The following is a 230,686-nucleotide window of genomic DNA, read 5'->3' on the forward strand; positions in this document are numbered from 1 at the left end:
GTCAGCTGGACCAGGCGGGCGGTGAGCGCGGTCAGGCCCAGCCCGGCGGCCACCCCGGCCGGGGCCGAGACCCCGAGGATCAGGACCGCCCGCCCCCACAGGGCGCGCCGGAGCACCCCGGGCCGCACCCCGCTCGCCTCCCAGGCCCGGAACCGGTCCGCATCTTCGGCCCGCTCGCTGATCACCAGCAACACCACCGCGGCCAGGGCCACCAGCAGAGTGGCCAGCGCGGCCAGGAACAGCACCCGCTGCGCCCCCTCGGCCACCGGATCGGTGCGTAGGTCACGTGCCACGTCGGAGGCCCACTGCACGTCAAGGCCGGCAAATTGGCCACTCTGTAGTGCGGTTGCCGGCGAATCGGCGGATCCGTCCAGGGAGAGCCAGATCTCGCCGGGCTGCCCACCTCCGGGGGCGAGCCGGGAGAAGACCGGACTCAACGCGCCCGAGTCGGCCAGCACGAACCGGCCCGACACCGTCGGCATCCGGGGCAGGACGGCCACCACCTGAGCGGTCACCGGCTGGCCGGAGACGATGAGGGTGAGCGAGGACGACTGGGCCGCGGTGAGCGGATCGGCCGCCACCTTGATCGGGGCGGTGGCTCCCGGAGCCCCGGCCGGCGGCGGGGTCGACCAGATCGAGACGGTGCTCTGCGCCAGTTCGTAGGCGAAAGTCGCCTCCTCGCCACTGGATCCGACTTTCAGACCGTCACCCTCCCAGCCCTGCCAGGGGTTTGCAACCGGCGAACCGTCGACCGACACCGGTCCCAGATCGACCTCTCCAAAAGGAATCTCGGCGGTGGTGTCACTCTCGCCCAGCCGGTGCTGGCGGCTGGTGCTCTCTCGTTCGGTCTGGCTCAGCGACAGCGAAGCCAGCGACCATCCCCGCCCCGGCGGCAGCGCTCCCTGCAGCACGCCCGCCCGCTCAGAAAGAGGAACGCTCACTTCTCGCCCGTCGTCGGCCCGTACCCAGGCGGTAGCGACCAGAACCGGCCAGTCACGGACTTCGATGCGCAGCCCTTGCCCGGCCGGAAGAGCTTGACCAGCAGCAGTTCTCGGGGCGGCGATGGCCTTCGCCACCTGCCCCGGGGAGATGTCGCCCACCACGGTGGGCCAACGCCGGATCCGGCTCAGAGCGGCCGGATCCAGACCTATCAGCTGCACCGGCTCGGACTGGTCCAGCCCGACCCGCAACGATCCGGCCTGACGCACGACGGCCGTCGCGGTGGCTCCGGGAGCCGTTGCCGCGTAGTCGTGCTGAGCGGCGACCGACAACACCGGGCGTAGTCCCACTCCCGGCCGGATCCGGGCATCGGTAGGCACCGAGAAGGCGGCCTGGTCGAGCGCCCCTCGATCGAGCGTCGAACGGTAGGAGGCCGCGAACCCGGTAGCACCGATCGCGGCGACCAGGAGAGCCAGACAGGAGGCGGCGATCAGGGGACGGCCGGCCAGTCCGGCCAGGGCCAGCCGGGTGGCGACCGCTCGCCGGGGCAGTGCCCGCCCGCCCGCGTGCAGCACCCACGGCCAGGTGCGGGCGGCCAGCAGCGCCGCAGTGAGCAGGAGCAGCACCGGCAGGGCGACCAGCAGCGGATCTCCCCGCCGGGACGCCACCTCGGCCGACCCCCGCGAGATGATCAGCACCAGCGCAGTCAGGCCCGCCAGGGCGGCCCAGCCCACTGCCCGCCAGGACTCGCCCGGGTCTTTCACCGGCCGCAGAACCATTGAGAGAAGGACGAATCCGAGACCCAGCAGCACCGCCACACCCGGCGCGGCCGCTCCCAACGCATCCAGCGTGCCGGCCGTCACCGGCAGCCCGGCCCGGTCGAGCAGGGCCATGGCCGCGCCGGCCCCGAGAGCAAGCCCCAGTCCGGCCGCCGCGAGAACCAGGATCAGCGCTTCGGCCATCAGCACCAAGCGGATCCGGACCGGGCCCAGACCACGGCGGCGCAGGGCCTCGGCGAAGCGCAGCACGTCGGGCCGCAGTGCCGCTCCGCCGATCACCGCGGCTCCCAACAGGAGAAGACCACAGCCACCGGCCAGGAGACCGAAGCGCTGCGCGGAGGCGGACGCCCGGCCCAGTTCTCCCCGCACCTCGTTCCGCGGGATGGTGAGGGCAGTGCCCGGACGATGTCGGACCACGGCGTCGGCCACCGCGTCGGCCGTCCTGCTCCAGCCCTCGGCCCCCTGGCTGGAGATCACTCCCCGGTCGAGTTCTCCCACCCATCCCTGGGTCCGGCCGATGACCTCGAAGGAGGACAGGGCGCCGGCCTCGGGCACACCGTCGGCCAGCAGCATCGTGGTCTCGTCACCGACCTCGAAGGTGCCCGACAGCAGCAGCGGGTCGGACCGTTCGACCGTGCCGACGATCTTCAGGCCCAGGTCGGCGACCTCGGGCCGCGCGCCCGAGGTGGCCAGGACGGCCACCACCTCGCAGTGCTGGGGAGCACAACCGCGCGGCAGCCGGCCCTCGACCAGCCGGACCGCGGCCGGCAGGTCGTCGGTGGCCGCCAGCGCGAAGTCGGTGCCGGTTCCGTCGGCCAGGGCCCGGTAGATCAGTTGCCTGCGGATCGGCCCGTGGGTGAGCGCCGGCAGCTGATCGCGGGCCACCGCGTCCATCGCGTCGAGCTCGCTCCGGTCGAGGATGCCGTTGAACGAGACGATCGCGCTGCGCTGCCCGGCCGGCAGCTCCGCCAGGGCCCGCCCCAGCGTCTCGTCCGCCGTGATCCGGGTGGCGACGGCGATCAGGACCGGGATCAGGACGGCCACCGCGAGCCCGAGCACGACCGCCGCCGAACGCGCCCGGGCGGCCCGTAGCCGTCCGGCCAGCAGCGACCCGGTCACTGGGCTCATAACCGGTAAAGTTAGCATTACCGGTTACACAGGTACAGGCTCGGAGGGCAGAGGGCGATGTCGTCGTACGAGATCGACGGGGTGACCCTGCCCGAGGCCGTCGCCGGCCATCCCGCGCTCGACTTCTGCAACACGCGCGCGGGCTGGAACGCCCCGAAGCAGCGCGAGTACCTGGTAGATGCCGGGGTTCTCGCGGTCTGGACCCGGCAGGCCGGCCTGAGCGGGCAGCCGTCCGGCGCTCGGCCCGACACGGCGCCGGCCGAGGCGGTCCTGGCCCGGGCTCTCGTCTTCCGGGAGGCGCTCTACCCCGTCCTTCTCGGCCGCGGCACCCCCGACGACTGGTTGACGGTGTCCCGCGAGGCCGCCCTGGCCCAGACGCACGCCCGTCTCGTACCCCCGGCCGACGGCGAGCGCTCGGCCCGCTGGGAACGGGACACCTCCGGCCTCGAAGGTGCCCTCCGGGCGGTCGCCGCCAGCGCCGCCGACTTCCTCACCGGACCGGGGTACGGCACCGTCGGCGCCTGCCCGGGCGAAGGGTGCGGCTGGTTGTTCACCGATCCCCGCGGGCGTCGGCGCTGGTGTTCCATGGCGGTGTGCGGAAATCGGGCCAAAGCCAGGCGATACCGCAGTAGCGGACGATGACACGCGCGGGCCGTCGAGCGTCCTGAATTTAAATTTCGGTCAAGCCAGAACTAGGGGGGCCGGAAGGACTACCCCGACCCTCACCGAAACAGGTGAAGGCAGTTACTTTCCGCGGAATTCGGCCTCCGGCCCGGCCCTCTCGGGGACGCATCCTGTCGGTGAGTCCCCGTAAGGTACGGGGCGTGACGGATCCTCGCGCCCCACGGCGGGCCTTCCCCCTTCGAGGCAAGCTCAACCGTCGTCGGACCGTGACCATAGGGATCGCTCTCGGGGTCACCGCCGCGACCGCCACCGCGGTCACGCTGACCCCGATGGCCTCGGCCCTGCCCGCCGCCCTGGGGGGTGGCACCGAATACACCGCGCCGCTGGTCGGTGCCGGCAACGCCGGCGCGATCGAGGGTGAGTACCTGGTCATGCTGAAAGACCAGGCCGGTCTGCGGGCCGCCGGGGTCGACGGCGCCGGCGACCCGGCGCCGGCCTTCGTGGCCGAGGCGGTCGAGCGCGGCGAGGAGGCCGGCGCCACCGTGCAGTCGCAGTTCGACGAGCTGCGCGGCTACGCCGCCGAGCTCACCGAGGGCGAGCTGGCCGAGATCCGGGAAGACCCGGCGGTCGAGTACGTCGCGGTCAACCAGCGCTACCGGGCCACCGACACGCAGAAAGACGCGCAGTGGGGGCTGGACCGGATCGACCAGCGCAGCAGCAAGCTGAGCGGCTCGTACTTCTACACGAACACCGGCAAGGGCGTCACCGCCTACGTGGTCGACACCGGCATCCGCAGCACCCACCGCGACTTCACCACCAGCCTCTCCGGGGCCAAGGTGAGCAGCCGGGTGGTGGCCGGCCGGTCCACCCTCGACAACGACAAGAGCACCGAGGACTGCGAGGGTCACGGCACGCACGTGGCCGGCACCATCGGCGGCTCGGTCTACGGCGTGGCCAAGGAGGCCACCCTGGTGCCGGTCCGGGTGCTCGACTGCGACGGCGGCAGCACCAGCTCGATCGTCGCCGAGGGCCTCGACTGGATCGTCTCCCACCACCAGAGCGGCACGCCGGCGGTGGCCAACCTCAGCCTGACCAACGAGGGCGGGGCCGACCCGGTGGTCGAGGCGGCCGTCGAGCGGGTCATCGCCGACGGGGTCACCGTGGTGATCGCGGCGGGCAACGGCAACGCCGCCGGCGTCGGCATCCCCGCCTGCTCGGTCTCGCCCAGCGACGTGAAGGCGGCGCTGGTGGTCGGGGCCACCAACCGCAGCGACCGCCGCACCGGCTTCTCCAACTACGGCGCCTGCGTCGACCTCTACGCCCCGGGCCTGGGCATCAAGTCGGCCGGCATCGACAGCGACACGGCCAGCCTCACCCAGTCGGGCACCTCGATGGCCACCCCGCACGTCACCGGGGCGGTCGCGCTGTACCTGCAGAACAACCCCAAGGCCTCGCCCAAGCAGGTGCAGGCCGCGATCGTGCAGGCCACCAGCAAGAACGCGGTCAGCAAGGTCAGCACCAAGTGGTCGCGCAACATGCTCTTCGCCCCGCAGAAGGTCAAGGCGCCCTCCGCCACCACGGCCAAGTCGCAGGTCGCCTCCGGTGCCTCGCTGCCGGTCGGCAGCAAGATCACCAGCCCCAACGGGCTCTACACACTCACCCAGACCACGAAGGATCTGCGGCTGACCAAACCCGGCAACCGGGTGCTCTGGCGCTCGGGCAAGGCCGCGGCGTGGACCAAGATGACCAGCACCGGCAACCTGGTCTCGTACGACGCCTACGGTCAGCGGGTCTGGTCGTCGGGCACCGGCGGTGGCGCGGCCCGGCTCGAGGTCGACAACCGGGGCTTCGCCGCGATCGTCAACAACTCCGGCGGCAGCACCCTCTGGACCAGCAACAAGGCCCAGAAGTCGGCCCCGCAGCAGAACGCCAAGGGCAAGTCCACGCTGGACAAGGGGCTCGGCCTCTACCGCGGCGGGCGCACCCTGGTGTCCAAGAACGGCAAGTACAGCCTCGCCCTGCGGGCCAACGGCAACCTCACGGTGACCGAGAAGGGCAAGGGCATCGTCTGGAGCACCGGTGTGAAAGACGCCGACTGGCTCTACCTGCGCAACAGCAACCTCACCCTGGTCAACTCCAGCGGCAAGACGGTCTGGCAGTCCAAGACCGTGGGCAAGGCTGCCGACCGGCTGCGTCTGCTCGACAGCGGCAAGCTCCAGCTGGTGCGCAAGAGCGACAGCAAGGTGGTCTGGACCGCCAAGTAGCCCTCGAACCCGAACGGGGGACGTCCGCGCTCGAGTCGAGCGCGACGTCCCCCGTCGGGTTCGGGGTGGCTTCGATCAGGGGACGTCCTCGCTGAAGTCGAGTGGGACGTCCCCTTGGTTTTTGGAACCGCCCCGCAGATCAGGGGACGTCGATGCTCGGGTCGAGCGGGACGTCCCCCTTTGGTTCTTGGCCGGTTGAGACCAGGAAACGTCCGCACCCAACTCGAGTGCGGACGTCCCCCATTGGTCTCTGGCCTCAGATCGTCGGGCCGGACTCCAGCTCGATCAGACCACCGTCCGGGCCCTCGAAAGTGCTCGAGCCGGCTACCGAATCGACACTCTCGCCGGGCTCGAGCCGCCGCACCATCAGGCCGTCGGCCGCCGTCGCGGCGTCGACCAGCACCCCGTCGCCGTCGTGGATCTCGCCCGCCAGCAGGGCCTTGGCCAGCTTGTCGCCGATCTCGCGCTGCACCAGCCGGCGCAGCGGCCGGGCCCCGTAGGCCGGGTCGTAGCCGGTCAGCGCCAGCCAGTCCCGGGCGGCCGCGGTGACCTGCAGGTCCAGCCGCCGGTCGGCCAGCCGCCGGGCCAGCAGGCCGATCTGCAGCTCGACGATGCTCGAGAGCTCCTCCATCCCCAGCGGGTCGAAGACCACCACGTCGTCGAGCCGGTTCAGGAACTCGGGCTTGAACGCCGTGCGCACCGAGGTGAGCACCGCATCCTTCTTGGCCTCGTCGGACAGCGTCGGGTCGACCAGGAACTGCGAGCCCAGGTTCGAGGTCATCACCAGGATGGTCGAGCGGAAGTCGACCGTGCGCCCCTGGCCGTCGGTGAGCCGGCCGTCGTCGAGAACCTGCAGCAGCACGTCGAACACGTCCGGGTGGGCCTTCTCGACCTCGTCGAACAGCACCACGCTGTACGGCCGCCGGCGCACCGCCTCGGTGAGCTGGCCGCCGGACTCGTAACCGACGTAGCCGGGAGGGGCCCCGATCAGCCGCGCCTCGCTGTGCTTCTCGGCGTACTCGCTCATGTCGATGCGGACCATCGCCCGCTCGTCGTCGAACAGGAAGTCGGCCAGGGCCTTGGCCAGCTCGGTCTTGCCCACGCCGGTGGGGCCGAGGAAGAGGAACGAGCCGGTCGGGCGGTCGGGGTCGCTGATCCCGGCCCGGGCCCGGCGCACCGCGTCGGAAACCGCTCGGACCGCGTTCTTCTGGCCGATCAGCCGGCCGCCGATGACCTCCTCCATCCGCAGCAGCTTGGCGCTCTCACCCTCCAGCAGCCGCCCGGCCGGGATCCCCGTCCAGGCCGCCACCACGTCGGCGATGTCGTCCGGGCCGACCTCGTCCTTGACCATCGGTGCCTGCTGCGCCGGGTTGTCGTCGATCACCTGCTCGGCCGCCTGGGCCTCGGCGATCTCCTTCTCGATGGTCGGGATCTCGCCGTAGAGCAGCCGCGAGGCCGCCCCCAGATCGCCCTCGCGCTGCAGCTTCTCGGCCTGGCTGCGCAGTTCGTCGACCCGCTTCATCAGGTCGCCGACCCGGTTCAGGCCGGCCTTCTCCTGCTCCCAGCGGGCGGTGAGCGCGGCCAGCTGCTCGGAACGGTCGGCCAGGTCGGCCCGCAGCTTCTCCAGCCGGGCCCGGCTGGCCGGGTCGTCCTCGCTGGCCAGGGCCATCTCTTCCATCTTGAGCCGGTCGACCTGGCGGCGCAGGGCGTCGATCTCCTCCGGGGAGGAGTCGATCTCCATGCGCAGCCGGCTGGCCGCCTCGTCGATCAGGTCGATCGCCTTGTCGGGCAGCTGCCGGCCGGGGATGTAGCGGTGCGAGAGGGTGGCCGCGGCGACCAGGGCGGCGTCGGTGATCGCCACCTTGTGGTGCGCCTCGTAGCGCTCCTTCAGGCCGCGCAGGATGCCAACCGTGTCCTCCACGCTGGGCTCGCCCACGTAGACCTGCTGGAAGCGCCGCTCCAGAGCCGCGTCCTTCTCGATGTTCTCGCGGTACTCGTCGAGCGTGGTGGCACCGACCAGGCGCAGCTCACCCCGGGCGAGCATGGGCTTGAGCATGTTGCCCGCGTCCATCGAGCCGTCGCTGCTGCCGCCCGCGCCGACCACGGTGTGCAGCTCGTCGATGAAGGTGACGACCTCGCCCTCGGAGGACTTGATCTCCTCCAGCACGGCCTTCAGCCGCTCCTCGAACTCCCCGCGGTACTTCGCCCCGGCCACCATCGCGGCCAGGTCGAGGCTGATCAGCCGCTTGCCGCGCAGGCTCTCGGGCACGTCACCGGCCACGATGCGCTGGGCCAGGCCCTCGACCACGGCGGTCTTGCCCACGCCGGGCTCACCGATCAGCACCGGGTTGTTCTTGGTGCGCCGGCTCAGGACCTGGACCACGCGGCGGATCTCGGCGTCGCGGCCGATCACCGGGTCGAGCCGGCCGTCGCGGGCGGCGGCGGTCAGGTCGACGCCGTACTTCTCCAGCGACTTGTAGGTGCCCTCGGGGTCGGGGCTGGTGACCTTGGCGTTGCCGCGCACCTTGGGCAGCGCCTTCACCAGCTTCTCGGAGGTGAGGCCGGAGCTCTTCAGCACCGTGTCGGTGGAGGCCAGGCCGATCAGCAGGTGCTCGGTGGAGACGTACTCGTCGCCCAGCTCCCGGGCCACGTCACCGGCCGCCGACATCGCCTGGTAGGTGGCCCGGCCCAGGCTGGGCGTGCTGACCGAGGAACCGCTGGCCCGGGGCAGAGCCTCGAGCGCGGTGGCGTTGGCGCGGCGCAGGGCCTGCGGGTCGGCGCCGACCGCCTGCAACAGCGCCGGGGCCACCCCGTCGGGCTGCTCCAGCAGGGCGCCCAGCAGGTGTGCGGGCTCGACCTGCGGCGCACCGTCGGTGGCGGCCCGCCGGACGGCGGAGGCCATTGCCTCCTGGCTGCGGGTGGTGAGCTTCAGATCCATGGTTTTCGGTTTCCCTCCGCTTCGGCCGGGATCGGATGCCGCTGTGGACAACGCCGACAGAGTTGAGTCTGTTCCGCTCAACCCAGGGTATACGCACCGGCGGAGGGACCAAACGCAGAGGGCCGCCGATCCCCTGGGGAATCGGCGGCCCGGAGGCGAACCTGATCAGCTGAGCTTGACCTCGCTGGTGGTGGCCCGCACGGTGACCCCGTCCTCGCCCACCTTGACGTCCCGCGCGGTGAAGCCGAAGGGGAGCTCGGGCAGGTGGTAGGAGCCGCTCAGCAGCTGCTCGACCTGGGGGCGCAGCTCGGCCGGCACGTCGGTGAGCGAGTCCTGGGTGAGCTCCAGCAGCAGCGCGCCGTCCTCGATCCGGACCGTCGCCGCCCCGGTGATCTGGGTGCTGGCCAGTGCGTTCTCGAAGGTGCCGGTGATTGCCAGGGCGCCGGCCTGACCCTGGGTGAACTCCACGTCCAGGCTGTCGTCGGGCAGCCGCTCGGCCACCACCTGGTCGATCGAGGCGAAGCCGACGGTGGCCTCGGCCACGGCCGAGTCGACCGGCACGTCGCTCAGGCGGTGGCTGAGCAGGTCGCCGAAGCTGGCCGAGATGCCCCGCATCTCCACGTCGAGCTCGTCGACGGTCAGCCCGTCCTGCACCGTGAGGTCGTCGACCTTGGCGTTGACCTGCTTGTACTTGCCGCCGATGGCCTGGGTGAGCAACGGGAAGCCGTGCACCTCGACCTCGGGCCGCTCGGCCAGGCCCGCCGTGCTCTGCACCCGGTCGGCGACCACGCGTTTCGCGGCCCACCAGGTCACCCGGTCGACGATGACGAGCAGCACCAGCAGCACGAGGACGACCCCGACGAGCCGACGGATGATCACGACCAAACCTTTCGCAAGGGCACCAGGACGGACGCCTCCGGCGCACCGCCGGGTAACCGTGACATACCCGGACCGGCAAGTGACAGTCGGGGCCACTGGTCGGTATGAGATCGCGATCGGGGTGCAACGGCCACTTGACGGCGGGAATGCGCCGAAAGTGCGGATTGGGGGCGGAGCCTGGGCGGCGCGCACGGTGTCGCGCCACCCAGGCCCCGCAGTCGTGGGACTCATGCGGAGCGGTGACTCACGCAGAGTGGCCTGACGGACGACTGAACGTTGGGGGCGGATTCTCACGGATCGTGCTCGACCCGGAGAATCTCGCAGGTCAAAACTCTCAGAATGCATATTCCGACGTCAAGGTGTAATGGGGTCATATCGACGCGATCGCAGAACAGAATGACGGAGTGTGAGCGGATTCGTGCCCGAGCGGGATCCTCGTGACTACGCAACAATGACCGCCACCAATCGGACACCAGCAACGGAGAGCGGGGACCTGATGGCAGGCGACCTGAGGACGGTCGAGCGCTTCGCGGTCAACCAGAAGATCACGATGATGGTCAACCGGTACGAGATCCGCGAGCTGCTGCCCGACGGCAGCACCGGTGGCCTGCTCGCCTTCGCCCAGCAGAAGCGCCTGGCCTTCAAGGAGGAGGTCACCTTCTACACCGACGAGCAGCGCACCCAGCCGGTGTTCAGCTTCAAGGCCCGGCAGCGGATGGACCTGGGCGCCACCTACGACGTGCTGGACGCGGCCGGCCAGCCGATCGGCTGGTTCCGCAAGGACTTCGGCAAGTCGCTGCTGCGCAGCACCTGGCACATGGGCTTCGCCAACAGCCCGGTCGAGCTGTTCGGGCAGGAGCGGAACAAGAACGTGGCGATCGCCCGGCGGGTCTGGGAGTTCGTGCCGTTCCTGAACGACCTGCCCTCGCCGTTCGTGTTCCACTTCGACTTCACCGACCCGGACGGCACGATCCTGCTCTCCTCGCAGCGCAAGCGCGCCCTGCGCGACCGCTACGAGGTCGACGTGCCGGGCGCCCGTCTGGACGGCCGGCTGGCTGCGGCGATGGCGGTGGCGCTGGACGCGCTGCAGTCGCGCTGATCCGACGCTCCCCCAGGGCCCGCCCCGGCCTCAGCGCAGGTAGTCGCGCGAGGCCGGGCGGGTCACCAGGACCAGGATCACGATCGGGATGATGATCGAGGTGAACCCGCGCGGGTCACCCTGCCCGGCGTTCCCCAGACCCATGAAGATCCAGACCCCGCCGACCACGAGCGTCCACAAGTAGTGCTTGCGACCGCCCCGGGGCAGGCCGCGGGCCAGGACCAGCGCGGCGACACCGGGCCAGACCGACCAGGTGACCTGGCCGAGCACCTCGGCGTCGGCCCCGAGCACGGCGATCACCGCGATCGCGGAGACCACGCTGATCACCCCGCCGATCACCAGCAGGATGCGGGCGGCCTTCAACGGGCGCGGCATCTCGGGCCGCACCGACGGTGCACCGTAGGCGTTCATCCGAAAACCTTTCTACTGGTAGGGCTGAGGAGCCGGGCGGCGCCGGGCGGGCAGGAACCAGACCGCAGCCGCCACGCAGACCAGAACGGCAAGCCACTGCAGTACTCGGCCGGTGATCGTGCCGGTGGTCACGTCGCGGTCGGCCCAGAGCCAGATCGACAGGGCCAGCAGCACCAGCGGAACCGGCACGACCGCGAGAAGGTAGCTGCCCAGCGAGGTTCCACCGCGCGAGCGCCGGAACAGCAGTGCCGGCGCGCCCACCACCACCGCGTACGTGACCAGGGCGGACAGGGTGGCCACCCAGTCGGGCCGGGCGTCGCGGGCGGTCAGCGCGTAGAACACCCCACTCACCACCAGGTAGAGAATGCCGGCGATCACCCAGGTGCGTAGCACCGAACCCATTGCTCTGCTCATGCTTTCGTTCTCCTGACCGGGCGCCGTCACTGACATTCGGAGTACTGCAGCAGAGGACGTGAACCGTCGGTGCGGGGTGCCCCCAGGTACCGGGCGTCGACCGTCTGGCTGCTGCTGTTCTCCGTGCTGATCTTGGCCCCGAACTTCCAGCCCACGTTGATCTCGGCGCCGAACTCCTCGATGTCCTTCACCCCCTCGTACTGCACCTGGGACGAGGTGGCCTTGTCGTACATGAGTTGACCGAAGACGTCGCCCTCGGCGGCCTCCCGGTCGGGGACGAGCGAGTCGTAGGTGAGCCCGAACGGGGAGCCGAACTGCTCGTTGTTGCCGCGGAGCCAGGCCTGGGCGGTCGCCCGGTCGGCGTCGTTGTCGAGCTTCAGGGTGGTGGTGGTGACCGTGGCCGTGGTGAACGCCGAACCGTCCTTGCCGGTCGCCTCGCCGTCCTTGCCCGCACCCTTGCCGGTGACGTTGGCCTGCAGCGAGCCTTCCCGGGTGCTCACGAACGACAGCTCGGTCAGCTTCCCGTCCTTGTCCCGGGTGACCTTGAAGGCGCCGGTCGACTTGCCGGCGGCCTCGCCCCCGACCAGGATCGCGCTGCCCTCGACCTTGCCCTCCCCGGCGAGCTGGTAGGTCCAGCTGACGTCCCCGTTGGTCTTGGTCTCCTGGGTGACCTCGTACTCCCCCTTGAGGGCGAGCAGGCCGCCGACGTTGGGGTCGAACTCCTCCGGCCCGGCCTCCTCCGCCGACCCCTCGTCGGTGGCGTTGCTGTTGTTGCTGTTGTTGCTGTTCCCCGGCGCGGCCGCCTCCTGGAGGGTGACCTGCAGGCCGGCCTGGACGCCCGCGTCACCACTGACCTTGGTGACCTTGGTGGTCGGGACCGGCACCTCGGGATAGCCGACCGCCCGGTTCCAGAGAATGATGAAGAGGCTGTCGGGGGCGTTCTCCATGCTCTTCATCGAGGAGTACTCCTCGATGTCGGCCTGGAACTTGTCGGCCTCCTCGGCGGAGCTGAACTCCCAGGTGTCGCCGTAACCGACCTTGACCGTGCCCGAGCCCTCGACCTCGAGTTCGCCCACCTCGGTGCCGATCTTGCCGATGTCGAAGGTCTTGCCGTTCGGCCCGCCGGCCACCCCGACCGACTGACTGCCCACCGCGGTGAGCTGCACCTTGCCGTCGGCCATCTCCTGCCGCTGGAAGCCCAGCTCCTGGCCGATCCGGACGAACCCGATGTTGATCTCGCTGCCGTACTTCTCGCTCTGGTCGCGCACCCGGCACTCGGTCGGCTTGAAGCCGGCGTCGGTGGCCGTGGGCGCACTCGAACCGCAGTTGCCCAGGCCGAGAGTCAGCACCTGGCAGATCGCCCGGGTGACGGAGGAGACGAACTGCTGGGGCGCCAGGGCCACCACCACGGCCAGGATCAGGACCGCGGCGGCGACGGTCAGCCCGACCTGTTCCACGGTCGCGGCCCCGGTTTCGGAGCCGGCGGCGCGCATCTGCCGGCGCCGGGCGGTCACAAGTCGTCTCACGCAACGACGTTAACCAGGGCGGACTAGGTCTCCGGGCCCAACTTCTTTCAGGACAAGGGTTTCGTCCTTCGGGGCGGTCGGAGTCCGGCGGCCCGCTCGGCCTCCAGCTCGAGCCGGCGCTGATGCCTGCGCTCGTCCTCGGCCGCCCGGTACCCTTCGGGATCTTCCGCGCGGAATCGCACTGCGGCCGCGAACTTCTCGTACCGATCGGCCAGATCCTGCATCGGGTGCAGCCACGTCCCGTCGCTCTGCCTCAGATCGGCCCCGTGCAGATCGGCCAGGCCGTAGTCGGCCAGCGGGTCGTCGACGAGTTCCTCACCCTCCAGCCACTGGGCCGCGAGAGCATGTACCTCTTCCCGGGTACGCACGCCGTTGCACAGGTCTGCCCACCAGCCCCGCACGGTCTCCGCGTCGGGCATCGCCGCTTGCTCGCTCATCCCCACACTCTGGCGGTCATTCGTAGAACTCTCCACTGGCGATCCGCTTCTCGATGGTGCGGTTCGACATACTGCGGATGTTGGTGATGGTGTGTCCCGGATTGTCACGCGAGAAGACCACGAAGGAACTGGTGCCGTCGCCGTTGTCGACGAACCGGACCTCCCGCTCGTCCCCGCCGACGTTCTGCCGGTACGACTCCCCCTCGGTCAGGACCTCGTCGATCTCCTGCTGCGACAACCGCTTGGGGTCGGCCTTGCGCAGTTCGTCGTGCACGTCGCGAGGCGCGATCGAGGTCTCCTCGGCCCGATCCGCGGCCTCGTCCGCCTCCTGGTACTTCTGGTACGCCTCGTCCTGCTCGGCGTCGGCCTTGCTCTGCTGCTCACGCTCGTACTGCGCCCAGGCGTCATCCATCTCCTCCTCGGTGCAGTCCTTGGCCGCGTGCAGCACGAGCACCGCCGACGGAACCCGGCCACCCCCACCGAAGGCCAGCACCGAGCCCGCCGGACCGCCGGGGTCGGCCCCCGGCAGTCGCAGCGCCACCGCGCAGACCCCGCCCAGGGCCTCGTCCTTCGCGTCGTCGGCGCGTTTACGGGCTTCCTCAGCCGCCTTCTCCACCGCCGCCAGGTCACCGGCATCACCGGCCTTCTCGGCCGCGGTGGCGAATTCTGCCGCTTCGTCGGACAGCCGGGCCAGCTTGCCCAGGTCGGCCGCGCTCTCGGCGACCTTGCCCGCCTTCCCGAGTTTGCCCAGCACGCCTGCGGCCCGGCCGGCGTCCACTCCCGGGATGAACCAGGAGCCGACGTTCCAGACGGTGCGCCCGACCGAACCGCCGTAGTCCTCGCGGTCCCACATCTGCGACGACTCCTCGTCCCAGACCAGCGAGAGCGCGGCGTCTCCGGGGTGGTCCCAGGCGTACTCACCCGCATCCACCAGCGAACCCGGATCCGTCACCAGGTCCCAGATGCCCACCACATCGTCGACCGCACCCTTGCCCACGTTGAACAGCCCGCTACCGGTCTGCTTGGTGGCGTTCCAGGTACAGCCCCAGAAACCCGAGCAGTCCCAGTCGCCGCCGTCCTCCTGCTCCTGCTCCTGCTCCGGCTGCTCCGTCACGGGAGCCGGAACACCCTCACCGCAGGAGGTACCCGGGACCACGGCACAGATCGCCGACTTCAGCCCACTGACCAGCTGACCACCGGCCCCGGTCGCCGCCAGCACGGCCAGCACGGCACCGAGCACGATCGTGGTGGCGACCACCATCGCCACGTACTCGGTCGCGGCCTGCCCGGCTTCTCGTCCACGCCTGCCCGGACCCGGCGTACGCACCATGCCGACGACGCTAGTGGCGCAGAACTAGGCCCCAGGGCCCAACATCAGGAGATCAGGCGTGGTTCGAGGTCGTCGAAGAGGTCGTCCAGATCCGTTTTCAGAGACGGCTTCCCGTCATCACCGGTGATCTCGAACTGCAGTTCGAGGTCACCGCAGAGCACCTCGGCCGTTCCCGGCTCGTCCGGCTCGTCCGGCTGATCCGGCTCGTCCGGTTCGGCGAGACGGCAGGCTCCGAGCCGGATCCCGAGCTCGGCGGTGGCCGACGACTGGGCCCGGTCACCGGTGGAGGCGGGTTGCCGATGCCGGACCTGGGCCCAGATCCGGCCGGAGGCGCGGGTGTACTGGTATCCGACGAGATCGGCACCGTTGCGGTCGGCGTACTCACCGGCCTGCTCACGCCCGAACCCCCCGGTCAGGGAGTCCAGCACGCCAGGCAGGTCCTCCACTGTGCGGGCCTGGTCCACTGCGTCCAGAACTGCTGAGGCCAGGTCGTTCTGGATCTGCTCGGCCGCCGCCAGCGCGGCCGCGTCGGCCGCGGCCCGCGAGCTCGCCTTCTGGTCGGTGGCCTCGCCCAGCGGCAGGAAGTAGCTCACTGCCAGGAAGAGCAGACCCACCATGACCACCGTGACCAGGCCGATCGTCAGCTGGCCGGAGTCGTCCGGGCGCCGCCCGCCGGCTGCAGTCCTCATCTGGTCACCGGGGCGCTCAGGGCCTCGAAACCAGGCATCGAGAACTTCACCTCGGTCACCGCCTCGGGCAACGCCGGGTAGAGGATGCTCAGCTCCACCGGCTCGGCGCCGGTCGAGGCCGGCAGGTAGGCACAGGCGCAGTCCAGGGTGTCGTTCTCGGCCTGCGACCACAGCCCGGCGGTCAGGCGGAGGTCGGCCGACTCGGCGGTGAGCTCGAAACCGCGGACATCGGCACTGGAGACCTTGATGTACGGCGTGAAGAGCGGAACCGCAGGGCTGTCGGTGCTCAGCGAGATGCGCACGTGCGTGGAGTCGGGACCGGCCTCGACGGCCAGGATCCGTAGAGTTGCGGGCACATCCTTCACGTCACCGGGCGACGCGTCGTTGCGGGCGTAGATCGTGCCCTGCGCAGATGCCACCGCCTCGGCCGTGGCCGGCTGCCCGCTCAGGTACTTCTGCGCGAGCTCGCTGACCGTTGGACCGCCCGAAGTCTTCGGAGAGTCACTCTGCGCCTGGGGATCCCCGGAGTCGCGCGCCCACCAGAAGACCCCCACGGCGACCAGTACCGCAACCAGCAGGAGGCCGGCCAGGAGCCGGGTCCGGCCACGGGTGGCAGACATGCTCATTTCCCTTCACCCGAACCGATGACCACACTCACCCGACGGTTCCGCCTGCGTCCTTCGTCGGTGGCATTGCTGTCCACCGGGTCGGCCTCGCCCACGCCGGAGACGTCGTACGTGACGCCGGAAATCGTGATCAGCGGTTTCAGGGCCTCGGCAACCGCCTGGGCGCGGCGCTGCGACAGGTCCAGGTTGTGCGGGTCGCTGCCGGTGCTGTCGGTGTGTCCCACGACCCGGACCTGCCCGCCCTTCGCCGAGGCGTTCACCTCGTCGGCGGCCTTCTGCAGGGCCTGGCCGGCGTCCGGCCCCAGTTCGGCCGAGTCGACCGCGAACAGCACGTCGGCGGCGAGGTCGACCGAGGTGGTGTCCGCCTCCGAGCGCTCTGTCACGGTCTCCTCGAGGTCGGAGGTCTCCACCGTCATCGGGACCACCGACTTCTCCGGTTCCAGCGAGGCGGCCGCCGCGGCCTGGTCGATCTGCGGCCAGCCCTCACCGGTACGGATCGGGCCCTCCTGCGCGACGGCGGGTTCCAGGACTCCGTCCTCGACCGGCACGTCGTGGACCACGTCGGCGTTGCCGAACAGGATGTCCACCTGCTCCAGGTCGTCCGGCAGTTCCGGCATCACCGCGTAGAAGGTGTAGAAGGTGCCGCCCGGCTGCCCGGACGGCCAGGCCGCCTCCGGCGAGACCAGCATCTGCTCGGTACCGTTCGCGTCCTGACCGTGCAGCGGAAGGTACACGCGGCGGTTCGCGAAGTCGGCCAGGCGCACCTTGCCGACCGTCGTGTAGGGGGAGACCAGCCGGTCGACCGCGATGCGGTTGAAATAGCCCCACGAGGCGGAGGTCTCACCGCTGGGGATGCCGCCGGAGAAGTAGACCACCGAGGCACCCGGGATGCGCCGGACCCCGTGCACCAGCACGGTGGCCCGCACCCCGTCGGCCTCCCGGTCCGCAGTCAGCGTGGTCGTTCCCAGCACCGGAACCTGGGGGCTGGTGGCGGCCTTCGCCGCGGGGGCCGCGAACAGGCCGGCGACCAGAGGCAGGAGGGCCGCGACGAGCACCCCGCTACGCCTTCGCCCGCTGGGACCTGGCTTCTGCTCGACCATCATCTCCACCCTTCCGACGGTTCCGGTGCCCGGTGACATGCCGATGCGGGCGAAGGACCCGAAGTCCTTCGCCCGCACCGTGGATCAGGGATCAGCCCTGGTTCAGCACGCTCTTGATCTTGTCGCCGACCGTGGTGTCGATACCGGCCGCCTTGATCGCGGTGGCCACGGCGAGCACCACCACCACAGCGGCGATCACCATGCCGACGTACTCGATCGTGCCCTGACCGCGGTCGCGCGCCCCCTCGATGCGCTTCGCGGCCCAAATCTGCATGGAGACAAGCTTCCTGGTCATGCGATGCTCCTTCGTGCCGGGCCCCGCCCGACGCTCCCGTCCCGGGAGGTCCTGTTCTCCGGGAACTTTCGACATCGCCAACGCTATGCCCGGAAACCGCCGCCGCCGTGGGCCCAGGGGCCCAATCCCTCACCGTCCCCGGCCCTGTGTCCGGCCCTGTGTCCGGCCCCGGAACCACAGGGCGATCGCCTCGCTGCGGGTGCGCACCCCGAGCGTGGCGAAGATCCGGTTGATGTGGTTCTTCACCGTCTTCTCGGAAAGGAAGCACCGGTCGGCGATCTCACCGTTCGACAGGCCCTCGGCGATCAGTTCCAGGATCTCGGTCTGCCGCGTGCTCAATCCCAGGTCCGGTGCCTCGGTGGGCTCCGGGGCGGGCGCCGGGGAGCCCCGGAGCGCGTCCAGCGCACCGACCGAGAAGATGCCCGAGCCCCGGGCCACCGCCAGAACTCCACCCACCAGGTCGTCCGGCTGGAAGGCGCCGTGCACCAGGTACCCGGACGCGCCGGCGTCCACCGCCGTGCGGATCACCTCGTGGTCCTCGGTGAACGTCAGCATCAGGACCTTGCTGGTGAGGGCGATCTCGGCGGCGGCACTGACCCCGTCCCGGCGCGGCATGCGCACGTCCAGCAGCACGACGTCGGGCTGCAGGGCCCGGGTGAGCTCCACCGCCCGCTCCCCGTCCCAGGCCTCTCCGACCACGTGGATGTCCGGGCTGGCGGCCAGCAGCCCGCGCAGACCCGCGCGGACGCTGCTGTTGTCGTCGACCACCAGGACCGAGACCGGCCTCACGGCTCGACCTGCCGGATCTCCAGCGAGGGCAGCAGGTGCACGTCGGTCAGCGGGGCCCGCAGCACCACCGAGGTACCGCCTTCCGACCGCGACAAGATCCGGCAGGTCCCACCGATCTCCTGCAGCCGCTCCCGCATGCCCCGGATCCCGAAATGCCCCTCGGCCTCCCGGGAACCGATGATGCCGAGATCGAATCCGGGCCCGGAGTCGCACACGGTCAGCACCGCGAACTCCTCGTCCGGCTCCAGCCGGACCTCGACCGGGCCCTGCGGAGCGTGCCGCCGGACGTTCTCCAGAGCCTCCTCCAGGGCGGCCAGCAGTTCGTAACGGGTGTCGGCCCCCAGCGGCTGGATGGCCTCCAGCCGGACGCAGAGCCGGCGTTCGTGCTGAGCCCCCCAGGCCCTCAGAAAGTCGCCCAGCACCTCGTGGAAGTCCCGGGACGGTTCGTCGGTGCGCATCCGGGTCAGCAGCGTGCGGGCCTCCTGCACCGCCTGCTGCGCACTGACCGCCAGATCGGCGGCGACCTGCTGGGCCCGCAGGCCGTCCTGCTCCACCCAGCTGGGCAGGGCGGAGGCGCCGAAGGCGATGCCCTGCAGCGACTTCGCCAGCGAGTCGTGCATCTCCCGGGCCAGCCGGGACCGCTCGTCCTGGGCCGCGGCCGCCTGCACCCGGATCGCCAGCTCCCGCTCGGCCACCTGCTGGGCCTGGTAGATCCGGGCCACCGAGCGGCCGATCCAGACCAGGCAGAGGAAGGCCACCGGCAGCCCGTACAGCAGCAGGAACGGCGTTGCCGAGTCACCCGCGTGCTGCCGGATCGCGGCCGCCGCGTAGGTCAGGGCCAGACACGGGCCGAGGATGCAGGCCACCGGGAGCGGGTAGAGCAGGCCGATCAGGAACGCCGTGCTCAGGGCGGCCAGGGCCAGCGGGCTGTCCACACCCAGCACGCCGAGGACGGCGACCACCAGCAGCACGTCGATCAGGGCCAGCAGCGGGTGCCGGGTGAGCAGGCCGAGGAACTGCGGGTAGAGCACACCGGCCAGGCTGCTGGCCCCGAGCAGGAAGATCGCCAGCAGCAGCCGGCCGGTCAGCTGCTCGCCGACCAGCCCGACCAGCCCCACGCCGATCGAGGCGAGCCGCACCAGCATGGCCAGTTTGACGCTCTGGATCAGGTCGCCCGAGGCCGCCGGGTAGAAGGCGGAGTGCACCCGCGGGTGGGCCGCGCCGACCATCAGGAACCCCCCAGCAGGGAACCGAAGTCGACGTCCGACCCGAGGAAGAGACCGACGAAGATCAGCACCATGATCGCCGGGACCAGCAGCAGGCTGGTCACCAGGGTCACCCGCGGGGCGGCCTGCGCGGCCCGGCGGCGCATCCGCTGGGCGTTGCTGCGGCGCATCTCGACCGCGATCTGCTTGAGCGTCTGGGCCAGCGGGGCGCCCAGTTCCTCGGACTGCAGGAAGGCGGTGACGAACTGGGCCAGGGCCTCGGAGTCGTTCCGGTCGCGCAGCTGGGTGAAGGCCGAGCGGCGGCTGGCCCCGTTGGCGATCTGGTTCAGGGTCAGCGTCATCTCCTCGGCCAGCGGCCCCTGGTAGCGCTGGGCCACCCGCAGCAGCGCGGGCCGGAAGGCCACCCCGGCCGAGACCGTGACGCTGAGGATGTCCAGGAAGTCGGGCAGGTCCTGGTCGAGGCGCTGCTGCCGCAGGCGCCGGGCCCGGGAGAGCCGGGCCAGCGGCATGATCACGACCAGTACCAGGGTGAGGCCGACGGCGAGGAACTGACCCAGCAGCAGGCACAGCAGGGCGACCGGGCCGAAGATCAGGATCCACATGCCCGCGGTGCGCAGCACGGTGTCGGCGGTGGCGCCGTCCGGGCGGCCGGCCAGCGTGACCTGCCGGTCGAGCCAGCGCAGGCCCTGGGTGCCCAGCAGCGCCCGCAACGGCGGCACCAGCGGTCCCGCCATCCGGTACAGCGGCCCGCCGCCGGTGGCCTTCTGCTGCTGCTCCCGGCTGAGCAGGACCAGGTCACCCACGTCGAGACCCTCGATGTCGCGCGAGCGCAGCAGCCGCCAGCCACGGAAGAAGAGCAGCACCGCGGCCAGCGCCAGCACGCCCGGCACCAGCGCGGTCACGACTCGACCCGGGTCAGCTTGCGGATCATCGTCAGGCCGACCGCGAACAGCAGGCCGGAGACCGCCAGGGCGGCCTGACCGACCAGGACGGTGGTCATCTCCCGCACCGACCCGGGGTAGGCCAGGTTCATCCCGACCAGCACCAGGAACCCGAGCACGATGATGATGTAGCCGGTGGCCACCGACTGGGCCAGCGTCGTGCGCACCTCCCGCCGGGTCTCCTTGCGGGTCTCCAGGGTGTCGGCGATCTCGCGCAGGGCCTCCACCAGCGAACCACCGCTGCGGGCACTGACCACCAGCGTGGCGGCCAGCACGCCGACCTCCCGGGAGACCAGCCGCTCCTGCAGTTCGCCCAGCGCGGTCTCCAGCGGCACGCCGAAGGCGACCCGCTCGCTGATCCGGCGCATCTCGGTGCGGGCCGGCTCGGCCAGCTCGGCCCCGGCCACCGCCACCGCGGTCGAGATGGACAGACCGGCGTTGGTGGCGTTGGCCAGAACCCGGGCCAGCTCCGGCATCTGGGTGACGAAGGCCTCGAGCCGCCGCGCTCTCTCACGACTCAGGTAGGCGCGCACCGCGACCAGCCCGGAGGCCACTCCGACCACTCCGAAGAGCGGGGCCAGCAGCACCCAGAGAGCGATCGCGGCCACCACCGCGACCCCGACGCCGGCCCCGAAGACAACTACGGGACGCCGGTCAAGACCGGCCAGCACCATCTCGCGTTCCAGCCGACGCCCCAAGGAGGTCGCCCGGAAGACACGGTCGGCCCGGTCGAGCCGGGCGCCCCCGGCGTAGTAGTCGTCGCCCATCACGGCCTGGACCACCTGACGGCGCCCGGCCGACACGGACAGGAACTGGGTCACCCCGGCCAGGAAGGCTCCCGCCGCGAGGACGAGGAGCAACAGGATCAGCAGGTACACGCAGACCTCACCTCAGCTCGATCGGCTGGGTACTGGGACCGAATGTGCTCCGTCGTCCGGCCCGGCGCGGCGAGGCCGGTTCGCCGAAGCCGTCCGGAACCCGTTCCCCCCGCTCGGCCAGCCGTTGGGCCAGCGCCGGAGGCAGCGGGTAGCGCACGAACGCACCGCGCTGGCCCGGCGCCGCCCCGGGGGCGTCCGGTTCCCAGCGCATCAGCGGCACCACGCTGAACGGCTCCTGCCGGCGCGAGGTCAGATAGCCGACCTCGGTGACCCGGCGGGTGCCGTCGGCCTGGCGGTTCAGCTGAACCACGATGTCCACCGCGGTGTTCACCTGGTCGCGCAGGGCCTCGAACGGGATCCGGACCTCGCTCATCGAGGCCAGGGTCTCCAGCCGCGACAGGGCGTCCTCGGAACTGTTGGCGTGCACGGTGGTCAGCGAGCCGTCGTGGCCGGTGTTCATCGCCTGCAACATGTCCAGCGCCTCGCCACCACGGCACTCCCCGACCACGATCCGGTCGGGCCGCATCCGCAGCGAGTTCCGCACCAGGTCGCGGATCGTGACCGCGCCCTGGCCCTCGACGTTGGCCGGCCGGGTCTCCAGCTGGATCACGTGGTCCTGCTGCAGCGCCAGCTCGGCCGCGTCCTCGATGGTGACGATCCGCTCGTGCCCGGGGATGAAGGCCGACAGGGCGTTCAGCATCGTGGTCTTGCCCGACGCCGTCCCGCCCGAGACCACCAGGCTCAGCCGGGCCCGCACGCAGGCCGCCAGCAGGTCGGCGGTGACCTGGTCGAGGCTGCCCCGGGCCATCAGCTCGGACAGGCCGTAGGCCTTGGGGAAGAGCCGGATGGTGACCGTGGGCCCGGCCAGCGCCAGCGGCGGCAGCACCACGTTGACCCGAGCCCCGCGGGGCATCCGGTGATCGGCCGGGATCCGCGCGTCGACCATCGGGCTGGACTCGTCCACCCGCCGGTTCACGGTGGACACGATCCGGTCGATCGCCTGCAGCAGCTGCTCGTTGTTGGTGAACCCGGAGGGCACCCGCTGCAGCCGGCCGAACCGCTCGACGTAGATGGTGTCGTGTCCGTTGATCATGATCTCGCCGACCGACGGGTCGGCCAGCAGGGGTTCCAGCACGCCCAGGCCGACCGACTCGTCGACCACCCGGCGCACCAGCGACGCCCGCTCACGGGTGCTGAGGATCACGCCCTCACGGGAGACCAGGTGCGCGAGAACGCGTTCCAGCCGGACCCGGCGCTGGGAGATCTCCAGCCGGCCGAGCTCGCGCAGGTCCACCTCCTCGAGCAGCAGGCGCTTGAACCGCTCGATCAGCATCTGGTCGGCATCGGCGCCCAGACCGGCCCCGGCCGCCGGCTCGCGAGTGCCGCCGAGCTCGGCCGGAGCCACGAAATCCCGGTAGGACCTCACGGCATCACCACCTCCCGGGTGATCCGGAAGGTGGGCATCGGCGCCACCCGCGGCACCTGCACGGTCAGCCGCACCCCGTGCCCGGGCCCGGTGGTCTGCACCGAGGCCACGTCCAGGGCGCCGGGCAGCGCGGCCTCGGCCGCGGAGGCAGGGTCCTGCCCCAGGCTGTAGGCCCGGGCGGCCTGCCGGGTGGCCTCGTTGGCCGAGGTCATGGCCCACATCGCCACGGCCGCCTGGAACACGTACAACCCCACCACCAGGACGATCGGCAGCAGCACCGCGATCTCGAGCGAGGACTGCCCGCGCTCACCACCGGGCCGCCTCACGGTTCCATCACCACGGTGCGGCTGGTCTCGACCCCGCCGGGGAACGAGGCCGTGCCCGGAACCACCATCGGCACCGGCAGATTCACCGTCACGGTGCTGCCGGAGGTACTCACCGAGAGGTCACCGGCGAGACCTCCGGGCACCCCGGCCCGCGCCGCCACCGCCGGGTCCTGGCCCACCGAGACCGCCCGGGCCGCCGCCGAGGCCGCGTGCCCGGACCAGACGAACGTCATCCCGAAGAGCACCAGCTGCCAGATCACCAGCAGGGTGAACAGCAGCACGGGCAGGGTGCCGACCACCTCGATGGCGGCCTGCCCGTCGTCCTTGCCGCGGCGCCGGGAGCGGCCCTTGACCGGCTCGGCGGCCACCGCCGGGGCGCCCGGCGCCACCTGCACCTCGTGGCCCACGGCCCGCAGCGCCTTCCACCACACGTCGTCGCGCAGTTCCAGCGGCGAACGAGAATTGATGACGGGTTCCAGTCGCCGGAACATCGCGGGGAGCCCCGCGCTGAGAACCGGTGCGCGGGTGAGCTGGCGGATCGTCTCGGCCGACACGCTGGACTGCCGGCTGACGCGGTTGACCAGCACGTGGAGGTCGCTCTCCTTGCGCACGCCCAGCCCCTCCCACTGGGTGATCGTGCGCCGTAGGCCGCGCAGGGCCAGCACGTCCGGCGTGGTCAGCATGACCACCTCGTCGGCCAGCTCCACCGCGGCCGCCTGCACCGGCGTCACGTGCGCCCCGGCGTCCACGACGACCAGGTCGTACTCATGCCGCAGCACCGCGAACACCTCCCGCAGCGACTGCGGGTGCACCGCCTCGATGTCCCGCACGTCGGCCGGGGCCAGCAGCAGCCCGAGCCCGCTCTCGTGCAGCACCACCGCGTCGGCCACGGCCTGCGCCGACAGATCTTCGGAGACCTTGGCCACGTCAGCCACCGAGGTACGGTGCCGGACCTCGAGAATGCCCGAGACGTCGCCCTTCTCCAGGTCGAGGTCGACCAGGCAGACCCGGTGCCCGGGCAGGTTGCGCAGCACGTCCAGGGCCAGGTGGGTGGCCACCGTGGTGGTGCCCACCCCGCCCTTGGCCCCGGCGAAGGCGATCACCCGGGCCCGGCCCGGGCCGCTGAGCACACCGGCGTCCCGGGGAGCGGCCAGGATCCGGCGCATCTGCTGAGACCACTCACCGGCCGCCGTGATCCGGGCCCGCAGGTCCTCGTAGGCCGGCGGGAACGCGACCACCCCGCGCGCCCCGACGTCCATCGCCATCGTGAACTGGCTGGTGTCGGCGCTCGCGGTCACCACCAGCAGGGCGCAGCCGGGCCGGCGCAGCGACAGGTCGCGCACCGCCTGCAGGGCCGGGTCCGGGCCGAGCTGGTCGTGCACCAGCACCACGTCCGGCTCCAGCCGCAGCACGGCGGCCACCAGCTCGCTCGTGGTCTCCACCACGAACTGCACCTCCACGCCGTCCATCTCGCCCAGGGCGGCGCGCAACTCGTAGGCCACCGACTGGTCGGCGGCACCGATCACCACGCTGATCATCAGTTAGTCCCTTCCGGAACCGCTTTCCCACCGAGCTGTTTGGCGTCGAAGCGGTCCTGCTCACCGCTGCGGTCGGCGTTCTCGTCGGTGGGCAGGCCGACCAGCCGGACCTCCTGGGCGAAGGCGTTGGCGTAGGTCACCGCCAGCGCGTCGTCCGGCTTCAGGGCCAGGGTCACCGGCACCACGTCGGACTGCCCCACTCCGCGCTCGTCCTCGGTGGTCACCGTCTGCTGCCCGCCGATCGAGACCACCCGCACGTCCCGCACCAGCACCTGGACCTGCTTGGCCAGGCCGTTGACGTCGGCGAAGACCGCGTAGATGTCCACCCGGTCGCCCGAGGTCACCCGCCCGCCGATCCCGGTCACCGGGTCGACGTTGATCGCGATCTCCCGCTCGTCCGGGTTCAGGTCGGAGACCGCCAGCAGCATGTCCGCGCTGATCGTGGTGCCGGTCTCGACGTTGAAACCCACCTTGCGGCCGAGCAGGTCGGCCAGTTCCTGCCGGCTGGCGGCCGAGGTCCAGCGCTCCGGCACCTCGACCGGCTGCAGGTTGGCCTCGCTCAGTTCGGTGTAGGCCGGGATCTGGGCCTTGGCCTGGTACACGGTCACCTTCGCCCCGACCTCGCTCTCGACGTTCGAGGTGTAACTGGCCACCATCACGAAGACGGTGATGCCGAGCAGGGCGGCCAGGAGCATGAACAGGACGCCGCGGCGCTGGCGGGGGTTCAACGGAGACCTCCGGAGGTCGAACGGGACGGGGAACCACCTACGCCGGAGGCGCTCTCGGTGTGGACCCGACAGAATGGGCAGATCGCCGCGATCTGCTCGAGCCCGCAGGCCCGGCACCGGGCCGACGGGCGGGCCAGCAGGTCGGCGGGGCGGGCCGGCAGCGCGGCCAGCTGACCGGCCCGGGCCGTGCCGTAGACCGATTCCCAGCGGCCCGGAAGCCGAACCGGGCGGACACTCACGGAACCGGCCAGCCGGGCGAGCTGCTCGGCCACCGGGCCGGGCACGCCCTCCTCCTCCATCAGCAGCACCTGATCACCGGACGACCGGGAGAAGGCTTCCGGGACAACCTGGTTGAACACATGAGGATGGTCTCCCTGGCGTACCAGGAAGCCGGGACCGGGCAACAGCGAGCGCAGATGCTGACTCATGCTCGGGGCCGGGCGCCCGAGCCTGCTCACCGAGGCCGTCCAGGCTCCCGACCAGGAGTGCCCCAGCAGCGTGCGGGCCAGTTCGTGGCCCAGGGCGGGCTCCTCGGTCACCGACCGCGCGAAAGTCAGCGCAGACAGGATGGCCAGCGGCGCCTGAGGGCTGTACAGGCCCGCCAGTTCCATCTCCGGCAGGTGCCCGGCTGCGAGCGTGACCTGTAGAGACACGCGTTCGGCGAGGGCCTCGGGGGCCGCGACGGAGACGTAACGGTGCCCGATCCGATGCCGGATCTCCTCGATCGAGGAGACCACCTCGTCGACCGCCACCACTTCCACGCCACCCACCGACGCCCGCGTCGATCCAGGATCCGCAACCACGAGACAGGACCACATACGCTCGGAACCCCACCCTTGACGGCGATCACTCACCGTTTCGACTATGTACGCTCTACGCCCCCCGGCGTTCCCACACCATAGAACCTGATTCGGCCTTTGTGCACTCTCAGTGAAGGTAGTCACGTCATATGCCGGAACTTCATAACTCGTGGTTAGACATCTCTTACGAGTCGTCCGACAACTGAACAGGAGTCCGAATGAGAACGACTACGCTCCGCTTACACGTCGACGGGCGTGACGTGGCCCCGCTCCGGCTGGCCGACAGCTACTGGCGCCGCGCCCGCGGCCTGCTCGGCACCCGGTCGATCCCCGGCGCACTGCTGCTGCGACCGGGCAACAGCGTGCACGGGATGGGCATGCTGTACGCGCTCGACGTCGCCCTGCTCGACGACGAGGCGACCGTTCTGCACGTGCTCACCCTGCGACCGTTCGGCCTGACCCGTCCCCGCCCGGGCGTGCGTCAGGTACTCGAGGCGAACCGAGGATCGTTCAGCCGGTGGGGACTTCAGGTAGGCAGCCGAATTACCGCCCACGACAATGGAAATGGCCGGTGACGTCCCTCCGAAGTCACCGGCCACCATCCCCCCGGGCAGAACATACCGCACCCGCGCACTCCCGAAGACCGCCCTAACCAGGGGTTTTCACCCTGGTCAAGCCGAACCGGAAGCTTCTCGGCCCCTTCCTGACCCTACCGAGCAGCACCGGATTCCTCCGGCACCGCCCCCTTGTCGACAACTGTAGGGATACAAGCCGCCGCTGCACACTTTCCGTGAACGACATCACGCCGTCCGAGGGAACCCGGTCACCACCGGTGGTGAATGTCGAACACGATGTCGAAATTCGGACGCAGGTCCGAAACGGTTCACCTACCTTCGGGTCAGACCTCAGGGCAGGAGCAGGATCCCGAAGAGCGCCGCCAGGATTCCCGCGAGGACGAACGAGATCGAGCCCCGCCGGTCGAGCGCGAGCACCTGGACCTGGAAGTGCTGGGGATCGGACGGGTCGTACCAGACCGGCACCCGCTTGCCGATCACCGGCGTCACGACGGCGAAGCCGGTGCGGCGTTCGGCCACCACCGTCTCTCCGTGCCGGGTGGTGAAGCGCACCACCGGACGGCGGTTCGAGGCGCCGATCACACTGCGCTCGCCGATCACCTCGCCGACCACCTCGGGCCAGATCCGCCGCACCTCGTTCTGCCGGCTGCGCCGCAGCAGCCCGGCGCCCAGGCAGAGCAGAAAGAGCACCCCGACCACACTCCGGGCCAACAGCATCGGTCCAGCGGTGTCGTACATGGGAACTCACCCTAGGCCAGGCTGAGTTCCCGCCCGGGAACGATGCCCCACGCCGTCGCTCGCCCGGCCTCCGTCTCGAGGATCCAGGCCGACCGCAGCCGGGGCCGGCCGAGCCGGTGGGGCCGCATCGGCGCCACTGCCAGCACCCGGCCGTCGCGACGCACGTAGACCACGTCGATCGCGAACCGCATACCGAAGGTGTGCACACCCGAGCCCGGGCGCAGCACCAGGCCGGTCGCGATCCCGTCCCGCCCCAGCAGTCCTTTCGAGCGCGCGGCGTAGCTGACGGCCACCTCGACCTGAGCCACCGGCACACCGTCCACCGACAAAGTCTCCACGAACGTCCTCACATCGGGTCCAAAGGTAACAATCACGCGAATCGCCACCATGTAATCGTCCGGTACGGCACAGTGACCAGTGATGAGCCTGATCGTTCGTCGCCCTGATCGCGCAGCGCTCCCGGACGCCGGCCCGTCGTCGATCCGGTACCTCGCCGTGCTCACCGGCAGCTGCCTGGTGGTACTGGTCACCGTGGTGCTGACGCCGGTGCTCGGGCACGGTGTGCGCAAGGCCTTCTGCGGCAACGGCGACACGGCCTGCGCAACGCCGGTCATCGCCGCCGCGGCCGAGACCCGTTGTCAGGTACTCAGCCACGCCGACGTGGTGCCCGACGACGCGGTGCTGTTCACCGACGACCTGGGCAGTTCCGGACGGTTGACGCTGAGCCGCACGGTGGACAAGAACGCGGTGGTGCACTGGTTCGTCCGGCGCGACAACGTTCCCGGTTCGGTCCGCGGGGGTGAGCTCACCGAGTTCCCCACCGAGAGTGCCGCCCGCGCGTACATCACCGCCGCCCAGCACGAGCCGGTCCGGCGCCGGCTGCGGAGCGCCGATCCCACCGGTCTGCTGGCCCGGATCGCCGAAAAGGTGGACGGGCACCCGTTGCCGGGCGAGATGGTCCGGCAACCGCATGCCTACTTCGTCGACGCGGGCTCGGCCCCGGATCTCGCGGCCCAGGCCCGCTCGGCGGTCGGCGGCGGCATCGTCGGGGGCGGGGTGGCCGGGGTCGCAGAGGTTCGGGTCACGCAGGAGAAGCAGCCTTCCACGACGATTTTCGTCGAGCTGACCGAGAAGGCAGGCGAATCCTTCCGTCTGGGAACCCCCGGATCCGCAACCACGGTGGCCGGGGTGACCTTCGACCGGTTCGGGCGGGCGCGGTACCTGGTGATCGAGACGGCGGGTGGGTTGCGGGGGTGGCTGAGCGCGTCGGCCGGCACCCCGGAACATCTGCTGGGCACGCTTTTGGACGTCGGTGAGCCCGAAGGCTCGGATCTCACCTCCGATTCGGTCGAGTCGGAGGAACCAGAGGAACCGGCACCGTTCGTCGGGCGGGCCACGATCCGGATCGATCTGCTGAGGAGCGAACCCGCCGGCGCGGCCGCCGACGTGCTGCACTGGCTGGGCGTGCCGTTACTGCTCGATCTGGGCCAGGGCTCGGAGCTGGAGGAAGGTCAAGATCCCGTCCAGCGCCTGTACGCCCTGCTCGACGCCGGGGCGCCCGGCACCTCGGTCACGGTCAGCGCCTACCGAACTGCCCAGAACGCCTCGCCCGAGGTAGGTCTGGGCATGCTCGGTGGGCTCACCGTCCGAGGCGCCCTTCCCGGCGACGACTTCTACTATGCGCCCGGCCAGGGTCTGGTCAGGTGGCAGACGTGCGCATCCTGACCGGGCTTTCGCTGGCCGTGCTCCTGCTGGCCGGCTGCTCAAGTGATCCCGGACCCCCTCCCGGGGCGGAACCCATGAACGACGGCCGTACCCAGGTGTTGCCGTTGTCCGGGCTGGACCACTACACGGTCGGCACCGGAGCGCTCAGTTTCGAACTGCCCAGCGACGTCGACTACTCACCGGAGACGTCGAGCGCCGCTGCGAACGAGACCGGCGCCGCCCGGGTGCGGGTCTGGCGGGCCTCCGCAGAAGGCGGCTCCTGCGTCGTGATCGCCGGCGAGAAGCTCGACTACCGGGGCACTTTTCCGGCTGCCGCGATCGCCACCTTCTCGGCCGGCCGCGAACCGGGCGGGCAGATCGAGCAGAACGAGCCGATCGACCCGGTTCCCGGCACCCTGGCCGGAGTGCGCCAGAGCAGCCGCTACCCGATCGTCCCCGGTGATCTGTACGGCCCCCAGGGCGCCCTGTTCGTGCGCCAGTTCCTCACCGAGGAGTCGACCTTGATCTCGCTCAACGTGGCCGGCCCGGCCGACGCCGTCGAGTCCTGCCGGCTCGAGGAGATCGCCTCCACCCTGCGGCCCGGGGGTGCCTCGTGAGCAGCGGGGCCGAGCCCGGGCGACCGATTTTCCCAGGGCCACAACCGATCACCGGCCAGGCCCCGATCGTGCCGGTGGAGAGCCGGCCGGTGCCCCGCGAGCCGCACGACACCCAGCCCACCCGGATCCTGCGGCAGACCGCCCGCCGCGCCCAGCCGGCCCCGGCGCCGCCCCCACCGCCTCCGGCCCCCGAGCCGTCCGAACCGCCGATCCGGGTCCTGCTGGCCGACGACCTGAACCTGTGGCGCGAGGAGAACGGGCCGGCCGGCCTGCTCAACGTCTCGTCGGCCACCCGTCTCGGCCTCCTGGAAGACCTCACCTCCGACGGAGCCCGGCTGCTCATGCTGTGCGGCGAGTCCGCCGAGGCGGCCGTCACCCGCGAGGCGGCCCTGGCCCGGGCCGCTCTCGACGTGGAGATCACCGTGGTCGCCCTGCCGAACGGCCCGCTCGGGCAGTACGCCGTGGCCCGCATCAGTGAGCAGGCCCTGGCCGTGGCCGGACGGCCGTCGTCGCTGGTGGTCTCGGTCTTGCCCACCCTGGCCGCCGAACTGGTGAACGTGGCCGTGCTGCACAGTGTGACCGGGCTCGACCTTCCCGGGGTCGGGGTGGGCCACCACCTGGCCTCGATACTGCCCGGCCAGCGCCAGTTCGCGGTCCAGGTCACACCGCGCCCGATCGTGCGCTCACTGTCGAAAGACCTGGTTTCAGAAGGCTTCACCCGCGCCGCCTTCGGCTCCGCCGAGACCCGGGTGCTGATCGCCGGCCCGCACAGCATGCCCGCACCGCTCCAGGCCCTGACCGGGGTGAGCGACGTGCCGCACCGAGTGCGCACCGAGCTCGACCTGCCCGGTTTCTGGGGCGACGACGAGGCCACCGAGATCGTGGCCGTGCCCCGTGACCCGGCCGCCTGGATCGCGCAACGGGTTCCGCTGCAGCCGTACTCACCCTGCGACTGGTGCGGGGCGGCGCTGGTCGCCGCGGCCCCGCGCTGCGTGTTCTGCGGCTACCAGGTGCCTAGCCGATGATCTCGATCCGCAGGCTCTCCCGCACCGCGTCGAGGATCTCCTCGGGCGGGCCGACCGCGGCCACCATGACCGGGAACGGCCAGGCCTCGAGGATCTCCAGCTGCATCGCGTCGGCCATGGTGAAACAGTCGGAGTCGTGGCCGAGCTTGGCCATCGTGGTGTCCACCAGCCAGTGCGCCAGGGCGTCCTGCTTCGCCGGCCCGGGTGCCGGGCACTCCTCGAACGTGATCCGCGAGAGCGCTGCGGCCTGAGCTCTCTGGTCCTGCACGTCGGCCGGGCCGTCGATCACCTGACCGGGCGGAGCCAGCACCCCCACCTGCACCCCGTCCCCGGTTCCGGCGAGGTAGACGTCGCCGCACCCCAGGCCGCCGGAGTGTGGGTTCTCCTGCCAGTTGCGCTGGGCCGCGGCGCAGGCCGCCGCCGTCAGGTCCGGCTCCCAGCCGCCCAGGGGCGCGAACAGAACCCCTAGGCCCCAGGGAATCTCGTCCGCCGCCTGCAGGATGGTGGCGTCGCGCAACTGGTGGGTCGCGGCGACGGCGGCCGAGTCGGCGGCCGTCTGGGTCTGGGTCTTCTGCTCGGAGGCGCTGCCCACCTGGGCGAAGAGCAGACCCAGGAACAGCAGCGCGGCCACGACGAGGAGGAGGGCCGGCGCGATCTGACCCTCCTCCCCTTCAGGACGACGTCGGGACCGCACGGGATGCGGTGACTTCATCCGGTGCGGCCGCGTCGTCAGCCTCCTGCGTTGAAGATGTCGTTGATCTTGTTGGTGATGTTCGTGGCGATGGTCTGACCGATGTTGCTGGTGGCGATCGCGACGATGATGATCGCGACGATGACGACGATGCCCATGTACTCGGCCGCCGTCTGCCCCCGGTCCTGCCCGGCCCGACGTCCGCGCCCGACCGTCGTCGCGAGCAGACTCAGTAGCGCGCAGTAGACGCGAATCATCCTGCTCTCCCCTCGTTAGCGCCGAACGCTAACCCTCCGGCCCCCGCCCGGCGAGGGTCCGTGGGCCCAGCCGCGGGCCCAAAGTCCTTCAGCGGGCGGTGCCCACCCAGACCGCGACGGCCTGGGCGCGGGAGGTCACCCCGAGCTTGGCGAAGATCCGGTTCACGTGGTTCTTCACGGTTTTCGGGGCCAGGAACAGCTGGGCCGCGATCTCCCCGTTGGTGCGCCCGGCCGCCAGCAGGCGCATCACCCCGGCCTCCCGCTCGGACAACAGCGCCGCCACGGCCGGATCGGCGGCCGGAACCGACTCCGCAGGCGCGGGCGGACCGGCCAGGACCCGCACCACCGAGGCGCTGAACACCGAACCTCCCCCGGCTGCCGCCAGAATGTTCTGCACCACCGCGGTTTCGTCGAAAGTGCCGTAGACGAGGTATCCCCGGGCCCCGAGCTGCACCGCCGCCCGCACCGTCTCGTCCTCTTCGCTCGAGGTCAGCATCAGCACACAGGTGAAGGTGGCCAGCTCGGGAAGCACCTCCAGCCCCGACGTACCGGGCATCCGGACGTCCAGCAGCACCACGTCGGGGCGCAGCTCCCGGGCCAGCCGCAACGCCTCGGCGCCGTCTGCGGCCTCACCCACCAGGTCGGTGGCCGGCTCGGCACCGAGCAGCTGCCGCAGGCCGATCCGGATCACCGGATTGTCGTCGGCCACCAGAACCGTCACCGGGCGCACCGTCACGGCACCCCCTCGGCCAGCACCACCGGCTTCGGCTGCTTCGACTGTTTCGCCGGCTTCGGTGGACGGGCCGGCACCGCCAGCCGAACGGTGGTGCCGTTCCCCGGCGCGCTGAGCACCTTGAGCTTGCCGCCACTACGGCTGGCCCGTTCGCTCATCCCGACCAGTCCGTAGTGCCCCGGATGCCCGGCCGAGACGTCGAAGCCGCGCCCATCGTCCGTAATCTGCAGGACCACCTCGGCACCGGCAGCCGCCAGCGTGAGCGTGACCCGCCGGGCCTGCGCGTGCTTCACCACGTTGTGCAGTGCCTCGGAAGTGACCGCCAGCATGGTGTTCCGTCCGGCCGCGTCGGGCCCGGGCCGGGGAGTGCCGCGCTCGTCGTGCACCTGCACACTCAGCCGGTGTCCGGCCGTGGCCGCGGTGGCGCGCTCGCGCAGCGCCTCGACCAGATTGCGGTGGGGGTTCTCGCGCAGCCCCTGGATCACCACCCGGGACTGCCCGGCCAGGCCCTCGGCGGTCTGACCGATCACCCCGGCCGCCTCGCGGGCCGAGGTCAGGTCGCCCCGGTCCAACGAACTCTGCAACGTCCGGCTGAGAAGCCAGACCCCGTGCAGGTTCTTGGTGAGCGAGTCGTGCAGCTCGCGGGCCACCCGCAGCCGTTCTTCCCGCACCGCCGCGCTCCGCCGCAACCGCCACAGCTGCGTAGCCGTGCGCTCCTGCTCGTCGAGCAGCCGGCGCAGTGCCACCCCCGCCGGACCGGCCGCCAGCACCAGCGCCGGAAGGGTGATCGTGGTGTGGAAGTCGTTGCCACCCGGCACGTATCCGGTGCGGAACACCAGCAGCACCCCGTAGACCAGCGTGGCCCCCAGGCCGACGAGCAGCACCGGCCGGGCCCGGTAGGTGAGCCCGGCCAGCACGCCGCCGGCGATCAGGTACAGCACCATCGGCGTGCCCAGACCGGTCACCCCGAGCACGACCAGGGCAGTGAACTGGTCGAGCACCAGCACCAGCGGATGACGCCGGCCTTCGATCAGGGTCCAGTAACGCAGGGCCAGGTAGTTCAGCGCCATCATCACCAGCAGCACCCCGAGCAGGGGGCCGGCCGGATCGTGGTCGGCCCGCAGCGCCACCACACTCAGGCCCGGGGCCCCGATCCGCGGGATCAGCACGTACTGGGCCAGCCGGCCGACCGCGTCCGGCTCCGGAACCGCTGGCCGCCGGCGCATCACAACGAGCCGAGATCCACGTCGGAGCCCAGGAACAGGGCCAGGACGAGCAGGGTGACCACGGCGGGCATGATCACCATGGTGATGATCAGGCTGACCCGGGGCGCGGCCCGGGAGGCCCGGCGCCGGGCGATCTGGGCGAACTCCCGGCGCATGTCCCCGGCCAGCTGGTTCAGCGTGTCGGCGAGCGGGGCACCGAGCTCCTCGGCCTGGATCATCGCGGTGACGAACAGGCCCATCGTGGTCGAGCGGGGGTTGCGGTCGCGCAGTTCGAGGAACGCCTCGCGACGGTGCACCCCGATCTCCATGCGGCGCATGGTGCGGCGCACCTCCTCGGCCAGCGGCCCCTCCAGCGTCTCGCCCACCCGCTCCATCGCGGCCCGGAAGCCCAGGCCCGCGGTGACGGTGATGGCCAGGACGTCCAGGAAGTCGGGCAGTTCCTGCTCGATCTGCCGCTGCCGCCGCTGGGCCTCGCTGTAGAGCCACACCGAGGGGTAGGCCAGGAGCAGCAGGGCGGCCGGCCCGGCCAGGACCGGCAGCTCGCGCAGAACCAGCAGGAACCCGCCGAGCAGGGCGAGCACCGTGTAGGCGCCCTGCAGCTCGGCGAACCCGGCCACGTCCATCCCCCGGGGCTGCCCGGCCGCGGCGATCAGGTTGCGCACCTCCAGCCGCCAGCGGGGGCCGAGCAGGCCGCTGATCGCCGGGCCGGTGCGCCGGCCCAGCAGCCGGTAGATCCCGGCCACCAGCGGGATCCGGGCGCCCACCGGCCCGCGCCCGAGAACCGGCACCGATCCGGTGTCGGGCAGGGCCACCTCGGGCGGGGCCTTGAGCAGCTGCCAGCCGTACAGGCCGAACAGGTACACCAGCAGCCCGGTGAGCGCGAAGGTGAGGGCGTCGGGGTTCATCAGACGTCGATCCGGGTGGTCCGGCGGATCATCCAGAACCCGGCCGCGTACATCACCAGGGCGATCACCAGCACCACCTGGCCGATCAGCGAGGAGGTGACCTCGTTCAGCGTGCCCGGGGCGATCACGTTCATCATCAGCAGCGACCCGGCACCCAGGAAGAGCACGATCCAGCTGGTGAAGACCGCGCCGGAGAGCATGGTCCGGACCTCGCGGCGCAGGTCCTTGCGGGCCTCCAGGGTCTCCGACATCCCCCGTAGCGCGGTCACCACTGCGCCCCCGGCCCGGGCCTGGATGATCAGGGTGCGGGTCAGCAGGGCGAGCTCGCGGCTGGGCATGCGCTGCTGGAGGTGGTCGAGCGCATCGCTGAGCGGGGTGCCCACGTCGAGTTCGCGGGCCAGCCGGGCCATCTCCGAACCGGCCGGTTCCTCCAGATCCTCCCCGGCCATCCGGATCGCCGAGCGCAGCGCCAGCCCGGCCGAGGTGGCGTTCGACAGCACCCGCGCCACCTCGGGCAGCTGCCCCACGAAGTCCTCCCGCCGGCGGGCCTCCCGGCGGTCGAGCACGGTCAGCGCCAGCCGCACCGCGGCGGCCGCCGCCAGCACGGCGAACCACCAGCTCAGCAGCTGGGCCGAGAGCAGGTAGGTGACCACCGCCAGGCCCGCCAGGGCCAGCCAGATGTCGGCCATCCGCCAGCGCACCCCGGCCCGGTCCAGCCGCATCTGCAGCCACCGGCCGTGGGCGGTCCGCCGCAGCCGCCCGTCCAGCCGGTTGATCCAGCGGTTCGACGAGCGTTCCACCGTCTCCAGCGCGGTGCGCTGGGTCAGCGCCTCGCGTTCGTTGGTGCCGAGCACCCACTGCGCGTAACCCAGCACGGCGAGAGCCAGCACACCGGAAGCAGCCCAGAGGATCATCGCCGGTACTCCAGGAACTGCGGCGGGATCAGCTCCCCGCGCACGATCAGCCGGTCGGCCAGCGCGGCGGGCAGCCGGTGCGGCACGAAACGGCCGACGACCACCCGGTCCGCCCCGGTCGGCTCGGCCTCGAAGTGCATCAGCCGCTCCAGCCGGTACTCCTCGCGGCGCTTGGAGGTCACCGCGATCACCTCCACCACCCGGCGGGACCCGTCGCCGAACCGGGAGAGCTGGATGATCACGTCGATCGCGTTGTTGATCTGGTCGCGGATCGCCGCGAACGGCAGTTCCAGCTCGCTCATCGTGGCCAGCGTCTCCAGCCGGGACACCGCGTCCTGGGTGGAGTTGGCGTGCACCGTGGCCAGCGAGCCCTCGTGGCCGGTGTTCATCGCCTGCAGCATGTCCAGGGTCTCGCCGCCGCGGACCTCCCCGACGATGATCCGGTCGGGGCGCATCCGCAGGCTGTTGCGCACCAGGTCGCGGATCGTCACCTCGCCCCGGCCCTCGATGTTCGAGGGCCGGGCCTCCAGGCTGACCACGTGCTCCTGCTCCAGCCGCAGCTCGGCCGCGTCCTCCACAGTGATGATCCGCTCGTGGGTCGGGATGAACGCCGAGAGCGCGTTCAGCATCGTGGTCTTGCCGGTACCGGTGCCGCCGGAGATCAGCACGTTGAACCGGGCCCGCACCATCGAGGCCAGCAGCAGCGCGGTGGCCGTGTCCACGGCGCCGATCTCGGCCATCCGGTGCATCGGGATCGGTGCCGGGAAACGGCGGATGGTCAGGGTGGGCCCGGTCAGCGAGAGCGGCGGGATCACCACGTTCACCCGCTCCCCGCCGGCCAGCCGGGCGTCCACCATCGGGCTGGACTCGTCCACCCGGCGGTTCACGGTCGAGACGATCCGGTCGATGGTCTGGTAGAGCTGCTCCTCGCTGGCGAAGGCGAAGGGGGCGCGCTCCAGCCGGCCGGCCCGCTCGATGTACACGTCTTTCGGCCCGTTCACCATGATCTCGGTGACCGACGGATCGGCCAGCAGCGGTTCCAGGACGCCCAGGCCGAGCGAGTCATCGATCACCCGGCGGATCAGTTGCGTGCGCTCGGTGCCGGAGAGCATCGGGCCCTCGCGGCTGAGGATCCGGGCCAGCACCCGCTCCAGCCGGGTGCGCCGCTGGGCCGGGTCGAGCGACGAGAGCTCGTTCAGGTTGAGCTCTTCCAGCAGCGCCCGGCGGTAGCGCTCGACCAGCGCCTCGAACTGCCGGGCGGCGTCCTGGCCGGCACCGCGTTCACCGGCCGAGCGCAGATCTCTCAGCCCCATGGCGGCGTCGCCTGCTCCCGCTCGAACCAGGCCGTGCGGGCCACTTCGGGGCCGGAATCCAGACCAGGGACGATGATGGGCATCTGGAGAGTGACTGTCACCGAAGGGCTCTCCCCACCATTGAGAGTCACACTCATCCCCGCCTCCAGCCAGTCCGGCACCGACCGCTGGGCCGAGGCCTGCGGGTCACCGTCGCCCTGACTCACTGTGCGGGCCGCCGCCCGGGCCGCCGAACTGGCCGCCTGGACCGTGGTGGCGGCCACCGTGAGCTGGAGCGCGGCGAACAGACCGAGCGCCAGGTAGGGCACCGAGCCGAGCAGCTCGATCGACGCCTGCCCCCGATCGCCTCTCAAGGCAACCGCCCCTCGAAACGCATCTGCGCCGTGGCGGTGGCATTCAGCGCATCACCGAAAAGGGCGGCCACGCCGGGGATGAAGGCGGGCGTGACCACCTCCACCGTGACCTCGGCGTCGGGATCGCCCCAGCGCGGATCGCCGCCGGCCCCACCGCCCAGCGTGACCTGCGCCCCCTCCTGCCAGGCGCCCGGCAGCTCTTCCCGGGCCCGTGCGTCGATGTCGCCGAAGCCCTGCTCGGGCGAGACCGACACCCGCGCCGCCGCACTCGCCGCATGCCCGGCCAGCACGTGGCTGTAGCCGATCAGCACGCCCTGCACCAGGCAGGCCAGGAGAATGCCGAGAACCGGCAGCAGGCCCATGAACTCGACCGCTGCCTGGCCCGCGTCGCGCCGCCGGGCGGCCCGGCGGCCACTGCCGCCTGCCTCGGCCGGCTGCCGGACCCCGAGCGACTCCGCCACCCGCACCAGGGCGCGGCGCGTGTCCCGGTCGACCAGCCGCTGCGGTTCACCCGTGTTGGCGGCCGCCTCGAACGACCGGAACGAGGCGGGCACGCCGAACTCGCTGATCGGCAGCCGGGCCAGGCGGGCGGCCAGGTCGGGCTGCACCTCCACGCCGCGCGAGATCCGGTTCAGCAGAACCGTGACGTCCTTCTCCGGACGCAGGCGCAGCCTCTCCCACAACTGGGCGGTGCGCCGGCACCCGCGCATGCTGAGAACATCGGGCGTGGCCACCAGCACGGCCCGGTCGGCGATCTCCACCGCACAGGCCCCGGCCGGGGTGAGCACGCTGCCCACGTCCATCACGACCACGTCGAACCGGGACTTCAGGGCCCCGATCACCGCCCGGCCGACCGCCTCGGTGATCTCCTCGCCGCGCTCGCCCTCACGCGGGGCCAGCAGCACACTCAGGCCGGAGGAGTGCCGGAACAGCACGTCGTCGAGGGTCTGCCCGGAGATCTCGCCGACCAGCCCGATCAGGTCGGTGATGTCGCGCCGGTGGCTGATGTTCAGCAGGGTAGCCAGGTCTCCGCTCTGCAGGTCCAGATCGACCAGGCAGGTGCGGCGCCCCGCGGCGGCGGCCTCCAGGGCCGTGTGCAGAGCGAGCGTGCTGGTGCCGACCCCGCCCTTGCTGCCGGCCAGCGCCACCACGTGCCCACTGCCCAGCATCCGGGCGTTGTCACCGGCGATGTGGCTGCGCACGATCCCGGCCCAGGAGGCGGCACTCTCGATCCGCTGCCCGAGGTCGTCGATGGTGAACCCGAGCGGGGCGATACTGCGGGCCCCGGCCTCCATCGCCACCCGGAACAGTTCCGGGTCGGAGGTGGAGGAAAGCAGCAGGATGCCGACGAACGGGTCCTGCCGGGCGGTCTGCCGGATCAGGTCGAGAACCGGCACCGGTCCAAGTGTTTCGGAGACGATGAGTACGTCGGGGCGGAAACCGGCCACCGCGTCGGACACCTCGTGCGAGGTGGAGCAGACGTGGACCAGCTCGTCGCCCAGTTCCTCGGCCACCGACGAAACCCGTTGCACGGTGACCTCGTCCGCGCTACCGAGCAGCAACCGGCGGTTCACGGCCCGTTCCCCCCGGCTTTCACCGGCTTGAGCAGCTTGTCCCCGTCGAGCACGTCGGCATTGCCCGGCGGGCGCGAGCGAGTGCCCGGCGCGACCAGCGCCAGCCGCACCTTGGTGGCGAAACTCTCGGCGTAGGTGACCTTCAGGCTGTCCTCGCGATCGAGCGCGAACGTCACCGGCACCACCTCGTTCTGCTCGAAGTCACCGGCCTCGGCATCGGGTGAGTCGACCCGCTGCAGCGCACCGATGGCCAGCACCTGGGCATTGCTGACGATCACCCGGGCCTGGTCCTGGTCCTCGCTGGCGCCCTGGGCATCGGTGCTGCGCACACTGAAAGTGCCGTAGATGTCGACCAGGTCGCCCTTCTGGATCTTCCCGGCCACCCCGGTCTCGGCGTCGATCAGGATGGCGATCTCGCTCTGGCCGGGCTTGAGCTCCGGCGGCGCGGCGGCCATCCCCTCCTGCAGCATCGCCCCCTGCGGGATGTCGGCGGTGGCGACCAGGCCGCGGGAGGTGTCGAACGACTGGATCGCCGCCTCGGGCAACCACTTCGAGGGCAGCTCGACCTCCTCGACCTGGTCACCGGTGATCGGCTGGTTCTTCTCCACGTCCTCGGTGAAGCGGTAGCTCGTGGTCATCGGCCCGACCCGGCGGCCGATGTCGGTGACGTAGCCGGCGATCATCACGAACACCGCGATCGCACCGAGTACGGCGACCCCCATGAGCAGCACACCGCGCCGCTGTCGCGGATTCATCCCTGCCCTCCAGCGCGAGAACCACCAGGTTGGGCCCCCTGCTGGGCCCGGCCGGGCCCACCTCAGTGACCTTGGGTTGAAGTAAGGTAACAGAGAATTGTGTCGTTAAACGGGCAATACCGGAGAATCGGTCATCGGTCGTTACCTGCGCGCCACCCCTCGCAGCGCCCGGACACCCCTGTCCCGGCGCTGGTGGTCGTTCCCCGAGGACGAGGACGCGGCCGAGGCCACGGCGGCGCGCATCCTGCTCGGCACGGCGGTCGGCCTGGCCACCACCGTCGTGGCGTTCCTGGTGCCGCAGACCCTGCTGGTCGCAGTGGCGTTCGGTACGGCCGACTACGCCACCGGCCGGGCCGGCGGGCCGGGCTTCACCCTGCTGGCCGTGCTGGTGGTGGTCTTCGCCTGTGGCGCAGGATCTTTGACGGCGGCGCGGGAGTTCCGCCGAGCCGAGCTGAGTCAGCTCGACAGCATGCGCACCGCGGTGCTCCCGACCGGGCTGCTGGCCCTGGGGATCGCCGCGCACGGAGGGCTGAACGGGTCGGGCTGGCTCGGCGCCGGTCTGCTGCTGCTGGCCACCGGGCCGGCGATCGTGCTCTGCGCCCGGATCGGCGCCCGCACCTGAACCCCCAGCCGCAAGTCGTCCATTCGGCCCATCTCAAAAGAACCCGAACAGAGGACGAGGGGAGCCACCTCGCGGAGGTGGCTCCCCTCGTCCTTCAATCCGGTTTCTAGTTCTTGCTCAGGTCCTCGAGGTACTGCTCCAGTCCGGCCACCACCATCATGTGGTCCTCCACCTCGGGCAGCCCGGACACGGTGACCGTGCCGACCACGCCCACACCGTGCACGTGCACCGGGAACGAGCCCCCGTGGGCCGCGTACTCGGCCGGGTCGAGCCGGAACCGTTCCTCGAACGTCTCGCCCGCCGCCAGCGACTGGCGCCCGACCAGCAGCGAGGACAACCCGAAGCGATCCACCACGGCGGCCTTGCGGCGGATCCAGGCGTCGTTGTCGGCGCTGGTGCCGGGCAGGGCGTAGTGGAACAGCTGCTGGCCGTTGCGGCGCAGGTCGACCGTGACCGGGGCGCGCCGGGAGGCGGCGAGCTCGACCAGGATGATCCCGATCTGCCAGGCGTCGTCGTTGTCGAAGCCGGGCAGCCGCAGCCGTCGCTCCTGATCCTCCAGTTCCTCGATCAGGGCATCCAGCTGTTCGTCGTTCGCCATGCTCACCAGTCTTACCTTCCCGGTCGCCAGACGACCAGCGCCGTAGAGGTGACAGGCCGCCGCGGCCGCCGGCCGGGTGGCACCGCCACGATGTCGCCCCCGGGCTCGGCCGCGAACACCCGCCCGCTGCTGCGCAACTTGGCCTGGGTGAGCCGCAGCTCCTCGAGCAGTGCGTCGAGGCGCCCCTGCAGGGCCCGGTTCTCGTACTCCAGCTCGAGGATCCGCTTGATCCCGGCCAGGTTCACGCCCTCTTCCTGCGAAAGCCGTTGCACCTCGCGCAGGGACGCGACGTCGCGGGCGGAGTAGCGCCGCCCCCGGCCGGCCGACCGGCCCGGCGTCACCAGGCCGAGCCGGTCGTACTGGCGCAGGGTCTGCGGGTGCATCCCGGCCAGCTGGGCAGCCACCGAGATGACGAAGATGGGCGCGTCCGGATCGACGTTGAACTGCACGTCCGCGGCCTTGCCCTGGTCTGTCATCGCCGGGCCCTCCGTGTGCTACCGCTTAACGGTTCTCGTCCAGATGAGCGAACAGATCGGCCCGCGGGTTCTCGTTCCCGGTGGCCTCGGCGAAGGTGCGCAACGCCTCGCGCGCCTTGCCGTCGACCCGCTGCGGCACCGCCACCTGCAGGGTGACCAGCAGGTCGCCGGTGCGCTTGGCGGTCTTCACACCCCGGCCGCGGGCCCGCAGGGTGCGCCCCGAGGGCGTGCCCGCCGGCACCTTCAGCTTGACCCGGGCGCCGTCCGGGGTGGGCACCTCGATCTCGGTGCCGAAGACGGCCTCGGGGAAGGTGACCGGGACGGTGAGCCGGACGTCCGGGCCGTCCAGGGTGAAGATCGGGTGCGGGGCCACCGAGACGGTGACCCACAGGTCCCCCGGCTCGCCCCCCATGTCCGAGGCCTTGCCCTTGCCGCGCAGCCGCACCTTCTGACCGTTGCGGACCCCGGCCGGGATCCGCGCGGTGATGTTGCGCAGCCCGGCCTGCGGGTCATCGACCCGGAGGTTGAGCTGGGCCCCCTCCATCGCCTGCCGGAACGTCAGCGTGGCGGTGGCATTGAGGTCACCACCGCGCATCGGGCCGCGCGGGGGACGGTACTGCCCGTTGCCACCGGAACTTCCGGGCGGGAAGAGACCGCTGAGCATGTCCTCGAAGATGGGCGACTCGGTGCCGCCGCCGTAGCCGCCGGTGTTGTACCGGACCCGCTGCTGCCCCGCGCCGGCGCCGGGCATGCCGCCCGCACCGCCGAACAGGTTGCCCAGCAGGTCTTCGAAGCCCGCGCCGCCACTGCCGCCCGCAGCCGGCCCACCGCCGCCGGCCGTGAACCGCGCGCCTCCGCGGGACATCGCCCGGATCGCGTCGTACTGCTGGCGCTGCTCCGGGTCGGACAGCACGGCGTACGCCTCGCCGACCTCTTTGAACCGCTTCTCCGCCGCGTTGTCACCGGGGTTGGCGTCCGGGTGATGGGTGCGGGCGACCTTGCGGTACGCCTTCTTGATGTCCGCAGGGGTGGCGTTCTGCGGCACACCGAGGACGGAATAGAAGTCCTTTTCGAACCAGTCCTGGCCCGCCATGTCTCTCTCCTAGCGCCGCCTGCCCGACCGGCCCGCCGGACGCTGGATCAGCGCCCGGCGGGCCGGTCGTCGAGGTGTCAGTTGGGGTCGGCGACGGCGACCCGGGCTGCCCGCAGCACCCGGTCACCGCTGCGATAACCGGGCTGGAGCACCTGGACGACGGTGGTCGTCGTGGTGCCCTCGGCCAGTTCCGCCTCGGTGCGCATGAGCGCCTCGTGCACCTCCGGGTCGAAGGCCTCACCGGCCTCGCCGTAGCGCACCAGGCCGAACCGCTCCAGGACCGCCTCGAGCTTCTCGGCGATCGCCGCGAACGGCCCGGACTCCAGGTCACCGTGCTGACGGGCCAGGTGGACGTCGTCGAGGACCGGAAGCAGCGCCTCCAGCACCCCGGCGATCGCCGTCTCCTTGGCCACGTCCCGGTCCCGGTCCACCCGGCGCCGGTAGTTCACGAACTCGGCCTGCAGACGCTGCAGGTCGCCGAGCCGCTCGGCGGCGGAGGACCGGGCGGTGTCGAGGTCGGCCAGGATGCCGTCCAGCGAAACCTCCTCGGCCGTCACGTCTTCCCCGTTCTCGCCGGAGTCTTCACCCTCGGCCTGGTCAGCCTTCTCGGCCTGGTCGGCCTTGCTGGCCTGGTCAGCCTTCTCGGCCTTCTCGGACTCGCCGGACTCGCCCGTTTCCGGTTCGGTGTCGGCCGGTGCCCCGGCGGCGTGCTTGCCACCGTTCTTCGCGGCGTTCTTCCCGGCCGGGGAGGGGGAGCCGGACTCCTCCGGCTCACCCTCGGCGGACGATGCGGACGAGTTCTGGCGCACCTCGCCGGTTTCCGGGTCGAGCCGACGTCGGTCGCGGATGACCGGACCCGAGGGACCCTGACCTTCCGACGGATCGACAGTCTGCTCGCCCATCACTTGTCCTCGTCGACGATCTCGGCGTCCACCACGTCGTCGTCGTCCTTGGTGGCGGAACCGGCCGCACCCGCACCCGCACCGGCGCCCGGGGCACCGGACTCGCCGCCCTCGGACTGCGCCGCGTAGAGCGCCGCGCCGAGCTTCTGGCTGGCCGCGGACAGGTTCTCCTGCTTGGCCTTGATCTCGTTGACGTCGGTGCCCTCGAGCGCCGTCTTCAGCTCGGCGATCGCGGTGTTCACCTCGGCCTTGCCGTCCTCGGGCAGCTTGTCGTCGCTGTCGCGCAGGAACTTCTCGGTGGAGTAGACCAGCTGCTCGGCACCGTTGCGGACCTCGGCCTCGTCGCGGCGCTGACGGTCCTCCTCGGCGTGCTGCTCGGCCTCCTTGACCATCCGGTCGATCTCGTCCTTGCTCAGGGCCGAGCCACCGGTGATCCGCATCGCCTGCTCCTTGCCCGTGCCCCGGTCCTTGGCGGACACGTTCACGATGCCGTCGGCGTCGATGTCGAAGGTGACCTCGATCTGCGGCACCCCGCGCGGGGCGGGGGCGATGCCGGTCAGCTCGAAGTTGCCCAGCGGCTTGTTGTCCCGGGCCAGCTCGCGCTCGCCCTGGAAGACCTGGATGAGCACCTGCGGCTGGTTGTCGTCGGCGGTGGTGAACACCTCGGACGCCTTGGTCGGGATCGCGGTGTTGCGGTGGATGAGCTTGGTCATCACGCCGCCCTTGGTCTCGATGCCCAGGCTCAGCGGGGTGACGTCGAGCAGCAGGACGTCCTTGCGGTCACCGAGGATGACGCCGGCCTGCAGGGCGGCGCCGATGGCGACGACCTCGTCCGGGTTGACGCCCTTGTTCGGCTCCTTGCCCCCGGTCAGCTCACGCACCAGGTCGCTGACCGCCGGCATCCGGGTGGAACCGCCGACGAGCACGATGTGGTCGATCTCCGAGACCGAGATGCCGGCCTCCTTGATCACCGACTGGAACGGCGCCTTGGTGCGCTCGAGCAGGTCGGCCGTCATCTGCTGGAACTGTGCCCGGGTGAGCTTCTCGTCCAGGTGGACCGGGCCGTTCTCGGTCATCGAGAGGTACTGCAGCGAGATCGTCGTGGACGTCGCGCTGGAGAGTTCCTTCTTCGCCTGCTCGGCCGCCTCGCGCAGCCGCTGCATCGCGATCTTGTCCTTCGACAGGTCGACACCGGTCGAGCTCTTCACGGTGTTGACCAGGTGGTCCATGACGCGCTGGTCCCAGTCGTCACCACCGAGGTGGTTGTCACCGGCGGTCGAGACGACCTGGATGGCGGTGCTGCCGCCCTCCTCCACGTCGACCTCGAGCAGGGAGACGTCGAACGTGCCGCCACCGAGGTCGAAGACCAGGATGCGCTCGTCAGCCTTGCCCTTCTCCAGACCGTAGGCCAGGGCCGCGGCGGTGGGCTCGTTGATGATCCGGCGCACGTTCAGGCCGGCGATCTCGCCGGCCTCCTTGGTGGCCTGACGCTGCGAGTCGTTGAAGTACGCGGGCACCGTGATCACCGCGTCGGTGACGGTCTCGCCGAGGTACTCCTCCGCGTCCCGCTTCAGCTTCTGCAGCACCCGCGCGGAGATCTCCTGCGACGTGTACTTCTTGTCGTCGATCGCGATGTTCCAGTCCGTGCCGACGTGCCGCTTGACGGAGCGAATGGTCCGCTCGACGTTCGTGACGGCCTGGCGCTTGGCGACCTCACCGACCAGCGGCTCGCCGGACTTGGCGAACGCCACGACGGACGGCGTGGTGCGGCCACCTTCGGCGTTGGCGATGACAGTGGGCTCGCCACCCTCGAGCACGGACACGACCGAGTTGGTGGTTCCGAGGTCGATTCCGACCGCTCTTGCCATGATCTTGGTTCCCTTCGATAAGAGCTGAGTGGCCCTCACTCAGGTTGGTGCAGCGACCCGAGGTAGTCAACTCGGGACTGACCTAACTTGAGTCTGCCTGGCTCAACTGACGAGAAGGGCGCGGTGTTCCCGGCCGGGGAGATTTACATCCCCAGAGTGAGGCCCCGGTCGGCCGCCGAGGGGGCGGACGCGCCCCCTGTCACGCAGTCGGCCGTGCTCGGCGGCACCGACGCTGCACCCGATGAAGCCGGTTCGGTGGATGCGCACCCGGATGCGGGCGGGACGTCAGAGTTCTTGGGGACGTCTGTGGTCTCCACCGGCGCGCTCGTCACCTCTTCGGCGGAGCCGTCCGGCTCGCTCACCTCGACGGTCTCCCGAGAGTGCTCGGACGCTCCGACCGACGAACGGGTGACCGTGGGCGTGGACGAGTGGGCGGGAGGGGTGGAGGCCGATGTGGGCGGGGCCACGGGCGGCGTGACCGGAGCCCCGGAAGGTGTCGTCCCGGTGGGCTCTTCGGTCGGGGCGGGGAGTTCGGCGCTGCCCGAAGGGACCGGCGTTCGGGTGTCTGTAGGGGCAGAGGGCGCGCTCGGCACCGGCGAACTGGACGAGACATCCGTCACATCCGGGTCAGGCCCTGTGGTAGGGGTGCCCGCCTGCGGGCGCGGAGCCGCCTGCACCGGGTTCCGCGGGTCGAGCGGGGTCTGCCCGAAGGCCGGCGAACCCTGCTCACAAACGGCCGTGACCAGCACCGCACGCTCTTCGCGGAGAGAGAAGACGACCTCGAGCCGGCGTTGCCCGGTGGCGGAGATGCGGGCCTGCCAGCCGTCGAACGGCAGGGCGTAGCCCGCTACCCGGGAGCCCGCGCAATCGGCGTGCACACGACCCCCGGCAGCACGCATGGCCAGGCTCGTGGGCCGCTCGGCCGCGCCCTCGGCCCCCTGGGACGACGGCTGCTCCGGCTCGTCACCACCGGCCCCCAGGACCTGCCCGCCGGAGCCACCGACAGTGACAGGGGTGGACTGGACAGACGCCGAGACTGCGAGGGGTGACGAAGGGCTGAGCGACTGCGACGTGACCTGACGGCCGGCCGCGCCGATCGCGATCGTGGCGATTGCGGCAACCACGGCCACCGCTGCGAGCCAGCCGAGCATGGCGCCGACGATCCGGCGTTTCACCCAAATCACCTCCTCGGGAACCCTAGCGTTGAGCCGGGCGGGTGTAGATCCGGACATTCAGAATGTCCCCAACCAGGTTTCAGCCGGTACCGTCGCGCACGTGGCGGTCATTCTGATCATCGAGGACGACGCGGGGATCCGCGCGGCCCTCTCCAGAGCTCTGACCGATCGCGGTCACGCAGTGCAATGGCAACCGGGCGGCCTGCCCGGCCTGCAGTCGGTGATCGACGATCGGCCGGACGTGGTCCTGCTCGACCTCGGTCTGCCCGACGTCGACGGCATCCAGGTGCTGACGATGCTGCGCGCGGTCAGCGAGGTGCCGGTGATCGTGGTGACCGCCCGGGACGAGGACCAGGACGCGGTGAAGGCGCTGGACGCCGGGGCCGACGACTTCGTCACCAAGCCGTTCGGGGCCGACCACCTCGACGCCCGGATCCGCGCGGTGCTGCGCCGCGGCGGTCCGCAGAAGACCGAGGGCCCGCTCACCGTGGGCGGTCTGGCGCTGGACGCCCGTACCCGGGTCGCCACCCTGGACGGCGAGCCGCTGGAGCTGTCCCGCAAGGAGTTCGACCTGCTGCTGGCCCTGGCCCAGCGGGCCGGTGAGGTGGTCAGCAAGCGCGAGCTGCTGGCCGAGGTGTGGCAGCAGCCCTACGGCGGCGGCGACCGCACGATCGACGTGCACCTGTCCTGGCTGCGCCGCAAGCTCGGCGAGTCGGCCGCGGAACCGCGTTACCTGCACAGCACCCGGGGCGTGGGCATCCGCCTGGTCGCCCCCGGAACCGACTAGAGATGCGCTGGCGGCTCACCCTGCTGGTCGCGGCCACCACCTCCGCGGTGGTCCTGGCCTTCCTGATCCCGCTGACCCTGCTGCTGCGCTCGCTGGCCGAGGAACGCACGCTCGCCACGGTCACCGCCGACGCCACCAACCTCGCGCAGATCGCCGCCAACTCCGGCGCCGCCGGGGCCGCGGCCGAGCTGGAGAACACCGACGACCCGCTGGGCACGGTGTCGGTCTACCTGCCCGACGGTGACGTGCTCGGGGCCAAGGCCGACGACGCCGCGAACCTCGGCAAGGCCCTGAAGGGGCTGGCCTTCACCAGCCGCGACGACGGCCGGGCGGTGGTCTACGCGCCGGTGCGCACCACCGAGGGCACCTACGTGGTGCGTACCGAGGTCAGCGGCGACGAGCTGCACCGCGGGGTGGGCCGGGCCAGCTGGATCCTCGGCGCCCTGGGCACCCTGCTGCTGGCCCTTTCGGTCGGCGCGGCCGACACCCTGGCCCGAAGACTCAGCGACCCGATCAAGGACCTGGCCGCCGCGGCCGACTCGATCCGCGACGGGCGCCTGGACATCCGCAGTCCCGAGCACGGCCCGCCCGAGGTGGTGGCCATGGCCGGGGCGCTGAACCGGCTCTCGGCCCGGATCGAGCAGCTGCTGATCTCGGAACGCGAGTCGGTGGCCGACCTGTCGCACCGGCTGCGGACCCCGGTCACCGCGCTGCGCCTGGACGTGGAGAGCATCTCCGACCCGGAGCTGGCCCAGCGCATCGAGGAGCACGTGGCCACCCTCGAGCGCACGGTGAACGCGGTGGTGCAGGACGCCCGGCGCCCGGTCAAGGCCAACGTCACCTCGCGCACCGACGTGGCCGCGCTGGTCGGCGAGCGGGTGGCGTTCTGGTCGGCGCTGGCCGACGAGCAGGGCCGGTCGCTGCGCACCTGGCTGCCGAGCCGGCCCACCTGGGCCCGGATCGACTCGGTGGAGCTCACCGACGTGGTCGACGTGCTGATCGACAACGTGTTCGCGCACACCGAAGAGGGTGTGCCGCTGGAGGTCACGGTCAACACCAACGCGGCGCACGAGATCGTGCTGGCCGTGCAGGACGGCGGCCCCGGCCTGCCCGGTGCCGACGTGGTGGCCCGCGGGCACAGCAACGCCGGTTCGTCGGGGCTCGGGCTGGACATCGTCCGCCGCGCCGCGATCGCCTCCGGCGGCCGCCTCGAACTGGGCCGTTCCCGCCTCGGCGGGGCCAAGGTGCAGGTCGTGCTCAGCCCGGCCGAGACCCGCACCCGGGAGCGGATGCGCCAGCGGCGCAGTTCGGCCGGCGGCGGTCTGAGCCAGCGCATCCGCAAGCTCGCCGGGATGGGCTCGTCGCAGGCCTCGTGATCGCGCGGGGTGCGGGCCCGGATCACTGACCGGACCCGCACCACCCGCGCCGCCGAGCACTCATTCGGCTCCCCACCACACCCGTCCGTAATCGGTTTGCCACCCTCACCTGCGCTTTCACAGCTGGTTAGGGTTCATTTGACGATTGAATGACCGGCGCTTCACTTGTTTCCCGCCACTGTGTCCGCGTGCGTTCCGTGAGCCCTGACGACCGAGACCGCGGCCTGCGGGTCGCCGGCACCGTGACCGGTGCGGTCACCGCCATCACCCTCGTCGCCGTCGGCGGCACCACCGCCCTCGCGGCCTCGCAGACCCGTGAGCAGGATGCGGTGAAGGCCGCGGCCGCCCAGGCGCAGGTCCAGCAACCGGCCGCCCAGCCCACCCAGCCGGGGCAGGCGACGCCCACGGTCGAGCCCACCGGAAAGCCCAAGCACAAGAAGAAAAAGAAGACGCCGAAGCCGAAGAGCGACACCGCGGGCACCACCGCGACCTCCGGCAACTCCGGCGGGTCCGGCAGCGGCTCGGGCGGCCGGACCAGTGCCGACGAGACCACCGCGGACACCCCGGCCACCACCAGGACGAAGACCAAGACCACCACCTCGGAGCCCGAGGCCAGCACCCCCGAAGAGACCACGACCACCACCGAGCCGGCCGAGACGACCACCACCACGGCTCCGGCCACCACCACGCCCCCGGTGGTACCCACGAGCGCGTCCTGATGCCGGTGCAGGAAACGGCCGTCCGCTACGGCACCGCCCGCTGGAACGCCCTGGGCACCTACGTCGCGCTGGTGGTGTCCGACGCCGACCGGCTCGACGCCGCCCGGGCCGCCTGCGAGCGCATCCTGGCCGACGTGGACCAGGCCGCCAGCCGTTTCCGCACCGACTCCGACCTGACCCGGGCCAACCGCCACGCCGGTGAGTGGGTGGGCGTGGCCCCGCTGCTGTGCCGGGCGCTGTCCGCGGCGGTGTGGGCGGCCGATCTGACCGACGGCCTGGTCGACCCGACCCTGGGCCGTCAGCTGCTCGCTCTGGGTTACGACCGGGACATCGAAGAGCTGCGCCGGTCCATGGCGGCCGGGCAGTCGATCGACTCCACGGTCACCCCCGGGATGGTCTCCACCGACCCGGCCCGGGCCTCCTTCCCGGCCCGCACCGGCGCCTGGCGGGAGATCGAGATCGACCCGCAGGGTGCAGTGCGGGTGCCCAGCGACGTCTCGCTCGACCTCGGTGCGACCGGCAAGGCGTTCGCCGCCGACCTGATCGCCGGCACGGTGCCCGCGCTGGCCGATACTGACCTGGTGATCAGCCTGGGCGGTGACATCGCGGTCGGTCTGCGGCCGGACACGGAGCCCGGTACCCATCCCTGGCGGGTCTCGGTCACCGAGCTGCCCGAGGTCCCCCAGCCCCTAGGGGGCCGGGAGGTGCCCCCAGCGGCCGGGCCGGGCAGCGAGGTCGTGGTGATCCACGAGGGCGGCCTGGCCACCTCGTCGGTGCTGGCCCGCCGCTGGTACCAGGACGGCGACCGGCACCACCTGCTCGACCCGCGCACCGGCCGCCCGGTCGAGGAGGCCTTCCGCACGGTCACCGCCTGCGGCTGCTCCTGCGTCGAGGCCAACGCGATCAGCACCTCCTCGATCGTGCGCGGTGCGGCGGCGCTGGCCTGGCTGGAGGCCGAGGACGTGGCGGCCCGGCTGGTCGCCGCCGACGGCACGGTGCACCGGGTGGCCGGCTGGCCCGAGAACCTCGCCGTGAGCGCATGAGCCCCGACTTCTTCACCGAGGCCTTCCAGGACGACCGTCTGCTCTGGTTCCTGAACCGCGGCACCGGCGTGATCCTGCTGGTGCTGATGACCGGCTCGGTCTGCCTCGGGGTGCTCTCCACGGTCCGCGCCTCGTCGGTGTTCTGGCCGCGCTTCGTCACCCAGCAACTGCACCGCAACCTGTCCCTGCTCTCGGTCGCCCTGCTGATCGCGCACGCCGCCCTGGCGGTGATCGACGAGTTCGTGAACATCCGCTGGTGGGACGTGCTGATCCCGTTCCTCGGCGAGTACGAACCGCTCTGGCTGGGTCTGGGCACGCTGTCCACCGACCTGGTGATCGTCACCGTGCTCACCGGCCTGTCCCGCACCCGGTTCCGTTCCCGCACCTGGCGCGCCATCCACCTCACCTCCTACCTGGGCTGGGCCGCGGGCCTGGTGCACGGGTTCGGGATCGGCACCGACAGCCGCGAGACGTGGTCGGTGGGGATCAGCGTGGCCTGCGTGGGTCTGGTCGCCGGGGCGATCGCCGTGCGGCTGAGCACGCTGGGCCAGGAGAAGCAGCTGGAGCGCCGCTCCGAGTCCCGCCGGCCCACCGGTTCGGGCTACGAACCGGCCCAGAGCCGACGCAGCCGCAGGAGGAACCGATGACGCATTCGCTGCTGGAAGCCGGTTTCCACGGCGAGGTCTCGGTGCTCGACGGGCCGCTGCTGCTGCGCGGTCTGGACGTCGGGCCCGACCTGCCCGAGCACCGGCGGTTGTGGCGTGAGCCGGCCCCCCGCACGGCGGCCCAGCTGGTCGACCTGAGCTGGAAGATCGGGCTGACCGGGCGCGGCGGGGCGGAGTTCCCGTTCGCCCGCAAGCTGCAGGCCGCGCACGAGTCGGGGCGCAAGCGGGAGCTGGTGGTGAACTGCTCCGAGGGTGAGCCGGCCAGCGCGAAAGACAGTGCGCTGATGCTGGCTGCGCCGCACCTGGTGCTCGACGGGGCCCAGTTGCTGGCCGAGGCGCTGGAGATCACCCACGTGCACGTCTCGGTGCCGGGTGAGCGGCCGAGTGTGGTGGCGGCGGCCAAGGCGGCGATCCGCGAACGGCGACGCGGGCGTAAGGCGGTTGCGTTCGAGCTGCACACCACCAGCGGCGGTTTCGTGGGTGGGCAGGCGCGGGCGGTGCTGGAGATGGTGTCCGGGCGGGACAATCTGCCGGTCACCGCGAAGGAGCCGGAGGCGATCTCGGGGTTGCGGGGGCGCCCGACCATGCTTTCCAACGCCGAGACTCTGGCGCATCTGGCCGCGGTGAGTGATCTGGGGCCGGAGGCCTATGCGGCGTGGGGCACACCGGCCGAGCCCGGCACCCGGCTGCTGTCGATCTCGGCCGACGGCCCGGGCGGCCTGGTCATCGAGGCGCCCTACGGGGTTCCGCTGGCCGAACTGCTCAGCTTCTGCGGCTACGACCCGGCCCGGCCCCTGCTGCTGGGTGGCTACCACGGCACCTGGCTGGCCCCCTACCAGGTCACCAACTGCACGCTGAGCAGCACCGACCTGGCCCGCTTCGGGGCCCGGCTGGGCGCCGGGGTGCTGTTGCCGATGCTGCCCGGCGACTGCCCGCTGAGCTACACCGCGCAGATCGTCGACTACCTGGCCCAGCAGCGGGCCAAGCGCTGCGGCCCGTGCACCAACGGTCTGCCCGCCCTGGCCGCGGCCTGCATCCGGCTGCCCGGGGTGCGCTCGCGGCGCGAGTCGGCCGACCTGGTGCGGCGTCTGCAGGAACTGACCGGGCTGGTCACCGGGCGCGGCGCCTGCGCCCACCCCGACGGTACGGCCCGCCTGGTCAGTTCCATGCTCGACACCTTCGCCCCCGAGATCGAGAACCACGTGGACGGGTACTGCCACTACGCCTGAGCTTCAGGTCAGCAGCAGCTCCCAGGTTCCGGCCCAGACCCCGGCGGCGGTCGCCAGCACCGCCACGGCCACTCCGCCCAGCACCACCAGCGCGTCGCCGCGGCCGAACACCGACCGGCGGGCCCAGGTGCGCGGGGCATCCACCCCGAAACCGCGGGCCTCCATCGTGGTCGCCAGCACGGTGCCCCGCCGGATCGCGATCACCAGCAGCGCGAACACCTGACCGGCGAACTGCCTCGGGCCGTGGTCGAGCCCGCGGGCCCGCCGGGCCATGGTCAGCGTCTGCCACTCCTGGGCCAGCAGCCCGACCAGGCGCAGCGAGGCAAGTGCCGAGAGCACGAAACGGTGTGGCAGGCGCAGGTTCTGGGAGAGCGAGTCGGCCAGGTCGGTCGGGTCGGTGGTGGCCAGCAGCACCACCCCGGGCAGTCCGATGGCCAGGATCCGCAGGGTGATCGCGATGGCCGAGGTGAGCGAGCCGTCGGTGACCGTCACCGGCCCCAGCCCCAGCAGGGTGCTGCCACTGTCCACCCCGAAGAACAGGGTCAGGATGCCCGCCGGGATCGCCCCGAGCAGGATGATCCAGCTGGCACGGAACAGCTTTCGCGGGCCGAGGCCGCACCACGGCAGGGCCGCCAGTTCCAGCGCCAGGGCCACCCCGGCCGTGACCGGGTCGACGGTGAGAATCAGCGCCACCGAGATCACCGAAGCCACGGCCAGTTTCGCGGCCGGGTTGGCCCGGCCGATCGGCGCGGTCGAGGCCTCGCGCTGATCGAGGCCGTTCAGCAGCAGACTCACAGCGTCACCACCGATCCGTGCCCGGCCAGCACCTTCACCAGCTCGTCGTCGTGCGTCGCGGCCACCACCGCCCGGCCCTCCCCGAGCAGCTCCACCAGCAGAGCCGCGAGTTCCGCCCAGGTGCGGGCGTCCTGGCCGAAAGTCGGCTCGTCGAGCACCAGCACGTCCGGTGCAGTGGCCAGCACCGTCGCCACCGAAAGCCGCCGCTGCTCACCCCCGGAGAGGGTGTACGGGTTGGCGCGGGCAAGATGGTCCAGCCGCAGTCGTTCGAGCAGATCACCACCAAAGGACGTTTGTGGCGGGCGATGTTTCCGGAAGCGCCTTTTGTGTTGGGCGGCCACCCGTTCCGGGCCCACGGCCAGCTCCTGCGCCACCGTCGGGGCGACGAACTGGTGCTGGGGATCCTGGAACACGGTCCCGATCCGGCTCACCAACTGCCCGGCCCGCCAGGTGTGGGGCTGCGGCCCGGCGCCTTTGGCCAGCTCCTCCGAGGCGGCCAGGCTGCCCCCGGCCGGAGCCGTGAGCCCGGCCAGGGCCAGAGCCAGGGTGGACTTGCCCGCGCCGTTGGCCCCCGTGATCGCCAGGGCCCGGCCGGCCTGCACCACCAGATCCACGTCCCGGACCGGCGGGTGCTCCTGACCAGGCCGCCGGGCCGCCAGCCCTCGGGCCGTCAGCAGTGCCACCCCCGTGCCCACAGCGTTCCCCGAGACAGCAGCGGCAGCCGCGTCGACCCGTCCATTGTCTGGCTTTTCGGCCCCGAAGCCCTCCGGTACCCATACCCCGGCCGCCGCCAGCGAACGTCCTTGCTCTGTGAAAACCCGCCCGGGCTCGCCCTCGGCCCGCACCCCGCCGCCCGGCTCCAGCACGATCACCCGGTCGACCAGCGAGAGCCAGGGCTGCACCCGGTGCTCGATCAGCACGCAGCCCGCGCCGGTCATCTCCAGCACCGTGGCGATGGTGCGCCTGACCTGCTCGGCGCCCTCCGGATCGAGCATCGCCGTCGGCTCGTCGAGCAGCAGCAACCCCGGCCCGAGCGCCAGCACCCCGGCCAAGGCCAGCCGCTGACGTTCACCGCCGGACAACTGGCCGGTCGAATGCCCCACCGGATAAGGGAATCCGACCCCGTCGAGGGCCTTGTGCACCTTCGGCCAGATCTCGGACTCCGGCACCGCGTGGTTCTCCAGACCGAACGCCACGTCGTCGCCGCACCGCGCCAGCACGGTCTGAGCCTGCGGGTCCTGCAGCAGCAGCCCGGTCACCGCATGACCGTCACGCACCGCCTCCTGCCGGGCCTGCCGAGTGGGCACGCCGTCGAACAGCAGCGTGCCCTCCTCGTCGCCGCCCGACTCCTCCGGATCCAGCAGACCCGCCAGCCCGGCCAGCAGCGTCGACTTGCCCGCGCCGCTGGCCCCCAGCAGCATCACCCGCTCCCCCGGCTCGATCCGCAGATCCAGCCCACGCACCGCCCAGGCCTTGCGGGTGGAGTGCCGCCAGCCCCAGCCCCGCGCCTCGACCAGCGCGGGACGCACGTCAGACACGTTCGGCAGTCCGGCCCGAAGCCAGCGGGGCCAGCGCTCCGGTGCGGGCCAGGGCCTGGGTGAGCAGCCACGACCCGAGCCCGGCGATCACCACGCCGGAAGCGGCGGCGACCCCGATGTAGGCCAGTTTGGTGCCGGCCCCCAGCTCCGGGTAGTAGATCAACGTGTCCAGCATGCCCACGGCAACGCCGGCCCCGGCCCCGGCCAGCAGCGCGGTGACCAGGCCGTAGCTGCGGTAGAGCAGCAGCGCGAACACCACCTCGGCGCCCATCCCCTCGACCAGGCCGTACCAGACCGTGCTGAAGCCCCACTCGTTGCCGACCAGCGCCGACAGCGACGCCGCCACCAGCTCGGTGTAGACCCCGGCGCCCGGACGCCGGACAACCAGCGCACCGAGCACCGCCGGGAACAGCCACATGCCCACGACCAGGGCAGACGCCGGCGGAACGAGGGCGTCGCGCAGCGGGGTGGAGGCCACGTTCCAGGCCGCGAAGATCAGCCCGCTGGCCACCCCGAGCACGCTGGCCACCACGATGTCGACCACCCGCCAACGTCCGGCCCGGGCGGTGGAGGCGGCCACCGCAACGCCGGCCATGCCCACGAACAGTGCGACCGGCAGGGTCAGGTCGGCCAGCGGGGTCCCGAACAGGCTCACGCCGTCGGGTAGACCGATCAGGTAGATGATCACGCCCACCACCACCGAGCCGGCCGCGATGATCAGGCGGGGTCCGTTCCAGGGCCCAGCGCTTACGTTGGTGCTCATGCGAGGTTCCTCCGTCATCGGAGGGGGGCCGCCCGCCGGGTGGGCAGACGGCCGAGGACAGCTCGACTCCCTTCGCCGGCATGACCCGGATCAGGTTCGAGGGTCTGCGGTCACCCGCACTCTCAGCGCCCCTTCTGGCGCTCCCCTGTCGCACCGGTGACGTTACACCTACTCAGCGGTCAGCGTGATCCCGGATCCGCAATCGGTGATCCACTCTCCGTCACCTCTAGGACGGAGAGGTACTCGTCTGTCACGCTGGTGCAGTGATCTTCCGGATGCTGCGCAGCACCACCCAGTCCGGCAGCGGGCCGAGCCCGCTCGCCCGGCTGCTCGCCCTGCTGCTGCTCATCGGCATGCTCGGGATCACCGCGCCGGTACTCGTCCCGGTCCTGCGCTGGGTGATCAACCTGCTGTGACAATGCCCCCGACAATGCCTCGCCCGGACATCTGGGCCAGGATTGACCCGAAGGTCCGGACGTAAGCGGCGCGGTGAAGGAGATCAGGCAGATGAACTCGGTGATGTGGAAGGTCCTGTCGGCGGCCTCCGCCATCGCGGCGGCCCAGGCGGCCAACCAGACGCTCAACATCATCTGGAAGGGCGCCACCGGTGGTCAGCCGCCGACCGTGCCCGAGGACCCGGAGACCACCTGGAAAGAGGCGATCGCCTGGGCCGCGCTGTCCGGTGCGATCATGGGCGTGGCCCGGATGTTCGCCACCCGCAAGGCGGCGGCGTACTACGTGAAGTCCACCGGCACCATGCCCAAGGCCCTGATCCGGGACTGAAATTGCTCTCAGCACTGAACGGCGGCCAGCCCCTCGTCCTGGACGGGGGGCTGTCCACCGAACTCGAACGCCGCGGCCACGACATCACCGGCCGCCTCTGGTCCGCCCAACTCCTGCTCGACGCCCCCGCGGCCGTGGTCGAGGCCCACCGCGCCTTCCTCGACGCGGGCGCAGACATCATCACCACCGCCAGCTACCAGGCCTCCCCCGAGGGCTTCGCCCGCGCCGGCTTCGACGCCGCCACCGCAGCCGAGCTGATCCGGCTCTCGGTGCAGCTGGCTCAGCAGGCCATCGAAGCCTCGGGCCGCCCCGCCCTGATCGCCGGCTCCGTAGGCCCCTACGGCGCAATGCTCGCGAACGGCGCGGAATACACCGGTGACTACGGCTCAGTGACCCTGGCCGACCTACGGGCCTTCCACCGCCCCCGCCTAGAGATGCTCGCCGAAGCCGGCGTAGACGTCTTGGCCGTAGAGACCGTCCCCTCCCTCCTGGAGGTAGAGGCCCTCCTGGCCGAACTGGACCGCCTGAACCACCCCGTCTGGCTCTCCCTCACCACCGACGGCGTACGCACCCGCCGCGGCGAACCCGCCGAAACCGCCTTCAGCATGGCCAAATCCGTGCCTGCCGTGGTTGCCGTCGGCGCAAACTGCACTGACCCTGCAGGGGTCGGAGCGGCGGTCAAAGTAGCAACGGACGCCAGCGGCAAGGCCGGGGTCGTGTACCCGAACAGCGGCGAGGGCTGGGACGCGGTTGCCCGCGCCTGGACGCCGGCCGCTGCTTCACAGGGTTTGCTGATTGGGGACGTGGACGGCTGGGTCGCATCCGGAGCCCGCATCATCGGTGGTTGTTGTCGGGTCGGGCCGGAGCAGATTGCGGCTGTAGCAGCAGCTTTGCGCTGAGCCGCTGTATCTAGACGCGGAAAGGCCGAAGCCCGGCCCTCGTTCGAGGGCCGGGCTTCGGTTTTGCTGCGCTTCGAGTTACTCCGATCAGAACGGGGCGACCGTGTAGGTGGCGCCGCGGGAGACTGCAGTGAACGTGCTGACCGTGGTCGCGGCGGGCGCGGCCGTGAGCACGTGGACCGTGTACGGGCCGGAGTCGCCGGCGGCCGTGAGGTCAGGCAGTCGGCAGGTCAGTTCGGTGTCGCTGATCACCTGGATCGTCCCGCAGTTGTCCAGTGCGGTCGCGTCTGCGAGGGTGGTGGCCGTGGAGATGTTGGTGCCGGCCGGGGCCAGCTTGACCACCGAACTGTCGGCCACGAGAGTGCCGCCGGCAGCGAACTTCTTGGCCTCGAAGTCGACGCCGGTCACCGTGATGACACGCCCTGCGGTGCCGTCACCGAAGGCCGGAGAGACCTTGGCTGCGTCGAGGTAGTCGAAGTTGGACGTCGAGGTCGCCGTACCACCGTCGGTCTTGACCACAATCGCCTTGTCGTCCCCGGTTCCGGCCGGGACCATGCCGGTCAGGACGTCGTCACCGGCGTTGCCGCTGTCGTCGTCGTCGGCGCCAAGAACGACCTTGACCCCGGTGAGCGCCTTACCACCGATGGTTGCCGTGGTCTTGCTGGTGAAGTTCTCACCTGTGATGGAGATGGACGAGCCACCGAAGACCGGGCCGGTTGTGGCGGTGACACCACCACCAGTCGTGTTGATCGTCGGCGCCTTGAACAGCTTCATCTTGGCTGTGCCCACCACCTCGACGGTACCCGAGGCATTCTGGACACAAAGGTTGATGGCAGCGCCCTTGGTGGTGGGCGTGAGGCTTGTCAGGCTCGGCGTGGTGAAACTGGCCCGAGTGTCCGAGATAACGTTCAGAGTCGCGGCCGTGATTTCGACCAAGGGCGACGTGAGCGTAGTGGTGGCCGTGCAGGCGTTGGCCGAGAAGTAGGCACGGCCGATCTTGCTCGCACCGGCCGCGGTCTGGAAGTCCTTACCGGTGAATACGACGACCTGACCGGCAGCCGGGCCAATGCTGGCCTTGCTCACCTTCAGGCTCTGGACCGCCGCCTGCGAAGGGCCGGCAACAGCAACGGTTCCCGCGATGGCCAGGGCCGCCGCGGCGGTGAGGCCGAGAGCCCGCTTGGCCGTGAGTTTGGGGGTGCGCATGCGATTCCTCCGCGAGACTTTCCGGGGCTCCTCTGTGAAGCCCCACCGGGATGCCTATCGACGCCCACCCCATGGGATTGACGTCCAGGTCGTACCCTCACCCCTACGCATCGGTAAGGCTACGCATTGCTCAATTTCCCCACCTGAATTTCTCGTTCAGTCAGGCCCTTTCGGGTGACAGCAACCGGCAATAGCCCAGAAATGTTGCGCTCAGTCAGTTCTCGCGGGCGAACGGGTGAGAATCCGTTCTGGGGCAGGTTGATGTGTAACGCAGGCCTGCGCCGTATGGATGATGATCGGCGCCGAAATGACCTTCGTGGCAGACCCTGGACAGAGAACGCCACCGGGTCCGATCAGATCGAGTGCCTTTGCGGCGTTGATACCCCGCGCACCCCTGGACCGCCTATGGCACGTTTCTCGACTCCGGCTCAGAGTCGGCCAGCCACCCCCCACTGCCGGCCCACTTGCCTTATCGGATGACATTTTGCGGCTTATTCGCCACTTTTGGCATCCGATCTTCCCCAGCGCGCTTTTGACATCCGATCCCTGGGGCGAAGGGCCTTGGCCGGGCAGAACACCGCGGACCAATCACATGAGCCGGGGCAGACAACTCTGCCCCGGCTCAAATGAAGGTCCTCTACGCACGGCCCGCGGCCCGGTGGATCCAGGCAAAGGCCCCTACAGAACGAAGGCGGCGCCGATCGGGCCGGTGGCGTCGATGGCCGCCCGACGCCGGCGCGGCCCCTGGATGAGGCAGGTGAGCTGGGCCACCGCCCCGGCAGCCATGGCGGCGCCGGAGCTCGCGCCGACCGGGAGCACCTCGTCGAGGGCGGGGCGGATGGCGGCCGGGTCGCCGGTGCTCAGGGCGCCGACGAAGCGGATGAGCTGGGGCACCACGGCACCGGTGACGGCCGAGCGCAGAAGGGCGGCGCTGATGGCGGTGGTGCGGCCGTCGGCACCGGCCACACCGTCGGCCAGGAGGCGGTGGGCGGTGGAGCGGGGGGCCCAGGCGGCGAGTGCAGCAAGGGCGCCGACCAGGGCGTCGTCGCCGGCCGGGGTGAGGCCGGGGCCCACGCCGATCAGGGCCTGGAAGGCAGCCTCGGTGTCGCCGGTGCGCAGCAGGTTCAGGCCCTCGTCGAGCGGGCCCGCGGCCTCGGCCAGCAGGCTGTCGAGCAGGGCCGTGGGCAGCAGCTCGGGAGCCGGCGGGGGCAACACCTGCTTGGGCACGCTCGGGTTCCACCAGCGCAGCACCGGCAGGCGCGTGCCCGCCATCGACACCGCGCCGTAGCCGAAGACGATCGGGCCGGGCGAGACCGGGTCGCCGTCGACCATCACCGGCACCAGGTCGGCCACGCCGGGCGGCAGGGTCAGCCCGATCGGCAGCTGCACCGCGCCGGGCTCGAGCAGGGCCACCACGGCGCCGGGAAGGTGCTTGCCCTCGTCGTCGGTGGTCGGATCGAGCTCCAGGTAGACGGCCCCCGACACGATCGCGCTCACCCGCGCGGGTCTGGCCGGCCCGGCGAGCAGAGGGAACAGGGTCAGGCTCGCGGCCGTCATTTTCTTACCTCCGAACGTCCGCGAGATGTCGCCGCGGACAACAGCACGTCTGAGGAACGCTGCTGAAACTACCGGACGGGGGCGACACATCGGGCATCCGTACCCGGGGACGCGCGGAGGGGCTCCGATCGGGCCCGATCAGGCAACGGGCCGCTACCGATCAGTCACAAAACGGCTCCACGAAACAAGATCCACTCTCGTCCCTCTGTGAGCTTCTGGTTAAGACGTTCACCACCGCGTGACGGGTGTGCCCCCGCACTCCTACGCTGCGCCCCAGACCAACCCCCAGACCAAATCTGAAGAGGAGCCCTGACCAGGATGGCCATCGGCTGGAAGCTGCACGGTGACGGCAAGACGCTGGCACCGGGCGAAGTCGTCGCACCGCACGAGCGGCTCAGCTGGGACCGCACGATCGGGCTGGGCGCCCAGCACGTGGTGGCGATGTTCGGCGCCACCTTCGTCTTCCCGGTGCTGATGGGCCTGAACCCCCAGCTGGCGATCATGATGAGCGGGATCGCGACGATCCTGTTCCTGCTGATCGTCAACAACAAGGTGCCCTCGTACCTGGGCACCAGCGCCTCGTTCGTGGGCGGCGTGGCGGCGATCCGGGCCCAGGGCGGTGACTCCTCCGACGTCACCGGCGCGATCCTGGTGGCCGGCCTGGTGCTGGTGGCGGTGGGCGTGCTGATCCACTTCGCCGGCTCGCACATCGTCAACCGGGTCCTGCCCCCGGCCGTCACCGGCGCCGTGGTGATGCTGATCGGCTTCAACCTGGCCCCGGTGGTCGCGGACACCTACTGGCCGCAGGACCAGTGGGTGGCGCTGCTGGTGATGCTGTTCGTGATCGTGCTCAGCGTGGCCGTCGGCGGTTTCGTCGGCCGGATCGCGATCTTCCTGGGCCTGGTCTTCGGCTATGTCCTGTCGTGGATCTTCGACCAGGTCTTCGGGCGGATCACCGCCTTCAACGCGGGCACCGGCGAGGTGGACACGCACTGGCGGGTGGTCTGGGACAGCGTCGAGAGCGCGGCCTGGATCGGCTTCCCGGACAAGACCGTGATCGGCCCGGACGGCCTGGAGATCGCCGGCTGGCACACCCCCACCTTCTCCGGCACCTTCATCCTGCTCGTCCTGCCCGCGGTGATCGCCCTGGTGGCCGAGAACGCCGGCCACGTGAAGGCCGTGGAGGAGATGACCAGCACCGACCTCGACCCGTACATGGGCCGGGCGATCGCCGGCGACGGCGTGGGCACGGTCCTGGCCAGCGCCGTCGGCGGCTCCCCGACCACCACCTACGCCGAGAACATCGGCGTGATGGCGGCCACCCGGGTCTACTCCACCGCCGCCTACTACGTGGCCGCGATCGTGGCCATCCTGTTCGGCCTCTGCCCCAAGTTCGGCGCCCTGGTGGCGGCCACCCCCGGCGGCGTGCTGGGCGGGATCACGGTGGTGCTCTACGGCATGATCGGCCTGCTCGGCGCCAAGATCTGGATCGAGAACCGGATCGACTTCGGCAACCCGGTCAACCTGGTGCCGCTGGCCGCCGGCATCGTGATCGCGATCGGTGACACCAGCCTGCAGATCACCGACGACTTCTCGCTCTCCGGCATCTCGCTGGGCACGATCGTCTGCGTGCTCGGCTGGCATCTGGCCCGCACGGTCGCTCCGGCCAACCTCAAGGAGCGCCTGCAGGCCGAGCGAGCCGCCCGCGACTGAGCTCAGCGCCCCGGCGTCCGCAGCCGGAAGCGCAAGGTGGTGCCCGGAGCCGCCTGGGCCGCCCGATCGAGGGCGGCCCGGGTCACCACCCCGATCACCGGATAGCCGCCGGTGACCGGATGATCGTTGAGGAACAGCACCGGCAGTCCGTTACCCGGAACCTGCACACTGCCGGTAGCCGTTCCCTCAGAAGCCAGTTCGCCCGGGTGAAGCCGTTGCAGCGGCGGCCCCTGCAGCCGCAGGCCCACCCGGTTGCTGGTCGGCGAGACCGTCCAGGCCGTGCGGGTGAGCAAGTCCAGGGCGCCCGAGGTGAACCAGTCGTCGCGAGGGCCGGGCACCAGATCAAGAACCGGGTCACTGAGGACGCCCGTGGGCCCCACGAATTCGATGTCCGGTATCGCTGCGGCCGGCCCGACGGGCAACTCGTCGCCGACGGCGAGCGCAGAGGGCCCCAATCCACTGAGGACGTCGGTGGATCTACTACCGAGCACCTCGACGGCTTCCAGCCCGCCTGAGAAGGCGACGTAAGAACGCAACCCGGCGGTCACCGTACCGATTTCGACAACCTGACCAGGCAGCAACCGCACCGGCGCATCGAAGGCTGCCGGACGTCCATTGACGGAAACCGGCGCAGGGGCACCGGTGACCGCGAACCAAACCGGCACCACCCCGTCCCACATAAGTCGTGGTCCTCGCATCGTGGTCTCCAGAACTGCTGCACCCGAAGCGTTCCCGACCAGACGATTGGCCAATTGGTACGAGGCCCGGTCGAGGGCGCCGGAACGCGGCACGCCGAGATGAGCGTGGCCGGCGCGACCGGCGTCTTGAATCGTGGTGAACAACCCCGGATCGAGCACCCGCAGAACCATCAGCTCACCGGCCGGAACCGTACGGTCATTCCCGGGCGGATCAGCGCTGGCGGATCCTGCCCGAGATCCCAAAGCCGTTGCTCAGTAGTGCCGATCAGCTGCCACCCACCCGGACTACGCTGTGGGTACACCGCGGTGAACTGATCAGCGAGAGCTACCGAACCGCTCGGCACCGCAGCCCGCGGTTCGCTACGCCGGGGCACCTTCATCTGCTCCGGAACGCCGGTGAGATAGACGAAGCCGGGGGCGAAACCACTGAACGCAGCACGGAACTCGGTACTTGCGTGCAACTCGACCACCTGCTGCTCGTCCAGCCCGGTCAACGACGCCACCTCAGCCAGATCCGGCCCGTCGTAACGCACGTCGATGACAACCGAGCCCGCAGGGCCGACCCGGTCACCGGTGACAGAACCAACCTCGGCCAGCAACGTCTCGAACGCCGCCTGCTTCATCGGCTCGCCCAGCACCACCAGCACGGTGGACAGCCCCGGAACCACCTCGACCAGCCCAGTGCCACGCTCCCCGGCGATCACTCGCACCCGCTCGGCCACCTGCGCCGGGTCACCCTCCGGCAGCTCCACCAGATACCCGCACTCGCCCGCCCGCCGGACCCGCCCCATCCACCCAGCAACCGCTTCTGCCATGGACACAGTGTCCAGAACAAGGAGCCCGGATGACAGAAGCGCGGCGTCTGTGAACAACAGGTCAACGTTTGCGCCTCATGCCCAGATCTGCCCTCCGGATCCCTGGCCGGGCCGCACCGCCTCTGGGTAGTTTTCCCACATGAAGTCCCTCACCAAGCGCACAGGCGGGATCACTGCGGCGATCGCCGCGGGCACGGTCGCCGCCCTGTTCGCCCTTCCCGCCACGCCCGCCCAGGCCGCTGACGCCGCCGACAAGGTCACCCCGGTGGCCGAGAAGAAGAAGCCGAAGACCGTCGACCTGCAGATCCTCGGCTTCAACGACTTCCACGGCCACCTGCAGTCGGACAGCCCGGGCACGGTGCTGACCAAGAAGGGCGAGGTCGAGGCCGGGGGTGCGGAGTACCTCTCGACCAAGCTGGCCACGCTGCGCAAGGGTGAGAAGAACAGCCTGACCCTGGCCACCGGTGACCAGATCGGTGGCTCGCCGTTCCTGTCCGGCCTGTTCAAGGACGAGCCGAGCATCGACGCGCTGAACCGGATGAAGGTCGACGCCGCGGTGGTCGGCAACCACGAGTTCGACGAGGGCATCCCCGAGCTGCTGCGCATGCAGTACGGCGGCAACCACCCCACCGAGGGCGCCTTCGACAAGGACGGCTACTCCGGCGCGAACTTCAAGATGCTCGCCGGCAACGTCAAGTACAAGAAGAACGCCAAGGTCACCAAGCCCAAGAACGCCAAGAAGTACGGCAGCTGGTTCTCCAGCTCCACCGGTAAGACGGTGCTGCCGCCCACCACGGTCAAGGTCGTGAACGGCGTCAAGGTCGGCATCATCGGCGTGGTCACCTCGGACACCCCGCAGCTGGTCGCCCAGGCCGGGATCAAGGACGTGACCTTCACCGACGAGGTCAAGGCGGCCAACCTGGCGGCCAAGGACCTGCGCAAGCGCGGGGTGAAGTCGATCATCGCCCTGGTGCACGAGGGCGGTCTGGCCCCCGAGGGCGCCACCTTCGACTACAAGTGCAACAACGGTTCCGGCGCCAACCTGACCGGCCCGATCGTGGACATCGCCAAGAAGCTCAGCCCGAGCATCGACGTGATCCTCAGCGGCCACACGCACAACTCCTACGTGTGCGACATCAAGGACCCGGCCGGGAACAGCCGGCTGGTGACCAGCGACCTGTCGTACGGCAAGACGGTCACCGAGATCAACCTGAAGCTGAGCAAGAAGACCGGCGACGTGATCCGGTCCTCGGTCAAGGCGAAGAACGTGGTGGTCGACCAGAAGCAGAAGAAGGCCGCCGACCAGACCAAGATCATCGCCAAGTGGCAGAAGCTGGCCGGCCCGATCGCCAACACCGTGGTCGGTGACATCACCGCCGACATCAAGCGCAGCGAGAGCCGCGACTCGGAGTCCAGCCTGGGCGACCTGATCGCCGACGCCCAGCTCGCCTCCACCAAGGCCGCGGCCGACGGCGGTGCCCAGATGGCGTTCATGAACCCCGGTGGCGTGCGCGCCGACCTCACGTTCGCCGGCTCGGCCGCCGGTGAGGGCAACGGCAAGGTCACCTACGGCGAGTCGTTCACCGTGCAGCCCTTCGGCAACCTGCTGGTGTCGCTGGACCTGACCGGCAAGCAGATCGACACGCTGCTCGAGCAGCAGTGGTCCAAGCAGACCGACGGCACCACCAAGTTCCTGCACCTGGGCGTGTCCGAGGGCTTCAGCTACAGCTGGTCCCGCTCGGCCGCGATCGGCAGCAAGGTGGACGCGAGCACGATCAAGCTGAACGGCGAGACGATCGTGCCGGGCACCACCTACCGGGTCACGGTGAACTCGTTCCTGGCCGACGGCGGTGACGGCTTCGCCGTTCTGCCCGAGGGCAAGAACCGGGCCGGCGGTGGCGAGGACCTCGAGGCGTTCAACGCCTACCTGAAGGCGAACTCCCCGGTCACCGGCCCGACCCCGAACCGGGTCACGGCGCTCGACTGATCCGGAACCGAACCACGCGGACGTCTGTGGTCACCTTCGTAGGTGACCACAGACGTCCTCAGTTCTGTTTGAAGACGTTTGCCACCTCACCTCGGTTCGGCAGGCGGGTCACCACTGCCCAGCGCCCGCTGGAAATAGGCCACGGAGAGCCACCTCCCGTGCTTGAAGCCGACGTTCTCGTGCAGCCCCACCTGGCGGAAGCCCATCGCCTTGTGCAGCCGGTCGCTCGCCTCGTTCGGCACCGAGACCAGCGCCATGGCCTGCCGGTACCCCCGGTCCTCGAGCCGCTGCAGCAGCTCTTCGTACAGCGCCCGGCCGCCGCCCTTACCCCTGCGCTCCTGGTCCAGGTAGACGCTGACCTCGCACGACCAGCGATAGGCCGCCCGGACGCCGAGCCGGTTGCCGTACGCGTACCCGACCACCCGGCCCGAGTCGTCCTCCAGCACCAGCCACGCGTGCCCCTGCTGCGCCGAGGCCATACGGGTGGCCATCTCGTCCGGGGTAGGGGGCTCTTCCTCGAAGCTGATCGTGGTCTCACGGACGTAGGGCGCGTAGATCGCAGCGCAGGCGGCCGCATCCTCGGGGGTTGCCGGGCGAATCAGGTGCTCGTGCTTCATGCTCGTAGATTGTGTCCGACCACGGATGCAGACGATCGGAGCCGACCGTGAGCACCACCCAACGCCGCCGTGCGCTCCCCCTGGCCCTCTCGGTCGCCCTGGCCCTGGGTCTGGCCGGTTGCTCCGCCGAACCCACGGCCGGCATCGCCCCCACCGTGGCCCAGCCGGTTGCGGGGCAGACCAGCCTGCTCACCGTGGAGCAGGCCCTGGCCCTGCAGAACGGCAGCAGCGAGAGCGTGCGCGGCTACGTGGTGGGCCAGCCCACGGCCGCCGACTCGGTGCTGCCCAGCGGCTTCACCGGCGACACCGCCCTGGCCCTGGCCGACTCGGCGACCGAGACAGACCCCGGGGCCATGCTCTACGTCCAGCTCAGCAGCGCCTACCGCAGCGAGTTCGGGCTACAGAGCAACCCCGATCTGCTCGGCACCCAGCTCGACGTGACCGGCACCCTCACGGCGTATTTCGCGCACGGCGGCCTGAAGTCGCCCACCGCACTCAACCCCGCCGGCGCCGCCGGTACCGCTACCCCCACGAGCCCGCCACCCCCGTCCTCAAGTTCTACTCCTGGCGACCTGGGCGACTACTACGCCGCAGCAGAAGGCAAGACCGGCAACGACCTGCGCGAGGCCCTGCACCAGATCATCTCCACCGACGCCCGCGCGCTCTCCTACGACGCGGTCTGGGACGCACTCAAGGTCACCGACGAAGACCCGAAGAACTCCGGCAACGTGGTTCTGCTGTACAGCGGCACCAGCCGGTCGAAGAGCCTGAACGGCGGCGACCCGGACGACTGGAACCGCGAGCACGTCTGGGCCAAGTCCCACGGCGACTTCGGCACCGCCACCGGCCCGGGCACCGACCTGCACCACCTGCGCCCGGAAGATGTCACGGTCAACGCCGACCGCAGCAACAAGGACTTCGACGACGGCGGTGGCGAGTCCGGTGAGGCCCCGGGCAACTTCACCGACGCCGACTCCTGGGAACCGCGCGACGCGGTGAAGGGCGACGTGGCCCGGATGATCTTCTACATGGCGGTCCGCTACGACGGCGGCGACGGGTTCGCCGACCTCACCCTCGACGAGGCCACCACCGGCGGGAAGGCCCCGCGCTTCGGCAAACTCTCCACCCTGCTGCAGTGGCACGTCGAGGATCCGCCGGACAGCTTCGAGCGGCGTCGCAACGACCTGATCGACGAGCGGTTCCAGCACAACCGCAATCCGTTCATCGACCACCCGGAGTGGACCGCGGAAGTCTTTGCCTGAGAGCAGATCGCGGTTCCCGGCGGTGATCCCGGGCTAGCCTGCCGATGTGGCCCAGACATTTACGACATCCGGCGGCGTCGACATCAGCTACTCCGAGAGCGGTCCGGCCGATGGGCCGGTGCTGGTCCTGCTGCATGCCCTGGGCGGCAGCGAGGCCGACTGGCAGCCGATCCGGCCGGCCTTCGAGGAGGCCGGGTACCGGGTGGTGGGCGTGACCCTGCGCGGGCACTCGCCGAGTGCCTGGCCGGGTGACTACAGCTACCAGAGCATGTTCGCCGACGTGGTCGAGCTGCTCGATGCGCGGCACCTGCGCAGGGTCGCTCTGCTCGGGCACTCGCTCGGCGGCATGGTGGCCTTCCGGATCGCGGTCGACCGGCCCGACCTGGTCGCCCGGCTGATCATCGAGGACGTGGCGCCGGGAGACCCGACGCCGCCGCGCGAACTGCCCGAACGCCCGGCCGAAGAGCTGCCTCTCGACTGGAAGATGGTCGTGGCCATGCGCCCGCAGATCGACGCGGGGGCGCTGGAGCTGCGCGAACGGCTCAGCCAGGTGTCCGCGCCGACCCTGATCGTCGGCGGGGGCGAGACCAGCACGGTGCCGCAGGCCTGGCTGCGCGAGGCGGCCGCCCGGATCCCCGAGTCGGAGCTGGTCACGCTGGGCGGTGGGCACTACGTCCACGACCAGGAGCCGCAGAAGTTCACCGCGACGGTGCTGGACTGGCTGGGCCGCCACCCGGCCGAGCTTTTTTGACAGCCTCAAAACAACCCCGCATAGTGAGGGCATGACGACGGATCCGGCCGTGCTCCTGCGGGGCGCCGGCCTACGCAGCACCGCACCGCGCCGGGCCGTTCTGCAGGCCCTGCTCACCCGGCCGCACTCGACCGCGACCGACCTGTCCCAGGCGGTCGGCGGTCAGCTGTCCAGCCAGACCATCTACAACGCGCTCGACGACCTGACCGGCTCCGGCCTGGTCCGCCGGATCGAGCCGGCCGGTTCACCCACCCGCTACGAGACCCGGGTCGGCGACAACCACCACCACGTGGTCTGCCGCTCCTGCGGCGCGGTCGCCGACGTGGACTGCGCGGTCGGCGTGGCGCCCTGCCTGACTCCGGGCGCCGCCCCCGGCTTCGCCCGGATCGACGAGGCCGAGCTGACCTGGTGGGGCACCTGCACCGACTGCGCCCTCAAGCAGCGATGACTCCGGCGGCCCGGCCGACCTCGCGGAACGCCTCGGCCAGCTGAGGCAGCTGCACGTTGGCGTTGAGGCCGCTGGGGTTGGGCAGCACCCACACCTGCGCCTCATGCATCGGTTCGGGCTGCCGCCCGACCTTTGCCTTAGGTAGCGCAAAAGCCGTGCGGTAGGCCGTGATCCCGAGAAAAGCAACTACTTGAGGACGCTTGCGAGCCACGAGCGCTCTCAACTGGACAGCGCCTTCGAGGAGTTCGTCGGGTGTGAGTTCGTCGGCCCGCGCGGTGGCCCGGTGGGCCAGGTTGCTGATGCCCAGACCGCGGTCGTACAGATGCTGCAGGTCTTCGGGCGAGTAGCCGGAAGAGGCGTCGATCAGCCGGTCGGTGAGCCCGGAGCGGTACAGCGCTGGGTAGAACCGGTTGCCCCGCCGGGCGAAGTGCGCCTGCACCGCGGCCGTCCACAGGCCCGGGTTGATGCCGACGAAGAGCAGCTTCAGGTCGGGGGCGAGCAGATCGGGAACCCGGGCGTCGCGGAACGCCTGCAGTTGCTCCCGGGTGAACCTGGCTCGTCCCGGATCTGCCACCTAGGCAGTTTACGAGGCTCGCTCGGCTCAGGCGCTCTTGAGGTAGCCCGCGGCCCGGGCCTCGGCCACCTTCTGCTCGGCCGCCTCCAGCGCGCCTTCGCCGAGCTCCTGGGCGGACCCGACGAACTCGCCGTCGCCCGTCGGCTTCACGTCGTCGTCGACCACGTCGCCGACCACGCAGGTCACGTTGTCCGGGGCGCCGGCCTTGAGCGCCAGCGCGATCAGCTTGTCGATCGCCTTGCCCGCGTGCTTGTTCCCGGCCAGCGCCTTCTGGATCGCCTCGGCGGGCACGTAGTCGCTCAGGCCGTCGCTGCACAGCAGGTAGCGGTCGCCGGGCACCGCCTCGTGCACCGACACCTCGGCCGTGCCGCCGTCGTCGCCACCGCGCAGCACCCGCAGCAGCACGCTGCGCTGGGGGTGCTGGGGGATCAGCTTCGGGTCCAGCCAGCCCTTGTCGGCCAGCATCTGCACGTAGGTGTCGTCGTGGGTGAGCTGGTACATCTCCCGGCCACGCAGCAGGTAGGCCCGGGAGTCGCCGACGTTGGTCAGGGCGATCGTGTCGTGGTGGATCAGCATCGCGGTGAGCGTGGTACCCATCCCGGACAGGCTCGGGTTGTTCTCGATCGCCCGGGCCAGGCGCTGGTCGGCGAACTCGACCGCACCGACGATGTCCCGCTCCGGGCCGAACAGCGAGAGGTGGTCGTCGAGGTAGGCGACCGTGCGGGCGACGATGGCGCTGGCCACCTCGCCGAAGTCGTGCCCGCCCATGCCGTCGGCGACGAGGAACAACCGGCGTCCGATGAAACCGGAGTCCTCGTTGTTGGTACGGCGCAAACCGGGGTGCGTCTTGACGCACGCACGAATCCGCAGCGCCATTGCGCCTCCGCTCACTCTGCGATCTTGCCGACGAAGATTACTGTTCAACTCCTTTTTGGGCTAGAGCTCAGAAGCGGGTGAAAACTATCAAAGGGTGACAACCCGCGACACCGGAGAGCGCACTTCGTGCTCGGCATCCTGCACTTCGGCTACGCGGCACCCGGATTTGGCTACTCAGAGTCAGGTTAACGACAGCTGACGGGCATCCGCCCGGTGCCCGCCGGTCGATGTCCGCCCGCGAGTTACCATCGGGTCGTCGCCAGAAGCGACCGTCCTCCAGCACCGGGCGCAGACGCGCGAGTGGGTGACCCCGGCCCTTCTCCCGCGCGTCCACCGACGACATCCGGTCGCCGCCGCCGCCCCCGCCCAGGCCGCCGCGCGACCAGCAGACGCAGGAAAGAAGACTTTCACGATGAAACAGCTTCGGTCGGCCACCTCGACCACGGGTCGCAACATGGCCGGAGCCCGGGCGCTCTGGCGAGCGACCGGGATGACCGACGACGACTTCGGCAAGCCGATCGTGGCCATCGCCAACTCGTTCACCGAGTTCGTGCCCGGCCACGTGCACCTGCGCAACGTGGGCCAGATCGTGGCGGAGTCGATCGAGCAGGCCGGCGCGGTCTCCAAGGAGTTCAACACCATCGCGGTGGACGACGGCATCGCGATGGGGCACGGCGGCATGCTCTACTCGCTGCCCAGCCGCGAGCTGATCGCCGACGCGGTGGAGTACATGGTGAACGCGCACTGCGCCGACGCCCTGGTCTGCATCTCCAACTGCGACAAGATCACCCCGGGCATGCTGCTGGCCGCCCTGCGGCTCAACATCCCCACCGTGTTCGTCTCCGGCGGGCCGATGGAGGCGGGCAAGACCACCGCGATCGAGGGGATCGTCCACTCCAAGCTCGACCTGGTCGACGCCATGGTCGCGGCCGCCGACGCGCGGATCAGCGACGAGCAGCTCGACGTGATCGAGCGCTCGGCCTGCCCCACCTGCGGCTCCTGCTCGGGCATGTTCACCGCCAACTCGATGAACTGCCTGACCGAGGCGATGGGCCTGTCGCTGCCCGGCAACGGCTCCACCCTGGCCACCCACGAGGCCCGCCGCCAGCTGTTCAAGGACGCCGGCACCACGATCGTCGACCTGGCCCGGCGTCACTACGGCCAGGACGACGACTCCGTGCTGCCGCGCACCGTGGCCAGCCGCTCGGCCTTCGAGAACGCGGTCGCCCTGGACGTGGCCATGGGCGGCTCCACCAACACCGTGCTGCACCTGCTGGCCGCCGCCCGCGAGGCCGAGCTGGACTTCACCGTCTCCGACATCGACGCGATCTCGCGCAAGGTGCCCTGCCTGTCGAAGGTCGCCCCGAACTCGCCGAAGTTCCACATGGAAGACGTGCACCGGGCCGGCGGCATCCCCGCCATCCTCGGCGAGCTGAACCGCGGCGGGCTGCTCAACACCGACGTGAAGCCGGTGCACAGCGACGGTCTGCAGGCCTGGCTCGACGAGTGGGACATCCGCGGCGGCTCCCCCTCGCAGCGGGCGCTGGAGCTGTTCAAGGCCGCCCCCGGCGGGGTGCGTACGGTCGAGCCGTTCTCCACCCAGAACGAGTGGAGCTCGCTCGACACCGACGCGGCCGAGGGCTGCATCCGCGACGTCGAGCACGCCTACACCGTCGACGGCGGCCTGGCCATCCTCTTCGGCAACCTCGCCCCCGACGGCTGCGTGGTCAAGACCGCCGGTGTGCCCGAGGCGGTCTGGAAGTTCACCGGTCAGGCCATCGTGTTCGAGAGCCAGGAGGCCGCGGTCGACGGCATCCTGGGCAAGAAGGTCACCGAGGGCCACGTCGTGGTGATCCGCTACGAGGGCCCCAAGGGCGGCCCGGGCATGCAGGAGATGCTCTACCCCACGTCGTTCCTGAAGGGCCGCGGCCTGGGCCAGAAGTGCGCCCTGATCACCGACGGCCGCTTCTCCGGCGGCACCAGCGGCCTGTCCATCGGCCACGTCTCGCCCGAGGCGGCCGGCGGCGGCCTGATCGCCCTGGTCGAGGACGGCGACCCGATCTCCATCGACATCCCCAACCGCCAGATCTCGCTCGACGTCGACGAACTCGTGCTCGACCAGCGCCGCGCCACCCAGGAGAAGCGGGACAAGCCCTACACCCCGCTCGACCGCCAGCGCCCGGTCTCGGCCGCCCTGCGCGCCTACGCCTCGATGGCCACCGCGGCCTCGGACGGCGCCTACCGCCGCGTGCCGGAGTAAGTTCGGGTAGACCATTGGGCCCGTCGATCGTCGTCTGATTGGCGGGCCCTTCAGGTCTGCGACGACTCACTCATTCCAGAAGCGTGCCCCACCGGGCCGGGTGATGCGCGAGCAGCAGCGAGTCCCCCTCGTCGCTGCGCAGCAACACGAATCTGCCCACCAGCCGACCAGAACGGCCTGATTCCGGCGTAGCAGCGGCGGCTGCCCGGCTCACCTGCTCAGCGCTGTACCAGCGGTAGCCACAGTCCCCGCCGCAGCCGCAGGCGTCCCATCCCAGCGGAACGCCGTCACGGCCGATGTCACGGACCCGCTCAGGGCTGACGTTGTTCTCGAGCAGGCGGTAGCCGCGCCCTCCAGGGGCCCGCAGGTCGAAGGGAGCCGACACCGAAGGCGCACCAGCGACCTGCTGCGCGATCTGCTCGAACGGCACCGAACGGGGCTTCTTGGCCATGCCGCGATGGTCGCACTGTTGGGTCGATGATTCGACCCCAGATCACGCCGATCCCACTGTGCTCTGCCTCGCGATCAGCCGGTGCCCGGCCCGTAGGTCCACCCCGGGCACCGGCTCGGTGCTGTTGATCCGCATCACCAGGCGTTCCACTGCCAGCCGGGCGATCTCGGTCTTGTCGGGGGCGATGGTGCTCACCGAGGGCAGGGCGTAGCGGCCGTCCTCGATGTCGTCGTAGCCGATCACCGCCACGTCTTCCGGCACCCGGAAACCCCTGCTCACCAAGGTGTGGATGGCCCCGAGGGCGACCAGGTCGCTGTAGCAGAACACGGCGTCGGGCGGATCGGCCCGGTCGAGAAGGGTTTCCATGGCGGTGGCGCCGTCGACCCGGTTGAAGCGCGGGGTCCCGATGATGAGCGAATCGTCCACCGGCAGGCCGGCCGCTACGTGGGCGGCGCGAAAACCTTTGGTGCGACGCTGGGCTGCCTCGCCGGTGGGGTAGGGCTGGTCACCGATCGCGGCGATCCGGCGGCGGCCCAGGCCGATCAGGTGCTGCACGGCCTCGGTGGAGGCGGCGACGTCGTCGATGCCGACATGGTCGAAATTGGCCTCCGACGTGCGTTCTCCGAGCACCACCAGGGGCAGCGCCGGGTCGCGGCCGGAGAGGTCCTGCTGGGACAGGCCGAGCGGGCTGTAGATCATGCCGTCGAAGAACGAGCGGTGCGAGGGCCGCCCGATCAGCTCCCCCTCATGTTCCCGGTCACCGTCGGACTGGTCGATCAGCACGTTGTAGCCCTGACGCCGGGCCACCGGAATGATCGCCTGCAGCAGCTCGGCGAAGTACGGGGTGTCCAGATAGGGCACCACCACCACGATCTGCCCGGAGCGGCCGGTGGCCAGATGCCGGGCCAGCACGTTCGGCCGGTAGCCGAGCTGGGCGATCGCCAGCTCGACCTTCTCCCGGGTGCCCTGGGCGACCTTGGCGTAGCCGTTCACCACGTTGGAGACCGTGCGCGGCGACACGCCGGCCAGGTCGGCTACGTCACGCAGCGTTGCGTCTCTCATGGGTACCCCTCAGTCCAGCGCGAGCCAGACCACCCAGCGGGGCTCGCACCGCCCATCGTATTTCGGTCGGATCCCCTCTTGTCACCCCGGAGAATCACTGGGCATACTCCTTTGCAGCGCTGCAATCGGATTCAGACCCGCATATAGCTCCCATGGCTACTGCCAACGACCGGCAGAGCCGTACTGCCCCCCGTGCGTCACCATGCGTAGTCCCGAATGCAGCCCGACATGTCATGACCAAAGGAGGCATCGACATGCGCTTGCGCAAATCCACGGTCCTGGTCACCGGGCTGGTCGCCACGATCGCCCTGGCCGCCTGCGGTGGCGGCGGAGACGACGGCGGCAGCGGTGGAGGTGGCGGCGGGACGGCCGCCGAGCCCACCAACTGCACCAACAAGATCCTGCAGCCGGACGCCAAGAAGGTCCTGGTCTGGGCCTGGTACCCGAACATGGCCAAGGTCGTCGACAACTTCAACAAGGCCAACACCGACATCCAGGTCTGCTGGACCAACGCCGGTCAGGGCCAGCCGCAGTACGCGAAGTTCCAGACCGCGATCTCGGCCAAGAAGGGCGCCCCCGACGTCATCATGCTCGAGACCGAGCAGCTGGTCGGGTTCGAGATCCAGGACGCGCTGGTCGATCTCGCCCCGTTCGGCGCCGACAAGGTGAAGGGCAACTTCAGCGAGGGGGCCTGGAAGGACGTCTCGCAGGGTGACGCGGTCTACGCCATCCCGGTCGACGGCGGCCCGATGGCGATGATCTACCGCAAGGACATCTTCGAGAAGTACGGCATCGACAAGATCCCCACCACCTGGGACGAGTACGCCGAGGCGGCGCAGAAGATGAAGGACGCCGGCGGCCCGGCGTTCGGCGACTTCGGCAGCAACGTGCCCTCGGCGGTGACCGCGCTGATGATCCAGAAGGGCGCCCAGCCCTTCCAGTACGACCTCGCCGACAAGCAGAACATCACGATCAAGCTGGACGACCAGGCGACCAAGGACGTCCTCAACTACTGGGGCGACCTGGTGGCCAAGGGGCTGGTCGGCAAGGAGGACCAGTTCAACACCGACTACATCACCGGGATGGTGGGCGGGAAGTACGCCACCTACGTCTCGGCCGCCTGGGCGCCGGGCTACCTGACCGGTCAGGGTGTGGGCAAGGGCAAGGACAGCGGTGAGTTCGCGGTCGCCCCGCTGCCGCAGTGGGACCCGGCCAACCCGGTGTCGGTGAACTGGGGCGGTTCCACCTTCGCGGTGACCAGCCAGTCGAGCGACAAGGAGGCCGCCGCCAAGGTGGCCATGGAGCTGTACGCCGACGAGGCCTCGCTGGAGGACGGCTGGAAGACCCAGACCATCTTCCCGCTGAACCAGAACGTGCTGAAGTCGGACGAGTTCGTCAACGCCGAGGTCGAGTTCTTCGACGGCCAGACGGCCAACAAGGACATCTACGTCCCGGCCGAGAACGCCTACCAGGGCGCGGTGTACAGCCCGTTCACGGTCTACTACTACGCCCAGCTGCAGGCCCAGATCGCCAAGATCAACGCCGGGCAGGTCACCGGTGACCAGGCCGCGACCGACCTGCACAACCAGATCGTGCAGTACGCCAAGGGCCAAGGCTTCACTGTGAAATGACCGATCTCGAGACCACCGAACGGGCGGTGGAACCCCCGAAGGCCAGGCCCGCCAAGGCGTTACGGAAGAACAAGCGTGAACAGATCGGCTGGTTCTTCGTCCTGCCGTTCCTGATCGTCTTCCTCGCCTTCCTGGTCGCTCCCCTGCTCTACGCCGGCTACCTCAGCCTCTACACCAAGGGCCTGGCCACCGGCACCACGTTCGCCGGGTTCGACAACTACACCCGCGCGTTCGGCGACCCCTCGTTCCGCAAGGGGCTCTGGTTCGTCCTCAGGTTCTCGCTGGTGGTGATCCCGCTCCAGATCGTCGTGGCCCTGGCGGCCGCGCTGCTGCTGGACGAGATCACCGGCCGGCTGGCCAGTTTCAGCCGGTTGATGATCTTCCTGCCGTACGCCATCCCGGCCGTGATCGGCGCCCTGATGTGGGGCTTCCTCTACAGCCCCAGTTTCGGGCCGATCGAGCAGGTGGCCTCGTTGTTCAACGTGCAGGCACCGTTCCTGCTCAGTCAGGGCAACGTGTTCTACGGCCTGCTCAACGTGGTCACCTGGCAGTGGTCCGGCTACTACATGATCATCATCTACGCCGCCCTGAAGGGCATCGACCACACGCTGTTCGAGGCGGCCCGGATCGACGGCGCCAACGGAAGGCAGATCGCCCTGCGGATCAAGGTGCCCCTGGTCGCCTCGGCCCTGGTCGTGATCCTGATCTTCTCGCTGATCGGCACCCTGCAGTTCTTCGCCGAGCCGCAGATCCTGCGCAACATCGCCAACGGCTCGATCACCCCGGACTTCACGCCGAACATCTACGCCTACGAGACCGCCTTCAGCTACGCCCAGTTCAACTACGCCTCGGCCATCTCGTTCGCGCTCGGCTTCGTGGTCTTCCTGGCGGTGGGCATCTTCATGTTCGCCACCCGCAAGCGAGGAGGCCTGTTCACGTGAGACCTCGTCACATCGGTGTGAAGCTGGCCCTGCTGGCCCTGGTCTGCTACTTCCTGCTGCCGGTCTGGTGGCTGGTGGTGGCCAGCACCAAGAGCGGGGAGGGCCTGTTCTCCGGATCCGGGCCGCTCTGGTTCGAGGGGTTCCACCTGTTCGACAACCTCGAGGCCCTGTTCACCTTCAACAACGGCGAGTACCTGCGCTGGCTGGGCAACTCGGTGCTGTACGCCGGGCTCGGCGGGATCGGCTGCACCGTCGTCTCGGTGCTCGCCGGCTACGGCTTCTCCATGTACCGCTTCACCGGTCGCACAGCGCTCTTCGCGGCCGTCCTGGGGTCGGTCATGGTGCCGCTGACCGCCCTGGTCATCCCCACGTTCGTGATGTTCTCGAACGCCGGCCTGACCGACACGATCTGGGCGGTGATCCTGCCCTCCCTGCTCAGCCCGTTCGCGGTCTACCTGATGCGGGTCTACGCGGGCGGCTCGATCCCCACCGAACTGATCGACGCGGCCCGCATCGACGGGGCGGGTGAGCTGCGCATCTTCTGGCAGGTCGCGCTCCCGCTGATGCGGCCGGGGGTGATCACCGTGCTGCTGCTGTCGGTGGTCTCCACCTGGAACAACTACTTCCTCCCGCTGATCATGCTCTCCAGTTCCAAGCTGTACCCGCTTCCGGTGGGCATCGGCCTGTGGTCGCAACTGGCCACTTCCAACAACAACAGCGGGCAGTCGCTCTGGACCCTGGTCATTGTCGGCTCGCTGGTCTCGGTGGTTCCGCTGGTCATCGCCTTCCTGACCCTGCAGCGGTACTGGCAGGGCGGCCTGACCGTCGGCAGCCTCAAGTAGCTCGAAGGAGAGACCCTTGCTCAACGCGTCATTCCGGCTCGATCCCGCATTCACCGTCGCCCCGGTGTCGCGCCGCATCTTCGGCTCGTTCGTCGAGCACATGGGGCGCTGCGTGTACACCGGCATCTACGAGCCGGACCACCCCACCGCCGACGCCGACGGCTTCCGTCAGGACGTCCTGGCCCTGACCCGGGAGATGGGCGTCTCCCTGGTGCGTTACCCCGGCGGCAACTTCGTCTCGGGCTATCGCTGGGAAGACGGCATCGGCCCGCGGGAGCAGCGCCCGGTGCGTCGCGACCTGGCCTGGCACAGCCTGGAGACCAATGAGTTCGGCCTGGACGAGTTCATGCGGTGGGCGGGCAAGGCCGGGGTCGAGGTGATGTACGCGCTGAACCTCGGCACCCGCGGGGTGCAGGAAGCGCTGGACGTGCACGAGTACCTGAACCAGCCCGACCGCACGCACCTCGCGGAACTGCGCCGCAGCAACGGGGTGGACAAGCCCTACGGGGTGAAGCTGTTCTGCCTGGGTAACGAGCTCGACGGCCCCTGGCAGACCGGGCACAAGACGGCTCGGGAGTACGGGCGACTGGCGGTCGAGACCGCGCGGGCGCTGCGTACCGCCGAACCAGACCTGCAGCTGGTGGCCGTCGGCAGCTCCAGCTCTTCCATGCCCACCTTCGCCACCTGGGAGTCGGAGGTCCTCGAGGAGACCTACGACGCGGTGGACTACATCTCCGCCCACGCGTACTACGAACCCCTGAACGGGGACGTCGCGAGCTTCCTGGCCTCGGGCGTGGACATGGACCACTTCATCGACAGCGTGGTCGCCACCGCCGACAGCGTGGGCGCCCGGCTGAAGAGCAAGAAGAAGATCATGGTGTCCTTCGACGAGTGGAACGTCTGGCGTCAGTCCGACTTCCAGTCCGGGGTCACCGCGGTCGACTCGAGCGAGTGGCCGATCGCCCCCCGGGTGATCGAGGACCAGTACGACGTCACCGATGCGGTGGTGGTGGGCAGTCTGCTGATCTCGCTGCTGCGGCACAGCGACCGCGTCACCGCCGCGTGCCAGGCACAGCTGGTGAACGTGATCGCGCCGATCCGCAGCGAGGCCGGCGGTCCGGCCTGGCGGCAGACCATCTTCCACCCGTTCGCGATCACCTCCCGGCTGGCCCGGGGCCAGGTGCTGCGGGTCGAGCCGCAGGGCCCGGTGCAGGAGACCGAGCGCTTCGGTGAGGTGCCGGTGGTGGACGCGGTGGCGACCCACGACCCGGAGACCGGGGAGGTCAGCGTGTTCCTGGTGAACCGGCACCTGAGCGAGCCGGTCACCCTGGCCGTGCCGCTGGCCGGCTTCGAACTGGGGACGTTCGCGGTCACCGAGGCGTGGACCCTCACCGACTCCGACCTCTCGGCCACGAACACGGCCGAGGAGCCGGACCGGGTGGTTCCGGTGGCCAATTCCGGGGTCACGGTGGCGGACGGGGTGCTCCGGCTGGAGCTGCCGCCGGTGTCCTGGAGCGCAATCCGGCTCACCGCGCAATAGTTCGAAAGAGCAACAGACAGGCGCGACTTCCGATTTGCGGTGTGAGCTGGGTCGCCTCGGGCCCGAAATCCGGAACTTTTGTGTGTCCGGACACCGTTGGTGTTCTGGCTGGGTGGCACGCTACGCCTTTTCCGGCCAGACCTGACCCCCTGGGGCCAGCCGGATCACCCGGACCACCCCGCAACTCGGAAGGCCTGTGCCGTATGGATGTCTCCACCACGACCTGGTTGATCACCACCGTGGTCCTGGTCGCCGTGCTCGCGCTCGACGTCTTCGTCATCGGGCGCAACGTGCACGAACCCTCGATGAAGGAGGCCGGCGCCTTCGTCGCCACCTTCGTGGCCCTGGCCATCGTGTTCGGCCTGGGCGTGTGGGCCACGTCGGGCTCGCGTTACGCCGGTGAGTTCTTCGCCGGCTGGCTGACCGAGTACAGCCTGTCGATCGACAACCTGTTCATCTTCCTGATCATCATGTCGAAGCTGGCGGTGCCCCGGCACCTGCAGCAGTACGCCCTGACGATCGGCATCATCCTGGCGCTGATCTTCCGGGCGATCTTCATCGCCCTCGGCGCCGCCGCGATCGAGCAGTTCGCCTGGGTCTTCTTCATCTTCGGCGCGTTCCTCATCTACACCGCGATCAACCTGGTGAGGGAGTACCGCAAGCACGACGACGATGACGAGATGGTCGACAACGCGCTGATGCGCCTGGTCAAGCGCCGTTTCCCGTCGACCGACGAGTACCACGGCCGCTCGCTGACCATCACCCAGGCCGGCAAGCGCCTGATCACGCCGATGTTCTTCGTGATCGTCGCGCTGGGCAGCACCGACCTGCTGTTCGCGCTCGACTCGATCCCGGCCATCTACGGCCTCACCGAGGAGCCGTACCTGGTCTTCACCGCGAACGTCTTCGCGCTGATGGGGCTGCGCCAGCTGTACTTCCTGATCGGCGGCCTGCTGCAGCGACTGATCTACCTGTCGCTGGGCCTGTCGTTCATCCTGGCCTTCATCGGTGTGAAACTCGTGCTGCACGCCATGCACGAGTACCACTGGGCCGACTGGGCCCCGTTCGGCGGCGAGATCCCGATCTGGCTGTCTCTCACCGTCATCATCGGCACCCTGGTCGTCACCACGGTGGCCAGCCTGGTGGTGTCGAGCCGGATGAAGCCCGACGAGGCCGAAGAGACCTCGGTGGACAACGCCGACCGGCGGGCTGTCTGACGCTGACCAGCTTGCCCCAGGCAACCTGAACCCAGCCTGAAGCGAAGTCCGGCAACAAAACCAAGGTGCCCACGAACGTCCTTCAATTGAGGACGTTCGTGGGCACCTGGTCTTTTGCGCCGGCTGACCGCGTGGTCGCGGATCAGCTCATCGGCATCACGCGGGCGATCTTGATCTGCGAGCTCGTGCTGCCCGCAGCGGGGTAGGCGACGCTGCCGTCCTTGTACTCCTTGAAGGCGGCGTAGTCGTGGTCCTTCACGCCCAGCGTCAGGGTCGAGCCGATCGTGGCACCGGTGGAACGGTTGAGGATCTTGACCTTGGTCTTGGCGCCGGAGCCCCAGCTCAGCACCATCCGGTTCTTGCCGTACTTGACCAGGTGCGGGTGCTGGCTGGACACGCCGGGGGCCACCGTCTTGTTGGCCGAGCCGGTGGTGAAGCGGGACAGCTTGACCGCGTTGCCCTGGCTCCAGGCCGTCCAGTAGCCGCTCTTGGCCAGCACCAGGTCGCCGCCGAACAGCGTGCCGTCACACTTGCCGGCCGCGACGGTGCGGTAGGGGTTCGGCTGGGCGATCCGGCACTCGTTGTCGGTCGCGCAGGTCATCACGAACTTCTTCTTGGCCGGGTCGTAGGCGATCCGCGACGTCCAGGCGTGGCTGCAACCGAAGTCGAAGCTCTTGCCCTTGACGATGTTGCCCTTGCTGTTGACCACCTGCATCCGGTCGCCCTGGTGGATGTCCACGCAGTTGCCGTTCTTCACGGTGATCGCGGTGCCGAAGTAGGCCGCGTAGTTCTTGCCGTCGTAGGCGAGCCGACCGTGGTGCTGGTACCACCAGACGAAGCGGGCGCCGTCGTCGTAGCCCTTACGCGAGCTGGTCAGGTTGGTGACCTGCTGGTCCCAGACCAGCTTGCCGCTGTTGTCGAACCGGATCATGTGCATGGTGTTGCAGGGGCTCGAGGTGCCGCCGCACAGCGGGCCGGTGCCGCACTGGCCCTTCTTGGTGATCAGCAGAACGCCGCCCTTGGCGTCGGCGGCGACATCCTGCAGGTCGATGCCGGTGAAGGCGGTGGGCTTGCCGACCAGCTTGTCGTTGCAGCCGAGCTTGCCCAGGTAGACCTTCTCGTCGGTGCCCATCCAGGCCAGCCACGACTGGCCGTTGGGGGCCGCGGCGACGGCCATCGGCAGGACCTCGGTGTCGCCCTCGGAGCCGTAGCCCCGGACCTTCTTGGGCAGCTTGACGTTGGTGACCTTGGTCTTCGCGGTCTTGGAGGCGGTGCGCGAGCACTTGGCCGCGGCCGTGGAGACGGTGGTCGAGCTCTCGGTGCTCTCGACGACCTTCGCCTCCTTGACCTTCTCGGAGGTGGCGGTGGCCGGCTTCTCGCTCTTGGCGGTCGCACTGCCGGCGCCGTCGGCGCTGGCGGCGCTGGTGGCACTGCCTGCACCGTCGGCTGCGGCGGCGTTGCTGGAGGTGGCTGCGGTGGTGTCGGCCGGCTGACCCGAGGCCGACTGCAGCGCGACGCTGGTGCCGGCCACCGCCAGCACCACGGCACTGAGGCTCACGGTCCAGAGCCGCCAGGACGTGGCCTTCCGGCCGCCGCCCGTCGTGGAGGGAGTACGCATGGCGGCATGATCTTGGAGACAGCATTAAGCGCGGCTAGGCCCTCGCCTAAATCGGGCATCAGGCCCAATCCCGGTGAGGGTCTTTCCGTAATCAACTGGTGACGCTGGGGTTTGACTGATGACGCGGTGCGGCCGGGTCAGAAAATCTCCCAGCTCGGGTCAGAGGATCTCGTAGACCGGGTCGCCCTCGTAGACGGTCCAGCGCAGCGGCGGGTCCAGGTCGAGGTTGCCCTCCCGCAGGAACTTACGCTGCTGCGTATCCACCCGCCCGGTCTCGGAGTGCGCCTCCTCGGTCAGCATCGCGGCCTTGCGCGCATCGAGAAACGCATCGAGATAGACGGTTTCATCGCCACCCTGAGACGGCGGCGTGGCATTACGAAGAGCCGTCGCCCGGATACCGCCGAAGCTCACCGGATCCTCGCCCGGACCGTGCATGACCATCGCGTCGTAGTAGGCGAACTGCCCCAGCGCCCGCAGCCCGTCGGCCTTGGCCTGTTCGACCGCCGGATCGAAGTACGCCCGGTCTCGCTCGGCGTCCTGCGCCTGCTGGAACGCAGCCTTCTCCGCCTCGGCCTCCCAGGCCCTCACGTAGGCCTGCCCCAGCCCCGCGGTCGAATCCGTCCCGTCCACCGCCCGCAACGCCGGCAGGAACTTCTCCAGCCCATTGCCCGGATGCTCGTCGGTGTACCGCTCGACCAGTTCCAGCATGTCGTGCGTGCCCGAGGTGAACCCGATGATGCCGCCGGTGAACCCCCGGCCGTCACCGATGTCCTCGATGTACCCGTACTGCGCCCGCCAGTCGAGCGAGGAGTTCTCCGCGCTCGAGACCAGCTGCATCGCAATGTCCTTCTTCTCCGGCGAGTCCAGGTCGGCCGCCTGGGCCGACTCCGTGACCTGGGCTGATTCCTTGGCCTGGGCCGACTTCGGGGCCTGGCCTGGTTTCGTGACCTGGGCGGACTCCGTGGCCTGGGCAGGCGAAACCACACTGGTGGCAACACCCGCAGCGAGCGCGGCAGCAACCACACCGCCCACCAGGACTCCGGCCTTTGCTCTCAGGGTGAGCATGCTTGGTCCTTTCCTGCCGTTCCTTCAGGGGTGACGACGGTACTCGCGCTGCTTTAAGACGGCCTGGCGCTACGACCTAAGCCCGGCCTATCGGCCTGCATACCGGTCAGAAGTTGTACGCCCAAATGACTCGCCCGTCTTCAACAAACACGTTGATACGGTCCGCATACGCGTCAAGATGATGGTCGTTGCATTCACCATCCTCTCCAAGAATGCGGAATCTACGCCCCATCGCCCCGCCCCCAGGGGCAGCCTTCCTCGCCTCCCGCACCGTCAGGCCGACCAGCTCCGGTCGGGCCACTACTCTCCCGCCCTGCGTGACCTTCGTTGCCAGCTCGGTAAAGCACGGCCATGACGTGCCAGCAGCCGAAGCCGGCGATTCCTCCGCCGCCGGTCCGGCAGTGCACTGCGAAAGCCCTTCCATCTGCCACTTGTCGCCCACGGCAACCAGCGCACCTCTGGCAACCACCCGCGAGTCGCTGAGATACTCGACGACCACTTTCGAATCTGACGCCGCAACCGTCTCAGGCCGCAGTTCCGATCCCCACTCGCGACTGACCGCGCGAGTCAGGAAGCCGATGGCCTCATCAGCCGAAGCCTCCCCACCCCCTGCGACGTAGTCGCCGATGCTTCCGACCGAGTACCCGGAGAGGCAGTCGGTGACGCCGAGCATCGGCTCCGACAACAAAGCAGAGCTGGAGGAAACGGGCCGTGTTGTAACCACTTCACCGGCGGCCCGATCGGACGCACAGCATCCACTACCCGCCATCAGCGCGATCAGGACCAGCGAGATCCCGCAGGAAGCTCGCACACCGGACACCATGACGACGTCCATCGGAAGGCACACGCCCAACCTTGAGGAACGCCACTAATTTTCCGGAACTCGGTCAGCGACGCAGGGCATCAGGCAATCTGACGAAGATCGTCGCCGTAGTCGAAGATGATGCGCATTCGTGCCCCGAGCGCATGTGCGTACCGGCTGAGGGTCGCCACCTCGTTGACATCCAGATCACCGTTCTCGATCTGACTGACCCGGCCCGGCGTGACGCCCATGAGCTCCGCCACCTGAGCCTGGGTCAGACCGAGGCGTCGACGCTCCTCAGCAAGATGGAAGGCGCTCGCCCAAGCCTCGGTACGAGCCCGCTCCTTCGCCAGGGCATCACTGTCACCATCGTCGAGCTCGGCTCGAATGTCATCCCAGTCGTGAAACTCAGTCATTGATCAGCCCTTCGCTTTCCCTCAAGCGTCAGCCAGCTCTCGTAGGCCTGCTCAGCGACCGGGATCGCTGCTTGGTACCACCGCGACCAGTCACCCGCCTTGTTCCCCACCGCGAGCAGGATCGCCTGCGACCAAGGGTCGAAGACGAACAGCACCCGAACCGACACGTCGCGCCCAGTCTCGGATGTCAAGTACGCCAGGCTCCTAGCCCCTGGTCTCGTACCTAGACAGAAGCAAACCTCCGGAAAACGTCCGAGTCTCGACCAACTTCAGGTTCACCCAACTGTCCAGAGCCGTGAAGAACGGCTTGCCGCCCCCAACCAGGACCGGCGCCGTGACCAGGATGTATTCGTCGATGAGCCCAGCCCGCATCGCCGACGCGGCGAGCGTGGCGCCGGCAATGTCCATGTCGCCGCCGTCCTCGGCCTTGAGCCGGGCTATCTCAGCAACCGCATCACCGGCGAACAGGCGCGCGTTCCAGGCGACCTCGCTGATCGTCGAAGAGAACACCACCTTCGGCATGGCCCGCCAGCGCTGGGCGTACTCGACGTGGGCCGGGGTGACGCCGGGCTGCTCATCGGCGGTAGGCCAGTGAGAACTCATCCCTTCCCACAGCCTGCGCCCGTACAGCGCCAGACCGGTCGCCCCCACCCGGTCCGACCACCACTGGAACAGCTCGTCGCTCGGGACGCTCCAGCCGAGGTCGTCACCGGGTGCGGCGACGTAGCCGTCCAACGACACGTTCATCGCAAAACTCAGTTTCCCCATGGCGTCAGCCTCCCGTGAGCCGGTCTCAGACGTACAGACCATCCCGGCGCCGAAGAATCATCGTCGTTCATAGGCCCGAGGTTCCTGACTACACATAAGCGGAGCTACGTTCAGTAACCTCAACTACCCAGAGTAGGCGTACCCTTCATAGGTCGCAGGGATGCCTTCAGAGGGGACGGGCGGACGATGATCCGTATCGGCGTTGCGATTGCTGGTCTTTCAGCCATTCTCGGGTCCGCCACCGGCGTCGCGCAGGCTGCTGCGGCAGACCAGGACGCGCCTCCGGCACTGACGCTGAGCGCGAGCTCCGTCTCGGCCAGTCGCACGATCAGAGTGGACGCGGCCCAGCTGCGAGCCAACACAACCTATGAGCTCATCAGTCATCAGACCCGCACCGACCCCTCTTCGACGGACGTGTCGGACTCGGAAAAGGTGACAGTGCTGGCCCGGGTAAAGACTGACAGGACAGGCGAATTCTCGACCCGGCTCGTCGTGCCGCTGACCTGGAAGCACGATCACCTGATCGAGCTGCAGAAAGCCAAAGGAGCCGACCTGGTCGAGCAAGCCCACGGCTGGATCACCGTCACCCCGCCCCGTCCGTCCCTCGCATTGAGCACTGACAGGGTCTACGCCGGCTCTCGAGCCGGGGTCGTCGTCAGCGGGCTACGGGCCCACGCCAGGTACAGGCTGTTCAGCAACAAGACTCGCGCTAATGCGGAGGACCCTGGAATTGGCGGATCGTCCGACGATGGCGTGCTGCGTTCCATTCGCACCGATGCCAACGGCCGCGCGTACGTCACCTTTACGGTGCCTGACCACTGGGCCCACGATCATCTGATCGAGGTCAAGTGGAAGAAGGGCCAGACTGCCAACGCCTGGCTCACCGTCCTACGCTGACACCTCAGACCACGCTCACGCCGCAGCACCCGACTGTTGCTCCTCAGCCATGGTCACTCATTCAGTCACTCACCCCGCCCGACCAGGTCGCCGAACCGCACCCAAACACAAACGGCCCCGAGCTGCGTTTCCGCTGCTCAGGGGCCGTTCATGTCGCTGTCTCAACGAGTGCGCCCGAAGGGATTCGAACCCCTAACCTTTTGATCCAAATCTGTGGTTTCCGGTGACACCTAGTGGTGCCGATTGCCCGTCATTGGCTAGGTCAGGAGGGTTTTTCATCTGCGAACGTCTGTTGTCGTCTGGCGGCTCGTGACGTTCAATTAGGTGAGTAAAGACTGAGCGCTCCCGCCGGCGCTCTCTTCGTAGCATCTACCGACTGTTACGACGGGATCAGCGTGCTCAGAGTTAGGCTGCGGTACCGAAAAGAGCTGGGAGTCCCGCGCGAGTAACTTCGGGGCAACCCTTCGAGCCGTTCCGATGCTCCCCCACGTGAGGCGCTTGGTCTCGGGGCACGTTCACAAGAAACCGGCCAATCTCATATCCGACCGACTGATGATGCACGCCCTGGCAACCGAAGAAAGTTCTTCCCGCACATCCACCATGCGACGCAATCGTTTAGCCGCTTCCTTGACTTGGTGGCGCGCTATTATCTTGGTTTTGTCCTGAGTATACTCGTCCAGCTCACGCAGATACTCATTAATGGTATTATTACATTCGAACCATATTGCCTTTCGCTTCTGGACCAAAGGTTCATAATCAAGCTTATATCGTTCTACCGAATAGGTAACCCTCAAGCGTTCCCAGTCGTCCCTCACAAAGGGACCCGGTATGGCCTCTCCAGCCATATTGAAGAAAAGCAAGGATGGATCTTCGGGATCCGATGGATCGAGTAATAAATATTCTTCTTGACGCTGATCCCCGCCCAGTTTTACCCGATTTGTTCCGGGCCTGACTGGGAAAAAGGTTCCCTTTTTTCGATTTCCCACATTTCCACATATACGGAAGTTGGTCCAATCGAAAGCAAGCCACCAGTAACCTTCCACGATTGTGCCGTCTCTGTCTTTCGCCGAAGTTTTTGGACGGAAGTGTTCAACATCCCAATGACTGAAACAGTCTTTGGCTTCGGAGAACCAACACTTACCGTGGGAGGCGGCAAGCAACCATGTCTTTAGCGATCCCCAGACGCTACTGTTGGCGTCGATGATCTTCGCACGTTCTTCTGCTGACGTTGCCGCCTTAAGATCTTCCAATAGATCCGCAGATTTTTTCATCCATGCGGCATCATTGGGGGGAGTGACGAGTTCCACGTATCTCATGCGCGGTTGTCCGATGCCTCATCTTCGGAAAGTAGCTCATCCAGGATTTCATCCGACAGTCGAGCCTGCTCAATTAAAGCAGCCTGCGTCAGTCTCGTATTGGGCGCTGGCTGTCTGCGTGCCAAAGCCGCCGCAAATGCACTGAAGTACGGGTTGGGAAATGTGTGGATAATCGCCATGCGGTGTAGTTCTGCTGAAACCTCACGAAGTCGATCTCGTTGCTGGGCGGTCGATTCCTTTTCCCCCAATAGGCGATACTGTTCGTCCAAAAGTTCCAAGACTTCAGGCGCTAGCGTCGAACGCAAGCCATACAACTCTGACTTGAGAAGACCTTCGATCCCCAGGCCAATGGGATCATAATCTGGTTCGAAGGCAACACTTTTTGTTTTGACTACCGAGGGTCTGTCTAGATCGACTGACGTTTCGACTAAATCTCGGGGTTCTCTTTCGGCGTCTTCAGCGAATATTTCTAACTGCTCTTCGGTGCCCTCGGACGGTGACGGAAGGTCCTGCACTTGCTCTCTAGAGAAGCGCCGAACTTGCTCGCGAACTAAGCCGCCCACCATAAGTGGATTATGGGTTGCAACCAGCAGATGACCCTTGTCGGCCTTTATGCTGTCTTGTAGCAAACTAAGGTATTCATACGTCCACACGGGGTTCAAATGTGTGTCCGGCTCGTCCAGCAAGTAGAGGGACTCGTCATTTCGGGTGAATAGCATCAAGCCCAGCACAGTGAGTAGCTGTTGCTCACCCTCACTCATTTGCGAAAATTTGACGCGGCTTCCGTCTCGACGCTTGACGGTTACGCGAACTTCGTCCATAAGGTCGCACAAGAAGAGACTTTCCAGATACCCAAAAACCGTCTTCGGAGCATCCGCTTCATCCTTAAGTAGAGCCAGTGCAGCCAAGTCTTTAACGTACAAGAATTGTCGTTCTGTAGGCTCGGGGTTTCGGCGCACGTCTCGAGCAATATTTTCGGTGGCTCGGATGGGAGCTAATGCCGCCCCCCAGAGGCGATCCAGGAAAGAGCGGAAAGCCCCTCGCGCGTACCAATACCGAGGATCCCCGTCGGCGAGTTGAGCTCGGGACGGCTTGGAGCGTGCTCCCCACCATGGTTTCTTAAGAACAAAAAGAGCAGAATCAAAAGATTCGATTTCCAAATATTTACGTAGGACAGTTTCAGCTATCTCCCTAGGCGCAAGGAAGAAGGCCAGGAGGACGAGCTGGCTGTACTCCTGGCGGCAGAAGAACATGCGCCGGAGTGGAAGCTCTCCACGCGAGCTCCCCATGATTGCCGTGTAGTGGCGTCGCGTAGGTTCATCGAAATGGCGTTCGAGTCTACTGCTCCAACCGGAGTAATACGCAAAGACGTAGCTCGGCAGGTACTCGTCTAGGTTAGCTTGAAGCTTTTTCCAAGTTAAAGGTTTTCCGTCAACTCTCGCTTTGATTTTCCCCGACGCTCTGCTGGGCTCGCAGTCAATGACCACATCATGGCCCCTGCACGTGTACCGGACGACGTACTGAAAACTCGAGGGGTTTCGTGCCTCTAGATCGCGAAAAATTTCTACCAAAGCTTCAAGCAGGTGAGACTTACCCGTTCCGTTTCCTCCAATCAAAACAGTCGTGGATTCATGGGAGTCGAACAACACCTGGAAATCTTTGAGGTTTCGGTACTCTCTTAGTTCGACCGATACGAGCTTCATGCGAGTTCCAAAATGCGACTTTCATCGCGTTCGTCAGCAGGCCGTTCTACGATGAGTCCAACTTCAACCTCACGGCGGAGCTGTTCGTAGAATTCGTCAATATGCATGCTCGAGGCCTCCCACAGAGCTTCAGGAGAGGCACTGCCAAGCGTCGTCAACAGTAGGGTTAGAAAATTGGCCGGCAGCGGTTCGTGGGCCGGCCCTGAAACGCCTTGTATTTTTGTCACCTTCTGGTTTTCCCTCCGACGCGTCAGCCGCTCTTCTACCAGCGTACTTCGAGACTCAGCAATGAACCGGCCCAACCTCGTAAGTAGCTCCGTAACCGATGAATCTTCCTTCGATGATGCGGTCAGCTTCCCATCGAACGCATGAACAAGCATTGACTCACGCGCTTTTCCTACATCTTCCGCGATACGGGCGCGTTCAGCCTTGAGGCTGTCGATATCCTCGAATAGATCGTCGAGCTGCTCCGAAATCCTCACTTGCTCCTCCAGTGGTGGGAGGGGGAACTTGAATGCAGACAGCTTCGCACTGTTGATGTTGGACTGACTTAATCCGTCGACCTTGACTTCTCGGCAGTAAGCACGACCCATAGGACTATTGAGGAGGTGAGCTACATATTCAGGATGAACGTTTTCATCAAGAGTAACTTTAATCAGGTATCCGGCTGGAATAGCGGGTTGTTCGCTGCGGAATACGGCCGTTTTTCCCACTAATTCCGGGCTATTAGTTCGATTGAAGAGAAGGTCACCATCTCGGAGCGCATAGTTCTCGATATCGGGTTCATAGGAAGTAAATTGCAGATTAGTCCAGTCAATTCGCCCGTCGACTATGTTACCCATACGTAAGACAGGAACTAAACCCTCTGCTTGCGATTTCCGGGATGTCCCGTACGCCGTACGAACAGACACGTCCGAAATTCGCGCCTCGCGTCCTTCGCTGTTCAAAAAAGCTTGCTGAAGAGTACGGGTTGTAGCAGCTTCCTTCGTTCTTTGGAGGACAGCAGGGATGGCGTTGAGTGCATCCTCCACTTCATCCAGACGCCGCATATAGGGCTCTACAATTTCGACAATTTGACGCTGCTGTTCGACCGGGGCCAGCCTGAACGGTGCGTTCGCAAGACGTGCACTACTCAACCGCGGCATGTTCATGCCATGGCTCGCCTGTTCGGCATACTGACGGAAAGTCGGATGCTTTAACCAATACAATACGAAGATGGGTTCCAGACCCGGACCACACCGCAGGACCAGTAGCTCTGTGGAGCAGAAGCCTGGTGCATCGGCAACCACGACCTTATTTAGGTACGGTCGAAGCCGTCCATAAAGAACATTTCCCTGGTCAAATTTTGACTTCTCGGACCGCACTTGACGATTGGCGCGAGTCTCACGCTTGAGAATCCTTGAGGTGTCCCGCTGGATATCCTCGAGCTCTAGGATCCATGCCTCGTCAGTTATGTCGTCCGGACTTGTATTTACGCGGTAGTGAGGGTCAAGCACTTCCCCGAACAAGCAATCGATCCAAGAGTGTGGAGGTCGCGTGGTCAACTTGTGCGCTCCACATTTTCGGCTAGCTGCCCTAGCGAATCTGTCAGATTGTTTAGGTCCTTGATGATCTGACGGAGAGCGGTCACAGGGTCTTGGAACGGCTCCGCGTCGCCCTGACCGTCAACTTCCGGAAAGGCAATGTTGAGGTTGTCGTCGTTCGCGTGAATTTCTTGTCGATCAACTCGACGGAACGATGCGGTCTCTCCGACTTCCCTGCGCAGATTCAGTGCCTTCTCAGACACCCAAGGATCAGATCCAAATAGGATCTCGAAGTCTTGCAATTGGTCGCGGTGTAGATTGCGTTGCTTTACTCGACCGTTGAGTGCACCTCGTAGGTCGTAATACCAAGTCTCAGAGGTGCCCTTACTTGCCCCTTTTGACTTAGTAAAGAAGAGGACATTGGTTTTGACCGATGCGGCGTAAAATATGCCTGGCGGCAATCTCAAGATCGTGTGAAGGCTGCACTGATTCATAAGGTCTTGGCGGACCAGTTTGCCTATGCCGTCCTCAAAAAGCACGTTGTCAGGTACGACCACGGCCGCGCGCCCCCCATCGCGCAAACCCAGATAAATATGTTGCAAGAAGCACAGCTGCTTGTTGCTTGTAGGGTAAGGCAGGTCTTGTCGAGCTGGAAGCCCTGCTCCTCGCTTCGTGCCAAAGGGCGGGTTACTAAGGATAAGGGAGGCCGCTGGCAATGACTGTCCTTCAGACAACGTATCCCCGTAGCGGACTCCTGGGATTCCTTCCGGCGTCGTAAAGCCGTGCAAGAACATGTTCATGAGAGCTAGCCGATAGGTATCGTGAACGTGTTCCATGCCGGTGAAAGAGCGTTCGAATATTTTGCTCAGCTGCGCTGTCGAGAGAGACCTCCCATGCTTCGCCACTATGTAACGGGCTGCTGAGATCAAGAATCCAGCCGTGCCAAGAGCAGGATCTTGAATCACGTCTTTAGGACTTGGTTGGGTAACTCGCACCATTGAGTCGATAATGGTCCGCGGCGTAAAGTACTGACCGGCACCCGAGCGCTTTTCGGTCGCGTTTCGCTCGAGCAAACCCTCATACAAGTCACCCAAGCCTTCTTGTTTGACGCGGAACCATTCAAAGCGTTCGATTCCTTCCAACAGCGCCATAAGCGTGGCTGGCCGTCGAACAGACGACGAAACATCATCAAAAATTGCGGCAATGTATGGATACTTCGATTCGCTCAGGAGTTGAAGAGCCTGCCTGTATCTTTCAAGAACCTGGGCCGTGTCTGATGCAAGCAAGTGAGACCAGCGTGCCCCGGAGGGAAGACGATCATCCATGCCGCTCTCGGAAGCCATTTTCAAGAAAATCAGGTACGAGAGCTCGGTTAGGTACTGGTGGTACGTGACGCCGTCGTCCTTAAGTGCGTTACATAGGTTCCAGAGCCTCGCGACCTGGTCATTCGATGCTGTACTCAATGCTTTCTCCAGTGGCCGGTCGAAGGCTCCGCAGGGCCTTAGCACACGCTCAGCCTAGCTCCGCAACTCCCGCTCGGTCGCCAAGTGTTCACCATTTGCACCCTTTGCACCTTTTATTCTACCCTCGTGTAACTGAGCGTGACACCTCGCGCTACATCTCTTGATCCAGAAGAGAGTAATTCGGCAGTGCACGAGAGTCGCTGGCGTCGTAGCGCCGGGTGCCCCGTCGGGTCGGTGCCGCAGGTGCCGCATGCCCGGCGGGGCATCCCGGCTGACCATGCGCTGAGCTGACCCGCCGTTGCCGCCGATCACTCCTGCGGCAATCAGGGCGTGTCCCGGTTGTTCGGCAACTGGTCCTGGAGCGTGAGCTGAGGGCAGGAAGCACGATGCTGGTGCCTCCTGCCCTCGTCTCTGTTGGGTGTCTGGTTCAGACAGTCGTGGGTCGTCGGAGGGTGATCGGACTTCCGTCGCCACCGATGACTGGACCGGCCGGCCACAGTTCGGCAAGGTCGGCCGGGGCTAGCGGGTGGTGGTACGCCGTCCGGAGGACCTTGTCGATAGTGGGGGCGTCGGCTTGTTCGGCAAGGTTCATGAACCAGTCGGTGCCGGCGGGGTATGACCAGAGGTAGGACCGGAGCATGGGCTCGGTGCCTCGGTCGGAGAGCAGGTTCCCGATCTCGCGGGCGGACATCCACGGGACGCGGGCGCGGGCGTGGTCGGCGCATTCGCGGACGGAGTGGCCGGCGTTGATGGCGCGGTGCAGTTCGGCCCGGACGAGGTGGGTGTAGTGGGTGACCCGTTGGTAGGTCATCAGCCGCTCATCGTCCGGCGTGGTGAACATCGGCCACGCCGTGGCCAGTCCTTCCAGCAGGGACTGGTAGGGCAGGTGCGTGGTCAGGGTCCGTACCCAGGGGACGTCTTCGGTGGTGCCGGTCTGGCTGAAGCTGGAGCACTGCAACGCGTGGCCCAGGAGCTCGTGCTGGGCGAAGGAGCGTAGGCGGGTCTCGGTGAAGCTGGCGGTGCGCTTGTTGAACCGCAGCCGGGCGGCGGTGCCGGCGCCGTCGACCCAGAACGACCAGTAGTCGTCCACGTCGACGACCTCGATCTTGACCGTGAACGGGGCGGTGGTGCCGGTCAGCTCCCGCACGATGGGCTCGACCTTGGCGGCCTCTTCGCCGACGCGCTCGCCTGCCTCGTCGATGGTGATCGGCCCATAGAGCTGGTGCAGCTCGTCGCCGGTGCTGGCGTTCCAGCCGATGCCGTGGTCGGCTAGCGCCTGACGGGCGCGTTCGGCAAGCTCGAGGATGTACTCCTCCGACCAGCCGGCGGTGCCGCATCCCTGGGTGGCGCGCATGTAGTCGTCCAGCTCGGGGCGCTGGCCCAGGACGCTGCCGAGGTAGGCCAGGTGGGCGCGCACGGTGCGCTCGACCGCGGCGTCTCCATCGGCCTGGGCCTGCTGCTGGTAGGCGGTGAGCTGCTCGAACACCTCCAGGCGGCTGCTCGCCGGGCCTACGGGGTGTTCGGGTGGGGCGCAGTCGTAGTCGATGACCTGTCGTCCGCCTCGGGCTGCTTCGTGGGCGTCCCAGGCTCGGACGGTGGCCTCGACCTGGTCACGCAGTCGCACGGGCAACGTCCCAGCGCAGGGTGACGGTCTGGTTGGTCCGCAGGTTGCGGCGGTTCAGGTCGATGACGATTCCGTTCTCGTCGGTGTTCCACGTCAGGCTCTCGGTCGCCGTGATCTCCGAGCCGTCCGGGCGCTCTTCGACCGCTTGGCAACCGGTCAGAGCGTCCACCCCACCGAGGCGCATCTGCAAGTGAAGCTTCTGGGTGGGCCGGTAGACCGACTGACGCCAGTACAGCTCGCTGTCGAACAGGCCACCGGTGCACGAGTAGCCGACCCGGGCGGTCTCGCCGGGGTTGATCGCGGGGAAGATCTGGCAGGCGAACTTCACCTGAAGCTCGGTCTCGTGCAGCCGCTGGATCAGGACGTTGCGCTCGCTGGCCTGGTCCGGCTCGACGATCAGCGGACCGTCGACGTGCTTGAACCAGAACTGCCGGCTGAACCTGGTGAACGGGGCATCGGACAGATTGGTCAGCTCATGCATGTAGTGCAGGCGCACACGGCCCTTGACATCGACCTCGACCCGGGCGCTGAGGCAGCGGTCGATGACCTCGCCTGCGGTGGCCTCGGTCGGCATGTCGGCACTGATGAGGTTGCCGCCGATGTTCGCCGGGCTCGTGGCGTGCGGCCAGGGCTGGGGCGCCTGTGCTTCCCATTCACGAGCGGCCAGACCGAGGAAGCCGCCGGGGATGTGCAGGCCGTCTGCGATCCGCTCCATCACCTCGACGGAGGCGATGCGGTCCTTGCCGGTCATGATCCGGCTGACCCGGGACTGGGTCATGTTCTCGATCGGGGCGGCGATGCGGTCTTGGCTGGCGTGGTCCCACTGCCGCATCAGGTGAAACATGCGCTGGAAGTCGCGCTCTCGGCATGCTTCCTGGAAGTCGGCGCGGGCCAGAACGTCATCCGAGACCGTGTAGTCCGACTGCTCCCGCATGCTTCCCCCTCGCTGGTGCCACCCACTGCTGCGTTGCGTTCGGTAAGCGGAAGGTTACCGCGCCCAAGTCAACCCTGTATGAGCGGCATGCCGCTTTTCAAGCGCTTGAGCGCTCCGACAGCGTTCGGTAACCGCTGATCGTCATCAGTTCCGGCGACGGTTCATGTGGAGTCGGTATAGGTGCGGCGTGCGTTTCCCCTGGTCTGGGGGGCGAAGCAGGCTTGTCTCACCGGCCTTTCCCGGGTGACAGCGGCGCGAGTCCTCGGGAGAGGCCGGCTCCAAGGATCGGAGCGGGAGGGAAGCTGTGAATCTGAGCCGTTTTCCACGCCAACGTATGGGCGGGCAGCGCGTGAGAGTCGGACGGGCAAGAGCGGTGCCGGCCGAACAACCCGAACAACATGGAACCGACCGATCGAAGGATCCGGCGCGGCGGGCCGTGGTCCCTCGTCAGAAGACTCCCGGCCGGTGAGGGTCGGGGGCGGCGCCTGGCTCCCGCTCAGCCTCCCTCCGCTGCGGTAAGAGCGGCGCCGGGGTGCGTGCCGGCCTCATTCGGGGTGACGGTTCGGCACGCACCCACATCTCAGGACTGCCCGCGCGCACTCGACGGGGAAAGTGCGCGCGGGCTCGCTGTTTTGTCGGCCAAGGAGAGGTCACGATGGACGCTGACGGGCTCGTCTCGATGCTGCGCGAACACGGGGTGACGGTGCAACGCACCTCGCCGCTGCCCCGCGCTCTCACCGGCGAGTCGGCGGTGGCGGTCTTCCTGGACCCGACAAGCAATCAGCGGGAACTGGCGCGGGCCTGCGTGATGCAGCTCGACGGGGTGGCCTCGGTGAAGTTCTCGGCCATCACGCCGTGGGTCATGTTCGTGACGTACTCATCCCTGGGCCTGAACTCACGCGCCTGGGTCTGAGCCGGCCATTTGGTCGCCCCGCAGGTGGTTCTCGACACTGGCCAACCGGTCGCTGAGCTGCTGCAACGTCTGCTCGACCCGGGCTATCGCGACGGCCACCTGGTCCCCACCGACGTCCCCGCCGACGTCTTTGGCCGGCACCTGCCGTTGGGTCGTGACCAGGAGGGTGATCAGGTGATCGGCCGGCCAGTCCAGGGCAACGGCGATCGCCTCCAACGTCTTGTTCTGCACGCGTCGGCTCGCGCCGTGCTGAACGGTGCGCAGCGTCGAGACCGAAATCCCTGACAGGCGCGCCAACTCCTGCTGGCCGATCCTGCGGGCTGCCATGCGCTCGTTCAGCGCTGCTGCCACTGCCTGCCAGTCCTCGCCGTCGACCTGCCCCCGGGACGTGTACACCGTAGGCGTTCCCCGCTCAGCCATAACCGGAATGGTAACCGCCGACACGGCCATTTCTTACCCCCAGTATTGCCTTTTCTGGCCACTATGCAAACCATGTCTAATTCCGGTGCGCCGCTCATGTGAGGTTGGCATAGAAAATATGAGGTCCACCTTGTACCGCCTACCTAAGCGTTGATGCGCGCTTGTCGAGCGGTTCACGATGTTCTCGCAGCTCAGACAGGGCTGACACCGCAGAGAAAGCACTTCACGCCGCTCGATTGGGGCGGGTGAGTGTGGGCGGTTGAATGGCGAGAGTGGGAGCCGAAGAAATGGCTGTTGAGGGCCGTATCAATGTCCGTCACGAGGACGTGTTCACCCAGCCCATCATGGTTCTTTCGGTGGACGCCGTGGAGGACTTCGACAAGCGCAAGGCGGGAAATGTCGACCCGCAGGAACTGGACAAGCAGACCGGCCAGCGACTGTGGGCGGTCAGCATCTTGGACCCGACCGCGCAGCAGGGACGACGCGAGATCAAGGTCAAGATCCCGGCCGATCACCAGCCGGTCCCGCCAGCCGGACTGATGGCTCCGGCCGAGTTCGACGGCCTGCAGGTCATCCCCTACCTGGACTCCAACCGCGCCAAGCCCCGCGTCGCTATCGCCTACCGAGCAACGGGTTTCCGCGCCCCGACTCGGGCGCAGCGGCAGGCGTCGTAGTCCAGGTCCCCTCGTCCGGATGGATGTGGCGCCCCGTCCCCTCGCCGGGTTCGGGGCGCCCCTTCCGGGCATCGCCCTTCGTCGATCAGCACACGTTCCCCAGGATTGAGGGTTGAAATGCGTTCCAGCACTGGCAGTAAGCGTTGTGGGCCGTTGGCCAAGCCGTGCCGTACCTGTGCCGAGGTTCACCCGGTGGGGCGGCTGCACTTCGGGCAGTGCCCCGACTGCGCGCACCTGGTCGCCCTGCCCCTGCGCGGGGAGGGTGGCCGGTTCATCTCCTTCACCAACAGCGACCGCACCAGCGGCGGTGGCCTGTGATGGCCGGCGGCATGGATTCGTTCTGGTTCGACCAGTACCAGGAAAGCAACCAACGGGTCCTGGCAGCTTGCCGGGCCGTGGGCATGGCCACCTTCCTTCTCGATCCGGATGACCGCTGGGACGACTCCGAACGTCTGGTGCGCCTACGAGACGTCCTGCACGACCTGCGCGCGGCCTTGGGACTGCCTGACGTTCCCGCTTCGACTACCTCGACTGATTCCACGGATGGGAGCACCCTCTGATGCTGGTCAACGGCACCCGGGTAGAAGACCTGGCCGGAACCGGCCTCACCACCCGTCAACGCTACGTCATCCCCCTGTGGGTCACCGTCCCACTGTTCCTGAGCAAGCACCTGGCCCGGGCCTCGCGGTGGCTGCTACGGCAGGCGTTCACGTACTGGGGCCTGTCCCTGCCCGCGTTCGTGCTGCTGGTCATCTGGTCGCGGCTGGGTGGGCTGTGGGCGCTGACGGCGCTGACCTGGTGGCTCGCCCTGGGCCTGGTCTGGGCCTCCCGATGGCCGGCCTCCTTCGACGTCGCAGTCTCACAACCGGCCCGGGGCGTGTGGCGGTGGTGGACGAAATACAAGCGGCGCTGGCATCCCGCAATGGACGGAACCGGCCTGACCCGCGTCACCCCCGACCATGAGGTCTACGTCCCGGCCGTGACCCGTATCCGCTCTACGGCCGTGGTCGACACCCTGCATCTGCGCCTGCTCCACGGTCAGACACCAGCCGACGTGGCAGCTCGGGCTGAGGGCCTGCGGCACGTGTACGCCGCTCACCGATGCAGCGTGATCGAGGACGCGCCCGGTCGGGTGCGGGTGCTGTTCTACGCCAAAGACCCGCTGCGCCATCTCGTCGCCCCGTTGGACCCGGCGCCGGTCCCGGTATTGGACGCTCTACCGGTCGCCTTGGGTGAGGACGGTCAGCTCTTCCTGCTGTGGCTGCTGGGCCGGCATGTCCTGCTGGCCGGCGCCTCGGGCTCGGGCAAGGGATCGGCACTGTGGTCAACGGTCCGGGCGCTGGCTCCGGCCGTCGCGGAGGGCACCGTACGACTGCGTGGGGTCGATCCCAAGGGTGGGATGGAGCTGTTCCCTGGGCGGGCGTTGTTCGCCGAGTACGCCGATGAAGACCTGGACGCCATGCTCGCTCTGCTGGAACGGGCCGTGGCGGACATGAACGACCGCAAACGTCACCTGAAAGCCGCTGGCGTACGCGTCTTCACCCCGTCCAAGGCTGATCCGCTGGAAGTGATCGTGATCGATGAGCTGGCGTTCCTGACCGCCTATGCACCCAAGGATGTTAAGGCGAAAGTTGCTGCTGCCATGCAAGTTCTGCTCTCGCAGGGACGTGCGGTGGGTTACAGCGTCCTGGCGGCGTTGCAGGATCCGCGGAAGGAGGTGCTGCCGTTCCGGGACCTGTTCACCTACCGGATCGCGCTACGGCTGGCTGAGGACTCCCACGTGGACATGGTGCTGGGTGAAGGAGCGCTGGAACGGGGCGCGGCGTGTCACCTGATCCCGGCCAGCCTGCCCGGCATCGCCTACGTCCGCGTCGAAGGAGCCCTGGAACCGGTCCGGGTCCGCTTCTCCTACCTGTCCGACACCGACATCGTCGACATGGCCTCGCAGTGGCCGGCACCCGAGAACACCGACTGGACACCGCTACCCGACACGCCGGCCACCGACCCGATCACCGACCCGACCGCCGGCCGGGAGACCGGCCCGGATGAGTCCTACCCCTTCCGCTTCTGGACCACGGGTGAAGGTGACGACGCGTGAGCGATAACCCGGCCACCCCTGGAACGGCCATGCCAGAAACCAGCCCCGACCAGAACCCGACCGGGCAGACCCGCCCGGCGCCCGCCTGGTGGTCCCGCCTCCACAGCCCTACGGACCCCGACCACGACGAGACCGTCACCGTCGAGACCAGCCCGGCCGAAGACGTCGCCCAGCTCGACACCCCCGCTGCGGAGTGGCCGGAAGGCTGGGCCGTCGTCCCTCCGGTCGGCTCGATCGTCACGGATGTTGGAGTGACGTTCTCCCTGGCCCCGGCCTCCCTGACCGACCGCCCGATGAGGGTGCGGTGCACCTCATGCGACTGGGACGAGACCGCACCCCAGTCCGAGGCCGTCGACGCCGTCCGTGTCCACGCCCTGCGCCACATCGCCGACCCACGCCCCCGGATCGCTCACCTGCCGAGCTGGCTTCAGCCTCGACTGAAGGGACGCCGATGACCACCCCCGTTCCCACGGCCTCGGCCAACCTGGGCAACCCGATGCAGCCGGCCGCAGCCTCGATCTCGAACCTGACCCGCAACAGCCGCGCCGAACGCGCCCGCATGCCCGTCGCCCTCCACGTCGCCGAAGACGTCGCCATCGCCAACGGCGTCTGCGTCCGCCCCATCACCCAGCGGGTCACCGACACCCTGACCGGCGAAGTCACCCTCGTCGACGTTCCGTGCGGGGCAACTCTCGAGTCCAAGTGCCCGACCTGTGCTCAGCGTGCCCGTCGACTGCGCATGCACCAATGCAGGGCCGGCTGGCACGCCGAATCCGACCCCATCCCCGACGAAGACCCCTCCACCTCTGCCCAGCAAGACCTGGTCGCAGCCCGCGCCGACGTCACCGCAGTCCGGGACGACTTCCTCGCCCGCGGCGATCTCGGCGTAGCTGAGGCCGCAGCCGAAACGCTGGACGTCATCGATGCCGAGCTGGCTGAGCTGGGCGTACGCGGGCCGCTCGAACGTGAGAAGCCGGAAACGGCTCGGCGGAAGCGCTCGACCCGCCGTCGCCAGGACGCGCCCGATCTGCCCAAGCGCACGATGGCGAAAACAACGGTGGGACAGACATTCCCCGGCAATAATGGGAAGGTCTACCGGCCGTCCATGTTTGTCACGGTCACCCTGCCCGGTTACGGGCGAGTCGACGGCAACGGCGTTCCTCTCGATCCGTCCCGGTATGACTACCGGCGGGCGGCTCGGGATGCGATCCACTTCCCCAAACTGCTCGATCGGCTGGTCCAGAACCTGCGCCGCGTCGCCGGGTACGACGTGCAGTACTTCGCCACCGTCGAACCCCAGAAGCGCCTGGCCCCGCACGCCCATATCGCGATCCGGGGCACCATTCCGCGTGCCCTGGTCCGCCAGGTCATCGCCGCCACCTACCACCAGGTCTGGTGGCCCCAGGCCGATACACCGGTCTACGTCCGCGAAGACGAACTGCCCGTCTGGGACGAAGACGCCGACGCCCCCGACCTAACCGGCAACCCTGCTAGCGAGCCGGTCGGTTACCTCGACCCCACCACGGCGGCTGTGCTGCCGACCTGGGACGAAGCCCTCGACGACCTCGACGCCGATGACGACCTGGAACCTCAGCACGTCGTGCGGTTCGGTATCCAGTCTGACATCCAGGGCCTGCTGGCCGGCTCCCCGGACGCTGACCGGCGCGTGGGCTACCTCGCCAAGTACCTCACCAAGTCCATGGGCACCGCCCACGGCGAAGACGAGAACCCGTCCGTCAAAGCGCACGTCGACCGCCTCGTCCACGCCCTGCGCTACGAACCCTGCTCCCCACGATGCGCGAACTGGCTGCGCTACGGCATCCAACCCAAAGACGCCCGCCGCGGCCTGATCCCCGGCTCCTGCAAGGCCAAAGCCCACCGACGTGAACACCTCGGCTACGGAGGCCGGCGCGTCCTGGTCTCCCGTAAGTGGTCGGGTAAGACGCTCACCGACCACCGTCACGAACGACGGGCCTTCGTCTTGGCCCTGCTCGGCGTAGACCCCGACAGCGCCGACGCCACACGCGGGGACAAGACCGCCGACCGGTACGTGTGGGAGCCGGTCAACCCGAACGAACTGCCGCCGCTTTCCACGCGACTGCTGCATGCGATCAGCCAACGCCAGACCTGGCGCGCGGCTTACGAAGCAGCACGGGACGGTAGCGGTCCTCCACCAGTTGCTACCCCCGTCAGTGCATTTGATCGAGCGAAAGGTGCTGCTTAGAAATGATTCCCAAACTGTGGACGACTAGCGATGTGGCCGAGTACCTCGGCGTCCCGGTGGCAACGCTCTATCAGTGGCGCACGCGCGGGTACGGTCCGGAGGGTCGCCGGATCGGTAAGCACCTGCGGTACAAGCCGGAAGACGTGGTCACCTGGTTTGACCACATCACGACAGACAAGATCGCCTGATGTCGCGCCCGCCGCTGCCCTTGGGAACCTGGGGCACGATCAATCGGACTCAGGTCGGCCCGAAGGTCTGGAAGGCCGACACGCGGTTCCGGGACTTCGACGGTCGAACCCGGCAGGTACAGCGGCGGGCGTCCACTGGGGCCAAGGCTGAGGCTGCACTCAAGGAGTACCTGCTCACCCGGTCACGAGCTGGCCGGGTGGGCGAGGTAACCGCAGAGACGCGCGTGCGGGACGTTGGGGAGCTGTGGCTGGCCCAGATCCGGGAGGAAGGTCGGGCCGCAACGACGCTGGACGCCTACGAAGACGCCATGCGCCTGCACGTCGTGCCCGGGATCGGCATGCTCCAGGTGCGTGAGCTGACCGTGAGCGTCTGTGATCGCCTGCTGAGGTCAGTCAAGACGAACACCGGTCCGGCTGCTGCCAAGCACGCTAAGACGGTCCTGAACGGCTTGGTGGGCCTCGCGGCCCGGCACGATGCGATCAAGTACAACCCGGTGCGTGAGGTCTCGAAGATCACCCAGACCAAGAAGGCTGCCCGATCGCTGACCTTGCCTGAGGTGCGCAAGATTCGGGCCGGCCTTCTCGCCGACCCCGAGGCAGTGAGTCGAGATCTGCCCACGCTGGTCGACTTCATGCTCGGAACCGGCCTGCGCATCGGTGAAGCCATCGCTGTGACCGAACCGGCACTGAACCTCAAGGCGGCCACGGTCGAAGTGCGCGCCACCGTCGTTCGGTCCCGGGGAACCGGACTGATCCTGCAGCCCACCACGAAGACGCCGAGTGGCTGGCGTCAGCTCCATCTCCCGGCCTGGCTGGTCGCTGTGCTCAAGGCTCATGAGTCGCCGGAGAACGAGTGGGACCTGATCTTCCCGTCGCAACACGGCAAGATCCGTGACCGGTCGAACACCAACTCGGACGTCCGGGATGCCCTGGACAAGCTCGGCTTCGACTGGGTGACCACGCACGTCTTCCGGAAGACCACGGCGACCCTGCTGGATGAGGGTGGTCTGACCGTCCGCGAGATCGCCGACCAGCTCGGGCACAAGCGGATCAGCATCACGCAGGACACCTACTTCGGCCGGCACCAGGCAAGCCCGAAAGCGGCCGGCGCCCTGGGCGCGATCACGGAAGGTCAGACGCCTGCGAACGGCCCGGAAACGGGGTCAACTGAAAGCGTTGAGTAAACGGTGAGTCGAACCTCTTCCAGCCCGAAGAACTGACAAACGAAACCGGCCCCGATCGATGCGTTTCCGCAGATCAGGGCCGGTTCCGTCGCTGTCTCAACGAGTGCGCCCGAAGGGATTCGAACCCCTAACCTTTTGATCCGTAGTCAAATGCTCTATCCGTTGAGCTACGGGCGCTCGCTCCTCCCTGTCGGGGGGAGCGGTGACTACCTTAGCGGGTCTGCACCCGAAGTACGAACTCGGTGAACGTGGGGCGGCCAGATGCACCCGGAGCGCCGCATTCGTCACTCTCGGCACACGGCGGGTCACCAGCGCTCGCAGGCCCAGCCGTCGCCGTTCGTGTCCAGGTTGTAGATGTCCCGGCCGATGACCCGGGCCGGGGCGGCGAGGTAGGCGGGGCCGTCGCCGCCGGCCGACAGGCAGTCGACGTCGGAGGCGATGGGGACGCAGCTGACGGAGTAGTTGGGGTCGCACTGCCAGGGGGTGGCACGGTCGGGCTTGCGGTGGCGGCCGCGGCGGTCCTCGTCACGGTCGCGGTTGCGCTCGCGGTCGTAGTCCCGGTTGCGGTCGGAGCGGCGCTTCTCGTCGTCGGCGCCCGTGGTGGGGACGTCGCTGCGGCTGGTGCGGGACCACTGGGTGCCCGGGCCCGGGGTCTTGATCGTGGTGCTGGTGACGGTGGTGCGGGGGCGCTCGCCGGCCTTGGGCGTGGCCGCCTTGCCGGTGGACTGGGCCTCGGCCTTCTTCTCGGCGGCAGTGGCCTCGGGCGTGGGCACCGCGGCCTTGTGCTTACCCCCGCCCGACTGCTTGCTCTCAACAGTGGACGTCGGTGTGGGCTTGGGCTTGGGGGCGGCGGTCACGAGGTAGCCACTGGGTGCCTTCTGGCCGGCCAGGAGGGGCGGGTCGGCGAGGGTGACCTGGCCCTTGGTCGGGTTCACGACATCCAGGGCGCCGCGGCCCAGGCTGAAACCGGCGACGCCGACCAGGACGACCATGGGCAGGACGATGCGCTTGCGGGGCCAGTTGGCGCGGCGGTCGGAGCCGTGGGCCTGGACGGGGATCTGGTTCTCGACGAGGTTGCGGAAGCGGCCCGGGTCGTTCGCGGCGTGCGCTGGGGCGCCTGCGCGACGGTTGGGGCGGTTCAGCGAGCCCAGGTCGTACTCCGGGATCCCCGCCGGGTCGGGCGCGCGGTCTGAGGGGCCGTAGAGACGGTCCAGCCAGTGAGCGGCGTCAGGGGTGCTCACGGCCCCGAGCGATTCGTCCGGCCCGTCGGAGGGGCGGCCCCCGGCGGGGACGGCACCTACCCGCCATGTGCCCACCGGCACCCAGGACTCGGAGGGCTCGGGGCGGGACAGATCCAGCCCGGCGTCGGGCGTATCGCCCTCTCCGGCCCAGCGGACGGTGCCGAACTCGTGCACCGGGGGATTCTCGTCCAGCCCGGCCCACTGCCGGGCCACCTGGGCAGCCCGGGCCGCCTGCACGGCGGGGAGAACGCTCTCGGCGGGCGGGGCCGGTGTGTCCCGAAGCCACTCGGACCGCTCGACGGCGTCGGAGACCGTGGGAGCCAGGCGCCCCTCGTCCCTCATTGGATCTTCTACTACGTACTGCCAGCCGAACGGCGCCAACGGCCAGGACGGGTCGGGCTGCCACCCCCGAGGCGGCAGCCAGCCCTCGGGCGGCCGGGGCCAGCCGGGCGGCGGATTGAAACGGCGCTTCACAAAAGAAAGGTACGAACTGGACAAGATCGTCTCAGCGAACTGCCCGAAAGAGCATCCTTTCACCCAGGGCTCAACGGGACCGTTCTACCCATGTACCCCTCAAGCCCCAAATGCACGACGAACGGTCCCCGAGGACGTCCTCAGGAACCGTTCGTCGTCAGAGCAGTTCGAAAACCTCAGACCGAGACCTTCTCCGAGCGACCGGTCACCGCCACCGAAGCGTCCGAGTCACCGTGCACCGCCGGAGCGGCGTGGTCGTCCACCAGCGTCGCCTCGTTGAACGGGCTCTCCCCGCGGAACGTGCGCAGCGCCTGCTCCTTGTCGAACTCGCCCACCCAGTGCCCGATCAGCACCGTGGCGACCGCGTTGCCGGCGAAGTTGGTCACCGCGCGGGCCTCGGACATGAACCGGTCGATGCCGACGATCAGGCCCACCCCGTCGACCAGGTCGGGGCGGTGCGACTGCAGACCGCCGGCCAGCGTGGCCAGACCCGCTCCGGTGACGCCGGCCGCGCCCTTCGACGCGATGATCATGAAGCCCAGCAGGGAGATCTGCTCACCGATGCTCAGCGGGTTGCCCAGCGCCTCGGCGATGAACAGCGAGGCCATGGTCAGGTAGATCGCGGTGCCGTCGAGGTTGAACGAGTAGCCGGTGGGCACCGTGATGCCGACGACCGGCTTCGACACGCCCATGTGCTCCATCTTGGCGATCAGCCGGGGCAGCGCCGACTCCGAGGACGAGGTGCCGACGATCAGCAGGAACTCCCGGCCCAGGTACTTCAGCAGCGAGAAGATGTTCAGCCCGACCGCCAGGCGCAGGATCAGGCCCATGATCACGAAGACGAAGATCGCGCAGGTCAGGTAGAAGGCGATCATGATCCGGGCCAGGCTGACCAGGGCGTCGACGCCGGTCGCACCGACCACCGCGGCGATCGCGCCGAAGGCACCGACCGGGGCCAGCCACATGATCATGCTGAGGATCCGGAAGACCAGCTTCTGGATGACGCTGATCGCGCCCAGCACCTTCTGGCCGGTCTCGCCCATCTGCTGCACCGCGAAGCCGACCAGCAGGGCGACCAGCAGCGCCTGCAGCACCTCGCCCTCGGTCAGCGCCGAGACGATCGTGGTGGGGATGATGCCCAGGATGAAGTCGGTGGTGCTGGTGTGCTCCTCACCGGCCGCCTCGGCGCCGGAGCCGGCCAGGCCGGACAGGTCCAGGCCGTCGCCGGGGTGCAGGATGTTGCCGACCACCAGGCCGATCACCAGGGCCAGGGTGGACATCGCCAGGAAGTAGCCCAGGGCCAGCCCACCGACCTTGCCGACCTTGGCGGCCTCCCGGATCGAGCCGACACCCAGGACGATCGTGCAGAAGATGATCGGCGCGATCATCATCTTGATCAGCGCCACGAACCCGGTGCCCAGCGGCTTCAGCGACTCCCCGACGCCCGGGGCGACCAGGCCGACGATCGCCCCGATCACCACCGCCGCGATCACCGACAGGTAGAGGATGTGCGTGCGGTCCTTGTGCTGTTTCTTCGGGGCGGCCGGGGGATCCGCTGGTTGTGGGGCCGGGCTGCTCGCTGCGGGGATCTCGGACATGGCCGCCTCCTGCGTCGTCGAATGAGGTGTCGTGCGCCTGCGCGTCCGCTTCGAACCCATGGTCGGGCTCGCTGTGAACTGCGCCACTGCGGACGAGGTTGCCCGCCCTTCGAGCGACGGTCGCGCTTTCGGTCATTGAGTAAGGCGATGACATCGGCAGACTGTGGCTATGGACCCTCGGCACTGGAGCGTGGCCCGGCAGGCCTTCGGGCTGGTCGTCGCCGCCGTCGTGCTGCTGGTCGGATCGACGGTGGTGGCCGCCTACGTGCAGACCCACGACCGTGCCCGGGACGCCACCGCGCACGAGGTGCTGGCCCTGGCCGAGACGATCGCGCTGGAACCGACCGTGCTCCGGGCGCTGGACACCACCGACCCCTCCGCCGTCCTGCAGCCCTACGTGGAGCGGATCCGGCAGGCCACCGACACCGACTTCATCACCGTGATGAGCCCCGACGGCACCCGGTTCACCCACGCCAACCCGGATCTGATCGGCCAGAAGTTCCTCGGGCACACCGAGCCGGCCCGCACCGGCGAGGCGTTCACCGAGACCTACACCGGCACGCTCGGCCCTTCGGTCAGGGCAGTGGCACCAATTAAGGACGTCGGTGGCGGCGTGGTCGCGCTGGTCGCCGTGGGTATCACGATCGACAACGTCGGAGCACTCGTTCAGGAGCAGCTTCCGCCGCTGTTCGCCGTCGGCGCGGGGGTCCTGGTGGCCGGGGCCGTCGTCGCCTATGCCCTGGGCCGCCGCCTGAAGCGTCAGACGCTGGGCATGGGTCAGGCCGAGCTGACCAGGATGTTCGAGTTCTACGAGGGCGTGCTGCACGCCGTGCGGGAGGGACTGCTGATCGTCGACCGGCAGGGCCGGCTGCAGCTGATCAACGACGAGGCGATGCGCCTGCTCGGCCTGGACCAGAGTGCGATCGGCCGGCGCCTGGCCGAGCTCCCGCTGCCCGACGGCCTGACCGAGGCGATCGGCCGCGACGACACTCTGGTCGACGAACTGCACCTGACCCGCGAGGGTGTGCTCGTGGTCAGCCAGTCCCCCGCCCGCTGGAACGGTCGCACGCTCGGAAGTGTGGTCACCCTGCGCGATCACACCGATCTGGTCGCGTTGTCGGACGAGCTCAGCCAGACCCGCAGCCTGACCGAGTCGCTGCGCTCGCAGGCGCACGAGTCGGCCAACCGGCTGCACTCGGTGATCACCATGATCGAGCTCGGCGAGACCGACCGGGCCCTGGAGTTCGCCACCTCGGAACTGGCCGGGGTGCAGGAACTCACCGACCGGGTGATCAGTCAGTCGCAGGAACCGGTGGTGGCCGCGCTGCTGCTGGGCAAGGCCGCCGAGGCGGCCGAACGCGGCATCCGACTGGAGTTCCCCACCGATCTGGAGGTGCCGGACGGCGTCGTGCCGTCCCGCGACCTGCTCACCGTGCTGGGCAATCTGATCGACAATGCCTTCGAGGCAACGCTGTCGGCACCGGGAGACCGCCGGGTGTCGGTGGCCGCGCGGGTCACCGACGATCTGGGCGAGCTGTGCCTGAGGGTGAGTAATTCCGGGCCGCGCATCGTCGAACCGGAGCGGATCTTCGAACGCGGCTGGTCCACCAAGGAGGCCGACGCCGGCCGGTTCGGGCTCAACGGGGTGGCCGGGAAGCCCGGCGCCGGAAGAGGACTGGGGTTGGCTCTGGTGCGGCAGGCGGTGGAGCGCAACCGGGGTTCGATCTCTCTGTACCGCGACGAGGACCTGGACGAGACCGTGTTCGAGGTGCGCCTGCCACTGGCCGCGGTGGTGCGCCGGTGACCGGGACGATCCGCACGCTGGTGGTCGAGGACGACGAGCTGGCCGCCCGGGCCCACGCCGAGTACGTCCGCCGGCTGCCGCAGTTCGCCGTGGTCGGGCTGGCCCGGTCCGGGGCCGCGGCGCTGCACGAGGTCACCCACCAGCCGGTCGACCTGGTGCTGCTCGACATGAACCTGCCCGACCTGCACGGTCTGGAGGTGCACCGGATCATGCGGGCGCGCGGGGTGCAGGCCGACGTCATCGCCGTCACCTCGGCCCGCGACCTGGCGATCGTGCGTGGCGCGGTGGCCAACGGGGTGGCCCAGTACCTGCTCAAGCCGTTCACCTTCGCCACCCTGCGCGACCGCCTCACCAGCTACGCCGAGTTCCGCGCCCAGCTCAGCCGGGCCACGGGCACCGGTGAGGAGATCGACCAGCGCGAGGTCGACCGGCTGCTCGGCGACCTGCGCGGCGGCGCCACCGAGCAGCAACTGCCCAAGGGCATGAGCGCCGACTCGCTGGAGCGGGTGATCGGCGCGGTGCGGGCCGCCGAGGGGGCGCTCACCGCGATGGGCGCGGCCGAGGCCATCGGCATGTCCCGGGTCGGGGTCCGGCGTTATCTGGAGTACCTGGTCGAGACCGGCCTGGCCACCCGGGGATCGCGCTACGGGGGCACCGGCCGGCCGGAGATCGAGTACCGCTGGCGAGGTGCCCCCTGAGCGCCTTCCGTGCCTGCCCCTGAGCTCGATCAGGCCACGTCCCGCCGTCTGATCAGGAGCATCGTCCCGATCGCGAGGACGACCAGGTAGACCGCCATGGAGAGCGCGGCCGTCGGTCCGGAGAGCACATCGAGGACGCCCGGGGTGTCCAAGGCGGCTGCGTCACCTCCGATGACGGCCCCGACCAGAGAACCCGCGGCAGTCCCGGGGAGGACCTGGGTGAAGGTCTCGATCGGGCCGAGCAGCCCGCCGACCCCGCGCAGCAGCATCTCCAGCACCAGGGTCCAGACCAGGCCCAGGCCGACCGACAGGGCCGGGCTGCGCGCCACCGTGCCCAGGAAGTAACCGGCCAGCATCCACATCTCGAGCACCAGGAATCCCGCGCCGAAAGAGCGCGCCAGCTCGGCGAAGGCGGGCCACACCACCGACTCGGCCTCGGTCAGCGCGATCAGCCCGGTGATGGTGGCGAACAGGGCCAGGGTGGCGAGCAGGACGCCCAGCACGAAGGCGGTGAGGGCCAGCAGCGAACCGGCGGTCGCGGCCGAGCGCGAGGGCCCCTGGGTGTAGATCGTCTTCCAGGTGCCGTAGGCGTAGCCGTTGCCGGCCGAGATGGCGCCGAGCACCAACATCAGCGCCCCACCGAACATCGGCATGCCCTGGACGAGCACCGAGGGCAGGGCCTCGGGCAGCAGCGCGGCGAAGATCTCCTGGCGGCCCAGCTCTTCACTGGCGAAGTTGCTGCCACCCGTCGTGTAGGCGACGTAATTGAAAGCATAACCGAAAAGGCAGGCCAGGAAGAGCCAGGCCCCCAGGGTGACCCACACCGCCGGCCAGCGGCGCAGCCGAAGTAGTTCGGCCCGTGCACTGTTCACGATCGCAGTCATTCCAGTCAGTCCTCTATCCACAGGTTTTTTCACAGATTGTGGACGCCGGTGCGCCCGTTGGGGACAACCGCCGGTTCCGCTGTCGCGGACGTCATCTCAAAGAACACTTCCTCGAGACTGCGCTCCAGAGGCGCAATCTCGAGAATGTCGGCACCCTCGGCGACCAGGACACGCGCGACCTCGGGGGCCGCGGAAGGGGGTAGGTCGAGCACCAGAGTGTCTGCGTCGTGCGGGTGGCCGCGCCGCTTTTCCACAGGGCCGCCGGGATTGCCCACAGGCCCGGCCCGGCGCACGCCGTCGTCCCCGGCGATCCGCATCGCCACGGCCAGAGCTGTCTCCGGCGGGGTGGCGCGCACGCGCAGAAGCGCACCCCCACGAAGTTCAGTGACAGTGGACTCCCGCAACAGACGTCCGTTGTTGATCACTCCCACCCGGTCGCAGATCTCCTGTACCTCGGCGAGCAGATGACTGGAGAGCACGACCGTGGTCCCGCCCTCGGCCAGCGAAACGATGAGCCGGCGCATGTCCTGCATACCGGCCGGGTCCAGGCCGTTGGTGGGCTCGTCCAGCACAATCACCTCCGGCTCCCCCATCAGGGCCGAGGCCACGCCGAGACGCTGCTTCATGCCCAGGGAGTACGACCGGAACCGGTCGTCGCCGCGCCCAGCCAGGTCCACCCGTTCCAGCGCGATCTCGGCCGCCGAGCCGGACAGTCCCCGATACCGGGCCATGACCTGGAGGTTCTCCCGGCCGGAGAGGAACGGGTAGAAGCCCGGACCCTCGATCAGCGCGCCCACCCGTGCCATCACCTCCGGCTCCCCGGAGGGCCGGCCCAGCACCGTGGCGGAACCGGAAGTGGGCCGGATCAGGCCGAGCACCATGCGTAACGTGGTGGTCTTGCCGGCGCCGTTGGGCCCGAGAAACCCGTAGACCTCGCCCCGCCGCACGCTGAGGCTCACGGCGTCCGCGGCGAGTCTGGCGCTCTCGCCCGTCCCATAGCGTTTCGTCAGTCGATCCGTGGTCACGACCACGTCCGGTGAATTCGTCATGGCGGCAACGTTCCCGGTCACGACCGCTCCGGTCGTCCGACGGCCGAGGGCCGACGGGTACGCAGATCTGCGTAGACAAGGGCCGCACGCGGGCGTACATGTCTGTCGGTGGGCACACCTAGTCTCGAAACATGACCGAACCCGGCCCGGTGCGCGGCTCCTGGTACACCCCTCTGGTGTCAGCGCTGCTCTTCATCGGGTCGGTCGGTGCTGCCCACGAAGACAGCGGCCAGGTGCTGCCGGTGCTGGTCCTGGCCGGCATCGCGACCCTGTGTCTGCCCGCCGCCTGGTGGCACCCCCGGCCCGCGGTCCTGGTCGCCGGCGCCGCAGTGGGCGCCTACTTCGCCCTGGGCCTGCCCAACGGCCCGCTGTTCGCCGTGATGCCGATGACCGCCTTCATCGCTGCTCAGCGGCTGCGCTGGCCCGCCCTCCGGCCTGTGATACTTCCGGCCCTGGTCCTGCTCACCACCGGGCTGGCGGTCAAGGCGATCGTGCACGAGGCGCCCGGCCACGTCACCGCCTGGCAGGCCCTGGGCGTCCTGGCCCTCACGCTCGGCGGCAGCCTGGCCGGCCTCCGCCTCAACGACCGGAAAGACCTGCGCGCCGAACAGGCCCGGCGTTCGGCCACCGAAGAACAGCTACGCATGGCCCAGGGGCTGCACGACGGGGTGGGCCACGGCCTGGCCGTGATCGCCATGCACGCCCAGGTGGCCATGCACGTGCTGGACAAGACCACCATCCCGGCCGAGGACGACCAGCGGCTGCGGCAGAGTCTCGATGCGATCCGTTCCTCCAGCCAGGACTCGCTGACGGCGCTGCGCCGCGAACTGGCCGTCATGAGCTCCGGCACCGCAACCCGGGCCCCCGCCCCCGGCCTGGCCGACATCCGTCCCCTGCTCGAACGGGTGCGCTCGGGCGGGCTGACCGTCGAACTGCCGTCAGACGTCCCCCAACCGTCCGAACTTCCGGGCGAGGTGGGGCAGGTGGTTTACGCCGTGGTTCAGGAGTCGCTGACCAACGTGCTGCGCCATGCTCAGGCCCAGCGCGCGGTGGTCACCTTCCGGCTTTCCGGTGGGCGGCTGTCGGTCACGATCGCCGACGACGGGGTGGGTGCCCAGACCGCCTCCTCGTCGTTGGGCATGGGCATCGCCGGAATGCGAAAACGGGTCGAGAACATCGGCGGCCATCTCGAGACCCCGGCGGCGGCATCCGGTTTCGTGGTCAATGCGACGATCCCGGTGCCATCGTGATCCGGGTGGCCCTGGTCGACGACCAGCCGCTGGTCCGGATGGGGCTGTCCACCCTGATCGGCACCGAGCCCGACCTGGCGCTGGCCGGGGAGGCCGGCGACGGGCGCGAGGGCCTGGCCCTGATCCGCCGCACCCGCCCCGACGTCGTCCTCTGCGACATCCGCATGCCCGCCCTCGACGGCCTCGGGCTGCTGTCCGAGGTCGCCGCCGACCCGGCCCTGTCCACCGTGCGCGTGGTCATGCTGACCACGTTCGAACTGGACGAGTACGTCTTCGAGGCACTGCGTCACGGCGCCAGCGGGTTCCTGCTGAAAGACGCCGCCCCGAAAGCAATTCTGGAGGCGATCAGAGTAGTCGCCGAGGGCGGGTCGCTCCTGGCCCCCTCGGTGACCCGGCGGGTGATCGAACAGTTCGGTACGGGTTCACCCGCCCGGCAACCACATCCGCGCCTGAAGGACCTCACCGAGCGCGAGCGTGAGATCGTCTCCTGGGTGGCCACCGGCCGGTCGAACGCCGAGATCGCCGAGGAACTGGTGGTCTCCGCCGACACCGTGCGCACCCACGTCAGCCGGGCCATGGTCAAGCTGCAGGCGCGAGACCGGGCCCAGCTGGTGGTGTTCGCGATCCAGTCCGGCCTCGGCCGCTGACGTCACCGCACCTGGATCACCGCGTAATTCCCGCTGGTGCGCCACTTCTCACCGGTGCTGTCGAGCTCGGCCAGCCGGTCTGCATCCAGGCCCACCAGCACGTCGGACTTCAGCGTGCGCAGGGCCGCGACCCGCCCCGGCCAGTAGCTGGTCACGGTGGCGAACTCCGTGGTGGCCGGCCAGGCAACGTCACCGACCAGCCTTCGATAGTTCAGATCACCCTTCACTACGGTGAGATCTGCTTCTGCGTAAGTCTTTTGAAGGTCTTCAGAAGCCTGGTCGAAGGTCAGGGGCGCCACGTAGAAGGGGTGCGCATCGATCCGCAATTGCCCCTCCGACAGGGAGTTGCGGAGCCTGTGCCCGATCTGGGAGGCGGCGCCCGGACCGTCGACCAGTCGCTGCACCGTATTCAGAACGTCGGTGGGAGTGGCGTCCGAGGTGAAGTACGGACTGGGTTTCACGTGCAACCGGAAGGTAATACCCGGATGGAGCAGGAGAAGCCGGTCGGCAAGCACCAGATCGGGCAGAAGTTCGCGGCCGATGTTGTCGGTGACCCAAACGATGTCGCGCGCATCGGCGAGCAGCGGGATCAAGGTGGCCCGATCGTCCTCAATCAGGTTTTCTCCGGCCGGCTGACGGCCGCCCGCCGCCGGCCTCTGCAACTGGAAGCCCAGATCCGCGCGGTTCCCCCAGAGCGCAGCCAGGACGAGCGAGTCGATCAGTTCGCCTTCGGGGATGTTCTCCAGTCCGCTCAGCGCCTCGAGTTCGGCCTGCACCGCGGGTCCGGCCAGCTCGGCGTCTTTCTGCGGGCCGAACGGGTCCACCCCCTGCCAAGGGCCGGGGCCGAACCAGCCGGTGGCCGCCAGCAGCTTGCGGTAGAAGTAGTTCTCGGCCCACAAGAACGGCACTTCGTACCAGCTCTTGCCCAGGTAGGGCGCGGACCACTCGGCCCACTGCCGCGCGTCGGCGTGTGTGTCGGACAGCGGCAGGATCGGCCCCTCGATCTCCTCGGCCAGGCCGTTCACCGCGGCACGGATCTCCGGTGGGTAGGGGACGCCGTCCAGCACCTTGCGCAGCAGTTCGGGGTGGCGCTCGCTCAGGACGGTCCGCGGAAAGCCGTCCTCGCTGGTGATGACGGGGGCGGTGAGGTTCGGGTCGCCGGGTGCGGTCATCGGTTCCAGGTCCATGGGGCCAGCCTCTCAGCCCGCGGCCAGGAGTGAGCGGCCCGATTGAGACAATGCTGCACAGATCGCGGCGGAGAGGGTTCGATCGGCCAGGGGTACGGCCCGACAGTGCCGGTGCATCCCGTCTTCGCTACCGCCGCGATCAGAATGGAACACCTGAGCGAGCCGGGTGAGCGGGCGGAAGGCGTGACGACGAAGCGGGAGTACTGGCGATGATTGACGCTACGGGGCGACTCGTCCGGGACATGTTCTTCGTCTTCGTCGACATGGTGAACTGGCTCTGGAACAAGCTCTGGAAGTTCAACAAGGGCGCGGCGAAGGCGATGCTGCCGGGGCAGTCGCGCGGGGTCCAGACCATGGTGGCGCTGCTGGCGGTGTGCGCCGAGATCGTCGGCCTGTGGGTGTTCCTGGTCGACTTCGCCGACCAGCATCCCCTCTGACCCGCGGAGCGGGTTCTTCCTGAGGGCGGACGCCGCTGCGGCGGGCAAAACGAATGCGGGCCGGAACCCGTCGTGAGTTCCGGCCCGCAGTCGAGCGGTGCGGCGATCAGAGACCGGTGCCGCCACCGGCCAGGCCGGAGAGCGAGTCGGCCGGGATCAGGCCGAAGATGCCCTTGATGTCGACCGCGGTGGCGTTGCCCGGCACCTGCACGGCGCTGGCCTCGGCGTCGACCGCCAGGTCGACCGCGAAGGTGGCGTCCTCGACCGGCTTGTCGAGGAACTGGACCAGGTCCAGGTTCACACCGGTGAGCTTGTCGTCCTTGACGAAGACGTCGAAGGCGATGTCCTTCTCCGGCATCTCCTTGATCGAGTCACGGATCTCGTCGGCCGACTCCTGACCGACCACGCCGATCAGGTCGTTCTGCACCGAGGTGGCGATCTTCTTGGCCGGCACGGTGACCCGGTAGCCGTCGCCCCGGTCGCCGCCGTCGATCTCGTCGATCTGCGCGTCGGCCTCGAACGAGGCGCTCAGCGAGTCGAGGAAGGCCTGGACCTTGGCCTGGTCGACGGTGGGGCTCACGGTCTCCTGCGGGATCTGGTCGAGCACCCCCTGCTCGTCCAGGCTCTTGACGGTGGCGATCAGGTCGAGCGAGACCCACTCACCGTCGAGCAGCTTCTGCACCGGGGTGGCGATGACCGGCGGCAGCTGACCGAGCTGGGACTCCAGGGCGGAGACGTTCTGCTCAGCCAGTTCGGCGATCTTGTCCACGTCGGCCCGGACGTAGATCACGCCGTCCTTGGTGACGAACTCGAACAGGCCCGAGTCCTCGAGGACCACGGACATGGCGAAGGAACCCTGCCCCTTCAGGGCGGCCTCGAGCGCGGCCGGGTCCTGCAGGAGGGCCTGCGCGTCCTGGTTGGCGGTGGACTCCTTGGTGAGGTCACCGAAGGTCTTGCCGTCCGGCGCGGTCATGTTCATGGTGACCTTGCCGGACAGGACCTGCTCGATCGCCTTGCGGTCGGCCGCGTCGATCTTGTCGGCGGCGTCCTGCGCGGCGTTGATCTTCTTGATGTCTTCCGGGCTGCTCTCGAGCTTCAGGGTGAAGCCGGCGTTGCTGGACTCGTTGAGGCCCTGGAAGGCGGCGATCACCTCGCCCTTGGGCGTGCCGTCGCTCTGGGCTACGCCCGAGCCGGCGTCGCCGGAGGCGCTGCCGGAGTCCGAGCCACAGCCGCTGATCCCGACCGCGGCCGCCAGGCCGAAGCCTGCGAATGCCATGACTTTGGAACGCGTGGTCACTACCCCACCCCTTGCTCTGGATTTACTTCTTCTGTTCTTCACGTTCGAGTTCCGCTGCCCGCCCCGACAGATACTTGACCGTAGCGGACGGATACACCGACCCGACGCGGTTCCCGCCCAACGGGCTAATACCGAGTCCGGTTCGCAATGTGCTCACCGTGCTCGCTCTTTCACCGCCTTCGGGTGCAGCGTGCTCCAGACGCCTGCGGAAGTGCCTGGCGTTGCATCGGATCGCCGATTCTTTTCCGGGTTCACCGACTGTGGTGCGCCGTTCCCCCACCAGGGAAGGGCCCGGCCGCCACTCCTGGCAAGTGCAGTGCCGTTGCACACTGGGACCGTGCGGGCCTACGAACTGATCGAGCAGACCCTGGACGAGGGCAGCTGGCGCTCCTGGGACGAGCCGGTGGAGCACGGGCGTCTCGGACCGGTGGACCGGTCCTACGCAACGGCGTTGCGCACGGCCCGCGAGCGCAGCGGCCTGGACGAGTCGCTGGTCACCGGCGAGGGGCGGCTCGGTGGGCGGGCGGTCGCGCTGGTTGTCGGCGACTTCTCGTTCCTCGGTGGCTCGATCGGGGTGGCGACCGCCGAGCGTTTCGTGGCCGCCGCCGACCGGGCGCGGGAGCGGAGGCTGCCGCTCATCGCCTCACCGGCCTCGGGCGGCACTCGCATGCAGGAGGGCACGGTCGCCTTTTTGCAGATGGTCAAGATTTCCGCCGCCGTCGCCGCCCACCGGGCCGCCGGGCTGCCCTACCTGGTCTACCTACGGAATCCGACGATGGGCGGGGTGCTGGCTTCCTGGGGAATGCTCGGGCACCTGTGCGCGGCCGAGCCCGGGGCAATGATCGGCTTTCTTGGGCCGCGGGTGTTCGAGGCCTTGAACGGGGAACCATTTCCCGAAGGAGTGCAGACCGCGGAGAACCTTTTCCGGCACGGGCTGATCGATGCCGTGGTCGGGCCGCAGGAACTGCGCAAGGTGGCGATTGATGCGCTCACCGTGCTCACCGGCTCGTCCGTACCCGACGCTCCGCGGCCGCTGGAACCCGGGCTGGCCACCACGGACGTGGCCGAGGTGCCCGACCAGCCGGCCTGGGACTCGATCGTGCGTTCCCGCGATCCGCGGCGACCGGGGCTGCGGGAACTGCTGAAGGTCGCCGCCGACACGGTGGTGCCCCTGAACGGCACCGGGCAGGGCGAGGCCGATCCGGCGATGCTGCTGGCCCTGGCCCGGTTCGGCAACGCCGGGTGCGTCGTCCTGGGCCACGATCGCCGGGCCGAGGCCGGCGCCGCGATCGGCCCGGCCGGTCTGCGCGAGGCCCGGCGGGGCATGCGGCTGGCCGCCGAGCTCGGCCTGCCGCTGGTCTCGATCGTGGACACCGCCGGGGCCGCGCTCTCGCGGGAGGCGGAGGAGGGCGGGCTGGCCGGTGAGATCGCCCGGTCGCTGGCCGACCTGACCACCCTGGCCGCGCCCACCGTGTGCCTGGTGCTGGGGCAGGGCGCGGGCGGGATGGCGCTGGCCCTGCTGCCGGCCGACCGGGTCGTGGCGGCTCAGCACGGCTGGATCTCGCCGCTGCCGCCCGAGGGTGCGGCGCAGATCCTCTACCGGGCGCCGGAACGGGCGGCCGAGCTGGCTCAGGCCCAGGGGGTGCGGGCCCGCGACCTGTTGCGCGACGGGATCGTCGACACCGTGGTGCGCGAGTTCGCCGAAGACGACGCGGACGGGTTCCTGCGGCGGGTGGGAACGGTGCTGGAGCACGAACTGCTGCAGGTGCTCCGCGTGGACCCGGAGCAGCGACTCGCCCAGCGCCTGGCCCGGTACCGCCGGATCGGCCTCTGAACCGGCCCCTACCTCGGCCGACGGCATTCTGTCGGTGCCCGGTGGAACCATGTCGGACATCGGGCACCACCCGTCCACCCCACCGGAGGAGACCTGGGTCACAGGAGCGGTGCATGCCCGGGCATCCGCCGTCCGTAAGCTGGATCCGCACGACACCGACGCAACCCGGCACTCGGCCCGGGCGCGTATCCCGACAGGAGTACCACCCCGCATGAACACTCCGCTCCAGATCGCGGTCATCGTGGTGAGCCTTGCCATGACCGTGGCGGGGGTCGCGCTGCTGGCCCGCGCCGTCACCAACTTCGTGCAGGTCATCCGGCTCGGCGAGCCCGACCGCTCACGCACGGCAGACCCGGTGGCGCGTACCCGGACGCTGGTGGTGGAGTTCCTGGGCCACACCCGGATGGCGCGGCTGCCGCTGGTCGCGGTGGCGCACTGGTTCACCATGGTCGGGTTCGGTTTCCTGTTCTTCACCCTGGTCACGGCGTACGGGCAGATCTTCGACCCGCACTTCCGGCTCTGGCTGGTGGGCGCGTTCCCGCCCTACGAATGGGTGTCCGAGGGCCTGTCGGTGATCGGCCTGGGCGGCATCCTGCTGCTGATGGCGGTGCGGCAGAAGCAGCACCCGCGCAGCCAGGGCCGCCGGAGCCGGTTCTTCGGCTCGACCTTCTGGCAGGCATACTTCGTCGAGCTGGTGATCCTCGGCGTGATGGTGTGCATCCTGCTGCTGCGCAGCCTCGAGTACGCGATCGACCACGAGCACGGCAACGGGTGGCACTACCCGGTCGGGCAGCTGCTGGGCTCGGCGTTCGGCGGCCTGTCCGACAGCACGCTCGAGAACCTGATCGTGCTGGTCGCCGGCATCAAGATCGCGATCTCGATGTCCTGGGCGATCACGATCGGGCTGAACACCACGATGGGTGTGGCCTGGCACCGCTTCCTGGCCTTCCCCAACATCTGGTTCAAGCGCAACCCCACGCCCTCGCGGGTGGGCCCCTCGACCACCAGCCTGGGCCCGCTGCAGCCGATCTCGCTCAAGGGCGAGGTGCTCGACTTCGAGAACATCGACGAGCTCGACGAGGACGCGGCGCTCGGCGTCGGCGCCGTCGAGAAGTTCACCTGGAAGGGTCTTCTCGACTTCTCCACCTGCACCGAGTGCGGGCGCTGCCAGTCGCAGTGCCCGGCCTGGAACACCGACAAGCCGCTGTCGCCGAAGATGCTGATCATGTCGCTGCGCGACAACGCCTACGCCAAGGCTCCCTGGCTGCTGGCCTCCGAAGAGGCCCGCAAGGAGGCCGAGGCCGCCGGTGGCGCGGCCGGTGCCCCGGCGGCGGACGCGGGCAAGGGCAGTCTCGGGCTCGGCGGTTCCGGGCTGGATCTGCTCCGGTCGGCCAAGGCGGTCGCCGACCGGCCGCTGATCGGCGAGACCGGTTACGAGCTGGACAATCCGCTGGCCGCCTACAACGGCGGGGCCGACGGCACCGGCGGCGTGATCGACCCGGACGTGCTGTGGTCGTGCGTCACCTGCGGCGCCTGCGTCGAGCAGTGCCCGGTCGACATCGAGCACGTCGACCACATCGTCGACATGCGGCGCTACCAGGTGCTGATCGAGTCGGCCTTCCCCAACGAGCTCAACGGCCTGTTCAAGAACCTCGAGAAGAACAGCAACCCGTGGGGTCTGGCCCCCCGCCTGCGGATGGACTGGGCCAAGAACCTGCCCTTCGAGATCAAGCAGGTCGGCGCCGACATCGAAGACCTGTCCGAGGTCGAGTACCTGTTCTGGGTCGGCTGCGCCGGCGCCTACGAGGACCGGCAGAAGAAGACCACCGTCGCCATCGCCACCCTGCTGCACGAGGCCCAGGTCGACTTCGCCGTGCTCGGCGACGGCGAGGCCTGCACCGGCGACTCGGCCCGCCGCTCCGGCAACGAGTTCCTGTTCCAGCAGCTCGCCCTGCAGAACGTCGAGGTGCTCAACGAGTCCAAGGCCACCAAGATCGTGGTCTCCTGCGCGCACTGCTTCAACACCATCCAGAACGAGTACCCCCAGCTGGGCGGCCACTACGAGGTGGTCCACCACACCCAGCTGCTCAACCGCCTGGTGCGCGAGAAGCGACTGACCCCCGTCGCCCCCATCGACAGCCCCGCCCCACCGGTCTCCAACGCCGGAACCGAGGGCAGTGCCGGTGCATCATCGACCGCCGCACCAAGCGCCGCACCAGCCGCCGCACCGACCGACACAGCACCGGCGGAGACTGCACCGGCCACCCCGGCCGCGCTCACCCCGGTGACCTATCACGACCCCTGCTACATCGGCCGGCACAACGGCATCTACGAACCTCCGCGCGAACTCATCGGCTCCCTGCCCGGCGTCGAACTGCGCGAGATGCCCCGCAACTCCGAACGCGCCTTCTGCTGCGGCGCGGGCGGCGCGCGGATGTGGATGGAAGAGAAGCTCGGCAAACGCATCAACACCACCCGCACCGAAGAGGCCGTGGCCACCGGCGCCGACACGATCGCCGTGGGCTGCCCGTTCTGCCGGGTGATGCTCTCCGACGGGCTCACCGCCAAGCAGTCCGAAGGCGCTGCCCGCGAAGAGGTCCAGGTCCTCGACGTGGCCCAGATGCTGCTTGCCGCCGTCCAGCGCGGCAAGCCGGACCAGGCCCAGCCGACCAAATAGGGATAAAGCAAGCCAGAAGAGCCGGTCCGGCCAGTGCGCCGGGCCGGCCAGAGGGCTGCGCCGGTCAGAGGGCTGCGCCGGTCAGAGGACCGAGCCAGCCCGAGGACCGAGCCGCCAGAGGGCTGGGCCGACCGGTGGGCCGCTCCGGCTAGTGAACCGGGCCGGTCAGAGAGCCGAGCCAGCCAGAAGGCCGAGCCAGTCAGGGGGCCGAGCCAGTCAGCGCCCCGGGCCGGCCAGTGAACCAGGGCGGCCAGTGCGCCAGGCCGGTCAGAAGGGCCGACCCGTCCGAAGGCCCACCCGTTAGAGGGCCCGACCCGTCAGAGGGCCGAGTCAGCCAGTGAGCCGAGCTGTTCAGAATGGTGAGCGCGGTGAGGAGAGGCGTGCTGGCCAGCAGACCCTTGTTGGTCGGGCGAGCGAGCTGAGCAGGCCAAGAGGACGGGCCGGCGTGGAGCTCCGGCGAGCCCCACGCCTCGAGGTAGGACAGGGCGCTTCATCCGCCGAACCAGGTGGGTCAGCGCAGGAAACGCCGCCCGGCAAGGACCACGTCGACCAGGCCGTTCAGGGGAGCCGGCCCTGGTCTCTCCACGGCGCCGGGGCCCCGCCTGCCCAGCCGCCCCGAGCGCCCAGGTGACCTGCCCGGCGTCCGGGCCCACCGACGTCCAAAAGCAAGCTGGTCCGGCCCGAGTCGACTCGGGCCGGACCAGCTTTGCTCACGAGAGTGATGACCTCAGGCGCCGTCGGCGCCGGTCTCCTCGGCGGGGGTGCCGGGCCTCGGGATCGGACCGATCGGCCCCGGCTTGGGTACCCCCGACCGCGGTGGCGCGGGAACGGGTCGTGGTGCCCGCATCGTCCGGACACCCCGCTGTTCGTGCTGACCCGCTCCACGGGCGGGTGGTGTCGGCACCGGGCGCGGCGCTGCGCTCGGTACCGGCTCCCCCGCCGATGCCTCAGGCCCCGGCGAGGGCGGTTGGTTCTGCGATGGTGCCTGCGGTGGTCCTGGCCTCGGGGTCGCCGATCGACCCGAACCACCACTGCGCCGTTGGGGAACGACCGGGCGAGCCAGACGTCGCAGCCTCTCGGCCACTTCGTCGAGACTCTCCCCGGAGGCCGCCGCGGCAGCGTTGGCGGCCTGGACCTCGGCGTAGACCTCCGCGCGGTGCACCTGGATGCTGCGCGGGGCCTCGATGCCGAGGCGGACTGTGTCTCCCCGTACGTCGAGGACGACGACTCGGACGTCGTCCCCGATCACGATGCTCTCGCCAGCTCGGCGTGTCAGTACCAGCACCGCGGCTCCCTCCCTGGACCCCGTTGGATCGCGAACAGCAAGGGGCCGCGACCACGGCCGACTTCAGGCCGTGAGGAGAGGCTAGCGGATAGTAAGCACCGATCAACCCAGTGGCGCGCGCACCGGCCAGTCCGTGCCGGTCAGGATGACCTGGGCCGCGGCCCGGGTCTTGGCGTTGATCACCATCGGCGCCAGCAGGTTGGCGGTCGTGGACTTCGCGTCCTCACCGGGCGTCAGCACGGTCAGGATCAGAGCGTCCGCGGCCGACTCCAGGCCCAGCTGCTCGCAGTCCTCGTCGTCGAGCTCGACCACATAGTCACTGAAGAAGATGGCCGGCGTCGTCACGACGAACCGGACATCCGGGCGCTCCAGGCTACGCAGCTCCGAGATCAGACTCTCTCGGTCGTCGATACGGGCCAGCGCGAAATGCCGCAGATCGCTGAACCCTGGGATGGGCCGGACGAAATTGATCTCGGGGACATCGGTCCCCGCCGTCCCGGAATTACTGTTGGTGAGAAGAGCAGGATTCATGGACCTGTCACCCCATCCTGGCGCCCCGACCGTTCGGGGCGCCTCTCGGACCCGGTGCACGCTTTTTGCGTGCCCCTTTCTGGCGGTTACTGCAGGAAATCGAGGAGGGACGTCTGGTTGAGTCGCGCCGTCACGCCCAGGGCCGCCTGGTAGGCCACCTGCTGGGACGAGAACCTGGTCAGGACCTCGGCGTAGTCGATGTCCTCGTTCTGGGCGAGAGACACCGTGAGGTCGGCGTTCTGGGACTCGATCGCGCGGGTGCTCGAGGTCACCCGGTTCTGGATGGCACCGACCTGTCCGGTCGCGGTGATGACCTCGTTGAGCAGGCCGTCCAGGGCGGTCAGGTTCTGGGCCGCGGAGCCGTCGAGGATGTCCTGGGCGACGGTGTCCAGCAGCCCGCTGAACTCGCCGGCCCCGATCGTGGCTCCGTCGACGTCGACCCGGACCGCCGAGGTGGAGTTGAGCTGCACCATCACCGGGTTGCCGTCACCGGTGAAGGTGCCGTCCTCGGCCACGGCCCCCACCGGGGAGGTTCCGCCGAAGATCGAACGGCCCTGGTACTGGGTGTTGTACAGGCCCTGGAGTTCCCCCTTGAGCTGCACCACCTGGGCCGAGAGGGCCGAGCGCGCCTGTTCGCTGGAGGAGCCGGCGGTGGCGACGATGTTGCTGCGCACCTGGTTCAGCCGGGAGAAGATCGACTGCAGGGTGCTGTCGACCGTGGCCAGCTGGCCGTTGGCGTAGTCGGCGTTGCGAGCGTACTGGGTGTTCGCCGCCTGCTGGTCGCGCAGCTGCATCGAGATGGCCGCGCCGGTGGGGTCGTCGCTGGCCTTGTTGATCCGCTTGCCGCTGGCGGCCTGTTCCTGCAGCCGGCTGGCCGCGTTCAGGCTGTTCTGGATCTGGGCCAGGGACTGGTTCATCTGGCCGAGCTGGGTCACCCTAGCCATGTCGTCACACCATTCCGATCAGGGCCTGGAGCATCTCGTCGGCGGCGCTGATCACCCTTGAGTTCGCCTGGAACGAGCGCTGGAACAGGATCATGTTCGTGAGTTCCTCGTTGATGTCGACCCCGGACTCCGAGTCCACCGCCGACTGAGCAGTTGCCACGACGCCGTTCTGCGCGTCGATCGCCGTCTCGAGACCCTGTACCTGGGTGCCGATCTGGGTGACCATCCGGGAGTAGACCGACTGCGGGGCCTCGGCGCCCCCCAGGGCCTGCGAGGCCTCGGTCGGGCGCACCAGGTTGCCCAGCCGCACCGCGTTCGAGCCGTCCACCGAGGGGGCGGCAGTTCGCGAGATGGCCAGTTCTTCGGCCGAACCGGCCACGACCGTGAGGCCCTGCGCGCCTTCTCCGCCGAAGAAGTCCCCACCCGGAGTACCGTCGAGCGTGTAACCCGTGCTGTGCACGGCGTTCACGGCGTCCCGGATGCCGTTCGCGACGGTGTCGAGAGTGTCCGACAGCCGCGGCAGGTCGGTGTTCAGGGCCGAGAGCACGCCGGCCGCCTGGCCACCCGAGGGCCGGGCCTGGACGGTGCCGATCAGCAGCGACGGCGGGTTGTCAGCGGCCTCGCCGATCGTGTTGGCCCCGTCCACCGACATGGTGTTCACGGCGATGCCGGAGACCAGCGTGACCCCCGAGACGGAGACCTGAACACCGCCGTTGTTCAGGTTCGTGACGGTGGCGCCGGTGAGCCGGACGATGTCGGTGAGCGCCTGGTCGCGCTTGTCCAGCAGCGCGTTCACATTGGTGCCACCGGCCTGGCCCTGCATGATCGACTGGTTCAGTCCGGCCACCTTCTGGGCGGCCGTGTTCACCTGGTCGACGATGCCTTCCAGATTGGTGTACTGGTTCCGGAACTCCTCGGCCACGCCCTGCGAGAGGCTGTTCAGCTGCGCGGCCACCGTGGCCCCGCGCTGGATCACCACGCCGGCGGCGGCGCCGTTGATCGTCGTCGCGCCGTTGGCGGTGCCGGCCGTGGGGTTGTTCCCCAGAGTGGACCAGCCCTGGTAGAACTGGGTGATTGCGGACTGCAGGCCGGTGGTTCCCGGCTCCTGCAGCAACCCCTGCACGTTGTCCAGCGGGGCGGCCTGCGCCTCGAGGGCCTCCTGCTTGCCCACGGCGCTGTTCAGCGCGGCCTGCTTGAAGGCGCTGGAGATCCGCTCGATGCCGGTGACCTGAACACCCATGAACTGGGCGCTGTTTCCGGTGTAGACGTTGGTCCCCGGCGAGGTCTGCTGACTCTCCAGGATCGCCCGCTGCCGGACGTACCCGGGGGTGGTGGCGTTGGCGATGTTCTGACTGACCACATTCAGGGCCTGCTGAGAGGCCTGCAACCCGGTCAGTCCGTTGCCCAGGATGTTGAAAGGCATGTGATCACAGAACCCGATCGATGACGGCGGGCAGTCGCCCGGCTACTGGGTCGGCATGGCCGGTCGCGTCGTAGCCCACCGCCTGGTGCGGGGAGAGCGATCCGAGAGAGTTCATTGCGGCCTCGACCAGCGCCATACCGCTGCTGATCATGGTCTTGTTGGCGTCCGCGAGGGCGTGCAGCTCAGCGGTGAGCGCGATCAGGGCCGCCCGGTGTTCCAGGAGCACCCCGGTCCACGGCGGCTGCGCCGCGGCGGCCAGGTCGGACAGCCCGCTCCCGGCAGGCAGGCCGAGCTCAGCTGCGGCCCGGTCGGCCGCCTCACCACGTTGCAGCTCCAGCACCTGGAGGTCTTCGACGACGGTCTCCACCTCGGAAACGGCGAACGCAATACGGTTCATCCGGCCGGCCGCGAGCAGGAGCTGCTCGCACTCCAGCCGGTAGCACAGCCGTTCGATCAGTTCTCGCTGTCGCCACAGCACGGCGGCGAGATCAGGAAGGCTCATCGGGAGTTCTCCAAATAAGTTCCGACGGAGGATCTTCGGACTGAGCAGCTTCAGAGGTTGGATCGGCGTCCGGGCCGGGATACTGACCTCTGGACATCGATCTCACCCACCTGGCGGCTTCCCTTTCCCCAGAGCGGCCGCGGCGGCGTTCAGGCGCTTGGAAGACCTGTCGGCATCCGGGTGGCGGACCTGAGGTCCGGGTGTCGCCCAATCGCAGTACCCGCAGCACGACCGTGCTCGGCCGACTGCTCCGTCGGTGTCCGGGCGGTTGCTCCGACGGTGTGTAAAGCCGGAAAACCCCTGTAGGACGGTGGAGGCGAAGCGCCCTACGGTCGAAGACCAAGCGTGGCCGAACTTCTGAACTCCCCCCAGACGTCCGGGAAGTCCGCCTCTGGCCGTCCGGCGGCGGAGGTGGAGGCCCTGGTGCGTGAACACCTGCCCCTGGTGGGTTACATCGCCCGGGAGACCTCGTCCCGCCTTCCGCGGCACCTGGACTCCGACGACCTGACCGGGGCCGGCGCGCTGGCTCTGGTGCAGGCGGCGCAGTCGTTCGACCCCAGTCTCGGGGTCCCCTTCGCGCGGTTCGCCAACACCCGCATCCGGGGGGCGATGATCGACCAGATGCGCCAGCGGGACTGGGCCACCCGGTCGCTGCGCAGCCGGGCCCGGGCCCTGGCGGCCACTTCCGAGGCCCTGACCGTGGCGCTGGGGCGCACCCCGGTCGACAGCGAGCTGGCCGCCGCCTCGGGCCTGACCGAGAGCGAGATCGGCGAGATCCGCGGTGGGCAGGACCGGGCGTCGCTGTTGTCCCTGGACTCGTTCACACCCGAGGGCGAGGGGCTGGCGGCGACCCTGCGGGACCCGGCCCCCCAGCCGGAGGACGCCCTGGTCGCCGCGGAGCGGGTGGGTTACCTGCGGGACGCCATCGCCGAGCTGCCGGAGCGGCTGCGCAAGGTGGTCAGCGGGTACTACCTGGAACAGCGGCCGCTCACCGAGCTGGCCACCGAGCTGAACGTGACCCAGTCACGGGTCTCGCAGTTGCGCGCCGAGGGCCTGGAACTGCTGCGGGAGGCCCTCTCCCGGCTGCTGGAGGCCGATGCCCGGGCCGGCGCGGAGGCCAGCAGCCGGAACAACACCCAAGGGGCCCGAGGACGTCGGCGGGACGCCTACGTGGATGCGGTCGCCCGGCGCTCGACGGTCAACCGGCGAGTGGACGTCGGTCGCTACCTGAGCACGTACTCGGACGTCTGAGACGTCCCCGGCGGGGGTCCGCGGGGGTCGTCCGATCGGACGCCCGATCGAGAAAACTTCGCCGGAAACCCTTCAAGAGCCCAGCACTCCGGCCGATGGAGCTGCTGTACCGGTCCACGGACGGATCGGGGATCGACCCACATCAAGGAGGACACATCATGGGTATGTACGTCACCAGCAACGTTGCCGCCCTCAACGCCTACCGTAACCTGAGCGCGACCCAGACCAGCCAGAGCAGCTCACTCGAGAAGCTGTCCAGTGGTTACCGCATCAACCGTGCGGCTGACGACGCGGCCGGCCTGGCGATCTCCCAGGGTATGCAGGCGCAGATCGGCGGTCTCAACGTTGCCGTGCGTAACGCGCAGGACGCCATCAGTGTCGTTCAGACTGCTGACGGTGCCCTGAACGAGACGCAGGCCATCCTGCAGCGTATGCGTAACCTTGCGGTGCAGGCGGCTTCCACCGGTTCTCAGGGCGCGACCGGCGCGGCCGCGGCCCAGACCGAGTTCGACCAGCTGGGCCAGGAGCTGACCCGGATCTCCAGCACCACGACCTTCAACGGTCAGGCGCTGCTGAGCGGCGCCTACAACGGCACGTTCCAGGTCGGCGCCAACGAGGGTCAGGCGGTCTCGGTCGAGATCACCACGCAGGTGGACTCGGCCACCCTGGGCGTCGACGGTCTGGACCTGGCCACCGGTGCGGCAGCGGCGATCACCACGATCGACAACGCCCTGAACACCGTTTCCACCACCCGCGCCACCCTGGGTGCTTACCAGAACCGTTTCCAGCACACGGTGAACAACCTGAACGTCGCGGTGGAGAACATGACCGCCTCCAACGCCCGTATCCAGGCCACCGACATGGCTTCGGAGATGGTGAGCTTCACGCAGGCGCAGATCCTGTCGCAGGCGGGTACCGCAATGCTGGCGCAGGCCAACCAGCAGCCGCAGAGCATCCTCAAGCTGCTGCAGTGATCCCGGTCCGGGCGCTGACCGAGAGGTCACCGTCCGGGACGACTTTCACTATCTGAATGATGGGCCGGGCGGGCAGAGTTCCTGCCCGGTCCATCACTCTTTCGCCTTGCCGTAGCACTGTGCACAGGAAGAGCACGCCCCATGAGTACACCCGGAGTTTTCATCGGTGGCCTGGCGTCCAACTTGGACACCACCTCCATCATCAACAAGCTGGTCCAGGTCCAGGGCAACCAGCAGGTCCTGCTGAAGGACCAGCAGGCCACCCAGAACAAGGCGGTCAGCGCCTACACCTCGATGCTGAGCGGGATCAACTCGACGGTGGGCCAGCTGAAGTCGCTCGCCAACACCGACGCCTGGTCCACCACCTCGGCGGTCTCCTCGTCCACGTCGGTCAGCGCGAGCACGACCGGCGGGGTGGCCAGCTCCCTGACGTTCGACGTGACGGCAGTGGCCCGGGCCCACACCGTCCTGTCCGACGGTTCGGTCAACTCCACCGGCGCCAAGGTGGCCGGCAGCGAGATCACGCTGACCCGGAACGGGACCGAGACCAAGATCAACGTCGGCACCGGCACGCTGAACGAGGTCGTCTCCGCGATCAACGGTGCCAACGCCGGCATCACCGCGACCGCGGTGCAGACCTCCCCCGGCAACTACCGCCTGCAGGTGGTCTCGACCACCACCGGTGAGGCGTCGAAGTTCACCCTGGACGGCCTGAGCGGGTTCGCCGGCGGGACCGGCGGCCCCGGCGACCCGGTGATGAAGCAGCTGGTGGCGGGCACCAACGCGGCCATCAAGGTGGGCGGCAACGACGGTTACACCGTCTCCTCGGCCACCAACACCTTCAGCGACGTGGCCCAGGGCATGTCCTTCACCGTCAGCAAGGTCGAGGCCGGGGTGACGGTCAGCAGCGCGGTCGACACGACCAAGGTGACCGACCAGATCTCCGGCGCGGTCACCAACATCAACAATCTGCTGAGCGCGATCCAGAGCAACACTGCGTGGGACTCCACCACCAAGTCCGGTGGCCCGCTGATGGGTGACAGCGCCGTTCGCAACCTGCAGCAGCAGATCCTGAGCACCGTGGCCGGGATGAACGCCCCCGGTCTGTCGGTGACCCAGGGCGGGCAGGTGCAGTTCGACAAGGCCGCCTTCGACACCGCGTTCAAGGCGGACCCGAGCGGGACCATGGCGGCCTGGGGGGCGAGCTCCTCGTTCACCGCCAGCGCCCCGAACGCCAGCGCCCGGTTCACCAACGCCGGGGCGGCCACCCAGGCCGGCAACTACGACATCGCGGTGTCCACGCCGGCCGCGGCCGAGCAGTGGCAGGTCATCCCGCCCGGCACCGGTGTGGTGGGCCGCACCGTGGAGCTGATGCGCACCAGCAGCGGCGCCAAGGTCAACTACACGATCGGCAACGGCACCGAGGCCGAGGAAGCCGCCAAGCTGAACACCGTGCTGGCCCAGTCCAGCCTCGGCCTGACCGCCAGCTACGACGCCACCAACGGGATCACCGTCACCGCGATCAACCCCGGTTCCGCCAGCGCGTTCACCGCCACCCTGTCCGCGGGGACCGCCCCGGTCCGCAAGGTCACCGGCACCGACATCGCCGGCACCATCGACGGGGTCGAGGCCACGGGCAAGGGCAACGTCCTCACCCTGGCGGTCGACGCCGAGTCCGACGCCAAGGGTCTGTCGGTGGCGGTCAACGCCTCGGCCCCCGGAGCGATCGGTTCCCTGGAGTACAAGCCCGGCCTGGCCCAGAGCCTGCAGCAGCTGCTCTCCCAGGTCAGCGACTCCGAGTCCGGCGCCCTGGTGCAGGCCCAGTCCACGGCCAAGAACCAGGCCCGCGACCTGCAGACCCAGATCGACGCCTGGACCGACCGGCTGGAGGCCTACCGGGCCACCATCACCAAGAAGTTCACGGCCATGGAGACCTCGCTGCAGAGCCTGAAGGCCCAGCAGAGCTCGCTGTCCAGCTTCTTCAGCGCGGCCGAGGCCAACTCCAGCAGCTGATCCCCCGGTCGTGAGGCCCGCACCCATCGCCGGTGCGGGCCTCACGACTCAGCTTTGCCGACCCATCTGCCGACAATCCCCTGGCGGCAGAATTCCCGGCGCAAGGGCAAGGAGCACGAATGCCGAACGGACTGGCCAGGTCGCGCTATGCGGACGACACCGCGCACACGGCCTCCCCGCAACGTCTGCTGACCATGCTCTACGACCGTCTGATCGGTGATCTGGCGGTCGCCGAGGCCGCGATGCGGACAAACGACTTCGCCGCCGTCGGAAACCGGATCCAGCACGCCCAGGAGATCCTGATGGAGCTCTGGGGAAGTCTGGACACGCAGCTCTGGCCGGAGGGTGAGGGCCTCAAGAGCCTCTACCTGTGGATGGTCACGGAGCTGAACAGCAGCCGGATCCCGTCCCAGCCCGAACGCATCCTGACTGTGCGGGAAATGCTGGAACCGTTGCGTGACACCTGGAAGCAGGCAATGACGCTGGACGCCTCCAACACCCCGACCCCCGTTGGCTGAGGTGACCATGACCAGTCAATCCGTACTTTCCGCCAACCAGTCGGCCGTGGCCGCCTGGAACAACTACTTCGATGCCGTCGAGCAGTCGATGCACGAGTTCGAGGTGGCGCTGAGCCGGCACGACGTGTTCGACCTGCGGCCGATCGAACCGCCCGGAGGCCGGCCCCCGGAGTCGTTCCGGCGCCGCGGCGAGGACCTGCAGCGCTGGATCACCGAACTGGAGTTCCGGGCCCGTTTCCTGCGTGAGGAGTTCCGGGCCGAGATCACCCGGGTCCGGCCGCAGGCCGCCCGCCGGTCCGAGTCCCGCGTCGGCGCCACCCTGGACATCAACGGCTGAGCCGACGGCCCGGTCACAGAGCACGGTCTTCCCTACGGGGGGCCGTGCTCTGGCGTTTTGCCCACGCAGCGCCCTGGCCGGCTCGAGACCGACTGAGGCCCGAGGACGTCCTCAATGAACCTTCCGGGTACCAAAGACGGGCCGGTGACCACACCGGCCGGTAGCCGCCCGTCCGGCGGCGACCCAGCTGGCGCAGCGTAGTCGGGCGGATCGGGGCCGACCGGGCATCCTGCCGGTGATCCGGGGCCCGGCTGATGCTTTCGGGTGAACCGCGTTCACAGGAACGGAGCAGCCCTCAAGCACCGGCACGCCGGGGTCGAAGCCTCCATCTGAGCAAGGACCGCTCCTGACGCGCCACGGATCGGCGCACCCCGCGCCGCTGACCGCGAAGGTCACCGGCCGAAAGACGATTGTGCCCGCTAGTTCTCGCCGAAGGGCTGCGTTCATGTCCATGCTCGACGACGTCTCCATCGACGCCCTGCACTCCGCCCTGGACGGTCTGTCCATGCGGCAGCGGGCGGTCAGCGACGACATCGCCAACGTCAACACGCCCTACTACCGGGCGCGCTCGGTCGCCTTCGAGGACCAGCTGGAACGGGCCCTGGTGAACGGGGACGACCCGATGGAGTCGGTGACCCCGAAGGTGGTCTACTCCGACGCCCCGGGCGACCTCACCGGCAACAACGTCGACCTGGGCACGGCCACGGTGAACAGCGTGAAGACCGAGATGAGCTACGAGCTGGCGCTGCGGGCCACCGGCGACCGCTTCAGCCTGCTGCGTGCCGCGATCAGGAGCAACTGACATGTTCGATTCCCTCAACATCTCCGGCAGCGGCATGTACGTCCACCAGAACTGGATGGACGCCGTCTCGGACAACATCGCGAACGTCAACACCGTGCGGCCCAGCAACGAGGACGCCTTCCAGGCCCGCTACGTGATCGCCCAGTCGATCGAGGACGGCCAGGTCGGCGCCGGTGTGCGGGTGGCCGGGGTGGAGCTCGGGGACGCGACGGGCCGGCTGGTCTACAGCCCCGAGCACCCCTACGCGGACGCCCAGGGCTACGTGCGCCAGCCGGACATCGACCTGGGTGACCAGATGACCCAGATGATCATGGCGCAGCGCGGTTTCCAGGCGAACTCCGCCAACCTCGACCGGGTGCGGGCCGCCTACCAGGCCGCCATCCAGATGGGACGCAGCTGACATGAGCACCGGACCGATCGAGGCGGTCGGCGGTGTCGGCAGCGCCGACCCCGCCCAGATGATGTCGATCGACGCCCTCTACAGCCAGATGGCCTCCGGGCTGGGCAGCGCCGACCTGGGGAGCATCGAGAACGTGTCGGTCCCCGGGATCGACGCGACCACGATCGGCCAGGCCGCGGCCGCCCGCAGCGACTCGTTCGGCGAGATGCTCGGGCAGGGCCTGCAGGAGGTCGAGAACCTCGACATCAACGCCCAGAACAAGGCCCTGGGCGCGGCCACCGGGGATCTCGACGACGTCCACGACTACGTGATCGCCGCCGTGGAGGCGCAGACCGCCGTCGAACTGACGACGACGCTGCGCAACAAGGCGCTTGAGTCGTTCCAGCAGATCATCGGGATGCAGCTGTAATGAGCCCTCAGTTCAACGCCAAGACGATCACCACGCGGGCCCGCACCTTCGCCGACGGTTTCACCACCGGGCAGCGGGCCGTCGTGATCGTGGCGGTCCTCGGCCTGCTGCTGGGCGCGTTCGCCCTCAGCCGGTACCTCTCGCAGCCCGACTGGGCGCCGTTGTACGGCGGCCTGTCCGGGGAGGACGCCAGCGCGATCACCGACCAACTGGACGCCGAGGGCGTGCCCTACCAGCTCGCCGACAACGGCACCGCCATCCTGGTGCCGCAGGAGCAGGTCTACGCGACCCGGATCAGCCTCGCCGCGGCCGGCCTGACCGGCGGGGCCGAGGGCGACGGCGCCGGCTGGGAACTGCTCGACGACCAGGGCATCACCGCTACCGAGTTCCAGCAGAACGTGGCCTACCAGCGGGCGCTCTCGGGCGAACTGTCCCGGACGCTGGAGGCGATGGCCGGGGTGGAGGACGCGGTCGTCCAGCTCGCCATCCCCGAGCCCAGCGTGTTCTCCGAAGAGGAGGACAACCCGACGGCCGCCGTGCTGCTGAAGCTGACAGCCGGTACCGAGATGGCCGACAGCCAGGTGCAGTCGGTCACCAACCTGGTCGCCGGCTCGGTGGCGAACTTGAGCCCGGACGACGTGACGGTCACCGACCAGAACGGCGAACTGCTCTCCGGAGGCAGCGGAGGCGGGGGCGCGGCCGGCGACGCGAGCGCCACCGACAGCCAGACCGCCGCCTTCGAGGCCCGGATGAACAAGTCCGTCGAGGACGTCCTCAATGCCGTTGTGGGTCCGAACAACTCGAAGGTGCAGGTGAACGCCACCCTGAACTTCGACGACACCGAGACCACGAGCAAGACCTACAACCAGGAAACCCCGCCGCCGCAGCCACTGGAACGTGCCACGGTCAACGAGACATACACCGGCGGCGGCGCGAACGCCGGTGGCACCCTCGGTCAGGAGGTCCCGACTCCACTGGCCAGTGGGGCCGGCAACGGAAACTACTCCCGCGAGCAGGAAACCGTGAACAACGCCGTGAACGAGAGCATCTCGAAGATCAACGAGGCCCCCGGCACGGTGGAGCGGATGACTGCGGCGGTGGTGCTGAACAGCGACAAGGCCAACGGGCTGACCACCCAAACCGCCTCCGCACTGGTGTCCCAGGCCCTCGGTCTGGACACCGCCCGGGGAGACACCGTGACCGTCAGCGTCCTGCCGTTCGACACCAGTGCCGCCGAGGCCGCCCAGAAGGCCCTGGACGAGCAGGCCAGCGCCGAGCGCACGGCCGGCTACCTGAACCTGGCCAAGCAGGTCGGCCTGGCGCTCCTGGTGCTGATCGCGGTGATCATCTTCCTCCGCCGCCGCAAGAAGAAGCTTCAGGAGGAGGAAGAGGCCCGGATCGAGGCGACCGCCTCCGACCTGCCCGAGGGCTACGTGATGCAGCAGCAGGGCGCACTCGGGGGCAACCAGCAGCTCGCCCTGGCCCAGGAGGCGGACCTGTCCCGGGACCGGATGCGGGACGAAGTCTCCGCCATGGTCGACAACCAGCCCGACGACGTCGCCGCGATGCTTCAGGGCTGGCTGGCAGAACGGAAGTAGCAGCAGATGTCTCTGGCAACCCAGAACGAGGCGCTCAGCGGTGTCCGCAAGGCCGCCATCTTCCTGGTCCAGCTGGGCCAGGAGAAGGCTGCGCGGATCATGGGCATGCTGCCCGAGGACATCGTCGAGGAACTCACCGGCGAGATCGTGCGGCTCAAAGAGGTCAGCGCGATCGATGCCGAGGCGGTGCTGTCCGAGGCCCACGACAACCTGGCGGCGCAGTCCGGCTCCCGGGGCGGCATGGACCTGGCCCGGCAGCTGCTGGCCCAGAGTCTGGGCAGCGACCGGGCCGAGGAGATCATGGAGCGCCTCGGCGCCTCCCTGGCCGAGATGCCGTTCGAGGGGATCCGCCGGGCCGACGCCCGGCAGCTGCTCTCGTTCCTCGCCGACGAGCACCCGCAGACCATCGCCCTGGTCCTGGCCCACCTCGCCCCGCAGCAGTCGGCGGTGGTGCTCTCCGGCCTGGCCCAGAGCCTGCAGGCCCAGGTGGCCTACCGGATCGCCTCGATGGAACCGGCCAGTCCGGACGTGATCCGGCTGGTGGAGCGGGAACTCGAGCGCCGGATGACCACGGTGCTGGGCCCGCAGGAGATGTCCAGCGTGGGTGGTGTGGAACCGCTGGTGGCGATCATCAACCGGGCCGACCGCTCGACCGAGCGGATGATCCTCGAGGGCCTGGAGACGGTGAACCCGGAACTGGCGGAGACCGTCCGCGCCCAGATGTTCATCTTCGAGGACATCCTCACCCTCGACGACAAGGCGATCCAGCTGGTGCTGCGCAACGTCGAGAGCGGCGACCTGGCCCTGGCCCTCAAGGGCGTCAGCCCGGCGGTCAAGGACAAGATCACCCGCAACCTGTCCGCCCGTGCGGCCGAGAACCTGGTCGAGGAGATCGACCTGCTCGGTGCCGTCCGGATCAAGCAGGTCGAGGAGGCCCAGGCCAAGGTGGTCCAGGAGATCCGGGCTCTGGAGCAGACCGGCCAGATCCTCATCCAGCGCGGCGACGACGAGGCGATGGTGGAGTGATGACGTCCCGAACCGGTTCCAGCCCGGTGCTTTCCGGGGCCGAGGCGCAGGCTGCGGTGCGGCCGGCCAATCTGGACCGGCCGCTGCACCGGGGCACGATCGACCCGCAGTACAGCGATCCCCGGCTGGAGGAGATGATCCGGGCCACCGCCGAGCGAGCCCGCGAGGAGGCCCAGGCCCAGGGGTATCTGGCCGGCTGGTCACAGGGCCGGCAGGCGGCGGCCGAGGAGAACGTCCGGGTGCAGGCCCGGCTGCAGGAGGAGAACCAGAAGCTGCGGGCCCAACTCACGGTCGAGGCCCAGCAACTGCTGGAGAACCTCCGGGACGCCACCCGGCAGGTTCAGCAGGCCACCCTGCCGCAGTGGAACGAGGTCTCGGACATCCTGACCGATGGGGCCCTGCGCCTCGCCGAGGCGGCGTTGGGCCGGGAACTTCAGACAATGGACGATTCGGTCACCTCAGCGGTCCAGGCTGCACTTCGGCAGGTGGCCGCCTCCGAGGAGACCGAGGTGCACCTGCACCCCTCCGACGCCGAGGTCCTGGCCGAGGACGCGGTCGAGGGGGTGACGATCGTGCCCGACCCGGCGGTGCCCGCGGGTGCGGTCACGGTGCTCACCCCGACCCAGCGGTTGCGGCACGACCTTCCGGGGGCGCTCAGCGCCGCCGAGGAGGTGCTGCGTTCGTGAGTTCTTCGCTGGCTGAGACTCTTCGGCAGCGGCTGGACGCCGCGGCCGGGGCGGCTGCCCCGCGGCCCGAGGGGCGGGTCGGCGAGGTCGTCGGTCTGGGCATCGGCGTGCGCGGGCTGTCCGCGGCCGTCAACGAGCTGCTCAGCATCGAGACCTCGGCCGGGCAGCTGCCCGCCCAGGTGATCGCCGTGCAGCGGGACGGGGTCACGGCGATGCCGCTGGGGGCCACCGCCGGGGTGGCGGCCGGCAACCCGGTCCGGCGGACCGGCGACCAGCTCCGGATCCCGGCCGGCTACGGGATGATGGACCGGATCATCGACCCGCTCGGGCGCCCGATGGACGGCAAGCCGAAACCGGTCGGCGTGAGCTGGGTCCCGGTCGAGAACGCCGCCCCCAACCCGCTGTTGCGCCGTCGGGTGGAGAACGCCCTGCCCACCGGCGTACGGGCGATCGACACCCTGATCCCGGTAGGCGCCGGGCAGCGGGTCGGCATCATGGCCGGCTCCGGTGTGGGTAAGTCCACCCTGCTGGGCATGGCCGTGCGGGGCACCGTGGCCCCGGTGCGCGTGGTCGCGCTGGTCGGTGAACGTGGCCGTGAGGTACGCGAATTCATCGAGGACACCCTGGACGCCGAGGCCCGCAGCCGGACCGTACTGGTGGTGGCCACCGCCGACGACCCGGCACTGCTGCGGGTGACGGCGGCCTTCACCGCGACCCGGATCGCCGAGTGGTTCCGCGACCAGGGCGAGGACGTGCTGCTGGTGGTCGACTCGGTGACCCGGACCGCGATGGCCCAGCGTGAGGTGGCCCTGGCCGCCGGCGAGCCCCCGGCCACCCGCGGCTACCCGGCCAGTGTGTTCGCCATGATGCCGCGCCTGCTGGAGCGCTCGGGACCGGGTCAGAACGGTTCCATCACCGCCCTTTACACGGTTCTGGTGGAGGGCGACGACCTGCAGGACCCGGTCGGCGACACCGCCCGAGGCATCCTGGACGGGCACATCGTGCTGTCCCGTGACCTGGCCACCGCCGGCCACTTCCCCAGCATCGACGTGCTGGAGTCGGTCTCCCGGGTGGAGCGGGCGATCCTCAGCGAGGAGGACCGCCAGCTCGCGCTCACCCTGCGGCGGCTCATGGCCTCCTGGCGCGACGTGCGCGAACTGGTCGAGGTCGGCGCCTACGTGAGCGGCAGCGACCCGGTGGCCGACGCCGCGATCCGGCTGCGCCCGGCGATCGACAACTTCCTGCGTCAGCGTCCCGACGAGGCGATCCCGGTCCAGCAGTCGTGGGCCGAGCTGGCCGGTCTGCTGCAGGTGAGGCGATGAGGCCGGTGCCGTAGTGGCCAAGAAGGGGTTTCGCCTGGCCACGGTGGAGCGGCTGCGCGAGAAGCGCCTCGAGGAGGCCGCCCAGGCACTGCACGAGGCGCAGGCCGCGGTGCGCGAGGCGACGGCCCGGCGCGACGACCTGCTCGAACGGCTCCGGGCCGGGCGGCACGGCGGGAACACCGCGCACGAGCTGGAACTGGAGTCGGTGTACCGGTTCCGGCTGCGCGGTGACCTGGCCGAGGTCGAGCACGAACTGAAGAAGCTCAGCGCGAAGCTGAACGAGCGGCGGGAGGCCTGGTTGCAGGCCCGGGCCGAGGTGCACGCGGTGGCCGCCCTGCACGACCGCTACCGGCGGCAGCGGGCCGAGATGCTGATGCGCGCCGAGCAGAAGGAACTGGACGAACGGGCCGGGTCCGGGCGCCGCCTGCCGGTGCCGACCAACGGCAACGAAGACGGGGGGAACTGATGTCCGAGGGCATGAGCGCGGTGCTGGGGCGGATCAGCCAGATCGAGGCCCTGATCAATCCGCAGCGGGTGAACCAGTCCGCCGCGACGTCGGCCGCCTCCTCCACCGCAGCCACGGCGGCCACGGGCTCGGCCACGACCGGCTCGACCGAGTTCGACGACCTGCTGGAACTGGTCAACGGCAAGACCGGCGACACCGGTACCCGCGGATCGTCCGGAGCCACCAAGAGCCTGGCCGAGCAGGCGGTCTCGATCGCCAAGCAGTACCTGGGCGTGCCCTACCGGTGGGGCGGCAACGACCCGTCGACCGGTCTGGACTGTTCCGGCTTCACCAAGCTGGTGTTCGGCCAACTGGGTATCGACCTGCCGCGCACCAGCGCCCAGCAGGCTACGGTCGGTACCAGGGTCTCCTCGCTGGCTGCCGCCCAGCCCGGCGACCTGGTGTTCTTCAACTCCCCGGTCTCCCACGTGGGGATCTACCTGGGTGGCGGCAAGATGATCGACGCGCCCAAGGCCGGCGACGTGGTCCGGATCCGCGACGTCTACGAGACCCCGGCGCACATCCGCCGGGTGATCAGCGACGCCGGCGGTTCCTCGTCCGACTCGGTGGCCCGGACACTGGCCCAGCTGACCGGTTCGGCCGGCTCCGGTTCACTCGGATCGACGCCGTACGCAAGGCTTTTCGAATCTTCCGGCAAGAAGTACGGCCTGGATCCGGCGCTCCTGTCGGCCGTGGCCAAGACGGAGAGCAACTACAACGCCTCGGCCCGCAGCCCGGCCGGCGCCCTCGGCCTGATGCAGATCATGCCCGGCACCGCCCGGGAACTGGGGGTGGACCCGATGGTCCCGGCCCAGGCGGTGGACGGTGCCGCCCGCTACCTGGCGGACCAGCTGCGCACCTTCGGCCGGGTCGATCTGGCCCTGGCCGCCTACAACGCCGGACCCGGTGCGGTCCGGAAGTACGACGGTGTACCGCCCTATTCCGAAACCGAGAACTACGTCCGACGAGTACAGAACGCTTGGGGGCAACTGCGATGACCGCTTCGACCAACCTGCAGAGTGCGATCGATTCCCTGATCGGCCCGGCCGCCGGCCGGCCCACCTTCCGTAACGACTCGGCCCTGGCGGCGGAGCGCGGGCTCCAGTTCGACCAGCAACTGTCCAAGGCCCAGGACCGCTCGTACGACGAGCGCGTGCTGGACCGCCAGAACGCCTCCGAACGGGCCGCCCAGGACGCGGCGCGACGGCGCACCGCAGCCGCCCGCGACCGGGCGGAGGACGCCGCCGAGGACCGAGAGGCCGAGAACCGCGCGGCTGAGAAGGCCGCCGACCGGGCCGCCGCCGAGAAGGCCGCCGACCGGCGGGCGATGCTCACCGAGTCGCTGATCGACACCCGCGCCGACGTGACTGCGCAGGCCGGTCTGGAGCCCAGCGAGACCTACCGCACCGCCTCCCAGAACGCGGAGGCCGCCTCGGCCTCGGCGTCGGCGGAGGTGTCGGCCCTGGTCCAGGTTCTGGCCGCCGAATCGCTGGCGGCCCGCCAGATCGCGCAGGCGCTGGCCGGGGCCGACGCCGAGGCTGCGGCGAAGGTGCCGACGGTGACCTCGATCGAGACCACCACCGGCCCGGACGGTGTGCACACCCGGCTCTCCATCGAGGTGGCCCTGGACGCCTCGGCCGGTGGAGCCGAGGGCGAGGCCGGGCTGGACGCGAACCTGGCTGCTCGCCTGAGCGCCGAGATCGAGGGCCGGCACAACAGCGTGCTGGCCGCTCTGCTCGGGGTGGACGCAGACGCCTCGGTCGATGCCGCCACCGGGGTGCAGGGCACCGCTGGCGCCGCCGCCGGGGTCGGGGCTGGCACTGGTGCTGGTGCTGGTGCTGGGGCTGGGGTCACCGGAGCTGCTGACCTGGCCGGCACCGCTGCCGCTACTGCCAAGGCTGGTGTGAGCGGTGACCAGGGTGAGCAGGCTCCGGCCACCGGGAAGACCGGCTCCGGCCTGCCGGAGGACACCCAGGCCGCTGCGAAGGCCAAGGCCGGCGGGTCGGCCTCGGCCGAGGTGGCGGCGGAGGTGGCCAAGGCTGCCGCCGCGGGCATCACCCAGAAGTTCGACCCGTCCTCGATGCCGAACCGGATCATGGTCGACGGCCAGTGGATGAACGGGACCGAAGCGGCTGCGAAGCTGAACGGCACCGCTGCGGGCGAGGGCACCGGGACCTCCGGGACCTCGGGCACCTCCGGGAGCACGGCGCCGCTGCCCTCGCGGATCATGGTCGACGGTCAGTGGATGACCGGGGCCGAGTTCGCCTCCCTGAACAGTAAGCCGGCCGCCGACGAGACCGCGCCGACGAAGTCCACCGGGGCCACCGGCACCCAGGACGGCACTGAGGGTGCCGAAGGGGCCGGTACCGCCGGCGACGCGACGAAGGCCGCGGCCCGCTCGGGCGCGACCTCCGACTCGTCCGCTGATGCGGAATCGTCCGAGAGCTCGCAGTCCTCCGCCCGTAACGACGCCTTCGCCACTCAGATCAACCAGGCCCAGCAGACGCAGCAGGCCCAGCTGCCCACTGCCGTGACCGGCTCCGGCTACAGCTCGGCGGCCGCCGAGAGCGTGGCCCAGCAGGTGGGGATGCAGCTCGCGGCCCAGCTGCGCAACGTGCGCGACGGTAATCACCGTGCGGTGATCCACCTTTCGCCGGACGAGCTGGGCGACGTGACGGTCACTCTGTCGGTGCACAACGGTGACGTCCGGCTCGACCTGCTCGCGGCCCCGGCGGCGCTGAGCCAGCTGCAGGCCGGGCTGAACGACCTGCGCGAGCAGATGTCGCAGGCCGGGCTGAACCTGGCCGACGTCAACCTGGAGGCGAGCACGAGCACCGAGACCGCCACCAGCAGCGGGAGCGGTCAGTCCGGCTACCAGCCGGGCACCCCGCTCACCGGTGCGAGTTCGATGAACACAGGGACGGCCGGAAGGCCGATGGCCCTGGCCGGTGCGTCAGGCACCCCGATGACCGGTGCTGCGATGAGTGACAGCGCCCTCGACGTGACGATCTGACGCCCACCCCCGGACTGCGAGGAGGACCCGATGCCCACGAGCGCACCCATCGGCAACATCGCCGACATCGTCAAGGCGAACCAGACCGCCAGTGCCCAGGAAGTCTCCCGGGCCACCAACAGCACCACCTCCGACAAGGACATGTTCCTGAAACTTCTTCTGGCCCAGATGAAGTACCAGGACCCGATGAACCCCACGGACTCGGCCCAGTACCTCTCCCAGATGGCGCAGTTCACCACCGTGGAGAAGCTGCAGGACATGGTCGACAACACCACCAGCCTGCTCACCGCCAGCCAGATGCAGTCGGCGCTGAACATGGTCGGAGCCACGGTGGAGTACGGCCTGGGCGACAAGCAGGGCAGCGGTGTCGTCACCGGCATCGCCATGATCGACGGCTCCCCCCAGCTGATGGTCACCAACGGTGAGAAGACCACCAAGGTGCCGCTGGCCGACGTCTCCAGTGTGAAGGTGGCCGGCACCGCGACGGTCCCGGACGAGAAGTCCGAGGAGACCCCGCCGAAGTCCGCCGCCCAGAACACGACCGATCCCTCCCGGTCCGACGACACCGGGACGATCTGACCCGTCCTGGTCCCCCAGTTCCGGGCGCACGATGCGCCGGATTTCCCCGGCACGGATGCCGACCGCAGTAATGACCGAACCAGGAGGTCCGGCATGCTCCGCTCACTCTTCACCGGAATCAGCGGCCTGAAGGCCCACCAACAGATGATGGACGTGGTCAGCAACAACATCGCCAACGTCAACACCACCGGCTTCAAGACCTCGAACATCGTCTTCGAGGACACGCTGAGCCAGCTGCTGCGGGCCGCCGGGGCCTCGACCGCGACCAGCGGTGGCCTGGACCCGACGCAGATCGGTCTGGGTGTGAAGCTGGCTGCGGTGCAGCAGAACTTCGCCCAGGGATCGGCCCAGGTCACGAACAAGGCGACCGACCTGATGATCAACGGTGACGGGTTCTTCGTGCTCGACGACGGCGGCACCCAGGTGTACTCCCGGGCCGGCGCGTTCACTCTGGACAACGACGGCTTCCTGGTGAACCCGAACGGTATGTACGTGCAGGGTTTCCAGGCCGTGGACGGTACGCTCACCGCCTACGGTGAGCTCGGCCGACTGCAGCTCCAGGCCGGCCTGAGCATTCCGGGCTCGGCGACCACCACGGTCTCGCTGGGCGGCAACCTGGATCCTGAGGGCACGGCCGAGCTCCAGGTCACGGCCACCGTCTACGACGAGGGCGGCGCGGCCTACGCGGTGCCGATCATCCTGACCCCGAACGGCGACGGCACCTACGCCGTGCAGGCCCGCGACCCTGCCGACAACGACGCCGACCTGGGTACGGCCGGCACCGTGGCCTTCGACACCGCCGGCCGGTACGACGCCGGGGCCTCCACCGCCCCCACGTTCACCATCAACGGCGTGAACATGACGGTGGACCTCAGCCAGTTCACCGGCTACGCCGGCATCAGCGGACCCCAGACCAGGGACGTGGACGGTTTCGCGGCCGGCACCCTGAACGAGTTCCAGATCGGGCCGGACGGGGTGATCACCGGCATCTTCAGCAACGGCCAGAAGCAGGCCCTGGGCCAGCTCGCCCTGGCCACGTTCAACAACGTGAACGGTCTGGAGAAGCAGGGCGACAGCGTGTACCGCGACACCGCCAACTCCGGTCTGCCGCAGATCGGTATCGCCGGTTCCGGTGGCGTGGGCCTGGTCACCGGGGGCGCCCTGGAGATGTCCAACGTCGACCTGGCGGCCGAGTTCACCAACATGATCATCGCTCAGCGCGCCTTCCAGGCGAACTCCAAGGTGATCACCTCCAGCGACGAGATCCTGCAGGAACTGGTCAACATCAAGAGGTAGTGACTGCTCGGCGTCAGGGAGGGTCACCGGTCACCGTCAGGCGGCCGGTGGCCCTCTCGCGCGTCACCCGGCCGGATCACCCACTGTGCAGCTACTTTCGGGTGACCGCCGGACGGACGTCGGCCGTACGGGCCCGGGTCAGCGCCCAGGCCGGGCATTTACGCATCTTCCGGGGCGGTCGGCCGAGGCGCCGGACCGCCCGGGTAGCCCGACCGGAGCAGCCGGTACCCGATCGTCTCAATCCCGGGCCCCCGCTGCCGACCGATTAAGAGGTGGCCAAAGGACGGGCCACACAACTCCAAGGACGGATCTTCGCGTGATCATTCTGACCCGACTGGGTAACGGGATAGCCGTTGCGGTGAACCCAGACCTGATCGAACGCGCCGAGGCGACCCCCGACACCGTCATCACGCTGGTCGACGGCCACAAGCTGGTCATCGAGGAGCCGCTGCCGCGTGTCGTCGAGCTGGTCCGCACCTGGCGCGCCTCGGTCGCGGCCGAGGCGATCACCCTCGCCCGGTACGGCGGCGACGCCGGGACGCTGCGGCCCGCCTCCGAGCAGGAGGCCGGCACCGCCTCGATGGCCGACCGCACCAGTCAAGATTCGACAATCGGCCGGGTTCTACGGCTGCCCTCACGGGAGGTGTGAGCATGGACGTGGCAATGATTGCCGGCGTGGTCGTCGCGATGGTGGCGATCTTCGTCTCGATGATCCTCGAGGGCGGCAGCCCGCTGGCGATCTTCCTGATCCCGCCGATCCTGCTGGTCATCGTGGGTACCTTCGGCGCCTGCATGGGTGGCGGCACGATCCCCTCGATGATGACCGCCTTCAAGTGGCTGGCCTACGCGTTCACCGCCAAGCCGCCCAACCACGAGGAGATCGTGGAGCCGCTGGTGAAGATGGCCGAGAAGGCCCGCCGGGAAGGGCTGCTGTCGCTGGAGTCCGAGATGGACGACGTCGCAGACCCGTTCATGCAGCGCGGCCTGCAGATGGCCGTCGACGGCACCGACCCCGACGACCTGTACGACATCCTGATGGCCGAGGTGCGGGCGAAGAAGGCGTCGGCCGCCATCGGCGCCGGATTCTGGACCGACGCAGGCGGTTACGCCCCGACGATCGGTATCGTCGGTACCGTCCTCGGTCTGATCCACGTGCTCGAGAACCTCGACGACCCCTCGAGCCTGGGCGCCCTGATCGCCGCGGCCTTCGTCGCCACCCTGTGGGGCGTCATGTCGGCCAACGTGATGTTCCTGCCCTGGGGCAAGCGGATCAAGTATCTGGCCGCCCAGGAGGCGGCCAAGATGGAACTGATCATTGATGGGGTGCTGGCGATCCAGGCCGGCTCCAACCCGCGGGTGGTGGCCACCAAGCTGCGCTCGAAGATGACCCCGACCGGCCCGAACGAAGTGCGTGAGGCGGCCTGATGAGCGGCGGCGGGGGCGGTAAGCGCCGGGGTCACGAGGAGGAGCACGAGGAGCACGAGAACCACGAGCGCTGGCTGGTCAGCTACGCCGACATGATGACCCTGCTGATGGTGCTCTTCATCGTGCTCTTCGCGATCAGCCAGGTGGACTCCAAGAAGTTCGCCGCCCTGGCGACCGGTCTGTCGACCAGCTTCGGTACTCCCACCGAGGTTCTCAGCGGTGGTCCGGCCCTGCTCGACCCGGGAGGTGCGGTCGCCCCCGACACCATGCCCAGGCCCGGAGCGGACGGGACGAACGAACCCCAGGAGGGGCAGGTCGACCCGGAGAAGGTGGCCGAACTGGTCAAGGCCACCGAAGAGGCCGCGGTGAAGGAGGAGGTCAACAACCTCCGGGAAGCGCGGAAGGAACTCAGGAATGCGCTGAGCCGGGCCGGACTCAAGAACGGCGCCAACTTCCGGTTCGACGAGCGCGGCCTGGTGGTCACCATCGCCACCGACAACGTGCTGTTCACCAGCGGCAGTGCCACCCTGCAGCCGCGCGGCCAGCGGATCCTGAACGCCCTGGGCCCGACCCTGCGGAGTCTGCCCAACCGGCTGAGCGTGGACGGGCACACCAACTCGATCCCGATCCGCACCGCGCAGTTCGCCTCCAACTGGGAGCTTTCCGGTCAGCGGGCCTCGAACGTGTTGCGCTACCTGCACAACGAGCAGAGCATCCCGTTCCGCCGGATGACCTTCACCGGTTTCGCCGACACCCGGCCCCGGCTCTCCAACGACGACCCACGGGCGGTGGTCGTCAACCGCCGGGTCGAGATCGTCGTCGTGGCCCGGGTGGACGAGTCGGCCGGCCAGGCCGTCGAGGACCTCGGCAACCAGAGCGGTTCCACCACCTCGGGCGAGTAGCTCGCCCACGGACCACCAGACCACAGAAGGAGACAGTCACATGGCCAAGGCAGAAGAGAAGGAGGGCGATGAGGAGGCCAAGGGCGGGGGCAAGAAGAAGCTCCTGATCATCGCCCTGCCCGTCGTCGTCCTGATCCTCGCCGCCGCCTACTTCCTCGTGCTGAAGCCGAAGGACGACGGGGCCGCGGCCGCGTTGCCGGAACCGACCGCCGGTGTCGTGGTCCCGCTGGAGTCGATCACGGTGAACCTCGCCAGCGGCCACTTCCTCAAGGTGGGGGTCGCTCTGCAGCCCACCGCCGAGGCGGCCGAGGTGGACGGCTCCAAGGCGCTGGACAAGATCATCGACGTGTTCAGCGGCATGTCCGTGGCCGAGCTGTCCGAGGCCAAGGGCAAGGACGAGGCCAAGGAGGAGCTGGTGGCCCGGATCAAGCTGGCCTACCTGCCGCACGGCGAGATCACCCACGAGGAGATCAAGAAGGCCAACGAGGAGGTCAGCGGAGGCAAGGCGCACGAGGACGACGAGCTGACCGCCGCCCAGGCGATCAAACGCGCGTCCGAGCTGACCGTGCAGCCGGAGGTCTACGACCTCTACTTCACCGAGTTCGTGATGCAGTGAGGTCCTGACCGACCAGACCCGAGCACGAACGGACGGCGGTGGCAGCCCCCCAAGGCTGCCACCGCCGTCCTTCGTTTGCCGTCCTGACCGCCCCGCCGCAGATACCGCCGGAGACGGTTAAAGGATCTCGCCCGGCCCACCGATGCACCTTTCGTGGGCTACTCCAATCAGGCGACCAGCACGGGCAGACGCCCAAGGGCAGGTGCTCGGACCTATGACTTCCGCCGGCCGGTCAGGCTGGCCCGGGAGGATGCCCACCTGCTGAAGGTCGCGATGCAGACCTTCGGCCGGCAGGCAACCACCGTGCTGACGACCAGTCTCCGTGCGGTCAGCGTGCTCAGCCTCGTGCAGGTCGAGGAGATGAGTTACGACGAGTTCCTGTCGGGGCTGCCCGAGGCGAGCGTCTGCGCCGTGATGTCGCTGGAACCGTTGCAGGGCAAGGCGCTGATGAGTCTCGACCTCAGCAACCTGATGGTCATGATCGACCATCTGCTGGGCGGCAGCGGGGTCGACGAGCAACCCGAGCGTCCGCTGACCGACATCGAGCAGACGCTGGTCCGGCACCTGCTGGGCCGGGCGCTGCGCGAGTTCGCCTACGCGCTCGAGCCGATCGCGGTCACCCGGCCGCAGCTGCTCACGCTGGAGAGCAACGCGCAGTTCGTGCAGGCGGCCGCGGCCACCGACCCGGTGATCGTGGCCCGCATGCAGCTGGCAGTGGGTGAGCGGGTCAGCACGATGGACCTGTGCATGCCCTACGCCATGCTGCAGCCGGCCCTCGAGCAGGCCACCCGGTCGCAGGACCGCGGTGAGAAGCAGAAGCAGCGCAGTGCGGCGGCCGCCAAGACCACCCAGCGGCTGAACGACGTCGAGGTCGACGTCTCGATCCGCTTCGACCCGCTGCGGATGAGCTCCTCGCAGATCGGCCGGCTGGCCGTGGGTGACGTGGTCAGCCTGGGGCACCGCACGTCCAAGCCGCTGGAGGTCACTTCGGCGTCCTCCACGTTCGGCTACGCGATCCCCGGCGCCAGCGGCAAGCAGCTGGCGGCTCTGATCGTCGATCCGGAGCAGTAACTTCGCGGAAGTTCACTCAGTCAGCTCAATCGACGCAGGGATGCGGCCGAGAAGGCAGGGAAGCCACCTCGACATCTGACTCATCGCACACCGAGGACCCCTCATGTCTTTCTCAGCCTCACCCATGGTTCCCGAGCAGCGCACAGGCGATGCCGGCAACCGGGACGCAGTGGCCCAGGCCGCGATCGGGGCCGTGCGGGAAGCCCTGCCGCAGATCCCCTCGGCCTCGCCGCTGACCATCGGCGAACCGGTCGCGGACCCGGCCCAGGCCGTCCTGCCCGATCCGGCCGGCGCCGCGATCACGGCCTTCCTCTCCGGCGGGGTCGAGGGCAAGGTGCTCCTGGTCGTCGGTCAGGAGCTGGTCGACGCCCTGGCCGGCACCCCGTTCGGCTCGCTCGAGCCGGCCCAGGCCCTGCGCCCGGCGCTGGACTCGATCGCCAGTTCGCTGGGCGGCCGGCTGGACGGTGACCCCACCGCCACCCCGGTCGAGCAGTGCCTGGAGGTGCTCAACGGCGGCACCACGGTGATCCTGCCGCTGGCCGGGCCGGAGGGCAGCACCACCGCGCTGGTCGGGCTCTCGATCACGCAGATGGCGCCCTCCGCCCCCGCTGCTCCGGCCGCCTTCGGCGCCCGGCCCAGCTCCGGCGGCAACAGCTGGGGCATCGAGATGCTGCGCGACGTCGAGATGGAGGTGACCTGCGAGCTGGGCCGCACCCGGATGTCGGTGCGGCAGCTGCTCGCCCTGGCCCCCGGTGACGTGGTCGAGCTCGACCGGCTCGCCGGGTCACCGGCCGACCTGCTGGTCAACGGCACGCTGCTGGCCCGCGGCGAGGTGGTCGTGGTGGACGAGAGCTTCGGCCTGCGGATCACCGAGATCGTCACCCGGGACGCGACGTGATCGGCGACCTGGACCAGCTCGGGCGCGTGGTCGGCGGCCTGATCGTGGTTCTGATGACGATCGCCCTGGCCGCCCGGCTCGCCCGGCGGGCCGGGGGTGAGAACGGCACCAGCGGCCTGCGGATCGTCGAGCGGATCGGCCTGTCCCGTGAGGCCAACCTCGCGGTGGTCGAGATCAGCGACCGTAAGCTGCTTCTCGGTGTCACCTCGCAGGGGGTGACGATGCTGGCCGACTTCGACGACGCCGACGAGGCGGTCCGGAGCGCAGTCCAGAACGCAGCCCAGAAGCAGCTCACCGGCCGCCGTAGCCGGCGCACCCCGGCCGCCGCCCGGGCCGGTTCAGCCGGTGCGGTGGCGGATGCCGTGAAGTCGAGTCTGCGTCGTCAGCTCGGCCTCCGGAGCAACCGGCAGGAAGCGGACGAGGCATTCGCCGGGCGCCGGACCGCCAGGCGCGGGCGTCGGTCGAAGGGCTTCGGCCTCACCCGGCCCACCGCCGTCCCCAACAGCGAGCCAAGTTTCGTGCCCGGTTTCGTCCCCACCTCGATCAGTGCGCCGGAGAACATCGACGCCGAGGATCTGTTCGAGAGCGAGTTGGCTGCGCAGGAACTTGCCGCAGCCTTCGGCGCCCCGGCGACGGAGGCAGAACTGCCACCGTCTCCGGCTGCTGCGGCCTACGCAGAGGAGGAGCTGATGCCTACTCAGCCACAGACCTCCCCTGCGCCGGTAGACGCACTGCTCATCGACGTCCGTGATTTGACCGATGCACCCCACTACACCGACCTCGACACCCTCGAGCCGGACCCACTGGACCCGACCGTCCCGGTGCTCGCCTTCGAACCGGACCACCCGGCTCAGTCTGCCGAGTTGCTGCTCGAATCCGAGCGTCCGGTGCGCCGTTCCGGTCGCCGGGCGGCCGGACCGCCCCGCGATCCCGGTCCCCTCACCCGGGCCCAGAACCGCGCCTCGCTGCGGGACACTCCCGCCGAGGACGAGCCTCTGCCTCTGCCGGACGGCCTTCAGGTGGACGAGTTCCCCGACTTGGCCAGCGCCCTGCGCGCCGCCGGCCGGACCACGGCCGAGCCCGAACCGGAACCCGCACCGCAGCCGACGCCGCTCCCGAGCGCCGAGGTGACCGGAAGGCGGGCTTTCGTTCCCGACAGCCCGGCCGCCCTGATCCAGAGGACCACGGAGTCACTGCCGGAACGTACTGCCCGACAGGTAGCTGCTTTCCAGGCCGAGGCCTACCCCGGTCGTCGGGCCGCAGGCCAGCCCGAGCGGCGGCTGCGCCCCCAGCGTCAGCCTCAGGAGCCGGTGCCGGTGCCGGTGCCGGGCCAGGGGCGCCGAGTGGCCCAGCCCCAGGACCAGTCTGCGGACCATCAGCCCGCCCATGTCGCGAGCCGGCCCTCGGGCCGACGGTCCCAGGAGCTGAACCCGCAGGTGAACGGATCGGTGTTGTCGCCCAGGACGTGGCGGCAGGGAGTCGACGCGCTGCGCGACCTGACCGTCCGGCGAGGCTGACCATGGACGGCCGTTCCCCACGGAAGGTGGGGGAACCTCCCGGAGCCAGAGGCGTTGGGGGACTACGACCCGCACTCCGGCTGCTCGCCGGCCTGGTGTTCGGCGTGGCCTTCCTTCTGCTGCAGGTGCCTTCGGCCCAGGCCGCTCCGGTCTCCGAGACACCGGCCGTGAGTGTGGCTGCCGTACAAGCCGTGAGTGTGACTGCTGTACAGGCCAACACGGTCGAGCCGGGCGACAACGACGTCACCGTCAGCGTTCCCGGTCAGCGCAGCCAGGTGCTGTCGATCATCATCCTGGTCACCCTGATCGGGGTCGCTCCATCACTCCTGCTGCTGTGCACCTCGTTCACCAAGATCGTGGTGGTGCTGTCGCTGACCCGCAGCGCCCTGGGCACCCCCTCGGTACCGCCGAACCAGGTGCTGGTCGGTCTGGCCCTGTTCCTCTCTCTCTTCATCATGGGCCCGACCGCCGACGCCATCAACGAGGCGGCCATCCAGCCCTACAGCGCCGGCGACCTCAACGCCACCGAGGCCTACCGGGCCGGTACCGACCCGATGCGCGAGTTCATGCTGCGGTTCACCCGCGACGAGGAACTGGCGCTGATGACCAAGGCGGCCGACCTGCCCCTGCCGGAGAACCGGGAGACCGTCGAGCTCCGCACCCTGGTACCGGCTTTCGTGCTCAGCGAGCTGCGCGGTGCGTTCATCATCGGGTTCGTCATCTTCATCCCGTTCCTGGTGATCGACATCGTGGTCAGCGCGATCCTGATGTCGCTGGGTATGGTCATGCTGCCTCCGGCGCTCGTCTCGCTGCCGTTCAAGCTGCTGCTGTTCGTGCTGGTCGACGGTTGGACGCTGATCGTGACCACCCTGATCGGCAGCTATCGCTAGCGCCCGTTCCCCCCTGCCCGATCCCCGACCCGGAGGCGCGTTATGGAAGACACGATCATCCAGATCGTCGCGGCCGCCCTGCTCACCGCGACCAAGGTGGCCGGCCCCGTGCTGGGCGCGACCCTGGGGGTCGGGCTGGTGCTGTCGATCGTCCAGTCCGCCACCCAGATCCAGGAACAGACCCTGACCTTCGTGCCCAAGCTGGTGGTGACCGCGGTCGTCCTGGTGCTCACCGGGGGCTGGTGCCTGAAGACGCTGGAGGGCTTCACCCGGGAACTGTTCGCCATGGTCCCCAATCTGCTCAACAGCTGAGAAGGCCCTGTGGACCTCGGTTTCGCCACGCTGACGCTCTCGGGCTACCTGCTCGCCCTGGGCCGGGTCGTCGGCTTCGTCCTGATCGCCCCGCCGTTCAACACCCGGGCGATGCCCAGCCAGGTGCGGGCGACGACGGCGTTCGCCCTGGCGATCCCGATGTCCACCTGGACCGTCCGGCAGGCCCCGCCGCTCGGCTCGGGCGCGATGATCGGGCAGATGCTGCTGCAGATGCTGCTCGGGGTGGCGCTCGGCTACTTCGTGCTGATGGCGGTGGCCGCGATCCAGACCATCGGTGACTTCATCGACCTGGCCGGTGGTTTCAGCATCACCCAGGGCCTGGACCCGCTGTCGATGGTGCAGAGCTCGGTGATGGGCCGGCTGCACCAGCTGATCGCGATCACCCTGCTGTTCGCCGCCGACGGCCACCTGGTGATCCTCACCGGGCTGTCGCGCACCTTCGAGATCTCGGCCCTGGCCCGGATGGACCTGGCCCTGGTGGCCGAGACCCTGACGAAGATGCTGGCCACCATGTTCGTCTCGGCGATCCAGGTGACCGCGCCGATCCTCGCCGCCCTGCTGATCGCCGACGTGGCCCTGGGTCTGCTCACCCGCGCCGCCCCCGCCCTGAACGCCTTCGCCCTGGCCTTCCCGCTGAAGATCATCCTCAGCCTGTTCCTGATCGGGCTGATCCTCGTGCAGATCCCGGGCACGCTGGAGAACTTCGTCAACACCGCGGGCCTGGCCATGATCCGCCTGGTCGGGGGGTGAGGTCCCGACATGGCCGGTGACAAGGACGGCAAGACCGAGAAGCCGACCGAGAAGAAGATCAAGGACGCCCGTAAGGAAGGGCAGTTCCCCCGCTCCCAGGACTTCGGCACCTGGGCCTCGCTGGCCGCGGCGGTCGCGGTGATGCCGTTCAGCGTGGACCTGACCAACGAGCGGGTCCGGGCGATGCTGACCGACCTGCCGGCGATCGCCAGGGACCCGAGCCTGCCCCGGGCCTACGAGGTGATGAACCAGATCCCGATGGCGGTGCTGATCGGGGCCGCCCCGATGTGCCTGGCCTCGATGCTGACCGCCTTCGTGGCCACCGCCATGCAGGGCTTCTATCCCAGCGCGAAGGTGCTGCAACCGAAGTTCAGCCGGATGAACCCGTTACAGGGCCTGAAGCGGATGTTCGGGATGAAGGCGGCCTGGGAGGCCCTGAAGGCCTTGCTGAAGGTGGTCGTCCTGGCCACCGTGGTCTGGATCATCGGCCAGGACCTGGTCGCCCAGCTGATCGGCCAGGGCATCCTGCCGCTGATGGCCACGGCCGAGATGGCCGCCGCCGACATCCGCAAGCTGGTCTTCGTGGCAGCCGGCTCGGGTCTGGTGCTGGCCATGGCCGACTACTTCTACCAGCGTCACGATGTCATGAAGCAGCTCATGATGACGCCGAAGGACATCAAGGACGAGTACAAGCAGCAAGAGGGCGACCCGATGCTGAAGGGGGCGATCCGGCAGAAGCAGATGGCCATGTCCCGCAACCGGATGATGGCCGAGGTGGGCGACGCGAACGTCGTGCTGACCAACCCGACGCACCTGGCGATCGCCCTGAAGTACGAGTCCGGCAAGGGCGCCCCGAAGGTGGTGGCCAAGGGGTCGGGCTCGGTCGCGGCCGCGATCCGGCAGCTCGCCAAGGAGCACCGGGTCCCCGTGGTGGAGGACAAGCCCCTGGCCCGCGCCCTGTTCCGGGTCTGCGAGATCGGCGAGGAGATCCCGGCCGAGCTGTACATGGCGGTCGCCCGGATCCTGGCGTTCGTGATGCAGGCCGGCAAGCCCGGCCGCAATGCCGCAACCCGGAAACCGCCTACCAAGATCCCGGTTCCGGACGTCCTGCCCACCCGGGCCGAGCTCAATGCACGCCGCCGTCGGGAGATCAGCGAGGCGCGCCGAGCGCCGCGCTGATTCTTCCCCGGCCGCAAGGCAAGTCCCCCGTCTGTGCGGCGTAAACCACCACCCCGGGGCAATTTCACCGCTTCTCGCGTAGATCTTTTTGAACACGCCGCGAGTAATCCCAAGCATGTAATTACAGCGCTACCTAGAGTGCCCGATCGACCGGGATCGAGAGGGTCCTGGCTATCAGGTAGCGGGGGCGCCTCAATGCGTGTCTTGACACGGAACAGTACGAACCCAGGCGGGGGGCCGCTTTTCGGCGGTCCCGTCCGTTTCCGCCGCAGACGAGGGGTGGCGCAGGTCGTGGCCGGCCTGCTCGTCGCCGGTGGAGGACTGCCGGCCGCGGCCGCCTCGGCATCGGCCGCACCCGAGGCGGCTGTCTCCTCGGCGGTGGGGAAGCCGTCGAAAGACAGCGAAAAAGACTCCAAGGTAAGCAAGAAGGACATCAAGGCGGCCGCCGACGGCTCCACCGCCGCCTCGTCCTACGGCGTCTTCGCCAACGTGTCGCTGCTCGGAGCAGTCGGCATCGGCACCGGGCAGACGCCGAAGTCGGACTGGCCGGCCGGGCCCGCGCAGGCCACCACGGCCAAGGTCGCGGTCACCGGACTGCTCTCCACCGGTGCGGTGACCACCACCGCCGAGGGTGACGACCTGAAGGACACCGCCAAGGCGACGAGTTCGGTCGCCGGGCTGGGCACCGGCACCGGCCTGCAGGGCCTGCAGGCGGTGACCGCCGACGTGATCGGCTCCAGCTGCCTCGGCGACGCCGGTGGCGTCACCGCCACCACCACCGTGACCGGCCTGAAGCTGAACGGCGTCCTGAACACGTCGGTCCCCGCCAACCCGGCCCCGAACACGGTCATCGACATCCTGGGTCTGGGCAAGCTGCACCTGAACGAGCAGACCCGCACCACCACCGGGGGGAAGACCCGGCTCGCCACCAACGCGCTGCGGCTGCAGCTGCTGGGCGGCGCGCTCAGCGCGGTCGGCCAGGGTGACGTGATCGTCGGCCACACCGAGTGCCTGACCACCGACGCCGTGACCCCCACGGCCGGCAGCCTCACGCCGACCAGCGGCCCGGCCAACGGCGGCACCGAGGTCCGGATCACCGGTAGCGGCTTCCGCGGCGCCACCGGCGTCCGTTTCGGCGCCAAGACCGCCGGTTTCACCATCGACAGCCCGACCCAGATCACCGCGATCGCCCCGGACGGCACCGGTTCGGTCAACGTCCAGGTGATCACCCCGGCCGGGACCGGCACCGCCTCCGGGCAGTACACCTACGTGGCGGCCCCGGCGGTCACCGGGGTCAGCCCGGCGACCGGCCCACCGGGAGGCGGCACCACGGTGACGATCTCGGGCAGCGGCTTCTCCAGCGGCTCGACGGTCAAGTTCGGCACCGCCGACGCCACCGGGGTCACGGTCAACAGCCCGACCTCGATCACCGCCACGGCCCCGGCCGGCACCGGTAGCCAGTTCGTCACGGTGACCAACTCGGGCGGCACCTCGGCCCAGACCAACGACGCCGTGTTCAGCTACGTCGGGGTTCCCACGGTCGGCTCGATCACGCCCGGCCGGGGCCCGGTCGCCGGTGGTACCGCGGTCTCCCTGAGCGGTACCAACTTCACCAACGCCAGTGTCGTGCTGGTCGACGGAACCCCGGTTCCGACCACCTACGACAGCTCGACCGGACTGAGCTTCGTCACCCCGCAGCACGCCGCCGGCACCGCCACGATCACCGTGCGCACCGGTTCGGGGGGCGGCGCGGTGGCCGGCACCGGCAGCGCGACCTTTACCTACGGCAGCCCGACGGTCTCCAACCTGGCCCCGGGCAACGGCTCGATCCTGGGCGGCACGTCGGTGACGGTCACCGGGACCAACCTCGACCAGGTCACCTCGGTGGACGTGGGCAACGCGGCGGGCACCATCACCGCCCAGTCGAACGACGGCACCAGCCTGACCTTCACCACGCCGGCCAACCTGAGCGTGGGCACCGTGACGGTCACGCTCAACGGCCCCGGCTCGACCACCACCAACGCCGGCCCGTTCGCCTACCAGCTCGCCGGCCTGCCGCCGATCGCGGTGACGATGAACCCGTCCACCGGCCCGATCGCCGGCGGCACCCCGGTCACCATCACCAGCCTCAACCTGGTCGGGACCCCGATCGGGGTGGACTTCGGGGGCGTGCCGGGGACGAACTTCTCCTGGGACGGGCTCACCATCTCGGTGACCTCGCCGCAGACCACCAACCCCGGTGACGTGGGTGTGGCCATCCGCTACAGCGGCGGGGTCACCCAGAGCATCGTGGCCAACACCTTCACCTACACGGCCGCGGCCGCGTCGGTCGGGTCGCTCAGCCCCAGCGCGGGCCCGGCGACCGGTGGCACCACGGTCACGGTCACGGGTTCCGGCTTCACCCCCAGCTCCATCGTCTTCGTGGACGGTATGCCGGTGGTGACGACCTTCGTCAACTCGACCACCGTGCGCTTCACCTCGCCGCTGCACGCAGCCGGCGCGGCCCCGATCACGGTGCGCACGGGCGGTGTCACGAGCAACGCGGTGAACTTCACCTACGCCGCCGTCCCGCTCAACGTCGTGGCCCTGCCGCTGACCGGCCCGACCACCGGCGGCACGGCGGTCACCCTCTCCGGTCTCGGCCTGGGTGACGTGGACTCGCTGGTGATCGGGGGCAACACCGTGAACGCGGGCTCCTTCACCAGCCAGAGCAGCAGCCAGATCGTGTTCGCCACCCCGGCCCACGCGGCCGGCATCGTGACCGTCACGCTGCAGGGCGACTTCGGCACCAGCCTGCTGCCGAGCCTGTTCGTCTACGCCGCGGCCGCACCCAGCATCACCTCGGTCACTCCCTCCTCGGGCCCGCTGCAGGGTGGCTTCGACGCCACGCTGACCGGCACCGGCTTCGACAGCACCCTGGCCGTCCTGGTCGGGGGTCTGCCGGCGACCAACATCAGCGTCAACGGCGCCGGTACCTCCGCCACCTTCCGGGTGCCGGCCGGTCTGGTGGCCGGGGCGACCAGCATCCTGGTGACCACCACCGGGGGCACCGACACCGTTCCCTTCACCTACACCGCCTTCGACGGGCAGATCACCGGTATCTCGCCGCTGACCGGCCCGACCACCGGCGGCACCCAGGTGACGATCACCGGTACCGACTTCGCCGGGGCGACCGGGGTCGAGTTCGGCGGCACGCCGGGCACGTCCTTCAACGTCAACGGCCCGGGCACCCAGATCACGGTGAACACCCCGGCCAAGGCCGCCGGCGTGGTCTCCGTGGTGATCACCAGCCCGAGCGGGAACAGCACCAGCACGTCGCTGTTCACCTATCTCCCGGTGAACCTCGGCCCGACCGTCACCACCATGTCCCCGGCCGTCGGGCCGGTGGCCGGCGGCACCCAGGTCGCCGTCTACGGCACCGGTTTCCTCGGCGCCACCGGAGTGACCTTCGGGGGTACCGCGGGCGCCAACCTGACGGTGCTGAACAGCACCACGCTGCTGGTGGACGCTCCCGCCCACGCGGCCGGAGTGGTCGACGTCATCGTGACCACACTGGTCGGCAGCAGCACCGCCAACGACGGCTCGAAGTTCACCTACGTGGCCGCGAACAGCGTCCCCGTGGTCGACTCGATGACGCCGCGCAGCGGCCCGACCGTGGGCGGCACCACGATCCTGTTCCGCGGCCTGGGGCTGCAGGGCGTCGACCGGGTGACCTTCGACGGCCAGGCGGCCACCGACCTGAACGTCGTCGACGACACCACGCTGTCGGTGCGGACGCCGGCCCACCCGGCCGGTGGGGTCGCCGTGGTGCTGCGCAACGCCAACGGCAGCAGCCGCAGCTATCTCTTCACCTACGTGCCGCTCTCCGGGCTGCCGACGGTGTCGAGCCTGACCCCGAACGTGGGCCCGGCCGCCGGTGGCACCGAGGTCACGATCATCGGCACCGGGTTCGACCAGAACACCACCGTCTCCTTCGACGGGGCCGAGGGCACCGACCTGGAGCTCGGCCCGGACGTGGACGACCCGGCGACCGGGCTGGACACGGCCCGGTCGGCAGGCAGCCTGAAGCAGGCCACCCGGGACAAGGACATGCGGGTCCGGGCCTTCCGCCCGGCCCTGGCCGAGAAGGCCGTCGGCGAGTGGAAGGCCGCGGCGTCGAACATGCTGCGGGTGACCACCCCGGCGCACCCGGGTGGGCCGACCACGGTGACGGTCACCAACTCGGCCGGCTCGATCAGCTTCGTCCAGTCGTTCACCTTCATCCCGGTGCTGGCGGCCACCGCCACGATCAACACCAACGTGGCGCTCGGGGCCAGCAAGCGGGTCACCCCGCAGGGCCCGTCGTACTCGGGCATCGAGGTCACCAGCTGCAGCACGCCCGACGGTCTGGGCTCGGTGCGGATCGCGGACGACGGCCGGGCCTGCGTCTACCGCGCCGCCGACCGGGTCGGCAACGACCGGTTCGTGATGTCGGTGATCGACGACCTGAACCAGGTCTCGCAGCAGACCGTCAACGTCACGGTCGTCGCCGAAGGCGGCGGGGGCACCGGCGGAGGCGGCGGTAACGACACCGGCGGGGGCGGCGGCAACAGCGACGGCGGCGACGGTGACGGCGGCGGCACCGGCGGCGGGGGCGGCAACGACTCCGGCGAGGGTGACGGGGACGGCACCGGGGGCAGCGGCGGCAACGACACCGGGGGCGGCCTGGCCTTCACCGGTACCCCGCTCCTGCTGGTGCCCGGCCTGGTCCTCGGTCTGGTCCTGGTGCTGATCGGTACCGGTCTGCTGGGCGCCGAGCGCTTCCGGATCCGCCGGGGCGGCAGCTACCGGCAGCCGACCACCGACGAGGACGGGCGGCAGCTGATGCCGGCCGGTCTCTTCGGCCCCGACCCGGTCTCCCGCCCGGAGCCCGGCCAGGACAGCGATAAATCCTCACCTGACGACGCGGCGTAACCAGCCGCTGACCAACAGATCCGAGAAGATGGAGGAGTGAAGTTCCTGAGGCGGGCCCGCGGATCGCGGGTCCGCCTCATCGGTTTGGTGACGCTGGTGGTCGGGGCCCTGCTCACGGCCGGTGTCGGAGGCGGCTGGTGGTGGACCAACCGACAGGCCCGCACCACCGCGCACAGCCTCGCCGACCGCGCGACCCAGGCGTTCACGTCCCCGGTCGAGAAGGGCACCGGTACCGCGGTGGTCCCGAAGGGAGTGGCCGGGCCGGTGGTGGCGGTGGTCAAGATCCCGAAACTGGGCGCGGACTGGCGGATGCCGGTGGAGCAGGGCACCGGGACCGAGGTTCTACGGCAGGGCCTGGGCCTGTACGAGGGCAGTCCTGAGCCCGGCCGCCGCGGCAACGTGGGCATCGCCGGGCACCGCACCACCTGGGGTGCACCGTTCCGGGAGATCAACACGCTGGCCGACGGCGACCTGATCCGGGTCTGGACGGCCCGGGGCCGGTTCGACTACGAGGTGGTCGGCGAGGGGGTCACCGATCCCGCGGACGTCTCGGTGATCCAGCAGCGCACGGCGAAGGGGCAGGCCATGCTCACGCTGACCACCTGCCACCCGGAGTTCTCGGCCACCGAGCGGCTCTACGTACACGCCGTACTGGTGGGCAGTCGGCCCGCAGCCCGGGCCTGAACCCTCCGCCGGATCAGCTGACCGTCGAGTCCGGAGCCGGGACGGAGGTTGCCGGGCCCGGGAGCTCGGCCGGCGTACTTCGGGGCATGAGCCCGTTCTCGGCCTTGGCCAGGCCGATGATCAGCAGGGTGAGCACGGGAAAGACCGCGATCGCGGCGATTACGACTGACATTCGGCACCTCCGCCGGAGGGCAGTGCGACTCACGAACAGAAACAGGTACAGCTGTCGGACACCTGGGGAACCGCACACGCCGGTGTGCGCGGACGTGCCCTGCCGAAGGCCGAACAGAGCATAGTTCGCCCCGTTTCGGGATGGATCGCGGCCCGCTGCAGACCAAAGTACGCCGCATCGGACGATCGGCACGTCTGGACGGTCGCTCACCGCGCGAACCTGCTGAAAGAACCGTGCCGCAGCGACTTTGACAGCTGATGGACACCAGGCAACCGGGCGGTGATACCTGGTCGCGGCACCGGCGGCGCAGATTCGCCCCTTCGGCACAGCGCCGAGGGGCCCGGCCCCGCCCCGCCGTCCCCCGATCGGCTCAAGTCCCGTACGGCCACCGCCGATGTGAGCATCAGCCACGGATGGCCGAACCGCGGGACCACGGATTCACGCTCACTCACGAGCGACGACCCGCCCCCTCACAGTCTCGTCGACTGCACTGCTGTCGGAGGTCGCCCCCGTGCCGTCCAACCGGATGACCAAGATCGCCATCCCTGTGGCGATCGTGATCGTCGTCCTCATGATGGTCGTGCCGCTGCCGGCCTTCCTCCTGGACATCCTGATCGCCCTGAACATCGGCATCAGCCTGGTCGTCCTGCTGGTCGCGCTGCAGGTGAAGCGCGTGCTGGACTTCGCCATCTTCCCCACCGTGGTGCTGGTGGCCACCATCTTCCGGCTGGCGCTGAACGTCAGCTCGACCCGGCTGGTGCTGCGCGACGGTTTCGCCGGTCACGTGATCGAGGCGTTCGGCCACATCGTGATCGGGTCCAACCTGATCATCGGTCTGGTCATCTTCGCGATCCTGATCATCATCCAGCTCACCGTGGTCACCAACGGTGCGGCCCGGGTCGCCGAGGTCGGCGCCCGGTTCACCCTCGACGCCATGCCGGGCAAGCAGATGGCGATCGACGCCGACCTGAACTCCGGCCTGATCGACGAGGACACCGCCCGCCAGCGACGCAAGGACGTGGCGGCCGAGGCGGACTTCTACGGGGCCATGGACGGTGGCACCAAGTTCGTCAAGGGCGACGCCATGGCCGCGGTGATCATCACCCTGGTCAACCTGATCGGTGGCTTCGCGATCGGCATGCTGCAGCTGGGGATGCCGGCCGGTGAGGCCGTCCAGAAGTACAGCCTCCTGACCGTCGGTGACGGCCTGGTCTCGCAGATCCCGGCGCTGCTGATGTCGGTGGCCACCGGCGTGATCGTGACCCGCTCGACCGGGGCCGGCGACGTCGGCAGCGACCTGATCGGGCAGCTCGGCCGCAACCGCCAGGCGCTGATGATCGGCGGTGGGTCGATGATCGCCCTCTGCCTGATCCCGGGCATGCCCAAGCTGCCCTTCCTGATCGTCGGTGCGCTGGTGCTGCTGATGGCCTTCCGCGCCAACGACGACTCGATGAACGACGAGGGCACCGACACCCCGGCCGCCTCCGGCGCCATCGCCATGCCCTCGGGCCAGGTCCCGCTGCCGGCCGGCGGCGGCACCGGCGACCCGGTCACCGACTCGCTCCGGGTCGACCCGCTGGAACTGCTGCTCTCCCCCGACGCCGTCGACCTGGTCGACACCGCCCGCGGCGGGGACCTCCTCGACCGGGTCCGGGCCCTGCGCCGCAAGACCGCCCTCGACCTGGGCCTGGTCCTGCCGCCGGTGCGTACTCGGGACGGCGCGATGCTGGCGCCGGGCACCTACGAGATCCGGATCGGCGGCAGCAGCGTGGCCACCGGCGAGGCCCCGCCCGGGCACCTGCTGGCGATCGGCGACTCGATGGACGGCCTGCCCGGACGGCACACCACCGAGCCGGTGTTCGGCCTGCCCGCGGTCTGGGTCCCGATCGAGTACCGCGCCTCGGCCGAGCTGGCCGGCGCCACCATCGTGGAACGCGCGGCCGTGGTCACCACCCACCTCGCCGAGATGGTCCGGCAGAACGCCTCCCGGCTGCTCAGCCTGGACGACACCCGGGACCTGCTCGAGGTGCTCAAGAACGACCGGCCCGCCGCGGTGGAGGAACTCGTGCCCGCCGTGCTGCCGCTCTCGGCGGTGCAGCGCCTGCTGCAGGGGCTGCTCGACGAGCAGGTCTCGATCCGCGACCTCGGCCGGGTGCTGGAGGGGGTGGGCCAGCGGGCCCGCACCTCGAACGACCCCGACGCCCTGCTCGAGGCCGCCCGGGCCGCCCTCGGCCCGGCCCTGGCCGTGCAGTACGTCCGGGACGGCGTGCTGCGGGCGATCACCCTGGAACCGTCGGTCGAGACCTCGATCGGCGAGGCGCTGCGGGCCAGCGAGCAGGGTGTGGTGATCGCCCTCGACCCGGTCCAGGCCCAGCGCCTGGTCTCGGACATCTCGGCCCTCCAGACCGCGGCCGAGCAGCGCGGCGAACTGCCGGTGCTGCTGATCTCCGGCCCGTTGCGGCTGCCGATGCGGCGTCTGCTGCGCGGTTCGCTGCCCCAGCTTCCCGTCATCGCCTTCACCGAGGCGACCGGCATTCACCAGATCGAGACCGTCGGACAGGTGAGTAGTAGTCATGAATTTGCTTCTTGAAGGTGACGACCTCGAGGCCCTGCTGATCCGGGCACGCCGCGAGGGGGGCCCGTTCGCCCGGATCGTCCGGGCCGAGAAAGTGCGCCGGGGCGGTGTAATGGGGTTCTTCGCGAAGGAGGCCTTCGAGGTCGCCGTCGAGGTACCGGGCGGGCTGAACGCTCTGGACGACGACGAGGAACTGGCGCTCCCGGCCTCCGCGACCCCTGCGGCCGCCGAAGCCCCCGCCGCTCGGCCTGCCACTCCCCGCGCAACTTCCCGCGCAACTTCCCGGGCGACTTCACGGGCAGTGTCGGCGCGATCTGGCGCCCGGGGCCTGCGCTCGCTCACCCAGCGCGCCGGGAACAAGCGCACAGACGAGGACGAGCGCGGTTCGATCGAGCAGGCCGCCGCGCTGGCGATGGCCCGGCAGGCAGCGTTCGAGGCGGCCATGGCCTCCGACGAGCGTGCCCCCGTCCAGGACGCCCCTGGCCAGAATGCCCTCGGACAGGCGGATTCCCGCTCCCGCCGCGGGCCGTCATTCGACCCCTACGGGCAGGACGAGGTCCGCGAGACCCTGGACCTGGCCGCCATCCTCAACGCCGGCGGTTACCCCGGGGCTCGCCCCACGGTCAGCCCCGACGCCGTACGCAACCTCGGTGGCGGCCGCCCGGGCGACCCACGGATCCCAGCCGATTCGGGCCTCCCCCTGTCGATGCCCCTCCACCGCGCGGCTCAGGCTCAGCACGGGCCGGACAACATGGAGTGGGACGAGAGTGAGTGGGGAGAGTGGGACGGCTCAGTCGCGGAGCAGCAGGATTTCGAACAAAGGACGCTCGCGGAGACTGAGCGCGACGCGGACGCCCTGAACGTCCCTGAGGCCGTCCGTCAAGCTGCGGCACGCGTAGAGGCCGAGGAGGCCTCCCAGCAGGCCGCAGCACCCGCAGAGGCCGGCGAAGCTTTCCAGCACGCGGAGGCCGAGGAGACCACCCAGCAGGCCACAGTCCAAGCGGAAGCCGAAGAGGCCGCCCAGCACGCCGCAGCCCAAGCAGAAGCCGAGGAAGCCACCCGTCAGGCTGCCCAGGAGGCCGAGGAGGAAGAGGCCGCTCGCCGGGTCGCAGCGGAACGTGAGGCCCGGATCGCGGCGCGGGCGGAGGAACTGCGGGCCGAGCGAGCAGCCAAGGCCGCCCGGACCACCAAGGCGAAGGCCAGGACCACCCGGGCCACCACTCGCAAGCAGGCGGCCAAGGCGAAGACCAGCACCGCTGAGCCCAGCCCTGAGCCCGAGCCCGGTGTCGAGCCCACCAAAGCAGAAACGCCCACCTCCGAGCTCGCTCTCCAGAACACCCCTGAGCCCGCCCCCGATCTCCCCCAGGAACCGGAGTCCGCCGACAACGTCACCGTCGTGGACACCGTCCCGAGCAAGGTCGCCGAGACCGCCAGCGAAGACGCCCACCCGGCCACCCCGATCATCCCGAACACAGCTGCAACCACCGAGACAGAACTCATCGACGGCGCCACCGTCGCCTCCTTCCACCCCGAGCCCACCCCAGCCGTCTCGAAGACTCCGACGATCGAGCTGCCGGCAACCCCTGAGTCCGCCGACAGCGCCGCCCAGTCCGTCGCCGAAGATGCTCCGGCCGAGACCCCCGCACCGAAGACCCGGCGCCGCGCCCGCAAGGCGGCCCATCGTGCACCGAAGGCGAAGAAGCCGGCCGACACACCCGCGGTCAAGCGGATCGAGATCCCCGAGCCTCCGGCTGAGGACATCAAGTCTCCCCTGCCCGCCTCCACCGACGACCTGGACTTCAGCGGGCTACGTCCCGCCTGGGCCCGCGGCCGGAGCCCACGCACCGAAGCCCCCCGGAAGCGGGCCATTCCGGCCGATCTGGGACTCCCGGCCAGCCGCCGCAGTCCCCGCCCGACGCAGACGCCAGGCGCTCTGATGACCCACGCCCTCCCGGGCATCCGGGTGGAGATGTCCACGCAGACTCCGTCCGGGGGACAGCAGACCGAAGCCGACGGCCCGGGTCCGCTCAACAACGGTGAGGTTCCTTCCGATCCATCGACGGTGAGGGACATTCCGAAACTTCTCCCGCTCCCGCCCAAGGCCCGCTCCGGCGGTGCCGGGCGCGACCAGGCGGGCGACTCCCCGGGGACGCCCTCAGACCCGCAGCCCGGCCAGGAAAAAGCCCAGGAGAACACCCAAGACGCCCAGTCGTCGGGCAGTGTTCCCATGGCGCCCGACCTCACGCCTGCGGCCTCCCCTGCGTCGAACGACATTTCCGGCACCTCGGATGCCGAGGCCGAACTGATCGCCAAGTGGGCCGACCCGACCGGGCCGAGCACACCCAGTACCGGCATGCCCAGCACGGGCACACCGAGTCTGGCCACCCCGAGCACAGGTACACCGGGTCTGGCTCCGAGCGATCCGCCGGCCGTGAGCGAGACCGAGGACGATGTGGTGTCGCGCTGGGCTGCCACCCCGCCGATTCCCTCGCCCTCCAAGGCGCCCGAAACACCCCAGAAAACGCCCAGCCTCGCACCCGTGACGGCCCCGATTCCCACCCTCCAGGCCATTGCTCCCGCATCGCCGACCGAGGCGCCCCAGCCGCTGCCCCCGGCCCAGCTCGAATCGGCCGATGGCCGTCCTCAGGGACCCGCGCAGAACCCAGGATTCGGACAGAACCAGAGCCTTGGACAGGGTCAGACATCCGAGCAGAGCCAGGACCTCGGTCATATCGGAAGTTCGCTACAGTCAGAGGGTTCTGAGCAGCCGTTGAGTCTCGGCCAATCTGAGCCTTCTGGCCAATCTGAGAATTCGAGCCCATCTGCAAGTTTCGGCCAGTTCCCTGGCTTCGGCCAGACTGCGGGTTCCGGTCGGCCTGAAGATTCTGACCAGCCTGCGTCCGGAACAACCACTCAAACTCCCGCCCTGGCACCCCCCAGCGCCTTCGCCCCGAGCGAGCCCATCAACTCCAGCGCCGCTGACGCCCCCGCCACCTTCGGCCAAGGCGAGGCCACGCCCACGTTCGGCCAGGGCAGCACCACGCCCACGTTCGGCCACAGCGACGCAACGCCCACCCTCGCCCAGGGCGACATCGCACCCACCTTCGGCCAGAACACCACCGCACCCGCGTTCGGTGAAGGCAACGCCACGCCCAGTTTCGGTCAGAGCGACGCCACCCCAGCTCTCGGTGACTCCATGCCCAGCTTCGGCCAAGGCAACGCCACACCGACCTTGAGCCAGGGCCACGACGCGCCCACACTCGGCCAGGGCAATGCCGCGCCCACCTTCAGTCACACCGACACCACCCCCACATTCGGCCAGCACAACTCCACGCCCACGTCCCCCCAGGGCGACCCCACCGCCACCTTCGGCCAGAACCCCACCGCGCCGGCATTCGGCCAGGGCGAATTCACCAGCACCTTCGGACAGGCCGAAAACCCTTCAGCCTCCGAACACCCCGAATCCACAACCACTCTGGCAACCTCGGCGCCCGGCGCACCCACCGATGCTCCGACGTCCAGCCCCTACGCCTCCCCCGAGGAAGCAATTGCAGCCCAGTGGGCAGCACCGATGCCGGGGCAGGGCGACACCACGATCACTTCCCCCTGGTCCACACCCGCAACAGCCGAAAACGCCCCAGCGACCGGCGGTGAAGGTCAGGCACAGCAGTGGTCAGCGCCCGCATTCGGCAGCGACACCGCAACGGCACCAGCGATCGGCTCGGCTGCCCCTCACCCGTCATCCGAGCTTGACGAGCTGGCTGCCACAGCTCCGCGGGCCACCACGGTCCTACCCAAGGGCAAGGCTCGTCGCTCGAAGAAGAACATGCCCAACCAAAGGACGTCCGCGGAGACCAATCCCGCATCAGTCCAGTCCGTCGTGCCTCCAGTCACCGGCCAGGCCACGCCTGCCGCAAATGAATCGTCCACAGGAAGTTCCGCCACTGATACCACCAATCGTGCGCTGGGTCAGGCACCTTCGACCGGCGCCACCGGAACGTCTGCAGAAGGCACCCCTCCGGCACCGATTTCCGCAGCCCGGGCCGAGGCGGACACTCCTCCGGAAGGTGGCTTCAAGCTGTTCGGCGTGCGCTTCGGCGGCAAGAAGAAGGGCAAGGGCAAAGACGAAACCAAGGACGAGTCGGTCGCCCCGGTGACTTCGATCAGTCCGGCAGTGGGCGACGAAGCAACGAAGTCGTCCGAGGGCAGCGGCGTCCCGGACGCGCCGAAGATCGAGGCGTCCAGCGCAGCGGCCGCCGACGAGCCCCCCGCATGGGAGACCATGGCCGCGCGGGCCAGTTCAGCCGCAACCGCCGGGGAGGTCGCAGCTGCCCAGGCCGTAATGAGTGCCAGTGCAGCGAGCGCGACTTCCGACTCCGCAGGCCAGTCAAATGCTGACCTTGGCACCTCGACAGCCGGCGCTGCTTCTCCCGCCGAGACTCAGCCGAGCGACACCACGCACACCCCCGGCGACGCCACGCCGGCCTGGGCCATCCCGTCCGAATCAGGTGCGGCCACACACCCGCCAGCTGACACTCCCCGGGCCACCCCGTCCGAGGCAAACGCAGCCACACACCCGCCGACCGACACTCCCTGGGCCACCCCCACCGAGGCAGACGCAACCACACACCCACCGGCCGACGCTCCCTGGGCCACCCCGTCCGAGGCAAACGCAACCGCACACCCGCCGACTGACACCCCCTGGGCCATGCCTACCGAGGCAAACGCAGCCACACACCCATCGGCCGACGCTCCCTGGGCGACGCCTACCGAAGCAGGCACAGCCACACACGCATCGGCCGACACCCCCTGGACCACGCCTACCGAAGCAGGCGCAACCACACACCAACCGGCCAACACCCCCTGGACCACGCCTACCGAAGCAGGCGCAACCACACACCAACCGGCCAACACCCCCTGGACCGCCCCCACCGAAGCAGACGCAGCCACACATCCACCGGCCAACACCCCCTCGGCCACCCCCACCGAAGCAGACGCAACCACACACCCGCCGACCGACACCCCTTGGGCCCCGCCTACCGAGGCAGGCGCAAGCATTCCCCTGACGAGCGAACCTGCCCCCGCGTCCCAGACCGAGTCCGGAGTCGCTACCGGAGTCGCGGCCGAAACCGCTGCCGAAACCGCCCCCAGCACCGAGGCCGGCCCTACCCCTGCCCTCGAAAGCGCCTCCTCAGGGTCCGATCTGCCGGCAGCTGCTCTCGAGACACCCTCACTTGCGATGCCCGTCCTCGCACCGCCCTCGTCAGAGACGCCCGCCTTCACAGCTCCTTCTCCCGAGACCACTGGAGCCACCGAAACCAGCACGGACGCCAACGCCACCGAACACGCCGAAAGCAACAAGCCCACCGAGACAACCGGGCCCACCGAGACAACCGAGCTCACCAAGACAACCGGGCCCACCGAGACGAACGGGCCCACCGAGACGATCGGGCTCACCGAAGGCCTGCCCACCCAACGCACGGCCAGCCCCAGCGACAACCTCACAGCAGCACTCGCCGAGGACACAGCCACAACCAACGGGGCCATCACCGAGCCCTCAACCACCGTGCCCTCAACCACCGAGGCCGCCACGACCGGGCCCGCAACCACCACAACCGGACCCGCAGCCAGCGAGCCTGCAACCGCCAGCACCGCAGCAGCCCCCCTGGCCGGTCCCGAGCCCACCAGCGCAGCCGAAGACATCCAGGCCAAGTGGGCCGAAGTCATGGTGGCCGAGCGCGAGACCCCACCCGAACCAGAAGCCGCACCCGAGAATGCTTTCAGCGCGTCCTTGAGCTCGGAGATGAGTGCTTCCCCCGTCGTCCCCGCCCAGCCCGGAGCACCGGCCCCGGAAAACACCGGGCCAGAAAACACAGGGCCGGAGAACACAGCCGCGGGAACCACCTCACCCTGGGCCACGCCCACGAGCACCAGCCCGGAGTGGGCTCCCCCGGCCACCCCAGCCGCGCCGGCCACCGACTCCAGCAGCGGGACGTCAGGCTGGGCATCCCCTGCCGACCTCCTGGCCCGCTGGTCCGACCCCAGCGCCACGCAAACCGAGACCACCGAGCCGGAACCGGTGACCACCTGGGCCTTCAAGCCGGACACCGAACCCAAGCCCGACCCCCTGACCGCGACCGAGACCACGTCGGGCGTCGTCCCGAACATGGAAGCCCCGGTCACACCCGGCTTCCCAGTGACCGAGTCGCCGTTCCTGCACGAACCGCCCCTCCCCGTGCCGAATGCCCCGCTCTCCCTGACCGACTTCCTGACCAGCCACGCCACCACCAACCCGACAACGGACAAAACCCCTGCACCCGACCACACCGAGACGGATGCTCCCGGCGCTTCAGGCGCACCGACGTCCTCAATCTCAGAAACTAATTCCCCTACAACCGACTTCGACCACGCCCTGGACTTCGAACAGGTCCGGGCCGGCGTCCAGGCCGGGCTGGAGACCGCCGAGGCGATCGCCAACGGCCTCGCCCTGGCCGCCGACAAGATGCACCTGAACAGCCTGGGCGTGCCCACCGACTGGACCGCCAACCTGCAGCCCGGCGACCGGTTCATGGCGGTGGTGCAGATGCTCGGCGAGATGCCCGAACCCGAGATCGCCTACGACGTAGCGGTGATCGCGGTGATCGGCCCGCCGGACGTGATCGGGCTGGAAGCCGCCCGCACCGCACTCGACCTTCCGCATGAGGGCGGTCCGCGACCGGTGGTCACGGTTCCCCTCGAGGTCGGGCCCGAACGTCTGGAGGCGGTCGATCGGGTGGCCGCCACCCGTCCGGTGGTGGTCAGTGTCCCAGTCCCGGCCCTGACCCCAGAAACCGGGAAGATTCGTGAGGTCCTGCAGGACGTGCAGGCGGAGGCGGTGATCGCAGTGCTCGACGGCACCAGGTCGATCGAGGAGAACCAGCGCTGGCTGGAGTCTTTGGGCAAGGTCGACGCGGTGGCCCTGGACGGAGCGTTCGAGTCCGGTGAACCGGCCGCGGCCCTCCAGCTGGGCCTGCCGGTGGTCCGGCTGGACGGGATCGCCGTCGACCGGGTCGGCTGGGCCGCGCTGCTGTGCACCCAGCTCGCGGTGGGTGGCGCGACCTCGTGAACCCACTGCTGGTCGGCTGCGCGATCGCGGCCGTGCTGGCCGGCCCGTCGCTGTACTCCCAGTACGCCGGCGGCGGGCTCGACGCCGTGACCGCACTCACCCGCTGGCTGATCGTGGCCGTCGTCTGCTCGGTCGGAGCCGCGCTGATCATGAACCTGATCAGTCGGTACGAGCGGGAGTGGGAGGAGAAGGACGCGGAGGAGGCCCGGGAGGCGGCCCAGGCGGCGGCCGAGGCCGAGGCCAAACGCGCGGCGGAGGCCCAGACCCGGCGGGCCGGTCAGAACACCTGACCCGCCGGGACCGAGAAGGGCCTAGCTCCCGGGCACCTCGCGCCGGATCTCCTCCAGCCAGATCCGGGCCGAGGCGTCGGAGGGGGCCCGCCAGTCGCCGCGCGGCGAGAGTGAGCCGCCCGCAGTGACTTTCGGGCCGTTCGGCATAGCCGAGCGCTTGAACTGACTGAACGCGAAGAACCGCTGGGCGAAGACCTCGAGCCAGTGCCGGATCACCGGCAGGTCGAACTCGACCCGGCTCTCCGGCGGGAAGTGCGGCGGCCAGCTGCCCTCGGTGGCGTCGACCCAGGCGTGCAGAGCCAGGAACCCGATCTTCGAGGGCCGGAATCCGTAGCGCAGCGTGTAGAACAGCGAGAAGTCCTGCAGCGAGTACGGGCCGACCTTGGCCTCGGTGCTCTGGGTGATCCCGTCCTCGCCGACCGGGACCAGTTCCGGGCTGATCTCACCGCCGACCACGTCCTGCAGCAGCTTGCCCACCCGCTCCTCGAACTGGCCGGACGAGATGACCCAGCGGATCAGGTGCTGCATCAGCGTTTTGGGCACGCCGCCGTTGACGTTGTAGTGCGACATCTGGTCGCCCACCCCGTAGGTGGACCAGCCCAGCGCCAGCTCGGAGAGGTCGCCGGTGCCCAGCACGATGCCGCCGCGCTGGTTGGCCAGCCGGAACAGGTAGTCGGTGCGCAGGCCGGCCTGGACGTTCTCGAAGGTGATGTCGTACACCGGTTCCCCGCCGGCGAACGGGTGTTTCAGGTCGGTGAGCAGCAGTTCGGCGGCCGGCTTCATGTCCAGCTCCTCGAACGTCACGCCGAGCGCCTCGGCCAGGCCGATCGCCTGGTTCTTGGTGCGGTCGCTGGTGGCGAAGCCGGGCAGGGTGAAGGCGAGAATGTCGGTGCGGGGCCGCTTCTCCTCGTCCATCGCCTTGGCCGCCACGATCAGGGCGTGGGTGGAGTCGAGGCCGCCGGAGACCCCGATCACGATCTTCGGCTGCCCGATCGCCCGCAGCCGCTGCCGCAGCCCCGCCACCTGGATGTTGTAGGCCTCGTAGCAGTCCAGCTCGAGCCGGGACTCGTCGGCCGGCACGAACGGGAAGCGCTCCACCTCGCGGCGCAGGCCGATGTCACCGGCCGGGGGCTTGAGCTCGAACTCGATGTGCTGGAACTCGTGCTCGCGGGCCTGCCGGTTGTCGTCGAACGAGCCCATCCGCAGGCGTTCCGAGCGGAGCAGGTCCAGGTCGACGTCGGCCACGGTGCGCCGGTCGCCGTTCGGGAACCGCTCCCCCTCGGCCAGCAGAACGCCGTTCTCGTAGACCATCGTCTGCCCGTCCCAGGACAGGTCGGTGGTGGACTCGCCCTCGCCCGCCGCGGCGTAGACGTACGCGGCCAGGCAGCGGGAGGAGGCCGAGCGGCACAGCAGCTTGCGGTCCTCGGCGCGGCCGATGGTGATCGGGCTGCCGGACAGGTTGACCAGCACGGTCGCCCCCTCGAGGGCGGCCCGGGCGCTGGGCGGAACCGGCACCCACATGTCCTCGCAGATCTCCACGTGCAGCACGAAGCCGGGCACGTCGAGCGCGCTGAACAGCAGGTCGTTGCCGAACGGCACCCGCTGACCGGCGACGGTGATGCTCTGGCCGCCGTCGATGTCGCGGCCGGCCGCCATCTGCCGGGCCTCGTAGAACTCGCGGTAGTTCGGCAGGTACGACTTGGGCGCCACCCCGAGCAGACGCCCGTCGTGGATCACCGCCGCACAGTTGTACAGGCGGTGCCGGTGGCGCAGGGGAAGCCCGACCACCAGCACCGGGGTGAGGCCGGCGGAGCCCTCGACCACCTTCAGCAGGGCCGCCTCGGCCTGGTCGAGCACGGTCTCGTTGAGCAGCAGGTCCTCGATCGAGTACCCGGTGAGGGTCAGCTCGGGAAAGACTGCCAGCCCGACCCCCTCGTCGTGGTTGTCCCGCGCGATCCGCAGCACCGACTCGGCGTTGGTGTCGGGATCGGCGATCGCCGTGCGCATGGTGCACGCGGCGACGCGCAGGAAGCCCTGGTGATAGGCGGAGTAGAAGTGCTGGCTCACGGGGCACAGTCTCTCAAACCAACGGACGTCCGCCTCTGCGGACGTCCGTAAGTCGAGTTTTTGGTGCCCAGACAACAAAGCCAACTTATGGACGTTCGTGGGCACGGACGTCCATAAGTTTCAGTCTCGGGTTGCTCCGGTGATCTCCTCGACCAGACGCAGCGACTCGCTGAGCGACTCCAGGTAGGCGTGAGACACGTCGTAGGGGGCCAGGCCGCTGGCCCGTACCCCCTCGTCGTCGTCCTGCTCGTGCGCCAGCACCGCGTGCAGCGCCGTGCCGGCGCCGCCCAGCCCGCTGACCAACGCGTCGCGCACTTCCTGGGTGACTCCGGCGGCCTCCGCAACGGTGTGCGGCGCAGCCCCCAGCAGTTCGGCCGCCCCGGAGAGCAGCCCGGCCGTGAAGGCCACGTCGGCGGCCGACTGGGGCGCCAGCGACCGGCAGGCGTGCGCCCGGGCCAGCACCTTCCACAGCCGGTCGGCGGGCGAGGTGGTGGACGGGCCCTCCAGCAGGATCAGCACCAGCCACGAGCGCAGGCGGCGCGGACCGATGATCACCAGCGCCTGCCGCAGCGACGAGATCTGACGGCTGGTTCCGGCGGCCGCCGAGTTCGCCGTGCGCAGCAACCGCAGGGCCAGGCCCGGGTCGCTGCCGATCGCCGGTTCGAGCCGGACGATGTCCAGGTCGGGATCCGCGAGCTGGCCCAGCAGACGCACACAGACCAGCTGGGTCGGGCTGAGGGTGCGCCGCTGCAGCACCGTCGGCTTCTCCAGGTACGGCCCCTGCAGAAGGCCGAACCCCAGCCCGGCAACCCTTTTCAGGGTGTCCTCGTCCTCGATGCCGGCGCCGATCATCGCCCGGCCGTGCCCGGTCACCCGGGCGGCCAGCTCGGCCAGCTCCAGGCCGGTGTGCGCGGGGACGTCGATGCGCACGTAGTCGACCAGGTCGAGCAGGGCCGAGCACTCCGGCTGCCCCCGGTAGTCGCACAGCGCGAGCCGGTAGCCGTCGGAACGCAACTCCTCGACCCCGGCCAGCAGTTCCGCGTCCACCATCATGGTCGCCGAGATCTCCACCACCACCCCGGCCGGCTCCACCGGGATCGGGATGATCCCGGTGAGGAAGGCCCGGGTGAAACCGATGAAGACCGGTCGCGCCCCGGCGATCCGGTCGACCCCGAACGTGCCGAAGGTGGAGGCGATCACCTGGGAGGTGGCGCGGTCACCGACCTCGGCGCCGGAGTTACCCGAACTGCTCGAGTGGAAGAGCACCTCGTAGGCCACCAGCGAGCGGCGGACGTCGTACAGTCCCTGCCGGCCGACCTTGACGTCGCGAACCGCATCGGCCGGGGCGCGCGTCTGCGCCGGTACCCGCGCACCTGGCGCGGGTACCGGCGCACCGGCCGTGACCTCGGACGAATCACCGGGATGGGCACCGGATTCCGACATCGCCACTCTCGAGCTCGCCCCTGTTTACTTGATGACGATCGAAAGGGTTCCGTCCCCGTACCCGGCGATCTTCAGTTTGACGTCCATCCGGTTGCCCACCGTGGCGGCCAGGGCCGCGACGTCCGCCGGGATCACCGAGTTCGGCGCGTACATCTCGTACAGCCGCACGTGCGGGTGGTTCGGCAGGTTGAAGATCGAGGCCATCACGTTGAGCACCTCGTAGCACATCTCCTCGAGGTCCTGCGGCAGCGTGCGGGTCTTGATCGCCTCGTCCACCACACCCTTCGGGATCATGCCCAGGGCCCCGCCGATCCGGGCCGCACACTCCAGGTCCACCACCGCCAGGGCCGACGTCTTCAGCTGGTCGGTGACGTACACAGCAACCACGTTGGTTGACTTGGCCGGCGGGGCGACCCCGTCCGACAGGTCTACGTCGCGGCCGATCAGGCCCTCGATCGTGTTGCGCACCGAGTGCCGGCTCGGCATCGGCGACTGCTGCTCGGTCTGAACGCTCATCAGGAAACCACCGTTCCGAGTGTGTCTGAGAAGATTTCCGCGGTGAAGGGCTTGACGATCACTCCGATGGCGCCGGCCGAGTCGGCCATCTCACGCATCTCGTCCGAGCCCTCCGAGGTCACGAAGCAGAAGGGCGTGGTGCTGCCGCTGGCGCGCAGCGCCTTGAGGAACTCGATGCCGGTCATCTCCGGCATGTTCCAGTCCGAGAGGATCAGGTCGGGCTTCTCCGCCTGGGCCATCTCCAGGCCCATCCGCCCGTTCTCGGCCTCGATGATCTCGTGCTTTCCGAGGCCGGCCTGGCGTATGGTGCGGACGACGATCTTCCGCATGACGCTGCTGTCGTCGGTGACAAGGATCTTCATGGGGTCGGCTCCAGGGTTGCGTCGGAATTGTCCGGAGGCCAGAGCAGGTCTGCCACCGGGGCTTGGGGGTGGATGGCGAGCTGGACGACGTGGCCGAGCACGATGGCCCGGACGTAGGTGCTGCCGTCAGCCGGCTCGGCCTCGGCGAACTGCTCGTCCTCGACGATCTGCGCGGCCGGCAGCGAGAGCCGGGCGTGGGTGCACAGGAGCGTCTTGACGTTGCCGCCGGCGATGTTGCTGATCTCGGCGATCGAGTCGCTGAGGTCGTTCGGGCCCGGAGAGCTGACCGACATCATCCGGGCCGCCATGACCCTGGCCAGGCTCGCCCCGACGCGCACCTCGATCACCGCGAACTCACCTGCGGTGGTGTCGGTCTCGTCGGTGACGTCGGACCGGTCGTGGATGGCCAGCCGTGACATCACGGTCGGGCCGACCGGCAGCTGGTTGTTGGTGACGATCGCTTCTTCCTTGAGCACGGAGGAGAACACGTCGGTGAGGATCACCCCGAGTTCCTCCCGCACATCGTCGTCCAGGTCGGTGAAGACGCTCATGTCCCTCCTCCGTTTCGAAAGATCACTACCTTCTCGGTCTCCACCCGGGCGAAGTTCCCGTCCAGGCTGAGCGTGCTCTCGGCCCCGCCCAGCACCAGGAACCCCCCGGGCTTGAGGGCTTTGCGGACATTCGCCAGAACCTGGCGCTTGGTCGGCAGATCGAAGTAGATGAGCACGTTGCGCAGGAACACGATGTCGATCGGCGGCAGACCCACCGGCGGCATCGCCAGATTGCCCTGCCGGAAGCTGGTCAGGGCCCGTACCTCCGGCTTGACGATCCAGTCCCTGCCCACCTGATCGAAGTACTTGACCAGGTACTTGACCGGCATTCCGCGATTGATCTCGAGCTGACTGAACTTTCCGGCCGTGGCCCGGGCGACCATGGTCGGCGAGATGTCGGTCCCGTGGATCCGCGCGGTCTTCCCTGGGTTCATCGGCAGCCAGTCCAGCAGCAGAAGGGCCAGTGAGTAGGCTTCCTGCCCGCTGGAGGACGCCGCCGACCAGACGTTCACGGTCGGGCCGCCGTTGCGCTTGAGCTCGGGCAGCATCAGGTTGCTGAACGCGTCGAACGGGTGCTGGTCACGGAAGAACGAGGTCTCGTTGGTGGTCAGCGCGTCCACCACCGCGTCGCAGGCCTCGCGGTCGTTGCGGCGCAGCCGGTGCACGAGCGCGGTCAGGTCCTTGTCGCCGAACTTCCGCGCGACCGGGGCCAGCCGGGACTCCACCAGGTACTCCTTGCCCGGCTGCAGGTCGATCGAACTGCGCTGCCGGACCATTCCGGTGACGAAGGTGAAGTCGGTGTCGGCAAGCGTCATGCCCTCACTCCGCCCGGAACCGGGCCGTTGGCCTGACGCGTGGACCCGCTCTGACCGGCGCCCTGGTTCGCGCTGAGCGCCGAGGTCACCGTGCCGGCCATCTGCTCCAGCGGCAGCACCCGGTCGGCCTGCCCGGCCATCACCGTGGCCCCCGGCATGCCCCAGACCACACTGGTGGCCTCGTCCTGGGCGAACACCTCGCCACCGGCCGCCCGGATCACCCCGGCGCCCAGGGCGCCGTCCTTACCCATGCCGGTCAGCACCACCGCGAGCACCCGGTTGCGGTACACCGCGGCCACCGAGCGGAACATCACGTCCACCGCGGGGCGGCAGAAGTTCTCCGGCGGCGCGTCGCTCAGGTGCACGAAAACCCCCGTACCCCGGGTCTTCAGCTCCATGTGCAGACCGCCGGGAGCGATCAGCACCTTGCCGCGCTCCACCGAATCACCCTCGGCCGCCTCGCTGATGCTCAGCTTGCAGGTCGAGTTCAGGCGCTGTGCCAGCATCTTGGTGAACACCGGCGGCATGTGCTGGGTGATCACCACCGGCACCGGGAGCTCTCCCGGCAGCGCACTGAGCACGGTGGCCAGGGCGTCCGGGCCCCCGGTCGAGCTACCGATCGCGAGCAGGCCGAAAGGCTGCGTACGACGAGTGGTTCCGGAGGCGCGTGACTGCCCGGCCGGAGGCTGCGGCGGCGGCATCGGGGCGCGAGCGACCCCGACCACCTTCCGGGCCCCGGTGAGCGCCACCAGCTTCGGCACCAGCTGCTCGGAGATGTTCTTGCGGCTCTCCATCACGCTGCCGACGTTGGCCGGCTTCGTGACGTAGTCGCTGGCCCCGGCCGCGAGCGCGTCCATGGTGGCCGAGGCGCCGCGCTCGGTCAGGGTGGAGAACATCACGATCGGCAGGCGTGGGTGGGTCTTTCGCAGGGCCCGGACCGCGTCGACCCCGTTCATCACGGGCATCTCGATGTCCATGGTCACGGCGTCCGGCTTCAGTTCCTCGACCTTGCCGATCGCGACCTGCCCGTTGTGGGCGACCCCGACCACCTCGATCCGGGGGTCGGCGTCCAGGATCTCCTTGATCAACCGGCGGATGACCACCGAGTCGTCGACGATCAGGACGCGGATGAGTGACCCGCTCATACCCCCACCAATCCCAGGAGCGCCAGCTTGTCGGCGATCACCTCTTCGGTGAACGGTTTGATCACGTACTCGTGCGCGCCGGCGGCCAGAGCCCGGACGATGTTGGCCTGTTCGCTCTCGGTGGTGACCATCATCAGCGTCACGTCCCGGAACTCCTCCCTGACACGGACCGCCTTGATGAAGCTGAGTCCGTCCATCCGTGGCATGTTCCAGTCGACCAGGGCCACGTCGGGCACGTAGCCCTGGTCGAGCAGGTCCATCGCGTCGCGGCCGTCGAAGGCCTGCGCGACGTCGAAGCCGAGTGCGCCGAGTTGCTTGGTCAGGATCGCCCGCATGGCCCGCGAGTCGTCGATCACCAGTGCCTGCATCGAGTCGGTCCCCCTCCGTCCTCCGGCCGGCGCCCTCAGGCGGCGGTCGAGCGGCTCTCGTCCATGGCCAGCAGGGCCCGGGCGTCCAGCGCCAGCAGGAGCTTCTCGGGCATCGTGTAGGCGCCGAGCAGCAGCGAGCCGACCTGGGCGTTCACCGTGGAGGGGGTGGTCTCGAAGGGGACCTGCGAAACCTCCACCACCCCGCCGATCTCGTCGACCAGCAGGCTCACCGGCTCGTCGTCGACCCGGACCACCACGTTCACCTGCGGCTTGTCCTCACCGCTGGGCGGCAGGCCCAGCCGGGCCCGCACGTCGATCGCGGTCAGCACCTCACCGCGCAGGTTGATCAGGCCGGCCACCTCGGGCTGGGAGAGCGGCACCGGCGTGAACTGGTTCATCCGGACCACCTCCTGCACCAGGGCGACCTCCACCCCGAACAGGTAGGAACCGACGTGGAAAGTGGACAGCTGGGTCACAGCGCCTCCTCGTACATGTCGCCGAGCTGCTGCATCGTCGTGGCTCCGGCGTCGTCCTGGTAGAAGGCAGGGTCGGCGGCGAGCACCGCGGCCTGCACGTCGAGCAGCTCGACCACCCGGTCACCGACGACGATCGAGCCCAGCAGGGCGTGGTCGTCGATGTCGGACCGGGAGCCGGCGCGCTCGGTGGCGATGTCCATGATCCGCTCGACCGCGAACCCGACGCTGCGCTCGCCGCGGGTGTAGACCACCAGCTGCAGGCGCTCGGAGTCGCTCTCGTCGCCGTAGGCGCCGAGCAGACTGGCCAGCCGGACCAGCGGCATGATGTGGCCCCGGTACTGGACCACCTCGCGTCCGCCGACCCGCTCGATGGTGTTGGTCGGGATCTCTTCCAGCCGGGTGACCATGTCCAGCGGGATGGCGGTGCGCCGGCCCCCGGACAGCTCGACCACCAGCACCGGGTCGATCGCCGTGGTCTCCTCGGTGACTGCCGAGCTGGCCGCCCCGGCCGGGTTCGACAGCACGTCGGCCTGCCGGGCGATCGCCGTGGCGTCGAGGATGAGCACCACGCTGCCGTCACCGTGGATCGTGGCGCCCTGGTACATCGGCAGCGCCTTGAGGTGCCGGCCGAGCGGCTTGACCACGATCTCCTGGGTGTCCAGGACGTCGTCGACGACCAGGCCGAAGCGGTGCTGCTCGGCCTGCAGGACGACGATGAAGCCGCCGCGGCCGTCACCGTTCTTGCCGCCGCCGCTGGAGGTGCCGAAGGGCACCAGGCCGAGCTGCTCGTCCAGCTGCACCAGGGGCAGCAGCGCGCCGCGCAGCCGGTAGACCGGGGCCCCGGAGATGTGCTCGATCCCGCCCCGGGCGTGCTCGCCGGACAGGCGCACCAGCTCCAGCACGCTGACCTGCGGCACCGCGTACCGGTGACCGGAGCAGCCGATGGTCAGGGCCGGGATGATCGCCAGGGTCAGCGGGATGCTGAGCCGGAAGGTGGACCCGGCGCCCTTGTTCGAGACGACGTCGACGGAACCGCCGATCGCCTCGATCCGGGTCTTCACCACGTCCATGCCGACCCCGCGGCCGGAGACGTTGGTGACCTTGGCCGCGGTGGAGAAGCCGGGCAGGAAGATCGACTGGGTGATCTCCCGCGGCGTCATCTTCTCCAGCGCGGCCTGAGTGACCAGACCCCGCTCGACGGCCTTGGCGCCGACGATGGTGTGGTCGATCCCCGCACCGTCGTCGATGATCTCGAGGTGGACCAGGCCGGCCTCGTGGTAGGCGCGCAGGGTGAGCGTGCCCTCCGGGTTCTTGCCCTTGGCGATCCGTACGTCCGGCGGCTCGATGCCGTGGTCGATGGCATTACGGACGAGGTGCGTCATCGGGTCCTTGATGGCCTCGAGAACGCTCCGGTCCAGTTCGGTGTCACGACCCTCCATCTCGAGCTTCACGTTGCGCTCGAGCTGGCGGGAGAGGTCACGGACGACTCGGGGCAGTTTCGACCAGACCGTGTCGACCGGCTGCATGCGGGTCTTCATGACCTGCTCCTGCAGCTCGCTGGTGATCAGCGAGAGCCGCTGCGCGGACCGGGCCAGGGCGCTGTCGTTCTGCTCGTCGAGCTCGGAGACCAGGGCGTTACGGGAGAGCACGAGCTCGCCCACCATCGACATCAGGGTGTCCAGCAGCCCGATGTCCACCCGCACCGAGGACTCGACCACCGAGCGCTTCTGCTCGCCGCCCTCCCCGGGTTCCGGGGCCGGCTTGGCCTTCTCGGCCGCCGGGGCGGGTGCGGGGGCCGGTGCGGGAGCGGGCGTGGGAGCCGGGGCCGCTGCGGCGGGCGCCGGCGTCTCCGGCACGTTGGTGATCGAGACCTCGGCCGTGACCACCTGCGCCCCGGTCGGGATCTCCTCGGGGTGGCCCTTGGCCGCCTCGGCCAGTTCGTGCGCGGCCTCGATGGCCCGGTCGGCGGCGGCCTGGGCCGCCGCCTGGACGACCTCCTCGGTCGAGGCCCCGGCCGGGTCGCCCGCCTGCTCGGTGGCCTGGGCCACGACCTGCTCGGTGGCGCCCTCGGGGCTGCTGCTCTGGGCCGGGATCAGCGGCGCCGGGGCCGACGCCCCGTCTTCCAGCAGCGTGCCCAGCCGGGCGACCAGCTCGGTGTGGTCGTCGTCGCCCTCGCCCCCGCTGGCCTCGATGTTGGACAAGAGGCCGCGGACGGCGTCGACCATGGCCAGCAGCGCGCTGGCCCGCTCCTCGTTGAGGATGATCTTGCCGTCGCGCATCCGGCTGAGCAGGTTCTCACCGACGTGGGTGAGCTTCTCGAGCTTGTTGAACGCCAGGAAACCGCTGGTGCCCTTGATCGTGTGGATGGTGCGGAAGATGCTGCCCAGCAGATCACGCGAGGTGGGGTCCTGCTCCAGAGCGAGCAGGTCGGTGTCGAGCTGGTCGAGATTCTCGTGCGACTCGACCAGGAACTCGGCAACGATCTCGTCGATCGCCTCCATCAACTCTCCTTCAAGAACAACCGCATGGTCCGGACGTTGGTTTTTTCATCGGCATCCGCGGGTCACTCTTGAGCAGGCACTGAGGGCACCGGCGGTGACCACGCGGGCCGGTCGGTTCGGGTGGGCCGGAGGGGTGTCGGAGGGCTTACGCAGGTCAGCTCAGGTCGCTGATGCTGACGTTGGCCGGTACCTCGATGCAGCCGGCCTTCTTCCCCACCCGGGCCAGGCCGGCCAGGTCCCCCTTGGCGAAGCCGCTGGGCGAGGAGGCGGTCAGCGTCGGGTACATCTGCTGCCGGCGGCTGCTCACGTGGTCCAACCCGGTGGCGTGCCCGAGCTCGTGCAGGATCACGTTGCTCTGCCGCAGGCCCCGGCCGAAACCGGTCTTCAGCTTCTGGATCGCCGCGGCCTCGAGCACCACGTAGCCGCGCATCACCGCGGCGCCCTCCCCCTGGCTGCCGTACCAGGTCGACCACAGCACCCCGCCGTAGCCGAGGCTGCGCGCGGTCATCGGGAAGTCGGTGCGCTTCTTGGACACCGCGGCGACCACGATCTCGGCCGGCTGCTTGGTCAGGTTGTCCTGCCGGGGAACGAAGCTGGTGGTGCCCTTGTACCGGTAGGTCATCCCGGTCGCGGCGGACAGCCGCTTGAACGAGGCCTTGACGGTCTTCAGCATCGCCGCCCGCTTGGCCTTGGGCAGGCCGCTGAGGTTGACCCGGTAGGTGATCGCGGTCTGGCACGGGTTCCAGCGCGCATCGATCGTCTTACCGCTGTTCAGGCGCGCCTGCATGATCGAGTACGACGAGGTCTGCGCCGCCGTCTTCTGCAACCCACCGCTCAACTGGCCGCCGACCGCGTCGGTGCTGGCGAGCGTCCGCAAGCTCTGGCTGTTGCCGTTCGGGCCCGCCCCGGCGAACTGCGGTGCGAACAGGGCGACGACCACGACGAGAGCGGCCAGGGCGAGCCCGGACCAGGCGGGACGGGTTCGCTGCCGTTGTGCGCCGGTGACCAAGTCGTCCTCGTTCCCTCAAGCCGTCCGCAAGGCAGGCAGTGATCGCGGCGGTAGGTCACCGCCTGTGACTTGAGGTTGACCGCCGATCCGTGATCGTGGGATCTGCCGGCCGGGTGAAGGTGACTGATAGGGCGGCACTCTCGATGACGGAGAGTCGATTCTTGTACTTCACAAAGCCGATACCAGACCGGGGCTCACTGGGCGTTCCGGGCACAGTGCCTACGCCGGGTGCATGAAGGTTTAAACAGGCGCCTCAACATGGGCGGATCTTGAGGGTGGCACCCGTTCGGAGCAGGCGAATGTGCGGGGTCACAAGCTGTTATGGCTTCGCTTGGCGATGCACTGGGCCATGCCGACGGGTGGCCGCTACTGCCAGCGCTACCAATGGCTCCGCCACCAACGGCCTGCCACCGATGCCGCCATCACTGCCAGCGCCAACAACGGCCCGCCACCTTCGATCCGGAAGGTCCAAGTTTGTCGGTGGTGGCAGTTATGCTCTCTTGGTAGGTGGAAATCCACCAAACCTGTTGGGGGACGGGGGTACTGCGGTGAGTTCTTTATCCGAAGGGCGCCTGGCGGGGCGTGCGCCGAAGGAACTGATGGCGCTGGCAAGGTGGCTTCTGGACGAAATGGATCCCGCATTCATGGAGGGTCTATGCACTGCTCCACCCGCCGTCCCAGCCAACAATCCAGCCACCAACTACCCCGCAGACTCAGCCACCGAGTGGCCCGCAAACTCAGCCACCAAGCGGCCCGCCGACCCAGCCACCGAGTGGCCCGCCGATCTACCCACCGAGTCGCCCACCGACGCACCGACGGAACTACCCGACCGCGGCTGCGCCGATTCGTCGCCTGACTCGTCAGCTGACTCGTCAGCTGCCTCGTCGGCGGCCATCTCCCACCAACTGCTCGAGCTGGCCGTCCAGCAGGAGTGGCTGATCCGGTCCATACAGGCCAAGCGGATCGCGACCCTGGCGCAGGCGGTGAAGGCGATGCCACCGGCCCGTCGCCGCCGCGCAACCAAGCGCCGCAACAACCCGATCAACCGCGAAGCAGGCACCAGCCAGGACAAGGCAGACCACGGCCAAGATGCAGACACCGACGCTGCAGCCGATACCGGGGCGCGGATCTCTTCAGTACGCCTCACTTCAGCCCGGATAGCGCCGGAAATGACCCTTCATCCCCGCACCGCCACCACGCTGCTGGAACATGCTCAGGGCCTGGTCGACGATCTCCCCACGATCATGGCCCTCTTCGCACAGGCCCGACTGGATCAGGCCCGGGCGATCGTCGTCACCCGCAGGCTGCACCAGGCTGCCGAGGAGATCGAGAACTTCGAACCCGGCTGCGACCGCTGGCGAATGACCGAGGCCATGATCGCCAGCCAGGCCCCCGGCCTGACCTGCCGCGATCTGGAACGGCTGATCGATCGGCTCCTGCTTCAGCTCCAGCCCGACGCCGGCACGCAGGCCCATGAAGAAGCCCGGCGCAGTCGGCACGTGCGGTTCGAGGCCCTGGCCGACGGAATGGCTCTGATCACCGCCATGGTCCCGGCCGACATCGCACAACTGCTGCACGGATTCCTCGACGCCGCTGCGGACGCCGCTCGCGACCGCGCCCAAGAGGAAGGCGCCCCTGATCCTCGCACCCATGACCAGCGGTGCGCCGATGCACTGGCGGCTCTCGTGCAGGCAGTCACGAACGGCATGCCCATTCCGCTTGCCGACGATGCAGACGCAGAGGCCGCCGACACCGACACAGCCGCCACCCAGACCGCCGCCACCGGCGAGGACACCGCCACTACCACCCACGATGTCCCCGACTCTACTTCCGCCACCTCCACACGGTCACAAGCCGAATCAGCGGAACCCGCTGACGCCGAGTCTGTTTCGCGCCCCACTTCAGTACACGCCTCCATAGCCAAGGCCTGGCAACAGATTCTCGCCCTGAACGGTGGCAACAGCCGCAAGACCCTGCTGAACGTCACGATCACCGACGCCAGTCTTCTCGGCCTGGACAACACTCCCGGCCTCCTGCACGGCCATGGCCCCATCGCCGCAAGCCTGGCCCGCCGCCTCGGCATCAAGCCTGCACAGGTCAACTTCATCATCCTGCCTGGAGCCTGCACGCACCCCGACGCGCACAACAGCCATCAGCCGGGCTCGGGCGAGGGAGTTACCTCAGAAGAGCTCTGCCCGGCCGGGCTTGATCACAGCTTGCCCGGCATTCGTCGGTACCGACCTGGGCAGGCTCTGACCAACGCCCTCACGTCGCTCTACCCGACCTGCGTGTTCCCCGGCTGCACAACCCCTGCAACAAGCTGTGACCTGGACCATCTCATGCCTTTTGGCCTGAGCGGGATGAGCTGCATCTGCAACATGCGGCCCGCTTGCCGTCCGCATCATCGTCTGAAGACCTTCGGAGGCTGGACCGCCCGAGCCTCACGGCCGGACGAGCCGTTTCCCTTCGGGTCGACGGTCTGGACCACCCCCGACGGCACCCAGCATCACACGCCCCCACCGTGCCTACCTGGCATGCCCGGGTGGTCCTTCCCGACCACAGTCTCCGAGCCTGAACCGGAAACCTTGATCAGAGTGGATCTCATGCCCTCCGAAGAACGCACCGCCCGCCGCACTCGCCGATGGAAGAGCAGCCTGGACTGGTGGAAGAACCACATGCAGAAGGCGCGGCGGGAAGCTCAACGCCGCGCCCACCAGAATCCCCCACCGCTACGCAGACCACCCCATGCACCCTGGGGCGAAAGTCAGGGAAGGGTAGCTGGTCTCGATGATCCGCCTTTCTGACGTACACATGCGCCTGGCCGGGCTATGGCAGTCCTGGCCAATCGGGTTGCCCCGCCGAGCCCATCCAAAACGCGGAAGGGCCGGCAACCCTTTCGGATTGCCGGCCCTTCGCCGGTTTCAGATCGTCAGTGGGTCAGCGCCCACCGATTCACTTGACCTTGATCTTGAGCACCTTGCTCTTGCCCATGCTGGTGCCGGGGGCCTTGAAGGTCACGTACACCGAGCGCGTGCCCTTCGCCAGCTTCACCGTGGTCTTGCCCGCACCGGACGTGCTGGACGTGACCTTCTTCAGCAGCTTGTCCTTGCCGGCGACGTCCTGGTAGAAGTTCAGCGTCGCCTTGGTGTTCGGGTCACCGTTGGCCGAGAGCTGAACCCGTCCCTTACCCAGCGCCTTTCCGCTCAGGCTGACCTTCGACCAGACCTCGGTCAGCGACGAGGCGCTGCTCATGCCGTCGGCCTTGACGATGAAGTACGTCGACCGGGTCACCCTGGTGGACAGACCGAACTCGCCCTCGGCGTCCGTCATCGCGGAGTCCATCAGGCTGTACGAGCGCTCGCCGGACTCCTTCGACCAGATGTCGACCGACACGTTCGGGCGGAAGGTACCGGACAGCTTGGCCGTTCCGCCCTGGCCACCCGCGGTGACGTTGGCCGTCGAGCTCAGGGTGAGCTTCGTGGCCGCGACCGTGATGGTTCCGGTGCCGCTCTCCTTGCCCTCCGGCAGGGTGACGCCGGCCGTCTTGTAGGCGGCATTCGGCGTCAGCACGGCCGGGGTGACGAGCTTGGCGGTCAGTTCGAGCTCGCCACTCTGATTGGTACCACCGATGAAGGTTGTGCTGAACACACCGGCGGCGTTCGTGGTGACGTAGGTCGATCCGATTGCACCGATCGTGGAGGTCCCCGTGGACAGAGTCACGTCGGCATCCGGAACCGCGTTCCCGAAGATGTCCGTAACCTTGCCAGTCACAATCATCGTGGCCCCGGGCGCACCGGAGTTGTCGTCGACCGTGACGTTGTAGCCCTGGGTGCTGGCCGGAGCCTTGACCGTGACCGTCGAGGAGGCTGTGGCCGAACCCGAGGTCGCGGTGATCTTGTGCTCACCGGACTTCGTGAAGAAAACGTATGCACCGGAGAGCACACCCGAGGCGTTGGAGACGACGTCCATCGACTCCATCAGCGGGTGATCGGCGTCCGGGGTGGCAGCGCTGGAGAACCAGACACCGTTGCCGCCGGTGAGCTTCACACTCTGGTAGGCCAGAGGCGCGTTGTCAGCCCCTAGTACCGTTCCGGCGATCTGACCCGTTGTGTTGCCGAAAGCCGCGACCTGTGTGGCATCCGGGGCGGTGTTGTCCTGGATCGTCAGATCCTTGGCTCCGTCGGCCGGGGCAGTCAAGGTGACCTTCGAAGCAGTGGCAGAACTGGCCCACTGAATCGTTGCGGTGGCGGTCTTGCCCCCGTAGGTGAAGGTCAGCGAGTTCGTGGTGCCCGCAGCGGGAGGCGTGGTCGGGGTGTAGGTGTAGCTGAACGTCCCGTTGCTCAATACGGCGTTACCGGTCGCGTCGCCGCTGACGGCCACCTGCTGGTTCTCACTCGCCGGCGGCTGGAAGTCCTTGCCGAACTGGTCGACCAGCTTACCCTTCACCGTCACGGAAGTAGTCCCGACCTTGGGAGTCAGTTCCGTGGAGGTGCTGGTGATCTTCACCGCGTCGACCGCTGCGGCCTGGTAGGCGACCGACAGCGCCGGGGTGGCGTTCGCGGCACCGCTGGAGGCGTTCACGGTGTACGCATTGGCGTCTGCCGTCTTGGCACTGCGTACAGTCAGCTTTGCCATGCCGTCCGCGCCCGTGGTGACCGTTACTTCACCACTGGCCGGAACAGCCGCACCGTTCGCGGTCAGATCCGTCAGAGCGATCCCTGCTCCGGCGGTCAGAGTGAAGGTCACCGTCGCGTTCGCGACCGGCGCCGGCGTACCGGCGTTGTCCATCGCCTTGGCGGTGAACATCACATCTGAGGTGCCCGGGCGCACCTTCACCGTGCCACCGGTCACCTTGACGTTGTCCGACTGACCAGTGTCTACGGCGGTCGTCAAGGTCGCGACGCCGTTGCTGGTGATCTCAGTCGTCCGGGCCGTGCCGACGGTGGCGCCGGCAGCGCTACCCAGCTTCAATTGCGTCGTCAACGTGTGCGGGGTCCCGGCGTCGCGCCCGAGGGCGTCGGCACCGTCAGTGCCGGTCGACATGTACCGGAAGATACCGTCCGCAGCTGTGTACTGGCCTACACCGTCAACATTTTCACCAGTGACACCACCGCCGGCGTCTGCGAAGTCGAAGTAGAGCTCCTTGGCGATCGCATCGCCCAAGGCGCTCGGCGATCCACCGCGAATGTCCTCGGTCGTCAGCGTGGTGGTCACCTTGGCCTTGGCAGCCTTGGTACCAGCCTGCACAGTTGCGGGCGCGGCGAGCGTGAAGGCATCAGCGGCAGCACGCGCGTTCAGTGTGAAGGTGGGCGTGGTGCTGTCAAAGTTGGCCTGGTAGATCCCGTCACCGTTGGTGTCTTGGAACACCCGGAACGTGTAGGTACCTGCATCTTCTGCACCGAAGTACAAAATATCCGAGGCTAGCGGGGTCGTGGCCAGTGAAACCGGCGCCGTCGTCGTCCCGGTCGCCCCGAAGGTGTTGGTTGGCGCACCGTTGCTCGCTACGCGCTGACCGTAGACCTCACCACCGGCAGGTGCCGTGAGCACGTCGAGGTAGAGCGTGTCGGTACCGGTCGTCCCAGACACCTTCGTTCCATAAGTGAGCGCAGCGGAGTCTGCATCCACCTGCGGATCGGCAGCCAGGATCGACGCATTGGTCATACCTCCCACGAAGGTGAGGCTTTGGCCAACCGCCTGGGCCGGTGAGGCGAAGATCCCCAGACCTGCACTGCAGAGGGCGGTCACGCCCAGCGCGGCGATCGGGATCCGCGCCTTTTTGCTGTTGAGGTTCATGAAGCGAGTTCCTTCCTCTGCGATCCCACCCCAAGGCGGCGACCGCTTCCTTGACCCGTGACCGTGAAAGTTCCCGTCCCCCAACCGCGCCACGTCAACGCGGAGGGTTCGGCGGGGTCCGGGCTGTCACTGAGATCAGACACGGATCGACGATTGCGACCCGAGACAGAATGTAGGGGAAGGACTACCGAGAGACACGCCTCTGGGCCTGTCCCGACCTGTCGCCCGCATCAGCAGACGTCGGGCGCATCACGAATAACACTAGAGAATCGGGCTATTCACGCTCAGTGTGCGCAAGAGGCTTCGGGCGGCCTCCGGGTCACGCATTGGGGCCTCTCACCTGCACTGTTACCGGGTCGCCGGCGCTACCGCCGGGGGAAGTTCAAGGTCAACCGGTGAATTGGATCAAGACCGGGGGACAGAGTCTGCCTGGCAGAAGGCTCGTGAACGGGGACGTGAGGTCACCCGATTGGGCGCGCCCCGGGCCACCGGTTCGGATCAGTCAGGCCGATTGGACCCGAACACCTGAGGTGATCAAGGGGCCGTAGGGCATTCAAATCTCCCCAGAACGTACTACGCCGGCTGGGGTACTCCATCGGAGCTACGCGGCCGTAACCAAAACCGAACAGGGGACGTCCGTGGTGACCACGGGCGTCCCCTGTTCGAGGGTTGTTGGTGGTTGCCTCTAGAAAGGCTGAAGGGTGAGGGTCACGTTCTTGGGTGCGTTGTCCTGGATGTACGAGGCCTGCTCGCAGACGTCGTCGTAGGCGAAGCCGTAGGCCTTGCCGTCGACCGTGTTCTGGTGCAGGACACGGGAGTAGTGGTTCGTGGTGGTGCCCGGGTAGAACTGCGCGGGGTCGGTGATCGGCTGGTTGGGCTTCAGCAGCACGCCGCGGTTCAGGCCGGCCGCCAGGATGGCGCCGATCGGGCCGCTCACCCCGTCGTTCGGGGAGACCAGGGCGCCGTTGCAGAAGAAGACGTCGCGGGTGGTGGGCTTGGCGAACGTGGCCTTGACCGCGCCGTTCTGCCGGAAGACGAAGTTCGAGCCCTCGACCTTGCCGGTGTACTCCTGGTTGTTGGCCACCATGCGCATCGTCTGCGAGCTGTACTGCGACCAGCGGGCGTTGATGTTCGCATCCAGGTACGACCCGGAGAACAGACCCGCATCGATGCCGTGACCGGGTGCGATCACCCGCAGGTCGCCCTGCACCAGCTTGGCGAAACCGGCCTGCTTGCGCAGCGCCTCGAAGACCTTGGCCCGGGCGCCGTCCTTCCACTGCGCGATCGACTGGGTCTTGCTGCCCTGGAGCGTGATGTACATGGGCAGACCGAACATGTCGACCATGGTGGTGTTGCAGTACATCCCGGAGTCGTTGTTGGTGAACTCCATGAAGTCGTGCACGATGTTGAAGTTCGGGTCGCTGCTGACCCAGCCGGCCGGGTACTGCAGGCCCAGGCCGTTGCCGGCGCCGACCACCTTGAACTTCAGCTGCTGACCGACCGAGATGTACACCCGGCCCGAAAGCGTGGCCAACGGCAGGGAGTTCAGCTCGCTGAGCCGGATACCGTAGTTGGTGTAACCGTTGTTCGTATTGTCGGACAGCGCGATCTCGGCGAAGTTGCCGTCTTTCCGGATGTGCCCCATCTTGCCCGTGGACAGGTGGGTGCCGACCGCGTGGACCCAGATCTGGTCGCTGCTCTTGCCGCTGTTGTTGACGATCTTCAGCGGCAGGCCGTTCGCGGCGTGCACCAGCTGGGGCAGCCCGAAGAGACCGGCCGCCCCGAGAACACCGCCACCGATGGCGCCACGGATCAGGGTACGACGGCTCAGATTTGGCATAGCAACAGTCCTAAAACTCAGAGGGTTAAACGGGACTCAACGCGCGAAGGTGAACGAGTCAAGGTCGACGAACTCGGCGGGCGAGCCCGACTTGAAGGTCAGGTACACATCGTGCGTACCGGTCGTGGGCCGCATTTCGCCCGGGATGTCGCGGAACTTGTTCCAGCCGCCGGTACTGGCCACCGAAAAGGTCGCGGCCGGTTCGGCGGTGGCGCTGTCCAGCCGCACCTCGACGAGGCCGCTCACGCCCGGGTCGGCGCCGGAGGCCACCTTGGCCACGAGGGTGCGGGCCGGCCGGTCGCCGAACCGGACGCCCTTGAACACGGCCGAGTCGCCGTTCGCGATCGAGCCCAGAGCGCTGCCGCCGTTCACGGTCTTGATGCCGCTCTGGCTGTCGAAGCTCTCGGCCTCGATGGCGCCGAACGCATCCCGGCCACCACCGGTGCCGGGCTCCACACTCTCCCCCGGCTCAGCCGGCTCCGTCGGCGTACCGGGCTCGGTCGAAACCGGCTCGGTCGAAACCGGCTCCGTCGTCGCAACCGGCTCGCTCGGCTGGGTGCCCTCGCCGACGTCCCCACCCTTCTGCGAGACCGACACGTAGTCGACGATCATCGGCTTGCCCGAGGCGGTGGAAGACGTCGGCATCCCCGGCCACCCGCCACCCACGGCCACGTTTAGGATCAGGAAGAAACCGTGGTCGGTGGCCTTGGCCCAGGTTTCCGCGGACACCTGGTCGGACTTGACCGTGTGATAGTTCTGCCCGTCCACGTACCAGCGCAGCTGCTCGGGCAAGGTGCTGCGGTCCAGCTCCACCGAGTAGGTGTGGAAGTCGGCCTGCAGGCTCGGGCTGAACCCGCTGTGGCTGTTGCCGAGCCCGGTGTTCTCGTTGCACTCGCCGCCCGGGGCCGTGCCGCAGTGAATGGTGCCGTGCACGGTGTTCTCGCCGTTGACGTTCTCCATCACGTCGATCTCGCCGGTACCGGGCCAGTTGGTGTACACGCCGCGGAACGGCTCACCCAACGACCAGAACGCGGGCCAGATGCCCTGCGCAGCAGCACCGCTCACGTCGGGAAGTTTGATCCGGCTCTCGAAGCGGACCACTCCGCCCTCGGGAGCGGCGAAGTCACTGCGCTGGGTCTCGATCCGGGCGGAGGTCCAGTTGCCCGAACCGTCCCGCAGCGGGGTGATGTTCAGATTGCCGTTGCCGTCCAGGCTGACGTTCTCCGGCCGGTCGGTGTGGGCGGCGATCTCACCGGTGCCCCAGTTGGCCGCTCCGCCCGGGTAGCTGTGGCCGATGTCGAAAAGCCAGTTGTCACCGGAAGGTGAGGCACCCGCGGCGCCGTCGAAGTCGTCCTGCCAGACGGTGGTGAAGCCCTCTGGGGCGGGCGCGGAGTTGCCCGGCGAGGCAACCGCGACGGCGGTGGCGACGGCCAGAGCCACCGCGCCGGACGCGATGACCGCCGTTCTGCGGGCACGCGAAAGACGTTGCTGTGACATGCAGGTGATCCTGTTCAGGGGAGGTTCACGAGGAAGGGCCGGCGCCCGGCCCTATCAGGGCAGGCCGGGCGCCGGGTCTAGGGGGCGGGCCGGTCAGGAAAGACCGTTGGCCACGGCCTTGGTCAGCTCGGCGTCGCTGGTGTCACCGGAAAGGTCCCAGGAGAAGGCGCCGCCCAGCTTCTGCTGCTTGGCGTAGGCCATCTTCCCGGCGATGGTCTCCGGCGTGTCGTAGCTCCACCACTCGCTGCCGCACTTGGCGTACGCGGTGCCGGCCACCTTGCCCGTGGCCGGGCAGGTCTCCTTGAGCACCTTGTAGTCCTCGATGCCGGCCTCGTAGGTGCCCTTGGCCGCGCCGGTGGCCGAACCGCCCGGCTCGCCCTGGGTCACCCCGGTCCAGCCGCGGCCGTAGAAGCCGATCCCGAGCAGGAGCTTCTCGGCCGGGATGTCCAGGCTCTTCAGCTTGGCGATGGCCGTCTCGGAGTCGAAGCCGGGGTTCGGCGCGCCCTTGAAGTCGGTCAGGGGCGAGTGCGGGGCGGTCGGGCCCTGCGCGCTGAAGGCGCCGTAGAAGTCGTACGTCATGGGCAGGTACCAGTCGACGTACTTGGCCGCACCGGCGTAGTCGGCCGCCTCGATCTTGCCGCCTTCGGTGCCGTCCGCGGTGATCGCCGAGGTGACCAGGTCGTCGCCGAACTCGGTGCGCAGCGCGGCCATGACCTCGCGGTAGGCGTCGAAGCCGCTGGTGTCGGTGCTGGCCCCGGTGGCGTTCGGGTACTCCCAGTCGATGTCGATGCCGTCGAACACGTCGGCCCAGCGCTCGTCCTCGACCAGGTCGTGGCAGGACTGGGCGAACGCCTTCGGGTTCTTGGCCGCCTCGCCGAAGCCGCCCGACCAGGTCCAGCCGCCGAACGACCAGATCACCTTCAGGTCAGGGTGCTTGGCCTTGAGCTGGCGCAACTGGTTGAAGTTGCCGGCCACGGCCTGGTCGGTGGAGTCCGCCTGACCGCTGACCGATCGGTCGGCCGGGAACTTCTTCTCGTAGTCGGCGTAGGAGTCGCCGATCACGCACTTGCCGCCGGTGACGTTGCCGAAGGCGTAGTTGATGTGGGTGAGCCGGTCCGCGGCGCCGCTGGTGTCAAGGTCTTTCACCTGGAAGTCGCGGTCGTACGTGCCCCACTGGGTGTAGTAACCGATGACCTTCGTGTCACCCGAGGGGACCGAAGTAGGGACGTCGGTGGGCTCGTCCGTCGGTTCATCGGTCGGCTCTTCGCCGGGATCCGTAGGGTCGGTGCTCGACCCGTCTGTAGGCTCCTGGGTCGCCGTAGGTTCAGAACTAGGGACGTCGGTGGGCTCGTCCGTCGGTTCGTTCGTCGGTTCTTCGGTCGGGTTCTCGGTCGGGGTGCCGGAGCACGCACCGCCGTCCGTCCACACGTCGGCGCCACCCTTCGCCCCTGGAACGTCGCTGTAAGACCACCATTTCGCGGTGTACGAGTGGCCCTCGTAGGTGACGACGTCGCCGCCGTTGTAGGCGAGGGTCTTGTTCCAGGCAGCTCCGGTGCACTTGGTGGCGGCGGCCGCTGCGGTCTCAGGGTTGACCGCGTTGGCGCCCATGGGCGTGAGTGTCGCAACCAGCGCGACTGCCGCCGCGGTGGCCGTCAGCCCCGCAGCAGCGATTCGAGCTCGCTTCATGGTGATCCCCTTCAGGGCGGGAGTCATGATTTATGAGGGCTCTTCAATTAAGTGCCGATACGTGAACGTAGCAGCGCAAACGAGCCCTGAGACCCACCCTGAAGGCGTTTAGGAATCATTTAGGTACGGCCAAAGAGGCTCATACCCAAGACATCGCCGATGCAGTGCCGCGACTGGCGCCCAGCGCTCAGAGCGTGTAGCGGTCGACCCCGAAGTTGTCCTCGTCCAGCACGATTCCACCGGCCGCCTCGACCAGCGCCCGCGTGGTCCGCGCGATCAACGGCGCCACCCGGGCCCGGCTGGTGCGGTACCCCTCCGGCGGGTAACGCATTTCCCGGGCCGCCGGATCGGGCGCCTGCCAGCGCACCTCGTAGGTGACCAGTTCCTCGTTGGCCCACGGCTGGCCGGCCACGGTCGGATCGTCGGCGTCGGTCAGGTGCACGAGCACCTCGACCACCCCGTCCGCCCCGAAGTCCTTCACGATCGCGAAGCCGTCGATCACGTCGTCCTCGGCCAGCATCTTGCGGTCCCGCTCGTCGGCCGCCGCATGCAACCGCTGCAGGTCGCCCGGGCTCAGCGCACTGCGCCCCACGTCCTTGACCAGCAGCTCGCCGGTGTAGGCGGCGGCCGGCGGCCCCGCCCAGTCTTCCCCCTCGACCGCCAGCACCGCGCCGGGCATCTCCCGGGCCACGATGCCCAGCAGCACGTCGGGCTCCAGCCAGGTCTTGGAGTGCACCACGTAGTCGACCGCGCGCTCCGGATCCGGCTGGATCAGCTGCAGCGTGCCCGCCACCCGCACCGCCCCGCCGATCCGCCGGGCCAGGCTGACCAGCAACTGCAGCGCCCGCCCCTCTTCCCGCCAGGGCAGGCCCTCGGGGAAGGCGTAGGCGAAACCGTCCCGGTCGTCCACCCCCGGCAGCGGCGGATCTTCCCGCTCGACCGGAGCCTCCAAGCAGTAACAGACGGTCCAGGGCATCGGGACGCCCGCATCGACCGCGTCTTCCATCGACAGCTGGTAGGGCCCGGTGATCCGGCTGTGCCGCCCCAGCTGCACCTCGCCGGTGTCGTACAGGTCGCTGTGCGGGACCCGGTCCCGGACCAGCGTGTCGACCACCTCGAGGTCGACCGTGGTCGGGCAGAGCAGGAGGTGGCGAGCCGCCAGGTCCTGGACCGACATGCCCTCTTCGACCTCGGCGGCCGGCTCGGCGGCCTGCTTGTCACGTCCCCAAAGCCCCGCCACGAACGCGCCTCCCGTCGAGATCCCTCAGCCTGCTAAAGGTAGCAACCGCACACACGCGGAGAGGGGATGACCACAGGCCGCCCGGTCTTTGATAGTGTGTGCTCGCCCGGTCCAAGAGGTCCGAGACGGGGCATGCGGGCGTAGTTCAATGGTAGAACATCAGCTTCCCAAGCTGACAGTGCGAGTTCGATTCTCGTCGCCCGCTCCAGCACGAAGGCCCAGGTCAGAGACTATTTCCCCGACCTGGGCCTTCATCGTTTGCTGGCTCGTAGTGGCCCGCGTGCCCCTGGCGTGCCCCTACTGGCGGTCAGCTGCGGTATCTGGGGTGTCGTCGCCGGTCGGCTTGGGCGTGCCGAGCATCGTCTCCAGAGCGTCAGCGATGCGACGGTCACCGCGCGTGGAGCGGTGCTGATAGATGAGGGCGGCCTGCATGCTGTCGTGTCCCATACGGGCCATCAGGTCACGCAGGGACGCCCCCGACTCGGCGGCGAAGGTGTTGCCGGTGTGGCGTAGGTCGTGGAAGTGCAGGCCGTTGGCTCCGATGACCGCCACGGTCTTAGTCCACCGGGTGACCTTGTTGAAGTTGCTTCGCCGCAGCGCGCCGCCCTTGACGCCGGTGAAGACGTAGGCGTCCGGGCCGGGCTTGGTATAGACGTCCATGTGCTCGGTCAGGGCTGCCATGATCGGGCGAGGCAGAGCGACGACCCGGCGACCGGCCCGGGACTTGGGTGGCCCCTCGACCAAGGCGCCCGATGACAGCTCGACCAGTCCCCGCTCGATTCGGATCGCGCCAGCCTCCACCTGGACATCCCGGCGCCGCAGAGCGATGGCTTCACTCCAGCGCAGACTGCCGAACGCTGCGACCAGGACCAACGCTTTGTACCGGTCCGGCATCCGGTCCGCCAGCTTCGTGACCTGAGTCACAGTGAGCACCGGACGTTCCGGGGTCGGTTCGGTCCCGGCCCCGGCGATCCGGCAAGGGTTGCGCGAGAGCAGCCCGTCATCTACTGCGGTCATCAGAATGGCCCGCAGCAGTCGGTAAGCCTTCGCGACCATCGTGGCCGACACACCGTCATTGAGCAGATCAGCCCGCCACCGTCGCACGCGAGGACTGTCGAGCTCCCCCAAACTCACCTTGCCGAGCTGCGGTTCGATGTGTGTCCGGAACGTCCATTGGTACATGTCGCGTGTGCGCTGTCGCAGGCCCGACCGTTCAGCGATCCAACGATTGCCGAAGTCTCGCAGTAACTCTGCCACGTCATCCGGATTGGACCACTGACCACGCACGAGTTCAGTCTCAGTCCCGCTGAGCCACTGATCCGCCTCCCTCTTGGTGCGGAACGTCTCAGGAGCCGGACGGCGGATGCCCTCAGGATCGAGGTAAGACGCCTGATAGCGACCAGACGGCAGCTTACGAACCTTGCCGAAACGACGACGCCCGGCCATCAGGCAGCCCTCCCCCGACGAGGACGACCAGCTCTCGGTTCAACAGTTCCGGCCGAAATGAACTCCACCAGAGCGGATTCCGGGATCCGAACGAACCTTCCAACATGGACGTAGCGAATTCGTCGCTCGGCCACCAGCCGACGCGGGAAGCGAACGCCGGTACCGAACAGCTCCCCGGCCTCTTCCAGACTGAACAGTCTCTCCAGACTCATGCCGCCGTTTCCTCTCTGTCGTTGCCAGTTGCCGAAAGATTTGTGTCTGCGGGTGGGGGTTGACCGTTCTTGGCCGCATCCAGTGCAGCGCGCCACTTTTGGCGTTCTGCTACGGCGAGGAGTAGCCGGTGGCTGAGTGGCGCGATGGGGTCGCGCTTGTCTGCCACACGCCAGGAGAAGCGGTCACGGGTCATGTCCTGTGACGGGTCAGATCGGCCGGCACTCTGGCCGCTGCCAGTGGTGGGGTCGTTGACGCCGAGGGTGGCCATGACCCAGGCGCGGCGGTCGTGCTTGTGGTCGGCCAGGGTCTTGCCCGACCACTTGCGCGAGACGAGGATGCGGCGCCCGGCGTAGCCGAGGTGTTCGCGGCGGTGTGCCTTGGAGCGGCAGGAGCCCGGACGCTGACCCTCGTGGGCGTTCTTGGGGGCGATGCCGTAGCGCAGCCAGTTGGCGCAGGTGGGCGAGCAGGGTTCGACGGCGAGGGCCTGGACCAGGCGGTCAAGGTGGGCGCTCTGGGCGCCGTCCTCGGGCTCGTGGGCCTCGGTCATGGACTTGGTCAGGTACTTGGCCAGGTAGCCCACCCGGCGGTCAGCCTCCGGAGTGCCGGACAGCAGGCCCTGGACGTCGACCTGAGCACCCAGGCGGGCGACGTGGAACGGCTCGGCGTCCGGGTCGGCGTCGATGGCGTCCAGGGCTTCATCCCAGCCGGTGAGCTGTTCCCCGGTGGTCGGGTCGACGAAGATGCCCGCGTACTTGTCGCCGGTCTCGGCGTCCGGGATGTACTGCCAGACAGGGGCATTGAACTCATCGAATACCGGTTCGCCGACCTTGGGCCACCACACCTGGTGGTAGGTCGCGGCGACGACGCGGCGGAACAGTGCCCGGGGGATGGTGCCCCGGATGGCGAAGTGGGCGTGTGCGGCCAGGCGGCGCTGTGGCTCGACAGCGGCGAAGTACTGCACGTCATACCCGGCGACCCGGCGCAGGTTCTGGACCAGGCGGTCAATGAGCCGGGAGAAGGCGATGGCGTCTCGGGCGGCGGCGCGGTAGTCGTAGGTCGAGGGGTCGACCGGGGTGCCATCGGCCCGCACGTGCCCGTAGGAGGGCAGGGTGACGGTGGCGAACATGGAGGGGCGGAAGACGGTGCCGTCGTGGCCGGTGAAGGCCCGCCCGAGGGTGGTGTCGGTCATCTCGTTCTTGGGCAGGTCCGGGGCATCCTGTCGGCGGCGGGTGGAGCGGACCCGGCGAGGCTTCTTCGGCGGGTCGATGTCCCCGCGGACTCCGGCTTTGCGCAGATCGGTATCGACGCTCTGTGCGGCTTTGGTGCAGGCCAGGACCGCGCCCTGATTGTCGGCTGCTTTCATCTCATCGCGGGCGGCGGTGATGTCGGCGCGGGCGGTGGCCAGCTCCCGCTGTTCGGTGTTCGGGGTGTCGGGGGTCAGGTCCGGTTCGGTGACCAGGTGCCATCCCTCGCGGCACTGGTGCACACGCAGGCGCCGGGCACGTTCGGCGCACGAAGGGCACTTGGAGGCCAGGGTGGCGCCGCAGGGCACGTCGACGTGACGCACGTGCCCGGTGTGTTCGTCGGTGACCTTCATCGGCACGGGGCGGATGCACACCCCGTGGGAGACCGCGACGGCCTCGACAACGTCTTTGGCCAGCGGCATCCGGGCACGTTGCAGCCGCGATCCAGGGCGGGGAGCATCGGCCAGCGATTCGGCTGGCACTTCGGCCGGGGTGGCGTCGTCGAGGACCGTCACGGTTACAGCACCTCCCAGTGTTCGTGCGATGCGTGCGAGAACGCCTGCCGGTCGGCGGATTCTGGGTTCGATGTGGTGCAGGTCCACAGGCAGCCGGGGATCATGCAGTCAGCGGCGAACATCCCGGCGGAGCCGACCAGCAGCCAGGGCTGGGCGGGCCGGTCGGCAGTGCGGCGGCTCATCGGGTCCGCTCCTGGCGCAGTGCAGCGGTCATCGTGGTCAGGTCGATGCCGAGGTGCGTGCAGTGGTCGACGACCTGTTCGGCGTCGCTGAGGAAGGCCCAGACATGGGATGGTTCACTTTCCTGGCAGCCCCAGCACAGGCCCATGCACGCGACCCCTACCGCCGATCTTGCTGTGACCGTGACGACCTCGCCCAGGTGTCCACAGACCTGGCACTCTTCACGGCGAGGGCAATTGCGGGTGTCCTCCAGGTTGATGCTCACTGCTCAGGCCCCCTTCTGCAGGTGGGCCAGGTAGATGCCGCGCATCCTCTGGCGGGTGATCCCGAGGTGTTCGCAGTGCCGGGCGATGCAGTCCTCGACCCGGTCGGCGCCGAGGTCTTCGGCGGGCTGGCCGGTGTGGGAGTCGCAGACCCGCAGGCAGGCCACCAACGCGGACGAGCCGATCACAGCCGTAGCCGAATGAGCATCGGCGGTGCCGCAGAAGTCGCAGCCGCCGAACCGGTCACAGTCGGCACTGCTGTGCAGATCGACAACGGGACGGTGGGGCGACTGCTTGGCGGCGAAACGTCCACCGTGGCAGTACAGATCACGGTGAACCTGACGATCCTGATAAGGACCGCCGCACGTGGTGCAGATCTTCCGCAGCGTCATCCCCGCACCGCCCGCCAGATCAGGGCGACGATGGCGACCTGGAGCACGAGAACAGCCGCCAGGCACCACGGCCCGCCGAGGATGAAGGCGGCCAGGGGGAAGACCAGCGCCCAGAAGGCGATGGCGCGCAGGATGCGGGTGATCCACTGAACGTTCGTCGTGATGTGCAGCTGTGCCATGTCAGCCCACCGCCCTGAGTGAGCCCGTCGGCTCGTCCTCGTCGTTGTCGTTGGTTGGGGTGTCGTGGAAGGTGGCGCGGAAGCCGGTGCCGGAGGTGACGAACCGCACCAGTTCGTCAATCTCGGCGTCATCGACGTACGCCGCGCGCACCCGGGCCGGGACGCGGGAGGCCCGGATCTTGAAGCCGATACCGGCCGTGGACGGGTCGTTGGGGATCTCGTCGGCAGCAGCACCACGCAGCCGGGCACCGTCGCCCAGGACCATGTCCGGGTGAGCGGCCGAGGTGACCCGCAGGCAGATCCGCACGGTGAACAGCTCCCGCACCGGAACCACGTCCTTGGACGGCTCCTGCACCTCAGCCAGCATCCCGTGACCAGTCGCCCGGCCCTGAGTCCCAATTTCTTCCAGAAGCTTTCGGGTCTCACGGGCGTTCGGGCCGAACGAAAGCAGCGCGGCCATCTCGTCCAGGACCAGGAGGTTGAACGGCGTTTCTCGGGACAGCTCGAACTTCGCGCGGCGGTCGGCAGCGTGACGACGCTGAGCGACCCGGCAGTCCTCGGTGAAGTCCTGGATCAGCTCCAGAACCTCATCCGGTTCAGCCGCGTACCTGTAGGCCACCCCCTGACCACGCGACAGCTCCATGCGCTTGGGGTCAACCATCCAGACCCGGACCAGGCCGTCACGGATCAGCGGGGCGATCGACCGCAGCGGAGACCAGATCAGCGACGCCTTACCTGAGCCGGTCGCACCAGCGACGAACCAGTGCTGACCGATCAGGGACTCCAGCCAGTCCGCGCCGTACTCGTCTTCGCCCAGGTAGACCGCGCCCAGGTCGACCATGCTCGAATCGGCCGGCATTACCGGGGCGTCCAGCACTTCGGTGAACGGCTCGGAGCGTTCGATGACCAGTCCCACGACCTGCGGGCGGGTGCGTTCGACGGCGACCCGGACCGCGCCCAGGGCATCGGCGATCTGCTCGGCCCGCTCTTCCCAGGTTTTGATCGACTGCCCCGGAGCCATCCGGACCATGACCGTGTCGATCGTGGGCGAGTACGAGTAGACCCGCAGCACCCGGGGAATCTGCGTGACCCCGGTACGGCGCTTGACCGGCGCCAAGTCGACCGCCATGCACACATCGGCCCAGCGACGACCCACGTAGACGCCCCAGCGACGAGCGAACGCCCGAAGTCGCGGAGCCATCACCCGGTCGTAAGAGTCCGGGTGGCCCCGGTACCAGGCCGTCAAGCCAGCAGCAGCACCACCAGCGATCCCCGCCATACCGGTCGGGCCGACCTCAACCAGACCAGCACCCAGAGCCGCGGGAGCCAGCGAGAGAGCGGGGTGACGGCAGGCCCAGGCCGCCGCACGCCACTCCCAGCCGGGCTCACGTGAGGACTGCCGATCCGGAGCCGGAACCACCGACTTGCGCGGCGCAGAAGACGTGAAAACGCCCATGCGGAAACCTCAATCCTTGAACGAGGGCAGGACCGAACCCCGGCCCAGCTCCCACACGTCCGCAACGCAGCGCAGACGCAGAAGGGGAAAGCCAGGCCGGGACGATCCCTGCCGAAAGAAGCGCCCAGAAGTTCCGGGCCGAAACGCTTTGCCTACCGGCCGGAGTCCTCGGACATGGTCCGGCTGACGTCGTCGAGCACCAGGACCAGCACGGCCACGTCACGGGTCAGCCGGTCATGAGCGCCCTTGAGCTTGGCTGACTCCGGAGCGCTCTTGGCGACCGGGCGCAGCATGGTCATGGCGTTGCTCAGGTCGTCCATGCAGTCTTCGAGATCCACGCGCGCCATGTCAGAACCTCCACTCCTGGGCCATCAGATCGGCCTGCCCACGACGCACACGACCCTGCAGGACCTCCAACGAGGATTCAGCCCGCTTGACCAGGGACATCAGCTCTTCCACCGTCACGACACCTACCGGTCCTGACTCCAGACCCTGTACCTGCCCGACCACCCGCCGGGCGTCCTCCAGCACTATCCGAACGTGCTCGATCATCGAGACCAGCCGGTCGTACTTGCGACGGCTACGGGCGTTGACCACCAGACCTACGGGCGTCGTCATCGCAGACCCCCACCCGAAAAGGCAGAGACGGCCGGGGTAGTGGAGAAGAAGCGGCCCCGGTCATCGCGCAGCGGCAGAGGCGGCTGAGCCGTGCAGGCGCCGCACTTTCCCTGATCGAGGCTGGAGGCCGGGACCAGCGCGCGGCACTGCGAACAGCGCTGCCTGGCACGACCGGCGTGCATAATCATCTGTTGCATCGCGGTGTACTCCCATTCATTCGCCGATGTACGCCCCCGGGCCGGTGGCCGCCGACCCGGGGGCACCTGATGCGACCTTGTGAAGCTGTCAGGCCGCCTTGCCACCCTCAGCGGACGCCGACCGGGAAGCACGGCCCGTCGTGGGAGCCGAACCACCCGGGGCCTGCCCCTGCGGATGAACACCCGTGGCGCGAAACGACAGCGCCATACGCGCCCGGCCGTTCCCACGCCCCTCCTGGATGTACGGGGTCACCGTCAGACCGGAAAACTCCACGGCCCGCAGACCCGTCCCAGGCAGAACCTCCTCCGGCAGCATCGGCACGTGAGGAGCCGTGACCTTGACCTTGACCTCCTTCTCCCGAGCCTCGGGGTCACGGTCGATGCAGGTCACCGTCCAGACCAGCTCACCGGTCTGCTTGTCCTTCGAGGGAGACTGCCGCCCCGTCTTCTGGTCGTAGTCCATCGCCTGCTGCACGCCCATCGCGTACAGACCATGCGGAAACGCGTCCGCCATCGGCACCGTGAACCGGTAGCCACCCATCAGCGCCATGCGCTCTCCCCTCGCAGCTCCATGAGCCGCTTTCGTATAGGGGGCTAAACCGTGAGCCCCAGTAAAAGCCCCGCTGATTTAGGGGCCTAAACCCACGGTACGGACCCGGGGGAGTAGCGTCAAGGGGCCTAAACTCGAAGAGTGGAAACCGACGAGTTCGAAGCCGTACGGGGCGAGGCGGACGCCCTGACCAGGGCTCGTCGCGCAACGTCACTGATCGCTACCTATCAGCAGCGTTCGACCGAGCTGGCCAGGCTTCGCCGACTGGCGATCGAGCAGGCAGCCCGGGAGCGAGGCATGACCCTCGCCGCAGTGGCAGCAGAGATCGGCCTGTCGAAGGGGCGCATTACCCAGATCCGGCAGTCTGCCCCTCCCCCAGAGCGCGGCCTGTTCGGCGTTGGCCCCATCACGGTTGCCGTGCCGACCAGGGCCATGCCCGGGCGAGGCTTGCCGGTGATCTCGGCCGAGGACTCAATCGCAGGCGAACGCATGACCCAGGTCTTGACCGACTACGGGTTCACGGTCGAGCAGTACCGCATCCCGATCGGCGGGGAGTGGACACCGATGGGCGACGTGGTGGCCATCTGCGGGCCGAAGTCTTCGCACGTGACGGCCGATGCGATGGAAAGCGACCCCTACCTCAGTTTCTCACCCAATGAATCCGGCAAGTGGGTTCTCCAAGAACGCTCCACTGGAAGGGTTTTCACATCTGGGATGGACGCCGACCTTGCCACTGCATCGGACGTGGCCTACATCGGCAAGCTCAACTACCGTGGCACTGACCTGTTCGTCATCGCTGGCGTTCATGCCATCGGATCCGTAGGTGCAGTGCACTATTTCGCGGGTCACGCAGCGGAGCTTTACGCCCAGGTCGGCGACCACCGTTGGTCGGCGATCGTCGCCAGCAGCCATGACGGCGAAACCATCACCAGTAGTGAGTTGGTATGCCCACCACGAATCCACGAATGATCGTCAGCACCGCCACTCTTCGCGGTGACGGCCGTAAGAACCAAGACGCGATCGTCGTCTCCGACCGAGCCGCAGCCGTTCTTGACGGCGCCTCAGCCTGGTATCCGCAGGAACCTGGACGCGATGGCGGCTGGTACTCCGAGAACCTTGCAGCGCGGCTGATGACCACGCTCGACGACGACCGGGCATTGGCCGACATCGTGCACGACGCCATCGCGGACATGTGCAGCACGTTCGACCTCAAGCCAGGTGCTGCCCCAGAGAGCACACTCACGATCGCGCGCTGGGACGACCGGAACGTCGAGGTCTTTGCTCTCTGCGACAGTCCGGCCGTCATCTATGGCACCGCGGGCAATCCGACGATCGTCTTGGATGACCGCCTGCAAAGCGCCGGCACTGAGGCCCGAGCCACCTACCGGGCGCATCTTCGAGCCGGTCATGGCTACGGTCCCGAACTGAGGCCGCTTTTGGCGAAGCTCCAGGAGGACGAGTTCAAGCACCAGAACCGAGAAGGCGGCTACTGGGTAGCCGAGGCATCCCCGGAAGCCGCGCACCACGCCTACACGGCGCGCTTCGAGCTCGACCAAGTCGAAGCCATCCTCCTGCTCTCCGACGGAGCAGCAGCCGGAGTCGACGACTACGGACAGCCGTCCACGTGGCGCGAAGCAGGTTCTTTCGCCGTCTCCGACCCGGCAGGGTTCATCGCCCATGTTCACCACACTGAGGACACCGACCCAAATGGTCAGCGCTGGCCCCGGGCCAAGTGCCACGACGACAAGGCCATTGCGGTAGTCCGGCCGGTTTCCGCGTTACTGCCGAATTGACCTTTTGGTAGTCAAGGCGGCCCGCAAGCGGGCCGCAGCGCCGGGCTCTCCCGGGCGGCATGCGGCCTGGCGGCCGGTCCACCCGGGAGCCCGGCGCGCGTCGTTTGGGCGCGAGGACCAGGCCCTCAGAATCGGCCGGCACTCGGGTGGCAGCGTCTCCTTGGTCGGTGGCTGGGGTCCGTCAGGCATGGAGGAGGGGGCGGCGTCCGCGCTGCGTGCGTCGGTCCGCCCAGAGACGCTCATCTCCCTCGGGTCTTACCCCAGCATGGCCGTCCCAGCCTGGCTGAGTGCCGCTCACGCGTCGTCGCCTTCCTGAGGTGGCGGGTGATGCCGGGCAGACTTGCCGCTGCGCCGTGCCCCCCGCGTGCCCCAAGCGAGGCGACCTCGGGGTCATCTACGGTCAATGAGGGAGAGCGCCGACAGCTCCGAACCCGCAGGTCAAGGGTGATCAACGGGTTTTCCCAAGCTGACAGTGCGAGTTCGATTCTCGTCGCCCGCTCCAGCATGAAGGCCCAGGTCAGGGTATTGCCCCGATCTGGGCCTTCAGCGTTTGCCAGTCCGTGGGGACCCGCGTGCTCGTCACCGGGCGGCCAGGCCAAGCCTGAGCAAGAACACCCTTCGCCGCCGAGTTGGGCCCTGGGACCCACAGGAGCCGAACGAACGGGTTCTAGCGTCGAAACATGATCCGTCCGTATCGCGCCTGTCGTGGTCGGGATCGGGGTCAGGCCACCACCGAATACGTGGGTCTGCTGTCGATCGTGGCCGTAACCGTGGCCTCGATCGTCGCCGTGCTGCTGGCCTTCGGCTCCGGCGCCCTGACTCACCGGGTCCGGAGCGCGGCCTGCGCCGTCCTCGCTCTGAACTGCGTCCAGGACAGTGCCACGAATACCCCGGCGTCTTCGGCGACGAGCCCGCCGACCGGCACCGGCGACCCGGCCACCGCCCACGGGACCGGCACGAACGGGGCGACCGCAGACGGGGCCACCGTCGAGATCGTCGAGGACGATTCCTGTCACGGTTGGCGTGCCTGCGCCTGGAGCGGCATCAAGCAGGTCGGCAGCGGCGGCTACAACATCGGAAAGGGCGCCGTTGACGACGTCACGGGCGTCTACGACCTGGTTCGGCACCCCTCCGGCGTGGTGGACGCCGGCAAGTACATCGTCGAGCACCCCGGCGACGCCGCCGCAGAACTTGTCTGGGACACCGAGTCCTCCCAGATGTGGGACGGCGGCGACTACGGCGGCTCGGTCGGGCGCACCGCCTGGAACGTGGGGTCCTGGTTCATCCCGTACTACGACATCGGTAAGGGCGTCTCGAAGGTCGGGAAGATCGGAAAGATCGGGAAGACCGCTGAGGAGGCCGAGAAGGCCGCCAAGTCGTCGAAGGCGGCCGAGGCCGCAGAGGGCACTGGTTCGGCGGCCCGGAAGGAGGACGGCTCCGATCTCGACGAAACGGTCAGGGCCTGCGCCAACAGCTTCGCCGCAGGAACCGGGGTGCTGCTTGCCGACGGGGCTGTGCGACGGATCGACCAGATCGCTGTCGGCGAAACCGTCTTGGCGACCGATCCTTCGACCGGCCGATCCAGCGCCCGCACCGTCACCGCCGTCCTGGTTCACGACGACGTCGACCTCACCGACCTCACCGTTCGCGACATCAACGGCACGACCAGCATCATCCGGACGACCCCCGGGCACCCGTTCTTCAACGGTTCCTGGACCGCTGCCGGAGATCTGTCGCCCGGCGACCGGCTCGCCTCGGTCGCAGGTCACACGGCCGAGGTGCTCAGCGTCCACTCCTTCAGGGGCCCGGCCACCCGGTACAACCTGACCGTTGCGGGTGTTCACACGTTCTATGTGCAGGCCGGGCAGACACCCGTTCTCGTCCACAACGACAACGGCACCGGCGAGCCGGTGGTGGACAGCCAGCGCCTGCGAAACACCGTCTCCCGCCTCTTCAAGGGGGTCGGGAACACCCCCCAGATCGGTGACGGGACCACTATGGCGGCAGCCAACTCCGAGATCCAGGGCGGGCAGCTCGTCGAGGACAAGGACCACGTGAGCAAGGCCCAGAACGCCCGCAGCGCGTTGAGCAACTTCCTGAAGGACGACGTCACCAAGGTGAAGGGCGGTAAGAAGGTTCCTAATGTGAAGACCGAACGAGACATTCAGGTTGCCGAGAGTCTCATCGCGGCCCTGGATGACGCCATGGCCGGGAAATATGTTGGCCTGGAACACTACAACGGCCTCAAGGGATGCTGATGGGCGACGACGTGAAACTCCTGGAGGACCTGGTCCGACATGTCCCTGGCCTCCAGGAGGTGTACGAGATCCACGTCTTCAACGAGGGCGGTGTCCTGCCGCACCTGCTCATGGCCGACGTCTTCGACGAGGTGCTCAACGCATTCCAGGGCACAGACGACGCGGACCCCGGCCTGGACTGGCGCGCCGTCCTGGCCTACCTGGAGGACCGGTTCGCGAGCGGCAACCTGGAGATGGCCAAGGTGATCGTGACGTCCTTCCTCGACTACGTGCCCCGTCCGGGTCGGCCGGGCCACGAACTGGCCGGCGAACTCGGCCCGGTCATGGCCCAGCGCCTGGCGGCGCTCCAGGCCGGCGACCCCCGGCCGCCGACGAACCCGCTGTCACCGGGCTGACGACACCCACCCGGGCAGCCTGGGAAGTTGGAGCAGTTGGTCCAAGGGCGAGATCGGCGTGGTCCCTCTAGAGTTCGGGAGGTGACTGTTCCGACCCCGCTGCACATAAGTGCTCGCATCGAGAACGTGCTGATGGGCCGCATTGCGAGTGTGTTGCGCCGTTACTCCTGGCGGCCGCTGGCGGTGCCCTACACCGGCTACGGGTCCGCCCCGGCCGAGGGTGAGGGCTGGGCCCGGGTGCTGGTGCGGGTTCGGCTGAGTCCCCTCAACACCGCCACCGAGGACTTCGACGGGGAGGGCGGTCGCTGGTGGCGGAAGTTCTTCACCGTCGGGCTCGCCGACGTGCCGGTGTCGGTGCAGTTGGGTAGCCACGTGCACGAGGTGCGCAGCGGTCGTGGTGGCTATGTGGACGTGGTGCTTCCGAGCGACCTGGGGCCGGGGTGGCACGACGTGCCGATGCTGGTGGCCGGGCGGCCGACGGCGACGGCGCATCTGCGGGTGGTCGGGCCGGACGAGCGGTTCGGCATGGTCAGCGACATCGACGACACCGTGATGATCACGGCCCTGCCCCGGCCGCTGCTGGCCTTCTGGAACACCTTCGTGGTGAAGGAGACCAGCCGGCGGCCGGTGCCGGGGATGGCCGTGCTGTACGAACGGCTCCGCCGGGAAGAGCCGGACGCTTTGGTGGTCTACCTGTCCACCGGGGCCTGGAACGTGGCCCGGGCGATCTCGCGGTTCCTGGAACTGCACGCCTATCCGCGCGGTCCGCTGGTGATGACCGACTGGGGGCCGACGGCCGACAGCTGGTTCCGTTCCGGCCGGGCCCACAAGCACCGCGAGCTGCGTCGGCTGGTCAAGGAGTTCCCGCAGCTGCGCTGGGTGCTGATCGGCGACGACGGGCAGCACGACCCGCAGTTGTACGAGGAGCTCGCCGACGAGGTGCCGGAGGCGCTGCGGATGGTGCTGATCCGGCAGCTGTCCACCGTGGAGCAGGTGCTGACCCACGGTTCCCCGATCCCGCCTGAGCAGCAGGCACTCCATGCTCCGAGCCCGGTCCCGTGGCTGCGTGGGCCCAACGGCTCGACACTGGCCGCCCAGCTTCCGGGCATCAACGAAAGTTCGTGACCAACAACGTCTTCAATGAAATCCGAGGGGCTCCTAGGAGACCGCCCATGTGTGCGTACCGGCTTCCCCCAGCTCGGGTACGTCACCACGGGCGGCCTCCGGCTTCGGCAGAGCCTCAGGCCTTGACCACGGGCTCCTGGAGCTCGGTGACCCAGGTCGCCGGATCACCCGTGCCGTACTCCAGGTAGAGCTCCCGGTTGAGCCCGGTCGAGCGGTAGCCGCTCGCCTCGATCCAGTGGGCGAGCCGCTGGATCGAGGCGAGGACGTCGTCCATCGGGCCGTGGTGCAGGATCGTCGCCGCCTGCTCCAGGCCGGGCAGGTCGACCACCTCGAAGTCGTACGCCGGGTCCGGCTCCAGATCGACCGGGCAACCGGCGTGCACGATCACCCCCTCGCCACCGGGCCGTTGCTCGTACCAGGCCACTCCCGGGCCGGTCGAGGTGACCCCGGCCTTCTCCATACGCTCGTGCAACTGCTGGTAGAGCGGGCCGATCACCGGGCCGACGGCGTCCGGTTCGAAGCTCTCGGCCTCGCCCGACAACTGCGCCAGCCGGACCTGGGGAACCGGCTTGACCTGCACGTCCTGGGTAGGCATGGCGCCCTCCCTCTCGATGACGGACAACCTCGCCTCGACCTGGGTGAGCCGGGCCGTGTCGAGCCGCACCTGCTCCTCGAGCTCGGCCCGGCGCAACCGCAGCATGCCGCGCAGCTCTCCGGCGTCGACCTCCTCGTCGAGGATGGACCTCACCCGTTCGAGGGTGAACCCGAGGTCCTTCAGGGCGACGATGCGGTTGAGCCGGGACAGCTGGGCCGCCTCGTACGAGCGGTACCCGGTGGCCGGGTCGACGGCGGCCGGGCGCAGCAGCCCGAGCCGGTCGTAGTGGCGCAGCATCCGCACCGATACCCGGCCGTGTCTGGCGAAGTCTCCAATGGTGAACATGACTCCCCAGGTCTACGGGCTGACACCGTGTCAGGGTCAAGAACCGTGTCAGGGTCAAGAGTGGTGCCCAGGGAGCCCAGCGCCCACGACCAAGAACGAACAATGGACGTACGAAGGCCCGTCCCAGAGGTATCGGGACGGGCCTTCGTACGACTTTGGTATCAGTCGGCCGTCTTCACCAACGTCTTCTCGGAGGCCGGCTCGACCTCGACCTTGACCTCGGCCTTCACCGCTGCCGCCCGCCGGGCGGCCCGGTGAGCCTGCCAACGGGCCATCAGCCGCGGGGTGACCCAGCAGGCGAAGCCGGCCACGGCCAGACCGGTGACGACGTCGATCACGTAGTGGTTGCCGGTGATGACCACCGTGACCGCGACACCGAAGGGGTAGAGCCAGCCGTAGCGCTGGGCGAACCGGCCCCCGCTGCGCCGCCAGGCCCAGGCGCACCACATCGCCCAGCCCACGTGCAGGCTCGGGACCGCCGCGTACTGGTTGGTCAGGTGCTCGAAGCCCCGCGGGGCGCTGGCCCCGGCCCCCCACCAGCCGTAGTCCGACCAGACCCGGAGCATGTCCATCCAGGCGAAGCCGGGCAGCAGGCGGGGCGGGGCCACCGGCATGCTGACGAAGATGACCAGGCCGATCGCCGACATCACGATGAGCGAGAAGAGCGCGGACTGGTAGGCGGAGGGGTGGCGGCGCCAGAGCCAGACCAGCACCAGCGGGGTGACCAGGTAGTGCAGGCTCGCGTAGCCCATCGACAGCGGCACGGCCAGCAGCCCGTGCTGCAGCGCCCAGGCGTTGAGGTCGATGACCCAGCCGAATCCGAGCGCGTCGTCCAGCCGCAGGATGGCCTGCCCGCGCTCGACCGCGGCCTGCACGTCCTCCCCGGAGAAGGACCGGGCCAGCGAGTAGAGGAGCCAGGCCCCGACGACCAGGAACAACTGCCCGATGACGCCGCCGCGCGGGCGACCCCGGCCCGGCTCACGATCCAGCCCGTCGGGCCCGGCCTCCAACGGGTCGGGGACGACCACCGGGTCGTGCGTAACCACCTGGGGGGCGGGCGAACTACGCTCGTAACGGGCCGCGGTATCGGTCTCGACCCGCGGGGGGACCCAGCCCGCAGGGCAGACGGCCATTAGCCGACCCTGACGTCGGCCGGGCGGAAGCCGTTGACGGCCAACGCCTTTCCTAGCCCCGCCTGCGCACCTACCCGCATCAGCATGCTCCCGTCCTCGACGATCCGCGCGCCCTCGGCCTGAGGGCAGAAAACCTACGTAATGGTTTATCGCCGCTCAAGCGATTTGGCATCCTCCTGGAGTTGTACAACCAGAGCAGTACGCCGGGTGCAAAAGATGCTTGAGGTAGCAACTTTTCCGGACAGGCAGAATCGGCGCAGAGCGCACCGTTGAGCGCCACTGCGGACCCGACACCACCTACGAACTTTTCCGAGGGGCCTAACGATCACCCGGGCCAGGGCATTCCGCCATTTCAGGCGCCGTTGCCCATTCGTGATCCTTGGCCCCCGACGCCGTGCTCAGGCCACATCGGCACCAGGTCATGTCAGACAGAGCCGCGAATCACACAGATCCGGACACATCCCGCCCGGCGATCTGCCTCCGGCCGGAAGTCAGCCCCTAAGTGCGGAGAAGATGATCTGCGGCACCTTGTCCCACGAGGGCTTCCCGGCGTAGGCGGTGAGCGCGGCCCCGGTGAGGTGCGCTGTCTTGTTCGTCACGAACCAGGGCGGGCGGGGCGGCGCGGCCGCGAGCTCTCCGGCGAACAGCGATCGCGGGGCCGGGCGGAACGGGCCTCGGATCACTGCCCGTTCGGGCGCACGCAGGAACAGCGCGTTGTGCACCGTGCCGATTCCGCTGCCGACGGCCGTCAGCTCATTGCCCGGGAACGCCCCCCAGGGCACCGCCGGGAGCTGGAAACCCAGACCGATCCAGACGTTTACGCCGATGCAGCCGTAACGCAGCCGGGCCAGCTCGGTCTCGAACCCCTCGCCGAGTTCGCGCAGTGTGGCCGGGTGCGCGATCAGGCCGGCGCCGAGCGTGCCGCTGATCGAGTCGTTGGCCAGGGTGACGGCGCTCTCGAGAAACTCCCGGCCCTCTCCCGGAAGCGTGACCACGGCCAGAGCGGGTGCGAAAGTCTCTGCGTTCAGCACATATTCGAGTTCGGCGGACGCGACGGACGCATCCAGCGGGCCGACCAGCAACCGGTCGTCACCGGCGCGCTCGGCGGTCGGGCAGGCGCCCTGCACATCCTGCATGCGCCGGCTGCTGCCCGGGTAGTAGGCGGCCCGGGCGGGAGCCTGGCCGAGGACCCGGCGCAGCTCGGCCAGGAACTGGTGCTTCTGCGCCCAGTCGGAACTGATCACCACGACCTGGGTGGCCACACAGTTGTAGCCGTTGTTGATCAGCCGCTGGCTCACCACGTTCTCCGCCTGGTACCGCAGATCGGCCCGCGACCAGGGGCCGGGCAGCACGATCGCCGGGGACACCCCGCCCAGTTCGCTGCTGATCGGCTTGGTCAGCAGCGGGGTGCCGGCCTGCTTGCGGGCCTGCCCCTGCGGGCCGGGACCGAACACGATCGCGTCGTGGGTCTGGGCGCTGCCGGTGATGTGGACGTGCCCGACCTGGGGGTGGTTCACCAGGTAGGCCCCGACCTCGGCGTCGCCGGTGACGATCCGCAGCACGCCGTGCTCGATCAGCGGCCGCAGCACGGCCTGGAACACGCCCAGCAGGGGGTCGGTGACCGGGTTGAGCTTCAGCAGCACCACGCGGTCGGCCGCGAGCAGCTCGTGCAGGGCGTCGAGCACCGGGATCGACGTGACGTTGCCCGCCCCCAGCACCGCGCCGATGCCGACCTCGCGGCCGGACTCCCGCTGGTCCTGCCCGGCCTCGGCCTGCACCTGGGCGGCGGTGACCCCCGGCGGCATCCAGACGTCGGCGGAGTACCCGCTCAGGATCAGCCGGTCGACCGGGCCGTGCGGCAGCACCCGCACCGTGGTGCGCCCGCCCGGGGCCCGGCCGAAGCGGTAGCCCTCGGCCGGGCTCCGGCCGCGCTGCAGCGCCCGCAGGCTGTCGATCAGCGCGGACAGGTTGGTGAGCATGGTGTAGGGCCCGGCCAGCCACTCCTCGCCGACCAGCGGCGACTGTTCGGGCAACTGCTTGACCTCGACCGCGGCCTGCACCCAGTCGTGGGCGTACATCGAGGTGAGGGCGTGGACCCGGGAGAGCAGGAGCCGCCGGGCGGGCAGCGACGTGCGGGCCCAGACCTCCACCCCCCGCTCCAGATCGGTCAGGGCGGAGTCGACTGCGCTGAACCTCCGGTGCGGGGGCGCCTGGGTGGTCATCGACCCATCATCACCCGGCACCGCCTTTCGCCGCGATACCCCGACAGCGACAAAACCGAGCGATCCCCGAAGAGCTGTTTGAAGACGTCCGGCGCGACGGCGCCTGAGCCCTCAGGATTTCGTCGGGTCGGCTGAGAATCCCTTACGGGCAAAGCAATTCGACCAGTTCGTCGGGCCGCGAGGTGCTGAGTACCAGTTCGTTCGCCAATGCGTGACGCCACACGGTGAGCCGGACCCGGGCCGGACCGCGCAGGGTGACCCGGACGAAGGAGGCCGGCCCGCCCCGGGTGGCGGTGGCCCGCCCGGACCCGAAGGGCACGTCGATGCCGAGCCCGATCGGGTTGAGCGTGGTGACCGGGTCGTAGCGCTCGGCCCGGCTGATCAGCGCACGCGGCACCTCGACTCCGCCGAGCAGGCCGAAACGCATGGTGAGAGAGACTGAATCGACCACGATACGACCGGTCAGGGCACTGGCCAGGACGACCAGCAGGGCCCCGGTGGGGATCAGGAACAGCACCGCGACGGCGGCCGCGGGCGCGGGCGGCAGCAGGGCGAACGACAGCGCCGCGACCCCCACCACCTCCATGAAGCCGATCAGGGCGACGCCCAGCGTCAGGCACGCCCAGGCCAGGCGCGGCCCCAGGTCGAAGACCGCGCCGCGAGCACTTTGCCCCGTTTGCTCCATTGCCCGAATTATTGCCAGGACGCCGGTCGAACGTCACTCCAGTGCGGGCTTGACGTCTCAAATTGCATCCCGCGCCAAGTGGATCAATCTGGATCCAGCACCGGGCAGAGGAGCTGCCTGGTCGTCCACGAGGAGTGTCCACAATGGAAATCGGCGGCATCATCTCCGCGATCGTCATCGGACTTGTCATCGGTGCCCTGGGGCGGCTCGTCGTTCCCGGCAAGCAGAACGTCCCGATCTGGCTGACCATCGGCATCGGTATCGTCGCGGCACTCATCGGCACGGCCATCGTCGGCCCGCTGCGTGACACGAACGGCATCGACTGGATCGAGATCCTGGCCCAGGTCGTCCTGGCCGCCGTCGGTGTGGCCCTGGCCTCCAGCCTGCGTTCCGGCCGGAGCAGCCGCGGCATCCGCTGACCCGCCCGAGGAGTCCGCTCCTCGTCCGAAGCCTGAACAGCACCAGCCGATTGGCCGGTCGCCCCTCGTGGGTGGCCGGCCAATCGGTTTTTGCGCTGTCCGGTCCCTGGCCGGGACGGGAATCGTCCTCTAAAATTATATTACTAAGCAGTAACTTAGTAGGCGCACCGGCCGAGGGGACACAACGATGAGTCACTACCGCCACAACCTGCGAGACGTCGAGTTCAACCTGTTCGAGGTCTTCGGCCGGGACCAGGTACTGGGGAGCGCTCCCTTCGAGGAGATCGACGGCGAGACCGCGCGGGAGATGCTGCGCGAGATGGCCCGACTGGCCACCGACGACCTGGCCCCGTCCGCGATCGAGAGCGACCGGAACCCTCCGGTCTTCCATCCCGAGACGCACTCCGTCACGCTGCCGGAGTCGTTCAAGCAGGCCTACCGCGCCTACCTGGAGTCGGGCTTCTGGCAGATGGGCCTGCCCGAAGAGGTCGGTGGCGTCTCGGCCCCGAGCTCCCTGCGCTGGGGCATGCTGGAGTTCCTGCTCGGGGCCAACCCGGCCGTGCTGATGTACGCGATGGGCATGACCTTCTCCACCACGCTGCACCACTTCGGCACCCCGCAGCAGCAGCGCCTGGCCCAGCTGATGGTCGAGAAGCGCTGGGGCGCCACGATGGTGCTGACCGAGCCGGACGCCGGTTCGGACGTCGGCGCCGGCCGCACCAAGGCGGTGGCCCAGCCGGACGGCACCTGGCACATCAGCGGGGTCAAGCGCTTCATCACCGCAGGCGAGCACGACCTCGCCGACAACATCGTGCACTTCGTGCTGGCCCGGCCCGAGGGCGCCGGCCCCGGTACCAAGGGCCTGTCGCTGTTCATGGTGCCGAAGTTCCACGTCGACCTCGAGACCGGTGAGCTGGGCGAGCGCAACGGCGCCTTCATCACCAACGTCGAGCACAAGATGGGCCTCAAGGTCTCCACCACCTGCGAACTGCGCTTCGGCGAGGTGGACGGCGTCCCGGCGGTGGGCACGCTGCTGGGCGACGTGCACCACGGCATCGCGCAGATGTTCGACATCATCGAGGGCGCCCGGATGATGGTCGGCACCAAGGCCATCGCCACCCTCTCCACCGGCTACCTGAACGCGCTCGAGTACGCCAAGGAGCGGGTGCAGGGCGCCGACCTGACGCAGATGCAGGACAAGGCCGCGCCCCGGGTCACGATCACCCACCACCCGGACGTGCGGCGTTCGCTGATGACCCAGAAGGCGTACGCCGAGGGGCTGCGCGCCCTGGTGCACCTGACCTCGGTGCAGCAGGACGCGGTGAAGGTCGCCGAGGCGCGGGGCGAGCGGGACGAGGACGCCGAGCGGCTGAACGACTTCCTGCTGCCGATCGTGAAGGGGGTGGGCTCCGAACGGGCCTTCACGCTGCTGGGTTCGGAGAGCCTGCAGACCTTCGGCGGGTCCGGCTTCCTGCAGGACTACCCGCTGGAGCAGTACGTCCGGGACTCCAAGATCGACACGCTGTACGAGGGCACCACGGCGATCCAGGGCACCGACTTCTTCTTCCGCAAGATCGTGCGGGACAAGGGCCGGGCGCTGTCGCTGATCACCGAGCAGATCACCGAGTTCGCCAAGGCCGACCCGGGTGACGGGCGGCTCGCGGCCCAGCGGGAGGCGCTCGGCCAGGCCTGCGAGAACTTCCAGGGCATGGTGGCCCACCTGCTGAAGGTGGTGCGCTCGGCCGACACCCGCGCCGAGGGCGCCGACGTCACCAACATCTACAAGGTCGGCCAGAACACCACCCGCCTGCTGATGGCGGCCGGCGACCTGCTGGTCGGCTGGCTGCTGCTGCGCCAGGCCGACGTGGCGCTGACCGCCCTGGAAGGCTCCGCGAAGGCTGCCGACCGGGCCTTCTACCAGGGCAAAGTGGCTGCGGCGACGTACTTCGCGGCTCAGGTGCTGCCGCACCTGGCGGTGGAGCGGGCGATCCTCGAGAGCACCGACAACGCACTGATGGACCTGCCCGAAGAAGCGTTCTGACCTGACTCCGGGCGCCTCCCGACGATCGGGAGGCGCCCGGAAACAGGTGCTGTACGGCCGTTCTCAGCCAGGTACCGACCGGGTCTCAGTCGAGCGCGGTGAGCTTCTCCACCTCGATCGTGGCCAGCGAGTCGGCCAGTTCGGCGGCGGTCTCCTCGTCGCTGCCGGCCACCTGCACCCCGGCGACCAGCTCGTTCACCCGCACCAGCATCCGCACCACCGCGCGCCCGTCGGCGGTGCTGCTGCCGGCCCAGGTCTGCTCGGAACCGGTGACCTCGTGCGGCAGCACCTCGACCGGCTGGTTCCACGAACAGCCCCCGATGCCGGTGGTCAGCCCGGTGAGCGCGTCGGCCGCGGCGTCGGTACTGGGCCAGCGGGTGACCGTGAGGGAGACCTCGGTGTCACCGCTCCAGCGCCACTCGCGCTGCTGGGCGTTGTCGGTGACCCCGGGCTGGGCCGTACCGGTGGGCCCGGCGCAGCTCAGCCCGTCGACCAGTTCGGGATCGACCGATCCGGAACTGGCCCCGGCCGCCGCCCCGGTGAGGCTGACCCCAGGGGGCAGCTCGGAGGCGGAGAAGCCGAGCGACTCAGGCACCTCGGCCGCCGCGCGCTGCTCGTGTTTCGGCAGGAGAACGGCGCTCACACTGTCGGTGCTCTGCTCGGCGGTGGCCAGTTGCCAGCCCACCGGCACGGCGACCAGCACGGCCAGGGCACCGACCGCGGCGCCCAGCCGTTGCGAGCGCACTCTTCGCGAGCGCCGCCGGCTGCCGGCCGCCAGGGCGGCGACATCCACGGACGACTCACTCAGCCGCTCGTGCAGAGCGACGTCGAGCCGTGCCGCGAGCTCGGCGTCCGCTCCTTGCTCCGTCATCGCGCGCCTTTCCTCACTTCTCAGGTCCCGTGCGCCGGCATCCCGTCGGCGTCCTCCCGCGGGGCAGACGCTGCCGAGGAAGTGAACGTTGCACGGTCAACCGAAAGTTTCATCCACAAGTGCCCCGGCGCACCATCGGCCGGACCAGGGCACCGCGGCCCGCCCGTTCGGCGGCCGGGAGCCGCCGGTTGTTCAGCGCAGCAGGTCGGGAGTCTGCCAGGGTTCCCCGTGAACGGTCTGGGCGAGGAACGCGAAAACCGTCTCGTACCAGACGCACAGGTTCTGCGGCCGGAGCACCCAGTGGTTCTCGTCCGGGAAGACCAGCAGCCGGTGCGGCATGGTGCCGTCCTCACCCACGTTCAGCTCGCCCAGCCGGGCGAACAGGGCCAGCCCTTCGCTGATCGGCGTGCGGTAGTCCTTCTCGCCGTGGATCACCAGCATCGGGGTGGTGATCGACTCGGCGAACCGGGCCGGGGAGTGCTCGGCCCGGGCCTGGGCGGTCATGATCTGGCGCCAGTAGAAGCCCGCGTCGGTGGTGCCTCGGAAGGTGTCGAGGTCCCAGATGCTGGCGTGCGCGACGATGCCCCGGAACCGGTCGGTGTGACCGGCGATCCAGTTGGCCATGTAGCCGCCGTACGAGGCGCCCATGGCGGCCGTGCGCCCGGCGTCGATGTCCTCGCGCTCCACCGTCACGTCGGTGATCCGCATCAGGTCGGTGTAGGGGGCACCGCCCCAGGCTCCCCAGCCGCGGCGGACGAAGTCGAGCCCGTAGCCGGTGGAGAGGGCCGGGTCGGGCAGCAGGACGGCGTAGCCCTGGGCGGCCGCCAGCCACGGGTTCCAGCGCCAGTGCCAGCCGTTCCACGAGCCCAGCGGTCCTCCGTGCACCCACAGCAGCAGCGGCGCCGGGCGATCCGCCGAGGCCTGCTCCGGAAGGACCAGCCAGCCCCGCAGCGGGGTTCCGTCCTCGGCCGTGGTGGTCACCTCGGTGAGGGTGCCCGGCAGGGGCAGCTCCTCGGCCGGGCCGCGCAGGGCCGTGACCTCGCCGGTCCGCGGGTCGATGCGGACCGGGGCGGGCGGGGAGTCGACGCTCGAGCGTAGGGCGTACAGCCCGCTGCCGTCCCGGGTGATGGTCAGGTCGGTGAAGGCACCGCGGTCGGTGAGCTTGCGTACCGTGCGCCGGTCCAGATCGATCCGGAACACCGGCGCGTGCCCCTGGTCGTCGGCGGTGACCAGCAGCGCCTCGCCGTCCGGCGTCCAGACCGGCGTGCCGGTGGGCCAGCGGTCCCAGCCCGGCGCGGCCTCGTGCACCTGCCCGGCGCGGTCGCCGGTCAGGTGCAGCACCATCAGCCGCTGGTGCTCGGGGGTGTCGGGGCTGGGCACCGCCTCGGACACGAACGCGACCTTCGAGCCGTCGGCCGAGAACGCCGGGCTGCGGAACTCGGCCACGTCCTCGGTGAGCAGGGTGCGGCGGGCTCCGGTGGGCACGTCGATCGAGACCAGGTGGGGCCGCAGCACACCGCCGGACCGGACCTCGGTCCAGCTGCAGATCACCGTGCTCCCGTCCGGGCTCACCGCGTAGTCCGGTTCGGGGCGCAGAGCCGGGCCGGTGGGACCGGTGAGGTCGCGCGCCGTGCCCTCGTCGTCCAGCACGAACAGCCGGTCGGCCGCCGGCCCCCAGAACTCGTCCCACCAGCGCACCGGGATGCTCTCGTGCAGGGTGGCCGACACCTTCAGCTCGCGCCGGGCCTTGCGTCGCCGCTCGTCCTCGCCGGGACTGGTCGAGCTGGGCAGGGTGGGTGAGGTCAGCACCACCGTGCCGGCCTCGGCGGCGACCACCACACTGCTGATCCCGCCCGGCCGGGTGGCGTACGGCCGGGCCTCACCGCGGTCCGGCATCAGCCAGAGCGAGGCCGGGCGCTCCTCCTCGTCGTCGTCCGGATCGGGCCGCGCCGAGGTGAACAGCAACGAGCCGTCCGGCCGGAACACCGGCCGGGACTCGCCGGTGCCGCCCCAGGTGAGCCGGCGCGGGGCCGGGCCCTGCGGATCGACCGGGACCTCCCACAGCGAACTGGTGAAGCCCGTGCGCTTGGGGTCGAGCACGGAGACCGTGACGACCAGGCGGTCGCCGTCGGGCGAGACGCTCAGCCCGGACAGGCGCGGGAGCTCGAGGAAGTGATCCAGGTTCACCCGATTTGTCCTATCACGAAGCCGGCGGCTTCTCCTCCTGCGTGGCCTCTTCGGGCGCCGTCGACGTGGTCACCGTGGCGGTCTTCCGGCCCGACATCTTGGCCAGCATCTGGTTGTAGGCCTCCAGCTCGGCGTCGCCGTCGCGATCGGCCTTACGGTCGTAACGGCGCTGCTCGCGGTCGTCGGAGCGGGCCCACTGCACCATCAGGACCAGCGCGATCAGCAGGGTCGGGAACTCGCCGATGCCCCAGCCGATGCCGCCGCCGTACTGCTGGTCGCTGAGCAGCCCGCCGCCCCAGGTGCGGCCGAGGTTGCCGAAGAACTCCGACTGCAGCACGGTCTCGCCGTTCATCATGGCCAGGAAGAAGAACGCGTGGAAGGCCATGGTGGCCAGGAGCACGATCAGCCGCAGCGGGTAGCCGAAGCGCTTGGGTCCCGGGTCGACGCCGATCATCGTCCAGGCGAACAGGTAGCCGCTGAGCAGGAAGTGCACGTCCATCAGCTCGTGCCCGGTGTGCGTGGTCAGCGCCATCTCGAACAGGTCGGAGTAGTAGAAGGCGACCAGGCTGCCGGCGAAGATCAGGGCGGCCACCGGCGGGAACGAGATCAGCTTCAGGTAGCGCGACTCGGTCACGATCAGCAGCCACTCGCGCGGGCCCCGGCTGCCGTCGCGGCGCGTGGTCAGGGTGCGCAGGGCCAGGGTGATCGGTGCCGAGAGCACCAGCAGCGGCGGCACGATCATCGCCAGCATCATGTGCATGATCATGTGGCCGCTGAACGTCACCCGGCCGTAGACCGCGGGGGCCCCGCAGGTGGCGTAGATCAGCAGGGCGACACCGGACACCAGGGCCACCGACCGGCCGACCGGCCAGGCGTCGCCCCGCCGGCGCAGCCGGACCACACCGGTGAAGTAGGCGAGGAGGACGACCGCGCCGATCACGATCCACATCAGGTCGGGCTGCCAGGAGGTGAACCAGCGGGCCAGGGTGGGCTCCGGCGGCATCGGGTAGCCGGTGATCGACTCGGCGATGTCGGTGCTGCGGTAGCCGGTGCTCGGCGGTGGGGTGCGCGACAGCGCCGAGGCCAGGCCGAAGGCAGTCGCCATGATGCCCAGCTCGACCACGGCGAGCCGGGTGAAGGCGCCGCGGCGGCCGGCCTCCAGGGCGGGCAGGGTGGCCACCCGGTGGCGGTAGCCGAACAGGCCGAGCAGGACCAGGGCCGCGGTCTTGCCCAGCAGCAGCAGGCCGTAGCTGGAGCCCAGGCTGCCCAGGTCGGAGATCCGCAGCGAGGAGTTGACCAGCCCGGACAGGCCGACCGCGACGAAGGACCAGAGGGCGAAGGTGGAGTAGCGCTCGGCCGCCCGGGCCAGCACCGGGCCCTTGATCGTGGGGGCGAGCAGCAGCAGGGCGGCCAGGCCGCCGACCCACACGGCCGCACCGATCAGGTGCAGGCCCATGCTGGTGACCGCGGTCTGGTGGTCACCGCTGCTGCTGGAGTGCCCGTTCAGCGCGGTCGGGACCAGGCAGGCCAGCGAGCCGGCGGCGAGCCAGGCGGCCGAGGTGGTCTTGACCGCCCCGGCCGCGAGCAGGCCGACCACCGCGGCGCCGGCCGCGGTCAGCCCGAGGCCCCGGCCCAGGTCGATGTCGCGGGTGTAGGCCACCAGCTGGCTGCCGAAGCCCGGGCTGTCCATCGGCGCACCGAGCACGTCGGCCAGGTTGAACACCAGCAGCGCGATCGCGGCCAGGGCCCAGACGGTGGCCGAGGCCGCGGCGATCAGGAAGGCCGGGCGGTGGGCCTCGCCCTGACGGCCCACCGGCAGGGCGAGGGCGGTCAGCAGCAGCACGCCGACGGTGACCGCCCCGGCGATGTCGGCGACCACCCGGGCGAGGATCAGGCCCCAGCGCACCATCGGGCCCGGGTCCTGCAGGATGCTCGGCACGGCCGCTCCGGAACCGGCGGCGGCCAGCACCGCGGTGCCGAGGGCCAGCACCACCAGCACGGTGCCGATCATGGCCGTCCGGCCCACGTCGAGGGGCTGGCGAGTGGTCGTCGGGCTGCTCACTGAGGGGTCATCCACTTCTGCTTCACGTCTGTTCCGCGTCTGTTCCGCGTCTGTCCAAGACCTTGTTTCACAGGCGCCGGTCGGCCAGGACCGGGAACGACTCCCGGTACTGCGCGACGGCGGCCGGGTCGATCTCGGCCACCAGGACGGTCTCGTCCTCACCGGCCTCGGCCAGCACCTCACCGGTGGCCGAGACCACCTGGCTGTGCCCGCCCATTCTGGTGCCGGCGTGGGTGCCGGCCGTGTTGCACTGGACCACGACCGCCTGGTTCTCCACCGCGCGGGCCCGGCCCAGCAGCCGCCAGTGCTCCACCCGCGCCGCCGGCCAGGCTGCCGGGATCACGAACATCTGGGCCCCGGCCGCCGTGAGGCCCCGGTACAGCTCCGGGAAGCGCAGGTCGTAGCAGGTGGACAGGCCCGCCACGAGGTGACCGTCGGCCGACTGCAGGCCGGCCGTGACCAGCTCGGTGCCGGCCTCGATCAGGTCCGGCTCACCGGCGGAGAAGCCGAACCGGTGCACCTTGCGGTAGCTGACCATGGGCAGGCCGTCCCGGCCGATCAGCACCGAGGTGTTCCACCGCCCGCGTCTCTGCGGCCCGGGGTCGGCGCCGTCGCGGGCCTGTTCGATGATCGATCCGGCGTGCACGTAGGCGCCGATCTCCTTGGCCGCCCGGCAGATCGCCCCCACCGTGGGCCCGTCCAGCGGCTCGGCCGCCTCGGCCCAGCGCCGGTAGCCGAACCCGGTCGGCGCCCAGAGCTCGGGCAGCACCACCAGGTCGGCGCCGGACTGCGCGGCGACCAGCGCGGCGGCGCGTTCCACCCGCTCGGCTACCGGTTCCTCGTCGCCATAGGCCAGCTGGAGCACGTGTACGCGCATGACGGCCAGCGTACGGGTCCGGCCCGGTCACCCGGCCGCGGGCAACTGCGCAGCTACGCCGGACGGTTGCCTGACACAATCACCTCGGCGGATTTCTTGGCCCCGGAGGCTTACCGGCCGGGCTGCGCCGACCGATGCACCCGACGAGTCAACGCCCATCTGGAGCCTCATGCCCACGCCCACACCACCCGATCCGGACCAGCCGGCCCGCGAGCCGGCCGAGCCGAACCACGGCCAGGTCATGGCCGACGCCGGCACCACCCCCGAGCCGGGCGCCGGCGCGGCGCTGACCCACCGGCAGATCGTGGTGATCATCAGCGGCCTGATGATGGGCATGCTGCTGGCCGCCCTCGACCTGACCATCGTCTCCACGTCGATCCGGACCATCTCCGACGACCTCGACGGGCTGAGCGTCCAGGCCTGGGTGACCACGGCCTACCTGATCACCTCGACGATCAGCACCCCGCTCTACGGCAAGCTTTCCGACCTGTACGGGCGGCGGCCGTTCTTCCTCACCGCGATCTCGCTGTTCGTGGTCGGCTCGGCGTTGTGCGGCTTCGCCCAGGACATGTACCAGCTGGCCGCCTTCCGGGCGTTCCAGGGCCTGGGCGCGGGCGGGCTGTTCTCGCTCGCCCTGGCGATCGTCGGCGACATCGTGCCGCCCCGGGAACGGGCCCGCTACCAGGGCTACTTCCTGGCCGTGTTCGGTTCCTCGAGCGTGCTCGGGCCGCTGGTGGGCGGGTTCTTCGCAGGTGCTGACACGATCCTGTGGGTCAGCGGCTGGCGCTGGGTGTTCCTGATCAACGTCCCGATCGGGATCATCGCCCTGGTCGTGGTGGCGCGGGTGCTGCACATCCCGCACACCCGCCGGGACCACCGCATCGACGTCCTGGGCGCCGTGTCGCTCACCCTGATGCTGGTACCGCTGCTGACCGTGGCCGAGCAGGGCCGCGAGTGGGGCTGGGGCAGCGCCGGCTCGATCACCTGCTTCGTGGTCGGGGTCACCGGTTTCGTGCTCTTCCTGTGGGCCGAGCGGCGGATCGGCGACGACGCCCTGTTGCCGATCCGGCTGCTCGGCAACAAGACCTTCACGGTCGGCTCCACGCTCAACTTCATCATCGGCATGGGCATGTTCGGCGGTCTCGCCGCGCTGCCGCTGTACCTGCAGATCGTCAAGGGCCACACGCCGACCGAGTCCGGCCTGCTGATGCTGCCGCTGACCGCGGGAATGATGTCCGGCTCGATCGTCTCCGGCCAGTTCATCTCCCGGACCGGCCGCTACCGGATCTTCCCGATCGCCGGCTCGGTGCTGTTCACCACCGGCATGTTCCTGTACTCGACCATGGACGTGGACACCTCGCTGGTGGTGGTCGGCTGCTTCGCCCTGATCTTCGGTCTGGGGCTGGGCTTCAACATGCAGACGCTGGTGCTGGCCATGCAGAACTCGGTGCCGCCGCGGGACATGGGGGTGGCCACCTCCTCGGCCACGTTCTTCCGCCAGATGGGCGGGACCCTGGGCACCGCGGTGTTCCTGTCGGTGCTGTTCGGCTCGGTGGTAGGCAATATCTCCGACGAGATCGCCCGGGCCGCGGCCGATCCCGGCTCGGCGTTCAGCCGTGCCCTGGCCGACCCGGCGGTGGTTGCCGACCCGGACAACGCGCCGATCGTGAACCTGGTGAAGAACGGCACCGGCGGAGGGATCTCGATCGACGACTCCTCCTTCCTCGGCCGTCTCGACCCGGCGCTGGCCCGGCCGGTCCTGGAGGGCTTCGCCGACTCCATGCATCTGGTCTTCCTGATCGGCGCCGGGGTGCTGGTCCTGGCCTTCCTGTTCAGCTGGTTCCTTCCGGAGGAGCAGCTGCGCACGCAGTCGGGTCTGCAGGCCCGGGCCGCGGCGGAGTAAAAACCCAACCACAGCAACGGCAACCGATGGACGTCCGGTGGCACCGGACGTCCATCGGTTCTGATCGTGTGGTTTTGGGACTTCCCGGGAGTTCACCCGCTCGTGTGACTAGGGCGGGCAGGCATGGCGCAAGCGATCACGGCCCCCTGACGATCAGGGCTCCGATCCGCACCGCCGAAGGGAAGTGGACCAATGAAGGCTCACCTCACCACCCGCGCAGTCACCACCCTGGGGAGCATCGTCCTCCTCGTCACTCTCGCCGGAGCCGGCCACAAGTGGTGGTGACAGCAGCGGGGTCCGTGGCTGCGGCCGCGGACCCCGCGTCTGCCGTCCTGCGGAACGGACCGACCGGTCCCGGGCCTGGACCGACCGGTCCAGCAGCCGGATCGTCCGGTCCGGTCCGGCGACCGACCGGCCGGTCCAGGTGATCCTGACTGTCCTGGCCACCCTGCTCCTGCTGCTGCCGGCGGCGTTCGGCGGCAAGTTGTCCCGCCTCGCCGAGGTGGAGATCGCCGGACGGCACTGGCTGCTGCTGGGCCTGCTGCTCCAGGTGGTGGCCATCGGCCTGGGTTCCCGGGTTCCCCGCGAGGTCGCGGCCGGACTGCACATCAGCAGCTACCTGGTGCTCGGTGCGGTGATCTGGGCGAACCGCGCTCTGCCCGGGGTCCCGCTGATCGGACTGGGCGGGCTGGGTAACGGCCTGACCATCGCGGTCAACGGCGGGACGCTGCCGGCCTCGGCCGAGGCGATGGCGATGGCCGGTCTCCGGAACGAGGGGGACGGGTTCAGCAATTCGGCGCCGCTGGCCGAACCGCGTCTGTGGTTCCTGGGCGACGTGTTCGCGATTCCCGCCCCCATTCCCCTGGCCAATGTGTTCAGTGTGGGTGACGTGCTGATCCTGGCCGGTGTGGCGCTGGCCTCGGCCCGGATCTGCGGACCGGCCCGCTCCGGTTCCGGCTCCCGATCGTGATGATCGGTACGTCGTGATCATTGGTCACCTCTGGCAGGATTCGGCCGGTGAACATCCTGATCAAGATTGTGGTCAACGCGGTGGCGATCTGGGTCGCCACCGCGCTGGTACCGGGTGTCGAGGTGACCGGGGACGACACCGGCCAGACGGTGCTGACCCTGCTGGTCGTCGGCGCGATCTTCGGTCTGGTGAATGCGGTCGTCAAACCGGTGGTGAAGCTCTTTTCTTTGCCGTTTTACTTCATCACACTGGGCTTGTTCGCCTTCGTGGTGAATGCCCTCATGCTCGAGCTCGTGGCCTGGCTGTCGGGCCGGCTGAACATCTCGTTCACGATCGACGACTTCTTCTGGTCGGCGCTCGGGGCGGCCGTGGTGGTCACTTTCGTGAGCATGGTTCTGAATCTGGTTCTCCCGGACAGTGACTGAAAGTAGCTGTCTTTAGCGCTTCCGGCCGCAGACAGGGACGGTGGCCAGCGCTACCCAGGTGGGCGTGGGAGGATCGAACCGGTCGAGAGCCGCGCGAGCCGTCTGCCGGATTCCAGCCCGGTGGCCGACGGTTCGAGTGGCTGTGGAAGGGGTACGGCAACGTGGACGACGAGCAGGGGCCCTGGTGGACCCGCCCGCCGGAGCCCGGTCCGCGGGTGCACCTGCGCGACGAGGACCGTGACACGAAGACGTCCCTGCAGGACGACGAGACCTCCGATCCGTACGAGACGGAGATCTACCGTCCCGGGCCGCACTCCCCCTCACCGGAGCAGCGCGACGTCCAGCCGCCCTACGCGCCCGACACCGGGTTGCCGTCGCAGGGGGGCTGGCCCGACGCCACCCCGGTGCCCCAGCCGCCCTCGTCGCTGACGAGCCCGCGCTCCGAGGCCGGGCACGACGCCTCCACCATGCCTCTGCCGCTGATCGAGGAGCAGGGCGTCACCTCCGACGCGCCCCCGGCCGACTCGACCCAGCCCAACCCGCTGGCCACCGAGACGCCGGTCGCCCCTGCCCCTGCCCCCGCTCCGGCCCCCGCTCCGGCTCCGAAGCCGAAGAAGCCGCAGGTGCGCCGGGTCGCGGCGCCGGAACCGCCGGCCCGGCCGGTGAAGCAGACCAAGCCCCGGCCGGTGGTCCCGGCCGACCGCAACGCCTACGCGCCCCCGCAGAACGGCGACATCTGGGCCACCTTCAGCGGGCCGATCCCGCTGCCCGACGAGGTGCTCGCGCAGCGCGGCCAGACGCCGCAGAAGAAGGCCGCTGCCCCGCCGCCACCCCCGCCCCGGCCCGAGGCCTCCCCCCGGGGGGACGACGACGCACCGAGCCCGCTGCGGCAGTTCTTCACCGTGCAGCTGCCCGAGGCCCGCTTCGTGCTGATCGCCATCGCCGGTGGCCTGGTGGTGCTCCTGATCGTGCTGGTCGCCCTGCTCAGCGGGGGCGGCGGGGCGGACGAGGCCAAGCCCAAGATCACCCCGACCAGCCTGGCCGTGCCCCAGCTGGGCAAGGTGAAGGCGGTGGACGCGTCCAAGATGCTGCAGCGCGCCGACGCCGAGTCCGGCGGCAAGGTGGTCGAGGCCTACGAGTGGTCCGACCAGAACGGCAAGAACCTGATCGCCGCGATCCGGATCCCGGCCGCCAAGCGCAAGACCACCCTGAAGGTGGTGCACGTGGTCGGGCTCGACGGCGGCGACCCGGACGTGAGGCGCGAGATGACCGACCCGGACCTGCCGGCCTGCGACAACGGCCGGGCCGGTGGGCAGGCGAGCTTCGCCAAGGAGGGGATGCAGGTGGTGAACCTCGACGGCGACGGCTTCGCCGAGGTCATCGTGGGCTGGTCCTCGCGCTGCGGCAAGGCGTCCGAGAGCGTGGCCAAGCTGGCCCTGCTGAGCAACGGCGAGAAGTACATCGTGCGCGGCACCGGCGTGCTCAAGTCCGGCAAGGGTTCCACCGAGCCCGCCGATCCGGAAGTCGGGAAGTGGCCGACCGGCTACTACGACACCGTGCGCGAGAACTACGGCCGGATGTTCTTCCCGGTCAGCGAATAGGCCGGGTGTCCTTCTCGGCCGGTCGCCGTTCGTCCTTAGAGTGAGGCCGGTCGAAAGGCACCGGCGCGCCCGCAGGGAGGACACCCATGCCCCAGTACCTCGCTCTGCTCTACGACACCGAGGACGAGGACTACTCGCAGCCGGAGTACGCCGAGGCCACCGCGGCGCTGCTGAAGGAGTACGAGGAGTTCGACCGGGTCGCGGCCGAGGCCGTGCGCGGGGGTAACGCGCTCTACCCCAGCTCCACCGCCACCACCGTGCGCGTGCGAGGTGGCAAAGGCGGCGAGGTGATCACCACCGACGGGCCGTTCGCCGAGACCAAGGAGGTGCTCGGCGGGTACTACCTGCTCGAGGCTCCCGACCTGGACGCGGCTATCGCCCTGGCCGCTCTCATCCCGGCCGCCTGGACCGGCTGCGTCGAGGTGCGGCCGGTGATGACCTTCGACGGTCGCACCGAGGAGGAAATCACTGGTCAGTGACGTTGCCGGCGCCCTCGAGCAGACCATCCGGCTCGAGGGCGCCCGGGTGGTCGCCGGGCTGGTGCGCGCCCTGAACGACGTCCAGCTGGCCGAGGACGCCTTTCAGGAGGCGTCGGTCCGGGCCCTGCGCTCGTGGCCCGAGGCCGGGGTGCCGGACAACCCGCGGGCCTGGCTGACGGTGACGGCCCGACGCTGCGCGCTGGACGTGGTGCGGCGGGAGAGCCGCCGGCACGAGCGGGAGGTCGAGGCGATGCGGCTGCAGAGGCTGTTCCAGGCCGAACCGGCCGACCAGGAGATCCCGGACGACCTGCTGCGTCTGGTCTTCACCTGCTGTCATCCGGCGCTGTCGGTCCCCGCACAGGTGGCGCTGAGCCTGCGCACGCTCTGCGGGCTGAGCACGGCCGAGGTGGGCCGGGCGCTCCTGGTACCAGAGGCGACTGCGGCGAAGCGGCTGACCCGGGCCCGGCAGAAGATCGCCCGGGCCGGTATCCCGTTCCGCATACCCGCCACGCACGAACTGCCGGCCCGGGTCGAGGGGGTCGCGGCCTGTGTGTACCTGCTCTTCAACGAGGGGTACTCGGCCACCGCGGGCGAGGATCCGATCCGGCCGGCCCTGGCGGACGAGGCGATCCGGCTGGGGCGACTGTTGCACCGGCTGCTGCCCGACGAACCGGCTCTGACCGGGCTGCTGTCGCTGATGCTGCTGCAGGACTCGCGCCGCCCGGCCCGGATGCGCGACGGCGAACTGGTGCTGCTACCCGATCAGGACCGTTCCCGCTGGCGCGCAGACCTGATCCGCGAAGGGGTGGCGCTGCTGGGACGCGGTCTGGCCCAGACCCCGAACCGTCCTGATCCGTACGTGGTGCAGGCCGCCATCGCCACCTGCCACGCGATCGCCCCGAGCGCTGAGCAGACCGACTGGGCTGCGATCGTCTCCTGGTACGACGTGCTCCTGACGGTTTGCGACACGCCGGTGGTGCGGCTGAACCGATCGGTCGGCGTTGCTGAACTGAACGGTCCAGCCAGCGCATTGGCCGAGATCGACGAGCTCACCGGGCTGAGCGACTACGCGCTCTGGCACGGGACGCGGGCGTTGCTGCTGGACCGGCTGGGGCGGCCGGTCGAGGCCGAGGCCGCCCGGGCCCGCGCCCTGGAGCTGGATGTGAACGCGGCGATCAGGAGACGGCTGCAGATGCGCTAGGGCGTGTGGTCGCCGTCGAACTCGTCCGAGGGCTCGTCGTCGGGCAGGACTTCGTAGGCCCGCAGGAAGGTCTCGACGCCCAGGCTCACTGCGGCCTCGAACTCCTCGGCGCTGATGCGCTGGGTGCCGAGCACGGTCAGCTCGGGCAGTTCGGCGTTGATCAGCACCTGGAACTGGCGACCAGCCCGGACCGGGTCGTCGATGTCCAGGTAGCCGGCGTTGCCCAGCATGGCCAGCCGCCCGGCCAGGGCCTCCTGCACCGGGCGCACTGCGCGCTCCTGCACCACCTCGTAGATGGCCGGGTCGCGGCCGATCTCGGCGGCGATCATCCGGTCGAGGTAGACCGAGCACGGGCTGAGGGAGCAGTCGGCCAGGGCCAGGCCGAGCTGGAAGAGGCTCTCGCGCCAGCCCTCCGGGGTGAGGTCGAGTTCGCGGACGGCGGCGAGGGAGGCCTCGTTCTGCTGCCGGGCCGAGTCGGCCACCGACTCGCGGAACAGCTGCTCCTTGCCACCGAAGTGGCTGTACACGGTGGGCTTGGACACGCCGGCCCGGCCGGCGATCGCGTCGATGCTGGCGCGCTCGTACCCCTCGTCGCCGAAGATCGGCGCCGCTGCCTCCAGAATCTCGCGCCTGCGATCCCTCAGTGCCACGAGCTTGATTGTAGGTCCAGTTTCCTCTGACTCAAGAGGCACTTCTTCCGCACTTACCAGTTGGTTGAATCAAACCAGCGAGTTTAGTTTGACGAGCATGACAGTCAAGGAGATGCGGTGGCCGGCCCTGACCGCCGTCGCCGGGGCGGCCCTGCTGGCGGTGCTCGACGGCACGGTCGTGGCCGTCGCCCTGGAGTCGCTGGCCGACTCCTTCGACGCCCGGATCGACCAGGTGGTGTGGGCGACGATCGCCTACCTGCTGGCGGTGGCCGCGGTGCTGCCGGTGCTGAACTGGCTCACCGTGCGGTACGGCCCGCGGACGATGTTCACCGTCGGGCTGCTGCTGTTCGTGGCCGGGTCCGCGCTGACCGCCCTGGCCTGGTCGGTGCCCGCGCTGATCGGCTTCCGGGTGGTCCAGGGACTGGGCGGCGGCATGATCGAGCCGACCGCGATGACCTTGGCCGCCACCCTCTCGCCGCCGGAGCGGATGGGCCGGGTCATGGGCGTGATGGCGGCGGTGATCAACGTGGCCCCGGTGGCCGGGCCGCTGGTCGGTGGGCTGCTCCTGCAGACCGGGCACTGGCAGTGGATCTTCTTGGTCAACCTGCCGCTGGGAGCCGTCGTTCTGGTAGCCGTGCTGTCCGCGACCCGATCGATGACCCCCGCGCCCTCACCGTCGTCCTCAATTGATCAGCCCCGCGCCGACATACCGGGGCTGCTGATGCTGACCTTCGGCTTCGTGGCGCTGCTGTTCGCCCTCAACCGCTCCGGCGAAGCCGCCGGACCGAGCGCACTCCTGGTTCTCGTCGGTCTGGCCGGAGCCGGGCTCTTGATCGCCTACGTGCCCTACGCCCGGCGACTGTCCCGGCCGCCGGCGCTCGACCTGCGACTGCTCGGCCGGCCCGGGTTCGGCGCCGGTCTGGCCATCATGGGGCTCACCGGTCTGGTCATGTTCGCCATGCTCACCTCGCTGCCGCTGTTCGGCGCCGAACGCTTCGGCCTGACCGGGCTCGAGCAGGGCGTGCTGGTCAGCGCCCTCGGCCTGGGGCTGCTGGTCTCGATGAGCTCGAGCGGACGGCTGAGCGACCGCCTGGGCGCCAGACCTCTGGTGGCCGGCGGATCAGCGGTGACAGTGGTGACGACCGGGACGTTCGCCCTGGCCCACGACGAACTCCCGCTACCCGTTCTCTTCGCGCTGTTCGTGCTCGTGGGCCTGGCCTTCGGCTGCACCGCAGCCCCCACCGTGGCCGGGGCGTTCCGCATGCTCGAGCCGGGCGAGCAGTCGGCCGGCAGCACGGCACTGTTCATGACCGTGCAGTTCGGCGCGTCCCTCGGCGTGACCTTGCTGGGGCTACTGCCCTCGGTCGTGGACGACTGGGTGCGCTGGCTGTTCCTGGTGATCGCGCTGGCCCAGGTGCTGGTGTTCGCCCTGAGTTCGCGGCTTCGGGCGGCACCACCGGCGGCGCCGATGGATCACTTGACCAGCGGGCAGCCGCCGCACTTCTCTTCGTCCTGACGGTAGAACAGGCAGCACATGCCGCGCACCGGGTCGAGCACCTCACGCCCGGCCTCGGTGCACACCGTGCGGACCGTGCCCCGGCGCCGGATCGGCGCCCCCTCGGCCACCAGAGCGTCGAGCAGCAACTGCCCGGCGGCCCGGCCCTCTTCCTGACTCTGCCCGGCCAGGAGAGGGGCCTTGGTGGACGGGCTCAGCACCGAGTCGGCCATCTGGTTCCAGATCGCGACCGTGCCGTATCGGGTGTGCGCGTGAACCTGCTCGACCAGCACGGAGAGCGTGGCGTAGGCACCCCGGGCCGCCCAGGAAGCAAGTGCGGCCCGGTCTTGGACGACGGTGACGTGCGGCCCGCCGGCCAACGAGTCGTCGGGGAGCACAGCCAGACGCGGGGAGCGGAGGGCGATCTGCGCGACCAGCCCTTCCTCGTCGAGCCGCAGCATCAGCGAGTCGGGCCCGGTGTCGTAGGCACGGCCGGCCACCGCGAGCGCCACCGCCAGCCGGCCGACCGCCGCATAGCCGAGGCTGCCTGCCAGCCGGGCCCCGAACACGGCCGGCCCGACCTGGGTGTGCGCCGCCTCGGAAGCGAGCATCGACTGCGTCACCTCACGGGGAGTGAACCAGTCGGGGCTCTGCGGAACCCGCGCGAAGTCGGGCGCGGCGTAGCTGTGCGGGGTGTCCGGAGTCAGGGCCCGCAGCTGATCGGCCAGCAGCATCACCGGGTTGGCCTCGGTCACGAAATGTGACTCGCAGGTAGGACGCGAGAGGAGCCGAACAGCACTGTGACCTGCCATCTTTTCCCCTCCCAACGAGTCGGCGTCGTCACTGACCGGAGCAACTATAAGGTAAGGCTAGCCTTAAAGCGTGGAGCCGGACGACGTCACCTCTGGGAGTTCCTGAACGTGCAACGCCCTGTACGCAGCACCCTCCTGTCGGTGATGGACGGGCGGTACTTGAGCAGAATCCGCGATCACGCTGAGACACGACACGGTGTCTTCTTGGCGCCCTCGGCCGGACCGGCGGCACCTGGCCCCCTGTCCGCCGCACAGTGCGTCGTGTTGAAGTGATCCACATGGCCGTGGTCCTGCTCGCCCGAAATCCCACCGACACCGTCACCCACGGGCTGCTTCCGGCCGCCCGCGACCTGGGTCTTCCGGTGCGGGTCCTGACCGACGAGCCGGATGCGCACCGGCGCACCTATGCGGGGCAGCACGACCGGTTGGGACGGCCCGAGGTGGTCGGCTGTGCGGTGCAGGACGTGCGCGCGGTCCTGGCCACGATCGAGGCCACCGGTGTTCCGATCGCCGTGATCAGCAACAGCGACCACCTCCAGGTGCAGACCGCCCTGGTGGCGGACTACCTGCAGTTGCCCGGCAAGGACTGGCGGTCGGCCCAGCGGGCTCGTGACAAGGGCCTGATGCGGGCCCGGCTGCGGGCCCGGGGTCTGGACGACACCTACTGCCGGCGGTTGGTGCCCGGCAGCGCTCTTCCGGACGACTCCGAGATCCCCTACCCGGTCGTCCTCAAACCTGCCGAAGGCGTGGCCAGCGAAGACGTGGTGATGATCCGCGACCGCGAGGAGCTGGTGCGCCGGGTGGCCGATGTCCGCTCCCGACGGCGGGAAAGCGATCTGCTGCTGGAAGGCATGCTCGAAGGGCCGTTGCAGACCCTGGAGACCCTGGGCGACGGTGACCGGTTGCGGGTTCTCGGCGGGTGGCAGACCCGGGTGTCACCGCCGCCCTACTTCATCGAGGAGCGCCTCACCTGGGATCCGCAGCCCGACCCCGAGGTGACCGCCACGGTGCTCAGCCAGCTGCAGGGAATCGGCGCCGGCTTCGGGGCCTGCCACACCGAGTTCGTGCTCACCCCGGCCGGGCCGCGCATCGTCGAGGTGAACGATCGGCTGATCGGCGACCACTGCGACTTCGCCATGGCCCGCCTGCTCGGCGAGCCGCTGTTCCACGATGTGTTGCAGCTCCTGATCGGCGAACCCCTGAAGCCGGATCCGCCCGTCTCGGAGCCTCAGGCCGGCGTCGTGCACTGGGTTCTGGTCGAGCAGGACGGGGTGCTGAACCGGGCGCCGGAGGAGTTTTCCGAGAACCGGCTCCGGGACGGCGAGAGCTACCGGCTGAGCTACCGGCCGATGAAGCCGGTCGGTGTGCCGGTGCAGGTCACCGGCACGAACCGGGACTACCTGGGCTCGGTCACCGTCACCGGCCCCTCGGCGGTCGGCGTCGAGGCCGTGACCAGCGAGTTCCTGGCCGGTGGGCACTGGGTGATCGGGTGATCGGCGCGCTTTCGGGCCGCGATGTCGTGGCCCCGTGGGAACAGGACCTGATCCTGCGGCTGGGCACGGCCCTGCTGCGTGAGGACGTGGCCGGTCTGCGCAGCCGCGGCGTGCTGCTGTCGGTGTCGAGGGCCCGGGTGGCCGGAGCGCGGCCGGAGCGGCGTTCGTCGATCGGCTGGACCCGGCGCACCGAGCCGGCCGAGACCGACTTCTGGCTGGCCCTGAACGGGTTGCGGATGCCGGTGCGGGCCGGCTCCCGGGAACGCGGCGACCTGGTCAGCGACCTGGTCATGCGCAAGCCGCTGGTGATCCAGGTGGGGCCGATCCGGATGGACCCGGCCCGCCGGTACTCGCGGCACCTGGGGTCGGTGGTGCGGGCGGTCGAGGCGGAACTGCTCACCAGCGTCGCCCCCGAACTGGCGGCCGAGTTCCGGGCCGGTTTCGAGGCGCTCATGGTCGAGGCCCGTTCCGCAGCCCGCGCCGCGCGGCTGCGTCGGCGGCGGCAGCCCGAGGTTTATGGACGTTTGCGAGCGGCTTCGCAGGGCACCGCTCCTTTGGCTCGGGTCTCGTTGGACGGAACGGCGCCGGCTACCGCCCTGGACACTGATTTCTGGCTTGCCACTGAGTCTCTGGCCGCCCAGCGGGACCACCCGATCTACCCGCTCTCGATCGCCCGGGTCGGCCTGCGACCGACTGATCTACCCCGCTGGGCACCGGAACACGCACCGCGCTTCGGGATGCGCTGGGTATCGGTGCCCCGCGAACAGGTCCAGGCCGGGGGCGAACTGCCCAACTGGTGGCCCGAGACCCCGGAGGCCGAAGTCGCGCTCCCGGTTCACCCGGCCATGACAAAGGGGCAACTGACCGAGGCGGCCGGCGTTTCCTGGCAGCCCTTGCCCGCGCCCCGGCTGCAGGTGCGCCCCACCCTCTCGATGCGCACAGTTGTGCCCGAGTCCGACCCGTCGGTCCACCTCAAGGTCCCCCTGCCGATGCGCACGCTGGGCCGGCTCAACCTCCGGCTGGTCAGCCAGGCGTCACTGGCCGACGGTGCCGTTCTGACCCACAGCCTCGGCCGGCTCCTGCAGCAGGACGAGCAGTTCGGCCACTCGGTGCTGATCGCTGACGAGTCCTCGTGGCTACATGCCAGTGGCCACTTGGCTGTCCTGGTGCGGCGCTGGCCGGATCTGGCCGACGCCCGGGTGCTGCCGGTGGCCGCGCTCACCGCTCGTGGCTGGGACGGCCGACCGCTGGTCGAGGTGCTGGCCCAGGAGTTCTTCGCCGGTGATGTCGACGCGTTCCTGGACGTGTACCTGCGCCGACTGCTGGCGTGGCAGCTGGCCCTGTGGCTGCGCTACGGCATCGTGCACGAAGCGCATGCACAGAACGTGCTGATCGCCGTGGATCACCAGCACGGGATCCGGCTGCTGCTGCGCGACCTGGACAGTTGCCTGATCGATCCCGAGCTGGCCACTGCCGCCCTGGGTGAGGCGGCTCCGGCGGGCCTGGCCGACGAGCGGCTGATCTCGAAGGACCCGGTGGATCTGGCCGCCATGTTCGTGACCACCACGCTGCACCAGTGTGTGGCAGCGGTGCTGGTGGAGACGGCTCTGGCTCTCCGGAGACCGGTTGCGCCCCTGCTCGCCCGAGTGCGGCCGTTGCTGCGCGAACTTGCGGACACGCACCGGGGCGCAGGCGACACCGCACTCCTGACCTCAGGGATCATCCAGGCGGAGAGACTGCCGGTGAAGCGGACGCTGACCGCCGCCACTCTGCTGCCCAAATCACGCACGGGAGCTGCCGACGTGAACAAGTTCTATGGCGCCGACGCGCCTACTTACCTATGATCCGGCCGACGCTCGACGTCTGCCGGGTCAGCCCGGCACCGGTCACCGCCGAGGCCGTGACGGTGGTGGCGCTGCTGAACTGTCTGGTGCGGGAGGTGTCGGGGCCCGGGGGGAACGTGATGCCCGACGGCCCCGAATGGGCGCTCATCAAGCTGGAGAAATCGGGCCGGAGCTTAAGGGCGCGGCTTGGTCGGCCGATGAGGAATGTTTCCCGTGGAACATCGGAGCCGCGCTTCATCGGACAGGTGCAGCTCGGGGACGTTCAGGGGCAGGCGTGGCTTGGCTGGCGTGAGCTACTGGCCGTGGTCGACGAGGAGCTCACCGCGATCACCGGGACGTCGGCCGATCACCTGCCTGACCAGATCGCGGCCTCCCAGGCACTGATCACCGAAGCGCTGAACCGTCCGCACGCGTCGGCAGCCGATTACCTGGAGCTGGAGCAGTCCCTCCTCAGCGGCCACCGCTTCCATCCCGCGCCGAAGGCCCGGTCGGGACGGGAGGACGAGGTCCGGCGCTATGCCCCGGAGCTGGGTGCCCGATTCCAGCTGCACTACCTGGCGGTGCGGACCGAGCTCATGCGCGAGACCCACGTCTCGGACGCAACGCCGACCGGGGAAGAGGCGGTGCCGGACGGATATCGCCTGCTGCCCGTGCATCCCTGGCAGTACGCGATCCTTTCGCGGGGTGACGAGCTGCCCGCGGCGCTGGCCGACCGACGCGCCATCGACCTCGGCCCCAGCGGTCCGTCGATGCGGGCCACTTCCTCGGTGCGAACTGTGGCCGCCGACGACAACGGTTTCCTGAAGCTGAGCCTCAGCGTGCTGATCACCAACTGCCTGCGGATCAATCCGTGGCACGAGGTCCAGGCCGCGGTCATGCTGGCCGGCCTGCTCGAGCCGCTGCGCCGCGACCTGGCCACCCGCTTCCCCGGCACCGTGCTGCTGCGGGAGACCTCGGGCCTGACCGCCGGCCTCGGCCCCGGCCTGGCCGACCAGCTCGGCGTCATCCGCCGGGAGGGCCTGGCCGGACGGCTGCAACCGGGAGTGCAGGCAGTACCGGCCGCCGCTCTCACCGAGCCGGTGCCGCACCCCGCACTGGCCCGGCTGCTGGAGCGGATCACCGCCGACCGCGAGGTGCTGCTCGACTGGTGGCAGCGCTACGTGCGCCTGGTGGTGCCGCCGGTGCTGCATGCCTACGCCCGGCACGGCGTGGTGTTCGAGGCGCACCTGCAGAACGTGGTCGTGGGGCTGCGCGACGGCCTGCCCGTACAACTCGTCCTGCGCGACCTGGAGGGCGTGAAGCTCGTGCGAGAGCGGCGGGCTGAAGACCTGGCCGCCATGCCGGCGCGGGTACGCGCCCACGTCGGCACCCCGCAGGGCCGGGGCTGGGACCGGGTGGCCTACTGCCTGCTGATCAATCACGTGGGCGGGCTGGTGGCCGCGTTGGCCGACCGGGATCCGATGGCCGAGCCCGCGCTCTGGGAGATCGTGTCCGACGTGCTCTCCGGCGTCGAGCCGTTCGCCGAACTGGAGGGCGTCTTGGGCGGCGAACCCGTGCCGGCCAAGACCAACCTGCTGACCCGCTGGCGCGGCGCCGCCGACCGCGACAGCGGTTACGTGCCGCTCTACCTGCCGTTTCCGGCCTGAGGAACCCGGGCGAACAAGCGGCCCCGGGCCACTGGGGAGAACTCAGGCAGTTCCAACCCAGCCAGAGCCGAAACCCCCGCCGTCCAGACTCCAGGCGCACCAGCGTCTTCAATTGAGACCGTTCGCCCCAGCGCCGCCGACGTGTACGTGGCCATGGTGCAGGCCAGGGTGTGCAGGGCATCGCGACCGGTGGCCGCCGGTCGCCCGCCCGTGCGCACTGCGTCGGCGATGTCGGCCAGGGCCAGCGTCATGGCGGCCGACATCTTGGCCGGCAGTTCCACGCCAACGGGTACGTCTGCGCTGTGCGTTCCCTCGACGGTGGTGACCGTGATGCCCGCCAAGGGCGCCCAAGGCGGCGTGCTGTCGTCGACGTAGTGGATCACCAACCTGCCCTCGGTACCGGTGACCTGCACTCCCCCCGGCCCGTGCCCCCAGGCCATGTTCACCATCGCGACGCTGGTGCGATCGCCCTGGTCAGCTTCGAACCGGGCCAGGGCCAGAGTCTCCACGCCATCGCCCCAAGCCCCCGGCAGGTCGGCATCGGCGAACCCGGAGACCCTCACGAACGGAGCGCCCAGCAGCTGTTCGGCCAGGTAGACCGCGTGCAGCATGTCCATCAGCACGCCGCCCCCGGCGGCAGCGGGATCGTGCCGCCAAAGGGGGCGATAGCCACCGGCGCCGGGCAGGTCGAGCACCCCTAGGTAATTCACGGTGACCGTACGAATGGCGCCGAGCTCGCCAGAGGCAATGATGCGGCGGGCAGCGATGAATTCGGGCAGGAAGAGATAGTTGTGGACCACGCCCAGCACTACCCCGGCTGCCTCGGCTGCCTTCACTGCAGCTTCCGCGTCGGCCGGCACCGAGGCCAGGGGCTTCTCGCAGATGATGTGCTTACCGGCTTCGGCCGCGGCCACCAGGAGATCGCGCCGCCGGTTCTGCGGGGTGCAGATGTCGACCACGTCCACGTCGGGCGACCGGATGGCCTCCAGCGGATCTGTGTACGCCCGCACCGGATCCAGCGTTACCATCTCCCGGGCCGCCCGCAGCCTCGACGCCGTGGGGTCGGCGACCGCCACCACCTGATAGCGCTCGGGGTCGGCCAGGAACACCGGCAGATGCATGTTCAGCGCGATGTTCCCGCAGCCGATCAGGGCCACCCGCAGAGGTTGCGTCACTCGGACTCCCTCTCGTTCCGGGCCGTCGGCCGCAGCTCGTGCGCCAGTTCGTCGAGTTCGTCCCCACCCGCCATCTCCTGGGTGAGGTCGGTCAGGGTGATCGCCTCGCGCCGCGAGTCCAGCCGGGTGGAGCCCCGTTTCAGCACGATGAAGTGGTCGCCGACCAGATAGGCGTGGTGCGGGTTGTGCGTGATGAACACGACGCCGAGCCCGGCGTCCCGGGCGGCCGCGATGTACTTCAGCACCACGCCCGACTGCTTCACGCCGAGCGCGGCCGTGGGCTCGTCGAGGATCAGCACGCGGGCACCGAAGTAGACCGCCCGGGCGATCGCCACGCACTGCCGTTGACCACCGGAGAGCGTGCCGATCGGCTGGTTGATGTCCTGCACGACGATGCCCATCTTGCGCAGTTCCTCGTCGGCGATCCGGCGCATCTCGCGGATCCGCATCCCGGC

At 69.1% G+C, this 230,686-nt stretch carries 211 protein-coding genes, 2 tRNA genes and 1 riboswitch (2 of these 214 running past the window's edge); of the genes, 97 read left to right on the plus strand and 116 right to left on the minus strand.

Going from position 1 to position 230,686, the window contains the following annotated elements:
• Window positions 1–2,846: the 5' portion of a hypothetical protein gene (locus tag LWF15_RS02090; RefSeq protein ID WP_232808597.1), read on the minus strand. The gene continues 148 nt to the left of window position 1, outside the view; the window shows 2,846 of its 2,994 coding nt (coding positions 1–2,846); it begins with the start codon at window positions 2,844–2,846; its stop codon lies off the left edge, out of view.
• Window positions 2,847–2,903: 57 nt separating this feature from the next.
• Between LWF15_RS02090 and LWF15_RS02095 the strand changes: the two genes are divergently transcribed.
• Both LWF15_RS02095 and LWF15_RS02100 read left to right on the plus strand, forming a co-directional pair.
• Entirely contained in the window at window positions 2,904–3,488 is a 585-nt protein-coding gene (locus LWF15_RS02095) for a CGNR zinc finger domain-containing protein (protein ID WP_232808598.1), read from the plus strand.
• Window positions 3,489–3,736: 248 nt separating this feature from the next.
• A complete protein-coding gene (locus LWF15_RS02100; RefSeq protein WP_232808599.1) occupies window positions 3,737–5,734 on the plus strand; it encodes a S8 family serine peptidase in 1,998 nt (665 codons plus the stop codon).
• Between the two features lie 256 nt (window positions 5,735–5,990).
• On the opposite strand, the gene clpB is transcribed toward LWF15_RS02100, so the two are convergent.
• Together clpB and LWF15_RS02110 are read right to left on the minus strand one after the other, a co-directional pair.
• The gene (gene clpB / locus LWF15_RS02105) at window positions 5,991–8,672 is read right to left on the minus strand and encodes an ATP-dependent chaperone ClpB (RefSeq protein WP_232808600.1); all 2,682 of its coding nucleotides are present in this window, start codon (window positions 8,670–8,672) and stop codon (window positions 5,991–5,993) included.
• Between the two features lie 165 nt (window positions 8,673–8,837).
• Entirely contained in the window at window positions 8,838–9,551 is a 714-nt protein-coding gene (locus LWF15_RS02110) for an LmeA family phospholipid-binding protein (RefSeq protein ID WP_232808601.1), read from the minus strand.
• 406 nt (window positions 9,552–9,957) lie between these two features.
• On the opposite strand from LWF15_RS02110, the gene LWF15_RS02115 reads away from it, so the two are divergent.
• A complete protein-coding gene (locus LWF15_RS02115) occupies window positions 9,958–10,650 on the plus strand; it encodes an LURP-one-related/scramblase family protein (protein ID WP_232808602.1) in 693 nt (230 codons plus the stop codon).
• Between the two features lie 30 nt (window positions 10,651–10,680).
• Here the strand turns inward: LWF15_RS02115 and LWF15_RS02120 are convergent, their stop codons facing one another.
• From LWF15_RS02120 to LWF15_RS02205, 18 genes are all read right to left on the minus strand, one after another.
• Entirely contained in the window at window positions 10,681–11,061 is a 381-nt protein-coding gene (locus LWF15_RS02120) for a hypothetical protein (RefSeq protein ID WP_232808603.1), read from the minus strand.
• A 12-nt stretch (window positions 11,062–11,073) separates the two neighbouring features.
• Window positions 11,074–11,475 (minus strand): hypothetical protein, encoded by a 402-nt coding sequence (locus tag LWF15_RS02125; RefSeq protein WP_232808604.1) that lies wholly within the window; start codon window positions 11,473–11,475, stop codon window positions 11,074–11,076.
• A 26-nt stretch (window positions 11,476–11,501) separates the two neighbouring features.
• Entirely contained in the window at window positions 11,502–13,001 is a 1,500-nt protein-coding gene (locus tag LWF15_RS02130) for a hypothetical protein (RefSeq protein ID WP_232808605.1), read from the minus strand.
• A gap of 47 nt (window positions 13,002–13,048) precedes the next feature.
• The gene (locus tag LWF15_RS02135; RefSeq protein WP_232808606.1) at window positions 13,049–13,438 is read right to left on the minus strand and encodes a hypothetical protein; all 390 of its coding nucleotides are present in this window, start codon (window positions 13,436–13,438) and stop codon (window positions 13,049–13,051) included.
• Between the two features lie 16 nt (window positions 13,439–13,454).
• Window positions 13,455–14,768: a hypothetical protein gene (locus tag LWF15_RS02140; RefSeq protein ID WP_232808854.1), complete on the minus strand. Its 1,314-nt coding sequence runs from the start codon at window positions 14,766–14,768 to the stop codon at window positions 13,455–13,457.
• Between the two features lie 44 nt (window positions 14,769–14,812).
• Entirely contained in the window at window positions 14,813–15,457 is a 645-nt protein-coding gene (locus tag LWF15_RS02145) for a hypothetical protein (protein ID WP_232808607.1), read from the minus strand.
• Window positions 15,454–16,077, minus strand: coding sequence for a hypothetical protein (locus LWF15_RS02150; RefSeq protein WP_232808608.1), 624 nt, complete (start codon window positions 16,075–16,077; stop codon window positions 15,454–15,456). The genes LWF15_RS02145 and LWF15_RS02150 overlap by 4 nt, the downstream gene beginning before the upstream one ends.
• A 2-nt stretch (window positions 16,078–16,079) precedes the next feature.
• Window positions 16,080–17,183 carry an OmpA family protein gene (locus LWF15_RS02155; protein ID WP_232808609.1) on the minus strand — a complete coding sequence of 368 codons (1,104 nt, stop codon included), beginning with the start codon at window positions 17,181–17,183 and terminating at the stop codon, window positions 16,080–16,082.
• Window positions 17,184–17,274: 91 nt separating this feature from the next.
• Window positions 17,275–17,478 carry a hypothetical protein gene (locus tag LWF15_RS02160; RefSeq protein WP_232808610.1) on the minus strand — a complete coding sequence of 68 codons (204 nt, stop codon included), beginning with the start codon at window positions 17,476–17,478 and terminating at the stop codon, window positions 17,275–17,277.
• 129 nt (window positions 17,479–17,607) lie between these two features.
• A complete protein-coding gene (locus tag LWF15_RS02165; RefSeq protein ID WP_232808611.1) occupies window positions 17,608–18,267 on the minus strand; it encodes a response regulator in 660 nt (219 codons plus the stop codon).
• The gene (locus LWF15_RS02170; protein ID WP_232808612.1) at window positions 18,264–19,496 is read right to left on the minus strand and encodes a sensor histidine kinase; all 1,233 of its coding nucleotides are present in this window, start codon (window positions 19,494–19,496) and stop codon (window positions 18,264–18,266) included. Before LWF15_RS02170 ends, LWF15_RS02165 begins: the two co-directional genes overlap by 4 nt.
• A complete protein-coding gene (locus LWF15_RS02175; protein WP_232808613.1) occupies window positions 19,496–20,395 on the minus strand; it encodes a type II secretion system F family protein in 900 nt (299 codons plus the stop codon). The genes LWF15_RS02170 and LWF15_RS02175 overlap by 1 nt, the downstream gene beginning before the upstream one ends.
• On the minus strand, window positions 20,392–21,312 hold the full coding sequence (locus tag LWF15_RS02180) for a type II secretion system F family protein (RefSeq protein WP_232808614.1): 921 nt from the start codon (window positions 21,310–21,312) through the stop codon (window positions 20,392–20,394). The genes LWF15_RS02175 and LWF15_RS02180 overlap by 4 nt, the downstream gene beginning before the upstream one ends.
• Window positions 21,313–21,319: 7 nt before the next feature.
• Entirely contained in the window at window positions 21,320–22,645 is a 1,326-nt protein-coding gene (locus LWF15_RS02185) for a CpaF family protein (RefSeq protein ID WP_269809518.1), read from the minus strand.
• Between the two features lie 89 nt (window positions 22,646–22,734).
• Window positions 22,735–23,064 carry a TadE/TadG family type IV pilus assembly protein gene (locus LWF15_RS02190; RefSeq protein WP_232808616.1) on the minus strand — a complete coding sequence of 110 codons (330 nt, stop codon included), beginning with the start codon at window positions 23,062–23,064 and terminating at the stop codon, window positions 22,735–22,737.
• Window positions 23,061–24,602, minus strand: coding sequence for an AAA family ATPase (locus LWF15_RS02195; RefSeq protein ID WP_232808617.1), 1,542 nt, complete (start codon window positions 24,600–24,602; stop codon window positions 23,061–23,063). Before LWF15_RS02195 ends, LWF15_RS02190 begins: the two co-directional genes overlap by 4 nt.
• A complete protein-coding gene (gene cpaB / locus LWF15_RS02200; protein ID WP_232808618.1) occupies window positions 24,602–25,330 on the minus strand; it encodes a Flp pilus assembly protein CpaB in 729 nt (242 codons plus the stop codon). Before cpaB (LWF15_RS02200) ends, LWF15_RS02195 begins: the two co-directional genes overlap by 1 nt.
• Entirely contained in the window at window positions 25,327–26,091 is a 765-nt protein-coding gene (locus tag LWF15_RS02205) for a hypothetical protein (protein ID WP_232808619.1), read from the minus strand. The genes cpaB (LWF15_RS02200) and LWF15_RS02205 overlap by 4 nt, the downstream gene beginning before the upstream one ends.
• 257 nt (window positions 26,092–26,348) lie before the next feature.
• Between LWF15_RS02205 and LWF15_RS02210 the strand changes: the two genes are divergently transcribed.
• On the plus strand, window positions 26,349–26,705 hold the full coding sequence (locus LWF15_RS02210; protein ID WP_232808620.1) for a DUF192 domain-containing protein: 357 nt from the start codon (window positions 26,349–26,351) through the stop codon (window positions 26,703–26,705).
• Window positions 26,706–27,035: 330 nt separating this feature from the next.
• On the opposite strand, the gene LWF15_RS02215 is transcribed toward LWF15_RS02210, so the two are convergent.
• Both LWF15_RS02215 and LWF15_RS02220 read right to left on the minus strand, forming a co-directional pair.
• The gene (locus LWF15_RS02215; protein WP_232808621.1) at window positions 27,036–27,443 is read right to left on the minus strand and encodes a DUF3592 domain-containing protein; all 408 of its coding nucleotides are present in this window, start codon (window positions 27,441–27,443) and stop codon (window positions 27,036–27,038) included.
• An 11-nt stretch (window positions 27,444–27,454) separates the two neighbouring features.
• Window positions 27,455–27,781 (minus strand): DUF192 domain-containing protein, encoded by a 327-nt coding sequence (locus LWF15_RS02220; protein ID WP_232808622.1) that lies wholly within the window; start codon window positions 27,779–27,781, stop codon window positions 27,455–27,457.
• A gap of 82 nt (window positions 27,782–27,863) precedes the next feature.
• On the opposite strand from LWF15_RS02220, the gene LWF15_RS02225 reads away from it, so the two are divergent.
• From LWF15_RS02225 to LWF15_RS02235, 3 genes are all read left to right on the plus strand, one after another.
• On the plus strand, window positions 27,864–29,168 hold the full coding sequence (locus LWF15_RS02225; protein ID WP_232808623.1) for a hypothetical protein: 1,305 nt from the start codon (window positions 27,864–27,866) through the stop codon (window positions 29,166–29,168).
• Window positions 29,156–29,764: a putative periplasmic lipoprotein gene (locus LWF15_RS02230; RefSeq protein WP_232808624.1), complete on the plus strand. Its 609-nt coding sequence runs from the start codon at window positions 29,156–29,158 to the stop codon at window positions 29,762–29,764. Before LWF15_RS02225 ends, LWF15_RS02230 begins: the two co-directional genes overlap by 13 nt.
• 68 nt (window positions 29,765–29,832) lie before the next feature.
• Window positions 29,833–30,789, plus strand: a complete 957-nt coding sequence (locus LWF15_RS02235; RefSeq protein WP_232808625.1) for a hypothetical protein — start codon at window positions 29,833–29,835, stop codon at window positions 30,787–30,789.
• Here LWF15_RS02235 and LWF15_RS02240 read toward each other — a convergent pair.
• The 10 genes from LWF15_RS02240 to cpaB (LWF15_RS02285) form a co-directional block, all read right to left on the minus strand.
• A complete protein-coding gene (locus tag LWF15_RS02240; protein ID WP_269809422.1) occupies window positions 30,779–31,501 on the minus strand; it encodes a pilus assembly protein TadG-related protein in 723 nt (240 codons plus the stop codon). The genes LWF15_RS02235 and LWF15_RS02240 overlap by 11 nt on opposite strands.
• A 17-nt stretch (window positions 31,502–31,518) precedes the next feature.
• Window positions 31,519–31,737 (minus strand): hypothetical protein, encoded by a 219-nt coding sequence (locus LWF15_RS02245; RefSeq protein ID WP_232808627.1) that lies wholly within the window; start codon window positions 31,735–31,737, stop codon window positions 31,519–31,521.
• 88 nt (window positions 31,738–31,825) lie between these two features.
• Complete coding sequence (locus LWF15_RS02250; protein ID WP_232808628.1) at window positions 31,826–32,473, minus strand: response regulator; 648 nt, start codon at window positions 32,471–32,473, stop codon at window positions 31,826–31,828.
• Complete coding sequence (locus tag LWF15_RS02255; RefSeq protein WP_232808629.1) at window positions 32,470–33,696, minus strand: sensor histidine kinase; 1,227 nt, start codon at window positions 33,694–33,696, stop codon at window positions 32,470–32,472. The genes LWF15_RS02250 and LWF15_RS02255 overlap by 4 nt, the downstream gene beginning before the upstream one ends.
• Window positions 33,696–34,601, minus strand: coding sequence for a type II secretion system F family protein (locus LWF15_RS02260; protein ID WP_232808630.1), 906 nt, complete (start codon window positions 34,599–34,601; stop codon window positions 33,696–33,698). The genes LWF15_RS02255 and LWF15_RS02260 overlap by 1 nt, the downstream gene beginning before the upstream one ends.
• Window positions 34,601–35,515 carry a type II secretion system F family protein gene (locus LWF15_RS02265; protein WP_232808631.1) on the minus strand — a complete coding sequence of 305 codons (915 nt, stop codon included), beginning with the start codon at window positions 35,513–35,515 and terminating at the stop codon, window positions 34,601–34,603. Before LWF15_RS02265 ends, LWF15_RS02260 begins: the two co-directional genes overlap by 1 nt.
• Entirely contained in the window at window positions 35,512–36,828 is a 1,317-nt protein-coding gene (locus LWF15_RS02270) for a CpaF family protein (protein WP_232808632.1), read from the minus strand. The genes LWF15_RS02265 and LWF15_RS02270 overlap by 4 nt, the downstream gene beginning before the upstream one ends.
• Window positions 36,819–37,181 (minus strand): hypothetical protein, encoded by a 363-nt coding sequence (locus tag LWF15_RS02275; RefSeq protein WP_232808633.1) that lies wholly within the window; start codon window positions 37,179–37,181, stop codon window positions 36,819–36,821. Before LWF15_RS02275 ends, LWF15_RS02270 begins: the two co-directional genes overlap by 10 nt.
• Complete coding sequence (locus LWF15_RS02280; RefSeq protein WP_232808634.1) at window positions 37,178–38,755, minus strand: AAA family ATPase; 1,578 nt, start codon at window positions 38,753–38,755, stop codon at window positions 37,178–37,180. The genes LWF15_RS02275 and LWF15_RS02280 overlap by 4 nt, the downstream gene beginning before the upstream one ends.
• Entirely contained in the window at window positions 38,752–39,510 is a 759-nt protein-coding gene (gene cpaB, locus LWF15_RS02285) for a Flp pilus assembly protein CpaB (RefSeq protein ID WP_232808635.1), read from the minus strand. The genes LWF15_RS02280 and cpaB (LWF15_RS02285) overlap by 4 nt, the downstream gene beginning before the upstream one ends.
• A 292-nt stretch (window positions 39,511–39,802) precedes the next feature.
• On the opposite strand from cpaB (LWF15_RS02285), the gene LWF15_RS02290 reads away from it, so the two are divergent.
• A complete protein-coding gene (locus LWF15_RS02290) occupies window positions 39,803–40,132 on the plus strand; it encodes a hypothetical protein (RefSeq protein WP_232808636.1) in 330 nt (109 codons plus the stop codon).
• A 106-nt stretch (window positions 40,133–40,238) separates the two neighbouring features.
• Here the strand turns inward: LWF15_RS02290 and LWF15_RS02295 are convergent, their stop codons facing one another.
• From LWF15_RS02295 to LWF15_RS02320, 6 genes are all read right to left on the minus strand, one after another.
• The gene (locus tag LWF15_RS02295; protein ID WP_232808637.1) at window positions 40,239–40,730 is read right to left on the minus strand and encodes a heme-degrading domain-containing protein; all 492 of its coding nucleotides are present in this window, start codon (window positions 40,728–40,730) and stop codon (window positions 40,239–40,241) included.
• 11 nt (window positions 40,731–40,741) lie between these two features.
• The gene (locus LWF15_RS02300; protein WP_232808638.1) at window positions 40,742–41,206 is read right to left on the minus strand and encodes a heat shock protein transcriptional repressor HspR; all 465 of its coding nucleotides are present in this window, start codon (window positions 41,204–41,206) and stop codon (window positions 40,742–40,744) included.
• A gap of 25 nt (window positions 41,207–41,231) precedes the next feature.
• The gene (locus LWF15_RS02305; protein ID WP_232808639.1) at window positions 41,232–42,299 is read right to left on the minus strand and encodes a DnaJ C-terminal domain-containing protein; all 1,068 of its coding nucleotides are present in this window, start codon (window positions 42,297–42,299) and stop codon (window positions 41,232–41,234) included.
• A 77-nt stretch (window positions 42,300–42,376) separates the two neighbouring features.
• Window positions 42,377–43,201, minus strand: a complete 825-nt coding sequence (grpE, locus tag LWF15_RS02310; RefSeq protein ID WP_232808640.1) for a nucleotide exchange factor GrpE — start codon at window positions 43,199–43,201, stop codon at window positions 42,377–42,379.
• A complete protein-coding gene (dnaK, locus tag LWF15_RS02315; RefSeq protein ID WP_232808641.1) occupies window positions 43,201–45,069 on the minus strand; it encodes a molecular chaperone DnaK in 1,869 nt (622 codons plus the stop codon). Before dnaK ends, grpE begins: the two co-directional genes overlap by 1 nt.
• A 143-nt stretch (window positions 45,070–45,212) precedes the next feature.
• Window positions 45,213–46,244 carry a hypothetical protein gene (locus LWF15_RS02320; RefSeq protein ID WP_232808642.1) on the minus strand — a complete coding sequence of 344 codons (1,032 nt, stop codon included), beginning with the start codon at window positions 46,242–46,244 and terminating at the stop codon, window positions 45,213–45,215.
• Between the two features lie 100 nt (window positions 46,245–46,344).
• Here LWF15_RS02320 and LWF15_RS02325 point away from each other — a divergent pair, with 100 nt between their 5' ends.
• The 6 genes from LWF15_RS02325 to LWF15_RS02350 all read left to right on the plus strand — a co-directional run bounded on the left by LWF15_RS02325 (window position 46,345) and on the right by LWF15_RS02350 (window position 52,063).
• Window positions 46,345–47,031 (plus strand): response regulator transcription factor, encoded by a 687-nt coding sequence (locus LWF15_RS02325; protein WP_231438679.1) that lies wholly within the window; start codon window positions 46,345–46,347, stop codon window positions 47,029–47,031.
• A gap of 2 nt (window positions 47,032–47,033) precedes the next feature.
• A complete protein-coding gene (locus LWF15_RS02330; RefSeq protein WP_232808643.1) occupies window positions 47,034–48,407 on the plus strand; it encodes a HAMP domain-containing sensor histidine kinase in 1,374 nt (457 codons plus the stop codon).
• A 197-nt stretch (window positions 48,408–48,604) separates the two neighbouring features.
• Window positions 48,605–49,126, plus strand: a complete 522-nt coding sequence (locus LWF15_RS02335) for a hypothetical protein (RefSeq protein WP_232808644.1) — start codon at window positions 48,605–48,607, stop codon at window positions 49,124–49,126.
• The gene (locus tag LWF15_RS02340; protein WP_232808645.1) at window positions 49,126–50,169 is read left to right on the plus strand and encodes an FAD:protein FMN transferase; all 1,044 of its coding nucleotides are present in this window, start codon (window positions 49,126–49,128) and stop codon (window positions 50,167–50,169) included. Before LWF15_RS02335 ends, LWF15_RS02340 begins: the two co-directional genes overlap by 1 nt.
• On the plus strand, window positions 50,166–50,816 hold the full coding sequence (locus LWF15_RS02345) for a ferric reductase-like transmembrane domain-containing protein (RefSeq protein WP_232808646.1): 651 nt from the start codon (window positions 50,166–50,168) through the stop codon (window positions 50,814–50,816). Before LWF15_RS02340 ends, LWF15_RS02345 begins: the two co-directional genes overlap by 4 nt.
• Window positions 50,813–52,063, plus strand: coding sequence for an NADH-ubiquinone oxidoreductase-F iron-sulfur binding region domain-containing protein (locus LWF15_RS02350; RefSeq protein ID WP_232808647.1), 1,251 nt, complete (start codon window positions 50,813–50,815; stop codon window positions 52,061–52,063). Before LWF15_RS02345 ends, LWF15_RS02350 begins: the two co-directional genes overlap by 4 nt.
• Before the next feature lie 3 nt (window positions 52,064–52,066).
• Here LWF15_RS02350 and LWF15_RS02355 read toward each other — a convergent pair whose 3' ends face one another.
• Genes LWF15_RS02355 through LWF15_RS02370 form a run of 3 tightly spaced genes read right to left on the minus strand, consistent with a single transcriptional unit; the run spans window position 52,067 to window position 55,159 of the window.
• Window positions 52,067–52,858, minus strand: coding sequence for an energy-coupling factor transporter transmembrane component T family protein (locus LWF15_RS02355; RefSeq protein WP_232808648.1), 792 nt, complete (start codon window positions 52,856–52,858; stop codon window positions 52,067–52,069).
• Window positions 52,855–54,396 carry an ABC transporter ATP-binding protein gene (locus LWF15_RS35910; protein WP_332879867.1) on the minus strand — a complete coding sequence of 514 codons (1,542 nt, stop codon included), beginning with the start codon at window positions 54,394–54,396 and terminating at the stop codon, window positions 52,855–52,857. The genes LWF15_RS02355 and LWF15_RS35910 overlap by 4 nt, the downstream gene beginning before the upstream one ends.
• Window positions 54,389–55,159, minus strand: a complete 771-nt coding sequence (locus LWF15_RS02370; protein ID WP_232808649.1) for an ECF transporter S component — start codon at window positions 55,157–55,159, stop codon at window positions 54,389–54,391. The genes LWF15_RS35910 and LWF15_RS02370 overlap by 8 nt, the downstream gene beginning before the upstream one ends.
• Window positions 55,160–55,209: 50 nt before the next feature.
• Window positions 55,210–55,316, minus strand: a riboswitch (TPP riboswitch).
• A gap of 106 nt (window positions 55,317–55,422) precedes the next feature.
• Between LWF15_RS02370 and LWF15_RS02375 the strand changes: the two genes are divergently transcribed.
• The 3 genes from LWF15_RS02375 (at window position 55,423) to mmuM (ending at window position 56,841) form a co-directional block, all read left to right on the plus strand.
• Entirely contained in the window at window positions 55,423–55,575 is a 153-nt protein-coding gene (locus LWF15_RS02375; RefSeq protein ID WP_232808650.1) for a hypothetical protein, read from the plus strand.
• A gap of 91 nt (window positions 55,576–55,666) precedes the next feature.
• A complete protein-coding gene (locus tag LWF15_RS02380; protein ID WP_232808651.1) occupies window positions 55,667–55,942 on the plus strand; it encodes a DUF4235 domain-containing protein in 276 nt (91 codons plus the stop codon).
• 2 nt (window positions 55,943–55,944) lie between these two features.
• A complete protein-coding gene (mmuM, locus tag LWF15_RS02385; protein WP_232808652.1) occupies window positions 55,945–56,841 on the plus strand; it encodes a homocysteine S-methyltransferase in 897 nt (298 codons plus the stop codon).
• An 87-nt stretch (window positions 56,842–56,928) separates the two neighbouring features.
• On the opposite strand, the gene LWF15_RS02390 is transcribed toward mmuM, so the two are convergent.
• Both LWF15_RS02390 and LWF15_RS02395 read right to left on the minus strand, forming a co-directional pair.
• Window positions 56,929–58,044: an IPT/TIG domain-containing protein gene (locus tag LWF15_RS02390; RefSeq protein ID WP_232808653.1), complete on the minus strand. Its 1,116-nt coding sequence runs from the start codon at window positions 58,042–58,044 to the stop codon at window positions 56,929–56,931.
• A 678-nt stretch (window positions 58,045–58,722) separates the two neighbouring features.
• Window positions 58,723–59,601, minus strand: a complete 879-nt coding sequence (locus LWF15_RS02395) for an oxamate carbamoyltransferase subunit AllH family protein (protein ID WP_232808654.1) — start codon at window positions 59,599–59,601, stop codon at window positions 58,723–58,725.
• Window positions 59,602–59,919: 318 nt separating this feature from the next.
• On the opposite strand from LWF15_RS02395, the gene LWF15_RS02400 reads away from it, so the two are divergent.
• Window positions 59,920–61,314 (plus strand): uracil-xanthine permease family protein, encoded by a 1,395-nt coding sequence (locus LWF15_RS02400; protein ID WP_232808655.1) that lies wholly within the window; start codon window positions 59,920–59,922, stop codon window positions 61,312–61,314.
• Between the two features lie 2 nt (window positions 61,315–61,316).
• Here the strand turns inward: LWF15_RS02400 and LWF15_RS02405 are convergent, their stop codons facing one another.
• Both LWF15_RS02405 and LWF15_RS02410 read right to left on the minus strand, forming a co-directional pair.
• Window positions 61,317–62,183 (minus strand): 5-oxoprolinase subunit C family protein, encoded by an 867-nt coding sequence (locus tag LWF15_RS02405; RefSeq protein ID WP_232808656.1) that lies wholly within the window; start codon window positions 62,181–62,183, stop codon window positions 61,317–61,319.
• Window positions 62,183–62,827, minus strand: coding sequence for a 5-oxoprolinase subunit B family protein (locus tag LWF15_RS02410; RefSeq protein WP_232808657.1), 645 nt, complete (start codon window positions 62,825–62,827; stop codon window positions 62,183–62,185). The genes LWF15_RS02405 and LWF15_RS02410 overlap by 1 nt, the downstream gene beginning before the upstream one ends.
• Window positions 62,828–62,966: 139 nt before the next feature.
• Between LWF15_RS02410 and LWF15_RS02415 the strand changes: the two genes are divergently transcribed.
• Window positions 62,967–64,814 (plus strand): bifunctional metallophosphatase/5'-nucleotidase, encoded by a 1,848-nt coding sequence (locus LWF15_RS02415; RefSeq protein WP_232808658.1) that lies wholly within the window; start codon window positions 62,967–62,969, stop codon window positions 64,812–64,814.
• Window positions 64,815–64,900: 86 nt separating this feature from the next.
• On the opposite strand, the gene LWF15_RS02420 is transcribed toward LWF15_RS02415, so the two are convergent.
• Window positions 64,901–65,431 carry a GNAT family N-acetyltransferase gene (locus tag LWF15_RS02420; RefSeq protein ID WP_232808659.1) on the minus strand — a complete coding sequence of 177 codons (531 nt, stop codon included), beginning with the start codon at window positions 65,429–65,431 and terminating at the stop codon, window positions 64,901–64,903.
• 47 nt (window positions 65,432–65,478) lie between these two features.
• Here LWF15_RS02420 and LWF15_RS02425 point away from each other — a divergent pair, with 47 nt between their 5' ends.
• From LWF15_RS02425 to LWF15_RS02435, 3 genes are read left to right on the plus strand one after another with little or no spacing between them, the layout of a single operon-like run.
• Window positions 65,479–66,693, plus strand: a complete 1,215-nt coding sequence (locus tag LWF15_RS02425) for an endonuclease (RefSeq protein WP_232808660.1) — start codon at window positions 65,479–65,481, stop codon at window positions 66,691–66,693.
• Between the two features lie 46 nt (window positions 66,694–66,739).
• Window positions 66,740–67,444: an alpha/beta fold hydrolase gene (locus LWF15_RS02430; protein WP_232808661.1), complete on the plus strand. Its 705-nt coding sequence runs from the start codon at window positions 66,740–66,742 to the stop codon at window positions 67,442–67,444.
• A 31-nt stretch (window positions 67,445–67,475) separates the two neighbouring features.
• Window positions 67,476–67,892, plus strand: a complete 417-nt coding sequence (locus LWF15_RS02435) for a Fur family transcriptional regulator (protein ID WP_232808662.1) — start codon at window positions 67,476–67,478, stop codon at window positions 67,890–67,892.
• Here the strand turns inward: LWF15_RS02435 and LWF15_RS02440 are convergent.
• Together LWF15_RS02440 and LWF15_RS02445 are read right to left on the minus strand one after the other, a co-directional pair.
• Window positions 67,879–68,466, minus strand: coding sequence for a mismatch-specific DNA-glycosylase (locus LWF15_RS02440; protein WP_232808663.1), 588 nt, complete (start codon window positions 68,464–68,466; stop codon window positions 67,879–67,881). The two genes, LWF15_RS02435 and LWF15_RS02440, sit on opposite strands and share 14 nt — an antisense overlap.
• Before the next feature lie 27 nt (window positions 68,467–68,493).
• Complete coding sequence (locus LWF15_RS02445) at window positions 68,494–69,342, minus strand: PP2C family protein-serine/threonine phosphatase (protein ID WP_232808664.1); 849 nt, start codon at window positions 69,340–69,342, stop codon at window positions 68,494–68,496.
• Window positions 69,343–69,754: 412 nt separating this feature from the next.
• Between LWF15_RS02445 and ilvD the strand changes: the two genes are divergently transcribed.
• Window positions 69,755–71,602, plus strand: coding sequence for a dihydroxy-acid dehydratase (ilvD, locus tag LWF15_RS02450; RefSeq protein ID WP_232808665.1), 1,848 nt, complete (start codon window positions 69,755–69,757; stop codon window positions 71,600–71,602).
• 70 nt (window positions 71,603–71,672) lie between these two features.
• Here ilvD and LWF15_RS02455 read toward each other — a convergent pair whose 3' ends face one another.
• Together LWF15_RS02455 and LWF15_RS02460 are read right to left on the minus strand one after the other, a co-directional pair.
• Window positions 71,673–72,053: a hypothetical protein gene (locus LWF15_RS02455; protein WP_232808666.1), complete on the minus strand. Its 381-nt coding sequence runs from the start codon at window positions 72,051–72,053 to the stop codon at window positions 71,673–71,675.
• A 42-nt stretch (window positions 72,054–72,095) separates the two neighbouring features.
• Window positions 72,096–73,115 (minus strand): LacI family DNA-binding transcriptional regulator, encoded by a 1,020-nt coding sequence (locus LWF15_RS02460; RefSeq protein ID WP_232808667.1) that lies wholly within the window; start codon window positions 73,113–73,115, stop codon window positions 72,096–72,098.
• A 254-nt stretch (window positions 73,116–73,369) separates the two neighbouring features.
• On the opposite strand from LWF15_RS02460, the gene LWF15_RS02465 reads away from it, so the two are divergent.
• The 5 genes from LWF15_RS02465 to LWF15_RS02485 all read left to right on the plus strand — a co-directional run bounded on the left by LWF15_RS02465 (window position 73,370) and on the right by LWF15_RS02485 (window position 79,286).
• Complete coding sequence (locus tag LWF15_RS02465) at window positions 73,370–74,746, plus strand: extracellular solute-binding protein (protein ID WP_232808668.1); 1,377 nt, start codon at window positions 73,370–73,372, stop codon at window positions 74,744–74,746.
• Window positions 74,743–75,687, plus strand: coding sequence for a carbohydrate ABC transporter permease (locus LWF15_RS02470; protein ID WP_232808669.1), 945 nt, complete (start codon window positions 74,743–74,745; stop codon window positions 75,685–75,687). The genes LWF15_RS02465 and LWF15_RS02470 overlap by 4 nt, the downstream gene beginning before the upstream one ends.
• Window positions 75,684–76,529 carry a carbohydrate ABC transporter permease gene (locus LWF15_RS02475; RefSeq protein WP_232808670.1) on the plus strand — a complete coding sequence of 282 codons (846 nt, stop codon included), beginning with the start codon at window positions 75,684–75,686 and terminating at the stop codon, window positions 76,527–76,529. Before LWF15_RS02470 ends, LWF15_RS02475 begins: the two co-directional genes overlap by 4 nt.
• A 16-nt stretch (window positions 76,530–76,545) precedes the next feature.
• Window positions 76,546–78,069 (plus strand): arabinosylfuranosidase ArfA, encoded by a 1,524-nt coding sequence (gene arfA / locus LWF15_RS02480; protein ID WP_232808671.1) that lies wholly within the window; start codon window positions 76,546–76,548, stop codon window positions 78,067–78,069.
• Window positions 78,070–78,272: 203 nt separating this feature from the next.
• On the plus strand, window positions 78,273–79,286 hold the full coding sequence (locus tag LWF15_RS02485; RefSeq protein ID WP_232808672.1) for a TerC family protein: 1,014 nt from the start codon (window positions 78,273–78,275) through the stop codon (window positions 79,284–79,286).
• Between the two features lie 142 nt (window positions 79,287–79,428).
• Here LWF15_RS02485 and LWF15_RS02490 read toward each other — a convergent pair whose 3' ends face one another.
• The 6 genes from LWF15_RS02490 to LWF15_RS02515 all read right to left on the minus strand — a co-directional run bounded on the left by LWF15_RS02490 (window position 79,429) and on the right by LWF15_RS02515 (window position 83,955).
• Window positions 79,429–80,904, minus strand: coding sequence for a hypothetical protein (locus LWF15_RS02490; protein WP_232808673.1), 1,476 nt, complete (start codon window positions 80,902–80,904; stop codon window positions 79,429–79,431).
• Between the two features lie 159 nt (window positions 80,905–81,063).
• Window positions 81,064–81,969 carry a chitosanase gene (locus tag LWF15_RS02495; RefSeq protein WP_269809424.1) on the minus strand — a complete coding sequence of 302 codons (906 nt, stop codon included), beginning with the start codon at window positions 81,967–81,969 and terminating at the stop codon, window positions 81,064–81,066.
• Between the two features lie 106 nt (window positions 81,970–82,075).
• Window positions 82,076–82,804 (minus strand): hypothetical protein, encoded by a 729-nt coding sequence (locus LWF15_RS02500; RefSeq protein ID WP_232808674.1) that lies wholly within the window; start codon window positions 82,802–82,804, stop codon window positions 82,076–82,078.
• A gap of 68 nt (window positions 82,805–82,872) precedes the next feature.
• Window positions 82,873–83,187 carry a transcriptional regulator gene (locus LWF15_RS02505; RefSeq protein WP_232808675.1) on the minus strand — a complete coding sequence of 105 codons (315 nt, stop codon included), beginning with the start codon at window positions 83,185–83,187 and terminating at the stop codon, window positions 82,873–82,875.
• Complete coding sequence (locus tag LWF15_RS02510; RefSeq protein ID WP_232808676.1) at window positions 83,184–83,378, minus strand: type II toxin-antitoxin system RelE/ParE family toxin; 195 nt, start codon at window positions 83,376–83,378, stop codon at window positions 83,184–83,186. The genes LWF15_RS02505 and LWF15_RS02510 overlap by 4 nt, the downstream gene beginning before the upstream one ends.
• A 13-nt stretch (window positions 83,379–83,391) precedes the next feature.
• On the minus strand, window positions 83,392–83,955 hold the full coding sequence (locus LWF15_RS02515) for a dihydrofolate reductase family protein (protein WP_232808677.1): 564 nt from the start codon (window positions 83,953–83,955) through the stop codon (window positions 83,392–83,394).
• Window positions 83,956–84,141: 186 nt separating this feature from the next.
• On the opposite strand from LWF15_RS02515, the gene LWF15_RS02520 reads away from it, so the two are divergent.
• Complete coding sequence (locus tag LWF15_RS02520) at window positions 84,142–84,852, plus strand: hypothetical protein (protein WP_232808678.1); 711 nt, start codon at window positions 84,142–84,144, stop codon at window positions 84,850–84,852.
• Window positions 84,853–85,367: 515 nt separating this feature from the next.
• On the opposite strand, the gene LWF15_RS02525 is transcribed toward LWF15_RS02520, so the two are convergent.
• The 6 genes from LWF15_RS02525 to LWF15_RS02550 form a co-directional block, all read right to left on the minus strand.
• Complete coding sequence (locus LWF15_RS02525) at window positions 85,368–86,159, minus strand: HNH endonuclease family protein (RefSeq protein WP_232808679.1); 792 nt, start codon at window positions 86,157–86,159, stop codon at window positions 85,368–85,370.
• A 5-nt stretch (window positions 86,160–86,164) separates the two neighbouring features.
• Window positions 86,165–87,871, minus strand: a complete 1,707-nt coding sequence (locus LWF15_RS02530) for an AAA family ATPase (protein ID WP_232808680.1) — start codon at window positions 87,869–87,871, stop codon at window positions 86,165–86,167.
• Window positions 87,868–89,235, minus strand: coding sequence for a restriction endonuclease subunit S (locus LWF15_RS02535; protein WP_232808681.1), 1,368 nt, complete (start codon window positions 89,233–89,235; stop codon window positions 87,868–87,870). The genes LWF15_RS02530 and LWF15_RS02535 overlap by 4 nt, the downstream gene beginning before the upstream one ends.
• A gap of 176 nt (window positions 89,236–89,411) precedes the next feature.
• Window positions 89,412–90,902: a class I SAM-dependent DNA methyltransferase gene (locus tag LWF15_RS02540; RefSeq protein ID WP_408622405.1), complete on the minus strand. Its 1,491-nt coding sequence runs from the start codon at window positions 90,900–90,902 to the stop codon at window positions 89,412–89,414.
• 382 nt (window positions 90,903–91,284) lie between these two features.
• On the minus strand, window positions 91,285–92,481 hold the full coding sequence (locus tag LWF15_RS02545; RefSeq protein ID WP_232808683.1) for a hypothetical protein: 1,197 nt from the start codon (window positions 92,479–92,481) through the stop codon (window positions 91,285–91,287).
• Complete coding sequence (locus LWF15_RS02550) at window positions 92,468–93,415, minus strand: hypothetical protein (RefSeq protein WP_232808684.1); 948 nt, start codon at window positions 93,413–93,415, stop codon at window positions 92,468–92,470. The genes LWF15_RS02545 and LWF15_RS02550 overlap by 14 nt, the downstream gene beginning before the upstream one ends.
• Window positions 93,416–94,070: 655 nt before the next feature.
• Between LWF15_RS02550 and LWF15_RS02555 the strand changes: the two genes are divergently transcribed.
• A complete protein-coding gene (locus tag LWF15_RS02555) occupies window positions 94,071–94,328 on the plus strand; it encodes a hypothetical protein (RefSeq protein WP_232808685.1) in 258 nt (85 codons plus the stop codon).
• On the opposite strand, the gene LWF15_RS02560 is transcribed toward LWF15_RS02555, so the two are convergent.
• Window positions 94,311–94,748 (minus strand): helix-turn-helix domain-containing protein, encoded by a 438-nt coding sequence (locus LWF15_RS02560; protein WP_232808686.1) that lies wholly within the window; start codon window positions 94,746–94,748, stop codon window positions 94,311–94,313. The two genes, LWF15_RS02555 and LWF15_RS02560, sit on opposite strands and share 18 nt — an antisense overlap.
• Window positions 94,749–95,035: 287 nt before the next feature.
• On the opposite strand from LWF15_RS02560, the gene LWF15_RS02565 reads away from it, so the two are divergent.
• From LWF15_RS02565 to LWF15_RS02595, 8 genes are all read left to right on the plus strand, one after another.
• Window positions 95,036–95,422, plus strand: a complete 387-nt coding sequence (locus LWF15_RS02565; RefSeq protein WP_232808687.1) for a hypothetical protein — start codon at window positions 95,036–95,038, stop codon at window positions 95,420–95,422.
• Window positions 95,423–95,614: 192 nt separating this feature from the next.
• The gene (locus LWF15_RS35915) at window positions 95,615–95,740 is read left to right on the plus strand and encodes a hypothetical protein (RefSeq protein ID WP_269809426.1); all 126 of its coding nucleotides are present in this window, start codon (window positions 95,615–95,617) and stop codon (window positions 95,738–95,740) included.
• Window positions 95,740–95,982 (plus strand): hypothetical protein, encoded by a 243-nt coding sequence (locus LWF15_RS02570; protein ID WP_232808688.1) that lies wholly within the window; start codon window positions 95,740–95,742, stop codon window positions 95,980–95,982. Before LWF15_RS35915 ends, LWF15_RS02570 begins: the two co-directional genes overlap by 1 nt.
• A complete protein-coding gene (locus tag LWF15_RS02575; protein WP_232808689.1) occupies window positions 95,982–97,520 on the plus strand; it encodes an FtsK/SpoIIIE domain-containing protein in 1,539 nt (512 codons plus the stop codon). The genes LWF15_RS02570 and LWF15_RS02575 overlap by 1 nt, the downstream gene beginning before the upstream one ends.
• Entirely contained in the window at window positions 97,517–97,975 is a 459-nt protein-coding gene (locus LWF15_RS02580; RefSeq protein ID WP_232808690.1) for a hypothetical protein, read from the plus strand. The genes LWF15_RS02575 and LWF15_RS02580 overlap by 4 nt, the downstream gene beginning before the upstream one ends.
• Window positions 97,972–99,744: a helitron helicase-like domain-containing protein gene (locus LWF15_RS02585; protein WP_232808691.1), complete on the plus strand. Its 1,773-nt coding sequence runs from the start codon at window positions 97,972–97,974 to the stop codon at window positions 99,742–99,744. Before LWF15_RS02580 ends, LWF15_RS02585 begins: the two co-directional genes overlap by 4 nt.
• A 2-nt stretch (window positions 99,745–99,746) precedes the next feature.
• Window positions 99,747–99,932 (plus strand): helix-turn-helix domain-containing protein, encoded by a 186-nt coding sequence (locus tag LWF15_RS02590; protein WP_232808692.1) that lies wholly within the window; start codon window positions 99,747–99,749, stop codon window positions 99,930–99,932.
• The gene (locus tag LWF15_RS02595) at window positions 99,932–101,116 is read left to right on the plus strand and encodes a tyrosine-type recombinase/integrase (protein WP_232808693.1); all 1,185 of its coding nucleotides are present in this window, start codon (window positions 99,932–99,934) and stop codon (window positions 101,114–101,116) included. The genes LWF15_RS02590 and LWF15_RS02595 overlap by 1 nt, the downstream gene beginning before the upstream one ends.
• A gap of 104 nt (window positions 101,117–101,220) precedes the next feature.
• Here the strand turns inward: LWF15_RS02595 and LWF15_RS02600 are convergent.
• The 3 genes from LWF15_RS02600 to LWF15_RS02610 all read right to left on the minus strand — a co-directional run bounded on the left by LWF15_RS02600 (window position 101,221) and on the right by LWF15_RS02610 (window position 104,429).
• Window positions 101,221–101,293 (minus strand) — tRNA-Arg (locus LWF15_RS02600).
• A 128-nt stretch (window positions 101,294–101,421) separates the two neighbouring features.
• Window positions 101,422–102,699, minus strand: coding sequence for a hypothetical protein (locus tag LWF15_RS02605; RefSeq protein WP_232808694.1), 1,278 nt, complete (start codon window positions 102,697–102,699; stop codon window positions 101,422–101,424).
• Between the two features lie 308 nt (window positions 102,700–103,007).
• The gene (locus LWF15_RS02610; RefSeq protein ID WP_232808695.1) at window positions 103,008–104,429 is read right to left on the minus strand and encodes a cation:dicarboxylate symporter family transporter; all 1,422 of its coding nucleotides are present in this window, start codon (window positions 104,427–104,429) and stop codon (window positions 103,008–103,010) included.
• A 169-nt stretch (window positions 104,430–104,598) separates the two neighbouring features.
• Between LWF15_RS02610 and LWF15_RS02615 the strand changes: the two genes are divergently transcribed.
• Entirely contained in the window at window positions 104,599–106,233 is a 1,635-nt protein-coding gene (locus tag LWF15_RS02615; protein WP_232808696.1) for a sensor histidine kinase, read from the plus strand.
• Entirely contained in the window at window positions 106,230–106,931 is a 702-nt protein-coding gene (locus LWF15_RS02620) for a response regulator (RefSeq protein ID WP_232808697.1), read from the plus strand. Before LWF15_RS02615 ends, LWF15_RS02620 begins: the two co-directional genes overlap by 4 nt.
• A 29-nt stretch (window positions 106,932–106,960) precedes the next feature.
• On the opposite strand, the gene LWF15_RS02625 is transcribed toward LWF15_RS02620, so the two are convergent.
• Window positions 106,961–107,815, minus strand: coding sequence for an ABC-2 transporter permease (locus LWF15_RS02625; RefSeq protein WP_232808698.1), 855 nt, complete (start codon window positions 107,813–107,815; stop codon window positions 106,961–106,963).
• A 29-nt stretch (window positions 107,816–107,844) separates the two neighbouring features.
• A complete protein-coding gene (locus LWF15_RS02630; protein WP_232808699.1) occupies window positions 107,845–108,864 on the minus strand; it encodes an ABC transporter ATP-binding protein in 1,020 nt (339 codons plus the stop codon).
• Window positions 108,865–108,995: 131 nt separating this feature from the next.
• Here LWF15_RS02630 and LWF15_RS02635 point away from each other — a divergent pair, with 131 nt between their 5' ends.
• Both LWF15_RS02635 and LWF15_RS02640 read left to right on the plus strand, forming a co-directional pair.
• Window positions 108,996–110,114 (plus strand): sensor histidine kinase, encoded by a 1,119-nt coding sequence (locus LWF15_RS02635; RefSeq protein ID WP_232808700.1) that lies wholly within the window; start codon window positions 108,996–108,998, stop codon window positions 110,112–110,114.
• The gene (locus tag LWF15_RS02640) at window positions 110,111–110,761 is read left to right on the plus strand and encodes a response regulator (protein WP_232808701.1); all 651 of its coding nucleotides are present in this window, start codon (window positions 110,111–110,113) and stop codon (window positions 110,759–110,761) included. Before LWF15_RS02635 ends, LWF15_RS02640 begins: the two co-directional genes overlap by 4 nt.
• Before the next feature lie 2 nt (window positions 110,762–110,763).
• Here LWF15_RS02640 and LWF15_RS02645 read toward each other — a convergent pair whose 3' ends face one another.
• Entirely contained in the window at window positions 110,764–111,948 is a 1,185-nt protein-coding gene (locus LWF15_RS02645; RefSeq protein ID WP_232808702.1) for a damage-control phosphatase ARMT1 family protein, read from the minus strand.
• Between the two features lie 209 nt (window positions 111,949–112,157).
• Here LWF15_RS02645 and LWF15_RS02650 point away from each other — a divergent pair, with 209 nt between their 5' ends.
• Window positions 112,158–112,385 (plus strand): hypothetical protein, encoded by a 228-nt coding sequence (locus tag LWF15_RS02650; protein WP_232808703.1) that lies wholly within the window; start codon window positions 112,158–112,160, stop codon window positions 112,383–112,385.
• Between the two features lie 106 nt (window positions 112,386–112,491).
• Here the strand turns inward: LWF15_RS02650 and LWF15_RS02655 are convergent, their stop codons facing one another.
• Complete coding sequence (locus LWF15_RS02655) at window positions 112,492–113,682, minus strand: hypothetical protein (protein WP_232808704.1); 1,191 nt, start codon at window positions 113,680–113,682, stop codon at window positions 112,492–112,494.
• A gap of 337 nt (window positions 113,683–114,019) precedes the next feature.
• Between LWF15_RS02655 and LWF15_RS02660 the strand changes: the two genes are divergently transcribed.
• Both LWF15_RS02660 and LWF15_RS02665 read left to right on the plus strand, forming a co-directional pair.
• Window positions 114,020–115,516: an acetyl-CoA carboxylase carboxyltransferase subunit alpha/beta gene (locus tag LWF15_RS02660; protein WP_232808705.1), complete on the plus strand. Its 1,497-nt coding sequence runs from the start codon at window positions 114,020–114,022 to the stop codon at window positions 115,514–115,516.
• A 211-nt stretch (window positions 115,517–115,727) separates the two neighbouring features.
• On the plus strand, window positions 115,728–118,193 hold the full coding sequence (locus LWF15_RS02665) for a heterodisulfide reductase-related iron-sulfur binding cluster (protein ID WP_232808706.1): 2,466 nt from the start codon (window positions 115,728–115,730) through the stop codon (window positions 118,191–118,193).
• A 727-nt stretch (window positions 118,194–118,920) separates the two neighbouring features.
• Here LWF15_RS02665 and csrA read toward each other — a convergent pair.
• From csrA to LWF15_RS02690, 5 genes are all read right to left on the minus strand, one after another.
• Complete coding sequence (gene csrA / locus LWF15_RS35920) at window positions 118,921–119,478, minus strand: carbon storage regulator CsrA (RefSeq protein ID WP_285616678.1); 558 nt, start codon at window positions 119,476–119,478, stop codon at window positions 118,921–118,923.
• A gap of 102 nt (window positions 119,479–119,580) precedes the next feature.
• Window positions 119,581–120,009 carry a flagellar assembly protein FliW gene (locus LWF15_RS02675; RefSeq protein WP_232808707.1) on the minus strand — a complete coding sequence of 143 codons (429 nt, stop codon included), beginning with the start codon at window positions 120,007–120,009 and terminating at the stop codon, window positions 119,581–119,583.
• 86 nt (window positions 120,010–120,095) lie between these two features.
• A complete protein-coding gene (locus LWF15_RS02680) occupies window positions 120,096–120,953 on the minus strand; it encodes a flagellin N-terminal helical domain-containing protein (RefSeq protein WP_232808708.1) in 858 nt (285 codons plus the stop codon).
• 4 nt (window positions 120,954–120,957) lie between these two features.
• Window positions 120,958–122,376, minus strand: coding sequence for a flagellar hook-associated protein FlgK (gene flgK, locus LWF15_RS02685; protein WP_232808709.1), 1,419 nt, complete (start codon window positions 122,374–122,376; stop codon window positions 120,958–120,960).
• 4 nt (window positions 122,377–122,380) lie between these two features.
• A complete protein-coding gene (locus tag LWF15_RS02690) occupies window positions 122,381–122,878 on the minus strand; it encodes a flagellar protein FlgN (RefSeq protein WP_232808710.1) in 498 nt (165 codons plus the stop codon).
• Window positions 122,879–123,223: 345 nt separating this feature from the next.
• Here LWF15_RS02690 and LWF15_RS02695 point away from each other — a divergent pair, with 345 nt between their 5' ends.
• The 30 genes from LWF15_RS02695 to LWF15_RS02840 all read left to right on the plus strand — a co-directional run bounded on the left by LWF15_RS02695 (window position 123,224) and on the right by LWF15_RS02840 (window position 154,825).
• Window positions 123,224–124,129: a sigma-70 family RNA polymerase sigma factor gene (locus LWF15_RS02695; protein ID WP_232808711.1), complete on the plus strand. Its 906-nt coding sequence runs from the start codon at window positions 123,224–123,226 to the stop codon at window positions 124,127–124,129.
• Between the two features lie 158 nt (window positions 124,130–124,287).
• The gene (locus LWF15_RS02700) at window positions 124,288–125,103 is read left to right on the plus strand and encodes a flagellin N-terminal helical domain-containing protein (RefSeq protein ID WP_269809427.1); all 816 of its coding nucleotides are present in this window, start codon (window positions 124,288–124,290) and stop codon (window positions 125,101–125,103) included.
• Window positions 125,104–125,244: 141 nt separating this feature from the next.
• Entirely contained in the window at window positions 125,245–127,116 is a 1,872-nt protein-coding gene (fliD, locus tag LWF15_RS02705; RefSeq protein ID WP_232808712.1) for a flagellar filament capping protein FliD, read from the plus strand.
• Window positions 127,117–127,235: 119 nt separating this feature from the next.
• Window positions 127,236–127,634, plus strand: coding sequence for a flagellar export chaperone FliS (locus LWF15_RS02710; RefSeq protein WP_232808713.1), 399 nt, complete (start codon window positions 127,236–127,238; stop codon window positions 127,632–127,634).
• 7 nt (window positions 127,635–127,641) lie between these two features.
• Entirely contained in the window at window positions 127,642–127,971 is a 330-nt protein-coding gene (locus tag LWF15_RS02715) for a hypothetical protein (RefSeq protein WP_232808714.1), read from the plus strand.
• 445 nt (window positions 127,972–128,416) lie between these two features.
• Window positions 128,417–128,773, plus strand: a complete 357-nt coding sequence (locus LWF15_RS02720; RefSeq protein ID WP_232808715.1) for a flagellar basal body rod protein FlgB — start codon at window positions 128,417–128,419, stop codon at window positions 128,771–128,773.
• Window position 128,774: 1 nt separating this feature from the next.
• The gene (flgC, locus tag LWF15_RS02725; RefSeq protein ID WP_232808716.1) at window positions 128,775–129,173 is read left to right on the plus strand and encodes a flagellar basal body rod protein FlgC; all 399 of its coding nucleotides are present in this window, start codon (window positions 128,775–128,777) and stop codon (window positions 129,171–129,173) included.
• A 1-nt stretch (window position 129,174) separates the two neighbouring features.
• The gene (locus LWF15_RS02730; RefSeq protein WP_232808717.1) at window positions 129,175–129,582 is read left to right on the plus strand and encodes a flagellar hook-basal body complex protein FliE; all 408 of its coding nucleotides are present in this window, start codon (window positions 129,175–129,177) and stop codon (window positions 129,580–129,582) included.
• Window positions 129,582–131,180 carry a flagellar basal-body MS-ring/collar protein FliF gene (gene fliF / locus LWF15_RS02735; protein WP_232808718.1) on the plus strand — a complete coding sequence of 533 codons (1,599 nt, stop codon included), beginning with the start codon at window positions 129,582–129,584 and terminating at the stop codon, window positions 131,178–131,180. Before LWF15_RS02730 ends, fliF begins: the two co-directional genes overlap by 1 nt.
• A gap of 6 nt (window positions 131,181–131,186) precedes the next feature.
• Entirely contained in the window at window positions 131,187–132,206 is a 1,020-nt protein-coding gene (gene fliG / locus LWF15_RS02740; protein WP_232808719.1) for a flagellar motor switch protein FliG, read from the plus strand.
• Window positions 132,206–132,892: a FliH/SctL family protein gene (locus LWF15_RS02745; RefSeq protein ID WP_232808720.1), complete on the plus strand. Its 687-nt coding sequence runs from the start codon at window positions 132,206–132,208 to the stop codon at window positions 132,890–132,892. The genes fliG and LWF15_RS02745 overlap by 1 nt, the downstream gene beginning before the upstream one ends.
• Complete coding sequence (locus LWF15_RS02750) at window positions 132,889–134,214, plus strand: FliI/YscN family ATPase (RefSeq protein ID WP_232808721.1); 1,326 nt, start codon at window positions 132,889–132,891, stop codon at window positions 134,212–134,214. The genes LWF15_RS02745 and LWF15_RS02750 overlap by 4 nt, the downstream gene beginning before the upstream one ends.
• A gap of 13 nt (window positions 134,215–134,227) precedes the next feature.
• A complete protein-coding gene (locus tag LWF15_RS02755; RefSeq protein WP_232808722.1) occupies window positions 134,228–134,680 on the plus strand; it encodes a flagellar export protein FliJ in 453 nt (150 codons plus the stop codon).
• Window positions 134,680–135,717, plus strand: a complete 1,038-nt coding sequence (locus tag LWF15_RS02760; RefSeq protein ID WP_232808723.1) for an NlpC/P60 family protein — start codon at window positions 134,680–134,682, stop codon at window positions 135,715–135,717. The genes LWF15_RS02755 and LWF15_RS02760 overlap by 1 nt, the downstream gene beginning before the upstream one ends.
• Window positions 135,714–137,732: a flagellar hook-length control protein FliK gene (locus LWF15_RS02765; protein WP_232808724.1), complete on the plus strand. Its 2,019-nt coding sequence runs from the start codon at window positions 135,714–135,716 to the stop codon at window positions 137,730–137,732. Before LWF15_RS02760 ends, LWF15_RS02765 begins: the two co-directional genes overlap by 4 nt.
• 30 nt (window positions 137,733–137,762) lie before the next feature.
• Complete coding sequence (locus LWF15_RS02770; protein WP_232808725.1) at window positions 137,763–138,311, plus strand: flagellar hook assembly protein FlgD; 549 nt, start codon at window positions 137,763–137,765, stop codon at window positions 138,309–138,311.
• A 93-nt stretch (window positions 138,312–138,404) separates the two neighbouring features.
• Window positions 138,405–139,607 (plus strand): flagellar basal-body rod protein FlgF, encoded by a 1,203-nt coding sequence (gene flgF / locus LWF15_RS02775; protein ID WP_232808726.1) that lies wholly within the window; start codon window positions 138,405–138,407, stop codon window positions 139,605–139,607.
• 316 nt (window positions 139,608–139,923) lie between these two features.
• Window positions 139,924–140,256 carry a flagellar FlbD family protein gene (locus LWF15_RS02780; RefSeq protein WP_232808727.1) on the plus strand — a complete coding sequence of 111 codons (333 nt, stop codon included), beginning with the start codon at window positions 139,924–139,926 and terminating at the stop codon, window positions 140,254–140,256.
• 2 nt (window positions 140,257–140,258) lie between these two features.
• On the plus strand, window positions 140,259–141,032 hold the full coding sequence (locus LWF15_RS02785; RefSeq protein ID WP_232808728.1) for a flagellar motor protein: 774 nt from the start codon (window positions 140,259–140,261) through the stop codon (window positions 141,030–141,032).
• The gene (locus tag LWF15_RS02790) at window positions 141,032–141,934 is read left to right on the plus strand and encodes an OmpA/MotB family protein (protein WP_232808729.1); all 903 of its coding nucleotides are present in this window, start codon (window positions 141,032–141,034) and stop codon (window positions 141,932–141,934) included. Before LWF15_RS02785 ends, LWF15_RS02790 begins: the two co-directional genes overlap by 1 nt.
• Window positions 141,935–141,974: 40 nt before the next feature.
• Window positions 141,975–142,550: a flagellar basal body-associated FliL family protein gene (locus LWF15_RS02795; protein ID WP_232808730.1), complete on the plus strand. Its 576-nt coding sequence runs from the start codon at window positions 141,975–141,977 to the stop codon at window positions 142,548–142,550.
• A gap of 153 nt (window positions 142,551–142,703) precedes the next feature.
• On the plus strand, window positions 142,704–143,621 hold the full coding sequence (locus tag LWF15_RS37255) for a flagellar motor switch protein FliM (protein WP_285616709.1): 918 nt from the start codon (window positions 142,704–142,706) through the stop codon (window positions 143,619–143,621).
• 103 nt (window positions 143,622–143,724) lie between these two features.
• Window positions 143,725–144,519, plus strand: a complete 795-nt coding sequence (fliN, locus tag LWF15_RS02805; protein ID WP_232808732.1) for a flagellar motor switch protein FliN — start codon at window positions 143,725–143,727, stop codon at window positions 144,517–144,519.
• The gene (locus LWF15_RS02810; protein ID WP_232808733.1) at window positions 144,516–146,036 is read left to right on the plus strand and encodes a FliO/MopB family protein; all 1,521 of its coding nucleotides are present in this window, start codon (window positions 144,516–144,518) and stop codon (window positions 146,034–146,036) included. The genes fliN and LWF15_RS02810 overlap by 4 nt, the downstream gene beginning before the upstream one ends.
• 104 nt (window positions 146,037–146,140) lie before the next feature.
• Window positions 146,141–146,926 carry a flagellar type III secretion system pore protein FliP gene (gene fliP / locus LWF15_RS02815; RefSeq protein WP_232808734.1) on the plus strand — a complete coding sequence of 262 codons (786 nt, stop codon included), beginning with the start codon at window positions 146,141–146,143 and terminating at the stop codon, window positions 146,924–146,926.
• Window positions 146,927–146,968: 42 nt separating this feature from the next.
• Window positions 146,969–147,238: a flagellar biosynthetic protein FliQ gene (locus LWF15_RS02820; RefSeq protein ID WP_232808735.1), complete on the plus strand. Its 270-nt coding sequence runs from the start codon at window positions 146,969–146,971 to the stop codon at window positions 147,236–147,238.
• Between the two features lie 9 nt (window positions 147,239–147,247).
• A complete protein-coding gene (locus LWF15_RS02825; RefSeq protein ID WP_232808736.1) occupies window positions 147,248–148,009 on the plus strand; it encodes a flagellar biosynthetic protein FliR in 762 nt (253 codons plus the stop codon).
• Between the two features lie 9 nt (window positions 148,010–148,018).
• Window positions 148,019–149,188, plus strand: coding sequence for a flagellar biosynthesis protein FlhB (gene flhB / locus LWF15_RS02830; protein ID WP_232808737.1), 1,170 nt, complete (start codon window positions 148,019–148,021; stop codon window positions 149,186–149,188).
• Between the two features lie 279 nt (window positions 149,189–149,467).
• Window positions 149,468–154,141, plus strand: coding sequence for a beta strand repeat-containing protein (locus LWF15_RS02835; RefSeq protein ID WP_232808738.1), 4,674 nt, complete (start codon window positions 149,468–149,470; stop codon window positions 154,139–154,141).
• Between the two features lie 36 nt (window positions 154,142–154,177).
• A complete protein-coding gene (locus tag LWF15_RS02840) occupies window positions 154,178–154,825 on the plus strand; it encodes a sortase (protein WP_232808739.1) in 648 nt (215 codons plus the stop codon).
• 13 nt (window positions 154,826–154,838) lie between these two features.
• Here LWF15_RS02840 and LWF15_RS02845 read toward each other — a convergent pair whose 3' ends face one another.
• A complete protein-coding gene (locus tag LWF15_RS02845) occupies window positions 154,839–154,997 on the minus strand; it encodes a hypothetical protein (RefSeq protein WP_232808740.1) in 159 nt (52 codons plus the stop codon).
• A gap of 511 nt (window positions 154,998–155,508) precedes the next feature.
• On the opposite strand from LWF15_RS02845, the gene LWF15_RS02850 reads away from it, so the two are divergent.
• The 3 genes from LWF15_RS02850 to LWF15_RS02860 are packed head-to-tail and all read left to right on the plus strand — an operon-like array spanning window position 155,509 to window position 164,967.
• Complete coding sequence (locus LWF15_RS02850; protein WP_232808741.1) at window positions 155,509–157,587, plus strand: flagellar biosynthesis protein FlhA; 2,079 nt, start codon at window positions 155,509–155,511, stop codon at window positions 157,585–157,587.
• Window positions 157,571–164,677, plus strand: a complete 7,107-nt coding sequence (locus LWF15_RS02855; RefSeq protein ID WP_232808742.1) for a hypothetical protein — start codon at window positions 157,571–157,573, stop codon at window positions 164,675–164,677. Before LWF15_RS02850 ends, LWF15_RS02855 begins: the two co-directional genes overlap by 17 nt.
• Complete coding sequence (locus LWF15_RS02860; protein WP_232808743.1) at window positions 164,674–164,967, plus strand: hypothetical protein; 294 nt, start codon at window positions 164,674–164,676, stop codon at window positions 164,965–164,967. The genes LWF15_RS02855 and LWF15_RS02860 overlap by 4 nt, the downstream gene beginning before the upstream one ends.
• A 21-nt stretch (window positions 164,968–164,988) precedes the next feature.
• Here LWF15_RS02860 and LWF15_RS02865 read toward each other — a convergent pair whose 3' ends face one another.
• The 11 genes from LWF15_RS02865 to LWF15_RS02915 form a co-directional block, all read right to left on the minus strand.
• Window positions 164,989–167,034 carry an NAD(+) synthase gene (locus LWF15_RS02865; RefSeq protein WP_232808744.1) on the minus strand — a complete coding sequence of 682 codons (2,046 nt, stop codon included), beginning with the start codon at window positions 167,032–167,034 and terminating at the stop codon, window positions 164,989–164,991.
• Window positions 167,035–167,154: 120 nt separating this feature from the next.
• Entirely contained in the window at window positions 167,155–168,477 is a 1,323-nt protein-coding gene (locus LWF15_RS02870) for an EAL and HDOD domain-containing protein (RefSeq protein WP_232808745.1), read from the minus strand.
• 24 nt (window positions 168,478–168,501) lie between these two features.
• Complete coding sequence (locus LWF15_RS02875) at window positions 168,502–168,993, minus strand: hypothetical protein (RefSeq protein WP_232808746.1); 492 nt, start codon at window positions 168,991–168,993, stop codon at window positions 168,502–168,504.
• Window positions 168,993–169,355, minus strand: coding sequence for a response regulator (locus LWF15_RS02880; RefSeq protein WP_232808747.1), 363 nt, complete (start codon window positions 169,353–169,355; stop codon window positions 168,993–168,995). The genes LWF15_RS02875 and LWF15_RS02880 overlap by 1 nt, the downstream gene beginning before the upstream one ends.
• Complete coding sequence (locus LWF15_RS02885) at window positions 169,352–169,906, minus strand: chemotaxis protein CheX (RefSeq protein ID WP_232808748.1); 555 nt, start codon at window positions 169,904–169,906, stop codon at window positions 169,352–169,354. Before LWF15_RS02885 ends, LWF15_RS02880 begins: the two co-directional genes overlap by 4 nt.
• Entirely contained in the window at window positions 169,903–170,721 is an 819-nt protein-coding gene (locus LWF15_RS02890; RefSeq protein ID WP_232808749.1) for a CheR family methyltransferase, read from the minus strand. The genes LWF15_RS02885 and LWF15_RS02890 overlap by 4 nt, the downstream gene beginning before the upstream one ends.
• Window positions 170,718–171,866, minus strand: a complete 1,149-nt coding sequence (locus tag LWF15_RS02895; protein ID WP_232808750.1) for a protein-glutamate methylesterase/protein-glutamine glutaminase — start codon at window positions 171,864–171,866, stop codon at window positions 170,718–170,720. The genes LWF15_RS02890 and LWF15_RS02895 overlap by 4 nt, the downstream gene beginning before the upstream one ends.
• Window positions 171,863–172,234, minus strand: coding sequence for a response regulator (locus tag LWF15_RS02900; RefSeq protein WP_232808751.1), 372 nt, complete (start codon window positions 172,232–172,234; stop codon window positions 171,863–171,865). The genes LWF15_RS02895 and LWF15_RS02900 overlap by 4 nt, the downstream gene beginning before the upstream one ends.
• A gap of 35 nt (window positions 172,235–172,269) precedes the next feature.
• Window positions 172,270–172,710, minus strand: a complete 441-nt coding sequence (locus LWF15_RS02905) for a chemotaxis protein CheW (RefSeq protein WP_232808752.1) — start codon at window positions 172,708–172,710, stop codon at window positions 172,270–172,272.
• Complete coding sequence (locus LWF15_RS02910; RefSeq protein WP_232808753.1) at window positions 172,707–175,211, minus strand: chemotaxis protein CheA; 2,505 nt, start codon at window positions 175,209–175,211, stop codon at window positions 172,707–172,709. The genes LWF15_RS02905 and LWF15_RS02910 overlap by 4 nt, the downstream gene beginning before the upstream one ends.
• 154 nt (window positions 175,212–175,365) lie before the next feature.
• Entirely contained in the window at window positions 175,366–176,220 is an 855-nt protein-coding gene (locus LWF15_RS02915; protein WP_232808754.1) for a matrixin family metalloprotease, read from the minus strand.
• A 548-nt stretch (window positions 176,221–176,768) separates the two neighbouring features.
• Between LWF15_RS02915 and LWF15_RS02920 the strand changes: the two genes are divergently transcribed.
• Window positions 176,769–179,024, plus strand: coding sequence for an HNH endonuclease signature motif containing protein (locus LWF15_RS02920; RefSeq protein WP_232808755.1), 2,256 nt, complete (start codon window positions 176,769–176,771; stop codon window positions 179,022–179,024).
• Window positions 179,025–179,172: 148 nt separating this feature from the next.
• Here the strand turns inward: LWF15_RS02920 and LWF15_RS02925 are convergent, their stop codons facing one another.
• The 5 genes from LWF15_RS02925 to LWF15_RS02945 form a co-directional block, all read right to left on the minus strand.
• Complete coding sequence (locus LWF15_RS02925) at window positions 179,173–182,013, minus strand: hypothetical protein (RefSeq protein ID WP_232808756.1); 2,841 nt, start codon at window positions 182,011–182,013, stop codon at window positions 179,173–179,175.
• A gap of 685 nt (window positions 182,014–182,698) precedes the next feature.
• A complete protein-coding gene (locus LWF15_RS02930) occupies window positions 182,699–183,853 on the minus strand; it encodes a beta-1,3-glucanase family protein (RefSeq protein ID WP_232808757.1) in 1,155 nt (384 codons plus the stop codon).
• Window positions 183,854–183,889: 36 nt separating this feature from the next.
• Window positions 183,890–185,350: a carbohydrate-binding protein gene (locus LWF15_RS02935; protein ID WP_232808758.1), complete on the minus strand. Its 1,461-nt coding sequence runs from the start codon at window positions 185,348–185,350 to the stop codon at window positions 183,890–183,892.
• A gap of 93 nt (window positions 185,351–185,443) precedes the next feature.
• Window positions 185,444–187,036, minus strand: a complete 1,593-nt coding sequence (locus tag LWF15_RS02940) for a glycosyl hydrolase family 18 protein (RefSeq protein ID WP_232808759.1) — start codon at window positions 187,034–187,036, stop codon at window positions 185,444–185,446.
• A gap of 187 nt (window positions 187,037–187,223) precedes the next feature.
• Window positions 187,224–188,276, minus strand: a complete 1,053-nt coding sequence (locus tag LWF15_RS02945; protein WP_232808760.1) for a hypothetical protein — start codon at window positions 188,274–188,276, stop codon at window positions 187,224–187,226.
• A 134-nt stretch (window positions 188,277–188,410) separates the two neighbouring features.
• Here LWF15_RS02945 and LWF15_RS02950 point away from each other — a divergent pair.
• Window positions 188,411–188,484 (plus strand) — tRNA-Gly (locus LWF15_RS02950).
• Between the two features lie 89 nt (window positions 188,485–188,573).
• Here LWF15_RS02950 and LWF15_RS02955 read toward each other — a convergent pair.
• The 11 genes from LWF15_RS02955 to LWF15_RS03000 all read right to left on the minus strand — a co-directional run bounded on the left by LWF15_RS02955 (window position 188,574) and on the right by LWF15_RS03000 (window position 195,529).
• Window positions 188,574–189,722 carry a tyrosine-type recombinase/integrase gene (locus LWF15_RS02955; RefSeq protein WP_232808761.1) on the minus strand — a complete coding sequence of 383 codons (1,149 nt, stop codon included), beginning with the start codon at window positions 189,720–189,722 and terminating at the stop codon, window positions 188,574–188,576.
• Window positions 189,722–189,934 carry an excisionase family DNA-binding protein gene (locus tag LWF15_RS38045; RefSeq protein ID WP_352396436.1) on the minus strand — a complete coding sequence of 71 codons (213 nt, stop codon included), beginning with the start codon at window positions 189,932–189,934 and terminating at the stop codon, window positions 189,722–189,724. Before LWF15_RS38045 ends, LWF15_RS02955 begins: the two co-directional genes overlap by 1 nt.
• On the minus strand, window positions 189,931–191,601 hold the full coding sequence (locus LWF15_RS02960; RefSeq protein ID WP_408622478.1) for a replication initiator: 1,671 nt from the start codon (window positions 191,599–191,601) through the stop codon (window positions 189,931–189,933). Before LWF15_RS02960 ends, LWF15_RS38045 begins: the two co-directional genes overlap by 4 nt.
• Before the next feature lie 95 nt (window positions 191,602–191,696).
• On the minus strand, window positions 191,697–191,876 hold the full coding sequence (locus tag LWF15_RS02965; protein ID WP_232808763.1) for a hypothetical protein: 180 nt from the start codon (window positions 191,874–191,876) through the stop codon (window positions 191,697–191,699).
• Complete coding sequence (locus LWF15_RS02970) at window positions 191,873–192,139, minus strand: hypothetical protein (protein WP_232808764.1); 267 nt, start codon at window positions 192,137–192,139, stop codon at window positions 191,873–191,875. The genes LWF15_RS02965 and LWF15_RS02970 overlap by 4 nt, the downstream gene beginning before the upstream one ends.
• A gap of 3 nt (window positions 192,140–192,142) precedes the next feature.
• Window positions 192,143–192,529, minus strand: coding sequence for a hypothetical protein (locus LWF15_RS02975; protein WP_232808765.1), 387 nt, complete (start codon window positions 192,527–192,529; stop codon window positions 192,143–192,145).
• The gene (locus tag LWF15_RS02980; RefSeq protein WP_232808766.1) at window positions 192,526–192,708 is read right to left on the minus strand and encodes a hypothetical protein; all 183 of its coding nucleotides are present in this window, start codon (window positions 192,706–192,708) and stop codon (window positions 192,526–192,528) included. Before LWF15_RS02980 ends, LWF15_RS02975 begins: the two co-directional genes overlap by 4 nt.
• Window position 192,709: 1 nt before the next feature.
• Window positions 192,710–193,909, minus strand: coding sequence for an FtsK/SpoIIIE domain-containing protein (locus LWF15_RS02985; RefSeq protein ID WP_232808767.1), 1,200 nt, complete (start codon window positions 193,907–193,909; stop codon window positions 192,710–192,712).
• A gap of 407 nt (window positions 193,910–194,316) precedes the next feature.
• On the minus strand, window positions 194,317–194,511 hold the full coding sequence (locus LWF15_RS02990; RefSeq protein WP_232808768.1) for a hypothetical protein: 195 nt from the start codon (window positions 194,509–194,511) through the stop codon (window positions 194,317–194,319).
• A gap of 1 nt (window position 194,512) precedes the next feature.
• Window positions 194,513–194,782: a hypothetical protein gene (locus LWF15_RS02995; protein ID WP_232808769.1), complete on the minus strand. Its 270-nt coding sequence runs from the start codon at window positions 194,780–194,782 to the stop codon at window positions 194,513–194,515.
• 285 nt (window positions 194,783–195,067) lie between these two features.
• Window positions 195,068–195,529, minus strand: a complete 462-nt coding sequence (locus LWF15_RS03000) for a hypothetical protein (RefSeq protein ID WP_232808770.1) — start codon at window positions 195,527–195,529, stop codon at window positions 195,068–195,070.
• A 141-nt stretch (window positions 195,530–195,670) separates the two neighbouring features.
• On the opposite strand from LWF15_RS03000, the gene LWF15_RS03005 reads away from it, so the two are divergent.
• The 5 genes from LWF15_RS03005 to LWF15_RS37260 all read left to right on the plus strand — a co-directional run bounded on the left by LWF15_RS03005 (window position 195,671) and on the right by LWF15_RS37260 (window position 201,100).
• The gene (locus tag LWF15_RS03005) at window positions 195,671–196,498 is read left to right on the plus strand and encodes a hypothetical protein (RefSeq protein ID WP_232808771.1); all 828 of its coding nucleotides are present in this window, start codon (window positions 195,671–195,673) and stop codon (window positions 196,496–196,498) included.
• A complete protein-coding gene (locus tag LWF15_RS03010; protein ID WP_232808772.1) occupies window positions 196,495–197,322 on the plus strand; it encodes a protein phosphatase 2C domain-containing protein in 828 nt (275 codons plus the stop codon). Before LWF15_RS03005 ends, LWF15_RS03010 begins: the two co-directional genes overlap by 4 nt.
• A 680-nt stretch (window positions 197,323–198,002) precedes the next feature.
• Window positions 198,003–199,580, plus strand: coding sequence for a polymorphic toxin-type HINT domain-containing protein (locus LWF15_RS03015; RefSeq protein ID WP_232808773.1), 1,578 nt, complete (start codon window positions 198,003–198,005; stop codon window positions 199,578–199,580).
• Window positions 199,580–199,975: a hypothetical protein gene (locus tag LWF15_RS03020; protein WP_232808774.1), complete on the plus strand. Its 396-nt coding sequence runs from the start codon at window positions 199,580–199,582 to the stop codon at window positions 199,973–199,975. Before LWF15_RS03015 ends, LWF15_RS03020 begins: the two co-directional genes overlap by 1 nt.
• Before the next feature lie 81 nt (window positions 199,976–200,056).
• Window positions 200,057–201,100 (plus strand): App1 family protein, encoded by a 1,044-nt coding sequence (locus LWF15_RS37260; RefSeq protein WP_232808775.1) that lies wholly within the window; start codon window positions 200,057–200,059, stop codon window positions 201,098–201,100.
• Between the two features lie 115 nt (window positions 201,101–201,215).
• On the opposite strand, the gene LWF15_RS03030 is transcribed toward LWF15_RS37260, so the two are convergent.
• The 4 genes from LWF15_RS03030 to LWF15_RS03045 form a co-directional block, all read right to left on the minus strand.
• On the minus strand, window positions 201,216–202,040 hold the full coding sequence (locus LWF15_RS03030) for a MerR family transcriptional regulator (protein WP_232808776.1): 825 nt from the start codon (window positions 202,038–202,040) through the stop codon (window positions 201,216–201,218).
• 161 nt (window positions 202,041–202,201) lie between these two features.
• Window positions 202,202–203,173: a phosphatase PAP2 family protein gene (locus LWF15_RS03035; RefSeq protein WP_232808777.1), complete on the minus strand. Its 972-nt coding sequence runs from the start codon at window positions 203,171–203,173 to the stop codon at window positions 202,202–202,204.
• A gap of 491 nt (window positions 203,174–203,664) precedes the next feature.
• Window positions 203,665–205,395: an aldehyde dehydrogenase family protein gene (locus tag LWF15_RS03040; RefSeq protein WP_232808778.1), complete on the minus strand. Its 1,731-nt coding sequence runs from the start codon at window positions 205,393–205,395 to the stop codon at window positions 203,665–203,667.
• 142 nt (window positions 205,396–205,537) lie between these two features.
• The gene (locus LWF15_RS03045; protein ID WP_232808779.1) at window positions 205,538–206,080 is read right to left on the minus strand and encodes a hypothetical protein; all 543 of its coding nucleotides are present in this window, start codon (window positions 206,078–206,080) and stop codon (window positions 205,538–205,540) included.
• Window positions 206,081–206,223: 143 nt separating this feature from the next.
• Here LWF15_RS03045 and LWF15_RS03050 point away from each other — a divergent pair, with 143 nt between their 5' ends.
• Together LWF15_RS03050 and LWF15_RS03055 are read left to right on the plus strand one after the other, a co-directional pair.
• Window positions 206,224–206,499, plus strand: coding sequence for a GlsB/YeaQ/YmgE family stress response membrane protein (locus LWF15_RS03050; RefSeq protein WP_232808780.1), 276 nt, complete (start codon window positions 206,224–206,226; stop codon window positions 206,497–206,499).
• A gap of 187 nt (window positions 206,500–206,686) precedes the next feature.
• Window positions 206,687–208,540 carry an acyl-CoA dehydrogenase gene (locus tag LWF15_RS03055; RefSeq protein WP_232808781.1) on the plus strand — a complete coding sequence of 618 codons (1,854 nt, stop codon included), beginning with the start codon at window positions 206,687–206,689 and terminating at the stop codon, window positions 208,538–208,540.
• A gap of 85 nt (window positions 208,541–208,625) precedes the next feature.
• Here LWF15_RS03055 and LWF15_RS03060 read toward each other — a convergent pair whose 3' ends face one another.
• From LWF15_RS03060 to LWF15_RS03075, 4 genes are all read right to left on the minus strand, one after another.
• Window positions 208,626–209,411: a hypothetical protein gene (locus LWF15_RS03060; protein ID WP_232808782.1), complete on the minus strand. Its 786-nt coding sequence runs from the start codon at window positions 209,409–209,411 to the stop codon at window positions 208,626–208,628.
• Between the two features lie 192 nt (window positions 209,412–209,603).
• Complete coding sequence (locus tag LWF15_RS03065) at window positions 209,604–211,598, minus strand: S9 family peptidase (RefSeq protein ID WP_232808783.1); 1,995 nt, start codon at window positions 211,596–211,598, stop codon at window positions 209,604–209,606.
• A gap of 13 nt (window positions 211,599–211,611) precedes the next feature.
• A complete protein-coding gene (locus LWF15_RS03070) occupies window positions 211,612–213,660 on the minus strand; it encodes a cytochrome c oxidase assembly protein (RefSeq protein ID WP_232808784.1) in 2,049 nt (682 codons plus the stop codon).
• 67 nt (window positions 213,661–213,727) lie between these two features.
• On the minus strand, window positions 213,728–214,537 hold the full coding sequence (locus tag LWF15_RS03075; RefSeq protein ID WP_232808785.1) for a carbon-nitrogen family hydrolase: 810 nt from the start codon (window positions 214,535–214,537) through the stop codon (window positions 213,728–213,730).
• A gap of 241 nt (window positions 214,538–214,778) precedes the next feature.
• On the opposite strand from LWF15_RS03075, the gene LWF15_RS03080 reads away from it, so the two are divergent.
• The 6 genes from LWF15_RS03080 (at window position 214,779) to LWF15_RS03105 (ending at window position 221,116) form a co-directional block, all read left to right on the plus strand.
• Window positions 214,779–216,440 (plus strand): MDR family MFS transporter, encoded by a 1,662-nt coding sequence (locus tag LWF15_RS03080; protein WP_408622480.1) that lies wholly within the window; start codon window positions 214,779–214,781, stop codon window positions 216,438–216,440.
• Between the two features lie 424 nt (window positions 216,441–216,864).
• Entirely contained in the window at window positions 216,865–217,410 is a 546-nt protein-coding gene (locus tag LWF15_RS03085) for a DUF5317 family protein (protein ID WP_232808787.1), read from the plus strand.
• 47 nt (window positions 217,411–217,457) lie between these two features.
• The gene (locus tag LWF15_RS03090) at window positions 217,458–217,835 is read left to right on the plus strand and encodes a phage holin family protein (protein ID WP_232808788.1); all 378 of its coding nucleotides are present in this window, start codon (window positions 217,458–217,460) and stop codon (window positions 217,833–217,835) included.
• Window positions 217,836–217,996: 161 nt separating this feature from the next.
• Window positions 217,997–219,436, plus strand: a complete 1,440-nt coding sequence (locus tag LWF15_RS35940; RefSeq protein ID WP_269809430.1) for a M949_RS01915 family surface polysaccharide biosynthesis protein — start codon at window positions 217,997–217,999, stop codon at window positions 219,434–219,436.
• A gap of 86 nt (window positions 219,437–219,522) precedes the next feature.
• Window positions 219,523–219,915 (plus strand): YciI family protein, encoded by a 393-nt coding sequence (locus tag LWF15_RS03100; protein ID WP_232808789.1) that lies wholly within the window; start codon window positions 219,523–219,525, stop codon window positions 219,913–219,915.
• A gap of 46 nt (window positions 219,916–219,961) precedes the next feature.
• Entirely contained in the window at window positions 219,962–221,116 is a 1,155-nt protein-coding gene (locus LWF15_RS03105; protein ID WP_232808790.1) for an RNA polymerase sigma factor, read from the plus strand.
• Here LWF15_RS03105 and LWF15_RS03110 read toward each other — a convergent pair.
• Complete coding sequence (locus tag LWF15_RS03110) at window positions 221,113–221,766, minus strand: TetR/AcrR family transcriptional regulator (protein ID WP_232808791.1); 654 nt, start codon at window positions 221,764–221,766, stop codon at window positions 221,113–221,115. The genes LWF15_RS03105 and LWF15_RS03110 overlap by 4 nt on opposite strands.
• A gap of 97 nt (window positions 221,767–221,863) precedes the next feature.
• On the opposite strand from LWF15_RS03110, the gene LWF15_RS03115 reads away from it, so the two are divergent.
• Entirely contained in the window at window positions 221,864–223,282 is a 1,419-nt protein-coding gene (locus LWF15_RS03115) for an MFS transporter (protein WP_232808792.1), read from the plus strand.
• Here LWF15_RS03115 and LWF15_RS03120 read toward each other — a convergent pair.
• Window positions 223,240–224,016 (minus strand): (2Fe-2S)-binding protein, encoded by a 777-nt coding sequence (locus LWF15_RS03120; protein ID WP_232808793.1) that lies wholly within the window; start codon window positions 224,014–224,016, stop codon window positions 223,240–223,242. The genes LWF15_RS03115 and LWF15_RS03120 overlap by 43 nt on opposite strands.
• Window positions 224,017–224,351: 335 nt before the next feature.
• Here LWF15_RS03120 and LWF15_RS03125 point away from each other — a divergent pair, with 335 nt between their 5' ends.
• From LWF15_RS03125 to LWF15_RS03135, 3 genes are all read left to right on the plus strand, one after another.
• On the plus strand, window positions 224,352–225,566 hold the full coding sequence (locus tag LWF15_RS03125; protein WP_232808794.1) for an ATP-grasp domain-containing protein: 1,215 nt from the start codon (window positions 224,352–224,354) through the stop codon (window positions 225,564–225,566).
• Window positions 225,563–227,410, plus strand: a complete 1,848-nt coding sequence (locus LWF15_RS03130; RefSeq protein ID WP_232808795.1) for an IucA/IucC family protein — start codon at window positions 225,563–225,565, stop codon at window positions 227,408–227,410. Before LWF15_RS03125 ends, LWF15_RS03130 begins: the two co-directional genes overlap by 4 nt.
• Window positions 227,411–227,655: 245 nt before the next feature.
• Window positions 227,656–229,056, plus strand: coding sequence for an IucA/IucC family protein (locus LWF15_RS03135; RefSeq protein ID WP_232808796.1), 1,401 nt, complete (start codon window positions 227,656–227,658; stop codon window positions 229,054–229,056).
• Here LWF15_RS03135 and LWF15_RS03140 read toward each other — a convergent pair.
• Together LWF15_RS03140 and LWF15_RS03145 are read right to left on the minus strand one after the other, a co-directional pair.
• The gene (locus LWF15_RS03140; protein ID WP_232808797.1) at window positions 229,035–230,231 is read right to left on the minus strand and encodes a Gfo/Idh/MocA family protein; all 1,197 of its coding nucleotides are present in this window, start codon (window positions 230,229–230,231) and stop codon (window positions 229,035–229,037) included. The genes LWF15_RS03135 and LWF15_RS03140 overlap by 22 nt on opposite strands.
• A protein-coding gene (locus LWF15_RS03145) for an ATP-binding cassette domain-containing protein (protein WP_232808798.1) crosses the window boundary here: on the minus strand, window positions 230,228–230,686 show its 3' portion. It continues 336 nt past the right edge of the window; 459 of the gene's 795 nt are visible here — the last part of the coding sequence; its start codon lies off the right edge, out of view; its stop codon occupies window positions 230,228–230,230. The genes LWF15_RS03140 and LWF15_RS03145 overlap by 4 nt, the downstream gene beginning before the upstream one ends.

The sequence above is a fragment of the Kineosporia rhizophila genome (assembly GCF_021277265.1).
Lineage (GTDB): Bacteria > Actinomycetota > Actinomycetes > Actinomycetales > Kineosporiaceae > Kineosporia > Kineosporia rhizophila.

Coding starts and splice junctions, on each gene's coding strand:
- LWF15_RS02925 (WP_232808756.1), bottom strand. CDS start 182,013: ATGAACCTCAACAGCAAAAAGGCGCGGATCCCGATCGCCGCGCTGGGC.
- LWF15_RS02785 (WP_232808728.1), top strand. CDS start 140,259: ATGGACGTGGCAATGATTGCCGGCGTGGTCGTCGCGATGGTGGCGATC.
- LWF15_RS02985 (WP_232808767.1), bottom strand. CDS start 193,909: ATGGCTCCGCGACTTCGGGCGTTCGCTCGTCGCTGGGGCGTCTACGTG.
- LWF15_RS02435 (WP_232808662.1), top strand. CDS start 67,476: ATGACGACGGATCCGGCCGTGCTCCTGCGGGGCGCCGGCCTACGCAGC.
- LWF15_RS02690 (WP_232808710.1), bottom strand. CDS start 122,878: ATGAGCCTTCCTGATCTCGCCGCCGTGCTGTGGCGACAGCGAGAACTG.
- LWF15_RS02145 (WP_232808607.1), bottom strand. CDS start 15,457: ATGAGGACTGCAGCCGGCGGGCGGCGCCCGGACGACTCCGGCCAGCTG.
- LWF15_RS02410 (WP_232808657.1), bottom strand. CDS start 62,827: ATGGCAGAAGCGGTTGCTGGGTGGATGGGGCGGGTCCGGCGGGCGGGC.
- LWF15_RS02980 (WP_232808766.1), bottom strand. CDS start 192,708: ATGGCACAGCTGCACATCACGACGAACGTTCAGTGGATCACCCGCATC.
- LWF15_RS02870 (WP_232808745.1), bottom strand. CDS start 168,477: ATGTCGGAATCCGGTGCCCATCCCGGTGATTCGTCCGAGGTCACGGCC.
- LWF15_RS02770 (WP_232808725.1), top strand. CDS start 137,763: ATGCCCACGAGCGCACCCATCGGCAACATCGCCGACATCGTCAAGGCG.
- LWF15_RS02530 (WP_232808680.1), bottom strand. CDS start 87,871: ATGAAGCTCGTATCGGTCGAACTAAGAGAGTACCGAAACCTCAAAGAT.
- LWF15_RS02930 (WP_232808757.1), bottom strand. CDS start 183,853: ATGCCAAATCTGAGCCGTCGTACCCTGATCCGTGGCGCCATCGGTGGC.
- LWF15_RS02405 (WP_232808656.1), bottom strand. CDS start 62,183: ATGGTTCTGCGGGTGCTCGATCCGGGGTTGTTCACCACGATTCAAGAC.
- flgF (WP_232808726.1), top strand. CDS start 138,405: ATGCTCCGCTCACTCTTCACCGGAATCAGCGGCCTGAAGGCCCACCAA.
- LWF15_RS02855 (WP_232808742.1), top strand. CDS start 157,571: ATGAATTTGCTTCTTGAAGGTGACGACCTCGAGGCCCTGCTGATCCGG.
- LWF15_RS02765 (WP_232808724.1), top strand. CDS start 135,714: ATGACCGCTTCGACCAACCTGCAGAGTGCGATCGATTCCCTGATCGGC.
- fliF (WP_232808718.1), top strand. CDS start 129,582: ATGAGCCCTCAGTTCAACGCCAAGACGATCACCACGCGGGCCCGCACC.
- LWF15_RS03075 (WP_232808785.1), bottom strand. CDS start 214,537: ATGCGCGTACACGTGCTCCAGCTGGCCTATGGCGACGAGGAACCGGTA.
- flhB (WP_232808737.1), top strand. CDS start 148,019: ATGGCCGGTGACAAGGACGGCAAGACCGAGAAGCCGACCGAGAAGAAG.
- LWF15_RS02790 (WP_232808729.1), top strand. CDS start 141,032: ATGAGCGGCGGCGGGGGCGGTAAGCGCCGGGGTCACGAGGAGGAGCAC.
- LWF15_RS02575 (WP_232808689.1), top strand. CDS start 95,982: ATGCTGGTCAACGGCACCCGGGTAGAAGACCTGGCCGGAACCGGCCTC.
- LWF15_RS02975 (WP_232808765.1), bottom strand. CDS start 192,529: ATGACGCTGCGGAAGATCTGCACCACGTGCGGCGGTCCTTATCAGGAT.
- LWF15_RS03060 (WP_232808782.1), bottom strand. CDS start 209,411: ATGACGGAGCAAGGAGCGGACGCCGAGCTCGCGGCACGGCTCGACGTC.
- LWF15_RS02505 (WP_232808675.1), bottom strand. CDS start 83,187: ATGACTGAGTTTCACGACTGGGATGACATTCGAGCCGAGCTCGACGAT.
- LWF15_RS02940 (WP_232808759.1), bottom strand. CDS start 187,036: ATGAAGCGAGCTCGAATCGCTGCTGCGGGGCTGACGGCCACCGCGGCG.
- LWF15_RS03125 (WP_232808794.1), top strand. CDS start 224,352: ATGGCCGTGGTCCTGCTCGCCCGAAATCCCACCGACACCGTCACCCAC.
- LWF15_RS02465 (WP_232808668.1), top strand. CDS start 73,370: ATGCGCTTGCGCAAATCCACGGTCCTGGTCACCGGGCTGGTCGCCACG.
- cpaB (WP_232808635.1), bottom strand. CDS start 39,510: ATGAATCCGCGACAGCGGCGCGGTGTGCTGCTCATGGGGGTCGCCGTA.
- LWF15_RS02470 (WP_232808669.1), top strand. CDS start 74,743: ATGACCGATCTCGAGACCACCGAACGGGCGGTGGAACCCCCGAAGGCC.
- LWF15_RS02585 (WP_232808691.1), top strand. CDS start 97,972: ATGACCACCCCCGTTCCCACGGCCTCGGCCAACCTGGGCAACCCGATG.
- LWF15_RS02885 (WP_232808748.1), bottom strand. CDS start 169,906: ATGAGCGTCTTCACCGACCTGGACGACGATGTGCGGGAGGAACTCGGG.
- LWF15_RS02255 (WP_232808629.1), bottom strand. CDS start 33,696: ATGCGCCGGCGGCCAGCGGTTCCGGAGCCGGACGCGGTCGGCCGGCTG.
- LWF15_RS02550 (WP_232808684.1), bottom strand. CDS start 93,415: ATGCGGGAGCAGTCGGACTACACGGTCTCGGATGACGTTCTGGCCCGC.
- LWF15_RS02345 (WP_232808646.1), top strand. CDS start 50,166: ATGAGCCCCGACTTCTTCACCGAGGCCTTCCAGGACGACCGTCTGCTC.
- fliN (WP_232808732.1), top strand. CDS start 143,725: ATGTCTTTCTCAGCCTCACCCATGGTTCCCGAGCAGCGCACAGGCGAT.
- LWF15_RS02680 (WP_232808708.1), bottom strand. CDS start 120,953: ATGGCTAGGGTGACCCAGCTCGGCCAGATGAACCAGTCCCTGGCCCAG.
- LWF15_RS02170 (WP_232808612.1), bottom strand. CDS start 19,496: ATGGTCGGCGCGGCCCACCCGCGGGTGCACTCCGCCTTCTACCCGGCG.
- grpE (WP_232808640.1), bottom strand. CDS start 43,201: ATGGGCGAGCAGACTGTCGATCCGTCGGAAGGTCAGGGTCCCTCGGGT.
- LWF15_RS03115 (WP_232808792.1), top strand. CDS start 221,864: ATGACAGTCAAGGAGATGCGGTGGCCGGCCCTGACCGCCGTCGCCGGG.
- LWF15_RS03080 (WP_408622480.1), top strand. CDS start 214,779: ATGGCCGACGCCGGCACCACCCCCGAGCCGGGCGCCGGCGCGGCGCTG.
- LWF15_RS02700 (WP_269809427.1), top strand. CDS start 124,288: ATGGGTATGTACGTCACCAGCAACGTTGCCGCCCTCAACGCCTACCGT.
- LWF15_RS02135 (WP_232808606.1), bottom strand. CDS start 13,438: ATGAGCGAGCAAGCGGCGATGCCCGACGCGGAGACCGTGCGGGGCTGG.
- LWF15_RS02900 (WP_232808751.1), bottom strand. CDS start 172,234: ATGCAGGCACTGGTGATCGACGACTCGCGGGCCATGCGGGCGATCCTG.
- dnaK (WP_232808641.1), bottom strand. CDS start 45,069: ATGGCAAGAGCGGTCGGAATCGACCTCGGAACCACCAACTCGGTCGTG.
- LWF15_RS02210 (WP_232808620.1), top strand. CDS start 26,349: ATGAGAACGACTACGCTCCGCTTACACGTCGACGGGCGTGACGTGGCC.
- LWF15_RS02150 (WP_232808608.1), bottom strand. CDS start 16,077: ATGTCTGCCACCCGTGGCCGGACCCGGCTCCTGGCCGGCCTCCTGCTG.
- LWF15_RS02240 (WP_269809422.1), bottom strand. CDS start 31,501: ATGAAGTCACCGCATCCCGTGCGGTCCCGACGTCGTCCTGAAGGGGAG.
- LWF15_RS02645 (WP_232808702.1), bottom strand. CDS start 111,948: ATGGACCTGGAACCGATGACCGCACCCGGCGACCCGAACCTCACCGCC.
- LWF15_RS02125 (WP_232808604.1), bottom strand. CDS start 11,475: ATGAGCAGAGCAATGGGTTCGGTGCTACGCACCTGGGTGATCGCCGGC.
- LWF15_RS03015 (WP_232808773.1), top strand. CDS start 198,003: ATGATCCGTCCGTATCGCGCCTGTCGTGGTCGGGATCGGGGTCAGGCC.
- LWF15_RS02745 (WP_232808720.1), top strand. CDS start 132,206: ATGACGTCCCGAACCGGTTCCAGCCCGGTGCTTTCCGGGGCCGAGGCG.
- LWF15_RS02390 (WP_232808653.1), bottom strand. CDS start 58,044: ATGCGCACCCCCAAACTCACGGCCAAGCGGGCTCTCGGCCTCACCGCC.
- LWF15_RS02960 (WP_408622478.1), bottom strand. CDS start 191,601: ATGCCGCTGGCCAAAGACGTTGTCGAGGCCGTCGCGGTCTCCCACGGG.
- LWF15_RS02160 (WP_232808610.1), bottom strand. CDS start 17,478: ATGACCAGGAAGCTTGTCTCCATGCAGATTTGGGCCGCGAAGCGCATC.
- LWF15_RS02965 (WP_232808763.1), bottom strand. CDS start 191,876: ATGAGCCGCCGCACTGCCGACCGGCCCGCCCAGCCCTGGCTGCTGGTC.
- LWF15_RS03000 (WP_232808770.1), bottom strand. CDS start 195,529: ATGGCGCTGATGGGTGGCTACCGGTTCACGGTGCCGATGGCGGACGCG.
- LWF15_RS02305 (WP_232808639.1), bottom strand. CDS start 42,299: ATGGCGGGCCAGGACTGGTTCGAAAAGGACTTCTATTCCGTCCTCGGT.
- flgK (WP_232808709.1), bottom strand. CDS start 122,376: ATGCCTTTCAACATCCTGGGCAACGGACTGACCGGGTTGCAGGCCTCT.
- LWF15_RS02460 (WP_232808667.1), bottom strand. CDS start 73,115: ATGAGAGACGCAACGCTGCGTGACGTAGCCGACCTGGCCGGCGTGTCG.
- LWF15_RS02605 (WP_232808694.1), bottom strand. CDS start 102,699: ATGAGGGACGAGGGGCGCCTGGCTCCCACGGTCTCCGACGCCGTCGAG.
- LWF15_RS02455 (WP_232808666.1), bottom strand. CDS start 72,053: ATGGCCAAGAAGCCCCGTTCGGTGCCGTTCGAGCAGATCGCGCAGCAG.
- LWF15_RS02955 (WP_232808761.1), bottom strand. CDS start 189,722: ATGGCCGGGCGTCGTCGTTTCGGCAAGGTTCGTAAGCTGCCGTCTGGT.
- ilvD (WP_232808665.1), top strand. CDS start 69,755: ATGAAACAGCTTCGGTCGGCCACCTCGACCACGGGTCGCAACATGGCC.
- LWF15_RS02215 (WP_232808621.1), bottom strand. CDS start 27,443: ATGTACGACACCGCTGGACCGATGCTGTTGGCCCGGAGTGTGGTCGGG.
- LWF15_RS02895 (WP_232808750.1), bottom strand. CDS start 171,866: ATGAGCGGGTCACTCATCCGCGTCCTGATCGTCGACGACTCGGTGGTC.
- LWF15_RS02095 (WP_232808598.1), top strand. CDS start 2,904: ATGTCGTCGTACGAGATCGACGGGGTGACCCTGCCCGAGGCCGTCGCC.
- flgC (WP_232808716.1), top strand. CDS start 128,775: ATGTTCGATTCCCTCAACATCTCCGGCAGCGGCATGTACGTCCACCAG.
- LWF15_RS02300 (WP_232808638.1), bottom strand. CDS start 41,206: ATGACAGACCAGGGCAAGGCCGCGGACGTGCAGTTCAACGTCGATCCG.
- LWF15_RS02880 (WP_232808747.1), bottom strand. CDS start 169,355: ATGAAGATCCTTGTCACCGACGACAGCAGCGTCATGCGGAAGATCGTC.
- LWF15_RS02565 (WP_232808687.1), top strand. CDS start 95,036: ATGGCTGTTGAGGGCCGTATCAATGTCCGTCACGAGGACGTGTTCACC.
- LWF15_RS02935 (WP_232808758.1), bottom strand. CDS start 185,350: ATGTCACAGCAACGTCTTTCGCGTGCCCGCAGAACGGCGGTCATCGCG.
- LWF15_RS02890 (WP_232808749.1), bottom strand. CDS start 170,721: ATGACGCTTGCCGACACCGACTTCACCTTCGTCACCGGAATGGTCCGG.
- LWF15_RS02380 (WP_232808651.1), top strand. CDS start 55,667: ATGAACTCGGTGATGTGGAAGGTCCTGTCGGCGGCCTCCGCCATCGCG.
- LWF15_RS03055 (WP_232808781.1), top strand. CDS start 206,687: ATGAGTCACTACCGCCACAACCTGCGAGACGTCGAGTTCAACCTGTTC.
- LWF15_RS02720 (WP_232808715.1), top strand. CDS start 128,417: ATGTCCATGCTCGACGACGTCTCCATCGACGCCCTGCACTCCGCCCTG.
- LWF15_RS03020 (WP_232808774.1), top strand. CDS start 199,580: ATGGGCGACGACGTGAAACTCCTGGAGGACCTGGTCCGACATGTCCCT.
- LWF15_RS02195 (WP_232808617.1), bottom strand. CDS start 24,602: ATGATCAGCGTGGTGATCGGTGCCGCCGACCAGTCGGTGGCCTACGAG.
- fliG (WP_232808719.1), top strand. CDS start 131,187: ATGTCTCTGGCAACCCAGAACGAGGCGCTCAGCGGTGTCCGCAAGGCC.
- LWF15_RS02400 (WP_232808655.1), top strand. CDS start 59,920: ATGGCCATCGGCTGGAAGCTGCACGGTGACGGCAAGACGCTGGCACCG.
- LWF15_RS02665 (WP_232808706.1), top strand. CDS start 115,728: ATGAACACTCCGCTCCAGATCGCGGTCATCGTGGTGAGCCTTGCCATG.
- LWF15_RS02420 (WP_232808659.1), bottom strand. CDS start 65,431: ATGAAGCACGAGCACCTGATTCGCCCGGCAACCCCCGAGGATGCGGCC.
- LWF15_RS02730 (WP_232808717.1), top strand. CDS start 129,175: ATGAGCACCGGACCGATCGAGGCGGTCGGCGGTGTCGGCAGCGCCGAC.
- LWF15_RS02710 (WP_232808713.1), top strand. CDS start 127,236: ATGCCGAACGGACTGGCCAGGTCGCGCTATGCGGACGACACCGCGCAC.
- LWF15_RS02500 (WP_232808674.1), bottom strand. CDS start 82,804: ATGGACGTCGTCATGGTGTCCGGTGTGCGAGCTTCCTGCGGGATCTCG.
- LWF15_RS03030 (WP_232808776.1), bottom strand. CDS start 202,040: ATGTTCACCATTGGAGACTTCGCCAGACACGGCCGGGTATCGGTGCGG.
- LWF15_RS02495 (WP_269809424.1), bottom strand. CDS start 81,969: ATGCTCACCCTGAGAGCAAAGGCCGGAGTCCTGGTGGGCGGTGTGGTT.
- LWF15_RS02295 (WP_232808637.1), bottom strand. CDS start 40,730: ATGGCGAACGACGAACAGCTGGATGCCCTGATCGAGGAACTGGAGGAT.
- LWF15_RS02490 (WP_232808673.1), bottom strand. CDS start 80,904: ATGCGTACTCCCTCCACGACGGGCGGCGGCCGGAAGGCCACGTCCTGG.
- LWF15_RS02570 (WP_232808688.1), top strand. CDS start 95,740: ATGGCCGGCGGCATGGATTCGTTCTGGTTCGACCAGTACCAGGAAAGC.
- LWF15_RS02225 (WP_232808623.1), top strand. CDS start 27,864: ATGAGCCTGATCGTTCGTCGCCCTGATCGCGCAGCGCTCCCGGACGCC.
- LWF15_RS02245 (WP_232808627.1), bottom strand. CDS start 31,737: ATGATTCGCGTCTACTGCGCGCTACTGAGTCTGCTCGCGACGACGGTC.
- LWF15_RS02370 (WP_232808649.1), bottom strand. CDS start 55,159: ATGAGCACCAACGTAAGCGCTGGGCCCTGGAACGGACCCCGCCTGATC.
- LWF15_RS02555 (WP_232808685.1), top strand. CDS start 94,071: ATGGACGCTGACGGGCTCGTCTCGATGCTGCGCGAACACGGGGTGACG.
- LWF15_RS02560 (WP_232808686.1), bottom strand. CDS start 94,748: ATGGCTGAGCGGGGAACGCCTACGGTGTACACGTCCCGGGGGCAGGTC.
- LWF15_RS02140 (WP_232808854.1), bottom strand. CDS start 14,768: ATGGTGCGTACGCCGGGTCCGGGCAGGCGTGGACGAGAAGCCGGGCAG.
- LWF15_RS03010 (WP_232808772.1), top strand. CDS start 196,495: ATGATCGTCAGCACCGCCACTCTTCGCGGTGACGGCCGTAAGAACCAA.
- LWF15_RS03050 (WP_232808780.1), top strand. CDS start 206,224: ATGGAAATCGGCGGCATCATCTCCGCGATCGTCATCGGACTTGTCATC.
- LWF15_RS02760 (WP_232808723.1), top strand. CDS start 134,680: ATGTCCGAGGGCATGAGCGCGGTGCTGGGGCGGATCAGCCAGATCGAG.
- LWF15_RS03035 (WP_232808777.1), bottom strand. CDS start 203,173: ATGGCCGTCTGCCCTGCGGGCTGGGTCCCCCCGCGGGTCGAGACCGAT.
- LWF15_RS02910 (WP_232808753.1), bottom strand. CDS start 175,211: ATGGAGGCGATCGACGAGATCGTTGCCGAGTTCCTGGTCGAGTCGCAC.
- fliD (WP_232808712.1), top strand. CDS start 125,245: ATGAGTACACCCGGAGTTTTCATCGGTGGCCTGGCGTCCAACTTGGAC.
- LWF15_RS02520 (WP_232808678.1), top strand. CDS start 84,142: ATGATCCGTATCGGCGTTGCGATTGCTGGTCTTTCAGCCATTCTCGGG.
- LWF15_RS02675 (WP_232808707.1), bottom strand. CDS start 120,009: ATGAATCCTGCTCTTCTCACCAACAGTAATTCCGGGACGGCGGGGACC.
- LWF15_RS02630 (WP_232808699.1), bottom strand. CDS start 108,864: ATGACGAATTCACCGGACGTGGTCGTGACCACGGATCGACTGACGAAA.
- LWF15_RS02995 (WP_232808769.1), bottom strand. CDS start 194,782: ATGACGACGCCCGTAGGTCTGGTGGTCAACGCCCGTAGCCGTCGCAAG.
- LWF15_RS02485 (WP_232808672.1), top strand. CDS start 78,273: ATGGATGTCTCCACCACGACCTGGTTGATCACCACCGTGGTCCTGGTC.
- LWF15_RS02120 (WP_232808603.1), bottom strand. CDS start 11,061: ATGAACGCCTACGGTGCACCGTCGGTGCGGCCCGAGATGCCGCGCCCG.
- LWF15_RS02820 (WP_232808735.1), top strand. CDS start 146,969: ATGGAAGACACGATCATCCAGATCGTCGCGGCCGCCCTGCTCACCGCG.
- LWF15_RS02330 (WP_232808643.1), top strand. CDS start 47,034: ATGCGCTGGCGGCTCACCCTGCTGGTCGCGGCCACCACCTCCGCGGTG.
- LWF15_RS02340 (WP_232808645.1), top strand. CDS start 49,126: ATGCCGGTGCAGGAAACGGCCGTCCGCTACGGCACCGCCCGCTGGAAC.
- LWF15_RS03040 (WP_232808778.1), bottom strand. CDS start 205,395: ATGACCACCCAGGCGCCCCCGCACCGGAGGTTCAGCGCAGTCGACTCC.
- LWF15_RS02845 (WP_232808740.1), bottom strand. CDS start 154,997: ATGTCAGTCGTAATCGCCGCGATCGCGGTCTTTCCCGTGCTCACCCTG.
- LWF15_RS02595 (WP_232808693.1), top strand. CDS start 99,932: ATGTCGCGCCCGCCGCTGCCCTTGGGAACCTGGGGCACGATCAATCGG.
- LWF15_RS02615 (WP_232808696.1), top strand. CDS start 104,599: ATGGACCCTCGGCACTGGAGCGTGGCCCGGCAGGCCTTCGGGCTGGTC.
- LWF15_RS02590 (WP_232808692.1), top strand. CDS start 99,747: ATGATTCCCAAACTGTGGACGACTAGCGATGTGGCCGAGTACCTCGGC.
- LWF15_RS02715 (WP_232808714.1), top strand. CDS start 127,642: ATGACCAGTCAATCCGTACTTTCCGCCAACCAGTCGGCCGTGGCCGCC.
- LWF15_RS02185 (WP_269809518.1), bottom strand. CDS start 22,645: ATGCTGATCGAGCGGTTCAAGCGCCTGCTGCTCGAGGAGGTGGACCTG.
- LWF15_RS02650 (WP_232808703.1), top strand. CDS start 112,158: ATGATTGACGCTACGGGGCGACTCGTCCGGGACATGTTCTTCGTCTTC.
- LWF15_RS02515 (WP_232808677.1), bottom strand. CDS start 83,955: ATGGGGAAACTGAGTTTTGCGATGAACGTGTCGTTGGACGGCTACGTC.
- LWF15_RS38045 (WP_352396436.1), bottom strand. CDS start 189,934: ATGAGTCTGGAGAGACTGTTCAGTCTGGAAGAGGCCGGGGAGCTGTTC.
- LWF15_RS02350 (WP_232808647.1), top strand. CDS start 50,813: ATGACGCATTCGCTGCTGGAAGCCGGTTTCCACGGCGAGGTCTCGGTG.
- LWF15_RS02395 (WP_232808654.1), bottom strand. CDS start 59,601: ATGACGGCCGCGAGCCTGACCCTGTTCCCTCTGCTCGCCGGGCCGGCC.
- LWF15_RS02625 (WP_232808698.1), bottom strand. CDS start 107,815: ATGACTGCGATCGTGAACAGTGCACGGGCCGAACTACTTCGGCTGCGC.
- LWF15_RS02260 (WP_232808630.1), bottom strand. CDS start 34,601: ATGAACCCCGACGCCCTCACCTTCGCGCTCACCGGGCTGCTGGTGTAC.
- LWF15_RS03100 (WP_232808789.1), top strand. CDS start 219,523: ATGCCCCAGTACCTCGCTCTGCTCTACGACACCGAGGACGAGGACTAC.
- LWF15_RS02635 (WP_232808700.1), top strand. CDS start 108,996: ATGACCGAACCCGGCCCGGTGCGCGGCTCCTGGTACACCCCTCTGGTG.
- LWF15_RS02875 (WP_232808746.1), bottom strand. CDS start 168,993: ATGAGCGTTCAGACCGAGCAGCAGTCGCCGATGCCGAGCCGGCACTCG.
- clpB (WP_232808600.1), bottom strand. CDS start 8,672: ATGGATCTGAAGCTCACCACCCGCAGCCAGGAGGCAATGGCCTCCGCC.
- LWF15_RS02990 (WP_232808768.1), bottom strand. CDS start 194,511: ATGGCGCGCGTGGATCTCGAAGACTGCATGGACGACCTGAGCAACGCC.
- LWF15_RS03045 (WP_232808779.1), bottom strand. CDS start 206,080: ATGGAGCAAACGGGGCAAAGTGCTCGCGGCGCGGTCTTCGACCTGGGG.
- LWF15_RS02610 (WP_232808695.1), bottom strand. CDS start 104,429: ATGTCCGAGATCCCCGCAGCGAGCAGCCCGGCCCCACAACCAGCGGAT.
- LWF15_RS02155 (WP_232808609.1), bottom strand. CDS start 17,183: ATGGTCGAGCAGAAGCCAGGTCCCAGCGGGCGAAGGCGTAGCGGGGTG.
- LWF15_RS02795 (WP_232808730.1), top strand. CDS start 141,975: ATGGCCAAGGCAGAAGAGAAGGAGGGCGATGAGGAGGCCAAGGGCGGG.
- LWF15_RS02270 (WP_232808632.1), bottom strand. CDS start 36,828: ATGGGGCTGAGAGATCTGCGCTCGGCCGGTGAACGCGGTGCCGGCCAG.
- LWF15_RS02445 (WP_232808664.1), bottom strand. CDS start 69,342: ATGGCGCTGCGGATTCGTGCGTGCGTCAAGACGCACCCCGGTTTGCGC.
- LWF15_RS02265 (WP_232808631.1), bottom strand. CDS start 35,515: ATGATCCTCTGGGCTGCTTCCGGTGTGCTGGCTCTCGCCGTGCTGGGT.
- LWF15_RS02415 (WP_232808658.1), top strand. CDS start 62,967: ATGAAGTCCCTCACCAAGCGCACAGGCGGGATCACTGCGGCGATCGCC.